Genomic DNA, 230,686 nt, shown 5'->3' with positions numbered 1-230,686 from the left:
AACACTGGTTCGAACTCGATCCGCAGTTCACCGCCCACTTGCGTGGAGTACTCCGTGACCGCGGCTTGACCCTCAACACCGTGGTGTCGGGCGCATGGGCGCTGGTGCTCGCACGGTTGCTGAACCGTGACGATGTGGTATTCGGATCGACGGTTTCGGGACGTCCACCAGAGGTCCGCGGGATCGAGTCGATGGTCGGCCTGTTCATCAACACGATCGCGGTTCGGGTGCGCCTGGATCCCGCCGAAACGGTCTCGGAATTGCTGTGCCGACTGCAGGCCGAACAGACCGAGCTCATGCCGTTCCACCACGTCAAACTGTCCGAGGCACAACGTATCGCCGGCGTCGGTCAGCTTTTCGACAGCTTGACGGTCGTCGAGAACTATCCACTCGATTCCGACAGCGCAGTCGCGGAGGGACTCTCACTCGGTGAGGTGCAGACCGTCGAGGCCACGCACTACCCGCTGACAATCGTCGCCTTCCCGTCGGACACCGTGAAAATTCGGATCGACGCAGCGGACTGGAGCGGGTTCGATGGTGCCGCCATCGCCGCTCGACTGCACCGCGTACTCGAAGCCCTCTGCAGGGACCCGGAGGTCTCGATTGCCGGCCTGGACCTGCAGTCCGAGAACGAGATCGCTGTGTGGGACCGGTGGAACGACACGGCACGGCCGACGGACCGCCTCTCCCTGGCGCACCTGTTCGAGCAGACCGCCGACCGGCACCCGGATTCGATCGCGGTGCAGAGTCTGTCACTCGACGCCACCACTCTGACCTACCGCGAACTCGGGGACCGCGCGCGCAGCCTCACGCGGTCGTTGATCGCACGAGGTGTCGGTCCAGACGACATCGTGGCGCTGGTGCTGCCGCGCTCGGCCGAACTGATCGTGGCAATCCTCGCCGTCGCCGGAGCAGGCGCGGCGTACCTACCCATCGATCCGTCGTACCCGGAAGACCGCATCGAGTTCATGATCGACGACTCCGCTCCGGTGCTCGTCGTTCGAGACGGCGCGGAGCTCGGACACGTCGACAGCGCACCGGTGGTGTCCGACGACCGTGCCACGTGCAATCCCGCCGACCTGGCGTACGTGATCTATACGTCCGGATCCACCGGTGTGCCCAAGGGCGTCGCCGTGTCCGCAACCGGACTCGCCTCGTTCAGCTCGTCGATCGTGGATCGCTTCGGCGCCGACGAGCACAGTCGCGTTCTGGCGTTCGCGTCGCCGAGCTTCGACGCCTCGGTACTCGAGATTCTGCTGGCCTTCGGATCCGGAGGCACGCTGGTGATCCCGCCGGCAGGCCCCCACGTCGGCGAAGAGCTCGCGGAGTTGCTGATCGCAGGCGAGATAACCCATACCTTGATCCCCCCGGCCGTGCTTGCCACCGTCCCCACCGACACGCCACTGCCGGCGTCGACCACCGTCGTCGTCGGTGGTGATTCCACCTCCACCGAACTCGTGACGGCCTGGTCCGAGCGAGTCCGTCTGATTAACGCATACGGTCCCACCGAGGTCACCGTGGCGGCCACGATCAGCGAGAGATTGGGTTCGGCTGCGGCTGTGTCCCTCGGTACTCCCCTGGAGAACGCGCAGGTCCACATTCTCGACACGATGCTGTCGCCGATAGCACCGGGTGATGTCGGCGAGGTCTACGTCGGCGGTCTCGGTCTCGCACGCGGGTACCTCAACCGGCCGGGAACCACCGCCGGACGGTTCGTGGCGAACCCGTTTTCACCCCGCGGGGAGCGCCTGTATCGAACGGGTGACCTCGCCCGCTGGGAGGCAGGGCGCGCCTACTACGTCGGACGGGCCGACGACCAGGTCAAGATCCGCGGCCATCGTGTCGAGGTCGGCGAGGTGGAAAACGCTGTCGCTGCCCTCGACGGCGTCGTCGGGGCTGTGGTTCTCGTGCTGCGCGACACCGGCAGACCCGCACGGCTGGTCGCGGTGGTCCGGTGCGATCGACAGTCCACGAGTGAAACCGAACTGCGAACGCGACTGTCCGCGACGCTGCCGGACTTCCTCGTCCCGGCTCGTATCGTGGCGGTCGACGAACTGCCGTTGACGCGCAACGGCAGCAAGGTCGACCGGAACGCGTTGATCGCACGCCTGCCCGAACTCATGGCCCGTCCCACCGAATCCGACAGCGCGCCGAAGGCGACGCACTCCGACGACGACACCGAATCTGCCCTCCGTGCAGTGTTCGCCGACGTTCTCGGTGTGGACAGCGTGCAACCGGAGGACAACTTCTTCGACCTCGGTGGCGACAGCATCGTGTCCATGCAGCTGGTCTCGCGTGCCCGAGCTGCAGGCGTCGTCTTCACTCCCCGTGACGTCTTCAACAATCGGACGCCGCGGGCGTTGGCCTCGCTGATCGCGGCCCGAACGTCGGCTGCCACCGAATCCGGCGCGGTCACGAGTGCCGATCCGACACCAGAGGCATCAGGTGCGGTGTCGGGACCCGTCCCACTGACCCCCACGATGCACTGGCTACGCGAGACAGGCGCCCACGTCGACGACTTCTGCCAGGCCGTCACCGTCGCCGTTCCCGCCGATCTCGACGCCCGTCGACTGGCTGCGGCGCTGCAGATGGTGCTCGACCGCCACGACAGCCTCCGGTTGCGGTTGACGGTGGAGGGAGCGGACCGCATTTCGGAGAAGGCCGAGGGCGACAAGCGCCCGGCTCTGTGGAGTCTCGACGTGACACCTGCGGGTGAGGTCCAATCGGTGGATCTCGTTCGGCACGTCGACGCGGCGGGTGACCTCGACTCGGTGGTAGCCGCGGAGGCCATGGCCGCGAGGGCGCGGCTGCGGCCCAGCGACGGTGTGATGGCACAGTTCGTGGTGGTCGCCGACGGACATCGCCCCGGTCGACTCGTCGTGTGCATCAACCATCTTGCGGTCGACGGTGTCTCCTGGCGAATCCTGCTCGACGACATTGCCGTCGCCTACCGCGCGTGCGGAGGGGCCGGCGCGGCGGCGGCCTCGGTACCCACCGGTTTCCGGCAGTGGGCCCGTTCACTCGTCGACCGCGCGGGGGCCGTCTCCGGCTCGTTCCATCGGTGGTTCGACGTGATCGATGCTGCCGGTACGCAACTGCGCACCGAGGAACTCGATCCGCGTCTGGACACGGTCGCCACGGTGCGCACCAGAACGGTGACGATCCCGCCTGCAACGGCTGCTCGCCTACTAACCGATGTACCGACCCTCTACGGGACCACGATCTCGGAGAACCTGCTGGCGGCACTGGCCGTAGCAGTGTCGGCGAACACCGAGGTCTCCACCAGCTTGATCGACGTCGAGGGACACGGCCGCTCGGGCGACGACGACCTCGATGTCACCGGGACCGTCGGCTGGTTCACCGCCATCTCTCCCGTCGCGGTGTCGGTGCCGACCGACGCGGCTCGCCGTTGGGCGGGCGATCCGGAATCGGCGGCGCCGTGGATCGCATCGGTGCTCAAATCCGTGAAAGAGCAAGTGCGAGAACTCCCGCCCGCAGAAACCTACGGACTGCTGCGCTACCTGAACCCACAGACCGTCGTACCGCTCGCCGGCCAACGACGTCCGCAGATCGGCTTCAACTACCTCGGCCGATTCACCGTGTCCGACGACGTCCAGGATTGGTCGGTCGCCTCGGGTTCGGGCGTCATCGGCGGCGGAATCGACGACGACGCACCGTTGCCGCACCTGCTGGAGGTCACCCTCGTGACCGAGGACAAGCTCGACGGCCCACATCTGAGTGCATCGTTCTCGTGGGCATTGAGATTGCTCACCGCCGGTGAGGTCGACGCCGTCGCCGACACATTCGTCGCGGCACTCGACGCTCAAGTGGAGCATTCTCGAGTCCCCGGAACGGGTGGTCGAACCCCGAGCGACTTCCCGTTGGTGGCCCTCACCCAGCGCGAGGTGGACCTCGTCACCGACGAGGTCGACGTCGTCGACGGCGGCATACTACCTCTCTCCGGCTTGCAGCAGGGTCTGCTCTTCCATGCGGCATTCGACTCGGTCAGCACCCTGTACAGCGTGCAACTCGTCGTCGAGCTCGGCGGGTCGCTCGATCCCGAGTTGCTTCGGCTCAGCGCGGCCGCACTGGCACAACGATTTCCGAACCTCACTGCCCGCTTCTGGTACGAGGACGTCTCGACACCGGTGCAGGTCTACGCGGCAGACGTAGCCGTGCCGTGGGAGTTCATCGACCTCGGCAACGACACCGCGGCAGCGGAATCAGTACTCGGTCAGATTCGCTCGCAGCCGTTCGATCTGGCGCAACCGCTGTTGCGGTGGGCTCTGATTTCGGTCGGCGGGACGCACCGGCTCGCACTCACCCATCACCACCTGCTGTTCGACGGGTGGTCGGCACCGCTGCTGATCCGAGACCTGTTCCAGCTCTACGAGAACGGAGGTTCGGCGACGGGTCTGCCGAGCCCGCCGCCGTTCGAGAACTACCTGCGGTGGCTGACCGAAACCGACAGCGCACGTTCGGCAGCCGTGTGGGCAGCAGAATTGGACGGCCTGACCGAGCCGACACTGGTTGCCGGACCCGAGAATGCGACGGCGTCGAAGTATCCGGTGGTGTCGAGGCGCACGATCGACCTGAGCGCCGAGACCACCGCCGCGTTGACCGCGCGGTCGCGCACTGCCGGTGTGACACTGAACTCGACCGTCCAGGCGATCTGGACGCTGGTTCTCGCTGCAGTGACCGGCCGCGACGACGTCGTCTTCGGAGCCACCGTGTCCGGTCGTCCGCACGACCTCGATCGCGTCGAGGACATGGTGGGGCTCTTCATCGGAGCGGTTCCGTTGCGCACCCGCATCGATCACGACAGCACCTTCGAGGCACTGGCCCGGACCCTCTCGGAACAGCAATCGAGAGTTCTCGAATACAGCCACGTCGGCCTCGGCGCCATCGGAGCCGCAGTCGGAATCGGCGAACTGTTCGACACGCTGGTGGTGTTCGAGAACTACCCGATCGACGAATCGACGTCGCTGCCAGGGGATCTCACGATCAAATCCGTCGTCGGGCACGATGCGACCCACTATCCGCTGACGCTGGTCGTCGTGCCCGGAGACAACCTGACGATACGACTCGATCACCGCGCGGACCGGATCGACGCAGGCGTGGTCGACGCCGTCGAGTCGCGATTGAGATCGATCGTGCAGACGCTGACGAACGGTTTCGACACCGAGCTCACACCGTTGCTCGCTCTCGACGCTGCCGAGTCCGACCAGGTCACGAGGTGGGGCACCGGCTCGTCGACCGCGATCGACGGACCGAGCCTCGGTGCCGTGTTCGCCGATCGCGTGGCCGAGGACCCCGACGCGATCGCCGTGATCACCGACACCGATCGATACACCAGAGCCGATATCGCACACGCAGCGTCCGAACTGTTGAATGTGCTGTACGACAACGGTGTACGACGTGGTGACCCGGTGTTGCTCGGCCTGCGCCGAGGAGTCGAGCTACTGATCGCGACGGTAGCGGTGGTCGGCCTGGGCGGACGGTACGTCCCGCTGGACCCGCGCAGCCCCGATACACGCCTGCAGGCGATCGTCGACGACGTCCGCGCACCGGTGATGCTGGCGGACGATTCGGTCACGGACCGGGACATAGATTTTCGGGCGCACATCGTGCGCGTCGACCAGCCGTCCCTACGTCGATCCGAGCGGGTGGACTGGCTGCCGCTCGACTCGGTGGGCCCGACCGACGGCGCGTACGTGATGTACACCTCGGGTTCGACCGGAACCCCGAAGGGGGTGGAGATCGGGCACGGTGACGTGCTCGCGCTGGTGGCCGATTCCGCCTTCGACAGTGCTCGTTTCGATCGAGTGCTGGTTCACTCTCCGCACGCGTTCGATGCCTCCACGTTCGAGATGTGGGTTCCCCTGCTCCGCGGCCGAGAAATCGTGATCGCCGCCGACAGTCCCTTCGGCATCACCACCGCAGACGTAGTCTCCGAATCGATCATCCGGCACGGTGTGACCGCCGCGTGGTTGACGGCCGGACTGTTCCGAGTCCTCGTCGAGACGCATCCGGAGTGCTTCTCTGTGCTCGCGGAAGTGTGGTCGGGCGGTGACGTCGTTCCCGCCGACACCGTTCGGGCCGTCAGGGCCGTCAACCCCGCACTCGTGTTCACCGACGGCTACGGACCGACGGAAACCACGACGTTCGCCACCCGCGGTCGTATCGACGCGACGGACGACATTCCCGACACCCTCCCCATCGGACGTCCGATGGACAACATGCGGTTGTACGTTCTCGGACCGGACCTGACAAGACGCGGTGTCGGGGCGGCGGGCGAGCTCTACATCGCCGGTCACGGTGTCGCAGCCGGATATCTCCACCGACCGGCACGGAGCGCAGGTTCGTTCGTCGCAGACCCGTACGGACCGGCAGGCGCGCGGATGTACCGCACCGGCGACCTGGTGATGTGGAACGAGAACGGCGATCTGGAGTTCGTCGGTCGTCTCGACGATCAGGTCAAGGTGCGTGGCTTCCGCATCGAACTCGGTGAGATCGAGTCGGTCGTCGCCGCCCAGCCCGGTGTCCGGCACGCGACTGTCGTGGTGCGCGAGGACCGCCCGGGCGACAAACGCGTCGTCGCATACGTCGTCGGCGACGGTGTCGATGCGCTGGACACCGACGAACTGGCCCACCTCGCCGCCTCCAGGCTGCCCGACTACATGGTGCCTGCCGCGTTCGTACAGATCGACGCATTGCCGATCACGGCGAACGGCAAGGTCGATCGGCGAGCACTGCCCGAACCTGTCTATCGATCGAACGCCGACGGCCGAGCAGCGCGCAGCGACGAAGAGGCCGCGCTCTGCGCACTGTTCGGTGACGTGCTCGGTATCGCCGAGGTGACGATCGACGACAACTTCTTCGCCCTCGGCGGGCACTCGCTGACTGCGACCAGACTGATCGGGCGTATTCGTTCGACGGTCGGTCGGCAGGCGACTATTCGTGACCTGTTCGAGAACCCCACCGTCGCGCAGCTGATCGACGTACTCGGCGGCACGGTCGATCCGGCAACCGTCCTCGCTCCCACCGACCGGCCGCAGCACATCCCCACGTCCTACGGGCAGAGCCGGATGTGGTTCCTCGATCGGCTCGACGGGGATGCGTCACCGTACAAGATCCCCATCGGGCTACGCATCCGCGGATCCGTCCACGTCGGCGCGTTGGAGGCTGCGTTCGGGGACGTCGTCGCACGACACGAGGTGCTACGCACTGTCTTCGAGGAGGTCGACGGCGAGCCGTACCAGGTGATCTTGCCGGTAGGGTCGGGCGCACCCGCGCTCGAGGTGGTGCCGGTATCGAGCGCAGGCACCCACCACGACGCCCGAGAGATCGTCGCGCGGGGATTCGATCTCGCCACCGATCCCCCACTGCGCACGGCACTGATCGAATGCGCACCGGACGACCATCTGCTGGTGATCGTGCTGCATCACATCGCCGGTGACGGGTGGTCGATGGCTCCGCTTGCAGCCGACCTGTCCACCGCCTACGAAGCACGCGTCGCCGGGCATGCTCCCGATCTACCGGCGCTCGCGGTGCAGTACGCCGATTACGCACTCTGGCTGCGGCGTTCGATGGGTGCGGAATCCGATCCGCATTCGCGATACCACGAAGCTGCCTCCTTCTGGCGCGACGCGCTCGCCGGTATTCCGGATCCACTCGACCTCCCGCTCGATAGGCAACGCACCGCGATCGAGGACACCGAGTCGGTCACGGCCGGCTCGATCACCGTCGCCGTTCCGGTCGAGATTCACACCGCTCTGGTCGACCTCGCTGCACGACGAGGCGCGAGCCTGTTCATGGTGCTGCACTCTGCGCTGTCTGCGTTGTTGACGCGGTTGGGTTCGGGCGAGGACGTCGTCATCGGATCACCGGTTGCAGGCCGTGGTGAAGAAGCACTGAGCGATCTGATCGGCTTCTTCGTCAACACCCTGGTGTTGCGCGCCGATACGTCAGGAAATCCGACCTTCGTGGAACTGCTGGCGAGAGTGCGTGATTGGGATCTGAGCGCGTTCGCGCACCAGGACATGCCGTTCGAACGGCTGGTCCAGGAACTCAATCCGGTGCGATCGAACAGCCACCACCCGCTCTTCCAGGTACTGCTGGTGTTGCAGAACAACACGGCTGCGGAGCTGGACCTGAGTGGATTGTCGGTGGCCGTCGAACCCGTCGATGCGCATGCCGCCCAGTTCGACCTGTCCTTCGACGTCACCGAACGCGTGGTGGACGGAACCGCACGCGGATTGTCGATCCGATTCGACTTCTCCGCCGACCTGCTCGGCGAGGCTTCGGCGCACGCACTCGTACAGCGTTTCGTCGCAGTCCTCTCCAGCGTCGCCGCCGACCCGGACATCGAGATCGGCGCGATCGAATTGTTGACGGCAGACGAGCGCCACTACCTCGAGGCCGGTCTGAACAACACCGCGCGTTCGTCCTCCGTGCACGACGTCACCGAACAGGTCCTTCGCATCGCCCGCGATACCCCGGACGCACCGGCGGTGCGCGATGCCGATGGGACGGTCGGCTACGCAGTTCTGGCCGGGCGGGTTGCCGCGCTGGCGCAGTCGCTGCGAGCTGGGGGCGTCGAGCCAGGTGACGTCGTCGCCGTCTGCAGTCGACGCAGCACGTCGGTGGTCGTCGCGCTACTGGCCATCACGGCTGTCGGGGGCGTCTACACCCCAGCGGACCCGGGTGCTCCGGTACACCGACTGGCCGGCCAGGTGACCGACAGTGGGGCCGTGCTGATTCTGACCACGGCCGACGACCAGCTCGACGCGGCCGCGCTCGCCGGAGCTGCAGGAGGGCTACCGATCGCGGTCGTCGACGCGTCCGAACTCGATCCGGGCACCGTGTCGTGGCCGAAGTGGCAGTTCGACCACCCGGCGTACGTACTGTTCACGTCCGGTTCCACCGGACGACCCAAAGGCGCTCTGGTGCACCGCGGCGGGATGGTCAACCATCTGCTGTCCAAGGTCGAAGAGCTGCACGTACGCAGCGAGGACGTCATCGTGGCGAACGCGCCGTTGAGCTTCGACATCTCCATCTGGCAAATGCTCGCACCGTTGCTGGTGGGCGCACAGGTCCGGATCGTCGACGCCGATTGTGCACGCGATCCGGCCCAGCTGTTCGAAGTCGTTGCGAACGAGGGTGCGTCGATCCTCGAGGTGGTCCCGTCACTGCTGCGCGCGGCACTCGACGACTGGGATACCGGTGGCACACCGCCCACACTCGATCGACTGCGTCGGCTCGTCGTCACCGGTGAGGCGCTGCCCCGCCAGCTGTGCAACCGGTGGCTCGAACGAACCGGCGTTCCACTGGTCAACGCGTACGGCCCGACCGAATGCAGTGACGACGTCACCCATGCGGTCATCGACCGATACGACCGCGACTCGGTCGTTCCCATCGGCACGGCGATCCGCAACACCGGCCTGTACGTGCTGGACGACAGGCTCCGCCCGACGCCTCCCGGTACCGGCGGCGAGATGTACGTCGGCGGAGCCGGAGTCGGACTCGGATACCTCGGCGACCCTCGGCGTACCGCGGCGACGTTCGTCGCCGACCCCTTCGGCGAACCCGGCGGCAGGGTGTACCGGACCGGCGACACGGTGCGCTACCGACCGGATCGGCAACTTGAGTTCATCGGTCGAAACGATCACCAGGTCAAAATTCGAGGACAACGGATCGAACTGGGCGAGATCGAGGCCGCGCTGCGTACGAACGAGCACGTGAGCGATTGCGTCGCCACGGTGCCGATCGGGCCGTCCGGACACCCCACTCTCGTCGCACATGTGGTCGGAGACATCGATGCGGATTCGCTTCGAAAGCATGTTGCGTCTGCGCTTCCCGCGGCGATGGTCCCGGCCGCATTCGTGATGATGGACCGTCTGCCGCTGACGGCCAACGGCAAGGTCGATCGCGCCGCGCTGCCTGCGGCCGACCTCACCTCGGATCGACGAGAGAGGGTGGCGCCGCGAACGGACGCGGAGGTCGCCGTGTCGGCGATCTATGCGGAACTACTCGGCGTCGACGACGTCGGCATCGAGGACGACTTCTTCGCGTTGGGCGGGCACTCGTTGCTCGCGGTGCGCCTGATCAACAGAATTCGAGCGAATCTCGGAGTGGAGACGACGATCCGCGAGGTGTTCGACAACCCGACGGTGATGGCTCTGTCAGCCGCCTTGGGACCGGAGACCGCGGCGCGGGCGGCGCTCACCTCGATCGAGCGACCCGCAGTGCTACCGCTGTCGTACGCGCAGCGTCGCCTGTGGTTCCTGGCGCGGTTCGACGCACACCCCGGTGCGTACAACGTGCCGACAATTCTGAAACTGACCGGCGATCTGAACGTCGACGCGCTGCGAGCTGCACTCGCGGACGTCGCCGCCCGTCACGAAATTCTCCGTACGATCTTCCCCGAGGTCGACGGAGAACCGGCGCAGGTGATCTGCAGCGACCGAGTATCCGAACTCGATGTCCGCACCGAGGTGTCGAACCCGATCGAACAGGTACAGCTCGCAGCGCGAGAGCCGTTCGATCTGACTGCAGATCTCCCGATGAGGACTACACTGGCCTCGAGCGACGCCGAGCACTACCTCGCGATCACGTTGCATCACATCGCCACCGACGGCGGATCGGCGGGCACGCTGGCCGCGGACCTGGCCGATGCGTACACCGCGCGGCTCTCCGGTGCAGCACCCGACTGGACGCCACTGTCGGTTCAGTACGCCGATTACGCGCTCTGGCAACGCCGGCTGTGGCCGAGCGAGGCGGGCGGTACGAGCGATCCCCATCTGGCCTACTGGCAGGACACGTTGGCCGACCTGCCCGAGGAGCTCGCGGTCCCGACGGACCGGCGTCGCCCGACGGACCCGACCTTCGAGGCGGGTAGCGTCGATCTGCACGTGCCCGCCGAGGTGCACCGCGCGCTCGCATCCCTTGCCGCACAATGCGATACGAGCACCTTCGTCGTGATCACCGCCGCCCTCTCGGCCTTGCTCGGCCGGATCGGCGGGGGTGACGACATTCCCATCGGCACCGTGGTCGACGGTCGAACCGATCGCGAACTCGAGCCGTTGGTCGGGTTCTTCGTCAATACGCTGGTGCTGCGAACCGATCTGTCAGGCAGCCCGACGTTCCGGGAACTGGTCACGCGGTGCCGAGAGCGGTCGCTGTCCGCGTTCTCCCACCAAGAGCTGCCGTTCGAACGGCTCGTCGAGGTGCTGAACCCGTCCAGGTCGGTGGCGCGGCACCCTCTGTTCCAGACGATGCTCTCGTTCCAGAATCACCGCGAGCTCGAGTTCGACCTGCCGGGTGTGCGGGTCGAGGCCGTCCCCGTCGGAACCGGAGCAGCGAAGTACGACCTGTCCTTCAACCTGGCCGAGGGACCTGACATGTCGGGGTTGATCGGTCGGATCGACTATGCCCGCGATCTGTTCGACCACCGGACCGTCGCACGCACGGCAGAACGGCTGCAGCAGCTGCTCGCCGGCTTCGCGGCAGAACCGGATCGAATGGTCGGCAGCGTGCCCCTGGTGACCGAGCAGGAACGACGAGTGTTGCTGCACGACTTCAACGACACCGGATCGACTGCACCCGAACACACCGTCGTGGAAATGTTCCAAGAGCAGGTGCGTCGGACGCCCGAGGCGATCGCGGTGTACCACCACGGCAACCGAATCGACTACCGGACGCTCGACGACCTGTCCGACGGATTCGGACGGTGGCTCGTGGCCGACGGCGTGAGTGCAGGCGACCACGTGGCGATCTGCCTCGGCCGCTCGTTGGAGCTGTTCGTCGCGGTGCTCGGTATCGCCAAGGCCGGCGGCGTCTACGTCCCGATCGATGCCGCGCTGCCCGAGGAGCGAGTGTCCCGAATTCTCGAGATCACCCGGCCTCACTCGATCGTGACCACTGCATCTGCGTCGGCGATGCAGTACTCGGACCGATATGCAGTGGTCGACATCGGTGCCTACATCGAAAATTTCGTATCGACGGGCGAAGTCACCGACAACGGCCCCAGGACCGCTCCGCGTTTGCACGATGCGGCGTACGTCATCTTCACCAGTGGGTCGACCGGAGTTCCGAAGGGCGTCGTGATCGAGCACTACTCGCTCGCCGACTACCTGCGTTTCGCCCGGTCGAGCTACGACGGAATCGGCGGACTCGCCGTCCTGCACTCGTCGATCTCGTTCGACCTCAGCGTCACAGCGATGTTGACGCCCCTGGTATGCGGCGGAGCGGTGCTGGCGGTCGATCTGGATTGCCTCGACGAGTTCGACGTCGGAGTCCTCGACGAGCACCGGTGCACGTTCCTCAAGGCGACCCCGAGCCACCTCCCCCTGTTGGACGCACTGCCTGCGTCGTTGGCACCGGCTCGGCAACTCCTGCTCGGCGGCGAAACGCTCACCGGTGCTGCGATATCAGGCTGGCGGTCCGCGCACCCGGACACCACCGTCTACAACATGTACGGACCTACCGAGACCACGGTGAACTGCTCACAGTTCGCCGTCGCGCCGCAAGACGAGATCGAGGACGGCCCCCTGCCCATCGGTGGGCCGATGGACAACACGCGCTTCTACGTACTGGACTCGTCGCTCGGGCTACTACCGGTGGGCGTGCCGGGCGAGATCTACATCGCAGGCAACTGCCTGGCCCGCGGGTATCTCGGCCGTCACGCGTCCACCGCGGCCAAGTTCGTTGCAGATCCATTCGCCGTCGACCCCGGGGCGCGAATGTATCGCAGCGGAGACGTCGGACACTGGAATACCGACGGCACGGTGACGTTCCTGCACCGCGTCGACGACCAGGTCAAGCTGCGCGGATTTCGAATCGAGCTCGGAGAGGTCGAGTCCGCGGTGACCGCCCTCGCCGGGGTGGTCACCGCGACGGCCATGGTGCGTGAGGATCGACCGGGCGACCGCAGGCTGGTGGCGTACGTGGTCCTCTCAGACGGCCACACCGAGCCACCGTCGGAGTCTGCGTGGCGCGCTGGTGTCGCCGACGTCCTGCCCGAGTACATGGTTCCGGCCGCGATCGTGCCGGTGTCGTCGATTCCGTTGTCTGCCAACGGAAAAGTAGTACGGGACCGCTTGCCTGCGCCGATGTGGTCTGCGGACGCCGACTACACACCACCCGGTTCCGCGGTGGAGCGCGCCGTGGTGACGCTCTTCGAGCAGGTCCTCGGCGCGGACAGGGTCGGCCTCGACGACGACTTCTTCGAACTCGGCGGCCATTCGCTGCTGGCGGTGAAGCTGACGAAGGAGATCGGTGTGACGTTCGGAACCGACATCGGACTGCGTGCGCTGTTCGCGGCCCCGACGCCGGGTCGACTTGCTGCGCTGCTCGAATCGGACGACAGCACCGGAGAATCGGACGGCTTAGACGGCCTTCTTCCGCTGCGTTCCAGCGGTTCACGTCCCCCACTGTTCTGCATTCATCCTGCCAGCGGATTCGCCTGGTCCTACTCGGGCTTGCTGCGGTCGGTTCCGGCAGATGTGCCGATCTACGGACTGCAGTCCGCCGGACTCGACGGTGCAGTGCCGCTTCCGAACACCCTTGCCGACATCGCCTCGGACTACATCGACCGAATCCGGGCAGTGCAACCGCATGGTCCGTACCACGTCGTCGGGTGGTCCTTCGGTGGTTTGGTCGCCCAGGAGATGGCTACGCAGCTCGAGGAGACAGGAGACGAGGTGGGTCTGCTGGCCTTGCTCGACGCGTTCCCCAAGCTCGAGTCCGATCCTGGCGTAGGCGCAGCGGATCCCGACGAACTCTGGGCCGCGTTGCTGGCGGTGGCTGGAGTGCCACCGGAGGACGTGGGCGGGGCGGTGGGTGATCCAGCCGCGATCGCTGCCCGACTCAACGAGCAGGATTCGGTACTGGGCCATATGACGGCAGAGCGCGTGCGTGCCCTGGAAACTGTGTTCGAGAACAACACTCGGCTCTCCGCCGAGCATCGTCCACGCCCCTACGACGGCCCCGCCACCGTCTTCGCGGCAGCCCGCGACCACGGACCGTCCGCACCCGAACGCCGACGGTGGAACGGTGCGCTGGACGCCATCGAGTTCGTGGAGATCGATGCCGGCCACAACGACATGACCCGACCCGAACCGATCGCCCGTATCGGTGCACATCTGACCCACCTACTAGGAGGAGAAACCGCCCATGAGTACCAATCCGTTCGATAACGACGATCTGACATTCTCCGTTCTCGTCAACGCAGTCGGACAACACTCGCTGTGGCCCCAGTTCGCCGACGTACCGGGCGGATGGGACGTGGTCTTCGGGCCGGGGTCGCGCGCAGCGTGCCTGGACTTCGTCGAGGAGAACTGGACCGATATGCGCCCACGATCGGTCGACGAGGCCACGCACACTGCACACACGTGAGCCGAGCACAGCAGGACTTACAGGAAGCTGCATCGCCCGAGATTCGTGGCCGACGGGACAGTAGCGTCGACAGGGACGAACGAACGAAAGGACATGCAATGCTTTCCAAGCGAAAGGCATTGGTAACCGGAGCTTCTCGTGGAATCGGACGTGCCATTGCGGTCGAGCTCGCCGCTCAGGACTACGACATCGCCCTGTGCTACCGCCACGAATCCGAGGCGGTCACCGAGACCCTACGCCAGTTGGAGAAGTTCGAGGCGGCCGTGCATCACGCGCCGTGCGACGTCTCCGACGGCGGCGCCGCCGAGGCGTTCATCGACGAGTCCATCGACGCCCTCGGTGAAATGGACACCCTCGTCAACTGCGCCGGCATCGTCAAGGACCGCCCACTGGCGCTGATGTCGTCCTCGGAATGGCACGACGTCATCGACACCAACCTCACCGGCACGTTCAACTTCTGCCGACCACTGTCCTACCGGTTCATGAAGAACCGGTCGGGATCGATAGTCAACGTATCGTCCATCGCCGGGGTCTACGGCAACGTCGGCCAGACCAACTACGCGGCGTCCAAGGCCGGGATACACGGTTTCTCTCGCTCGCTCGCCAAGGAAGTCGCTCGGTACGGCGTTCGCGTCAACGTGGTGGCTCCCGGATTCGTCGAGACGGACATGACCGGCGACCTGAGCGAGAAGGCGCGGAAGAAGGCGCAGGATTCCATCCCGTTGCGCCGCTTCGGAACTGCCGAGGACATCGCCGAGGTCGTCACCTTTCTGGTGTCGGACAAGGCGTCGTACATCACCGGTCAGGTACTTCAGGTAGACGGAGGAATGGTTCTGTGACCCAGTCTGTTTCGCCCTCGATCCCGGTCGCCGCCGCTCGTGTCTCACGGGCCGAACCGGTCATCGGTCTCGACGTCGTCGAGATGACGACCGACCGCGCACGAGCCTGCAAACTCGTGCTCGCGGAGGATCCGTACCTGTCCGGCCACTACCCCGACGTTCCGATCTTCCCCGGCGTGTTCACCATCGACTCCGTAGTGCAGACCGCACGCGCCCTCCTGATCGACCGTGAGCCCGAATCGTCGCCGCAGCTGCAAGTTCTGGTCTCGGTTCAGTTCACCGCACCGATTCGACCCGGTGATCATTTCGAGGTCGCGGTACATGCCTTGCCCGGCAAGCCCGCCGATCCTGCGGGAACCCGGCGCATCAAGGCGCAGTGCATACGCGGAGACGGCATAACGGCGGGGCGCATGACCCTGCTGATGGGAGGAAACGAACGATGACGATCACCAGCATCGATGCGATCACCGAGGCGACCTCGTCGACCGGGCAGTCGATGACGTACCGGCAGATCCTCGATACCTTGCCGCACCGACCGCCGATTCTGTTGGTCGATCGAGTGCCGCACCTGACCGTCGGAGAGTCCATCGTCGCCGAGAAGGCGGTCAACGCCAGCGAACCGTGCTACGTGGACATCACCGACAGCGTCGACCTCTCGCGAGACCCGCGGGGTGCCGACGAGTTCGAAGACGAGCGGTTCGCCTACCCGGCCGCTCTGATGATCGAATCGCTCGGACAAGCTGCAGCAATCCTGTGGCGTATGTCGGTGCCGGCCGGGGACGGAACCCTCGTCTTCGGCGGTATCCGAAATTGCATTTTTCACGGCAGTGTCTACCCGGGAGACGTTCTCTCACATCGAGTTCGGATAGATGCACTCAAAGGTGACTTCGGCATTCTGTCGGGTCACACCGAGGTCGCCGGCCGGATCGTGGCGGAGGTCGAATCGATGCTGGTCGCTGTGCGGCCGCTGTCCGATCACCCTCCGACGGACGATACGACATCCGCCGCGTGACCAACCATTTCTGTTCCCACTCAAAGAAACGGATACTCTCATGACCAACGACAGCATTTCCTACGCACCCGAGCACCTCGACGACATCCGCGAGATCGTCGCCGACATCCTCGAGGTCGAGACCGAAGAAGTAGGCGAGACCACTCATTTCGCAGACGAGCTCGATGCAGATTCGCTGCGCGCCATCGAGATCCTGTCGCAGCTCGAGAAGAAGTTCACGATCGACATCCCGCAGACCGAACTGCCGCGGATGGAGAACCTTCGCGCGGTGTACGCCGTCGTCGCAGAGCGCACGGGCTGGTAGGGAGATGAGTACCCGCGTTGTCATCACCGGTCTAGGCCCGGTGTCCAGCATCGGTATCGGCGTCGAGGAGTTCTGTCAGGGCATCAGAGGCGGTCGCAGCGGTATCTCGGCGATCGACGCCTTCGACACCACGGGGTTCCCGGCGATCATGGCAGGCGAAGTCAACGACTTCGTGCCGGACTCGTATCTGTCGACCCTCGAATCCGGCGAATGGGGCCGAGCGAGTTTGTTCGCTGCGGCAGCCGCTCGACTGGCGGTGGCAGACGCGGGGATCTCGCCCGAGCTACTCGAGACCCACCGGGCCGGTTCGGTCATGGGAACCACCGGTGGAGAGTCGAGATCCATCGAACTCATCGTCGAATCGGCGCTCGCCGACGGACCAGCGTCCATCGATCCGAACTTGATCAAGAACGTCCCCAGTGCCCGCATCTCCGAAGCCGTGAACGTGGAACTGGGTATGAACGGAGAAGCGCTCACGATCGCCACTGCGTGCTCGGCCAGCAACTACGCGGTCGGTTATGCCTACGACCAGCTGGCGTCCGGCGAGGCCGACTACATGATCGCCGGCGGCGCGGACTCGGTGCTGCGCTGGGCGCACGCGGGCTTCTACCGGCTGGGTGCATTGACCGAGAAGGCATGCTCGCCGTTCGACGTCGACCGCTCCGGCATTCTGACCGGCGAAGGCGGCGCCGCAATCTTCCTCGAGACACTCGAATCCGCAACCGAACGCGGTGCCCACATCTATGCCGAAGTTCTCGGCTACGGCGTCAACTGCGACGCCATCCACATGGTGGCACCCGACTCCGCGAGTATCGCCGCGTGCGCCCGCACGGCACACGCAAACGCAGGCATCGACGCCGCGGACGTGGACTACATCTGCGCGCACGGCACCGGCACGCCGGCCAACGATGCGGCAGAGACCACTGCGATGAAGAGCGTCTTCGGGGCTGAGCCGCCGCCCATGAGCTCGATCAAGTCGATGCTCGGGCATACCATGGGCGCGGCAAGCGGATTCGGTGTGATCGCGTCGTGCCTGGGAATCGACAACGGCTTCATGCCCCCCACCATCAATTTCACCGAACTCGATCCGGCGCTGACAGGCATCGATCCGGTACCGAACCACGCCCGGTCCGCAGACGTTCGTCTGGTGCAGAACAACGGGTTCGCCTTCGGTGGAAACAACGCAATAGTCATTCTCTCGAAAGTCGGGTGAACCGCACATGTCCATCGACGTACACAGCCGAACCCCCTCGAGTACGACGGCATCGACGAAAACCGGTATCTACGGATCGGGGGTGGTTTCCCCACTCGGCATCGGAACCGAAGCATTCGCCGGCTCGATCGCCGATGCTTCTCCCGCGGAAGCCGACGTCTCGACGATGTTCGGCGACGAGCTACCGACCGACCGCGGATTCGCGATCGTCGACTTCAAGATGAAGGAGCATGTGGACCGCAAGGGCATTCGCTTCTTCGATCGACCCACGTGTTTCGGCATCATCGCCAGCGGCGAGACGCTCCGGGCATCGGCCGGGACCGAGGTCGACCGCGTGGGCCTGGTCCTCGGAACGACCACAGGCAGTGAGAAGTCCACCAGCGACTACTCCCGCGACACGTTGACACAGCCCAAGCCGTATCTGGTGAATCCGGCGACGTTTCCCAATGCCGTGATGAACTGCGCGGCCGGACAGGCTGCGATCTGGCACGGGCTCACGGGCGTCAACGCCACGGTCGCCGGCGGCCAACTGGCCTCCATCCAGGCTCTTCGCTACGCCAAGAATTCCATTTCTCGTGGCTACAGCGACGTGATGGTTGCCGGCGCGGTGGAAGAGTTCAGTCCCCAACGTGCATGGGCCGCATTCGGTCTCGATCGTGACAATCCGCTGGTGGCCGGTGAGGGTGCAGCGACGTTCCTGCTGGCACACGAGGACAGCGAGACCGCGACCCGCGCATCGGGCCCGATCGCCGAGCTGCTCGCCACCGAAGTAGGTCATTACGGACCCGACATCCGGATCCGGCCGGCGGGACTCGCCGCGGTGATCGACCGCGCCCTGTTACGCGCCGGGATCGACCGCTCGGACGTGTGGATCGTGGCAACCGGTGAGACCGGGGTGGCTGCGTACGACCACGTCGAAACCGAGGGCGTCGAGACAGCACTGCCCGGCGTGGAGCGCCTGCAGATCAAACTTCTCAACGGCGAGACACACGCCGCGACGGGAGCACTGGCATTGTCGGCGATCCTCGCCCGTCACCGACGAGACCCGCAGTTGCACGGCCGGGCTGCCGTGCTGACCGCAGTCTCGCCCGACGGGGCCGTCGCAGCAGCTGTCGTGCGTGGTTTCCATCATGGTTGACGTCATCGCCGGGAGCGCGGTCATCAGTCCCCTCGGTGACCGCGAGGAGACCTTCGACGCGCTGATCGCAGGAAAGTCCGCCCTACGCCCGCTCGCGTTCTACGACCGGGACCAGGTCAACGTCCATCTCGGCTACCAGATCGGCGACGGGTCCGAAGGAGATCTTCGGCCGGCGGCATGGTTGGTCGACGTCATCGTCGACGCAGTCGCGGATGCCGGGCTCGATCTGTCTGCCGGCCGTGTCGCGGTCGTCGTCGGCACCAGCATGCGCGAGTTACGCGGCGTCGAACGAGCGTTGGCCACGCCTGTACGTCCACTCGGCTTCGACCTCGCCGATCTGCACTTCACCAGAGCGGTGCGGTCCGTGGTGCCCGACGCCGTCGAAATCATCACCGTCACCAACGCCTGTTCGGCAGGAGGTCATGCCTTGGCGATCGGGGAAGACTATCTGGCCTCGGGCTTGGCCGACGCGGTGATCGTCGCAGCGTGCGACGGCACGAGCGAGTCGATGATCGCGTCGATCGGTCGGGTGCACGAGCAACCCTCCGACGGCGTCCGACCCTTCGACCGTCTGCGCAAAGGTGTGCTGCTCGGCGAAGGCGCGGCCGCAGTGGTACTCCTCGCCGGTGAGCACGTATCGGCCGGATCCGCGGCAGCGCGGGTACTCGGTACCGAGATGGCCTGCGACGCAGCACACGAGACTGCTCCCGACCCCAGCGGGATCGCCCGAACGATGCGTGGCGCGCATCGTCGAGCCGGGATCGCGCCAGGCGACGTCGACCTGGTGATCGCGCACGGAACGGGAACTGCACTCAACGACCCGACCGAGGCGGCCGTGCTGGTCGACGTCTTCACCGGCCACGAACCCGTCGTGACAGCCCTCAAGGGAGCTCTCGGGCACACCACCGGACCGTCACCACTGATGAGCATCGCGGTCGGGATCCAGGCGCTGCAGGAGCACCGCATTCCCGCAATCGTCGGCCTGACGGACCCGATCGACGAGGCTGCCGATCTGGACCTCGTCGTCGGCGATCCGCGTCCGACCCGCGGAACCGTCGTCCAGGTCGATGCGTTCGGCTTCGGCGGAGTCAACGCCGTGACCCTGCTGGAGGTCCTCTCGTGAGCGCCGTGGTGATCGACGGTCTCGCCGTGCAACTGCCGGGCGTGAACTACGACGCCGACGAGCACCTCGCGGCAGCCTGCGACGAGTACACCGGTATCGACGCCGAATCCGCTCGGGTGATCATCGGACGGAAACGGTTGCTGTACAAAGAGACCGCGACCCGACTGGCCGCGTGCGCAACACATCGCGCGCTCGGACTCGAGATCGGGACGCCGGCGCCGCCGCCATCCGATGACGCCGCCGACACCGCCGTCATCGTCAGTTCCAACCTGAACAACGTCGAAACCGTCGCGCACATGGACGAACTGGTCCGGTCCGGCAAGTTGTCGGACGTCAGTTCCATGCAGGTACCCAATGCCTCCCCCAACGCGGTGGCCTCGAGTTTGGCCATCAGGTTCGGCCTGCAGGGACCGAATCTGCTCATCAGTTCCGGAATCACCGGTGGGCACAGCGCCGTACGCGTCGCGGTAGCAATGCTGCGCAACCACCGGGCTTCCCGCGTCGTCGTGATCGGAGTGGAACCTGCCGACGACGTCGCCGTGGCCGTCGCCGGTGCTCCCCTGGTCGCCGCGTCGGCGTGCGTGGTCCTGCGGTTGGTCGATCGTGCGGACCAGGGCGCGGTGACCATCGAGCTCGACCGACCGACGGACACACCCGCACACCTCGAGTTCGGTGCCGGTGACATTGATCTCGCCGCCACGATCGGCAACACGTACGGGACGCTCGGCGTCCTGCAGGTGGCGGTCGCGGCCAATTGGATGCGTCGTCACTCGGTCGCCACAGCATCGATGGTGTGCGAGGACCCCGACGACGGCAGAACCGAATTGTGGTTGGCCCGCGCGAGCTGACCGCACCGACACCACAGAAAAGGACGTGCTCATGACGACCGACGTACATTCCGACACCGACATGACGACATACATGGGCAGGCCGCGTTTCGAGGGTGCCAACATCCGAACGTGGATCGGCTTCAAGCACTTCACCTACCTGATGGAAGAGGGCGTGCTGCAGTACCTGCGAGATCGCGACCTCGGCCCGACCCGGCTCTATCGCGACTTCGGACTGGGCGTCGAATTCGTGGACTCGTCGATCCGGCTGCCCAACACCATCGACCTGGACGACGAAGTGACGGTCCGGGTCACCCGTGACGAGAGCAAACTCGGCTGGTCGTTCGTGGTGCGCATGACCGTCGATCGAGGTGACGGCCCGATCACCGTGCTCAACGGGAAGACGCGGGTCCAGTTGATGCACGAAGTGGACACCGCACCGGTGTCCACGATTCCCGATTCGATCGTCGATGCCGTTTCGGAGATCACCCCGCTCGACACGACCGGACCACAGACTCTGTCGCAGTTGACCTCCGAGAATCCAGGGGCCTTTCTTTGGTCGTGGCGCATCCCGTACTTCTACTGCCACTACTCGCTACGGCTCCAACACTCCGGCTACGTACGCGCAGTCGAGGAAGTGGTCGACCGGTTCCTGCACGATCGTGGTCTGGCCATCGAGGAGGTCCTTGCCGAGCGTGGGTGGATTCCGGTGGTATCACGTTCGCGTATAACCCTTCTCGAAGATGCTCTGATGGGTGAGACACTCCACACCGTCATGCGCGTCGACGAGGTCATCAAGGACGTGATGTACCCGGCGAAGATCGACATGTACGTCGAACGCGGTGGCACGCTGTTCCACACGGCCACTGCCTCCGTCGTGCACGGCTACGCGGTCAGCCGCGGGACCGAGGCGGGCACGCTTGCGATCATCGACGACGAGACTCGCGGCAAGCTGCTGGGAGGTAGATGATGGCGCGAACTCCGAAGCCGCCGCAGGTCTGGTTCTCGTTCCGCAGTCCGTTCAGTTGGATCGCCATGCACGAACTCCACCGTCGGGTTCCCACCGCGCGAGAGACGTTCGAGTTCAAACCGTTCTGGGAACCGGATGCGAACACTGCCGCTCGATTGGCCGCACGCGGAGGCGAGATCATCTACGCCCCGATGAGCAAGGCCAAGCACCTGTACATTCTGCAGGACACCAAGCGTCTGGCCGAGCGTTACGGCCTCTCCATGACCTGGCCTGTCGATATGTCTCCCTGGTGGGAGCCGTCGCATCTCGCCTGGTTGCTGGCCGAGCGAGCCGGCCTGCAGTGGGAGTTCTACGACGCCGTCGTCGCCGCTCGGTGGGAGCGCGGCGAGGACATCAGCGATCCGACGGTCGTCGCCCACGCCGCCGAAACGGCGGGACTCGACCCGGCAGCCGTACGCTCCGCCGTGGATGATCAGTCCATCCGGGATGCCGGCGCAGATGCTCTGTACCAGGCCTATCACGGGGACATCTTCGGCGTCCCGTACTTCGTGAACCGGCGCAAGCGATTCTGGGGAATCGACCGGTTGGAGTGGTTCCTCACCGATCTGTCCGTGGCAGGTGTCGAGGTGTCGAACGAGGAGCCCCCCTCGGTCGACGAACATGTCGAGCGACTCCTCACCGCCGCGGCCTACGATACGGACTCCGCCGGTGGCTGCGGATAACGCGGTACTGCCGTCGACACCGGGTACCGGACGGCGCATCGTGCTGACGACCGTGTCCTCCGATGCACACACCTGGAACCTCGTGTTCCTTGCGCTGCTGTTGGAGGAATACGGGCACACCGTGACGAATCTGGGACCGTGTGTGCCCGACGACGTGGTGATCGAAGCCTGTCTGCGCACCGAAGCCGATGCGCTGGTGGTCAGTACGGTCAACGGTCACGGGGTCATCGACGGTGCGCGCCTGATAGAACGGGTACGTCGGGAGGTCGGCAGCATCCCCGCCGTCATCGGAGGCAAGTTGACGACGGTAGGCGAGAGTGGTCACGAACTGTCCGCACGACTGCTCGATACGGGGTTCGACACCGTCTTCCTCGGTGGGTCCGACCTCGACGGCCTCACGCGCTTCCTCGACTCCGCCACACGCAGTCTGGTGCGGGCCTGATGGACGACTTCGGTTCGTACGTTCGGAACTCGCGCGGCCTCGTGGTGCAACCGCGGATGGGTTTCTCCGTTCCCGACACGATGAGATCGGGTCTGGCTGCCACCGCCGATGCCCGTGCGGACACAGTCGGCACCATCACCCTGGACAGCTTCACCCGTGTGGGAGATCTGGAGACCGCAGCTCGGGCAGTGCGATCCGGTGCCGACCTCAACGGCTATCCCGTTCTGACGCATGATCCTTCGGTCACCGGCTGGGTGATCGCCGACAGTGTGGCAGCAGGCTTCCCCGTTCAGGTCCGACACGGCTCCGCCCTCGCCCACCCGATCGTCGATCGGGTGGTACAGGTCGGACTCAGCGCCACCGAGGGCGGTCCGATCTCGTACTGCCTTCCCTACGGGCGCACACCCGTAGCCGACGCCGTCACCGACTGGGCGCGCACGTGCGAAACGCTCGCCTCGGCCCGAACCCCCACTCGCATTCCACATCTGGAGAGTTTCGGCGGGTGCCTCATGGGTCAATTGTGCCCGCCGAGTCTTCTCGTGGCGGTATCGATTCTCGAGGGACTGTTCTTCGCCGAACACGGCCTCACGAGTATGTCGCTCAGCTACGCGCAGCAGACCGACGAGGTGCAGGACCGGGAAGCGCTCGAGGTCCTCGGCCGCCTCGCTGCTCGCTACCTGCCGACGACGCAGTGGCACATCGTCGTCTACGCATACATGGGCGTGTACCCGACCACGGTGGGTGGGGCCACCGATCTGCTCGGTGCCGCCGCACGGTTGGCGGTCGCCGGATCGGCAGACCGGTTGATCGTGAAGACCGTGGCCGAGTCGCAACGGATACCTACGATAGAACAGAACGTCACTGCCCTGGAATACGCAGCCGACGCCGCCGTACCCGCTGATATTCCATTGTGCGACAGCGGGATAGAAGAGGAAGCAGTCGCACTGATAGAGGGCGCCCTCGACTGCCACCGCGACATCGATACCGCCCTCGTGCGCGCACTCGACCGAGGCATTCTCGACGTCCCCTACTGCTTGCATCCGGACAACCGGGGACGGTCACGCGCGGTGATCGACGGAACCGGGCGACTGCAGTGGTCCTCGATCGGTTCCATGCCGTTGCCGTTGCGTGATACACGGGCGCACGCGATGTCATCGACCGCGCTACTGCACAACCTGCATCACGTACAGAACAAGTTCGACGTTCCGCACCTGCCGTACACACGAGAAGAGGAGTTGACATGAGTCTGTTCGACGACGTCATGCCGCGATATACGCAACAGGAGACGCATCACCGCACGGTGTCCGCCTCGACGACTGCTGTGTGGGGTGCGTTGCATTCGACGCCGGTATCCGCGCTGTCGGTCTCGATGGCACTGCTCCGCATCCGAATGGGCCCGAAAGCGTGGGTCGACCCGTCCTGGTCCGACAGCGTTGCGGCGGAGTCGAACCAGCCGGCACTACAGGCATTCGCACCGCGCGAGATCGACCGCATCGAAGGCGTCGAGCTGCTGCTGGCGGACATCGCCCGCTACGACTTCTCGTCCAGCAGGCGTCCGGGGATCTCTCGATCGGACCGCGCAGTGTTCGAGGAGTTCGATGCTCCTGGATGGACCAAGGTGGCCATGAACTTCACCGTCGAGGAGGGTTCGGACGGGACGCTGCTGACCACGCGGACCCGAGTCGCGACCACCGATGCGCGGACCTCACTGCGCTTCGCCGCCTACTGGGCGATGATCAAGCCGGGCAGCGCACTGATTCGCCGCGACCTCCTGGCCGCAATCGCGTCGGTCGCGGAGGAATCTGCAACGGTCGGCGGTTGAGTACTCGACGAGGTCAGTGGACCGCGACGCGCTGGTCGGCTCTGCGCTTGGACACGAGGCCGGCCAGCAGTGCCGCGCCCCACAGGAAGAACGCACCGTCGAAGAAGAGATGCCCGATCTTGACCTCGCGGTTGTCGTCGGAGGCGATCAGGCCGATCACTGCGCCTACGAACGAGAGTCCGCCCCACACGATGAGCAGGACCGAGCCTGCCCACGAGATGGCGAAGATCAGGGGGCGAAGCGGGACCATACCGAGCAGAGCGAGCAGGGGAAGAACGGCGGCCGCCAGTTTGAAGACCGTCAACCCGGCCAGGACGGAACGTGCGGTGCCCGGGTCGGTGTCCACCCACTCGGTAGCCCAGGAACCCACGGTTCCGAGCATCCACCGCCCGCCCGCAGCCCAGTAGCCGGAGAATGCGGCGTGAACCACGCCGATGATGCATGCGGCGGCGAAGTATCGGGTCGTCTTGCTCGTCACAGAACTGCTGCCTTTCTTCGATGTTCATCGTTCTCATTGCCATTGTGCACTAAACGACGTAATCGAATAATTGATCTCCTCCGGAGTTGAATCGTCAACGAGTTTCGGCAAAGCAAGTTCAACGCTATCTGCTTTTCGTGCGCTTTGTCGGGCGGGCTACGCGAAATCCGCGCTCGATAGTTCTGCGAAATTGCTCGGTTAATCGATCGTGAACTGCGGGCCATGTGTAGTTTACTTCCTCTTCGTAAAGAAGGGTTACGATCCATACGGTCCGGTCGGGGACTCGGCAGTTGGTGAATGCGCGGCAACGCGGATCGAACGAGTTCGGTGTCGAGATCGTTTCTCCGTCCACATGTGCACCTCGATATTCGACGCGCTGTGTGTTGTACACGAGATGTTGTTAACACTAGGAATGGTAGATGGGGATACGAATCTTCAACCAGCAGACCGAGGAGGTTTACCGTGCGCTGCTCCAACGCGCGCGGTGGAATCCACCTGACCTGGTTGCGCAGTCGCCACGGGACGATTCCGCCGTCGTCGACGACATCTGTGCGTTGCAGAACTCCCGCATGGTCGCCCCGTCCGCCGACGAGCCGGGCTACGTGCGAGCAATCGAACCTCGGTTGGCGCTCCCGACTCTCGTTGCCCGGCAGTTCAAGACAGGTGACTCCTCGGAACTCGTCGCTGCGCCGCAGCTGATTCAGAACGTCATCGAGCAGCACGAGGGTTTCACCTCGATAGCACCGGGGTGGCACGTCGGCGGTCTCGACCGAGCTGCGGTGCTCGTGGAGAGACTGGTCGCGACGGGCCGCCGGGAACTGATCTTCGCAACCCCGGTGTACACCCCCCATTCGTTCGAGCACGCTCCCTACATTGCCGAACTTGCTCGGCGCAAGGGCATGAAGGTAAAGATGTTGTGGACGGCGGCGCTCGGATTCCTTCCCGCATTGAATGCGGTAGTACAAGAATTGATGGACATGGGCTGCGAAATACGGATATCGAAAAAACTCGTCGACCGTGCGGTGATCGTCGACCGCAGCGTTGCCATCGACCTTGCCGATCCCGACGCAGTGCATCTGCATTCGCATGAAGACAAAGTCACGCAATTGTCGTTGCGGTCGGCCGAGCTGTGGAATTCCGCCCGTCCACTTCGGAGAGCCGTATACGCCGATACACCCCGAAGTGCGTTGGCCCGGCACGAAATGATCCTGGGTTACCTCGCAGAGGGCATGACCGACGAATCCATCGCCAGCAAACTCGAAGTCAGTATTCGCACAGTGCGTAGCGATATCGCCAAGACCATGTCGAGTCTCGACGCCAAAAGCCGTTTCCAGGCGGGCGTCGCGGCTTCGCGCATCGGGATCGTCTAGAAGGAAGTGATGGAGAATCGTGTTCGCAATCGTAGCGCCCGGGCAGGGTAGTCAGAAACCTGGAATGCTCGCCCCCTGGTTGTCCCCCTCCGACCCCGAAACCGTCGACGCGGCGGTCTCGGACAGGATCGCCGGCTTGTTGGAGGAGCTTTGCGACGCAGCAGAACTGGACCTGCGCTACTTCGGTACCGAAGCCGGCCCGGAGGAGATAGTCGACACCGCAGTGGCGCAGCCCCTCATCGTTGCGTTCTCACTGCTCGGCCTCGCCGCACTCGACAGTGCCGAGCTCGAGCCTCGCGACACCGTCTTCGTCGGGCATTCGGTCGGTGAGCTCGCGGCCTTGGCCGGGAGCGGGGTGCTCACTGCCTACGACGCGGTTGCACTGGCGCGAGCGCGAGGCGTTGCCATGGCGCGATGCTGCCAAAGCACCGACGGTTCCATGGCGGCATTGCTCGGAGTCGATTCCGAGCAGGCCGAGGAGATCGCCGCACGCGCGGGGTTGCGAGTGGCGAACCACAACGGCGGTGGCCAGGTGGTGGTCGGTGGCCCAAGAGACCGCATCGTTGCGCTGGCAAGCGACCCTCCGCCCGACGTCAAGGTAGTCGCCATGAGTGTGGCGGGTGCGTTCCATACCGAACTGATGGCTGACGCCCGAGAGGAATTCGCGGCAGCGGTAGGTAAGGTCGAGTTCGCCGACCCACACACCTTCGTCCTGTCCAGCACAGACGGAGAGGTGCGATCCTCGGGCTTTGCCGAGACCGTTGTCTCGGCCGTCACCTCGCCGGTTCGTTGGGACCATTGTGTGCAGACACTGCGGAAACTCGGAGCCGACCACCGTGTCGAGTTGCCGCCCGCGGGGACGTTGTCCTCGATGGCACGCAGGGAGACGCCGCGGCCGACACTGACGAAGATCGTCGATCCGGCCAGCGCGGTGAACGTCGGCACGAATCGGTAACTTGGGAACGGCATTCTCGGTACTGGAGCGACGAACAGCTACCAGGACTCCTGCGCCAGCCCTCGGACACCCGATGGGACGGCGAACGCCGACATCCCCACCACGAACGACCTACAGCATCCCCCCAATAGTCGGACATCCGGCCGCCCAGCAACAACAGCGCCCCTCGAATGTGGCGAGATGATGTCCCGGTGCTGGAACAACAGGTAGGGCAGACAGAATCCGTCAGGGATTTCGGGGCCGTCTTCGTTGCCGAGGGTGGCGTGGAGCGGCGTCTGCCGTGGATGTCGCTGCCTGAGGTTGTGGGCGAGCTGGGTCGACCGGTGCGGTCGTTTCCGTCGTATCGGGGTCAGCGGAATTTTCCGGGTTGGTACTGGTCTGCCACGATGGGCTGCAGGATCGGATTCGAGTCGTGGGTTGAGCGGGATCATCTGGTGGCGTTGGATTTCGACGTCTCGGTGGTGACTATCGTGTCCCAGCCGTTCTGGCTGCTGTGGCCGCACGGCGGGAAGCAGCGGCGGCACGCTCCCGACTTTCTGGTGTCGTCGGCTGATGGCGGGATGCTGGTGCTGGACTCACGGCCGTTGGAGCTGATCGGCGACACCGACCGTGAAGCGTTCGAGGTGACCGGCCGCGCGTGCGGGGCCCTAGGCTGGCGGTACGCGGTGTGGGACCGGTTGGACGGGGCTGTGACGTCCATCGCAGAATGGTCGCCCTCGGCTCGCGTAACCAGGTCCGCGACCCTGACCAACGCGGCAACCCTGTCGATCAGTTGCGTCCATACAGACTCGAGCGCAGCACGGCGGGTGGCGACCTGGACTCGCGTGGCGTCGTCGAGCATCACCGCGGCGATATCGTCGAGTTCGATGCTGATGTCGTGCAGGGAGAGGGTGTCGACGGCGACCTGTGTGAGTTCCTCGGCAAGGTCGAGTTGCGTGCGCTGGACGAGAAAGTGCTCGGACCTCCACGCCGGTGAGGAATTCACGCGATCGTACGACGTGCCGGCGATGAACAGCAGCGTCTCATATCGGTCGGCGAACACATCGTCTTTTTGATCTGCGACCTCAGCCATCATCGCTGACGCGCGGTCCCCCACATTTTCGAACCGAGTGTTCTTCGATACCTCAGCCACGCGATCGGCGGCAAGGTCGAGAACCGACAGCCCTGTTCTAGTGGCGAACCCGCCGATGTGCTGCCTCGGGACGGGGGTATGCAGCAGCGCATCGAAGAGTGCGTCTCGCTGGTAGAGATCCAAATGAATTCCGTCGCGGCGCTCACGTCGAACGGCACGTACACCGTGTGCGTAGTGGTCGGTCGACATCACCACGATCGTTCGGAGGTGATCGAGACGCTTGGTCAGCTCAGCGGCTCGCATCCGGTAGACGAGCGCGGATCCCGGCTTGTTCTTCGTATCCTTGACCAACCATCGTGCTCGCTCCTCGGCGAGAGCTCTCGCAGCAGCAAAGCCTCCGATCGAGGGCACCGACCTTCCTGCTCTACGCCGCGCGGCAAGGATTTCCCTGGTGGGGGCATCCAACCTGCCTGCAGCGATTGCCACCGCGGACGCGTCGGACAGCATCGGCCATCTGCCAGCCACTCGCGCACGCTCACACCAACGGCGAACCTGCTCTTCGACGCGTTCTCGGCTGGTACCGATTTCTGTGGGCTCGGACATGTCAGCTCCTCGTGGCGTACGACCAGAACCCACTGTTCCAGAATTCTCACCATGTTGGCGCGCGACCGGTCCAGAACCGACGCCGAGGGCATCAGGACGAATCAGTGACTTCCGTCCTTCTCCTTACCGAGAAGCGCCTTGGCCTCGTCGAGGCCTTCCCACACGTTCCACATGAGTACCCCTCGCACTGTGTCGCCTTCGAGATAGTAGATGACGCCTTCTTTTGGCTCGACCTTCCATTCCTCTACGGCACGCAGCGATGTGTCGACGGTTCCCACGGCCTGGTAGCCGTCGTCGAAGACGTCCGAATAGAAGTACGGCGTGTAGGTGTACGGCTCGGTATCGCCTGCCATGATGCGGCCGACTGCCTTACCCATCTCGATTGCGTTGTCTACGTGTTCGATGCGTCGACGGCCCAGAATTGCGTCGGGATAGTTGGCGACATCGCCTGCCGCGTAGACATGACGATCGTCGGTCCGAAGGTATTCGTCGACGACGATGCCGTTGTCGACGGCCAATCCACTGGCTTCGGCAAGCTCGACGTTGGGGCGCACACCGAGGCCCAATACCACTCCATCTGCTTCTACGTTCGAGCCGTCGTCGAGTTGCAATTGCACTCGAGCCGAGGCCTCGGCAGCCGTAGTCACCTTCACTGCCCGCCGGATCGTGACGCCATGTTCGTTGAACCCTGCTTCGAATGCCGCCGCGAGCGACGCCGGGAACATGTGACCACCCACCACGTCGTCGCTGGTGATCAGCGTGACCTCGACGCCGTTGAGTGCGAGCGCCGACGCAATTTCGGTACCGATGTACCCACCTCCGACGACGGCAATGTGCGAAGCCGTCTTGGTCAGGTCCCTCAGCGCGCGGTAGTCGGCGAATGTCCGAAAATAGATCACTCTCGGACTGGGCGCGATATCCAGTTGGACTGGTGATACTCCGGTTGCAACCAGCAACTCTCCGTACTCGAACGCGTCCCCGGATTGGGTCGTCACCGTTTTGTTTTCACGATCGACCGACCGGACTCGAGTATTGGTGCGCACCTCGGCACCGGTGTCGGACGCAGTGTTCAGCGGGACCTGGTCGCGGCCGAAGTCCTTGTCCGTCCACAATTTTTTCGACAAGGCCGGTCGGGTGTAGGGCCCGTCGCTGTCTGACCCCAGAATGCCGATTGTCCCAGAGGTGTCCTTTTCGCGGATGCCGCGAGCTGCGGCGTCGGCGACCATGCCGCCGCCGACGATGAGGTAGTCATAGCGCACGAGGAGCTCCTTGCGGTAGTCGTTGTTCGACGACTACCCCGCAACCCGAACTGACAATCCCGAAACCCGAACTGACGTTCACCGTGCCGATCGTCGGTGTAGCCCGCAAAGGATTCTGCCTGCACGAGCAGTACCGCAGAGGTCCCGCTCCGAATAGTTGATATGGCTTCGAAACGCTCTACCCCAGAAGTGGCTACTCACGCCGCGTTAGAGGGTCGCCACTGCACCAATGCGTCGAATCGACGGTGTGGACCTCGATTGTTGCCAGCATCACAGCCCGAAAGCCTTGGCCCCCGCTTGATTACTAGGCATTTTGGTGCAGGGTACGAAACATCGTTGACACATAGAACTATCGTGTAACAGTTCTGAGGATCTGAACGACTCACTCCTCAGGACGCGAACAAAAGGAGACGATGTGACATTGCAGATCGATTCGCTCGCCATCAGCGCCATCGAAGCACGAACAGACGAAGTCAAGATCGACCAGCTCGATGAGCAGCTAGTCACGCTCGATGCCGATATTCTCGGCGCGATCGAACGCCGCACCGAGTTGGTGCGCACGCTCGCTGCCGCCAAGGGCGACGCAGCAGTTCCAGCTGACTGGACTTCTTTCGATGCCCTCGGGTCGGACGGCTCGGTGTTCTCTCGGATGCTCGCACGCATCGCATCGAGCACACGCTAAGCAGCTACGTCCCCGTACTTCGCTTTCAGTGACCCCGCACACAGCCCACGGGCTTGGTGCGGGGTCACCTGCGTTCGATCGGCCATAGTTGGTCAAAAGGACCGTTGCTCACAATGCTCGCAGCGCCCCGCCGTCGACGGTGACCGTCGAACCCGTGATGTACGACGCGGCGGGTGACGCCAGAAACGCGACGACCCTTCCGAATTCGTCGGGGTCACCGATACGCCCAAGAGGTATGCGAGCCAAGTCCTCGTTGCCGACGGCTCCGCCGCGAGTTGTATCGAATCTGCCTGGCAAGACGCTGACGATACGAATTCCTCGTGTGCCCAGTTCGTCAGCCATATCTTTGGCGACCATTGCCAGCCCGGGTCGAAGACCGTTCGAGATTCCGAGGCCCGTCAACGGCGACTTCACCGAACTCGACAGCACCAGGACAACTGCGCCGCCTTCCGTCATCGATGCTGCTGCCGCCCTGACGAGCCGTACCGTTCCGAGAAAAATCGAACGAAACGCGTCTTCCCACTGCTCGTCCGTTGCTTCCAATGCTGTGCCGCGCGGTGGCCCGCCAACGCTGACGACGAGACCGTCGATCTTGCCCCAGTGCGCGAGGGCAGCCTCGACGACAAGCTCTGCGCTGATCGGGTGGCCATTATCGGCAACCATTCCGTTCACGGCGTTCGGGCGATGAGCGCCGAGCTCTGTCACCGCGTCGTCGACTTTCTCCTGAGAGCGAGACGACACGGTGACCTTCGCGCCCTCTCGCAGCAATTCGCGAGCACTGGCCAGACCGAGCCCCTCGGTTCCACCAGTGACGATGAACGACTTGCCGGACAGTCCCAAATCCATCAATTCTCCTCTTCGACGAAACAGCGGGAACGCGCTATCAGCTCGTTCCCGCGGACCCATCTTGCTACAGAGCTACGCACCCGAGACAAGCCGGTCGCTCCATGGCCCTGAGGATCAGCGCCGAGAGGATGCGGTTCGCCGACGCTCGTGCCCGGTCACAGGTGTGCCGGCAGACCGAATCTCTCGAAGAGTGTCAGATCGAAGAAGGACGCCACATGTGCGACGCGATTGGCTCGAAAATCGAGAACGTGCAACTGAAAAGCGACATGTCGGCCTGACTCGTTTCGCATGTACAGCCCGTATGCAGGCCGGCCGTTGGCAGCGGTGGGCAGCATGCGCATGTCCCCGGGCCCATTGGCCGGGCAATTGCCTCGAATGAGCGCTCCGATATTTTCCCCGCCCTGGTACCACCCGACGAACGGCGGCATTTCCCACACCGCGTCCGTGGTGAACAGCTCGACGAGCTGACCGATGTCGTATCGCTCGAAACTGTCGACATACTTTTCCAGCAGTTCCTGGATCTGCGCCGACGAAGGCTCGACGACTCCGTCCTCGGAGGGCGTGATCGAGTCCAGTTGCGCTCGGGCGCGCTGTACGAGGCTGTTGACCGCCGTCGTGGTCGTTGCCAGCGCGTCGGCTACCTCCGAGGCTTTCCATTGCAAAACCTCACGCATCAGCAGTGCCGCACGCTGCCGCGGCGAAAGGTGTTGCAGGGCAGCGATGAATGCCAGACGGATGGATGCTCGCCCGACGACAATGCTCGCTGGATCGCCCGAATCGCTCAAGTCCGAATCTGCGATCGGCTCCAGCCAGGAAATTTCGTGACGCTCGATCAGATCATCCGACGGATCCGAGCTGGGTGCCCCGAGACCTGTGGGCAGCGGACGCCTCGAGCGTCCCTCCAATGCCGTCAAGCAGGTATTGATGGCAATGCGATACAGCCAAGTCCGCATGGACGATCTGCCCTCGAACTTTCCGTAGCCTTTCCAGGCTCGAATGTACGTCTCCTGAACGAGATCCTCGGCGTCGTGAATGGACCCCGTCATGCGGTAGCAATGAGCCAGTAGCTCACGCCGGTACGGGTCGAACTGCGCAACGAATTCGTCGCCCTCTGCGACTGTGGTCGTCATTTCTTCGACAATAGTGCTCTCCTCCGTCAGATGCGCGGTACTTTTTCACACCCGATGCACGACGTACCGCGGCAGAGGTCGGAGGCCGCTCATCCCTGCGCTAGCCTTCGGTGCACCAAGGCCGAAGTTCATCGATCGAAAGCAGTTCCCATGACAACATCGACGAGCATCGATGACCTCGTCGAGGAGGTGTATCTGCAGCGTGGTCGCGCTTGGCAAGCAGCGCTGGTCACCACGCAGAACTTTCTCGAAACAATTGCCGACGAGATTCTCGACAATGTCGATCGTGATCGCCTCAATGCCCAGTCTGCGCGAATCAAGGACCCCGCCCGGGCCGCGGACAAGTTGCGTCGCAAGATCGCCGAAGGCCGGATAACCGAGCCCAGCACGGTGGATGAGGTCGTCGATGCCCTCGGTGATCTCATCGGAATCAAGGTTTTATGCAAAAGCCCCCGCGATCTGCACGCGTTTGTCGAGGCGTTGGAGTTGGCTTGTCGGGATCCCGAGTGCTCGGTGCGCTTCGCAAAGGACCCGATGAATTACGTGGCGTTTCCCAAACCGAGCGGTTATCGGGCGTACCACGCGGTGCTACTCGTTCGGGTTGCAACGCACCAGGGCGACATGGATGTCAAGGTGGAGGTTCAGGTGAAAACCCGGCTGCAAGACGCCTGGGGCGAGCTGACCCACGAGGACATGTACAAGCCTGGAGAGGCACTCAAGCCGTCGAAGACTCATGAGAATCAAGCTCGACATATGGCCGATCTGCTGTTGCAAGTCGATCTCATGGCAGACGATCTCGCAGCACAACTCGATTCACAGACCACAGCCGCCAAAGATGTTGCCGCCGAGCCGACTCCGGTGCCGAAGGATTCCGCGATCATCAGCGCGCGCGTGACCAGAACCGGTCCGCGCTACGCATTGGCCGTGGGCCCCGACGGTCGACGCGGGCTCATCCCGGCTAGGTCGGTGAAGGCCGTCATCGGAGCCACGGACCGGATCGATGTCGACGACTTCCTCGAAGTCGGGGATGTCGTTCAGGTCGTCGTCGAGGATTCCGAAGATGCTCTGTACTACCATCTTTCGTCTCAGCCACCGTCGCGTCGATCCAGGCGCCGCCGACGCGGGAAGGCGGGAGCGGAGCCTGCGGAGTGAGCAGGTTCGCGGTGTCAGGACTGTTCGCGTCGGGAGGTCTGTCTGGTGGGTTCCCGTCCGTCGAAGTATCGAAGGAGCGTCTCGTCCTGCGCGTCGGGGTACCAGCCGGGCGCAATTCCGGTCTTTTTTCGACGGCTCGGGGAGCGACGTTCGCTGCTGACCACGGTGGCACCGATCCCGGCGAGCACGGCGCACGACCCAATTGCCAAGAATGCAATCACGGCTATTTGAAACAGATCCATGTGTTCGGTCCCCGCCCCTGCGAACTCGTCGAACTGTCGTCATCCCGGTTTGTCGGCCCCACCGACCGGAGTCTTTCCGCGATGATACTGACACATGTTTCACCGAAGGGGGAACATGTGTGTGCACCGTTACCACGTTGCCTCAGCAGCCGAGTTGTTTCACCTGGTCTTCTCAGGTTTGTCCGATGTGGGTCGGGTAGACCTCTCTCCCTGTGACAGCCACCGATTTATCTCCTACGCCTACGGCAGTAGTCGCCGAGGTACCGGCGATCGAGCGCAACCGGGTGGGGCGCAGACAAAGTTGTCCCGGTTGCGGCGTTCCTCGTCCTGGCACCTCTGTACGCGACGCTTCCGTCCTGGGGCATCGCCAACTCCGCACGTCCGGATTCGATCTGGGAATCTTCGTTCAGCAGATTTCGTCGTACGCGAATTGGCGTGCACCGGCGTCGGATCTCCTTGGGACCGGTTACAACACCCTCGGGGATCACTTCTCTCCGATTACTGCGCTTCTTGCGCCGATTTACCGACTTTTCCATTCCGCTGAGACGCTGCTCGTGGCCCAGGCCCTGTTGTCCGCGGCCGCTGGCATTCCGCTGGCTCGCTGGGCGGTTCGAGAATTCGGCGCGCTCATCGGTGTCGTCGTCGCGTCGGCGTACGAGTTGTCCTGGGGTGTGCAGGCGGCGCTGAATTTCGATTTCCACGAGATCGCTTTCGCGATGCCGTTGCTGGCGATGTCGCTGGTCTCCCTTGGTACGCGGCGCTTTTTCCCCGCGCTTGCCTGGGCCTTACCCCTTGTTTTCGTGAAGGAAGACATGGGCTTGACCGTCGCCGCTATCGGACTTCTCGTCGCACTGTGGCCTGCGGGGAGAACCCGACTTTACGGATTTCTGACTGCACTGTGGGGTCTCGGATGGGTGCTGCTCGCGGTCGAAGGGATCATTCCGCTGATGAGTGCGGACGACTCTTACTGCCAGGGGTCGAAGTTGCCGCCGCTCGGGTCTGACATTGCCGACACCGCCCACGGGCTCGTCGACGGAGATTCACGGGCTGCAACTGCATTCCTGCTGCTCGCAGTATCAGGGTTCGCCGCGATTCGATCCCCCCTCTTGCTGGTAGCTCTACCGACCGTCGCCTGGCGGTTCCTGAGCGACAATTCCAACTTCTGGAAGCCGATCTTCCATTACAACGCCATCTTGATGGTGATCGTCTTCGCTGCGCTCATCGACGCGGTGGTGCGTAGTCGACGTCATGGACAACTCATCGAGCGGGGCGTCCGGGTGATGGCAGTCGCAGTTGCTGTTTTCGCTGTGGTGGCCTTGCCTTTTCTGCCGCTGGCTCGACTGCCCAGTGCGGACGGTTGGCGTGTCGACCCGCAGACGGCGGCAGCGCGCGTCATCTCTGATTCGATCCCCCGCGACGAGCGAATCGCGGCCTCGAACAATCTGGTTCCTCAGTTCGTCGCCACCCATGACGTTTCGGTCTTCCCCCAGCGTCCGACTGACACCACGACACCGGATTGGATCGTCGTCAACCGATCCGATCCAGCAGGCTGGCCGACCGATGAAGAGGGTGACTCGAAGGCGCTCTACGTGGCTTTGTCCTCCGGGTACGAGGTTCTCTACGAGGCGAACGGCATCGAAGTTCTCCAGCGAACACCTCTCAGCACAGATGTCGGATGATGCTCGACTCTGCGACAATCTTTTCCCAGCGGAGCCGAACTCCGGACTGGGCGGCCTATACTTCGCCGTCAAGGAATCGGGAACACCAGCTACGACGGAGCGGGAGGCGGGTCGCGACATCGACGCACCACTGAAAGGACTCGGGAATTCGGGCACGGTCGACGGTGTGGACTGCGTCGTCGAATGCGGGGAACCGGATGCGGCACCGCTGTCGACAAAGACAAAACCTGCCGCAATCAAACCAACACCGAAACGCACCCCGTGGAATCGCAAGAACCCTTATCAGGCCACCGTGCTGACAAACCGTGTTCTTTCCGGCCCGGGTTCGTCGAAGGAAGTCCGTCATTACGCCTTCGCTCTGGGCGACAGCGGACTCGTGTACGAGCCAGGAGACGGGCTCGGCGTCCGGCCGATCAACAATCCTGAGGTTGTCGATGCGCTGATCGGTCGACTCAGTCTTTCCCCGGACGTTACCGTCACTCTCAAGGGCTCCGAGCAGCGCCTCGACGAGCTCCTCACGTACTCGTTCGAGATAGGTGTGCCGTCGATGGATCTCATCGAGGCCGTGGCCGAGCGAACCGGAGACGACGAGCTGGGGCATATCCTCTCCACCGGTGATCGCGACTCTCTCGACGCGTGGATCTGGGGCAAGGACGTCCTCGACGTTCTCTCGATCGATCCGAAACTCGGCATGGAACCGTCCGAGCTCCTCGAGTTGTTGCGGCCCTTGCAGCACCGCGTCTATTCGATCGCCTCGTCGCCGCTGGCGCACGAGGGCACAGTGCACGTCACCGTTGCGAGCGTGCGATATCGGTCTTCGGAACGTAATCACGGCGGTGTCTGTTCGACCTACCTCGCGGATCGGGTAGGTGAGGGCGAGAGTGCCGGTGTCTTCCTCTCCCCCAACAAGTCGTTCCGGCTGCCCTCCGACGACGATGTGCCGGTCGTGATGATCGGCCCCGGCACAGGTATCGCCCCGTTCCGCGCATTTCTGCACGAGCGTCGGGCGCGCCGAGCATCGGGACGGAACTGGCTGTTCTTCGGAGACCAACATCGAAGTAGCGACTACACGTACGAGGACGAGTTGACAGGGTTGGCGCGCGACGGTGTTCTGAACCGGCTCGATCTGGCGTTTTCTCGTGATCAGACGGACAAGATCTACGTCCAGCATCGGATGCGCGAAAGCGGCAAAGATCTCTTCAGCTGGATCGAGGAGGGGGCGCATCTGTATGTGTGCGGCGACGCGACACGAATGGCCAAGGACGTCGATGCAGCCTTGCACGACATCGTCGCCGAACACGGCAGCCTTACTTCGGATCAAGCCGAGGACTACATATCCACGCTCAAGCGCGACAAGCGCTACCTGCGAGACGTCTACTGACTGGAGAAATCAGGTCAGTAGGGTCCGGCGCAATCCACTCGCTCGTAGCACCTGACGCTCGACGCCAGCGCGTACCGCGGCCTCGGTCCCGATGATCCGAACATGCACACGAGCGCGAGTTATCGCGGTGTACAACAGTTCCCGGGTCAGCAGCGATGACGCCTCGGCCGGCAACATCACCGAGACGGTGTCGTACTGACTCCCCTGGCTTCGGTGGATGGTCATCGCGTAGACCGTCTGCACCGACGACAAGACATTCGGATGAACCAACAACGGCTCCGATCCGCGCTGAAATGCGGCCATCAGCGCGCCGTCACCGGTGTCGATGACCACGCCGGTATCGCCGTTGTAGATCCGCGCTTCGTGATCGTTCGCCGTCACCAGCAACGGTTGGCCGGGATACCACTGCGACGGATCGAGGTAGACACCGGACGATTCCGCCACCCACTCCATTGCCTGCCGCGCCCACCGCTGCACTCCGTAGGGTCCCTGCCTGTGCGCGCACAGCAACCGGTGGGCTTCCAACCCACCCAGAGCGGCGGTGGCGTCACCGGCCCTGGCCGCAGTGGTTACAGCGTCGGCAGTCCGAAGGATGTCGGTCCGCAGTGCTGACAGGTCAGCGGGCGCATGGAAGGACAGCTCCTCGCGATCGTCGTTCAACAGGCGCATCACCTCTTCGGACCTACCGTCTCGAACTGCCACTGCCAGTTCTGCTATCGCGCCGCCGAAGCGCCTACCTCGGCTCAGCCGTACGACCCCACTTCGAAGTCGGTCGCGTTCCCCTCCCGACAGCGCGGCCTCGTAAGGATCGTCGACGGCGTCCACGTCACGGCCGATCAATGCATCCATTTCGGGGTCGGCTTCACCATGAACAGGTCTTGCCACGAGATCCGCCAACACGGCTCCGGCATCGACCGAGGTCAATTGATCCGGATCGCCGACAAGTATCAACCGGGTATCCGATCTGACGGCTTCGAGCAGCCGACTCATCATTGTCAGCGACACCATCGACGTCTCGTCGATCACAATGACGTCGAAGGGCAGTTTGTTCGAGGCATTGTGGCGAAATCGACTCTTGCTTCCACGTTGCCAACCGAGCAGGCGATGCAGGGTCATCGCGGTGAGGGTGTCGGGTAGACCGAGCTTTTCCGATTGCTCGGTCACCGATTCCTGTAGTCGCGCAGCCGCTTTGCCGGTGGGGGCTGCCAACCCGATGCGGATCGAAGGTCCGTATTGGCGGACGAACATCGCCAGCACACGCGCGACGGTATGAGTCTTGCCCGTACCCGGTCCGCCCGCGACCACAGCTGTCCACGACGTGGCGGCGAGAGCAGCAGCGATGCGTTGCCGATCGGGCGCGGCAGTGGGCTCGCCATGTTCGTCCACGAAGAGCGTGTCCAGCAGAGTCATGACCTGATCGGAGTCGACGACTGGACGTGACTCGTCGCGTCCGGCGAGAACCTCGCGGATTGTTCGCTCCTGCAGGTAGTACCGATCGAGGTATAGAAGCTCACCCTCGTCGGTCGCGACGAGGCGAAGAGGCTTCAGTGGACCGCGATCTCCGCCGCGCACCAACGGACTCACACGGAGCGCGGAGGTGATGTCTGCCAGCTCCGGCCATGGGAGGGCATCGAGGTCGACATCCGCTTCCTCGTCCACGGTGACCTCGCGAAACCGGTTCAGGTCCAGACATACCGAACCGGACCGGACAGCTCGAACCGCGAGGGCGGCCGCGAACAATACGTGCTCCGACGGCTCACCGCCGAGCGCGCCCAACCGCAGAGCGACGTGCACGTCTGCTGCCGCCAGGACGCCCGCCGAATTGAATGTGCGCAGGATACCGGTGGCTCGTTGAACCAGTTGTGCGTCGGTCATGATACGGCTGATCCTGCCAGGAGATCGGACACGGACGTAACCAGTTCGGCAGGAGGATTCCAGTCGAACACCCCACAACCCGAGGGTGTTTCGGGCCCGACCATGCCGCGTACGAAGTGGTATTGCACCCCACCGAGGTGGACCTCGGGATCGTACCCGGGCTGGCGCCACCGCAGATATCGATGCAGCGCCACCGCATACAGCAGCGCCTGCAGCGGATAGTGCGAGCGCATCATCTCCTGAGCCATTCGTTCTCTGGTGAAATGCAGGACGGTCAGATCACCGCGGGAGAGCCTGTTCGTCTTGTAGTCGACGATGACGTACTTGGGCCCAGGTATTCGGAGGACGGAGTCGATGCTGCCGGTGAGATAGCCACGCAGCGGCTTCGATTCGAGAACTTCGAGCTGGTCCGCGTATGAGGCAAGCGCGTCGTCCGCGGGCAGATAAGTGCGGAGCAGTCGCGAGATACCCCGCAGAGTCACGTTCGTTGTCCCGGGATCGTCGCCTCCGTTCAGTGGCATCTCGAAGTCGAGTTCGGCCAGATGGTCACGTGGAGCTATGTCCGCGAGCGTCCCGAAGCCGAGGGGAGTTCGCAGGACCGGCATCAACGCCGCAGCAAGTGCTGACGGATCGATCTCGGCCGACCTCTCGGCAACCGCTTCGTTGCATCGAAGAAGCACTTCGGCGTCGAGATCGACCGCTGCGGTATCGACGTGTTCGAGGATCTCGTGCACAAGTGTGCCGAAGTCGGCCCCCGCGGGCATACCGTTCATCGGAGACGGAATCCCTTCCAGCACTTCGTCGATAGACCGCGCTTCCGCTGGCTCGTCGTCCTTCTCTGGTTGCTCGGGTTCGCTCGACACCCCCGGCACGTCGTGCGCTGCGGCGGTCAACGCGGAGTAGGAAGTGCGACGCCACAGCATGTCGAGACTACGGGTGAACGTCGCGGCCGCAAGCTCTTCGGTCGTATGTTTCACCGCGCTCCACGTTGGGACTGCACTGCGCAGGCCTACTGTCTCGATGGAAATCCGGCCACCCGCTTGACCGGCCCAGGACTCGAGCCTGCCCTCCACCGCAACGTCTTCGGGTACCTTGGCCTTCTCCTCGGGCTCGGCCACTCCTGACACCCGGGCGAAGATGAGCCGATGCAACGGCGACGCTGCGGTGGAGAATGCCGGCGCCCACCATAGGACGACCTGACACTGAGCTCTGGTGAGCGCGACGTAGAGCAGCCGAAGTTCTTCGCCCGCTTCTTCCTTGTCGCGAATCAGTTTGCGAGCGGCGTATCCGCGACCGGTACGGCCTCCGACATCGAGGACACGTTTGCCGCTCTCGTCGTGCAGTAGAAGCGTGCTGGGATAAGGATTCTTCGACGCATCCCACGCATACGGAATGTAGACGACGGGAAATTCCAGTCCCTTGCTCGCATGCACGGTGGCGATCTGTACCGCCGCTGCGTCGCTGTCGAGACGTCTGCTGCGGTCGGCGATGCTGCCCGATGTCGGATCGTCGATCCTGTCGGTGAGCCAGCGGGTCAGTGCGCTCGGCCCGAAAGAGCCCTCGACGGCAGCACGATTGAGCAGTTGGGCGACGTGCCGAAGATCGGTGAGGTGTCGCTCACCGGCTCGGAGTGCGAGTAGCCGGCCTTCCAACCGTGTTTCGGAGGCGAGCTTTTCGAATACGGCGGCAAAACCTGCGTACGCGAACAACACTGCATAGTCCCGCAATCGAGCACTGACGTCGGATACGGCGTCGTCGCCTCCACTGTCCAGCTTCTCCGCGGTCCATCCGAACAGCGGAGTGAGTGCGGCGAGGCGAACACGATCGGCACGGTGTGGCTGTTCGAGCGCCTGCAGAAACCACAACCAGTGGCTTGCGCTGAGCGTGTCGAACACGCTGGACCCGCCGGCCAGTACCGAGGGCACGCCGACTCGATCGAGCGCATGACGCACCAGTGCGATCTGTGAGCGTGTCCGCACCAGTACCGCAATGTCTCCCGGAGTAACAGTATCTCCACGCCGCGGCAGCGAAAGCGGGATCGCGGACTGGAGGAGCTCGACGATGTCGGACGCGACGTCATCGGCGACACGGTCACGAAGCATGCCGACCGCTGGAAACCCCGCTTTGTTGAGCGGGCCTGCACCTGTCCGAGGGAGGTAGCGAAGGCGCAGCGGCGGTACACCGGACATCCGAGAAACGTCGTGTGTCGAGCCCACGGGGTGAGCGATGATGTCGCCGTGCCCGAGAGCTGCTCCAGCATAAACATTTTCGAGTGCACCGAGCAGACCGGAATCGCTTCGCCAGTTTCTCGTCAGTTCGAGGTGTCGATCGGCGAGGCCGACAGCATCGAGGTAACTGAGTACCTCAGCGCCGCGGAACGCGTAGATGGCCTGCTTGGGATCGCCCACCAGTAGCAGAGTGGACCTGCCGTGGAATGCTCGACGAAGAATGTCCCACTGCAGCGGGTCGGTGTCCTGAAACTCGTCGACGAGCACTACCCGAAATCGTTCCCGCACCCTCGCACACGCGGCGTCACCGTGCTCGGGATCGACGAGAACACGGTGGAGCAAACTCAGTAGATCGTCGAAATCTCGTATCCCGGCTAGCTTCTTGCGACGATGCACTTCTGCACGCGCCTCTTCCGCGAAAATGACGCGATGGCCCGCTTCGGTGTCTTCATCACGCTCCGGGACCAGTTGGGCTTGTCTGTCGCGAACCGCTTCTCGGGCCACTTGACGAGCGTCGGTAGGCCCGATAGGCGGTTCGAACTCTGCACGGCTGTATCGCCGCAGGTAGATATCGTCGACCACCTCGCTCGTCAGGTCGTCGACTGCCTCGACAAGAATCGCTTCCGGTTCACGTTCTCCGGTGATGCCCAACCCGTCGAGCATGCGCTGACAGAAGCTGTGGGTCGTCGCGATGGTTCCCGAGTCGAATTCGGACAATGCACGAAGCAACCGTGTGCGACGCAGGGCGACTTCTTCTTCCGTCCCCTCAGCCAGATGACGGACGAGGGAGTCGTTGCTTGTCGACGAACTGCCCAGCCCGCCGGCGACCTCGGCGAATCGATTGCGCGTTCTTTCACGCAACTCCTGAGTTGCGGCCCTACTGAAGGTGACGAGCAGCAACTGCGAGACATCCGCCAGGCCCTCGGCGATGTACCGGGTCGCGAGACCGACGATAGCGAACGTCTTGCCCGTTCCTGCACTGGCCTCGAGGACAGTGGTTCCCTCGGGGAGTGGACCGAGGAGGTCGAAGTCGGTCATGGCTGGCCCTCCTTTTCCGCGTCGAGCAATGGACACCACAATCGGCGCGCAAGAACTCCGAAGAGCGTCGATTCCTCACCCCAATGAGGATCTTCGGATCGCACCGGCGTCGACGTCAATACCTCCAACGAGGCGCCGGCGCCGTACAAGTAAGCGATACTTCGGTCTTTTGCATCACCGAATTTGTCGGACCAGGTCTTCTCGGCCGCCGCGATGGCGTCGTCGACCGATGCACCGCGAAACCTCCGCTCTGCGTAGACCGACGAAGCCCCCGGCGCGATCGGAAGCGGTGACGTCAAACCGAGGTCCCGTAGGGCCACGAGCAGTTCCAGTTGCGCGAGTGCGTCCGCGGGTGCCGTGATCGTCGATCGCCACGCCGCTCGGTTCCCCGGACCGCGGCCCGTCGTGACGGCCTGCCACCGTCGCGAATCATCCTGTGCTGCAACGACGAGGAGTCGAACCCATGCCGCCAGACGATGCTTCGGCGCAAGACGCGAATACGACGTCCTGGCAATGGTGTCTCCGTGAATTCCGGTGACCGTCCCGCTCAGTCGTCGACCGGATCGCAGTTCGATGGATATGTCGAGTGCGCTTGCGTCACCGGCATGAACTTCTCGGGAAACGTCGACCAGCGCGTCCACGGCGCGAGTGATGTCCTGCAACTGCTTTTCGCCGAGATGAAACGGCGGGAGGGTTCCGCGCCGCCACTCTGCAGCACGGAAGTCCGCGACTTCGGTGCCCGAAAGACGCTCGGCGAGCATGCGATCACCGATGTCCCACTTCTGCAGTCCGTCCAATTCGACGGTAAGTGAATCGGACAGATCGTCTTCGATCTCCGGCACGCGAATGCCCAATCGCTGTTTCAGAAATGCGGCAATGGGATGTTCGAGGAAAGCAACAAGGTCGTTGAGAGCCACGTCGCCTAGAGCCACGTCGCTGAGACCTCGCGCCGGGAGCGCGGAGGCGAGAAAGGGCGGCGGCGCGACTGGTTCGCGTTGACTCGCTCGCGCTCCGTCGAGCGAGGCCTTGTCGTAGCTGAGCGGATCACGTCGATCGAAGTTTCGGGAGTCGAAGGGTTGCAGGGGATGTCGAGTCACCACATCGGCTCCTGCAGTTGCCGCGACCACGTCGAGAAGTTCGGTGAGCGGAATTGCCGGTGGCTTCACCGAACCGGACACCGGGTCGGCACCCGTGTAGAACAACAGCAGCTTCTCCCCTGCCGACATCACTGCGTCGAGCAATAATTGACGGTCCTCACTGCGGACGTCACGCTCGCCGGGGGCCGGGTCACGAGAAAGAACGTTGTCGCCATCGACACTGCCCGCTCGTGGGAACACTTCGTCGTCGAGGCCGAGAAGCACCACGATCCGATGCGGAACGGATCTCATCGGAACCATGGTGCAGACCGTCAGCTCGCCGGTACGAAAGTTGGCTCGCGAAGGCCGTCCGGCAAGAGCCCGCGTGAGCATTGCCCGCACGTCGGCCAACCGGATGACCGAATTTTCGCCGTGCTCGGTGGCCTCGGTGAGTTCACGTAGTGCTTGCGCGCGTTGCCATGCGTCGGAGGGAGCAACCTCCGCGAGCAGATCGAGTGCTCGAACGAGTGCGTGGCACCATTCTGCCGTCCGCTGTGGCCCTTGTAGATCACGCAAGGTCACCGCCAGGCGATCGATGAACTCCGCGAACCGACCGGTCAGGTCGATGTCGTTGCCATCGACGTCGTCGACCGGCAGTGCCAGATCGAGCCACTCGTGAGCGGTTTCGTCGGCGGCTACGCCCAACAGCAGACGGTCGACGGCACTGTTGAACGTGTTCTGCCGAAAGCCGCCGAGGCCGAAGCTCTCGCGTTGACGGGAGTTGATCCCCCACCGAGCACCCGATACCTGTGTCCATTCACGGAGGCGTTCCACATCGTCATCGGAGAAGCCGAACCGAAGGCGGACCGGGTCGGCAGCGACGAGGTCGAGAAGCTGACTGGCAGTCACTCGTCCCACCGCAAGGTCGAGCAATGTCGCGATCACGGCGAGAAGCGGATTGGTCTGCCGCAGCCCCCGGTCGGCCAGCCGGACGCGAAGGGTGTGACCGGGATGTGCCAGCCCGCCCTGTCCGAAAGTCGCTCTGATCAGCGGCGCATATGTCTCGACGTCGGGGCACATGACCAGCACGTCGCGGGGTTCGAGCGTCGGATCATCGTCGAACAGGTGCAGCAGGGTCTCTCGTAAGACCTCGACTTGGCGTGGAGCACCGTGACACGCGTGGACGGCGATAGTGCCGTCCGGTTCGGCTGTCCTGGTTGGGGCTCGGTTGTTCGCGATGTCGTCCTGCACTCGGCCCAGCAACGTGTCGGGAACGCCGGCACCGGGTTCGACCGCATCGACGAGGTCGCCACCGAGCCCGAGGAGTCGCATCTGCAGTTCACGCACGTCTCGGGCAAGGCTGGCGAGCAGTGGGTGTTCTATCGTCACTGCCGATCGGTCATCGGATCGCCTGTTGACGCGTTGCTGGTCGACGCGCTGCGTCCACATTCGATCGCTGGGATGCGGCAGCCACACATGCACGTCGCGATGTTCGGCGATCGCGGCTATCACCTGCAATTGATCGGTTGTCAGTCTCGTGGCACCGAATATCGACACCCGTTCAGGGAGGCCGAGTATCGATCGGTCGGCACGGATGGCTGCACACACATCGTCGAGAAGTTCGGCAGGACTCGCGTGTCCGATACGGGCGCGAACCGCACGCCACAGTTCGGCTTGCCAGCGCAGGTCCTCGGCCAAAGCGCCGCCGAAGCCGTCACTGTCGACGCCCGCCGACCAGTCGACGAGCATCGACGGACGGTCCGCGGTGTAGGTCCGAAAGAGCTCGGACAGGTGGGCTGCTGTGGACCATCTACGTCCGGCCCGGTGCTCGTCCGTTCCGTTACCGAGGTGCTTGGCGAGCACCGCGCACCACGGTTCGGTCAGCGAGCCGTCGATGACGTCGAGCGTCGCCCACAGGACGCGTCCGCGTGACCATGGTTCCAGGTCGCGATCGCGTCCGAGGGCCGCCGATCGCGCGTCCTCGACGAGGCGGGTCGGCGAAGGAAACTCGATATTGGCGCCGATACCGTCACCCGATGCCCCACCCAGCGACATAGACAGACGCTGAGTCAGCCAGCGCTCGACGCCCTTCGCAGGGACCGAAATCACTTCGGCTGCAAAGGGATCGGCCAGAGGGCTGGACATCACCTCAGCCAGTGCCGTTGCGAGCGAATCCCCACGGGTGGCGCGATAAAGCCTCAGCACCACTGAAATGTCTCCTTCTGCGATCGCTCACTGCACGGACGGTCACTCGACCCTACTCGAGCAGACCGACATACTTCGGTTTCGACATCGAGCTTCACGGCACCGAGCCGATGAATGGCCCGACCACCTGAATATGTGGACCACTGCGCTGCGGTCGCTACAGTTGGACGGTGACCGATTCCGCGGAACCCGACCGATCGACTGAACGCGACTCGACGTTGTGCATCACCGCACCCGACAACGGCAGTCGGGTGAGATAAGTGTTTCCGAGATTGTTCCGAGGACTGTGCGACGACGCGGCCCTCCTCCAGCCCGGTGACACTCCGCTCGAGACCGCTGTCCAGCAGCATCTTTCGTACAGGGACGCAGCATTCTCGGACCTCGTCGGTCCGTTGATGATTCCTATTCCCCGTCTCGACGACCTCATCTATGTGACCGAACCAATATCGATATCGCTGATCGCGTCGGGTGGTCCCGCCACAGTCGAGGCCGCGCTCGATCGGATGTATGCGAAGTCGAACCTGACCGTCGCCACGATCGAAGTCGCACTGCCGAACGGGACCGACATCACCGCACTGGGTGCCGTCGACCCGGCCATCGACGTCTACGTCGAGATCCCGCGCGGACAACATCGAGCCGAGGTGTTCGACGCCGTGGACGAGCGTGGCTACCACGCCACGTTCCGTACCGGCGGCGTCACCGCGGACGCATATCCTGGCGAGCAGGAACTGGCCGCTGCCATCCACGAGGCTGCGCGACGTGAAATCTCCTTCAAGGCTGTCGCGGGACTTGACCACGCGATTCGAAATACCAACGCTGACACAGGGTTCGAACAGCACGGCTACCTCAACGTCCTACTGGCCGCGCAGGCTGCGCACAGCGGCGCCAAGGCCTCGGATCTGGCTACCATCCTCGCGTTGCGTGACCCCGAGGTGCTGGCCCAGCACGTTGCCGCGATCGAGACCGAACGCGCTTTCCTCTCGTTCGACACCGGCAACATACGACAGTTGCTGGACGATTTGATTTCGCTTGGCCTCTTACCCCCTATGTAGCAACGAACAAAGCCTCCGGTGTACACCACCGGCGAGCAGGTCGGCCGAATCGACTTGGCATTGCCCGCCGATGTGCCTTACAGCTTCGCGATGCTCCCCCAGTACGAGACAGAGCGGATCCTCGCGGAGCGACTTGCCGAGCTCGGAACCAGTGTCGAGCGCGGAGTCGGCATCGTGTCGGTCGAGCAGGACGCCGACGGAGTAACTGCCACCACGTCCGATTCCTCGATCGACCGCGTTCGGTACGTCATCGGCGAACGGCCTGAATGTGATGCAGTTCGGGTGCGGGCATGTAGTCCTCGGCGAATGGAGCTTGGCGCTAGAGCCGTCGACGCCGCGCACGGACTTCTCGACGTTTATCTGCTTGTGGCGAGCTACGTGACCTCTGTGCTGCCGGTCGTTGTCGATACTGCGAACGAAGTTCGCAGCGCATACGGTGTCACCGGTCCGACGGCGTTCGTCATCCGCCCCGACGGGTACCTCGGCCATCGTGGGCTCGATGGCGTGATCGAGAACCTGAAGAAGACGTTCGCACTATAGAGCCCTCCCACATGGAAATCGAGCCAAGGGACATCGGGTCAGTCGAGATCGTCGTGAAAAGCACTCGAAGAAGAACAATTCAGCGGTCGACTGCGCCTTTCGACACCCAGTAACAAATCCACTGGTGGCCGTATCAGTTCGACTCACATCGGCTGCGTCATAGAAACTTTCGTGTGCATTCAAGCATGCATGCACACGACTGGCTTTTATTTTCTTTTGGGCTACAGTTTATAGAACTGAATGGACCGAAGGAGTGAGTCTACCGTGAAAGCGGTCATGATGGAATTTAATTTTCGGGTATGCGCCTCACCCGAACGACTTCGACAATTTCTCGACCAGGGGGAAATCGCTATAGATGCGGCATGTCCGTTCCGCGTGCAGCGAGAACGGACCGTCGAAGAGGTGACGTCGCCTCTTCTGGCACGGCAATGGGACCGACTCAATGTCTCCGGGTTGTTTACTCCTCCGCAAGTGTGGGAGATCGGGTACGGCTTTTCCGACCCGACAGGTCGCCTGACCAGTGACAAACTCGAGGCGATCTCGAGAGATGTCACAGCCGATCTGCAGCGCTCCAGCGCCGACAACTTCAGCGAATCCGCCCCTTGGATACTGACGCTGGCGACCGATACCGACCGTGCCACACGCCAGACGATCATCAGCCGCTACAAAACTCTGGAGCTGGCCCGTTCGTCCTCCTGAGGCGCTGTGCGTGTCCCAGATGCGCCGTTAGTGTCGTTGTCTCGACTCTCCGCGGTACCCACAAATTCACCACAGCAACAAAGAGGTCGATATGACTCTCGTCGAGATACCGACACCACCGCTGTTCGATCGCCGAACGGATAGTTCGCGAGCGGGAACCACGACCAATGCACTTGTCATCGGACGGCCCATCCCGCTTCACCAAGACCTTCGCAGCGGGCTTGTCGATCAGGGCGTCGAGGTGGCGTTTCGTAATTCTGACCCGATCGGTGGCGACACCCCTGCCACGCTGTCAGCGCCGCAAGGTGAACCCGGCAGCTCGATGCCGACAGAAACCATCATTGTCACCACCGAGGTAGTGCCGACAAGAAACGGGATACTCTCCCGCTGGCGCGACCGCGCCGCGAAGTCCGAAGAGAACAACAGACTCGCCGCAGCAGCTGTCGATGCTTCGTCGGAGTACAGCACATGCCGACTCCTCGTCTTGTGCGATGCACGAGCCGTCTACCGAGCTGGGTTGGAGGTCCACAACGCGAGGCGACTGGCACAGCGGTTGAAGTACGAAATCGAGGTTGACGGAACGCCGGTCGTATCCACGTCGTACCTCGTCGTCGGCACTACTTCATCGTTGCGCGTGGCAATGGAGGCCATCGCACGGTGGTGTCGCCACGAGACTGCACCTATTCCATAGTGAACACGGGTGTGTCCCTGCACGGAAAGGGTGGCCTCACCGCCCGTTCGTCTCGATGCTGAAACGGCCGTGACTGGAGTTTTATTTTTTTCAAGCTACAGTCAGGGTAGACACGCGATGCGAAAGAAGGTGTGAACGCTGTGATTCCTACTGTTGTAGAGCTACGCGGTTGTTTATGCACCGCGCCGCCAGGACACTAGACTGTTCCACCTGCATTCGTCGACGCATGGAAAAAATACGTTGTACCGACAGCCGCAGTGCAGGTGTTTCAACACCACCATTGATCCAGCTTCCGATTCACTTTTCCTGGTAAAAGAACAGCGGCCTGTAGCAGCATCCAGTAATCCAGCTGGTCGGCAGTCGACTTTTTATCACCGAAAAGCAGCACCGAATCGGTACCGCAGTTTTTTATTACCCATCTGACGTGTCGAGCACTGCTCGCCGCGTCGATACCTGTATTTCCACGACCTCGGAATGGGACCACCGCCGAGTTTTAGTGCAAGGAGAAACTCCATGACGACCACTGAACTTATCGTGCCCGCAGGTGCCGCATCAGAAGAGGCCAGCGAGCTGTCCGCCTTGCACATCCGGCGTGCAGAAGTCGCCGCCGATGTGATCGAGTTCCGCAACATGGGCGATCTGGAGAACAACGATCCTTACCACCGCTCTCGCGAGGAATTGTCGAGTATCGACCGTCGCATCGCGGAGATCCAGGAGTTGGTGACCGCTGCCGCTGCGGTGACCGACGATGGCACCGTGCAACCGTTCTCGCTCGTCACCGTGATGTTCGATCACGACCGCGACGACGTCGAAACATTCGTCTTGACCGCGGCCACCGGGAACTCCGCGGACGAAATAGCGACGTGTTCACCGTTGTCACCGCTCGGCAGGGCACTGATGGGGTGCCGCGCGGGAGACGAGCGCACCTACGTCCTGCCCACAGGCGCCGAAAGCACCGTTACCGTTGTCTCGATTGCCGCGGGTCTCGAACGACGACTGCTGGAGTCTCGGACAGCCGAATAGTCTGCGCCGCACGCAATCCCTACGCACAAACGCCCCAGGCCTGATCGAAGAATCGCCAATGACGTCGAGTCTCCGATCGGATTGCCCCGTGCAGGTCACTGCACGGGGCAATTTCAGGGGTAGCTCAGATCACTCCGAGTGCGATCATGGCATCAGCGACTTTGACGAATCCGGCAATGTTCGCCCCGTGTACATAGTCCCCTGGCATCCCGTAGTCCTCGGCTGTCTCGACTACGCGGCCATGGATTCCGGTCATGATACGAGCCAGGCGGTCATCGGTGTATTCGAAGCTCCAGGAGTCTCGAGATGCGTTCTGCTGCATCTCGAGAGCCGATGTCGCGACTCCGCCTGCGTTGGCAGCCTTACCTGGGGCGAAGGCAACGCCCGCGTCGCGGAACACCTGCACCGCTTCCGGTGTCGTCGGCATGTTGGCGCCTTCGGCGACTACGACAACGCCGCCTTTGATGAGCGTGACGGCCGCGTCCTCGTCGAGTTCGTTCTGAGTTGCCGCCGGTATCGCGACATCGCACGCGACATCCCAGATCGAACCACCGGAAGTGAAGGTTGCATGTGTGGCGGTCTCGACGTACTCGCAGATGCGGGCCCGACGCGACTCTTTGATGTCCTTCAACAGCTCGAGGTCGATGCCCTTGGGATCGACAATGTAACCCGAGGAGTCGGAGCAGGCGACGACGACGCCACCGAGCTGATGAATTTTTTCGATTGCGTAGATCGCGACGTTGCCGGATCCGGAGACCACTACGGTTTTGCCGTCCAGCGAAGACTTGACAGTTTTGAGCATCTCGGCGACGAAATATGCTGCGCCGTAACCGGTTGCCTCCTTGCGAACCTGAGAGCCACCCCAGTTCAAACCTTTTCCGGTCAACACTCCGGATTCGTACGAGTTGGTCAACCGCTTGTACTGCCCGAACAGGTAGCCGATCTCTCGACCGCCGACACCGATATCACCGGCCGGAACGTCTGTGTATTCGCCGATGTGACGATGAAGTTCGGTCATGAACGACTGGCAGAATCGCATGACTTCTGCGTCGGAACGACCCTTCGGGTCGAAGTCCGATCCGCCTTTGCCACCGCCGATCGGCAGACCGGACAACGCGTTCTTGAAGATCTGTTCGAAACCTAGGAATTTCACAATCCCCAGATTCACGCTGGGGTGGAGCCGAAGACCGCCCTTGTACGGTCCGAGCACGCTGTTGTACTGAACGCGAAAACCTCGGTTGACCTGCACCGCACCCGTATCGTCTACCCAAGGAACTCGGAAGATGATCTGCCGTTCCGGTTCACACAAGCGCTCGACGAGTCCACTGTCCGCGTAATGGGGATAGCGTTCGAGGACAACACGCAACGATTCGAATACCTCTGCAGCAGCCTGATGAAATTCAGGTTCACCGGCGTTGCGCTGAAGAACTTGTTCATAGATCGCTGCCACCTGTTCACGCGCAGACACCGTATTCACCTACCTGTTTCGCAATTCGACGTCATCACGGCAGCAACTATGCGATGGTGCCGTAGGCAGTCGCGGTTTCGACAACGACTGCGCACCGGAGCTTACGGCAGTATGATGCTCGAGTATCACGACCCAACCCCTCGATCCGATACATACGCAGGTCAGGTATCATTTGGGACTCTTCCCGGACCCTTGCGCAGGTTGTTCGGTTCGGTATCCGACCGACGGGTCGTCGAAGATCGGCAATTCGATTGTCGGCCCCAGCCTCTGGAGTTCATCGCGGTGCATCGCGCTCAGTCGGACGAGTGTCATTTCACCGTCGCTGGTGAGCTCGACTCTGACCGTCCGGGCATCGGACGGATCAGCTGCCCGACGAACCAAGCCTTGCTTCTGCGCGCGATCGACCAGTTCGACCACACTGTGGTGACGCAACTGCAGTCGCTCTGCCAACTCCCGCATCGCAGCCCACTCACGCCCCGGAAAACCCTTCAGTGCCAGCATCAGCTGGTATTGCTGCGGAGTAAGTCCATGGGACCGCACGGTCTCCTCACTGAAGCGAAGGTAACGACGAACTCCAAATCTGAAGCGCGCCAACGATTCGAATTCCCGTTTTGTCAACGGCACCGGTTCCTGTGATTCGCCGGAAGACACAGCGGCAACCTCCCTGTTCGATGAGTTTCATCGGCGCAGTGCGAGAACGGCGAGACCGCGACTCGCCGTTCACCGCCTGCGACATGAGCGAGCGCTAGGCAACGCCCTCGCCGTTGTTCTCGATCCAAGCAATCGTCACGGGATCGTCACTGTCGAGGCGTTGCATCTCTTCGCGTCCGTCGCAGCTGCACAATGCCACCGTTGCCTTCGTGGCGGTGCGCGATACCAGCCGCCATGTGCCGCCGCAGTCGGTCCAACGAGTCAACGTCGCAATGACGTCACCCTCGACGTCACCGCCCACGTCACCGAGCGAGCTATGTAGTACGACCCGCCCCATCTCGAGACGGTAGGTCAACCCGACGACCGCCAGTGCACCGCGCTCTATTCGGTCGGCAATGAGCCTGCTTCGATCGGTGATCAGCTGCACGGTCTCCTCGACATGGCGCGCCTCGAATTCGTCGATTCGACTGAGTCCTGTTCGGCGTCCGGCGAGAATACTCGGCGTGACACGCTCGACGATGTCGCGGATGTAGCCGCCCGGCATCGCGACACCGTCCACAGCGTCGACGCTCGCTTTGACGCCGCCACAACTGTCGTGGCCGAGGACGGCGATGAGTGGCACATCGAGAATGTCGACCGCGTACTCGATCGAACCCAATACCGATGCGTCGACGACGTGCCCGGCGGTTCTGACGACGAACAGGTCTCCAAGGCCCTGGTCGAATATGATCTCTGCCGCCACACGTGAATCAGAGCACCCGAACACCACCGCCTTCGGGCGCTGGACGTCGACCAACCGAGTTCGGTCGTCGATTCCTTGGCGGGGATGCCGGCATTCGCCTGAGACGAAGCGCTCGTTTCCGGCGCGAAGTTCACTCCACGCCCGTGCTGGAGTCGGAGACAGTGCACTGATCGGGTCCATCGGAGCCCCTTCCTGGTGTCGGCCATAGTCGCCGAGACGGTCCGAGTGGAGGTCTCGAGACATACGAGCCCGGCAAGACCTCCGCTGCAACTATATCGTGACACGATATAGTTGATACGCGCGGCTCGAGGGCAACTGGTCCGACCCGACCGCAGTGAGGCCCGTTAGGCTATGGGCCATGGGATCCAAAGGGCCGGCAAGCCGAGGCCAGAAGCGAGCAGCAAAAACCAAGGCTCGGCAGAAACGGCAGAACTCTGCGGGCACTCAGCCCGCATCGATCCCCACTGATCTGCTCGACGATTTCGCCACCTGGCTCGAGCAAGGAGAGATGGCCGAACACGCCGAACGAGTAGCAGGACTCACCGGCACCACCCTCACTCAGATGGCCAAGGCCAACCCAGCCTTCTCCGTCACCGCCTGGACGCCGAGCGACGCGCACTACCTAGTCGATGCGGCCGAACGGGTAGAGGGTTCCGACCCCGACCACGGGCATGCTGCCGCGCTCAACATCGTCCTCTCCGTACTCGAGTTCCTGGCGTTCCTCGACGGGACCGACGCCTGGACGGGTTCGGAGGACGACTTCGCGCACTGCATGGAAGACCTCAACGACTTCGTGTACAACGATCCCGACGTGCTCGAACCCGATGACATCGAACTGCCCGAGGTCACCGCAGAGGAGGAGTCTGCAGTGCTGGCGATACTGCCCCTGATCTCAGGTGTCGATGCTCTCGTGGCACGCGTCGGTTCCTCGATCGCCCTCGCCGACATTCCCGACTTGTCGGCTGCACTGACGAACGCGGACGATGCGGCACACCATCAAGCCGCGGACCTCACCGAATTGGATTACTGGGCGGCAACCATCGCCTCGGAGGTACTCGAGGTCGATGGCAGCAACGTGGTGCCGGGCAAGAATGTGGTCGCCTTCGGATCGCGCTCGGTCGACACGCTTCGAGAGGTGCTGACACACCACATCCGTCATCAGCTCACCTCCGTCGAGGACGACGTATCGATGGCACTGTCCAACACATTCGCAATTCAGACGCTCCTCGCGGCAATGACGGATGACCTCCCCATCGACAATGCCGAAGAAGACTACGAGGGACTCGAGGGCGAGGATCTGCGTACAGCACAGCTGATCGACTATCGCGTCCGTTCCCTCCAAGACCAGGGAATTCTCGTTACCGCCGAAGATGCTCTCGCGGTACCGACTGCGCTGCGACCTGCAGTTCTACAAGGCATTCGCCTCGCGGAGCCCTTCGGTGAGCACGAACCGATGGAAGCGTCCTGATCAGCAGGTAACAAAGAGGGTCGTACATCCGACAAGGTCTTCGTACGAGCAGCCACCGCGGATGCAGTATCTGCGGCACCAGCTTTCCGGCGAGTGCCCCGTTCGCGGACAAGTTCTCGTAGCCTGCCCCTCTAGTCCGATCCGAGGACCGCACGATGACCGAACCCAATTCGGAGCCCCACAGCTTCGAGCCTTATGTATTTCCCGGTGCTGACCGTCCAGAACGTCCCCGCCCAGTGCTGGGCAAGATCGTGGCCTGGATATCTGTTGCCATCGGCGTTCTGTTTCTGTTCGCCTCACTTGTCGACATCTCGTTTGCCGGCCTCGTTGCGGGCGCGTGCATCACTGCCGCCGGTGCGCTCTACGTTTTCGGAAAGCCCTCACGTGGTCGGGTTCCATGGGCAACCCCGGCCGTTGCGGCACTACCCGCATTGGTAGCTTTCTCGATCATTACCCCGCCGCCCGCGTCGGATGAGGTGGGCAGCTCACAGGCCTTTCCTGCCCCAGCGGTGGCCCAGGTGACAACCTCGACGCCTAGCCCCAGGACCACGAGCGCTCTTCGCTCGACCACGACCAGTCCGACCACGATTAGTCCGATCACAACGATTGCACCAAGCACTGTCGTTCCGCCAGTGCCGGAAACTATCTACGCTCGACCTCCGGTGCCGACGACAACGCAGTACGTCCAGGCTCCGGCACCTGTGTACGTTGCCGAGCCGGAGCCGGTCTTCGTTCCGCCCGCGCCCTTGGTCGCGGTACCCGATGCCCCTTCCGCTGTCAGCTACGCGAATTGCACCGCAGTCCGGGCAGCAGGAGCGGCACCGATCTATGCCGGCGAGCCGGGATACAGCTCGAAGCTCGATCGCGACGGAGACGGCGTGGCTTGCGAAACCTAAAGCGCAGCTGGGCTTTCCGTACATAAAGTGTCGATCACCAAACGTTTGTCGACACGGGGGCGGTCCGGAACCGCCATTCTTGTCGTACCCCATCGATACTGTCCTTCTCGTCAGCCGGATTCGGCCGCCTGACGAGAGGGAAGGCGTCATCGTGACGGACAATCGCAAGATCGACCTTCAAGACTCCATCGACGAAGCGTGGTCGTTGTATGCCGAAGAATTGATGTCGTTCGTGTCGGACATGCCGAGCCGTGGAACCCTTACGCTCACTGCGGAATCCGGACTCGATCGCGGTGACGGGGACAGCCCGTGGATCGCAGTCCAGGCCGAACACGACGGCACCATCGCCTGCACTGCCGTTCTCGCCAGCTATCTCTACGAGGGTGTGGAACCGCCTGCCGGTGACGACGCTGCACTGATGGCTCTGGGGTGGGTCACGCCGGCGACGCATACCGACGTCGGCCAGCTCGTCAGCCGCTCGATGAACAGCCATCGCGACAATGCCGATGAGCTGTCGCGTTCGATCGTCCGTGCGTTCCGTGAGGTCTGGAATGTCGCGCATCCGGCGTTTCTGTCGGCTGCAACAGAAGGCGAAAGTGGTCGACAGTTCCGAACTGCCGTCGATTGCCGCACAGTCGATGCCACGGCAGTGATCCCCCTCGACCTCGATCATCTACGTGCCCTCATCGTCCAGACTGTCGAAATTCACTTCGATCTTGCGCGAGAGTCGAATGGAGACATTCGGATAGACGGGTTCGCACTCCCCGTGCACGTTTGCTTCGATCACGACGCGACGTCGGTCCGCGTACATGCACCGCTGGTGACCGGAGTGTCACAATCTGCGACGCTGTCGCGGATGATGTCCTCGCTCACCAGCAGATGGAAGAACATCACCTTCGTCGTGGCCGGTGATCAACTGTTCGCGGGTATTTCGATCGATACGCGGACCTTCATCCCCCGCCAATTGACTGTGCAGCTCTATCGATTCGGGCATTTCCTCGAAGGTATCGACACACCGTTCGCTCTTCGTGTCGGTGGGACGGTCTTCGATCCGACTCATCGCCACGAAGATCCGCATCCACCGGTGTCGTGGTCTGACGACGGAGGAACACTCGGCACGCTCCGCGCAGCCTGCGAATTGACCGGTGGTCCAGTAGATTCCGTCACAGTAGACACCCTGTGCCGACGCCAGGATGTCGGGGAGCTGGTTCAGCGCGCACAGTGGATGGCCCAGCGCTTCCGCGATCACGCACATCGACTCGGAGACGACCGACGCGTACGTGCAGCCGTCCTATGCGACTCGTTCGCGCTGAGCTGGACCTATGTTGCCGAGAGTATGCGTCGAACGCATCGGCCTACGCGACAGCTCACTCCCCGACCTGAGCAGATTAGCCTCTTCGATTCGCTCGAAGAACCTGGACTGTTCGATATGCAGTAGCCCAGCAAAGATAACTCAACAGTGCGCTAACCTGGAAGGGTGGCTACTCAGGATCATCCCGACACCCCACTGACGGATTATCCGCGGCCGTCGGTTGCCGTCGATGTCGCAGTGCTGACGGTACGAGAGAACACGCTGTGCGTCGTCGCTGTACCGTCACCTCGGGGTCGTGCGCTACCCGGAACCTTCCTACATCCGGGTGAGCGACTGGCAGACGCCGCCGAACGCGCCCTTCGCTCCAAGGCAAGCCTCAGCGGCCTGTCGTTTCATCAGATCGGGATGTTCGACGAGCCGGACCGAGACGATCGTGGATGGGTGTTGTCCATGGCGCACGGCGCAGCAGTGGCCTATGAAAAACTAGGCACCGCAGTCGATCTCGTCGAAATTAGCAATGGATCGCCGACCTCTGAACTCGCATTCGATCACAACGCTATGGCGGCGCTGTCGTTGGTAGATCTGCGCGAGCGATACGGTTCGAAGGTGGACCCGGCCCACCTACTCGGGTCCACCTTCACCTTGCTCGAGCTCAGGAGACTCTACGAGGTCGTCTACGACAAGGAGCTTCCCAAAGACACCTTCAGGCGGCATGTCGCGGGTGCGCTGATCGGCACCGGCGATTCGTCGACCACGGGCGTCGGCAGGCCTGCCGAGCTGTATCGCAGAAACCCTGACGCTCGGCTGCCCGAGTCCGCTGCGGCCCTCTTCAGAAGCTGAGGCCCGGCGTGGGGTCAGCTCAGCAACCGGGTTGTCAGCTTTGCTCCCCGTGCGGAAAAGGCCACCACCGACACCACCTCGACTCGAGTGTATGCACCGACGATCGCTGCAAGCTGTTGCGCTATCGCATCTTCCAGCGGCCAACCGTACGATCCCCCGGAGATCAACGGAAAGGCCACAGTTCGTGCACCGAGCGAATCAGCGACTGCGAGACTGCGTATGTACGCAGCCCGCAAGATGCCGGAGCGATCCTCGTGTGCCGAATAGCGCGGACCCACCGCGTGAATTACCCACTTGGCCGGCAAGAGACCTGCCGTCGTGGCTACTGCCCCACCGGCTGCAAGACCGTTGGGTAGGGACGTATTCCGCAGAACCTTGCACGCAGCAAGCACGTCCGGCCCACCTGCTCGGTGGATGGCGCCGTCCACGCCTCCCCCACCGAGCAGCGCCGAGTTCGCCGCATTGACGATGGCGTCTACGCGCACTCTGGTGATATCGCCTTCGATGACATCGATGATCGTCATGGCGTGCCTCCTGAATTAGCCACGATCTCGTCGGCAATCGCGACGAGATCGTCAGCTGTGAGTTGGGGATATCCATGGAGCATCGCCCGCCAACGCGTCGGCACAGCCGACGCGCCCCATTTGGCACCTAGCAGTCCGCCCGCAATTGCTGCAGTCGTGTCGGTGTCGCCACCGGCAAGAACGCACAATTCGAGGGCTTGGACAAGGTGCTGTGGTCCGCCCTGGTCTGCTCTCACAATCGCCCACCATGCAGTCTGCAGCGCGTGGACGACCCAGCCGTTGTTGGGAAAGTCCGACGGTTCACCATGCTCCGCCTCGTCGAGCAGCGGCCCCCAAAATGCTGCCGATTCCGCAGAGTCGACCCATAGCCGAATGCCGTCGAAGTTTCCTTCGAGCACGGCATGGCGGATCGCGAACGACCACATCTGACACGCTTGGGTGGCGCGAGGGTCGAAGTGTGTCAGAGCGCTGATTGCGGCGGCGGCCTCGACACACTTCGTTGCACTGTCGAGGTAGCGGAGTGCGACTGGGGCTGTGCGCATCAACGAGCCGTTTCCACCTGTCCTGCCGGTGAGTGCACCTGCACACCTGGTCGTCTCGGAGGCGCTTGCACTACGGTGTCGCAGCACCGCCCGCGTTTGGTTGCCGATATCTGCTGGTTTCGTGTCGTACCAGGCGAGGAAGTTCGCGGCGACGGCGTCGAGGCCGTCGCCGGTGCCGACGTCTGCGCCCTTTCGTGACGCCAGAGCGATGGCAGCGGCCATCGACGTGTCGTCGGTCCATTCCCCCGGGGCCCAATCGAATGTTCCGCCACCGACCATGTCGACGGTGGTGCCCGGTTCTGGGTGAGTGAATTCGTACCCAGCGCCGAGCGCATCTCCTGCGGCAGTGCCCAGTAGCACGCCTGCGGCGCGATCGGCTTGTAGCGGCGTAACTTTCACGTGCAACTCCCTTAGCTCGATTCTGCGCTTACATTAGCGCATAAATGCGCTAAACGTAAAATCGAAGCAATGAGCCCGGCAGCAGTGACAGCAAGTCAACGAGGGCGCTTCCATTTACTGATACGGCGAGTTACATTAACTCTCACCTTCCGAACGAACCAAGGAGCAGCGATGACACTTTCGTCAGCACCGCGCACGCGATCGGCCGACACCGACGCGGAGACCGAAAAGTACAACGAGGCGCTCCGACTGCTGTCCGAAGGATCAGTGGACAAGCATTTCGATCCGTACGTGGACATCGACTGGGATTCTCGCGAGTTCGAAGTTACCAAAAACGACCGCCGATGGATACTTCCGGCCACAACCGACGCGATCGGCGGCCACGCCTGGTACCAAGCCCTGCCGGAAGACCGACAAATCGCTATCGGCATGTGGCGCCAAGCCAACATCGCCAAAGTCGGATTGCAGTTCGAGAACATTCTCATTCGCGGGATGATGCAGTACGTATTCTCACTGCCGAACGGCTCTCCTGAGGCTCGCTACTGCACCCACGAGTCGATCGAGGAGTGCAATCACACCCTCATGTTCCAAGAGATGGTCAACCGCATCGATGCAGACGTGCCAGGTATGAACCGTCCGATGAAGTTGATCTCCCCGATCATTCCATTGTTCTCGACGCTGCTGCCCGAGCTGTTCTTCGTCGGGGTCCTCGCCGGCGAGGAGCCGATCGACCACATCCAAAAGGCGTTTCTACGATCGGGTGAAAACATTCATCCGATCATGCAGAGCGTCATGGTCATTCACGTCGCGGAAGAAGCGCGTCACATTTCGTTCGCGCACCAGCTGTTGCGCCGCCGGGTGCCGCAGATGTCCAGGCTCGGACGCTTCTTGTTGTCGTTGGCATTCCCCATCACCATGCGAATCCTATGCGATGTCATCGCCATTCCACCGAAGAAGTTCTGGCAGAAGTTCGACATCCCGAAGTACGTCAAGGACGACTTGTTCTGGGGCACCGAACAATCCCAGCACAGGTTGCAGGACTATTTCGGCGACGTTCGCATGCTGGCCACTGACACCGGCATGATGAATCGCTCGGCAAAACTACTGTGGAAGGCGTGCGGAATCGACGGCAGAGCGTCGCGCTACCGCAGCGAACCCGATCGCAGCTCTGGCCACTTCGCAGCTTGAGCCTCGAGTTCACTTCTCTCCACTGCCGGGTCGCCAGTCAGGAAGTCCATGCCCCACATCGTTACTCAGTCGTGCTGTAGTGATGCGTCATGCGTCTACGCGTGCCCGGTCAACTGCATTCACCCGACGCCGGATGAGCCTGACTTCCTGACGGCCGAGATGCTGCATATCGATCCGTCGTCGTGCGTCGACTGTGGCGCGTGTATCTCGGCGTGTCCGGTGGATGCAATCGTGCCGAAAGCCAAACTCACCGACGCGCAGTTGCCGTTCCTGCAGATCAACGCCGATTTCTACAAGCAGGATCGGCCTGCGCGTCCGTTGCTTGCGCCGGTCTCACCGGCTCCGACGGTCACCAGGGAACGTCAGCCGCTTCGCGTGGCTATCGTCGGGTCGGGACCTTCGGCGATGTACGCAGCGGACGAACTCCTCACCCAACCTGGAGTGAAGGTCGACGTCTATGACCGACTTACCCGCCCGCACGGCCTGGCACGGTTGGGCGTAGCGCCGGACCACGAAAAGACCCGTCAGGTTTCTCGACTGTTCGACACCATCGCTGCGCAGCCTGGATTCCGGTTCCATCTCGGTGTCGAGGTGGGAGCGGATATTACGCACCATCAGCTATTGGATCAGCATCATGCCGTGATCTACGCAGTCGGTGCATCTTCGGATCGGGAGTTGACGATTCCCGGTGCCAAGCTTGCCGGTCGTGGGTCGGCCACCGACTTCGTCGCCTGGTACAACGGTCACCCCGATCATGCCGATCGCCACTACGACCTGTCCCACAAACGGGCGATCGTCATCGGCAATGGCAACGTTGCCCTCGACGTAGCCCGAATCCTGACGATCGATCCCGAACGGCTCGTCGGCACGAACGTGCCCCAACACGCGCTGAAAGCATTGCGAGAGTCCAACATCGAAGAGGTACTGGTGGTCGGCCGGCGGGGCGTCGCACAGTCGGCTTTCACAGTTCCGGAGTTCGCCGGCCTACTCGGCACCCCGGGGGTGGACGTTTCGATTCGTCGCGACGAGATTGTGCTCGACGCAGCCACGGTAGCACTGACCGAAACCGACGAGCTCCCGCATGCAGTCGTTCAGAAATTGCGCCTGCTGCACAGACTCGAAGACTCGGAGGGAAGAGACGGTAAGCGAATCGTGCTGCGCTATCTCCTCTCCCCTAGGCGAATTCTCGGTGATGCGGCAGTTGCCGGCGTCGAGTTCGATCGAATGACGCTCGACGCCGGCATCGGCGGCAGGGTTCGGAGCGTAGCGACGGGTGAAGTCGAGACCGTCGATACCGGCCTGGTGTTGACGTCGATCGGCTACCGCGGCGTGGCGATCGAAGGTGTGCCGTTCGACGAACAGGCGGGAATCATTCCCAACGACGATGGCCGCGTCCTCGAAACGGCGGGCGGTGCAAGGTTTCCCGGAACCTATGTCACCGGCTGGATCAAACGCGGGCCGTCAGGATTCATCGGTACCAACAAGTCCTGCGCACAGGGAACCGTGTCTAACCTGGTCGCCGACTTCAACAGCGGGAAGCTCGCCGACATCGACTTTCCTGCGCCCCTGAAACGGCGCAGGTGGCTGCGCCGCCTCTGACGATCCGACCAAGCTCAGGTAATCCCGTGATGCAGTTCGGCGACGTCGGGGTGCGCTCGCGTACGCGACTTCCACGCATTGGCACCATAGGTGTCGAAGATCGGATTGTTCGGATCTGCTTCGACCCCTTTGGAATTCGCCGCCATCTCTTCGGGCAAGGTCACGATCGGAATGACGGCGTCCAGTGCGGGGCTGAGAAAGAACGGGATCGAAACGCGGTCAGCGCCCGCTTCGGGTGCCTGCACTCGATGTCGCGTCGCACGCAGATAGCCTTGCGTCGCGACTTCGAGAAGCTCGCCGATGTTGACGATGAATGCGTCGTCGACGGGAGGTACGTCGATCCACTCGCCCACCTCGATTTCGACCTGCAATCCCACCGAGTCCGGTTCGACGAGGAGGAGAGTAAGAACGCCGGAATCCTTGTGCGCGCCGACGCCCTGTGGATTGTCGGAGCTTCCGGGGTACCGGACGATCTTGATCAACGACGCTGGACTGTCTGCGAACGCGTCGTCGAACACGTCCTCGGAAGCGCCGAGTGCCACCGCCCAATGCCGCAGGACCCGCAACCCGAGCTGGGACATGGTCGCTTCCCAGGATTCGAACGCGGGCTCGAGGGCTGGGAGTGCAGAGGGCCAAAGGTTCGGTCCCTGGAGATTCCAGTAGCCCACGGCGCCGTCGATGACGGGCCGTTCGGGGCCGATGTCTATCTGCTCACGCCAGTCGACTTCTCCGTTGGTCAGCTCGCCCCCGAGGCGTGAGTAACCGCGAAAATGTGGGCTCTTCAGTTGTGAGATCTCGTCTTTCTCCTCCGGTGCGAGGGCGAAGAACGAGCGAGCGAGCCGAAGGACTTCCTCGCTGCGAGCGGTAGGCACACCGTGGCCCACCAGGTAGAAGAAGCCGAATCGGTGTGCAGCATCCAGCAAGGCGGCCCGGAAGCCGTCCGGATCGGTATCGACGAGTGACAGATCGAGAACGGGAAGCATGCATCCCATTATCGACGCATCGGCCCGCTCTGTCAGGCGCTCGATGCCTGCCGCGCCTCTTCGACGAGAAAGTCACCCATGTCGGCACTGTGGGTCATCTCCCAGTAGTCGACGATCCGCCAGGGCAATGTCGATACCACCCGTCCAGCGTCGTTTCGGTACCAGTTGTCCATGCCCGGGTGCGTCCAGATCATGCGCGAGTGCGCCTCGTCATGGCGTCGCACGTAGTCTTCTTCGACTTCGGGCTTGCACTCGACAGAACCGATTCGGTTGTCCGACATGTATTTCAGGACATCCACGATGTAGCGGACCTGACATTCCGCGATGGTGATGTAGCTACCGCCGTGCCCGAGGACGGTACCGGGCCCGCAGGTCAGGAAGAGATTGGGGAAGTCCGGCACGGTGATGCCGAGGTGCGCATGGGCGTCCTCGGAACCCCACCCGTCGCTGATCGATCTACCGGAGCGACCTCGCACGTCGATCGGCGTCAACAACTTGTGCGTCTCGAAGCCGGTGGCCAGGATCACGACATCGACCTCGACCTCGGTCCCGTGCTGTCCCCGCACGGTGTCTGGACCGATCGAGGCGACTCCTTCGGCCACGAGGGTGACGTTGTCACGGCGAAGGGCAGTGAACCACCCGTTGTCCAGCAACATGCGCTTACCGAACGGCGGATAGTCCGGCAGCGACTTCTCGATCAGATCCGGCCGGCCTTCGAGCGCGTTTTCCAGGTATCGGGTGAATACTCGGCGGTGCGCGTCGTTGATCGCGTTGACCGACTGTGCGGGGTTCTCCCACTCCGGATCGACCTGCAGCGACGGGTGGACGCGGTCGTTGAAGTTCCATGCGAGCCGCGCTCGGTACCAGAGCCGATACAGCGGAACGGTCTCCATCAGGTAGCTGACGTCGTCGACGATGGGGGCGAAATAGACGTCACTGGACGCGACCCACTGCGGCGAGCGCTGGAACACTGTCGCGTGACCGACCGTCGAGGCGATTGCGGGAAGTACCTGCATGGCGCTGGCGCCGGTACCGATGATGGCCACGCGTTTGCCGGTCAGATCGAGCCCCTCGGGCCACTCTGCGGTGTGGAAGATCGGTCCACGGAACGCGTCGAGCCCCGGGATCGGAGGGACCTTCGCTTTGTTGAGTTGGCCGGTGGCGGTGATGACCACATCTGCGGTCAGGACTTCGCCGCTCGTCGTGGTGACGGTCCATCGTTGCCGCGCCGAGTCGTACACGGATGTGGAGACCTCGGTATCGAATCGGATTCGGTCTCGAAGATCGTGGTCGGCAGCTACATCACTGAGGTACTGCCAGACCTCGTCACGCTTGCCGAAGTGTGTGCTCCACGACCGTGGAGCAAAAGAGTAGGAATAGAGGTGGCTAGGTGTGTCGACACCCGCCCCTGGATAAGTGTTCTCGTACCAGCCGCCACCCACATCGGAATTCTTCTCCAGCACAACATGATCGATTCCGGCTTCACGTAGCTTGATGGCCGCGAGCATCCCGGAAACGCCTGCCCCGATGACTATGACCGACAGGCTACTTGCCGTGACCACCTGTTCGTCGGCAGCAACAAATCCCATGTCCTCGGCGATCATCGACGCGAATTCCGGTGGCACCGACTCACCTACCGCGGCGCTGATCATCTCTACCAGTTGATCGTTGGACGGCGATGGAAGTGCGGGCGGCGTACCGTTCGTCCACTCGAAGATGGCGTCGAGCGCGGCAGCCCTGATCCTCTGCGCGACTTCGGGTGCAAACCCACCGGCATCGTTGTCGTCCATGCCACGGCTGCGGGTCGGCAGGTAGGGGTCCTCCAGCCAGACGTGGTCACCGGTGAGTTGGTAGAGCACTGCGACCAGGCTCGGCATGTTTGCCGAGTCGAGCGCCCGAGCCAGTCGGTCGAGGTCGGCAGAATTCGCAGATGCAGACATGAAAACCCTCTTTCAGCGCCCGAGGAGAGCGGACTTCTTAAAAACTAACCACAGTTAGGCGAATATCCGCAAGCACATCTCCAAATCCGCACCAGGAGTAAAGTCAGCACTTGACAATGTGGCATACACCACACAATGCTTCAGGCCTTACCTAACAGCGGACAGGCGAAGGGGATTCGATATGGAGCTCACCGAGGCTATGCGCACGACCGGAACCTGTCGGAGGTATCTCAGCGATCCGGTCCCCGACGAGGTGTTCAGAAAGGCCTTCGACGTCGCCCGCTTCGGACCCCAGGGTGGCAACCGTCAGCCTGTGCGATGGATCGTCGTCCGCGAGCAGGCTCGCAAGCAGGCCCTCGCCGACCTGTATCTGCCGATGTGGGAAGCCTACTTCTCCGGAATCACCGGTGGAACGGTCGCCGTCGGTGCCCTCCCGAAAACAGTGCAGGACGCCGACTTCTTCGCCCGCCACCTGGCCGAAGTACCCGCAATCGTCGTCGTGTGCGCGGCAGTGGACGGACTGCACCCCACCGATCACGAACTCGGCAGACTCTCCGTCGTCGGCGGCGCTTCGATCTACCCGACTGTGCAGAACCTGTGCCTGACACTGCGAGATCAAGGCGTGGCCACCGCGGTGACCACGCTGTTGTGCGCAGAAGAACCCAAGGTACGCGAACTACTCGAAATCCCCGAGGGCTACATCACCGCCGCTCACATCGCCGTCGGATACCCTGAGCGGCCGTTTCCCAAGAAGCTCACCCGCGATCCCGTCGAGCAGATCGTCGCCCTCGAAACGTTCACTCAGCCGATGTTCGGCGTTGCCATGTCCCCCGCGCTCTGAGCCGACCGAACATTCCAGGAGACACAGTGACCGGCACAGCCCAGCATCACCGTTCGTTGATCGGCCGCGCCACCATCGGCGACCAACTTCGTCGACATGCGCGAACGCAGCCGAACAAGACCGCGTTCATCAGCTACCGATCCGACGGCACGCGCCTGGTCACCACATACGGAGAGCTCGACGCACACGCGAATCGATTCGCCAATGTGCTCCTCGATCTCGGGGTACGACACGGTGACCGAGTCGCGTCCATGGCACGCAACAGTGTCGACGTGGTCATCGCCTACTACGGCACACTCAAGATCGGTGCCGCATTCACCGGCATCAACGTCATGTATCGATCAGCAGAAGTGCGGCACCAGCTCGAACACGCAGAGCCAACGGTGGTGGTAGCCGATGTCGAGTTCGCCGACACGGTCGCCGACGTCAAACCGGAGTCGACGACGCTCATCACGTTCGGCGCGCACTACGAGGAGTTGACGGCGCAGACGCCGTCGTCCGACCCCGAAGTCGACATGGACGAGAACGACGTCGCCATGGTCATCTACACCTCCGGCACCGAGGCCGCACCGAAAGGTGTGATGATTCCGCATCGCAACTTCCTCATCTCCACGGCGCCCGCGTGGAGTTGGGGTCTGCGGACCGGACCCGAGGACACCTGGCTGTTCGTCATGCCGTTCCACACCATCGCAGGCCTCGGATCGATGACAACGCTGACGCTCATGGGTGCCACGCTCGTTTTGCCGGCAACCGTCGACCCGGCGCTCTCGCTGCAGATCATCGCCGACGAGAAGATCTCGGTCATCGCCCAAACTCCGACGTTCTACATGGCCCTCGCTCGCGACTCCACTTTCGGCAGCACCGCCGTCGGGCAGGTCCGGCGCTGCCTCACCTATGGTGGACAGGTCTCACCGCACACCATCGAGTCGTGGGCGAGTGCGGCACCGGGGGCGATCTGGGGTACGTATTGGGGGCAGTCCGAACTTTCTCAACTGGGTTCGGTCGGCTGGTTTTCCACTCTCGACGACATTCCCGGTGGGGACGCGTCGTGGATCGGTAAGCCGGTCACGCACCTGGAGATCAAGGTCGTCGACGCCGAGGGCAACAACGCTGAGATCGGCGAATTGGTATGTCGCACTCCATCGGTGATGCTCGGTTACTTCAAGGACGAGGAACGAACCGCCGAAGTCTTTCGCGGCGGCTGGGTACACACCGGCGATATGGTGCGCGTCGACGCTGATGGAAATCTGTTCTTCTACGATCGCATGAAGGACATGATCAAGACCGGGGGAATGAATGTATCTTCGCAAGAGGTCGAACGGGCCATTCACGCACACCCGGAGGTGCTGCGGGCAGCCGTCGTCGGAGTGCCCGATCCCTATTGGTCAGAGGCAGTGACTGCATTCGTTATCGCGCGCAAGGGGTGCACCCCCGATCCGCAAGCCATTATCGAGCACTGCCGGATCGAACTGGCGACCTACAAGGCTCCGAAATCCGTGCACATCGTCGAAGCATTACCAGTCGATGCGCAGGGCAAGATCCTCAAGAGGAACCTCCGGACCATGGCCACCACAGCGGAGGAGCCGGTATGACCGCAGCCGATCGAGAAGCCGTCGTTCCACGCCAAATCCGAACGCAGCGTCGCCGCGAGGACATCGCGTCGAAAGCGGCTGAGATCTTTGCGCGCGACGGGTACGCCAACGTCGGCATGCGTGACATCGCCGACGCAGTCGGGATCCGCGGAGCAAGCTTGTACCACCACTTCGAGTCCAAGGAAGACATCCTCTTCGCGGTCTGCCTTACCGTCACCCAGGAGCCCTGCGAAGAGAATCTCCCCCTGCTCGACGCACCGGGCACGCCCACCGAACGATTGGCCTCGATGGTGCGGGCACATCTGGTACATCTCAACCTCCGACGCGTCGAATACATCGTCGGACTCCACGAGCTGGCTTCGCTGACGGTGGAACACCGAGCGACGATCGAGGACTATCGGCGTCGCTACCAACGACGCGTGCACGAGGTCATTGCCGCCGGTATGCACACCGGGGAGTTCACGGTGTCCGATGCCCGCGTAGCTGCCTTCGCGGTGACGGACATGCTGAACGGAATCAGCAACTGGTTCAATGACGGAGGGGATCTGAGCATCGAAGATGTCGCAGACACCTATGTCGATCTCGCGGTGCACCGACTTCTCGGTGCGCCGGGCAATGATTGACGGCGACTGGGACCCGGGCTTCGGTCTGGTTCGCGATGCGTTGGCGGACGGCATCGACTCGGGTGCGGAAATCGGTGCCTCGGTCGTCGTCGATATCGACGGTCACCGCGTCGTCGACATCTGGGGTGGCCACTGCGATTCCGCTCGCACTCGTCCGTGGGTTCGAGACACGATCACCAATGTCTGGTCGACGACCAAGACGGTCACCAACCTCGCCGCATTGATGCTGATGGATCGCGGACTCCTGGACCCCTATGCGCCGGTTGCGAAGTATTGGCCCGAGTTCGAGGCCAACGGCAAACACGACATCGAGGTGCGGCACCTGCTGTCGCACACATCCGGCGTCTCAGGCTGGGACGCCCCGTTCACCACCGAGAACATGTACGACTGGGAGTCGGCCACTACTCAATTGGCTGCGCAAGCGCCGTGGTGGGATTCGCGCACCACGTCCGGGTACCACGCCGCGACGCAAGGACATCTCGTCGGCGAACTCGTACGCCGAACAGCTGGTAAGACGTTGACGCAGTTCGTCGCCGAAGATATCGCGCGCCCACTCGGCGCCGACTTCCAGATCGGTGCTCACGAGCAGGACTGGAAACGCATCGCCGCCGTCGTGCCGCCACCTGAAAGCACTTCGTCGAAGATTCCCGACCCGTCGAAGGTGCGACGCCGAACCTTCCTGGGCCCGCTGATCAACGCCGAGTCCGCCAACACCGCGCCGTGGCGCCGCGCCGAACTGGGTGCGCTCAACGGTCACGGAAATGCTCGCTCCACCGCAACGATTTTGTCCGCGCTCTCACTCGGCGGAACGGTCGACGGTGTACGGCTGCTCGGACGCGACGCTGTGGAGCTTGCGTTCGACGAGCAGAGTAGCGGGGTCGATTTGGCATTGGGTGTGCCGCTTCGTTTCGGGGTCGGCTTCGCGCTGCCCCAGATGGAGACAGTTCCTTACATTCCTGACGAGAAGATATGTTTCTGGGGCGGATGGGGTGGGTCACTGGTCGTCATGCATCCCGAGAGCGGAATGACGTTCTCTTACATGATGAATCGCATGGGTGAGGGGATCATCGGATCCGATCGAGCCGAGCACTATCTACAGGCTACGTACGGCGCGCTGGGCGCAAGCTCATGAGAAGGAACTCGACGAGTCGAGAAGAAATGGACGAGACGCGATGACCGTCATCAGCACCGACAAGGATGAGAAGCACCTCGCCTTCACGATCGTTGCCGAGTTCGACGCGACACTCGAACGCGTCTGGCAAATCTGGGCAGACCCACGCAAGCTCGAACTGTGGTGGGCTTCGAGTACTTCGCCGGCGACGTTCGAGACCCATGAATTCGAACCAGGCGGAGTTGCCCACTACTACGTGCTGGGTTCTCTCGGGCAGAAAGTTCGGGGGCGGTGGTCGATCACAGCAATCGCCGCACCGCGAACCTTGCACTTCGACGACGGGTTTGCCGACTCGAATTGGGAACCCATCGAAGATATGGGCACCGCACATGCTCTCGTCGACCTGGTCGATCTCGGCGGTCGGACGCGGATGACTACGACGATGACCTTCGATAACGCAGATCAAATGCAACCGATGGCTGAGATGAAGATGGATGAGGACTTGGTGACAGCGATGTGCCAAATCGACGGAATCCTCGCGGAGCCGCTCATCTCGTAGAACGCCGGGCGGGCATGGTGTTCCACTCGCGACCGGATTGCGCGGGAATCCGCTTGCTCTGCGCGCAAGTGGTACGTCCTGCTCACACTCCATGTGAGAATCTCCAGCATGACCGAGAACACGCATCACCGACTGAACTACATCGAGTTCTCCGTGACCGATCTGCCTGGTGCCCAAGCGTTCTACCGCACCGCATTCGGCTGGGATTTCAATAACTACCGCCCCGGATACGCAGGGATTGTCGGTGCTGACGGCAATGAAGTGGGCGGCCTGGCGCTGGTGGACGAACCTGCACCGCGGGGCGGCCCACTCGTACTCTTGTATTCCGATGACCTCGATGCAACGTTGGAGTCCGTACGTACAGCCGGCGGTGCCCTGCTGCAGGGCCCGTACGAATTTCCCGGTGGTCGACGCTTCCACTTCACCGATCCCAGCGGCAACGAACTCGGAGTCTGGGGCCCATGACTCGCATCGGGGCTATCCGCGATACAAATTCGAATCCTCGGGCACTACAAAGACCAGATCGGCTCGATCACGCTCCCCTGCAACGATATTGGAGTTGGGAAGATCCACTCGTGCGGTCCATGCACGTGCATCGGCGAGCGCTTTTCCGTAACGACGCTGTCTACTGATCAATCGTTCGGTAAGGATGTTCTGCGCGACGTCGAGATACCAGACCTCGTCGAGTACCGGTCGAACACACTGCCATCCCCCGTCCGCGCACAGTAGGTAGTTACCTTCGGTGATGATCAAAGCAGTGCTGCGCACAATCGGCACAGCTGATCCGACCGATTCCTCCGATCCGCGATCGAATCGGGGTGCATAGACCACCTCGGAGTCCTGCTCGCGTAGCCGCCCGAGCAATGCGACGTACCCGTCCACATCGAACGTGTCGGGCGCCCCTTTGCGGTCGCGCCTGGAGAGCCTGGTCAGCTCACTGTTCGCAAGGTGAAATCCGTCCATTTCGACGATAGCGGCCCTCGCTCCGAGCACCTCGCCGAGAGCCCTACAGACCGTCGACTTTCCTGAGCCGGGAGGACCGGTCATGCCCAGAATCTTTCGTTCGCCGGAGCTGATCGAGTCGCGAGTTCGCTCGACCATGTACTCGAGCATTCGATCGAACGACTCTGCGCGATACACCGGTTGTTGCTTACTCACTCCAGAACTTTCCTCTCGGGCGCGCACACCACCGGCGTAATACCGCTTGTGCATCCATCATGCCCTGCACCGCCGGCACCACCTTTCGGCTCTCCGTTGAAACTGCTCATCAACCGCGACCGTGCCGTGGAGATCGTCAACCGAAAGTTTTGCTCTGCCTCCTGCGGAAACAGGACTGCGGTCGCGGCCTATCGCGCCAGGCAAGGCGATTCTCGCGATCGTTCGAGCCCGAGCTTCCTATCGAAGTAGATTTCTTCTCCCCTGATGTCGATCGATTCTCGACCCGTTCGACGTATAGGTAGAGGGACCGAAGAGGACGTCCCCGCAGCGGAGGAGAACCGAAATGAAATACATGCTGATCATGCGCACCACCGACGAAGCCATCGAAGCCTCCAAGGACATGGACTTCGCCGAGATCATCAACGCCATGGGTGCGTACAACGAGTCGCTCCTGAAGGCAGGCGTCCTCCTTGCCGGTGAAGGGTTAGCGGGGCCGGAAGAGGGCTTCATCGTCGACTTCGACGCCGAGACTCCGATCATCTCCGACGGGCCGTACGGAGAGACCAAAGAGTTGTTCTCGGGATTCTGGATCATCCAGACCTCTTCGAAGGAGGAGGCAGTCGAATGGGCCGAGCGCTGCCCGCTCGGCCCCGGCGTGAAGCTCGAGGTCCGTCGCGTCACCGAGATGAAAGAGTTCGATCAGAGCAACGAATACATCCAGAAGGAAGCAGGTTGGCGTGAAGAACTCGGCACCGATCGACCTGTTTCTTCCTGACACATGAGCGAAGATGTTCGACGCGAAGTCGAGGCGGTGTGCGGATCGAGTCGGCGAAAATTCTTGCGACGCTGACCCGAACTGTCGGCGATCTCGATCTTGCCGAGGATCTTGCCGGACAGGCTCTGCTCGAAGCTGTGGAGCAGTGGCCGATTTCGGGCGTTCCCCGCAACCCTGCCGCATGGCTGACGTCGGTAGCGAGAAGGCGGGCGATCGACGGATGGCGCCGAAAAGATCGACTCGACGAGCGATATGCGCACTTTGCCCACGAGTTGGAGAACAGCGCCTCGATTGTCGAAAACGAACCGTGGGATCCCGACCGTATCGACGACGACATCCTGCGGCTGATCTTCGTTGCGTGCCATCCGGTTCTTAATCGAAATGCGCAAGTAGCGTTGACACTTCGAATAGTCGGTGGGCTGACGACCGAGGAGATCGCGAAGGCGCTTCTGATATCGACAGCGACCGTTCAGCAGCGCATCGTGCGGGCCAAGAAAACGCTCACCGCAGCGAAGGCTGCATTCGAGGTGCCGGAGCGCGAGGAGTTTGCCCGCAGGCTGGGCGGGGTCCTCAGCGTTGTGTATCTGGTGTTCAACGAGGGTTACGCGGCCAGACTGGGTGAGGAGTGGATGCGCACCGATCTCAGCAACGAAGCGCTGCGGTTGGCACGCATCCTCGCCGAACTGGTTCCGTAAGAACCCGAAGTGCATGGCCTGGTTGCGCTTATGGAATTAACTGCGTCACGGTTCGGTGCCCGCACCGACCCCGACGGTGTGCCGACTCTGTTGTCCGAGCAGAACCGCACCAGGTGGGATCGCGGGCAGATCACCAGAGGCCTGACGTCGCTTGCACGCGCCGACGCTATCGGGCGTGGTCGCGGCCCGTACAGCCTGCAGGCAGGGATCGCGGAATGCCACGCCGTCGCAGCGACTTTCGCCGATACCGACTTAAATCGAATCGTGTTGCTGTACGAGGCATTACAGCAGCTGGCACCCTCGCCGGTCGTCGATCTCAATCTTGCGGCAGCTGTCTCGATGGCCTACGGCCCGGTCATTGGCCTGGAGTACGTCGACAAGCTCGTCAGTGCGGGGACGCTCTCCGGCTACCATCTGCTGCCGAGTGTGCGAGGAGACCTTCTTGCCCAAGTCGGTCGAATCGACGAAGCACGCATCGAATTGCTCGAAGCCGCAAGGTTGGCGGGCAACGAGCGTGAGCGGAAGGTGCTGATCGCCAAGGCCGCCGGACTTGGAAGTACCCAGCGGTGATTGGGCGGGCACCGGCGCCACGACATCGAAACTTCAGCTCGGATACTATGGCGCACAGCATAGTACCGAACACACTCCTGGGAGCCCTATGACCGACCCGCACCCCTTCGACGACGCGTTGACACTGGAAGCCGTCCGCGACGGCGTAGTTCGAGGTCGCACGTCCACTGCATACAAAAACATGGTCGGACCGTTCGGCGGTCTCACCGCGGCAACGCTGATTCGTGCCGTCGAAAAACATCCCGATCGGCTCGGCGAACCGATTTCGATCACGATCAACTTCGCCGGCCCCGTTTCCGACGGCGAATTCGAGATTTCCACTCGTGCCGTGCGCACCAACCGCAGCAATCAGCACTGGTATCTGGAACTTTCGCAGGACGGCGTGGTCGCCACCACCGCAACGGCCGTGTTCGGGACACGTCGGGAAACCTGGAACGACGTCGAGGCATCTCTCCCGGCTGCACCGGCACCGTCCGATCTCGAAGCCGGCGGTTTCCCGGACTTCATCGCCTGGGCGAAGAACTACGAAATGCATTTCGCTGCAGGCAGACTCAGCGAGGAGGAAACAGTCGACTCGACGGCGACATTGTGGGTACGCGACGCTCCCCCGCGCCCACTCGATTTCGCGTCGCTGACCTCGATGTGCGACATCTTCTATCCGCGCGTGTTTCAGCGTCGAGGGAAGTTCGTTCCGGCCGGGACGATTACACTCACCATCCATTACTTCGCGACGGCCGCAGATCTCGCAACGCAGGCCGAAGGTCGTCTGCTCGGCACGGCGCATTCGCGACGGTTCAACCAGGGGTATTTCGATCAGTCGGCCGAACTCTGGGGTACCGACGGCCACCTGCTCGCGACCAGCCATCAGGTCGTCTACTACAAGGACTGACGGTTTTGCACACTATCGCGCGGTATCGACGGGATCCCGTCGATACCGCGCGATAGTGTGCAAAACGGGTTCCTACTACGCCATTTGAACGCCGGCGATTTCTTTTACTCCGCCCTTGCCGTCGAAGGACAGTTGCCGGAACGCGACCTTTTCGACGAAAAACCTGTCGTGGCTCACGAGAATCACCGCTCCCGGGAACGCCATCAATGCCCGCTCGAGTACCTGGGTGCTCTGCAGGTCGAGGTGGTTGGTCGGCTCGTCGAGCACGATCACACCGGCACCGAACAGCAGGCACTGCGCCAACGCCACACGCGCTTTCTGCCCACCGGACAGCACGCCGATTCGTGTTTTGAGGTCCATTTCGGAGAACTGCAGCAATGTCAGAAAGCGGTTGACTTCCTTCTTCGTCGCCGTCAAGGCCAGACTGTCGGGCATTGCGTTGACCGAATGGGTGACAGTGTCATCGAGATCGAGGTCGGCGAGCACCTGGTTGTAATAGATGAACGACGGCGCCTTGGTCTTCCATTTGATCTTTCCGCTGTCCGGCTTTTCCGAACCGGTGATGATATCGACCAACGTAGTCTTGCCACAGCCGTTCGGCCCGGTGATGGCGATACGGTCTCCGCGGTGAACAGTGAACGACACATTGTCGAAGAGTTGTTGGTCGCCATAGCTTTTCGAGATTCCTGAAACTTCGGCCAAGTTGTCGTGCACATGAAGTCCGCCGTAGATCGCGGAGACTACGGTGTCCACTGGACGCGGAGATTTACTCTTCTTGATGTTCGCGAGACGTCGCTTGAGCACACCGCTCGGGTTTTTGACAGCTTCTTTTCGGTCGCTGATCGCCTCTTGTTCGTAGGCCAGCAATTGCTGTTCGTTGCTGAACTCGCGTTCGAGGTTCTTGAGCCGAAACTGTTTTTGCTGAACGTAATCCGAGTAGCTGCCTTCATACGTTTGCAGGTGGTGGTTCTCGATCTCGACGATGCCGGTGACGACCTGCTCGAGGAATGCACGGTCGTGTGAGACGACGAGCAGTGCGCCACGGAAGTCACGCAACCACCGCTCGAGCCAGGCGATGCCTGCGACATCGAGGAAGTTGGTCGGCTCGTCGAGCAGCAACACATCCGGGGCTTCGATCAGAATCTTGGCCAACGCTGCTCTGTTTCGCCAACCGCCGGACAACCTGTCCACCGGCATTTCGCGGCGTTCGGCGTTGAATCCGAGCATCGAGAGCACGGTGTCGATTTCCTGGTGGTACGTCCAGCCGCCCTTGTGCTCCATCAGGTCCAGCAGTTCGGCCTGACGGTCGACGAGACGGTACATCTCCTTCTCGTCGAGGTCTCCCCCGAGCTTGCCCTCGACCTCGGCGAGTTCGAGTTCGATCGCGTGAACCTCGGTGAACAGCAATTCCAATTCGGCTTGGATGCTGCGCTCGCCGTCGAGTTCGGAGAACTGTGAAAAGTAGCCGATCCGCGCGCCCTCGGTGACGTCGACAGTGCCCGAGTCCGGGGTCTCACGACCGAGCAACAGCTGCAGAAGGGTAGTCTTGCCGGTTCCGTTGCGACCGATCAGTCCGATGCGGTCACCGTCTGCGAGGCGGAAGAAGACCTCGCGCAGCATCACTTTCTGGTCGTATCCCTTGGCAACGTCGTTCAAGCGGATCCAGCTCAACGAAAAAACAACTCCTGGGGATACGGGGTCCGGTTCAGTGTTGAACCAGCCCGCCCACTGTACCGGGCGGAGCGCAGTGAGCTGCTGCGACGTCGGCGCTGGTCTCCGTTCTGTCAGACCTTTTCTGCCACGATCCGCCAGTTGAGGTCCGCGATCTTCGCGCGCTCGGCCTGGTTCCAGGCCTCACCTCCGGTCTGCAGCAGTTCGAGCGACTCTTCGACCCATGGCGACGCGACCTTCATTTTTTCCAGGACGCGAACTGCCTTACGTCCGCGGCGAATCAGGTTGGCTTTCTCATCACACAGGGGCCAGGCCTCGCTCTTCGACGGAGCCGACAGCACGATCCGGAAGCCTGCTCGTTCGAGGGCCGCACACACATCTGCCGGGTACATGGACCGAGTCGCTGCCAGCGTGGGCAGGAACAGCTTGTGCAGCGCGACGTGTTCTTCGTTGTCCCAGACGAAGTAGGGCGTCAGCAGGTACTCCGAGCAGGCATAGCGGCCGCCGGGCTTGAGGACCCGGTACATCTCCTGGGCGTGGGCATCGAGCTCGTCCTTCTTGAAGAACGGCCAGACTGCCTGGACGGAGAAGCGGCCGTCGAAGGACTCGGACTCGTAGTCGAGAGGCTTGTTGTGATCTCCGAACTCGAAATGCAGCCGATCGCTCATGCCACACCGGGCCGCCCATTCGTCGGCATTTTCGAGCTGATTGGGATCGATGTTGTAGCCCGAGACCTGCCCTCCGGTGAGCGTGGCCAGGTGGTGCGCGATTCGACCGCGACCACACCCCATCTCGAGCAGATGGGAATGGGCGGCGTCCTTCAGCGCAAACTCCTTCAGGAGCGCCTTCTCGAGCAGGATCTGGTTGCCGTAGAGCCCTTGCTCTCCATCGAGCATCGGCGGGATGTAGAGCTTCTCCAAGTCGAACACAGACAGCATGTTGTTTGAGGACCTTGTAGTAGTCCGCGACGGCCTTGGTCTCGTCAGCTGTTTCTGTCGGTTCACCAGCTTGCATGCGCTCGAAGAACTGAAATGCGTCGATGGCCGACTATTTGTCCTCGTCCGAGAGAGTCGCGAGCCTCTCGATCCCCGTTGCTGCGGTCTTGATCCGGTACCAGTCCACTTGTACGCCTTTCGAAGTCGGCAATCCTCGACGTCAAACTAGTACACGTTCTAGTTCTTCATGTCCGAATTGGAACATCACTGAAGTGGCACTCGAATCCGTCAGCCCCGGGACGCCGCTGTGAGCGTGCCGTCCGGGGGCGTGACGACGGCGGGCGGGCGCCCGGAGAGTAGGTCGAGGACCGCTTTGGGGCGGGCCAACCACTCGCGCGCATAGTTCCGGACGACCGCCAGCCAGTTGCATTCGCACTCGGCATCGATCCCGTGCGTATCGATGCCTGCGTCCCGGCACAGTGTGACGGCACGTGACACGTGCAGACCCTGGCTGACAATCAGTGCGCGGCTCACGCCGAACGTGTCCGAGGCACGGGCGCAGGTGTCGAAGGTATCGAGACCGTAGTCATCTCCGACGATCTTGTCGCGATCGACTCCGGCGTCGACGAGATACTTCGTCATCGCCGCGATCTCGTTGCCCGAGCGACCGTGTGCGTCGCCGGAAACCAGAATCGCCCGTGCTCTACCCGACTCGTAGACCTCGATGGCGGCGTCGAGGCGTCCAGTGAGAAACTTCATCGGCTTGCCGTCTCGGACTTGCGAGCCGAGCACGATGACCACCGGCGCATCCGGGGCGTCCGCGACGTCGTGAACACGGCCGAACGACACTGCAGCGACCCAGGCGGCCGATGCCAGGACGAGAGCGAGGACCACTCCGATCGCCGCGATGACCGCACGAATCATCGTGCGGCGAAACGTTTTCGATCGCCGTTCGTTGTTCGCCCTGCTCACCCGACTCCGATCGTCACTGCGCACGTGATGTCTCACGTATACCGAAGCCAACCTACCTTGCCAGGATCGGGACGCTTCCCTTCCGAAAGCCGAGAGATCCGGCGTGCGGCGAATGTAGCTACCATCGGCGTACATGGAACCGAAGAGCTACACCTCCGGAGAGCGGGTATTCGGACCACCCCGCGGAACCTTCGACGCAGATTGGGCAGCAACAGCACTGCGCTCGAACCGCCCGGAGCTCGACTTTGCGACATCGGTACGGGCCGTCGAACAGGCGTGGGATCTCCTGCGAACCCGCGATCTCCGAGGCGCCGAACTGGCGAACGCGCTCGATATGGAACCCGATCTCGCTTCGGCGGTGGCGGCCGTCGCCACCGAGATCGCAGAGTTCTACCTCGATCGGTCCTAGCGCGGAGACAAGTCCGTGCTCGAACTTGCGTCGGAAATTCGCCCCGTAGGTGGTTCGTCCGGCGAAGTAGGTACTGTGCATACTGTGATGTACGGCACATGCCGCGGTGTCGTCGTTCGAATCCGAGGAGTGAAAAGTTTCGTGAAGAGCACCATGCAGGACACACCGCTGTCGATCGGTCAACTCGTTCGATTCGGCACCACGATTCACTCCGCCGCCGAGGTGACCACCTGGGGCGACGACGGCCCGACGACGGTCACTTTTGGTGATTTGGGCAGGCGTGCAGCACAACTCGCACATGCGCTGCGCTCCATCGGCATCGACGGAGACCAGCGCGTAGCGACATTCATGTGGAACAACGCCGCGCACATGGAGGCGTACATGGCGGTGCCCGCCATGGGCGCAGTGCTGCACACGCTCAACATCAGGCTCTTCCCGGAGCAGCTCACCTATATCGCCGAACACGCTGAAGATCAGGTCATCATCGCCGACGCGAGCCTGCTACCACTGCTCACGCCGCTGCTTCCCACGATGTCGACCGTGCGCCATCTGATCGTCGTCGGCGCAGACTCGTCGGCCGTGCAGGCGCCGGCGAGCATGACAGTGCACGGTTACGAGGACTTTCTGTCCGGCCACCCGGAAGAGTTCGACTGGCCCGAACTCGACGAACGATCCGCTGCGGCAATGTGTTACACCTCGGGAACCACCGGAGACCCCAAGGGGGTCGTGTATTCGCATCGCTCGATTTGGTTGCATTCGATGCAGGCATGCATGACCGACGCAATGGCGATTGCGCAGTCCGACAAGGTACTTGCGATCGTCCCGATGTTCCACGCCATGTCCTGGGGGCTCCCCTACGCGGCACTGATGGTGGGTGCCTCGCTGATCATGCCGGACAAGTATCTACAGCCCGCACCTCTGGCCGAGATGATTTCCACTCTGCGCCCCACTGCCGCCGCCGCCGTTCCGACGATCTGGCAGGCACTGCACTCCTACCTGACCGAGCACCCCGCCGATCTGTCGAGCCTGCGCGACGTGGTGGTCGGTGGGAGCGCCTGCCCGCCGAGCCTGATGCGCGCGTTCCACGACGAGTACGGCGTTCACATCACCCAGGCCTGGGGCATGACCGAGACCTCTCCGCTCGGCACCTCCGGCCGGCCCGACGCCGGACTTTCCCCCGAGGACGAGTTCGATCTTCGGTGCACGCAAGGTCGATTCGTGGCCGCCGTCCGTGCCCGACTCGTCGACGATGCCGGGAAGGAACTGCCGTGGGACGGCAAGCAGGTCGGCGAACTCGAGGTCCGCGGTCCATGGATCACGGCCAGCTACTACCGCGGCGATGCCGCCGACAAGTTCGACGACGGCTGGCTCAGGACCGGCGACGTCGGCACCATTTCTTCGGGTGGATTCCTGCGGCTGACGGACCGATCGAAGGACATCATCAAGTCCGGTGGCGAATGGATCTCCTCGGTCGAGTTGGAGAACCAGGTGATGGAACATCCTGCCGTGCGCGAGGCCGCCGTCATCGGTGTTCCTGATCAGAAGTGGGACGAGCGTCCACTGGTTGCCGTAGTCGTGCGCGACGGCGAAAAGATTTCGGCCGAGGAACTACAGGAGTTCCTTGCCGGCCGGGTCGCCCACTGGCAGCTTCCGGAACGCTGGACATTCATCGAGGAAGTACCCAAGACGAGCGTCGGAAAGTACGACAAGAAGCGGCTGCGCAGCACCCACGCGGACGGCAAGCTCGACGTCGTAGAGCTGTCCTAGATCAGTCGTAGAGCGATCTATCGTCATCGACGGCAGATCGCTCTACGACCCTTGAAACGGATCAGACGATTCCGAGCGCGATCATCGCGTCGGCGACCTTGATGAAGCCTGCGATATTCGCACCGTGGACGTAGTCGCCGGGCTTGCCGTACTCCTCCGCGGTTTCGATCGTCCGGTGATGGATGCCGCGCATGATCGCCGCGAGCCGCTCGTCGGTGTACTCGAAGCTCCATGAGTCGCGGGATGCGTTCTGTTGCATTTCGAGAGCGGAGGTAGCGACACCGCCCGCATTGGCGGCCTTGCCCGGCGCGAAGGCAACAGCTGCGTCGCGGAACACCTGAGCTGCTGCGGGGGTGGTAGGCATGTTGGCGCCTTCGGCCACGACCTTGACACCGTTCGCGACGAGAGTATTGGCTGCGTCCTCGTCGAGTTCGTTCTGAGTTGCCGACGGCATGGCGACGTCGCAGGGCACGTCCCAGATCGAACCTGCCTCGGTGAACGTCGCTCCCGCGACAGTGTCGCAATAGGTGCCGATACGCTCGCGTCGTACCTCTTTGATGTCCTTCAGAAGTTCGAGGTCGATGCCGTTGGGATCGACGATGTATCCGGAGGAGTCCGAACACGCGACAACTTTGCCGCCGAGCTGGTGCACCTTCTCGATCGCATAGACCGCGACGTTCCCGGAACCGGACACGACCACAGTCTTGCCGTCGAGGGAAGTTCCGAGCGCTTCGAGCATGTCGGCGACGAAGTATGCGACGCCGTAACCGGTGGCTTCACGCCGAACCTGGGAACCGCCCCAGGAGGTTCCCTTGCCGGTGAGCACCGCTGATTCGTACGAGTTGGTCAGACGCTTGTACTGGCCGAACAAGTAACCGATCTCGCGGCCGCCGACACCGATGTCTCCGGCAGGCACATCGGTGTACTCGCCGATGTGGCGATGCAGCTCGGTCATGAACGACTGGCAGAACCGCATCACCTCGGCTTCGGACCGACCCTTGGGGTCGAAGTCCGATCCGCCCTTGCCGCCACCGATAGGAAGACCGGTGAGGGCGTTCTTGAAGATCTGCTCGAATCCCAGGAACTTGACGATCCCCAGGTTGACAGTGGAATGAAAGCGCAGGCCGCCCTTGTAGGGTCCGAGCGCGCTGTTGTACTGCACCCGGAATCCGCGGTTGACATGTACCGATCCCGAGTCGTCGACCCAGGGAACCCTGAAGATGATCTGCCGTTCCGGCTCGCACAGACGCTCGATGAGTCCGGATTCGGCGTATTCCGGGCGGCGATCGATGACGACCTTGAGCGAGTCGAACACCTCGGCGGCCGCCTGATGAAACTCGGGCTCGCCGGCGTTGCGCGTCAGGACTTGCTCGTAAATCGTTTCGATCTGGTCACGCGTGGACACGCACTTGCCTCCTGGGTGAGAAATACGAAACATGACGGTAACAACCAGACCTATCTCGTGGCGATCCCGGTTACCTTCCGGCGTCCCGGCGGACAGTTGATGTCTCGTGGCTCACATAATTGGTATCTCAAATGCATATTGAAATATCGTCGTGTCATGCAGTTGACCCGGTTCACCGATCTCGGCCTGAGAATCGTCATGCGCCTGGCCGTCGAACAGCCTGGAGATCGCCCAGGCAGCAAGGACATTGCCGAGCAATTGGCAATCTCGTACACCCATGCTGCCAAGGTGATCGCTCGTCTGTCGGAGCTCGGAATTGTCGATGCTCGCCGCGGTCGCGGTGGTGGTTTGGCGATCACCGAGCTCGGTAGAACTGCGTCGATCGGCTGGCTCGCACGCCGTCTGGAAGGCGAGTCGGAGGTTATCGAGTGTGATGGATCGAACCCGTGTCCGTTACGAACCAGCTGCCTTTTGCGGCCGGCACTGCGGCGCGCACGAGAGGCGTTCTTTGCCTCTTTGGACGAGCTCCTCATCGAAGATGTCACCAGCCAACCGACGCGCGGGGTCCTGCTCACACTTCCTGCGATGCCCAGCAGGTTGCCAACAGTGAAAACAATGATCGGGGAATAGACATGCTTTCCACAGAGTCCAAAGAGGTCATCCGGGCCACGCTCCCTGTCGTCGGTGCTGCGATCGGTGACATCACGACGACGTTCTACCGCACCATGTTCATCGATCACCCAGACTTGGAACGCAATCTCTTCAACCGCGGCAACCAGAAGCAGGGCGAGCAGCAGAAAGCGTTGGCCGGTGCCATCGCCGCCTTCGCGTCCCTGCAGCTGGAAGAGGACCAGGACCGGGTGGACATGATCCTTACCCGCATCGCCCACAAGCACGCGTCTCTGGGCATCGAACCTGCGCAGTACCAGGTGGTTTACGACTACTTGTTCGGCGCGATCGCCACCGAACTAGGAAGTGCTGTCACACCAGAAGTTGCGGCCGCATGGACCGAGGTCTATTGGATGATGGCCGACATGCTGATCTCGATGGAGGCCGGCCTGTACAAGAGCGCCGGCGTCGAGATCGGTGATGTGTGGCGACAGGTCCGCGTGCTCGATCGACGTTTCGAATCGGCAGATACCGTTTCCTTCGTGCTCGCCTCCCTCGATGGCGAGCCGCTACCGAGTTTCATTCCGGGCCAGTACCTTTCCGTCGCGGTTCACCTCGAGGACGGGGCCCGCCAGATTCGCCAGTACAGCCTGTCCTCGGCTCCCATGGACGCTGACTGGCGGATCACCGTCAAGCGCATCCCTTCGAAGGTGTCCGCAGACGGCTCGGAAGTAGCTGCCGGTGAGGTGTCGAACTACCTGTTCAACAACGTCTTCGAGGGTGACATTCTCGATGTGACCACACCGTTCGGTGACTTGATGCTCACTGACGAGGATGCACCGCTGCTGCTGGTCTCGGCGGGAATCGGCTGCACTCCCATGATCGGCATGCTGAACTACTTGGCCGAAAGCAATGACACACGCTCCATCTCGGTGCTGCATGCCGACCGCACCCAGAGCGATCATGCTCACCGCGCCGAATTGGGTCACCTCGTCGATCGCATCCCTTCGGCGACCCTGCACCGCTGGTACGAGAACCTCGGTGCGCGTCCTTCGGACGATTCGATCAGCATGGGCCGCGCGCAGCTGAACAACATCGACGTCGCACCCGACGCGCACGCGTACGTCTGCGGGCCGCTGCCCTTCATGCTCGAAATTCGCAACGCATTGATGGACAAGAACGTTGCGACCGAGAACATTCACTTCGAGGTCTTCGGTCCGGACAGCATGGGAATTCAGCGCACTGCGTAAGCAGTAGAAGTTTCTCGCCGGTGAGGTCGGGCACCACAGCCGACCTCACCGGCTCAGTTTTGCCCCCACGCCGGATCTCAGCGCGGGCCGAACTGACGGTCCCCCGCGTCGCCGAGTCCGGGTACGACGATGGCATCCGCATCGAGCCCCTCGTCGATGCTCGCCGTCACCAGCCTTACCGGAAATGTCGAACTCTTCAATGCTGCAACGCCTTCGGGAGTGATCACCACGCAGACGACGGCTACGTCGGTGGCTCCGCGCGCAACCAACAGTTCGATCGTGCGCAACATCGAACCACCGGTAGCCACCATCGGATCGAGAACGAACACCGGGGTATCGGACAGATCGGCCGGCAAAGACTCGAGGTACGGCACCGGCTCGAGGGTCTGCTCGTCTCGCGCCATTCCGACGAATCCGACCCCTGACTGCGGGATCAGAGCGCTCGCCTGCTCGACCATCCCGAGTCCGGCGCGCAGTACCGGAACCAGCAGTGGCGGGTGCGCGAGCCGCACTCCGACAGTAGGCGCAACCGGAGTGATCACCTCGAACTGCTCCACCTTCGCATCGCGCATTGCCTCGTACACCAACGTGTGGGTCAGTTTCCGCAGCGCCGACCGAAAGGCCGCGTTGTCACTGCGCGCGTCACGCATCGTCGTCAGAAGTGTTGCCGCGAGCGGATGGTCGACCACATGCATGTCCATGGCCGAAGACTAAGGGGTACCTGCCTCTGGTCTGCAGGCGAAAATGTGCCGAGCCGCCCGGTCAGCGTCGGCAACATTTGACAGGGACTTCCTCACGGCGTGCACGTTGACTCGTGACCTATGACACCTCCTGATTCCGTTGGACCCGAAACCACCGTCGGGCCCTTGAGCGATTGTCTCGTCGTAGATCTTTCCCGTGCGCTTGCCGGACCGCATGCAGCGATGATGCTGGGCGATCTCGGTGCGCGCGTGATCAAGGTCGAGTCCCCCATCGGAGGTGACGACACTCGAAGCTGGGGTCCGCCGTTCGTTCCGGACGAGGACGGCGAACGGCACTCGACGTACTTCTTGTCGTGCAACCGCAACAAGGAGTCCATTGCCCTCGACCTCAAGGGCGACGACGGCCGCAACACGCTGACCGAGTTGATCGGGCGTGCGGACGTGCTTGTCGAGAACTTCCGTCCAGGGGTCTTGGATCGCCTCGGCTTCAGCATGGAGAAGCTACATGAGCTCAATCCGCGTCTGGTGGTCCTGTCGATCACCGGATTCGGTCACGACGGACCCGAAGGCGCTCGCCCCGGCTACGACCAGATCGCGCAAGGCGAAGCCGGACTGATGTCGTTGACCGGGCCGTCGCGCGAAGAACCGACACGGGTGGGCGTCCCGATCGGAGACCTCCTGGCGGGGATGAACGGCGCCTACGGCGTGGTCGCCGCACTGCATGAGCGCAACACCACGGGCCGCGGTCGAGTGGTGCGCACCAGCCTGTTGGCCGCCATCGTCGGAGTCCACGCTTTTCAGGGCACGCGCTACACCGTTGCCGGCGAGGTGCCCCGCCCGACGGGTGGCCATCATCCGTCGATCTGCCCGTACGGGCTGTTCCACTCGGCAGAGGGTCCGGTCCAGATTGCCGTGGGCAGTGAAGGATTGTGGCGCCGCTTCGCACCCGAGTTCGGACTCGACCGCCCGGAGTGGGCTACCAATCCACAACGTGTCGCCGACCGAGATGCGGTCATCGCCGCGGTCGAGGAAAAGTTCGGTGAATGGCCGAGCGACAAGCTCCTCGGTGTGTTGGACGACCTGGGCATCCCGGCAGGAAAGGTCCGCGATCTCGCCGAGGTCTACACGTGGGATCAGACCCGCTCCCAGGGTCTGCTGATCGACGTCGACCACTCTGCCCTGGGAAAGATCAGCCTGCCCGGGCCACCTCTACGGTTCGACGAAGATTGCGACGGTGCCGGTATGCGGACAACTCACGTCGCGCCGCCCACCCTCGATCAACACGGTGACTCCATCCGCGCATGGCTCGAGGCTGCCCGATGACTCGCGCGGGTGCACCTCCCAGGCTGGGGGCACTCGAACTCGTCGAACTGGTCGTCGACGCCGAAAGCTTCGTCCGATGGGACAGCCAACCTCTAGCCCCGATAGGGGTGCACGGACCACCGGAGCAGAGCTATCTCGACGAACTCGATGCGGCGCGAACGAGTACCGGTTTGGACGAGGCCGTCCTCACCGGCGAGGCGTTGCTCGACGGCCGTCGAGTCGCAATAGTCATGTGCGAGTTCAAGTTTCTGGCCGGCTCGATCGGGGTCGCGGCGGCGGAGCGATTGGTGCAGGCGATCGAGCGTGCCACCGCGGAGAAATTGCCGTTGCTGGCAGTACCTACCTCCGGTGGTACGCGGATGCAGGAGGGCGCAGTCGCCTTCATGCAGATGGTCAAGATTTCGGCTGCAGTCGCAGCGCACAAGTCCGCGGGCCTGGCCTATGCCGTCTATCTTCGCCATCCGACGACAGGTGGGGCGTTTGCCTCATGGGGTTCGCTGGGGCATGTAACTGCCGCCGAACCGGGCGCACTGGTCGGCTTCCTCGGACCGCGCGTCTACAAGGCGTTGTACGGCGAGGACTTCCCGGCAAATGTGCAAACAGCGGAAAACCTTGCCGCCCATGGTCTCGTCGACGCAGTGGTGCCCCCGGCGGAATTGCGCGACGTCGCCATCGCCGCCCTCGCTGTTCTGTGCGCTCCCCATGAGCCGCCACCGCCGGTTCCGAATGTGCCGCTCGAAAGTTTGGACGATGTTCCAGCGTGGGAGTCGATCGGTCGGTCGCGGCGTTCGGACAGGCCCGGAGTCCGGCGATTGGTGAAGGCAGCAGCGAACACCGTCACGCCGTTGCAGGGCACCGGTGCCGGCGAGTGGGAACCGGGATTGTTCTTGGCATTGGCAAAATTCGGTGCCTCGGCCTGTGTGCTGTTAGGCCAGGACCGCACTTTCGCAGATTTACCGCTCGGCCCCGCCGGCCTGCGGGAAGCGCGTCGCGGGATGCGACTGGCGGAAGAACTTCGGTTGCCGTTGGTCACCGTCATCGACACCGCGGGTGCCGCCCTGAGCAGGGAGGCGGAGGAGGGTGGTCTTGCCGGTGAAATCGCGCGCTGTCTGGTCGAACTGACCACGCTGACGGCACCGACGATCTGCCTGCTTCTCGGCCAAGGCGGAGGTGGGGGCGCGCTCGCGTTGCTTCCCGCCGACCGAGTGCTCTGTGCGCAACACGCCTGGCTCTCCCCTCTGCCACCGGAAGGAGCGTCCGCCATCAGGTTCCACACCACCGATCGCGCCGCCGAGATGGCCGATGCGCAGGGCGTGCGCAGCCTCGACCTGCTACGAAACGGGGTCGTCGACCGCATCGTGGCCGAACGACCGGACGCCGCCGATGAGCCCGCGGAGTTCCTGTCGCGGCTCGGCGAAGTGCTCGAACACGAGCTTGCGCAATTACTGGCCGCCGATCCTAAAGACTTGGTGGCCTCCCGCCTGGACCGCTACCGCCGCCTGGGTGTACCCCAATAACGAAAAACTCTGCCGGTTTGGGCAATTCTTGCCAGTGCAGCTACCCCACCCTGTAAGTAGCGTCACAGGAGTGAGGGTGCCGCACCGTGTGGTCACCGGCTGACTCTGCAGTACCCACAGTTCCCCAATAGAGGAGATTTCAGTGCCCGAAGCAATCGAGGTTCGCAAGGTCCCGCTGCACAACGTGTCCGATGCAAGCGAGCTGGCCAAGCTCATCGACGACGGAGTGCTCGACGCCGACCGTGTCATCGCGGTCATCGGTAAGACCGAGGGCAACGGCGGTGTCAACGACTACACCCGCATCATCGCCGATCGCGCTTTCCGAGAGGTACTGTCCGCCAAAGGAACCCGCAGCGCACATGACGTCGGCGAGGTGCCGATCGTCTGGTCCGGTGGAACCGATGGTGTCATCAGCCCGCACGCGACCATCTTCGCGACCGTTCCGGCAGAGAAGGCCGTCAAGACCGACGAGCCGCGCCTGACGGTCGGCGTCGCCATGAGTGAGCAGTTGATGCCCGAGGACATCGGTCGCACCGCGATGATCACCAAGGTCGCTGCAGCAGTGAAGGATGCAATGGCCAACGCCGGCATCACCGATCCCGCCGACGTGCACTACGTCCAGACGAAGACACCTCTGCTGACGATTCACACCATCCGTGACGCCAAGAGCCGCGGCAAGACCGTCTGGACCGAACAGACCCACGAGTCGATGGATTTGTCGAACGGCGGCACGGCACTGGGGATCGCCGTCGCCCTCGGCGAGATCGATATGCCCACCGACGAGGACGTCATGCACAGCCGGGAGCTGTACTCCGCGGTGGCTTCCTGCTCTTCGGGCGTCGAGTTGGACCGCGCTCAGATCGTCGTAGTCGGCAACGCGCGCGGCGTCGGCGGCCGCTACCGCATCGGTCACAGCGTCATGAAAGATGCACTCGATCAGGACGGCATCTGGGATGCGATCCGCGACGCCGGTCTCGAACTCCCCGAGCGTCCCCGCACCGGCGACTTGGACGGCAAGTTGGTCAACGTCTTCCTCAAATGCGAAGCGAGCCAGGACGGAACGGTCCGTGGCCGCCGCAACGCGATGCTCGACGACTCGGACGTGCATTGGCACCGTCAGATCAAGGCCTGCGTGGGCGGCGTCGCTGCGTCCGTGACAGGTGACCCGGCCGTGTTCGTCTCCGTGTCGGCCGCACACCAGGGTCCAGAGGGCGGCGGCCCCGTTGCCGCCATCGTCGACCTCGGCGAGTAGCAACACCCAGTTCGATCGGCGCCGCGCCGAAGCCGCACATCCAGGCTTCGGCGCGGCATCGCCCCCCGCACCACAGTCTTCGTCCAGTTGAAAGGAACACGCATGGCACACGCCATCGAACCCGTCGACGAGGGCGATGCCACCCTCGCGTACGCCGACCCTACGGCCGCGGGACCGAGTGACGCCCCGAGCGACCTCGTCATGCGCGATGCGCTCGAGCTCAGTGGCATGATCAAGCGCCGCGAGGTGTCGTGTGTCGAAACCATGACCACCTACCTCGACCACATCGAACTGCACAACGGAACTGTCAACGCGATCATCGCGTTGCGGGACCGCGAGGAGCTGCTCGACGAGGCGAAGGTGCGTGACCGTCAACTGGCGGATGGGCACTACCTCGGGTGGATGCACGGGTTTCCGCATGCGGTCAAGGATCTTTCGGCGGTCGAGGGTTTGCCGTTCACCTCCGGGTCACCCATTTTCGCGGACCGCGTTGCCGAGACCGACGACCTGTTCGTCAAGCGGATCAAGTCGGCGGGGGCAATCATCGTCGGCAAGACCAATACACCGGAGTTCGGATTCGGCTCGCAAACGTACAACCCGGTGTGGGGTACGACCGTGTCGCCGTACGACACCTCACGTACTGCCGGTGGCAGTAGTGGTGGAGCGGCCGCATCGTTGGCGCTTCGTATGCTGCCCGTGGCCGATGGCACCGACTACATGGGTTCCTTGCGGAATCCCGCCGCCTTCAACAATGTCGTCGGCTTCCGTCCGTCCTGGGGACGAATTCCAGAGTCCGGCTTCATCGCTCAGGGTGCAGTTTCCGGCCCGATGGGACGATCCGTCGCCGATGTCGCACACCTTCTTTCCACGATGGCAGGACCGGATGCCAACGCTCCGTTGGGAATCGACGAGGATCCCGAGATCTTCACCCGTAGTCTCGAACGCAACTTCCGTGGGGCGCGCATCGCATGGGTCGGCGACTGGGACGGCTACCTGGCGACCGAGCCCGGTGTCCTCGACATCTGCGAATCCTCGTTCGAGACGTTCCGGCAGATCGGCTGCACAGTGGAGAGCGCTCTGCCTGACTACAAGCCGGAGGACATCTGGCAGTTGTTTCTGAAGTGGCGGTGGTGGGCGCAGCTCGGAATGGTCGATCTGTACGACGACCCACGGACCCGTGCCCTGATGAAGCCCGAGATGCTGTGGGAAATGAAGAACGCCGTCACACTCTCTGCGCTCGATGTCACGAAGGCAGCGGAAGCTCGCAACAGCTGGCAGACGGCGTTGACGAAAATGTTCGAAACGTACGACTTCATTCTCGCGCCGAGCGCACAGGTATTTCCGTTCGACAAGGACACGCATTGGCCGGAGAGCATCGCCGGACGCCCGATGGATACCTACCATCGGTGGATGGAGACCGTCGTTCCGTGGACGATGACCGGCGTTCCCGTTGCCGCGATGCCGGTCGGGTTCGATCCGCGTAACCTTCCGATGGGAGTCCAGATCATCGGACGCCATGGCGCTGACCGGGCGGTCTTGCAGCTTGCCTACGCCTACGAACAGGCAACTCAGTGGGTCCGGAGCGTCCTTCCTCCCGCGCTTCGGACGAACTGACCCCCACTGCTGGCCTAACGGCGGACAGGTAAAGTCGAACAATGAATGAAACTGTCGGCGATCTCACTCCGCGGACACGGGCTTTGTCGACTCCGGCAAGCTACGCGTTGACGGTGGAAGAACTTCTTGCGCTTCCCAGCCTGACCGGCTCGCAGTTGATCGCGGGCAAGGGCGGTCTCGAGAAGGTCGTTCGACGGGTCAACGTCATCGAGGTGCCGGACATCCTGCCGTGGGTCAAGCCGAACGAACTGTTGGTCACCACCGGCTTCCCCCTCCGACACGCGGACTCCGGTCGCCCGTTCGACGCTCATTCGCTGGTCGAACTCGTCGAAGGTCTCGCCGAACGTGGCGCCGCGGCGCTCGGTGTCAAGGAGGGCAGATACTTCGGCGACGTCCCCGCAGCGATGATCGACGCGGCCGATCGACTCGATTTTCCGCTGTTCCTCATCCCCCGGGACATCGGCTTCGACGAGGTGATGTCCGAGGTTTACACCCACCTGGTCGACAGCCAGGCATGGGCACTCGACGTCGCCGACCGCATGCACCGCGCATTGACCACGATCGTCCTCGAAGGTGGTGATCTTCCCCAGATCGCCGACGAAGTGGCGACGCTGTTCGAGGCTGCTGTCGTCATCTGCTCCCCCGACGGAAGAGTGCAGGCGACAGCGGGAGCGAGCGCAGATCTCGAAGCCCTCGACGCCTTGCCGTTGTTCGATCCCTCCGGCCGCTTACATACCGAACGTCTCCACCAGGGTCTTCAACCGGCACCCGGAATGGCGGCCGGTCAGATCGCGGTGGCACCGATCAATGCCGGCGGCACCGACCACGGCCTCATCGTTGCGGTTGCACGGGCAGGTGGTCTCGGACCGGTGACGATACAGGCGCTCGAGCGTGCTGCGACCGTCGTTGCTTTGGCAGTGACGAAGAAGCTCGCGGTGTCTGCGGTGGAATCGAAATTCCGTGGTGACTTCCTGCGCGATGTCCTCAACGGTGCAGCCGAGCCCACCGATCAGATCATCGAGTACTGCTCCCAGCTCGATTGGGACGTGAACCGAAGCATGGTCGTCATCGTGGCGCAGCTCGACCAGGTAGCCGAAGCAAATGCGGGACAATCGGTTCAACCACCCGTCGTCGGGCGGATGCCACATGAGCGACTCACCGCTGCATGGCAACAGGTCGTGCGCCGCCGCGACCGGTTCGCTCCGGTCGTCGGATTCAGCCACGAAGTGGTGACGCTGATGCCGGCAGAGCAAGGGGATGCACGCACAGTCGTCGAGGACCTGATCGCCTCCGTCGCGGGCGACAGTGGTGGCGGCAGAAATTCGTTCGGAACCGGAGTCAGTCGCGTCATCGCCTCCGTGGCCGACATTCCGCGGGCCTACGATCAAGCGCGCAAAGCTGTCATGGTCGGCCGCCGCATGAACGGTGCGGGTTCGGTGGCACATTTCGACAGCCTCGGGGTGCACCGGCTGCTGTCCCTGGTCGATGACGGCAACGAGCTGCAGGCCTTCGCGACGGAGGTGCTCGGTTCGCTGGCGGGAGAGGATGCCGACGCAGTCGATCTGCGTCAGACCCTGCAGGCGTTGCTGGATACGAACTGCAACGTCGCCGAAACAGCGCGGGTCCTGCATTTCCACTACAACACGCTGCGCTACCGAATCGGAAAACTGGAAAGCATCCTCGGTCATTTCACGACGGACCCGATCCTGCGTTTGGATGTCGCCTTGGCGCTTCGGGTTGTGGAGATGAAGGGCTTGTGACGCGGTGATCCATGTCGAGTCGACCGAGCAGCTGAGGAGTTTGTCCTGTGTTACAAGGTAATTCGATCGGTGCCGATGCCCGCTCGGTCGCCGAGGCCGTGTCTTCTCGCTCGATGCCCGCCCGCGAGGTGATCGAGCAGCACCTCGCTCACATCGATCGAGCGAACCCGCGGCTCAACGCGATCGTCACGGTAGCCGCCGAGTCCGCGAGGCAGGCTGCAGACGAGATCGATGCGCGCCTGGCACGCGGTGAATCCGTCGGAGCTCTCGCCGGAGTCCCGTTCACCGTCAAGGATTTGATCGCCACGGCCGGAGTCAGAACAACCGCAGGCTCGACGGCATTGGCGGACAACGTACCTCGCGTCGACGCACCGGCAGTCGCCCGGATGCGAGCCGAAGGCGCGATATTGATCGGGAAGACCAACACTCCGGAGTTCGGTGCCAGCGGACTCACCCACAACGACCTCTTCGGATACACCTTGAATCCGTTGTCGCCGGACGGAATCGACCGCTCCCCCGGCGGGTCCAGTGGTGGTGAAGCGTCCGCGATCGCCTCGGGAATGAGTGTTGTCGGACTCGGCACTGATTTCGGCGGCTCGGTTCGATGGCCCGCGCATTGCACGGGCTTGTGTTCGGTACGGCCGACGGGTGGCCGCATTTCCCCCGACGGCCAGTATCCCGGTGTCATGTTCGATGAGCGAGTGCTGACGAACGCCGCCACCATGCACGGCAGCGTGCAAACGATCGGGCCGATGGCGAGGAATCTCGACGATCTGACGTCGATGCTGCGCGTGCTGTCCTCGCCCGAATATCGATGGGCGGACCCGGCAGGCGTGCGTCTCGACGAGCTCGACGTCCGTTGGGCCGCAGGCGAAGGCACCGTCCCGGTATCGGCGGAGATCGTCGCCGCGGTGACGGAATCGGCGGAGCGGTTGGCACCGTCGGTGAACTCGATGCAGCCCTACTCGGGCGCTGCACTGCGGCAGGCGAACGATCTGTTCACACGAATGCGCGCCGCCGAAACCCAAACCGACATCCTGCAGTACGGGCCTGCCACTGGATTCGGCGAGAACATTCGAGAAGTTCTTGCAGCTGTCCGGCCCACCCCTCGCACCGATGCCGAGGCGCTGTGGGCAGAGCGCAGCGTCCTGCGGCACGAACTTCTGTCCACGATGGGCGATGTACTGATTCTTCCCGTCGCCTCGATCCTGGCGCCGCCTATCGGTGAGACGCGGTTCGACGTCGATGGCACTGTGCTGTCGTGGTCCGAAGCACTGGCCAGCAGCCGCGCGATCAGCATTCTGGGCGTGCCGTCGGTGGTCGTACCGGTTGCGACCTCTGCATCCGGGCTTCCCATCGGAGTGCAGATCGTGGCCCGGCCATGGCAGGAGCACAACGCTCTCGCTGTGGCCGCGCTGTGCATGCGTAAGCCTCCGCACTAACAGCACCCTCGGCACCGGGCGGATCCTGCCGCGATGGCGAGTTCCGACAATCACTTCCACACTATTTGGGCGAACTCTGTCGCTGGTAACCGGACGCCCGGAAGATAACGTGATCACCATCACTTCACTCCCGGAAGGAGAGCAACAACATGCGGGATCTCCTCGACGATCTGGCCCCTTGGCTCGAACGCCACGAGCCGTTCGCTCTCGCGACGGTTGTGCGCACCTGGCAGTCCTCCCCCAGACCAGCGGGCGCTGCGATGGCCGTCTCGAAGTCCGGCGACGTCGTCGGCAGTGTGTCCGGCGGCTGCATCGAAGGTGCGTTGTACGAACTCGCCCAGGAAGTGCTGGCCGATGGGCTTGCCCGAACCGAGACCTACTACGTCGCCGACGACGATGCGATCGGCGTCGGCCTGACCTGTGGCGGGACCATCGAAGTCTTCCTTCGGCTGATCAGCGGACACGCGTGTGCCGAGTTCGCCGAGGTGTCGCGGCTGATCGCCGAGGGTACGTCCGTGGCGGTGCTCACCGACCTTCATGTCGGTGAGCCGACTCGGCATGCCGTGGTCAGCGAGGACCGCACCTGGGGCGAATGTGCCGGACCTGGCCTCGCCGAGGTTCTCGACGGTGACGAGTCGTTCAGGAGCAAGGTCCGTGACCTCGTGCAGGCAGGCGAGTCCGGGCTCGCAGTCCTCACCCATGGCGAGAGCGAACAGGATCGCCCGCTCGAGGTGATGGTCGAGCTGTTCGGACCGCCCCCACGGATGTACATCTTCGGAGCGATCGACTTCGCCGCAGCGATGTGCAGGCTCGGGAAGTTCGCCGGCTTCTACGTCACGGTCATCGACGCCCGCGCAGTGTTCGCGACGCGCGCGAGGTTCCCGGACGCCGACGAAGTCGTGGTCGCGTGGCCGCACACGTTCCTCGAAACCGCTCCCGTGGACGAGCGCACCGTGATCACCGTGTTGACCCACGACGAAAAGTTCGACATCCCGCTGCTCGAACATGCGCTGCGAACCACCGCGGTGTACATCGGCGCACTCGGAAGCCGTGCCACACACGACCGCCGCGTCGACCTTCTTCGTGGCCGGGGAGTGACCGAGGCCGAGTTGAATCGGCTGCACTCGCCCATCGGGCTCGATCTCGGTGCCCGCAACCCCGCCGAAACCGCAGTGTCGATCATGGCGGAGGTCCTCAAGACCTCTCGCAACGCCACCGGCCTCGAACTGCGTACGCTTCACGGACCGATTCATCGCGAACGCAACTCACTTTCGGCATCGGTGGACGAGCGTGCAGACCTCGGATCGAGCGCACGTTGCTGACCCGCTCTACCGCTATCGCTGCCCGGGTGACCGACGGCGGAGCTGAGAGTACGACGGTGGAGAGCATTCTCGACACGGACTTTCTGTCCGAAGGTGTGGTCATCGCCGGGCGCGAGGGCCTCGGCCGGATCGTCGATCGCCTCACCCTCATCGAGAACCTCGAAAGCATCCGGTTCTGGATCGGTGCGCAGGACCTGGTTCTCACAACAGGATTCGCGCTCGCTCAGTGCACCGAGCCGCTCTCCTCGTTCGTGTCGGCCGCACATTCTGCCGGGGTCGCCGGCATCGTCATCCACTTCGACGAAGACATCACCGCGATCGGCGACGGCACCCGCGCCGTCGCCGATGAACTTCACTTTCCGTTGATCACCGTGTCGGAATCGTTCGCACTCGATCACGTACTGGCGCGAGGCGTGCGCGATCGGGCGCAGCAGCAGGTACGGACGATGTACCGGTCGGAGCGGCTGCGACGGCTGCTGGTGGCGAAGATGGTTGCCGGAGGCGGCGTGGCCGAGTTGGCCTCGGCGGCGGCCGCGGAACTCGATGCTGCGGTGTTGATGACGACCTCGGACGGAAGAAGGTTGGCGACGGCCGGCGCTGACGAAGAAGTTCGGGCGCTCTGCCGCAGCTCGGCGCTTGACGCCACCGGAAGGTTGAAGACCGATTCGACCGACGGAGGCCTGGGGTTGCGCGCGACGGACGAGGGCTCGATCGCGGTGTGTGCGATCGCGGCGAACGGCATCGACCACGGACGGGTCGCCGCCTTCAGCCGACATCGGACGCTCTCGACGCAAGATCTACACGTGGTCGACGCGGCGGCCGCGGTGTTCGCACTCGCCGTGACCCGTGACCTCGCGCTGTCGAAGATAGAAGAAAAGCACCGCGCCAATTTCCTACGTGACCTCCTGCTGGGCAGGGGCGGGGAACATGCACACGCGGTGGCACACGCGCAACGCTTCGGCTGGAACATCGGCAGACCAGTCGTCGTGGTCGTCATCGAACCCATCCCTGGAGTCGATGCCACGCGGCAAACACCCGACCGCATGCCGCTCGTCGACCGGCAGATGATGGCGTTCTCGGGTGCGCTGGCGCAGCGGGACCCGCACGCTGCCATTGCAGCGCTGGGTACCGAAACCGTCATCATGATGGGGGCCGGGCCGAACACGGTGAACGCGATCCGCGACATCATCGACAGTGTGCGCGGCGACGGCGGAGGCGGTCGACAGCCCTTCGCCGTCGGTATCTCACGCTCCTGTACTTCGGTGGAGGACATTCCGGGGATTTACGGTCAAGCCCGAACCGCACTGAAAGTAGGCCGCCAGATATACGGGACCTGGGCGGTCACCACATTCGATGATCTGGGCGTATTTCGTCTACTCAGCTTGGTCGAGAACGACGATGAACTCACCTCGTTCACCAAAGAAACTCTGCACGAACTGACCGAGCAGACAGCAGAAGCACGAGATATGCGAAAGACACTCGAAATGTTGCTCGCGACGAATATCAATATCGCTGAAACTGCCCGAAATCTACATTTTCACTACAACACTCTGCGATATCGCGTCGTCAAGCTGGAGAAAATACTCGGCCCTTTCACCGAACGCCCCGATTTACGTTTGGACCTGTCTCTGGCTCTCAAGATCATGGCAATGCGCGGTATCGATCACTACATGTGACGGTCATCCAATCGAAATATTGGCAGATTACGCTCATGGTCGTTCGAAAAGACCGCAATACCGTTCTCTTTCTATAGCGATATAGAAATGCACTTCAATTCGTGAAACTGCTGCGTCTACAACGAGAAAGAAAGGCTTCACAATGCCGATCTGGAAGATTCACGGGGACGGAAAGAATATCCTTCCGGGCGAAGTCGTCGCGCCGAACGAGCGGTTGAACTGGGGGCGCACTGTCAGCCTCGGAGGACAACACGTCGTCTCCATGTTCGGGGCAACATTCGTCTTCCCGATCATCATGGGCCTCAATCCCCAACTCGCCATTCTCATGTCGGGGTTCTGCACGATCTTCTTCCTGCTGGTAGTCAAGGGCAGGATCCCCAGCTACCTGGGAACCTCAGCGGTCTTCGTCGGTGGCGTCGCAGCAATTCGGGCACAGGGCGGGACGTCGGCGGAAGTCACCGGCGCGATTCTGGTCGCCGGCTTGGTGTTGGCGATAATCGGTGTCGCCATTCACTTCATGGGCGGCGGCGTGGTGGTCAGGATACTGCCCCCGGTCGTCACGGGCGCGGTGGTGATGTTGATCGGATTCAACCTCGCACCGGTAGTGGCAAGTGTCTACTGGCCGCAAGACCAGTGGGTCGCGTTGGCCGTGATGTTCGTCCTGATCGTGCTGAGCGTCGCGCTCCGTGGATTCCTCGGCCGTATCGCCATTCTGCTGTCGCTGGTATTCGGATATGCGTTGTCCTGGATTCTCGATCTCTCATTGGGACCGATCACCTCGTACGACGCCACCGCAGGTGCGGTGACCGAACACTTCCGCGTCAGCTGGGCAGGCGTGGAGTCCTCGCAGTGGTTCGGCCTACCGCCGTTCTCCGATGAGGCCAACGGCATTGTCGGTATCCACGCACCCTCGTTCTCTCTGGCGTTCATCATCCTCGTGCTCCCGGGTGTCATCGCACTCATCGCCGAGAACGCCGGGCACGTCAAGGCCGTCGCCGAAATGACCGGCGACGACTTGGACCCACTGATGGGTCGCGCCTTGGCCGCCGACGGCATCGCCACCGTCATGGCCAGCGCGGTCGGAGGCTCGCCCACTACCACTTACGCCGAGAACATCGGCGTCATGGCGGCAACCAAGGTGTACTCGACAGCTGCTTACACCGCGGCAGGCATCATCGCGATGATCCTGGGATTCTCGCCGAAGTTCGGTGCCATCATTTCAGCGACACCGGGCGGTGTGTTGGGCGGAATCACCGTGGTGCTCTACGGGATGATCGGCCTGCTCGGCGCCAAGATCTGGAAGGAGAACGGTGTCGACTTCGGCAATCCATTGAACATGATGCCCGTCGCAGCCGGCCTGATTCTCGCCATCGGTGATACCTCCCTGGTCTTCAGCGACTCGTTCTCGTTGACCGGGATCTCGCTGGGCACGATCGTCGTGATCGCTCTGTACCACCTGTGTGCACGTATCGCTCCCCAGCATATGCGACCCGGCAACACCTCCGCCCCTGACGGAAACGGCCCGGAGCAGCGCACACTGGGGGACGCTATGGGACCACGACGCACGAGAGATGCCGGCGACAACGGAGAGGTCGACACCCTCGATCCGGTGCGGTAGCGAGCGATTGCAACTTCACGCAGTGGCCTTTGTCACTTTTAGACGAGACACTTATCAGCACAGGCAGGCAGGATCGGACTATGAAACCTTCGCCACTGAAATATCATCGGCCTCGGTCGATCGAGGAAGCGTGCGAGGTCCTTGCGGGGGTCGATGGCAAGGTCCTCGCAGGTGGGCAATCGCTCATTCCGATGCTGTCGATGCGTTTGGCTGCGCCTGGAACTCTCGTCGACATCACCGGGATCGAGCGGCTCGACTCCATCACCGCATCCGCAGAATCAGGTGTGACCTTTCAGGCGCTGGCGACGCACGCGTCGTTGGCTTCGAACCCCGGAGCCAACGACGTGCAACCACTGCTCGGCCGCACGCTGCAGTTGGTCGCGCACGCGACGATCAGAAATCGCGGAACCACCGTGGGATCGATCGTCCACGCCGACCCGTCGGCGGAAGTTCCTGCAGTACTTCTCCTGCTCGACGGTTCGGTGACCGTGCAGTCGGTGCGGGGACGTCGCGATATCGCCGCTCGTGATCTGTTCCTGGGGCCGCTGGAGTCTTCTCTCGAGCCGGACGAGATAGCGATCAGTGCAACCGTGCCGGCGGCCCGAAGGGGCGTTGGCACGGCGATCGACGAAATCGCCCGCCGGCATGGCGATTACGCGCTCGTCGGTGTTGCAGCACGCGTCGAGGTGGCAGACTGCGTGGTGACGAGCGCTCGCGTCACCTATGTCTCTGCCGGTGAATTCGGCGAAGTGATCGACTATACGGACGTCATCGGAGGTGCCTCGGTGTCCGACGACCGGGATCCTTTGTGGAACGTGCTGTCGGAGGCTGCGCGCAAGCGCGTCGAAACCGAGGCCGATATTCATGCCACTGCGCGGTATCGCTCCCAGCTCGTCGCGGCATTGACTGCGAGAGTGGTCATGGCGGCCGCGCGCGATGCAGCACTTTCCTTGGCAACCAGGCCGTCGACGCTACGTGTCGACGCCGGAGAGAAATAACGATGACAAACCGAGACGTCGAAACACAGCTTTCCGATTTGATGGCCGAGACCGGCGAACAACACGTGGTCGTGTCGTTCACGCTCAACGGTACGAAGCAGACGATCATCGTTCCCGCACGAACCATCGCTTCGGACGCAATCCGCCACAATCTTCGGCAGACCGGAACACACGTGGGATGCGAACACGGAGTCTGTGGCGCATGCACGATCTTGTTGGACGGCAAGCCCGTCCGTGCCTGCTTGATGCTCGCCGCCAGTCTCGAAGGGCAGTCCGTGACCACGGTGGAGGGTCTCGTCGAGCCGGACGGCACCTTGCACCCTGTGCAGCAAGCATTCATGGATTGCCACGGACTCCAGTGCGGATTCTGCACCCCGGGCTTCGTCACCACTATCGCGGCTTTTCTCGAGGAGAACGACTCTCCGACGCAGGAGGAAGCCACCGAGGCGATTGCCGGCAACATTTGTCGGTGTACCGGTTACCAGAACATCAAGGCATCGGTGTTGCGTGCTGCCGAGATCAAGCGCGAGCGAGCGGGTGAGTTCCCCCTCGGCAAAGACGACGCGTCGAGCCGGGCCGCGTTGGAGGGCAAAGTGCGATGCAAGACCAATCCTGTAGGCGGACGGGCAGGCCGAGCATGAGTATCGCAAACAAGACCGCAGCAAAGACATCCAACAGCACCGCCCCCCTGTTCGGTCAGCCGCTGGCACGCTCGGAGGACACCCGACTGCTCAGCGGGGAGGGTAGGTACCTCGACGATCTGGGGCATGGGGCACTGATCGCGGCGTTCGTTCGCTCTCCACACGCGCACGCAAGGATCACCGACATCGAAGTGGACGCAGCACTGGAAATGCCGGGTGTCCATGCCGTCTACACGTACGAGGATTTGGCCGAGGATTCCGAAGCGATGGCCGAAGGGCTCCCGCTTCTGATTCCGCACCCCGCAATCATCGCTCCCCGCAACGGCTTTCCGTTGGCCAAAGACGAGGTCAATCACGTCGGCGAGGCGATCGTCATGGTGGTGGCACGCAATCGGTATGTCGCCGAGGATGCGTGCGCGAAGATCGAGGTCACCTACGAGATCCTCGATCCGGTGGTGGGTATCGATACAGCTCGCCGCGCCGATCGCCAGGTTCACCACGATGTGCCGGACAACGTCGCTGCGCACCTGCACCACGGCTTCGGTGACATCGATGCAGAGTTGGCGAGAGCGCCGCATCGGATCACCTTGAATCTCGAGGTGGAACGGTCCGCGTCGATGCCCATGGAAGGTAAGGGTGTCTACGCACGCTGGGACAGCGACGAGGAAACACTGACGTTCTGGTCGTCGACGCAGACCTCGACTTCCGTTCGCGCAGCCGTCGCAGCACGACTCGGCATGGCGATGAACAAGGTGCACTGCATCGCTCCCGACGTCGGCGGCGGCTTCGGCGTCAAGATCATGCATCCCTGGCCAGAGGAAGTCATGGTGACCTGGGCTGCCCGACAATTGGGCAAAGCCGGCATCTCGAACGAGGTCAAATGGGTGGAAGACCGCCGTGAACACTTCATTTCGAGCGCCCACGAACGCGGTCAGGTGCAGGAAGTCACGATTGGGTTCGACGACGACGGCCGCATGCTCGCATTCGACTTCACGCTCTGGCACGACAATGGCGCCTACCTGCCGTACGGGATCATCGTCCTCATCAACACTGCGACGCAGGTGCTCGGCCCGTACAAGCCGGTGTCCTTCCGCGTCAACGGTTATTCGCTCTACACCAACACCGTGATCGTCATCCCGTATCGCGGTGCCGGCAGGCCGCAAGGTGTCTTCGCGATGGAGCGGTCGATGGACGCGATCGCCAAGTATCTCGGTAAGGACCGAATCGAGGTTCGCGAGAAGAACATCATCAGGCCCGAGGAGATGCCGTACGACTTCGGCCTGATGTTCCAGGACGGCCGTCCGCTGATCTACGACACCGGTGACTACCAGGCCGGGATCGACAAACTGAAAGCCTTGATCGACTGGGACAGTTTCCCCGCGTACAAGAAACAGGCTGCGGCAGAGGGTCGCTCGGTCGGCATCGGGATCGGCCAATATGTCGAGGGCACCGGACCCGGACCGTACGAGGGCGCCCATGTACTGATCGAAACCTCCGGCAAGATCAAGGGAGCCACCGGGCTCACTACTCAGGGCCAGGGTCATCAGACGACCTTCGCGCAGATCGTCGCCGACGACTTGGGCGTGGACATGTCCGATATCGAGATCGTGACCGGCGATACTCGTCGATTCGGTTATGCAGTAGGCACCTTTGCTTCCCGTGGCGCGGTCATGGCGGGTTCGGCCTTTCATGTGGCAGCGCAGATGGTGGCGGAGAAAGCGAAGAAGGTCGCCGGCAACGCACTCGAGATCGATCCACTCGACCTCGAACTGCGCGGCGGACACGTCTGCAAAATCGGCACCGAACCGGGCGCCGACGGCACGTCCATCGCGCTCGGAATTGTTGCTGTACTGTCGAATCCGCTTCGGTACGCATTCGATGCGGAGTCCCGCCTTGCGACACAGTTCGCCAACGTGGACACCGACATGACCATTCCGCCGATCCCCGAGGGCGAGCAGCCGGGGTTGGAAGCCACCGGCTACTACTCTCCCCCGAGGTCGACCTTCGCATCCGGTATCCATGCCGCCATCGTGGAGACCGACCCGGTCACGGCAGAGATCCACGTCGAGCGGTATGCCGTCGTGCACGACTGCGGCAATGTGATCAACCCGAGGATCGTCGAGGGCCAGATTCACGGCGGCGTCGCACAGGGAATCGGCGGGGCGCTCTACGAGAAGATCGTCTACGACGAGCACGGACAGTTGCTCAACGCATCCTTCATGGATTTTCTGCTGCCCTTCGTCACCGAGGTACCCGACACGATCGAGATCGACCACACCGTCACCCCGTCCGGCCTCAATCCGCTCGGCATGAAGGGCGCCGGTGAGGCCGGAGTCATTCCGACCACGGCAGTCATCGCAGCAGCGATCGAAGACGCCGAGGGCTTCGCGATCACCTCGATGCCCATTTCCCCATCAGACCTGTTCGAGCTCCGACTCTTACACGCAAGTGCCGAGTCGGAAGATGAATCACCCAAGGAGAACTCATGAGAATCGCAGGCACCGCGCAGTTGACAGCACCTCCCGCCGAGGTGTACGACAGCATGCAGGACGGCCGAGTTCTGGCGGCGACCATCCCCGGCGTCCAGTCACTCGATCAATTGAGCGACGACCACTACAAGCTCTCGTTGATCGCCGGTGTGGCAGCAATCAAGGGCACCTACGACGGCGAGGTCCGGCTCTCGCAGCAGAACCGGCCCGAGTCCTTCGTGATGACCGCTTCCGGAGCGGGAGCGCCGGGCACGGTGCGCGCCGATGTCACCATCCGGTTGGAGCCGACGGAAAATGGCGGCACCCTCCTGAGTTACGACGCCGATGCCGTCGTCGGCGGGATGGTCGGCGGTGTCGGTCAGCGGATGATCACCGGTGTCGCCAAGAAGATGGCGGGCGTGTTCTTCAACGGACTCGACGGCGTCATCGCGAACGGCATTCCGGAGGCCACCGTGGTCGCTGTGGAGGCCGGTGTCTCCGAGGTCGCCGCTGGTGCTCTCCCGCAGATCGCTGCCGCTACCGGCGGACGGATCGCCGCAGGTCCGGCGCCGGCAGGTGCGTCGGCGCAGAGTGTCTTGGTTGCCGCTGCGGCCGGGGCGGCCATCGCTTTGGCCGGAGTTCTCATGGGCGGCATCCTGGTTCGAAAAGAACGGTAGGTCATCACTGCTGGGCTGCAACTCCCAGCGCTTGCTCGACTGCGAAAGGCCGCTCTCCCGTGTCAGGGAGAGCGGCCTTTCGCGTTGCCATCGCAATGTGTGACAGTCCCCCACCCGGTCATCGCCTGAGGAAACACAAATTCGCCGTGCCGGTTTGGCACCTTGTGCCAAAGATACTGGCGCTCGGAAGGAGTCCAATATCACTAGACGTCAGGCACGCACAGACCCCGATCGGCGGTCGTGCTGTCTACGAACCAAATCAAGGAGGAAGCGTGGAGCCAAGAAAGATTCGGGTCGGAATCGACACCGGTGGAACATTCACCGATGTGGTGGCAGTGGACGAAGAGTCCGGTGAGATGGCCACCACGAAGACTCCCTCCACTCCGGCCGATCCAGCCGAAGGATTCCTCGCCGGGATCGACAAGGTCCTGCAGCAGCTCGGGGTAACAGGCGACTCGCTCAGCGCAGTCAGTCACGGCACCACCGTTGCTACCAACAAGCTGCTCGAAGGCAAGGTCGAGAACCTCGGGTTCATCACCACCGAGGGCTACGAGCATGTTCTCGAGATTGCTCGCCAGTCGGTTCCCGACGGCTACGGCAACTCGTACTTCTGGGTCAAGCCCGAGCGCATCGTTCCGGCACATCGCGTCCGCACCATTCGTGGTCGGTTGTACTTCGACGGCACCGAAATTCGCCCGCTCAACGACGACGATGTGCGCGAAGCTGCACGGTTCTTCAAAGCCGAAGGCGTCAAGACCCTGGGCGTGTGCCTCGTGCACTCCTACGCCAATCCTGCTCACGAGCAGCGTGTTCGGGACATACTCCTCGAGGAGTACCCTGAGGCCACCGTCAGCATCTCCACCGAGGTTCTGCGCGAATACCGCGAATTCGAGCGGTCCATCACCACGCTCGTGGATGCGGCGGTCAAGCCCAACATTCGCAACTACGTCAACAACATCGCCACCCGGTTGCGTGAGTTCGCTACCGAGTCCGGCGAGGCACGCGACGTCCCGTTCTATGTGATGAAGTCCAACGGCGGCGTCCTCTCCGCCAAAGAGGTTGTCAATCAGCCGATCACGACCGTTCTGTCCGGACCGGCAGCAGGCGCTCTCGGCGCTGCCCTGGTGGCCAGCGCGGCCGGCGTCGATCACGTTCTCACCTGCGACGGCGGCGGTACCTCCACCGACGTGACGGTCGTCGTCCACGGCGAGCCTGCGTTGACCACCGAGGGACGCGTCGGAAACTACCCGTCGAAGATCCCGATGATCGACGTGGTCACCGTCGGTGCCGGCGGCGGTTCTATTGCTTGGATGACGCCCGAGGGAACACTGCGCGTCGGCCCGCAATCTGCCGGCGCCGATCCCGGCCCGATGTGTTACGGCAACGGCGGTTCCGCACCGACCATCACCGACGCGCATGTCCTGCTCGGCCGGATACCTCCGCACCTGCTCGGCGGCGAGATTCCGCTCGATACCGATCTGGCGCGCAAGGGTATCGAAGAGCTGTCACACGAGTTGTCGCTGGAGATCGAGGCCTGTGGCACCGGAATCCTCGAGGTGTCCGCCTGGAATCAGGCCAACGCGCTTCGTCAGATCTCCGTCAAGCGCGGACTCGATGTACGCGACTTCACCCTCGTGACGTTCGGTGGATCCGGTTCGCTGCTCGCCTGCCGACTGATGGACATCCTGGGACTGAAAGATGTTCTGGTACCGCTCAATCCAGGTAACGTATCGGCCTTCGGTCTGCTGACAGTGGATGTGCGCAACGATTACGTCCAGACTCACGTCAGTCGGCACGACCGCCTGCGTGCCGAGGACCTGCAGTCCGAACTCGAAGTTCTCGCCGAGCGTGCGGATGCCGCACTGGCAGGAGAGGGCTTCGCGCTCGAGGATCGCCAATACGCACGCACCGCGGATCTGCGTTACTTCGGTCAGGCCTTCGAGGTTCGCGTGCCGATCGTCGACGGCGACATCACCCAGGAGACGATGGACCAAGCGGCGGAGGCGTTCCACGACGCTCACCGTGAGCTTTACGGCTACGACTTCCGCAGTGACAAGAGCCAATTCGTCGAGTGGGTCAACCTACGGGTCAGCGGTATCGGCCCGATCAAGCGCCCGGTGCTCACCGAGATCGGCGACGGCACCGGTGCAGAAGTAGCCCGGACGGGAACGCGTCAGGCGTACTTCGACGGGTGGCACGAGACCGCTATCTACGATCGCACGGCTCTCGGCGCCGGCGACACCATCGACGGCCCCGCCGTCATCGAAGAGTTCAGCTCCACGGTGCCGGTGGATCCCGGATTCTCCGCTCGCATCGACAATTTCGGCAACATTCGCATCACCAGGAATCTCGACTCGAACGGAGCGCACTGATGACTGTCATCGACATGGTGAACAACAAGCCCTACCGATTGACTCCCGTCGACGCACCCGCGCCCGACCCCGTTCTCGTCGAGATCGTGGCCGGTTACCTCGCGAGCGTCGAAATGGAGGTCGAGACTGCCATTGCGCGGACCTCCCGTTCGCCGATGATCCGCGATGCGCATGATTTCCGCGCAGGAATCTACGACCGGAACATGCGCAAGCTCACCGGCCGCTCCTACTCGGCGTTGGTGCAGCCGGTAGTCCGCGACTTCCCCATCGACACGATGAAGCCCGGGGACGTCTTCTTCCACAACGACGTCTACCTCTCCGAGGGTGGCATCGGCCACCTCCCCGACCTCTGCGTCACGGTCCCCGTCTTCGCGACGCTTCCCGGTGCGGACGAGCCCTCCGTCGTCGCGTTCGTGCAGGCCTTCGGCCACCACGACGACATCGGCGGCTGCTGCCCCGGCTCCATGCCGTCCGGCGCCACCTCGGTCTACGAGGAGGGACTGATGGTCCCGCCGATCAAGCTGTGGGACCAAGGCGTGCCCAACGAGGCTGCGCTGCGGATCATGACCCGCAACTCCCGGATGCCCGACGCGTTGGCCGCCGACCTGGACGCCGAGTGCTCGGCTTGCCTGATGGGCGCACGTCGGCTGACGGAACTGTTCGAGCGCTACGGCGTCGAGACCATCGAGGGCTGCTTCGACGCTTCGATGGACGCCTGCACCGAGACATATCGGCGCGAGATCCTGTCCAAGATCCCTGTTGGCGAATACACCTGGGAGGACTACGCCGAGCACGACGGCGTCGATGAGCCGATGCTGCACGTGCAGCGAATCACGATGACCAAGACCGCGCCCGAGGACGAGGGCGGCGAGCGGCTGATACTCGACTTCACCGGCACCGGCCCGCAGGCGAAGGGGCCGATCAACCACTGCGGTGACTACTCCGACGGCAACTTCCTGGCGAAGTGGCTGGCCCCTGTCCTCCGCAGCCTCGCGGACACCCCGGAGCGGATGGCCGAGCTCGACGTCAACGAGGGCATCATCCCTCTGATCGAGATGAAGTTCCCGGAGCCTGGCACGCTGATCACTCCGATCTTCCCGGCGCCCACCAACGCCCGCACGTTCGTGATCCTGCGGCTGCTCGGCGTGCTCACCGGTGCCATCGCGAAGGCCGTCGACGGCAACATGCCCGCTGACCAGGAGACCATCCGCTACACCGGCGTCTACGGTGAGGATTTCGAGGGCCAGTCCTACCTCATGCGTGAGGTGCTCGGCGGTGGCTCGGGCGGTCGCTACTACGCGGACGGTGAGGACACCATTCACGTGGTGCCGGACTCGCGAAATCTGCCCACCGAATTCACCGAGAGCCGGTTCCCCTTCATCGTCGAAAAGCTCGGCCTGGCAAAAGATTCAGGCGGCGCCGGACGCTACCGCGGTGGCCTCGGCTACGAGAAGCACATTCGCATGCTCAAGGATGCGCACTTCATGTCCATCGCCGACCGCTCCATCCTCGCCTGCTGGGGCGTCAAGGGTGGCAAGGCCGGGTCGCCGTTCTCCGTGGTGATAAACCCGGGTGAGCCCAACGAGCGGCTCTTCGACGCGCTCACCGACGCGGAGCCGATCCGTGCCGGGGAGACGTTCCGGATCCGTACCACGGGCGGTGGAGGCTGGGGCGATCCGCTCGAGCGTCCCATCGACGAAGTGGAGCGCGATGTGTTGTGGAACAAAGTATCTCGCGAAGCTGCTGCCACGGACTATGGTGTGGTCATCGCCGAGGGCGAGGCGAATGCAGATGCGTCGGCGTCGGAGAAGCTCCGCGGCGAGATGCGCGGCGCACGCGCGGACGACGAGCCTTTCTTCGATCGGGGGCCCGGTTACGAACGGCTCTCCGGCGGTGCGAAGTTCGCCAAGTACGACTTCCTCGACAGCTGACGATCGCCCGTGAACAGTGAAACCGCCTGTGGCACCGACATTGCCGTCGTCGGTGCCACAGGCAAGACCGGAAAGGCCGTGGTCGCCGCCCTCGAAGGGCGGGCCACGGTCCGGCAGCTGAGCCGCACCGCGCTGGATCATCCGATCGATCTGGACACCGGCGAGGGTCTGAAGGCAGCATTCACCGGCTGCACCGGGGTGTATTTCATCGCACCCAATCTGCATCCGGACGAGCCTGCCGCGCTACGGCGAGCGTTGGAGGCCGCGAGTGAGGCAGGGGTGGATCATGTTCTCTACCACTCGGTCGCGTGGCCCTACAGTCCGCGGATGCCGCACCACCTGGACAAAGCCCGATGTGAGGACGACTTGCGGGCGTTCGCCTCACGTCACGAAATGCGTTGGACCATCCTGCAGCCCTGCGCCTATACCCAGAATTTCGAATCGATCCTCACCGGAGAATCCACTGACCTCGTGGTGCCGTACAGCACCGAGTCGAAGTTTTCCTTCGTAAGCCTCGGCGACGTCGCCGAGGTGGCCGCTCGAATCTTGTTGGCAGCCGAAGAGCATCACGGGGCCACGTACGAACTCGGCGGGCCCGAGGCAATGAGCGTCGGCGACGTAGTTCGACTGACCGGGGAGATGACGTCACGGTCGGTGGCGGTGGAACAACTCGATGTCGCGCAATGGATGCACACTTTTGGGCAGAGTCTCGGCGTCGATGGTCGCGCCAGGCTCGGGGCGATGTTCGAGTTCTACGACGATCGAGACTTCCTTGCCGGCGGAATGGTGACCAAGGCGTTGCTCGGACGGGACCCGACACCGGTGCGTGCTCTGATTCGCGGGTTGTGACAGCTGGTTCGAAAAACCGACCGATCGTGTCGTACCCCTCTGGCATAGTTCGCGGCACTTGACCATCGCCTGTGAGAAGAGCCCGCCATGAGCAACCAGTTCCACAACAGCCCGAACTACGGAACGATCAATATCCACCAGACGACCAACGTCGGATACGTCGTGCCGCGCCGCTCCTGGCCCCGCCGCCATCCGATCCTCACCACCATCCTGGTGCTGTTCGGGCTCGGTTTCCTGGCCAACAACTGGTGGATCCTCTTCGTAGTCGGCGCCATCTGGCTCGGCGTCCGCGTATACCGCTCGCGCGAGGCCCGGCAGGACCTCGCACGCCAGGAGCAGCAGCGACTCATCGCCAGCGCGGACGCCCAGAACCAGGCATACCTCAACGGTCACCAGTTCGGGACGCAGGGGCACTTCCCTACGCAGGGCTTTCCGGGTCAGGGGTTTCAGGCCCAGCCGAACCCGAATCAGCCGTACCCGTTTCAGTAGAGCGCACATCTTGATCATCGACTACTCGAGCATCTACGGTCTCGAGGGCGTGTACCTGGAAGACAGCTATGTCCTGTCGATCCTCGAAACGCCGGGTCGATTCGTTTTCGTCCTCGACGCCGTGCTGACCCCCGAGCACTCGCAGTACCGACCGCCCAGACCGGGTGAACAGTACTGCTACGAGCAAGCGCACTTGGATTTCGAGGAAGTCACCGAAATATGCTGGCTACGAAAGGTATTCAGCGAATCGCGAGATGCCACCGGATCGGTGGATCTCGGTAATATCGACACTCTGACCTCCAATGGGAATCGGTACACGATTACCGGTGACTGGGGTGAGGTCGAAGTGCTCTCATCCAAGCGGCCACGGTTCCGCCTCCAAGGACCTTGAGCCGCCAAGTCTGAATTCGAGCCTACGATCTCGTGGTCGTGATCTCGGACCCCTTCATGTTTCCTGCTCAGGCTCTCAAAACCGCGCGTAAATCAACCGGTCCGCCGCGGCAGTGGTACCGAGTTCGATTCGGGAATCCGGGTGTTCGATGTAGAAGCGGATCCACTGCGCCAACAGCATCGGGTGAATATCGAACCGTCGGCAGTCCAGTTCGATCACGTGGCCGGGATGCAGAGCCTCGATTTTCCAAAACTGTGTCGTGTAGTGCCGCACAATTTGTTTCGTCGGTTCGACCAGAACATAGATCGCAGGGTAGTCGCGTTGTGCGAATGCAACGCCACCTATTCCGTCCCATGCGATTTCGGCTTCGAACGCCCAACCTCTATGCCGGATACCGTCGGCTGTCAGCTCGAGTCGGCCTTGCCGAATAGATCTGGTGATCAGCAGCGGGACGAAGAATGTCGCGAGGAGCGCACCCATAGTTGCGAAGATCCAGGCCACCGCACCACCCGCTGCCACACCGAACGCAATGGCACACAACGCCATGGATGCGGTGACAAGCGCGAGTCTGATCAACCCCGAAGGCTTGTATCGGACCGTCGACCCCTGCACCAAACGACCCGCAGGGGCACCCGAGGTGTGCGAGGTCTGATTGCTCCGCGCGAAAGATGCTGTGGCCAAGACGAACACCGCAAAAGCGAAAGCTGCGACGGCCGACGCCAGGTGACCGGTCACAAGACTCGATGCCGAGATGACAAACGCGATGAACGCCAGAAACCCTGCAAATACGCTACCGATCATCAGTTGCACCCGTGGAACGGGAAAGTCGGGAAGCTCACCCGAACTCGGCTCAGAAAATTGCATCCCACGCTCCTGTTGCAAGTTCGCCTATCGCATACCCAGTGTCCGCAATTGCCGCGGCACCGTCACCGATTGCCTCGCCGACGCTTCCTAATCCTTCGGTGTAGAGAGTGTCGACTGTGCCGGAAGTGAAGATACCGACGACAGCTCCGCCGGCGGCCCCGACAGCGGTGCCGACAATAGGTGCCGGAATGGCACTCCCTATCAGTGCACCGGCCGCGACGGCCGCACCGAATCCGAGCCCACCCGAAACCAGCGCCTGATCGACGGGCTTTCCGGTGTAGATGTCGTAACCGATGCCGATGACGGCCAACGCTCCACCGAACCGGCCGCTTAACTTGCCCGTTTTCGCTTCGAGATTCTTCGCTGTTTCGAGTAGATCATCTGCATTGCGTGCGACCGTCCTGGACCAGTCGAAATCACGATAGATCTGAGACGCCGGCGTGCCAGGTGGGGCCGATCGTGCGAGATCGAGGTAGCGTCTGGATTCTTCCATCAGAAACCTGGCTTGATTGGTCAGCAGGGAGACGTGCTTGTCTGCCATTGCGCGGCCGGCCGCCCCCAGGAGGTCAGCCACCGAGAAGAACCATTCACCGGTGATGCCGGCCCATACGTTCGCGAGAGTTTCACCCGCCAGCCTTTCGGCTTCACGGGCCGCATCGGCCGCATGCGCGGCAGCCTCGTAGGCGTACCGCAGAGCTTCCGAGTCTGGATCGACATCTCGAATCATGTTGCCAACCAGTACGAGACCCGCAGAGATGGCGTCGTTTCGGATGGCCACCATCTGGTTCTGGGCAGATTGCAGCGCAGAGGCGAACTCTTCGACCGCCGTAGCGCAACGGCGAGCAGCGGCGGCCATGTCGTCGGTCCTTCGAGCTCCGAAGTCCATCTTCTGACATGCGGCTTCCGACGTCGGGCCATCCCACGCGGCATCGGAGTTGTTGCGTGCGGAATACAGTGCGTCAGTGGTGGTGTCGAGGCATGAAGCGAAGTGATCACGAAGCCAAGCAGCGCTCACACGGATCGATTCTGGATTGCCATCGATGTGTGTGTCGATTGTCATCGGCTATTGCACCCACGCCGCAGAGTTGATCTCCTCAGCCGCAACCATGTCCTGTTCGGAGTATCGATCGAGGCACTCCGACAAGACATCGCCGAAACCGGCCAGCGCCGACGTCAACTCACCACCCGACTCGACCAAGACGGACACGATCCCGAGAATTGCCGCACTTCCGATACCCCCATCGACGTCGGTGGGGAGCGAAACGGAAAGCTCGTCCAACCGGCTCGACGCGTCGGCAAGCTTTCCGGCCTCGGCACGGAGAGCAGCTTGGTCGACGTGCAGGCTCATCGGCCGACCGCCCGTTCGTGTTCGGGTACAACCACATCGAGAAGTACCAGGTCGAATGGCGCCGCGTCCCGAACCTCGGCGAGTCGCTCGGTGGGCAGGACCATCCACGGCACGTCGGTGCCGACGCACGTGTGTAACCGGTCCAACGCCGAGTAAACGAGCACAGCCGAACGCCCGTCACGCGTGGTCCGCATCCTCACCGAAGCTTCGGTCGCATCGTGTGTCTGCTGTACACACGGTACATACAGCACTGGTGGAAAATCTGCCGGAATATTCATCTGATCCCCTCCCCTGGGCGGCTGAGAAGGCCGCTCATTGGATCAGACGCGGTCCGGACGCATTCGGTTCCCTGCGTTCGATTTCAACCTGACCGCGGATTCGCATCTTTCTGTATTGACCCGGCACTCCGCCGTCTTGTGGGTCTTGTTCGTCGCCGAACGTTAGGTGGGTCGGGGCTAGTTTTCGAGGACTCCTACTCGATCGTTTCACAACCCAAGATGCAGATTGCACAGATGCCGCCGTTGCGTTGCTCTTTCGAGAGTTCACTGCCAGATGAACATTTACCGGACGGAGTGCAGCAGTTAGCGTGCCCCCGCTGAACCGGGCCATTTCTGTCCAGAGTCAGCCAGGCCGGGTGTTTTGGCTGGCAATCTAAGCCATGTTGACGCCAACCTTACGGTCCTGTCAGCGACTCGAGATCTGGCACATTGCTACATTGGATCCTGACCGGCGACTTCGGAGGCCATCATGGAGACAACATCTTCCATGCGAATAAACGACGATCTGTACGCCGCGGCGAAGCAAGCGGGCGCAGCCGCCGGCCGAAGCGCCGCCCAACAGATTGCACATTGGGCTGTAGTAGGGCGCGAGATCGAGAAATCACACAACGTCACGACGCGCGACTTCGCGGACGTGCTGGCAGGTTCGAAGACCTACGACTCACTGTCCGTCCCCCAACAGGCAGTTGTTCGCGCCGAGTGGACCGAACGAATCGAAGCTTTGACTCAATCGCTCGATTGTGAAGCCGAGTTCACGGCAGAGCAACGCCCATACGTCGAGGCCGACCAGAACGGGAAGGTCCTGCACAAAGGCCCGGGCCTCGATCGCAAATAGGCGTCGACCCCGGTACTCCACCTTCTCGCGACATCCAACGGTGCTGGAGAAAGTGCGTTCGAAGTGCGTGTGCTGGCACCGCTTCCGCAGAAGATCGATGGCTATTCGTCGACCTCGACGCCGTATCGCACGGCGAGTTCCGGCAAACCATCGTCGTACCCCTGACCGATCGCGCGGAACCGCCAGCTCGCTCCTCGACGGTAGATCTCGGCAAGGAGCAATGACCGCTCGGTCGTCGCCGCATCGAGGACCGCTGTGGCTACGGGAGCCCCATGTCCGTCAAGAGCGATCGACACAGCACCGATATCACCGAACGTTGCGTCGCCTTCGATTGCTCCCGCGACCACGATCCGTTCGCAGTCGGCTGGCACCGACGTCAGATCGATGCCGATCCCCTGCTCACTGTCCCCATCGATAGTCAGCGCAACTCCGCCGTCAGACGTCGCCGGTGCATTGAAGAAGACGAAATCTTCCTCGCTTGAAACCAATTCGTCGCTGTTGAGCAGGAAGGCTACGACATCGACGGCCGTGCTGTCGGTGTCACTTGCTCGCCAAGATACGTTGACGGACAACGAAGTCATGCCCGAGTCGAGGTCGAGAACACCTCCTCGCGGAACGAGAGGGGGAATCTTCGGCTGTACGGGGCCAACTGCGATCGGGTCGTCAAGATTCAAAGCGCTGTCGACCAGCACCGGGGTGAGCACTGTCAGTCCACGTTCGGCGACTCGCGGCATCCGCGGGTCGCCATCACCATCGGTCAGCACCAGAACGTCCGTCACACCTGCACTCAGATTCACAGCGGGCGTCGCGCCGAGCTGAATCAATCGCGAACGCATCAACACGGACTCGACGTGCGACCCACCCATCACCAGTACTCGTCGGTCTTGCCATGGCTTGCCCGCCCCGAGTCGGGCCTGAGGTGACGGCGGAGAAGGCACGGCGACCGATGTCCGCTCGCCCTTGGGAGTCCCCAGACGTACGGCGTCAAGGAGGTCGAGGATGTGCGATTCGCTCACGACCTCCAGCCCGTTGGCGCGGGCGCGCCGTACCTTGCCACTCTCGGAAGTCGGGTCGGAGCACACCACCAGGCTCGTGTAGCGGCTCACCGAATTCATGACGTCGAGCCCCGCCTGATCGAGACGGGCGGCCAGTTGTAGCCGTGGAATATTCGTACTTCCACTGATTACGACGCGCATCCCCTGGATCAAGCCCTGTGACGGATCGAACCGGCCTGGATTCTCCCAACGGCAGTCGGTCCGTGGGACGGAGTCCGGATACAGCGTCAAGCGCTCGGTGCACATCGTCACCGGCAGTGGCAGATCCAACGATCGGGCGAGACGCGAACTGTGGGTGAAGATCTGCGACAGAACGACAGCATCGTCGTAGGCATCGTGCGCGTTGGACTGCATGACTTTCCAATGCGCAGCGAGCGTCGCCAGCTTGTGGTTCGGTAGATCGAGTTGTAAGCGACGCGACAAAGCGACAGTGCACAGCCGCTGTTTGGTGGGCATGTCTATACCTGCGCGCATAGCTTCCAATTTCAAGAACCCGTGGTCGAAGCTCGCGTTGTGCGCGACCATCGTTCGACCGTCCAGCATCTCCATGAGCTGCGGAGCAACGTCCTCGAACTTCGGCGCACCTGCCAGCCGATCCGGCGTGAGCTTGTGAATGTGCACCGGTCCAGGGTCGCAGCCCGGGTTCACCAAGGTTGATAGTTCGCTTCCGATATTGCCGTTCTCGTCGATCGTCAATGCGGCAACACTGAGAACACGGTCGCGGCTTGCCTTCAGGCCGGAAGTCTCTACATCGACCACGACCCAGCGGTCGTCCGTGGCCGTAGTGGTGTTGCGCATCTTTTCTGCTTTCGACGATAGCGATCCGATCTCCGGTCACTATGCAGCATCGTCGGTGAGCGCACCACCAGAACACAATCCAGTCCCGGACTCTGACGTGAACTGCCCGAGACAGAAGTTCATTCACTCGAATGAACGAACTGGTGAAGATGTCCAGTTTTTCATTGGATAATTGAAAAGCACTTTCGCCGTAGCACTCCCGCTACCGGCCCTCGGAAAGCCTGTCACGAACGGATCGCACGAATGCCCGATGAACCACTGTCCGCACAGCCTGGATGGTATCCGACCCCGGACGGCCGCCAGCGGTATTGGAACGGCTCGACGTGGCTGGATCTGCCGGAGCCATCGGGACCCTCGGCGCCCACCAGCGTGAAGACCCCGAGGTGGCGCCCATCCAAGAAACTTGTCATCATCGCTGCCGCAGCCTTGCTCGTGTTGGCTGTCGGAGGAATTACCGCCAAGATATTTCACGACTCTAATGTGAAGGCGGAGCAGCAAGTTGCGCAGGACGCCGCGGATCAAGCCGCACAACAAGAGTCCGACCGTGTCGCAGCCGCTGCCGCAGCACAGAAGAAGGCGGACGACTCCGAACGGGTCTCGAGACTCATTTCGGTAAGCGGCATCGAAAGCAGCATCAAAAAGATGGCCGAGGACCACATCTCGAAAGGCATCGTTGACGGGCCGATCATTTCGGTGTCGTGTTCACCAGTCAGCGGAGGATCAGCCGACGATCTCACTGCGACAACGACTGTATTCGAATGCTTCGTTTCGAACGAAGACAACGGAGATGGGACCATGAGTGGTTACAAATACCACTCCACGATGAACTGGACGACGGGGAGTTACACCTACGGCTTCGGCGCACCGTAAGCGAGTCCTCAGACCGATCGTCCCAGCTGTTCGGCTGCGTCGCGCAGTTGAACACCGATTCGGTCGGTCGCTTCGTCGAACATGTCGCGGGCTGCGCCGAGGTGCAGTGATCCGAGTTCGTCGCCCTCCCGCGCCTCGAACTCGGCTGCCTCCGGTGTTCCATGGTTCTCGATCCACCGCGCCTTCTGCAGTTCTCGCTCGATGTCGGTCAAACCGTCCAGGTACGACCGCAGAGCCGTCAAACGACCGATGAGCGTGCGTTGCCGGTCCGCGAGTGCATCTGTGCGCTCGCGATAAATCCTCTGTACCTCTGGATCATCGGCAAGATGACCGGTCGGCGACGCCCCCAGCCGCGTGAAAGCAGTTTCGAGTTGCCCGGCACTGCTCGCGACGGAGGCAACCTCGGTCGAGAGATCGATTCGCACGATCCGATGCGCCACCTCGATCGCAGTCCAGGCCTCGAGGCCCGACACTTCTGCTGCCAGAAACACGACGGCGTAGACGACTTTGCCCCGTATCGAGGTCTGAAGCGCGCTGATCTCAGCGATGTCCGCCGACACGCCGTTCTCGGCCTTGCGGTCACGGTCGACGACTCTGCGCACCTTCTCGCGTCGGGTGCCAGTCGGATCGACCAACGCTGGGTTTGCTGCGGTACGCCAAGCTCCCAACGCGTCACGAACGAACTGCAGCGATCGGCCGGCGACTCGTGGGTCCGTCCAAAGAGACTTTCCCAGGCCGACCAGTGCATCGTCGATCGCACGCTGGTCCTGCGACCGCCGATCCAACGGGTTCCATCTCATCGCTCGCACCCACCCCCATCAAGTTCTGTCCCCACGCAACATACAACCAGGGTCCGACGGGGAGTTACATGACGATCAGCATGGACAGCGGCTCTTGATCCCCATCGAACTCTCCAGACAGACTGACGTAGCAGACCAAAGCCCTGAAGATCGAGACGGGTAGAACATTGATGAACGTCCAAAACCACTGATTGCCAACATCTTCTGCAAGAAGGGTCAAGTAATGGAGTATGAGAGATTCGCAGACTATCAACTGACGCGCGTCGTGACAGACAACCTTGTCCCCCTCAGCATCCAACGGGGTGAGGTGGTACAGATTCTCGAGACACTCGGCCACGTTCAGGTTGCACGATCGGACGAATCCCCCTATACGGTAGTGCCATGTCGGGTGGGGGAACATCAAACAGCTTTGTCGTGCAGAGGCAGCAACCTACGGATGGGTCTGCAGCTACTTGGCCATGGGTGCGCGAGAATACGCTCGCGGGGCTCGAAGCACTGATTGCGCGCAGAGTTCAAAACGTCAATCTTATTCAGGTAACAAACAATCCGCTGCCACTCCCCGAGCAAAAGCTACTGACAGTCATGACGTCGGTTACTCCGCCGCGACACGGGTGGTCAGGACGTACATTCTTCGTGGTGGATGCCGACGCGTCACACGCAAGCAACCCACCGCGGAGCGAGGTCGAACTGGCATACGAACCCAAGGCGCATCGGCTCGTGCTGACGATCACCCCATCGACGCGTCGAGCGCTCGGCACTGCGACCCATGTGAAGGTTTCGTACATCGATGACTTCGAACTCGAGCTACTCCGGCAATTGCGCGCATGCCTACAGGGCTCGACCCGTGCCCCTTTGGTCGTCGACTTGTGGTCACGCGGAGCTCTTCCTGCGGTGCCCGTTGTTCCCACACTGAACGACGAGCAGCAGCAAGCTCTGAGCGCCATGACCTCCGGTGGCGCATGGCTGGTGTGGGGCCCGCCCGGTACCGGAAAGACGAAGGTCATCGTTGAAGCAGTATCTCGTGCGTTGAGCCAGGGTCACTCCGTTCTCATCGCGTCGCACACCAATGTCGCAGTGGACAACGTCGTCGAGTCCGTCGTTGAGAGGGTGACCGAACCTGGTCAAGTCGTGCGGGTCGGTTCCACGGACAAACTCACCCAGAAGGTTCGAGAGCATCCTTGGCTCACGGTCGACAAGACTGCAGCGGTGATGACAAACAGGGCCGCACGATTGCAGGAGATCGAGGGAGCAATCGCCGCAAATGCCGCACACCCCGATCGCACTCATCTCAGTGTTGTAGTGCAACAACTCGAGCAAGGTAACGGCCTTCGCCTCGAAACTGCGCTGAGAGCTCGAGAAGCTGCGACTACCGCACGGCACCTTGCCGAGGACATCACGATGGCCGGGGTCGAGTCCACACGCCGACTTACCGCCCTCGACCGCATCGACGAGGCTGTTCAACGCAGCATTGCTTCCGCATCGAGGTTGCCTCAGCTGAAACACCATGCTGAGTCGACTGCCCGGACCGCGTACAACGCTGCGCAGGATGTCCAAGTCGCCGAACGCACGCTCGCATTACTGAGAGTCGGGCACTCCGATGCCGTATTGAAGTGGTCCGAGGCTACCTCGGCACAGCACTCTTGGATCGCGGGATTGCCCTGGCGCCGAGGAGAAGCCGATGCACGAGTACGACGCGCTGTAGAGCTTCGCGATGCGCTTGCCGCCGAGCTACATTGTGCCCAGTCCGGGTTCGAGACACTCAGAAGGGCTGCCGCTGCCACAGGCGGAGAGGCCACCAGAGCGCATGAGCAGGTACAAAGCGCTGAATTTGCCGGGCAACACGCGCGTGAACTAGCCAGTGAAGCCTCTACTTTGCAGGCTGCGGAGTCCACCTTGCAGGCACGGTTGGCCCAGTTGGAAAGTGAATACGCGGAAGCTCTCCGGATTGTCGACGCCGCTCCCGATCACGAGGAGATCATCTCCACGGCGCGACTGGACGGGACTTGGGAGGCTCTCGCCGAACGCGACGAGTACAACGAACGCGTCGCAGCACTCGAAGCCGCGATCAGGGAGCTGAATCGTCAGAAGAAGCTCCTCGACGACGAGTATGCGGCGACCAAGCGCACACTCCTGGAAAACGCACCCGTCATCGCATGCACTCTGTCTACGTTGACAACCAAGGCAGAGTTGTCGAACCGAAGATTCGACACGGTAATTATCGATGAGGCAGCGTCGGCGCAGATCGCGCAACTGGTCTACGCCGGATCGAAGGCCGACCGTTGCCTCGCATACGTGGGTGACTTTCTTCAGAATGCGCCAATCACCGACACCGACGACGCGATCACCGAAGTCGACAAGCAGGTGTTGCACTGGCAGCAAGATGATATTTTCGCCCTGCTCGGTGTCGTGGATCGAGCCTCTGCACAGGACAATTCACGTTGTGTGGCGTTGCGAACGCAGTATCGATACCCACCAATCATCGCTGGCGTGGTCAACGAGTTCTGCTACGACGGCCTACTCGAAAGCTCTTGGCGGAACAACGACGACCGTCTCGGACAGCCTTACGTGGTCTTCGTGGACACCGCCACGCACCCCGAACAAGGTTTGCGCCGAACCGACGCGTCGTGGATCCACCCTCTCGGGCTCGACTTGATCGAGGCCATTCACGCCCGTCACCGAGACCACTCGAGCACGTCGATGGGACTGGTATGCCCGTATGTAGCACATGCCAGACAAGCAGAAGCTCTGGCGCGCAGGAAAACTCTAGCCATCGAATGTGGAACTGCCCATAAATTTCAAGGGCGGCAATACGACGTCGTGATCCTGGACCTCATGCAGGACTCGGGGCGTCTCCGGTGGGCAGCGCAAGCAGATCTGTCCGGAAACAAGCACGAAGTATCTGCGGCCAAGTTGTTGAACGTCGGAATCACCCGGGCTCAACAACGGCTCTACATCATCGGAGATTGGGGCGTCGTCCGTCGTACCCAGACTCCCGGCATGATGGCCATCGCTAATCTGGTAGGGCGAGCCGAGTTTCAATTGGTCTCTGCGACTGACGTATTGACCATCGAGCATCTTCAGAGGTAGACACATGTCGCAGTATCACTACGTGCCCGAGCCATCCATCGCCTTCTCGCTACGTCACCTCCTCGCTACCGAGAGTCCCAAGCGAGATCGCAAAAACATGCGAAAGCTCGATGCCACGCTGCCGTCGGTCTGCGTTAGACACGGCAACCTAGGGACTTGGTCGTTCACGGCGTTTGTGCCCTCACACCCAAGCATCCCCTGGGACGACCTCTCGATACCACGAAAGATCCTCAGTAGCATCGGTCCTTGGGCAGGGCGTTGACCGCATCGCGGCGCGAAGGTCGCGCACAATACGCGCAGAGACCCACTGGTCAGTCTGCCCAACCTGCCGCTGGTACGTCTTCGGGCGGCGAGTAGTGAGTCTTGTACTGGTTGCCATGACCGCCGTCATCATCACCGGGCCTATCTCCCCCCTGATGGAATGGATCCCCGAAGGCCCTCGCTCCTTGCTGCTCATTGTTGGTATTGCCCTAGCCATCCCAACCATCAGAAGCCTGAGCACTTTGCAAGAGATCACCCGAGCACTCACCTCCGAGGACGGAACCGAACTGGTGGTTCGGAACCCGCATCCTGCATTCGTCCAGGAGGCAATCACGTTGGGGGCGAGACGATATCAGCCCGAAGTCACTCCGGCCAAACCGCAGTAACCGCTGTGGCATGCCGAGTCAGCTCTCCAGAGACGGGAGGATTTCTGGTTCGGTCATCTTTTCGCCTCTACCTGCTGCGCAGTGCGGTACTGCCCGGCGATCTCCTCCAGTGCGCCTTCGACCACCAGTCCCCTACCCACAGCGCGCACGATCGCCTCGTCGACTCCCAGGTCAGTTGCGATCTCGTCGGCTGACACTTCCGCTGCAGTACAACGCTGGAGTAAGTGCTCGCGGATATCCTTGCGAGAGACGATTCCTCGCTTCGGCTGCACTGGTACCGCACTGTCGAGATGGCGTGATGATTCGGTTGATTCACTTATTGGAGTTTGTGATTCACGCACAACCTGCGCCGAGGAAATCCCGGAAGCCTGAGCGATCGGCGCTGTCCTGCGCGCCCGAGTTGCCGCCACGCCAGACATCACGGGGGCACCAGCAAGGGCCTCCTCTTCGGCAATGTCTTCCACGACCGATTCGTCAGCGGTCAGTATTATCGGGGCCCACGTCGTCGGCGCCTCCTGTCCTGCGGAGGCGTTCACCGAGTACGGGGAGATGCCGAGTGTGTCGAGCGTTTCCCATAGAGACGAAAGCGCAGCCTCCTGGTCCAGGTAGTACTCGGACTCGCGTAACCGCCAGAATGTCCAGCCGACGCGTTTGATCTCTTGTTCGCGCTCCAGGTCGGCGTTCCGCTGTTCGGGAGTCGAATGAAACGCGTCGCCGTCGCACTCGACGGCCAGCCTCGACGCGCCGCCGGTGACAACCAGATCGATTCGGCGGCTGTTGACCTCGACCTGGGGGTTGACGTGATAACCGCGAGCGACGATATCGTTGAACACTCGCTGCTCGAAGAGACTGTCGAACGGTGACTGGCGAACGTCACGACTGACGTTCTCCGGCATGGCTTCCGCCGGAACCGGTGAGGTCGAGCTGATATAGGTAAGCAATGATTTGCGGAGGTCACCTGCTTTCAGTCGATCCGCCGTCACGGAGTGGAACAGCCAGAGCTGATCTTGCGCGCGTGAGGCAGCCACGTTGAAGCGGCGTTGGTACTCGCTTTGAGTCAAGGAGATGAACTTCTGTTCTGGGGCGACGACCAGTGACAGCATCACCACATGACGTTCGTCGCCCTGAAAGTCGGGTGGTGTACCGACTCTCAGCTTCCGCTCTTCGTACACTTCGGCGGACACCCGGCGCATCAGGAGGTTCTCGATGACGTCGACCTGTGAGCGGCCCTGAAGCACCACGACTCCGAAGGTCTTGCCGTCGTAGGCCGGGTTGTCGAAGCACTCGATCAGCTGGTCGACGATGGCGGCCGCTTCGAGTTCGTTTCTGAGCGTTGCGCCCTTGCCGAGATGAACGGCGCCTTCGACATACGTGTGGGCCAGCGGTGGGAGCCGGTCTGCACCGAACTGTCGGACCGGGATCAGCGGCGAATCACGGTAGAACTGGTTGCTCGACCAGTTGATTATTTCCGGCATGCACCGGAAGTGCTCACGTAGCCGGACCACCTGGCCGAATCGAGTCCGCAGCATCGAAAACAGGCTCGACCGCGGAGTAAGCGTTGTGCGCACATGCTCCGGTAGGTCACCCAGATAGAGGTCGAGCCGATCGAAAATCGTGTCGAGCGCGCCGCTCGATACTTCGCTCGGTGTGCACTGCTTGTCGTCGCCCACCACGATTACGCGCGGCGCCAACCAGAGTAGGAACAGACTCGTGATGTCTGCTTGGCTGGCCTCGTCGACGATGACGACGTCGAACGTATTGGGCTTTGCTGGAATGGACGAGAGAACTTGCTGAAGCGGCATCACCCAGGCCGGGACCGCGCTTTGCGCTTCGAGCATCGCCGAACGAGCTGCGCTGCTGTACTTCTCCGCATACTTGCCAGTGCCCATACCGATGTTGGCAACATGGTCGCGGTATGTCTGCAGTGCTTGAACTTCTGTCGCGGTCATTCGCTTGAGCGAGTCGCGCCACGCGCTCGCTGCGGCGAGCTGGGATGTCAGTTGCGCAATATCGGCGTCGACGGCGTCGAGTTCCGCATCGAGCTCCTGCTCCCTACCGGTTCGGTGCTGCTCGACAATCCACTCCTGGGCACGTCGCCACGCCCAGGCCTTGTCGAGTTCCCAACCGATTCGGTCCCATTGCTCGTCGCCGGCTGTGGTTCGAACGAGCTTCGCAAGGGCGGGCGCCGCCTCGGCTAAACGAGACTCCAATTCGGTCAACCGCAGTTGGTTGATTGTTTCACTGCACGCCGAGACATACTGATCGACTGAGTCTTCCAACGCGCTGAAGTCAGCCGAATCGAGCGTGTGGATCAACACCTCTCCCTCGGGTGAGGGAGCTTTGTCCACCTCGAGCGACACGGATCGGACCAGCTGATCCAACTCCGCGCGTGCGCTTTCAACATCCGACCTCGTGGCTATAGCACCGGCCGCGCCGGCGATCGATGACGCTTCGGCCAGGGAACGAACTCTCGGGTGCGAATGCGAAATAGACCTGAGCTGAGAGACCAGCTGATCACGAGTTGCCACAACGTTTCGAATAACGTCCAAGGATCGGAACGTTCCTTGCAAGCTGTTGATCTGCAGGCCTCGAGATCCGTCGACGACCACCGAAATGCGCAGGTCGGCGAGGAGCATCCCCGCTGAACGGATAGCGTCCAAAGCTCGCACGTGCTCCGCCACTGCGCGAAGTGCACTGGCGTCGACCGCGGGAACACCGTCCACGGTGGCGACAATGCCTGACTGTTCGTAGGCTCGCTGCTGAACGCTCTTGAAGAATCGACCCGACTTCCATTTCGCACCTGTCTCCAGAGCGACGGCCAACGCGTTGAGGACAGTCAAGCCCTGAGATGTCGTGTCCGAGCTGTAGGCATCTCGCGGGCCCACGGCGGAGTCTGCTCGCACCGCGATATCGAGAATCGCGGGCAGAGAATCGACACGCGCCCAGAGGTAGTCGGCCTCGCCGGACAGGACGCGGTCGGCCAGTTGTTGGAATTGGGGCGAGAGTTGCTGCACGTCGTCGACGAGACCATGCAAGCTCTCGCACAGCGACCGAACCTGTTGCGCAGTAGACAGGTCGACGCCCCCGAGAATCTCGATGAGCTGCGCGGATTCGGCGGTATCGGTCGAAACGCGAGTAGTAGCTCGGGTGAAAAGCTCTTCCAGTGCCGGCCGATCCGGCAGCAAGAATTCGATAGGAGTAAGTAGTTTAGCCGGCCGAGCACTCTGAGTCGGTGACGCAGTACTGATGAGCTTGCGTAGCTCCCCGATCTCTGTGCCGGACAGGGAAGGTTGCTTCGCGTGCAGTGGGCCCGGAAGCCACGAATATGCTGCCTCGTTTGCCTTGACCTGCTTGACGATCGACGCTGCGCTACCTTCGTATCCGTCGGAAACAGGAGGATGCTGGTAGGTTTCGGCTTCCCGCAGCGAGCGAATGCGTTCGAGGATGACTGAGCGATTCTGCCGGGCGGCCTGCCGTCGGGCAGCAAAATCTTTGATTCGTTGATCTTCGAGTCGCTCGTTGAACGAGGATTTGCGCTCGGCGATCGTCGCGACGCTCTTGTTCAGCTCGTGCGAGCCGCCGCGTGCAAGATCGGTGATGGAGACACAGAGTTCCTGCATCTCGACCGGCAGCTTGTCCCGCAGTACGCGGAGTGCCTGCGATTTCTCGCTCGTGACGAGGACTCGTTGACCGCGAGCCAACAACGCCGAGACGAGGTTGGCGATGGTGTGAGTCTTGCCTGTTCCAGGCGGACCTTCGACGACAACGCCGCTGTCCTTACCCAACCGTTCCAGGATCTGTGACTGCTCGGCATTGGCAGGAAGCGGGAAAAGGGGATCGTCGGCGAGTGTCGAAGAAGCGGCAGCGCCGACGCTCTGGAGCCAATGGAGACGGTCGTCGGGCTCGATCGCTTCCACCAGCTGAGCCAATCCCAGAGGCACTGGGGAATCGTCCGCCTCGACGTCGGCGATCATCTTCTCGTAGTACTCGACCAGTGCAAACGCGCCACGCTTACGAAGCACCAATGCTGGTGACGGCGTTAGCATCTTGTCCGACTTCACAGCGGGTTGTTCCAGTAGTTCGTTGACCTCGATGGTCTGCGTCAAGGCCCGCGGTGCCCAGTCTTTGAGGAATAACAGAACGCCATCACTCAGCGGCGATGCGGCCTGCTGTTGTAGCTGCTTCTGCAAACCGAGCGAACCCGAGGAATCGAAATCTGATCTACCCGTGAGGAGCTGGGTGTCCTCGAGTCGTGGCGAGCTCATCGGCGTCAGGCGTACAACGAGATCACCGGTTGCTTCGTCACGATCAACGGATGCGCTCTGAGTGATCAGGTGGGTCTGCACAGCGTCTTCGGTATCGAACGACGCAAGAGAAAGCAGCCCTGATGCCAGAACCAGTTCGACGGATTCCGGACGGGCGGACAGCTCCTGCATCATGCGCTGCAGCGCCTGATAGAACTCTGCCTGCGGTCGCCTGATGCGATCGGATGCAGCCCAGGTCTGCCACGTCGGCAACCACTCAGCGAATGCGCTGCGCACTGTCTCCGCTTCTGGTGAGTCGCGCTGGATGGCGCCGAGACCGGTCAACGAGCAGGATTCCGACAACTGCGGAGACTTCGATCGACTATCGGTAACCAGCTTCGTGTCAAGCCATCCCGTGAGAACCTTCGGGACCGGCGGCGGATCTTCGATGCTGACTCGTGGGGCACGGACAGCGATGCCGCCTTGCACGACCGACAGGTCGACCTGGGTGACCCGGTCATCACGGAACAGCCATTCGACCTGCGCGTGCTGCTGAACCTGCAACACCGGACTGGTGCGAGACTTTACGATCTCGCGGAGGAACTGCATGAGGCGCTTTACCCGCCCCTTGAGTTCTGCGTCGTGTTCCCGACTAGCCACTGCCAACTCCAAATTCGCCCCCGGAGGCGACGTCTTCGCTCCCGCGGACAATCTATCGGTTGCCTCCGACACGTAATCCGTTAGCAAGAGCAAAGTGCACGATGGCCCATCGACATACGGATGTGTGCAGCGATCACTGCCGGCCATCGGACCAGCCCGACCGAACGATCTAGCATGGGCGGTGTGATCGAACGACGGCCTTCCGGGCACGCGCTATGAACGAACGTGAGATGTCAACGGAAACAGGGATCGAGGGGCATGTCTTCGTCGTCCGGGGCAGACTCGAAGCAGTGGCATCGGATGTCGTGATCGTACCGACGGATCGAACATTCGTACCTCGTCGAACGTGGTGGCCGGCCCTCGACATCGATCAGAAGCCCCCGCCGCCGCTCGACCAAGATCACAGGGCTCGGCGATTTCAACCGCACAGTACTCAGAGCCGATCCGCCTGGCTGTTGCACGTCGCCCACGGCGGCCATCCATCCGTCACGTGGCTGATCGACGGCCTCGAACATCTTTTACGACTAATCGACGCAGACCCGCCGAAGTTCGTGAGCGACGGTCGAGTGAGACCGCTGATCGCGCTCCCAACCATTGGGGTAGGACGCGGAGGGTACGCAGGCGTACGCGGAAAAGTGATCGAGGCGCTCTATGCGACAACACTCGAATTCGTCGCCAGTTCCGACTTCGATGTCGTTTTCGTGGTGGAGAATGCAGCGGATTACGCTGCGTTCCAAGCGATTCGGCGAGAACGATCCTTGCCAACTCGCCAGCGCGAGGCGGGCGCCCACTTGGCTTCCAAAATTCGAGGTGGGGACACCGCTCTCCTGCTCGGTGCCGGCGTCAGCATATCGGCAGGCCTCCCCACCTGGGACGAGCTACTCGCAACCATCAAAAAGGACACACTTCCAGACCTGGATCCGGATCAATTTGCAACGCTGGGTGTCCTCGACAGAGCCCAATTGCTGTCGAAATCTGTTCAGGGGCAAACCCTCGGAGAACGCGCAGCGGGAGCTACGGGAGCTGATGCGAAAAAGGTACCCACCCTTGCGCACTGTCTTCTGGCGTCATTGTCAGTCGAAAAAGTTGTCACCACCAACTACGACTCCTTGTACGAGGACGCATTCAAAGCCGCGAACGGCCCAGATTCGATCTCGGTATTACCGCGCGAGAACGCCGTTGGTGATCGCGCATGGCTACTCAAAATGCACGGTGACGTCGCGGAACCTGAAAGTATCGTGCTGAGTCGTCGAGACTTCGTTCGCTACGACGCCGAGCGACGCCCTCTCGGGTCCATCGTGCAATCCATCATGGCAACAGGCCATCTCATTGTCATAGGCGCCTCGATGACCGATGACAATGTGCTACGGCTCGCGCATGAGGTTCTCGCAATGAATGCCACCAACAATCATCAACGCCCGTTGGGGACGGTGGTCACCCTGCAGAACGATCCCGTACGAAGTGCACTCTGGGAAGGCGATTTCGACTACCTCGCAGCGTCCGATTCCTCCAACATGAAAGTAGCGGCGCGAGACCTGGAGATCTTGCTCGACGGAACAGCGATGTACTCCAGCGACAGATCCCCGTACCTACTCGACAATCGGTATGCCGAGCTGTTGAGTCCAGAAGAGGCACAATTAGCCGACCACCTTCGTGAGGCTGCTCATCGAATCCGCTCACTCACCCCTGCCCAACGCAGCAGATGGAAGTCACTGGAGACAATTCTGACGGCTATGGGCGACAGTGAACTATCCCTCAACCACGCTGGCACTCAGCCTGAGCGGCCCGTAAAAGCAATTCGGGACCGTGGGCTTTTCAGAAGGTGATCGACAATCGCGCGAGATGCGCCGCTCCAGATGCGTCTTCGACACCAAATCGTGCGTAGCCGTTGCCTGGACCGGGCGTTCACCGCAGACGGCCGAGCCGCCACAACCGAGGAGAACGCAATGGAATGGTACGTGTCGATCTGGAACAGCGAGACGAAACGAATCGTCACCCGGGGTGGCGAGGCGCATGATCGTGAGACTGCGATCGAGCAGCTCGTCGCGATGGGCCGTTCGCTCACGCACACCGAGGACGGCACGCTGATCGGTAAATTCGGCAATGTCGTCGTCGATGACGAGCCGGGCAACTCGGTCCCGTTCGGCGACCAGGACCTGAGTGACGACGAACTCTGTCGCCGGGTGCATGCCGCCATCGAGTACACGATGGGACGGACCGAACCATCCCACGAGCCTATCCATACGGCGTCGGTTACACACGAGGGTCCCACGAAGTTCTCCACCCCAACCGGTGTAATCACCGATCAATGGGACCGAATTGCGCTGTGGCTCAGCACCTATCTCGACACCGCACCTGTGGTCCCCGCAGAGCAGACCGCCATCGACGACGCCATCGCACGCACCGGCGTTAGCTGGCCCGAGGAACTGCAGGCGCTTTTCAGGTCGGTCAACGGGTTTCCACATGATGCGTGGGTACCGCTGCTGCCGTCGCACGAGTTGTTCGATCTCGAGCGCGTGATCGACGAGCGGCAAATGGAGCTCGAGGTCTGGGGCGAATTCGCCGAGGACATGGACGAGAACGAGATGAGCACGTCGATGGCCGGGGACTCGGTGGGCACGTGGCTCCCAGAGTTCGTGCCGTTCGCGGGCGTCGACGGCAACCTACTGTTCGTCGACACCAGGCCCGGTCCACTACACGGATGCGTGACCGAATTCGACAAGGTCGGCGCGGACGACGGCGGCCCGCAGTGGATCTCGATCAGCGCAGTGCTCACCGACCTCGCTGATGCTCTCGAATCGGGCCGCCCGTTCGCCGGGGCGTGGACACCATCGGTGGTCGACGGACAGTTGGAGTGGTTGTACGCCAACTAGATTGAACCTCTGGACCGGTCCGCAGCATTGCTTTGGCGCTGCACAGCATTGCTCGGGAGCATCTACCTCTGTCGGACGCCCGAGCACTTCGACCGGTTGGACTGTTCGGGGCACTGCTTTTGGTGAACTGCAGCATCCGGACCGACTGGATACTCCGTTGTTGCTGACGATCAAACTTCGCGGGACGAAACCGAATTCGATCTTTCCGAGACCGGGTCACCACCCTGCGGCTGATCGGCACCTTCGGCTGCGGGTCACTGTCGATCCCCTATGCCGTCGACAACCTCGCGCCGGGGATCGCGGACGCTCTCCGGTAGTGCTCGCACCCGAGAGGTCCAACCGACAACACGAACAGGGTCGTTACCACCTGGCCCGACGGGTGCGCTCGGCGAAACGGTCGAGTGCATCGAAGATCTCGTCTGCCTGCCACACGCGGTTCCGTCGCCCCTTCGACGTCTGGTGGAGAACGCCCGCGTCAACGAGTCGGTCGATGGCTCGCTGAGCAGACATATCACTGACATCGAATGTCCCCTGCACGAAAGGGTTGTCGATCACTGATTGTGCAATAAGTGCATCGATCAGGCTCCATACGACAGACTCGCGGCGCGCAACAACGGCTCCGATGAAACGGTCTCTAGCAGCTGCCAATTCGTCGATCAACGTTCGGCCATTCGACACCGCTGTGAAAGTCGCGGCATTCAGGCGCCGAATTATCGGTTCGACGTGGCCCATTCTGTACTCGTCGAGGCTCGAAAAGTAGGTCGCCGTGTCCGTCAGCAGTCCGGCAGACAATGGGGCCGTAACATGTTCGATTACTTCGGCCCGTCGAAGCATCGTATGTATCAGTGATCTGCCGGTACGTCCGTTCCCATCGGTGAAGGGGTGAATCGTCTCGAACTGTGCATGGGCGATGGCCACCTGAGGAAGGACTGGAAGATCATCCCTCGATGCGAACACGAAAAGATCATCCAACGACTCCGCAAGCCGATCGTGGTGTGGCGGAACGAATGCAGCGTGGTGTGAACCGACATCAGAGCCACCGATCCAGACCTGCTGAGTGCGCCACCGGCCTGCATCGGGGTCACCGGCCGGCTCCATCAGTGCCCGGTGCATGGCTAGTACTGACTCGGCGGACGCCGTCGCACTCACTGCGAGTGCGGCCTCCATGGCGCGTACGTTGCCGCTGACAATCGACGCGTTTCGACTGCTCGGCGAACCCAACTCGGCGAGAGCCAACGAACGCGCGCCGACGGTGAGGTTCTCTGTCTGCGACGAGGCAGCGCTCTCGGATCGCAGCAGGATCGAGCTCATCGGCGCCAGCTCGGTGGACGAGCCGAGAGTCCCCCGCGTGCAACCTGCGCTGGGTTCTGGATGCCTGCATGGATGAGGACTCCCACGGCCGACTCTCGTACTCGACGGCAGTCAGCCCGAGATTTGAATCAGTGGCCATCAGACCAGCATACCAAGCTTTACACCTCTATCCATTGGCAATGCTCCCCGATGACGCCGATATTGCCCCGCATCTACAGCTGCTTACCCGGCCATCGGACCGCCCGAGGCTCCCCAATCGACAGAACTGATCTACGGCATCGCGGACTCGCTGCGCTGGGCGCCAATAGAACATCCGGCGCTTTTTATCTGAAATAGTCTCGCTGTGACAAATTCTGGGTCGGCGGTGCCTAGCCTCTACGAAATTCGACCGACGCTGTGCGTCCCTCGGAATCGGTTGCGTAGATTGAGTTCTCGGTGAGGGTCATGAGCCAGGTGTTGCTACTGCAGCTGCCTGATAGCACGTTCGCTCGCACGACCACAACGGCACCGTTTCGACTCTCTTCTGTCCAGTCCGCGTTGCATGGCCGGCCTGGTATATCGATATTTGCACGTAGCGGGTTAGCTTGGCTGATGTTGAGCGCCGCCAGGTAGGTTCCGTCGGAGACGGTCCAGGTTCCGTACCAACCGCCGACGACTCTATCGTCTGCCGGTGGAGCCAGGGGGAGCGGAACGAAGGGGAATCCCGGCACCGTGCCCGGGGCCTCGGCTGATCCAAGCAACGGAGCAACGGAATTGAGAACGCCGCCTGCGCTACCTGTCGCCATATTGCCAATGTCTGGGATCGGAAGTTCCACTACACCGGAACCCAAATCAACAATCGGGCCGGCGTGCGCCGTCGCGCCTACAGTCGAAAACAAAGTTGCAATAGCGATCAAGGCAATTAACGGCGAAAATATTTTCTTGCGCATTGAGCATCTCCAGGTGTTTGACCAACGATCGATGGCCTCAATCTACAAAAACGCGGTCGCGAAGTCTGTCTACTGTTCGGTGGTCGACTGTTCGAATGTCGGTCGCTGAATGCGCCGCCACACGAACACATTTTGTGACCTGCACCAGTAGGAAGTATGTGTAGTAACCGATGCCCTGGGCGACGCCGATCTGAGTTGGGGCTCTGTCGAAATCTATTCGACCACAATGCCTCCCGTGCTGAGAGCCATAGAACCAAGCTTGGTTGGCCAGTCGCGACGTCATCGTCACCGGGGACTCGATGATGACGACGGCACGGGTGCGCAAACATCTAGACCACCTCGGCGACTCGGACCACAGATGGACCGGCTGCGGGATGCGCCAGTGCATACCTCGTGGGGTCGAACGTCACAGTTCGTGAAGATCGATCAATCCGTCCTGGATGGCCCGCGCGAGTAGTGCGGCCTTCGTCGAGGCGCTCCGTCCTGCCTGATCGTATTTGGTCCGGATTCGGCTCAGATGCGTGTTCACGGTGCCGGGGGCGATGAACAGCATCTCGGACACCGCCGACTTCGAGTCCGACTTGATCCACGCCAGCAGAACCTCGACCTCTCGTGTACTGAGGCGTGGGCCGCGTGGCTGGGTTGTTCGTGCTTTGTCCGTGTCGAGGGAATCTGTCATTGTCACGCGCGGTCCTCACTCTGGGTGCCGCACATCCTGGTGACGTACGCGCATTGAATCCCTATGCAAGCGGATTGGGCCGCCCAGGTCACTCCGCGCGCCGATAGCCACCGCTCTCGAGTGACAGTGAGTACTCTCGCTAGGTGCCGTGGCGGGATCCTGCTGTGGACACAGCTTCATTTGGCTGATGGACGTGGATTCATTCGAATAAATGAGCAAGGGGCAGAGATTGACCGAGCACGATGCATTGGCGTCGCAATTCGTCGAGGCCGGAATTTCTTTGCTGGCCGAACGGCCACGGGAGGTTCTTCTCCGGGGGTTGCGGAGCGAAGATGTTGTCCACCGTGCGGGTGCGTCACAGGCGACGTTCTTCCGACGATTCACTACCAAATCCGACTTCGTCGACGCCCTCGTTTCACGACTGACCGAATCCGGGTGGCCGACCGCTGAGGCCGTTCGGGACGCGGTGCGGCTGAGCCGTCGGACGCACGCCGAGGCAGTGAACCCCGCCGTCGTCTCGCTGGCGGCGGACACATTCAACGTACTCGTAAACGACGCCCTGTCGGCAAAAACCGTTTTGGCGCAAGCGTTCGGCAGTAAGCGGGCGTTGAAGGCGGACTACGGCCGTAGAGACGAATTGGTCGTGGCCGCGTACGAAGCACTGTTCGAGCAGGCCGATGCCACGATGCGCAGACCGTTCACGGTCCGAACTCTAGGCATGACCGTCAACGCGATGCTCGACGGCTTCCGCCTGCGCAGCCGAGTCGATCCCGCGGCGGTCTCGGCGGCCGGCGTCGCCGATGCAGTGCTTGCGTTCCTCGGTGCGGTGGTGGACACATCCGGTCGGCACCAGCATCTTGACGACGTGGTCGCGCCCGTCGAACCGGTCGTGGCGCGGCCTCGACCGCGTGATCCGAGGGCCGCCATCATCGACGCTGCGCGCATCGAATTCGGCAAACGCGGATACTTCATGACGCGTATCGACGACATCGCGGACGATGCCGCCGTACCGCGTGCCACCGTTAAGAAGCTCTTCCCGACGAAACAGCACATCCTCGTCGGAGCGCTGCAAGCACGCGTGGACCTTCTGCGGGAGACTGTGGCGGACGATCTCCTCATCGGGACGGACGAAGTCACCATCATCGAGAACTTCTTGCTCCGCTGCGCGCGATTGGCTGCCCACGAGATCGAATTCATGGATGCGATGCTGGTGGCCGTCGCGCACGATACCTACGGCGAACCCGACGGCCTTCTGTCCATCAAGCAAAAGCTCAACATTCCGTCCATCATCGGACCCGTCATACAGCAGGGCCAGGATTCCGGGACTCTGGCCTTGATCGGCAGCCCGGTCGACCTAGCCGCGGGAATCACGAACACGCTCCTCATGCGGTGCTTCACCCGTCGGAACAACACCCCGGAGGACAACGCGAAGTTCATTGCGGATTTACTGTTGCGTGGGCTCGGGGGCCAGCCGCATCAGTCCATCTGAACCCCGGCGCGGCACCGATCGGGGTAGTCGAGAAGTCGACTCCGAACGCCATGTTCGAGGAGTTGGGGGTCTGTCCGCATCGTGTGGGTTGGTGGGCCGGTGTCTTTCGTTCACAGAATCGGGACCGAATGTCTTATTTCGCACGGCCATCGTCGATCAATCGTCGGATACCTATCCGAGGTCAGCCGCTTTACATTCATCGATATGCGGCGATTGAAGGTCTTCAGTTTCATGGCAGCGTCCTTGTTGCTCATGTCTGCTGCGTGCGGTGAAGACGGCGGCGAGACCACCAAAGGGCCTGACGCGGTGGCGTCCTCGTCGGCCGTCGACGACGACGACACAGCGTCGGCTGCCCAGCGAGCACCAGCAGGCAACCCATGCGACGGGACCCGTGGTCTATGTGAGGTCGTTGCGTCCGTCGACGTCGACGGTGACGGCAACTCGGACAACGTGGCCATCGAATTGGTCGACGGTCTGGTCAACGTCCACATCGACACGGGCGGCACGGTTTCGACTGCGAGTGTCGAGGACAAGCACATCCTCCGCAGCGACATCACACCGTCGAACGTGTTCGTCGGTGCGTATCACATCACGCGCGAGCAGGGCGCGGATATCGTCGTCGACGGAAAATTCGGTCTCGGCGGTTCGGAACTGTTCGGCGTGATCGGGTGGGACGACGGACCCGTGGTCATTCCCGCTCCCCCCGTCCTTGCTTCCGATTTCGACGACGCGACTGCATGGACGGTCCCTACCGAGGGGTTACGAGTTCTGGTGCGATGCCCGCAGCCAGGATCGGTCGGGGTGGTCACGACGGAGGGTGACAGCAGCTACGGGACACCGACTCCGGGCGGTGCGTACACGGAGACTGTCACCTCCGACTGGGCGAACGGGGAGTGGGCTGAGAAGGATACGAACAGGGTGTCCGGTGAATACACCAGTTCGAACAGGCTCGCCAAAACTGGGACGTTCGAATGCGAACCGATGCACTCTGCTCCCCCAGCGTTCGCGCCGACGGTCTCCGACCTGGATCCGAACATTGTCCTCGGCGGCCGACCACCCTCATACTCCGACGGGTACGGCGAAACAACCCCCGTCAAGATATATTTCGGCGGATCCCCCAGCGGTTTGGTCAGCGACATCGTGTGGGATTCCTGGGGTGGCGAACGCGCAACCGGTCACGGAAACGCGTTTTATGTTGTCGATTCCGTGGCGGACGCCGAGATGATGCCGGCCGAGGTCATCGCATACGACATCTCGACGTGCAACACACGCCGCGCCTACTCGACGGTGCAATGGTACTTCCCGTCCTTGGGTGAGGATTTCGATCCAGCACTTGGCAACGATGTGTGTTGAGCCCGATAGTCGGGACTGTTGATAACGTCGCGCAGGTTTCTGGACAGGTCGAGACCCGGCGGACGGTCGAGACATCCGGGCCATGGACATGAAGGGGTACGTCGATTTCGTCCGCGAGGACATTGCCGGGATGAGCTACATCTTGTCTCCGTGGAACGACCCGTGGGTCACACGACGCTCACGGCAGAGGGTCGCGTTTGCTTGCCGTATCGACTGTCCACGGCACGGAAGTACGGGTCGAGGGCGATGCGGCCGTCTGGCATCACCAGCATAGGTGGAGGTTGCATAGGCAGAATCGCGCCCGCGATGAGTGAACCTGCCCTCGTACCGATGTCGAGCGCCGGTACGTTCACGCCACCGTCGATCTCGTGACCAAATGATGCCAGATTCATCGAAATTGCTTTGAAGTCGGTTGATGTGTCGGAGACGTGGGTCCCCGAGTTGATCGCAGATTCGATGAGTTCGGCCATCAGCGCCTCGTCGCCCAAACGATATGCCCAGTCGAACAGGTTCGAGGTCCACAGGGCGACAGTTTTCGCCCAGGCTTCGCGGGTAGCGGCAGAGTTGAACTGAAATCTCTGGGCGTCGAGGTATTGCAGTGCGGGGAGAGCCAAGTCGACCGCTTCGCGCAGTCTGTCGTCCCCAGTATCGGAAACATCCCACAGCGCCGCAATGTAGTCACACTTGGCTGCATCGAGCATCGTGCCGAGTTCGAGAGCGGCGGTCCGGGCGGCACCGAGATGTACAAGTCCGCGATCTTTGTTGCCCAGCAACAGTTCTGCACAGGCACAATTGCGTTCTGCCCACGCGACTGTGCGTCGATGAGCGGGGTCTTGCCTCAGCTCCTTCAGCGCCTCCCCGATCAAATGGGCGGCCCTGGCGAACTGGGACTTCAAAATCGCCACGGCACCCAGGTTGCATCGACACAGGGCGCTTTTCTGTCTCTGGCCTAGGCGGGTGAACAGTGCGGTGGCCCGGAGAAATCCTTCCTCTGCTGCGTCGAGTTCGCCCCGCGAGATGTACAGGCCGGCCAGATTCTGGTCGAGCATTGCAACACGATCGGTGGCACCCATCGACTCGAAAGCACGCCGAGCGCGTTCGAAGGCCTGCGCGGATTCCTCCAGCCTTCCCGTCTCGAGATACAGCTGACTGAGGTGCGCGTCGGATGATGCTGCAGCCGAGGATATCCCGCTTTTCTCAAGCGCGTTCCGAGATTCGACCAGTGCACGTTCTGCGTCCGAGTAGCGGCCGAGAGATGAATACGCTGCACCGATGTTCTGCAGGCACAGGTCTGCTTGCTCCCTTTTGCCTTGTCGAAGGTACTCTGCGCGGACCTCTTCGAGTCTGTCGATAGCGCCTTGATAGTCTGACGACAGATACAGAAGCAGCGCCAGGTCCTGTCGGCAATCGTTCACCAGCCCGGCTGATTCCTCGAGCCCGTGCACCACGCGAAGCGCTTCGAACAACAGCACTTCTGCGGCAGGTAGCTCCGCCAGTGCACTTCTAACCGCGGCACGGTATCTGAGACTTCGAGCGTGGTTGAAGCGCTCTCCCGACGCGGCGAACACCTCCGAGGCCCGTAACAGATAGGAGTCCGCCGCGGTGTGATCTCCCATGTGCATGTGAACCGTACCGATGTGCATGTCGCACAACGCTACTGCGACAGAATCATCGAGAACGACGCTCACATTCCTGGCCCTCGAGTAGACAACGAGCGACTCATCCATCCTGCCCAGATCTTCGAGGATCCCGCCGAGACTGATGTCGATGTCGACAGCCTCTGCGGGCTCGACATCGGCATAAATGTCTCGGGCCGCGGTGAGTGACGCGATAGTGGGTTCGACCGACCGTCGGTGTGCATGCAGTCGAGCCAGCTGTCGGTGACAGTGCGCGCTCCGTGTGCCGCCGGTCGTCTCCTGGTGACGGTCGAGTGCATTTCCGAAGGCAGTGAAGGCATCGTCTACCCGCTCCGCGTCCAGATAGAGTTCGCCGAGTTGCTCCCAGCAGTCGCCCTCCATATCTGGGTGTGAGGTTGATCCGAAATAGTCTATCGCCGAGAGTAATTCGATCTCGGCTTCGTCGATATTATTCAAGCCCGAGCACAGCCCGAACAAGAACCGACAACGCGCGGCGTCGACTTCGTCGCCGTCATGCTCGTACAGGTCCCGAGCAGTTCGAAATGCGTTCCGCGCGCCCACGGAGTCGTCAATCTCGATCGAGCACGTCCCAGCGCTCTCGCTGCTGTCGGCCGCTTCCGCCCAGTGCTCGGCGAGCCGGAAACACTCCGCGGCACGTGCATAGGCGCGACGCGCTGGGCCGAAAGTCTCCAGTTTCTCGTATACCTCCCCCAGCGCGTTGGAATACAACCCCTCCGACTCGATGTCACCCCAATCGGCGCAAACCGCACAAGTCGCTTCGAGCAGTTTCGCCGCTTCCTGCGCCTCGCCGAGATCAGACAGCGCCATTCCGAGGATCCCCATGCAGTCCCCGGTCAACTCGACATCGTCCACGTCCACGTCCACGTCTACGAGAAGTCGGAGCGCGTACCTGAGCGAATCCACAGCCGAGTCCAGCTCACCCAGTTCCAATTGCAGAGCGCCGATCCACCTCAGACAATGCGCGATACGGTGCGCATGACCCGCCGATTCGCAGTCCGCCAACACGGCGCACATGACGCCGAGGGCTTCGATGGTTCGGCCTTGGTCCAACAGATCGAGTCCGGTCAGAAAAACCGAACTGGGCCAAGCGTCTTCGGTCATCGTCTACTGCACCTTGTCCCTGAACCGTGTGCCGAGTACAAACCGGAGAACGCAGAACACCACCCCATAGGCGACGAACGCCGAGACGGATCCGACGGAGTCCGCGTCCTGGCAATCCACAGTCGATCCGTAGGCCGAGGTCAGCATAACGATCAGGGCGAGGCCTACACCGACGGTCATGAGTCCGAGCTCAGGTGCGACCCCGATGATCGCACCGAGTACGACGGCTGCGCTCAGCCCCAGCACCATCGGCCCGGGTCCACCCACGACCCCGACCGGCGACGTGAGGAACAGGACCACGTCGACCGCTCCGAACCACCCCAGGCCGACGCTGCTCACCACCGAACTGCGCAGTCCTCCGACGAAGAATCCGGCCACCCCACTGACCACGGCGACCAGAACGAACAAGGCGATTGCTGAAATACGCAACGGGACATTGGTCTCGACGCCACAGATCTGAGGTTCGGTCACACTGGCCAGAGCGGGTATGAGCGCGATCAGTCCGAGCAGCGAGTACAGCAGGTTTCCGGCCTGCTCGACGCCGGGAATGCGTCGAAGCTTGCTGAGAACGAACGCTACGGCAGCGAAAAAGGACCCGATTACAAAGGCCGACCCGATGTCGATTCGGCCCGCAGCACTGAGCTGAACGAGGGCGGCGACCGCCACGAAGCCGCCCAGAAAGGCGACACCGTCGGGGTTGACACCGGCAAGCGCACCGCCGCCGGATAGTCGGTCACCACGCGCGAACGCCCGTCGTCCGAGCAGGAAGTGGGCGATGATCATCGAGAAGGCCAGCACGACGACGATCGCAGTCACGTAGCCAATGATCACCGATCTTGCCTGGCCGCGAAAGTCATTCAATGACGCGAATCGAACTCGACTCGCATGGGGGTTCGGTGCTGACCTCGCCGAGCACGACACGATGCCGAGCGCCACTGTCGTTCGAGCGAATGACATTGCTGGGCTTGCCGACCAGACATTGGCACCATGATCGCCGTGACTATCCAACGCGGTCACCGGCGTAGCAGAGCAAGAGGAGTCAGCACATGCCCTATCGATCATCCGACAGTTCTTGGGTAACCAGTGGGTGGTGGGCCGCCGACGCATCGAGGACCGGACGTGTCGCGGACGAGTCGATCTCCCGCACCCAGCTGATCCAGCTCTGGGTCAAGGCTGCTCCGGAGCCCAAACCGAACGTCAAGCATCTCGCGGAGGATCTGGCGAAATGGATGAGTGAACTGGGGTCCACTGCCTGGGTTGTGCAGACGACTTCACCCGAAGCAGCCCGACGAATGAGGCAAGGCATCAATCAGGTTCTCGACGAACGCGACATCTGGGACGACGTCTCTACCGTCACAGCGCAGTACGCAGACCCCTTTGCTCGTTGCTCGGCAGGCGTCGTCACCGAGGTGAAACGTGAACGTCCCAGGGGCCTGCCGAATGCCATATCGACGGCGGTCCGCAGGTACGAGGACGGCCCACCGCGAACAGCTGCCCGCAACTCGATGATCGCGGAGGTGGATTGCGGGACGGTGACGGCTTCCCGTCCCCATGCCGACACATTCGTCGAGAACCTGGAGAGCTATCGAGACGCCATCGTGGCGGCTGCGATGCGGGCATACAGCGGCAAGCTGACCGAATACCTGGAACGCACGGACGACCACTTCGATGAAAGCACACGCGCGACGCTGATTGCCGCGCTGGACGATCTCACCGAGAGATATGGCGAGCCCGACGCTGCGGACCGCTTGCCGACGCCGGTCGAATCGCGGTTCGTGGACGAAACGCTCTCGAAGTTCCTGACTGCGCGCGCGGCCGATCAGCCAGCGTCGGATACACCTCTGCTCCAGGGCAGCACTCTCTACACGACCGCAGACGTGGCCGGCGAAGCGTGGCGTCGTGCCAACCGGAATCTGTTGAGACTCCACATCAACGCTGTTCCACTCGATGACGAACTGATTGCTCGGGTGTACGGATCCAATCTCAAACGCGCCACCCAGGACCTGCAACGCAAGCTATTACGCGAGGAACACCATAGGTCGGTGAGCGACCGGCCGGCGGACATCGACACGGTTCTCACCCAGCCGCAGCTCTATTTGGTTCCTGACCACGACCTCGGACACCGCAGCGCTATGCTCCGCGCTCTGTTCCGCCAAGCGTGGGAGCACGTGTCCAACAGCGACGTGGAGTCGACGAATCCTTGGGAGTGGACGGCGGGCGGCACGTCCACCTGCTGGGAACGTAGGACAGTCCTGGAGATACTGGGCGCGTACGCGAACCTCGAGACAGATCACTACTCCGAACTCGTGGACAACATCGAATCAGGACAGGTCGAACGGGCGATCGCTCACCGCTACGACACCGAACGGCCCGCCGACACCCTGGCGGAGAACCGGAAGGCATCGATCTCGTTCGCTACTCGACTGCTGCGCGGAGCGCTGGCCATCTCGCTTCACGACGACGACATCCTCGGCGGGGACGGTTTCGAGGTTGTCGGCCAGAGAGCCTCGGGTCAGACCTGGGCCCAGAAAACAGCAGAGGTCCTGCGTACTCTGCATGGGTATCGTGAGAATTGGAACCTACTGACGGAGAGCACGTCATGAGCCGGCTGGTTCTATCCGATACAACAGGATCGAGTTGGGACAGTGGGCTAGCGCCCGCAGTAGCGGAAGTCGCCGTCGAAATCGCACCGGGCGTCGACGTCGTTGTCGACGCCGCCGACACATCGACGCTGTTGAGTTGGCGAGTTCTTCGCGACAGCAACGTGCAGGCGTTCTCCGACGCGGTGGCAGAGCCGGACGTAGCGCAGATCGTCGAGTCCGCTCGTACTGGATCCGAGACCGAATGCGATACCTTGCATCTTGTTCCGACGTGGATACGTCGGGCCCGCACCTCAGCGATAGCGAGATGGGAGCTCTCCCCGATCGACGAGGGTGCACTCATGTTGGACGAGGCGGGCGCGCGTTACCGCACCGGCGATCACGACGGGGCCGCGCGTTTGGTAGCCGCGGCTTCCCCGGCGCTGTAGATGCTCACCGAAGATTGCGAAAACGGTGAAACCTGCAGTAGCGCAACGTCCGAACTTGCTTTGCTGGCCGCATTCGCGCGCGAGGTCACGATCGGCGAGAACTGGGGATACGCCATTGCGGCCCTGTCGGGACGAATCGACACGATCGCCGCTATCGATACCGTCGACGACGAACTGTTGATTCGATGGCTCGAAGATCTGGTCGAGGCCCAAGCGTTCGATCTTGTCGGGATTGACCTGGCCGGAGGTGACTCGACCGCTCGCTCGGAAGTGCAGAGGGCGTTCGTCGATCCTCATCTCGTTCCGCCGAGGATCTTGGAGTGGAGAGGGGCCCGGGTGCCCGAACTGCGAGCCGAGTTCGACACCGGCGCTCGGCCACCTCGGCTGGTCCTGACTGTTCCACTCGCCTCTGGAGTGGATCCGCAGTGCGCCGAAGCCTCCCGACTGATCGGGTTTGCTGCAGACAGCTCGGGAAAGCTGCTCGCGACGACGCCGATGGTGCCGACCGGAACCATCCTGACGGGCAGTTTTTCAATTATGGAAGCAGAGTTCGAGACGGCGACATTCGGAATTTTCGACTCCACCGGTGATCCGCGAGACCTCCGTCTGGGACGACTTGCCCCGGCTCTGATCGACGCCGACCGCAACATGATCGAAGCGTGGGGTCTGGGCCGCTCGGCGACGGCTGCACTCCACACGGTCGACGCTTCGGCAGACGAGGAGGCAACCGCCGCTGCGCAGTCGGTCGCGGACGGTTTCACCGCTGACGCCCTCGATGCGGCCGACTGTGCGGTCGCTGCGCTCGAGCGCGTCCGCACGTCAAGCGGCGTCGAATCCGCGCCCCTGCTCGCCTTGGTGGCAGCTCGTATCGACGCAATCCGAGCGTTCATCGAGCGGATCGAGTCCCACACGCCTGAACTCGGTGCACAACCTCTATTGACCGAACTTCTCCGGGCACCTCAGTTCGACGACTCCGACCTCGATGTGCGCAGGTGACGGACCACCTGGAGGCCGATCGATCTTCCTGGCCCGTCGTCTTGCTGAGGGCGGCTGACGCAGGCCCCACCTATCTGTCGTGGACCTGGCTCGACAATCCAGCCTCGCCGAGCGCCATCAAGCTCGACACTGCACAGACGAGCGCTGCGCTCGATCTTCTCGATCGCGCGCTCCTGGCACCTCTGCCTCTCGCCGGCAGCAGCAGCGACGGCGACGGCGACGAGTACGAATCCAGGGAAGCCGCCGCCCACCGCGCACTGGTGACCGGGGCCTTCACGAACCTCGCCGAGGAACGTCTGTTGTCCGCGCAGCTCACCGAAGCGGTGCTACCCGAGACCTTGCGAACGGAACTGATCGACCGCGCGGACAGCCACGGTGCTGTGCATATGAGGATCACGCCAAGTCCGAGGCTGGCGCGCGTGCCGTGGGAATTGCTGTTCGTCGATGCCGGCCGGCGACTGCTGGATGTAGCCGTCATCACCTTCGACCCGCCTTCCACCGTCCACGCCGAGCGCACCGTGCTTCCTCCACGATGGGCGGAGGTGAGCCACCTACCTGCACTTCATGTTCTCGATCCGTCGTTACCGATCCGGGCCGTCGAGCATGGACTGGGAAGAACGTTGGCGGGGCTCGCCAAGAATGCACTCATCAGGGGAATTTCGTCCGAAGCCAGTGTGAAAAACAGTAGTTCGCACACGCGACTGAACACGTCGCAGATCATCAGCAGGCTCGACCTGTCTCGTCAACTTCACGCTCCGCGATCCCGGTTCTTCTATTTCGGCCATGTGTCGTCCACAGCCGACGAACCTGGATCGGCGTCGATTCACCTACACGACACCGTCGGGGCGGCCGGTTCGGCATCATGGGGGATGGCGCAGCCGCTCCGACCACGGACCAAGAGTGGCACTCTTGCCACTGCTCGACCGGACGATCACCTGCCGCTGTCCGCCTTGGACCTTTTGTTGGGGACCCAGCAGTGCACGGATGAGAGAGTCTGGGCTCTGTACGCATCGGACGGCCCCCAGTCCGGCCATGAGATCTGGCCGGTGCCAACCAGGGTGGCACTCATAGCGTGTGAGGGCGGCGTCGATTTCCGGTCGGTGGAGACGTTCGGTCTGGTCATCGCCATGGTGGACTCGGGGGCTTCACTCGTCACCACGACCCGATGGACTCTGCCGACCGACCACGCATTCCATTCTGTTGCAGGAGTTCGGAGATCGGTATTCCCCACGGTCGAGTTGGCTTTGGCCGTCGACCGTGCCCACTCTCGCCAGGACCCGATCGGTCTCGTGCATCACTGGCAACGAGAGCAACTGACGAAGTGGGAATCGAGCCCTGCCAGCATCGAACATTCTCCCATCGTGTGGGCAGCGTTGACGCACACCGTCGCCGAGGCCAGGGTTCCGACGAGTGCGCAGAACCGATCAGGCGGCGTCGAACCGTCCTGAATACACGGCAGCGGTCAGTTGCCGCGGTAGCAGCCGAGTCAGATAGCCGCTCAGTTTGTCGTTCACCGCAATACCGACCGCGCCTCGGGTGCTGAGGAACGCCGCCAACCGACGATGATCGAACCCGCCCGACGCTCGCAGTAGACACAGGCTGTCCCACCTGATGTCTTCCCGACGGGCCGTCAGTTCGTACAATCGGTCCCACACCGCCGATTCGACTGCTCCGAGGAGTCTGTCGCAGTCGATCACCCCTGAGTACGACGCGCTGAGCTGCATGACCTCTTCGAACACGGTCGCCGGTTCCGGGAGTGCTGCCTTCATGTACCTCGACCATCGTTCGTCCGGTATCACATTGTCACCGGGCGTCGAACCGAGCGTTGGATCCGGCAAATGTGTGCCGTGCGGATGGTCGAACTCGTCGCCCATTTAGTCCCCCCGAATTGCGCAGCGCCCGCGCCCGTTCGGACGCTACGCAACCCAGATTAGGCGTCGATCGAAGGCGTGGGAATCGGCCGATAGGCGGACACTAGTGCTGCGCCATCGACCTCAGGAACGCGCTCTCGTCCAACTCGTTCCACCGTGTTGCCGATGATGCCGACTCACCGAGCAGAATTCGGTCCAGATCGACGCGGTATCGACCGGATCGAAGGTCCGTACCCGACACCACCAGTCACGCCGCCAACGCCGCCGTCGAGCCAGCCGCGTTGGCGGCCGTCCCGAGCTGGGGCCAGGACGGCAGTGACCGTCCGACCTGAGTGAGCGAGTACCTCGTGCGCGGCGTCACGTCACTCCCGACGATCGCGTTGGCCAATCGCATTCGGTTTGCGGGCTCGTTGAGTTCGGACTCGCTGCACTCTGTAAGATCCCCGGCTCTGCCGTGGAACGGTGGGTAATCTGCGTCGAGGTCGTAGCGCTCGACGTCGAGAATAACGTTGTCGCCATTGTCGGTTGCCATCACGACGGGGATGCGCAGTGCGCGGGCCTGGAGGCGAATTTCCAACTTCATCGCGAGATCGTCCATCTCCTCCACCAACACCGCCAGCCGTTCACCGCCCGACGATCGAAGAAACGTCACGTCCGCACTCGTGTAACCGCCAGGGAACCCAGACACATCCGAATACGGATCGATCTCCAAAATTCTTCTCTGCGCAAGAGTCACTTTCGCCACGCCCAGGTCACACACCGAACCCTGTAGCCGGTTCAGATTGCTCGGGCCCAGGGTATCGGGGTCCGCGATACGGAAGCGACGGGCGCCGGTCAGCGAACATACCGCCGCCACCGACGATCCGACGCTCAGCCCCGCGATTCCGATCAGGGCCGAGCCCCACGTGGTTTGCTCGTCGTCGTCGAGTAGAAATCGGTTGCGTGCGGTCCGCAGACGGTAGAAGTGCACACTGTCCGGAAGACGGACCAGGGTCGATCGCCATGGGATGTGGACGAAGCGACTCGATCGGTCCACGTCACGCTCGTCGCTCCAGTCGAAGGGCAGAGAGCCGAAGGAATCGATGGCGATCAGCTCCGAACGCGCTGTCGCCCAGCCGTCGACATATGCCAGTCCTGCATTGGGTCTGCGTAATTCCCTGATCCTGGCCGCGTCCTCGGTGGGATGGAGTACCTCGATCATTGTCCACTCACTTTCTGGATATGGCGTAGCTTGACGTCCACTTCGAAGCCATCACTGGCGAACGTTCCGAAGGTGATCTCCGGCTCGACCAGAGTTCCCAGAAGACCGTGTAGCTCCTCGAATTCGCTGCTTGCCGCGACCAACGCATCCACGACGGCGGTCTTGATGAGGTCCGCACACGCAGCATCTGCACGCTCGGCCGATCCGACGCCGGGCCGCAACTCCACGTGCAGAGACAGCGCGCCGCGCAGGTCCTTCTGCGCGGTGGTTGTCATGACGAATTTTCCCGTGACGGTGTTGGACAGCCTCGGGTCGGAGAGAGCCGTACGAACTGGCTCGGGATATATGTTGACCGCATAGAACGACACCGCGATATCTGCCCGACGCTTCAGAACGATGAATCCTGAGTGCGCAGTCGAGGCCGCGACGTCGACGGTGTGACCGGCGTCGAACAGCCTGCGCCGCATCTCGTCGGCACTCAACACCTCACCGATGTCATTCATACGGTACCGAATCAGCGGAATCGTGTTGTCGACAGTGAACAGCAGGAACCCTTCGTCATCAGTCTCGACGAACCGCATCGACGCGTCGTATTCCACCAGTGTCGCCGACGCTGCAGTGCCGCCGAAGATCGATGCATCGAGCTCGGCGTCCCCGACGGCCAGGCGTCGAACAGCGATGGTCGTCGGTGTCTCGTGACCGATCATTCCCGCGTCTGCAGTTCCGTAGACCAAGCAGATGTCCTCTGGACGATCGGACTTGCCGACCAACGCGAGTATTCCGTCTCGCCAGGCCTCACTGATGCTTTCGCCGGCCAGAAGAAACTTCAGATCTTGGCTGAGTACGTGCTGACCTGCTCCATCGAGTACGTCACGGACGAAGGGTGGATACCCGGCGATCAGTACCTGTTCGTAGTGACACCCGAGCGAGCCGATGTTCTCGCGAACGGTATCGACATGAACACCGGGCGTCACAACCGACACTGGAAAACCCTGTTTGCGGAGCTCCTCCACTGCCCGCATCGTGTAGATGCCGCCGATCCAGTTGCCCATCGCAAAGCACACCACGACCAGTGTCGACCTACGGTCGGCTTCATGCTGCCGCAGGATGCGCTCGTGGAGGTCGACGCTCTGTTGTAGCGACAGTTCCGCGCGCGGCCAGTTCGTCGGCGTGCCCGAGGACCCCGAGCTCGACGACCACAGGCATGCGGATGCAACATCTCCACCCGGAATCAATTGCGGGAGAGAGTACATCGCGAGGTAGTTCTTCTTGGTCATGGGTGGAATGTGCAAAAAATCGGCTGACGTTCGCACGCTGTCCGGGTCGAAGCCCAGGTTCGTCAGCAGATCCGGATACGCGTCTGTGCTGCGAACCGCCTTCCAGAACGTGTCCAAGGCCCCGTTCACTCCTGCAGCGCTCCGTGTCGACTGTGTCAACGACATGGCCGAGTTCCTTTCGTGGAACAAGACGCGGATCGTCTTGCTGCACGGGATACCGAACCCCCGGACCGTCTCCAGGCCGGCTCACAGACACGCCTGCTCTGTAATCCGATCGACGTACAGACAACCCGGCAGGCAACTGGAATCCTGATCTCCTACTGCCACTCCCCCGGGGTATGGATCCAAAGATCCTGGCCCGTCGAATGTTTCAGACAGAGGTGTCCGCTCGAACGAATGCCAACCTGACCTTCGTAAGCCTTGCGGACGCCACGGTTGCTCGTGCGCAATAGCTAGCCTGGCGCGGGAGTGATGCTCCTATTTCGTGTCAAGCGGTGTGAAGCCATTCTCGGTAACGTTCTGCGAGTTCGTCGTTGGGGCGTTGTCCGAGTTCGAGTTCGCCGACGCGTGATGGCCAGACGCCCAAATGTTGAGCGGCGGCGGTGAGGGTCAGATTCTTCGCACGTCGTGCCGGCCGTAGGTCGGTGTAGTCGGGCACGGCGCACTTGCCGGTGAGGGCGTGGAAGATTTGCCGTGCGACGGCGCGTTTGAGGGCGCGAAAGACGGCGTAGATGGCCCATCCTTTGTCCAGATGGGTGTCGCGGTAGTTCTGGGTGGCCGTGTCGTAGGACAGTCGAACTTCGACGATGTGATGCAAGGCGGCGTTGGCTTGTCTGTCTCCGCCGCGGCACAGTCGGTGCCGGTCGGTTCGCCTGGAGCTGACCGGAATCGGTGCGGCGGGCGCACAACGCGGCGAATGACAGTCCAGGAACGGTACGAACTCCGTCCACGCGGTGTTCCACATCTTGATGATCGCCGGGTACTGCTGACCCCATTTCTTCATGAAGTCAGTGAACCGTTCCTTCGCCGCAGACTCGGACGGAGCGGTGTAGATCGGACGCAGATCACGCGACATCTCATCCCACTACTTCCGGGATGCGAACCGAAAGGTGTTGCGTATCAAGTGAATAATGTATGTCTGCACCACCGCCAACTCCCAGACGGTGTTGATCGCATCCGGCGGTCCTTTCAGTCCGTCGCAGACGACGATGCAGACATCGGCGATACCCCGGTTTTTGATTTCCGTGAGCACCGAGAGCCAGAACTTCGCACCTTCACCGCCGTCCCCCGACAACCTTGTCGGTGATGCGGGAGATGGTGTCCTTCGATACCGTCGCGCCGTGAATATCGGCGAAGTGCGCGAACACCTCGCCGGTCGTCAAAACCTTTGCCGTCAAGAACAATACGATCTCGTCGATACCAGTCGGGCGTCGTTGCCGCTTCTTGACTATCTGCGGCGCGAACGAGGACTCGGTATCGCGTGGAACGTCGATCTCCACCGGTCCGATCTCGATGAGCACCGTATTCGAGCGGGTGCCGTTTCGGGAGTTACCGCTGCCGCGGCCGGCCGCATCGTGCTTGTCGTAGCCGAGGTGCTCGGTCATCTCTGCATCCAACGCGGTTTCGAGGATATTCTTGGTGAGCTGATTAAGCAGCCCGACCGGGCCCATCAACTCGATTCCCTGTTCCTTGGCCTGAGCCAGGAGCCGCTCGGCCAACTGCTTCTGATCCACCTCAACGACCATGGGATCCAGTGTTTCGGTCATCATCGATCCTTCCCGCCAATCTCAGCTCGGCGTGTCGAACCAAGGACCGGATCCACCGCTATTCAGACAGCCCCCGACCGTCGTTCAAACGCACTATAGCGACAATGCCCACCAGGGTGACAGGATTGACGCTCCCGGCCGGGCGGTGGGCTGTGCAGTTACGTGGTGATGCTGAGGAAATCGCAAAAGATGCTCAAATTACTTGATGCGCAGCGTAAGCCGGGAGCCGCTTCCCCGTTCGGAGTCGACGTATTCAGTGAGCGTTGCATGGGCCCGTTGGTCGGAGTCTTGTTCGTCATCGTGATGTCCGCCGCTTGCGCCCTCGAGGTTGACTTGGCTATCGCTTTCTTCGCGGTAGCGATAGGGGCACTCAGTGTCGCGTTCGATTCCGCTGGCCTGAACTGTTCATCGAGTGGTGCCGACTACCGTGGTGTTACAGGTATCGTCACCTACTCTGTGGTCTACGGGCTAGTATTTGCCACGTTGGGCCGCAGGCGCAGGTGATGACTGGTTCGTATGCAAACCCTTGTTCACGTGCCGATTCCAGCCCAAACCCATTGACTGAATCGAGGCATCGTGGCACTATTCGGCAGAACAAATGGTCGAAATGATTCAGGCTCAGTTGCTGGGGGCATGGCTCCGATGGAGCCGCAGAGCGACCCGCTCGCGAACCTATTCGTAGAACTCGTTGAAGTGTCCGGCATTGCGCCGATGTTGTGCGGGCGCATCGAACCCGGCTCGCTCTATGAGCTGATGGTTGATGTGGCACCATTCCTGAGGGAGTCGTCGGTTCGTCCAAGCGATCATCTTGCACAGGCGTCGACGCCAACTTTCGACGTCGCCTGGTCGATATTCATCAACGGCGACATCAGTACGGTCGTCTGCGTGCTCACTCGGCACGAGGGCAACTATGCCGCCGAGATTCTGAGTCTATTGATCAAACCGTTGCAAGAGGCAGCCCAGCTCGAGGGTCTGCACACTTCCGTGGGGAGTAGAGGCAAGGCCGACCTGAAAATCGTGACTGCGATGCGGGGTGCACGGGCAGTCTTCATCGACGAATTGCGGGGCCAACCGTCACGACCAAGTGCTGTGCCAGAACGGGCCCGTCTAGATATTGACCCAGAACAGCTTGCACAAGTCGCCATCAGTTCTATTGTGCTGCCGCCACGCTCCTCGGCATTGACGATGAGTCCCCCTGCTGCCCAGTCGACACCTCCCAGAGCGAGTACGCCTGCTCCGCCACCACCGCAGGCCGTCGCTCGCCCTTCCGTACCTGATCTGCCCGGGTCCGCGATAATCCAGCGCCCTGCCGCCACTGCGTCGCCCCCGGTCAGGCCGCACGCGGAACCTGGGCGTCGGTTGGCCAAGGGAGAGAACATGGTTGTCGGGACAGCTGAGCGTTGTCCCGAAACTATCCTTGTCGTGCTGGGGTGGAGTGTGCGCGATCAGATCGCCAACGCTATCGACATCGATTCCTCCGCAATCGTTGTCGGTGACAGCGGCACGGTGCTGTCCGACGATCACTTCGTCTTCTACAACAACACAACTAGCCCGGACGGGAGCGTCGAGTTGACTGGTGGTACTCAGCCCGCAGGCGCGAGCACTTACGTGTCGACCATCCGGGTCCGCCTGACTCGGATGTCGGAGGCCGCGGCGAAAGTTGTATTTGCGGTTGCGATCAACAAGGGCAATATCGGTGGCTTTTCCTTCGATGATATCCGAGATGCCTACATCGGGCTTAGTGACGAGCGTGGGACCGCTGAGATCGCGAGATTCTCGATGGAACGCCCGGGCACCACGGAGAGCGCACTGATCTTCGGCGAGGTCTATCGGCACAGGGGGCAGTGGAAGTTCCGTGCAGTTGGCCAGGGGTACGCACTTGGACTGGCCGGAATCGCGACGGATTACGGCGTGAACGTCGAGTAAAGAATCGACGACACTCGGCGGTGGACAGCAAGCCCATTCTGCAAATGTCAAACCCGCGATGTCATGCGTTCGACGGATAGTCAGCCGGTCGACTTCCCTGTTTAGATTCACTGGCTCACGACCCCAGATAACCGCCTGGCCTGTAGGTCGCGCTAAGAGGTCGACGTTCTCGGAGGAGGTGGACATCACTGATGTCAGCGGATGATCAACATACTTATGCCGACGAGCCTGCGAGGCCGCTCGATGTGGCCGCGGGTGAACCAGTCGGGACCGACGTGCCGGACGAGGTTGCCGGCGACGCGCCCGACGGTGGTGCAGGTACGACGGATGCTGTGCAAACTGCCGCCGATCCTGCTGTTCAATCCGGCGAGCTCGCCGACATGGTGCGGGCACTGGAGCGCTTCCACAGCAGGGCGGAGCAGTATGAGTCGATCATTCGGAGAATGCAGGCTCGCATCGAAGAGCTACAGGCAGATCAAATTCGCGAGTTGCTGAAGCCAGTCATTCTCAAGCTTGCGTCTTTGCACACCGAGGCACGCGGTTCAGAAGCGCGGGCAGCGGCACGCAGCGACGACCTTGGGCAGAAGGACTTCGATTTCTTCGTGTCCGAGATCGAAGAGACCCTAGGTCTGCTCGATATCGAATCGATCGGCGTTTCGGTGCTCGACGATTTCGATGCAGGAAAGCACGCCGCGCGGCGGCGAGTCGAGACAGATGACGCGAGCCTCGATCGGCGGGTCGAACGTGTACTACGGCAGGGATTTACCTACATCGGCGCGGAGCGCGTATTCATGCCGGCGATGGTGACTGTGTACAGGTACCAAGGCGTCGAAGCTGTCGACTCCGCGAACCGCGTGTCGGTTGCAGCTGCGAATGTTTCCGCACCCGCCAACCACCAGAATGAAGGAGAGAACAGACGTGTCCTGTGATGTTTTCGGAATCGACTTGGGGACAACCTATTCGGCGGTCGCCAAGATCAATGATCTGGACCAGGCCGAGATAATCAAGAGTCAAAGCGGTGAGGACACCACCCCTTCGGTGGTCTACTTCGATTCCGGTTCGGCGATTGTCGGCGGTGAGGCGAAGTCGTCGCTGGTGACTGATTCGGACAACGGGTGCGCGTTGATCAAGCGGCGTATGGGGACGGAGTTTCCGCAGTCGTTCGGTGGACAAACTTATACGCCCGAGTCGATTTCGGGGCTGATTCTCAAGGAGTTGGTGCAGGCTGCCAATCAGGAGGGCGGGTCGAAGGTCACCAAGGCAGTCATCACTGTGCCGGCCTACTTCGGCGTGAAGGAGAAAGAGGCCACCAAGCAGGCCGGTGAGATGGCAGGCCTGGAGATTGTCGGCATTATCGCCGAGCCGATCGCAGCAGCGTTGTCTCTGGGCGTCCGTGGTGAAAAACGCGAGACCATCCTGATTTACGACCTCGGTGGCGGTACGTTCGACACGACGGTGATGATTGCCGAGCCGGGCAACGTTGAAGTGGTTGCAGTGGACGGCAACCGCGTGCTGGGTGGTGCCGACTGGGATGCAGCTCTCGCTCGCGTCGTTATCGACAAGTTCGTCGCGCAGGCCGGGATCGTCGATGCCGATCCCGCCGATGATCCAGATTTTATGGTCGAGATCTTGCAGGATGTCGAGGTCAAGAAGAAGTCGTTGACCCGTAAACAGGACACAACTTTTCGGTGTCGGTTCGAGGGTCACGATGAGAAGATCGTCGTGACACGAGACGAGTTCGATTTGGCTACAGCGCATTTGGTCAAGCAGACCGTCGAAATCACACAGCGCGTGATCGACACTGCCAAGCAGAAGGCACCGGGACTTTCGATAGACAAGCTGCTGCTGGTCGGCGGATCGTCGCGAATGCCGATGGTGGACAGGGCACTGCGCGCGGCAGGGTTTGACCCCATCCCAACCGATTTCGACCTTTCAGTGGCCAAGGGAGCTGCCATCTACGGGCAAGCAATCGTCGACGGCGCGGTTCCGTTTCCCGTCGGTGAGACGGGCACCGCGGCCGGCGACCCTCAAGCTGACGCCCCAACTAACACCGAGGCCAAGTATTTCCTCGGCGGCGCGACAACATTGAATATCAAGAATGCGTTGTCGCGAGGTATCGGAGTCGAATTCGTTCGTGGGGATTCGTCCGGTGAGCTTGAGGAATACATTGGATTCTTGGTGCACGCAAACGATCCACTCCCAGTAGTGGACGCGAAGCTGGAGGCTGGAACTGCATCTGACGACCAGACCGGCGTCCGCGTCAAGCTCTACGAGCAGGGCGGCGAGGTCGAGTCCGAGAGCGTTTCGGCGAACTCTCTGCTCACAGAAGCAGAGATCACAGGTATGCCGCCTATGCCGCGCGGGTCGACCATTGAGCTGCTACTTAGCATCTCGAACGAGGGCATCGCGACCCTACGAGCGCGCGAGCCAATCTCGGGGCGCGAACTTACTCTCGAAGCCAAGATATCAGCCCTCAAGCCGGAGGAGATCGAAGCTGGAAAGGCCCTCGTCGGTGGACTCATGACACGGTCATGAGTCTCGACGAGTGCGCGGTTCTAGCATCCGGTTACGATTCATCATTTTCAGTTGCGGGTCTGCCCACGATCACGGTGCAGCAGGGGCATGGACTTGCATTTAGCCACCAAACACGAATTGGAGGCTAATGCGACATGATGACCTTCGATCAAAAGGCCTACCTCGCGGACGTGCTTAAGCCGCTCACGCGCGACAAGCTTCTGCTGGCCGAAATCCAGCGCGCGTTGCGTGAACTCCAAGGCTCGCCAGACGTTTCGGTCGTTGCCGGTCTCGACCTGGCAACGCTCTTGGCTATTCCAGCCGACCTGAGCGATTTAGCGGCGCATATCACTTCGGTCGACATGTTCTTGAACAAACGGCAGTCCATGCCGCCAGCTCAATTTCTGAAGAAGCTGATCGCCGAACTGAAGGTCGCTGGTCACGACCTCACGTCACCGGCGTTCTGGAAGCAGCTGCAATCAGCGAAAGCTGATGTCTTCAAATCGAAGCTCGCCGACTTCACTGCAGCAGTCTCGCTCGAGCATCAGGCTCTGAAGGTAATCACCAAGGAGCACTTGTCCGACAAAGCCAAGGCCCAGGGGCTGGGCTCAATTTCAGAATCCGCGCTGAAATCGGCTGTCGAGGGGTCCGGCATCGTCGTGTGCTCTGACTTCAAGCTGCCGACGACGCCCATCCAGCGCGGGGTGACCGATATCGGCAGGTTCACGGAGTATCGAAGCATCGTGGATGTGCTGCTGTTGGCAGAACCGCAACGCGCTGAATCGATCCGGGTGATCGATGAACTGACCTTCGGCCCGGGTGGGCGACGTCCGATCACGATCGCGCAGGTCGTCGCAGCACAGAAGGCCGCTGAAACAGGTAAGGATTCGGATGCACTGCAGGCGGCGCAGAAAGCGCTGACCATCGTGCGGACTGATTTCGCCGAAAGTGTCGATTTGCAGCAGTTCGTGCTCGCATCGTTCGTCGCGACAACCAAAGAGATGCTCGCCCGCGGCGAATTGCTTGCCAGCGCACTCCTGAAGCTCACGAAGGGCACAGGACTCGACAACGTCGACGCAGCACGGATACTCGCCAAACTCTCTGGATCGACAGGTACGCGCGACCTCAACGATGTGACGAATCTGGTTGCAGAGGGTTCACTTGCCGACGCGCGCAATACTTTCGACGCCATAGCCAATGTTGACCAGTTCGGTGAAGCGGAGGTCAATCGGGTCGCAGCTGTCCTGGCCGCGGCTGAAAACCGCAAGGCGACCCTGGTAGCCGGGTACGAAGCTGCAATGGCGAAACGGGACTACGGGACAGCTGCAAACGCGTTGGCCCAGGCGTCGGTTGTCGACCGCAAGGATGCGCGGCTGACCGAGCTGCTCGAGAAGCTCCCGCCGCCATCTCCTGAGTACCTCGTCGCGAAACCCTCTGAAAAGGACGGGATAACGCTCAGCTGGAAGTTCGATGGCGGGGCCGACTGCCAGTTCATCGTCGTACGCAGCACCGACGGGCATGCGCCGGCCAACACTGGTGACGGCTCGCAGCTGGCGCGAGATCTGACCGCAGCGGCGTTTACCGATCCTGCTCCGCCTATGGCCAAACGCGTTCACTACTCGGTTTTCGCTGTCCGTCGCGGCGTCGCGTCGCTACCGGCCTCTGCAGAGCAGATTGTTCTGCCTGGCCCGAAAGATGTGACAGCCGGCTCGTCACCGACCGAGGTCACGTTGATGTGGCGCCTCGCTCCTGAAGCAGTCGGGGTTCAGGTGACCCGAACGAATCCGGACGGGACCCGGGCGCCAGTAAATGCGGGCGGCGCGAATCGGACGACCGTAACCGGCTTGGTGACGGGCGAGCGGTATCGCTTCTCGTTCGAGGCTGTCTATGTGCTGCCAGACGGCACTCGCGTGGTGTCGCCGCCCGTGGCGATCGATGCTTCGCCGCGCGGTCTGATCAGCGTGATCGGTGATTTGCATATCGCCGATGCCAAGCTTTCGGATGGACGCGACGGACACCGTGCAACGTGGCCCGAGCCAGGCGGATATTCGGTCGAACTGTGGGCTTTTCCTATCGACGAAAAGCTGCCCGCGGCTGGAATCGAGGTGGACCTTGCCGACCTCGACGGAATCGATGGCCGACGTGTCAGCGGGGTCCTTGGCGCGTGGGCGGGGCAGACCTCGCTGAGCTTCCCGCGCTTTCGCGATCTGCGGGTGATTGCTGCCATCACTGTCGACGGCAATAGGGGACTGTTCGGGGCGTCCGCGGTCGTCGGGTCGGCGCCGAGCGTAAAGAATCCCCGGGTAGATCGCTACGGTGACGAGCTCGTTGTCTCCTGGGAATGGCCACACGGCGACTATTCAGCCGCTGTTTCGTGGTTCAGCGGCAGCATGGCTCAGTCGAAGAGCGTCAGTCGCGCGGAGTACAAGATCAACGGCGGCTGTCGGATCCAAGCGACGGCTGTCGATCGAGTGACCATTTCTACCGTGGCCTTCGGGAATGGTCAGAAATGGATCGCCAGCCCAGTCGAGGTTCAGATCGCGGCGCGGCTTCCGGTGGTCAAGTACAAGCTCGAGATTCCGCCCTCCCGGTTCGGTCGCCGCAAGCCTGTCCGCGCAACAGTGGAATCCGACGGATTCTCAGGTCCGGTCTCGCTGTTGGTGGTCGCGCGGGAGAGCTCGATCATGCCGTCCCGGTCTACTGACGGTGAGGTGGTCGAGAAGATCCGTGTCGACTTGAACGGGGTAACTCCTGCCAGCGTCGAGTTCAGCATTCCTCGGTTAGTGAGCCCATTCTGGATCCGGATATTTCCTGACGGTGGCGCCCCAGTGAAGCTGGAAGATCCGCCGACAAACCAGCTGAAAGGCTAAGTGAGATGTCACTTTTCCAAAGTAGGGTCCCGTGCCCGTACTGCTACAACGAGGTGAATCCCAACGCGCTCGCGGTTCGGTGTTCGGGTCGTGCGGCACCGGGGCGGACGCGATGCTCCGAGTTGCCCGATCCGGCGCGTATTCAGTTGTTCACCGATGGCACGCCGGTCCTGCCGGTCATTGCCGACTCAGCTGGACGCCAGGTTCTGGCGAAGTCGGAGGCAACGTGTACCGCTTGTGGCGCGGTCAGCGCGATCCGGGTTTGTCCAGACTGTCACTCTCGGATGCCCCGGAGTTTCGACGCCAGTTCGCCCCTTTTCGGGCTCGTGGGTGTTCGTGGCTCCGGCAAAACGGTGATGCTGGCGGTGCTGCAGAAGGAGCTTTACTCCACGATCGCTCGACGATTCGACGCGTCGATCGATTCGCCGGGCGGAAAGAGCGGGCTTGCGGGGCAGTTGGAGACGTTGCTGCGCGGCATGGAAGACGACGAGGGCGTTCTGCCAGAGCAGACCAAGCGCCACGAGACGGGGATGACGATCCCCGCGGTTTTCGAATGGCGGTTCAGTAAGAAGGCGATGGGCGGGAAGGTATCGCGCGACGTCTCGACGATCTTCTCGTTCTACGACTCAGCTGGTGAAGACCTCGCGACCGAGGACCGGGCACTCGGTCAGCATTATCTCGCGGCGACAAGCGGCGTGATTCTGCTGCTCGATCCCTTTGGATTTCCTGGTAATCGCGATCGTGCGATCAATAGTGGTGTCGATGCCGAGAGCTTTGCAACATCGCCGGACACCGTATTGCGCGCACTGACAACGGTGTTGCAGACCGCCGAAAAGACCAAGAAGAACAAGAAAATCAAACAGCCGGTGGCGGTCGTGGTTTCGAAAATCGATGCCTTCTTCGACGATATTCCGTCGGATCATCCGATGCGCAAGGCGTCCTCCAAGCTTCGTCATTTCGATGACGCGGAATCGCTGTCGATCCACGACCACATCGCGTCGATGATCGACCAGTGGGGTGGCGACGCTCTCCTCCGTCTCCTTGACAACAACTACGAAAAATACCGCCTTTTCGGGGCATCAGCGCTTGGCGCGGAGCCGGAGTACGGGAGTCAACGCGTGAATGCTCGAGGCGTTTTGCCGCATCGAGTTGCCGATCCACTCTTGTGGTTGATGGCTGACCGGGGCTTCCTCCCCAAGGGAGGCTGAGATGTTCGACGTCACGATATATACCGACGTTCGACCTGACGAAGCACTCGACGGTGTCGGCGGCTTTAACTTTGCGGCGGCCTCAGATGGTGTTACTGCCGCTGATCGCAGCTTTGTTGCTGAGCGCATGCTCCATGTGGTGTCGTCTGGCTGGCACGTCGACCACGAAGAACTAGCACATCCTTCGAGCTGCATTTACCGGACATCGGCTGGCAAGTACTTCCTTTCGCGGGGCAAATCGACGGGAAAGACAATTACGCGTCCGCGTCCGGGTAACCAATTGACCGAGACGATTCTGACGTCGGAGCGCAACGATTTTCTGCCCTACCGTCCTGCTCAATTGTTTGCGGCCAGCAGGTGGAGTGTCGACAAGGTATCGACCAACGTTCTCGACTCGTGGCCGACGCCGCTTGAGATCGACCCGGCTTACGAGCCCGATGCACTCAAGGAACAACTGATCGATAATTCACTTCTCGGTCCAGACTTCCTTCCGACCTTCCTGACCATGATCGAGCAGGCTACAAGTTCGCCGGCAAAGAAGCTCATCATCGTCCACACCAGCCTCGAGACTGTGATGCAGTACATCGCTCTGGGTTCGTTGTTCATCGACGCCAATCGGGCACTGGACCTGAGTTTCCATGCTTTTTCAAATCAGCCACTGTCGACAGTCGCAGACATTGTTGGCGCGAGCCCGGACTTTGGCGCCACCCCTAGCGTCCACACCGGCGGCGCGGCCTTCAATGTCGTCGACTTGATCAGCGGGGAGACGACGTCTGTCGAGGTCACGCAGTCGGCGGCCCAACAGGCGAAATGGTTTCTCGACGGTGACCCCCTTGACGCGCTCGCGGCCATCGACGTCGCTCGCCGGTGGGAATCCGTACTCGGCGCCGATGCCGCCACGCACGCTGCCGGAATCGTCAGCTTTGGCGGCGCCATCGGGTCCAGTGGTGCGCGAGATCGTTCCGCGGCTTTGCGTGCCGTTGCGGGGCTGTCGAGTTCCGAGATGAGCGACGACCTTGCCATGTATGCGGACGAGCTGCTCGGCGTGATCGTGAGTGGTCCGCCAGCCGACGAAGCGGATGTCCGACTCACGGCCAATGCAATAGTGCAGGCCCATCGCGCGGACCTCGACGATGTGGCCACCGGAATATTGCTACCGACTCTCGAGGCTTTGGCAGCGTCTCCCGGCCTCGTTCCCGCCTGGGCCTCCGCGGTCGATGCGTGGCCAGCGGGTTGGCCTCCCGTCCAATGGGATTCGGACGAATCCCGTGCCCACGGGCAGGCTACCCAGGTTGCAGTTGCTAGGCAAGCCCGGGCGGAGGACCTCCCTGCGGTGTTGATCGCAGCGCACAAGTTCAACCTGCTCGCTGGCGCTGACATCACACCGTGTCTCGACACATTGGCCGACTTCTGGTGCCGCCATCCCGAACATGCGCAGCGGCGCAGCGAGCTGCCCTATCAATCCGAGCTCGGCACCAGAATCACGAGTCGACTGGTGTCAGCGCTAGGGCGTGAGGAGGATTGGGCGATCGACGCGCTGACCGCGGGCGCATGGGATTCGTTGGGTGCAAGTTCGCCGTCCCAACTCGGCGGGTGGATCAACGCGGTTTCCGTCGGTCGTATTCCACTGAACCATCGTGCCGGCGAAATCGCGGCGCAGGGCGCGAGGCTACCGATCGAGAGTTGGCACCTCGCACTAGACGGCGCGGACATACCCGCGGATGTCGAAGTCGTCGCCGAATGGGTAGCGGCACACCCTCGGGTTCCCGCGGATCTGTCTGCCTGGATTGTCAAGGGGCTCAATTCGTCCCGGGAAAGGGTCGCAGATGGATTGTCCGCAGGCTGGCTGATCAACAGAATGCTCGCCGATCGCGCACTGCCTGAGGACCGCGGACTTCGGACGATCTTTGACGACACCGTCGCTATCCGGCAGATCTATCGTCATGCCGACGAATCCACTGCGCGCGAGGGCAATCCCGCAATGCACGACTTCGCCGACCGCGTGGGTCCCTACGTGGCGTTCCTGATTCCCGAGGTTGGCAACCTGATGGTAAGCGCGCAGGATCAGCGTGCAGTCATCCGACTAGAGCGGGCCGTCGGCCACTGGGCGGAAACGTGCATCGACTATGCGCTCGAACGGATTGCAACCGACCAAGGTGATGCGAAGGCAGTCATGTGGGCATTGAGCCTGTACGAATCCGGCACGGACCGCCAGCACGCCGCCGGGCGGGACTACCTGGTGGCCCTCGGGGACTCACGGGATGGTCGGCACCGGCTCGAATCAGCGCGCCGCGTGTTGGATCCAAGTTGGTTACCGATTCTCGATGCGCTTCTCGATGACGCAAAAAAGGGCCGGCTAGGCCGGAATCTGGTCCGAGGCGGAAAACGCCTATTCAGCAAGGAGCGTTGATCCAATGGAAGACGTTGTCGGCCCCCTCATAGCATTCGTTATCGGCTTAACTGCTCTCTTTTTTGTGCTGTGGACTGTGCTGGCGCTGATAATGCGCCTCTTGGCAATCCTCGTTATCTACTGGATCGTCACTTTCCTCATCGGCCTCACAGCCGGCCTTTTGGCAGGGCTTGCAATTCCGTTGCGAGTACTGCGGGGTCGGGCGATGGTGCATCCGGTCGTGGTGACCCCAGAAGCTGTCGCCGAAGGCAAGGTGATCACGATGAAGGCGCGCGGCGCCGCGAAGAACTTCGGGTGGGATAGGGCATGGCCGGTATACAACCCCTACCAGGCGCGCAACGATGCTCGCGCAGTCATCGCCGAGACCAAGGAGGTCATGAAAACCAAGGTCTGGCCCAATGTTTCACCGAGTCGGTGGAACGGATCGGCTCCCGCCCCAGCGGGTAGTGCGAGCACCAGCCCTGGACGTGCCACCAAGTTGTGGAAGCTGACCACCAGCCTTCCTGGAATCGCATGGACAGTGCTGGCCGGAGTGCCGCTGGTCGGGTTTTTTCTCGGAGTCTGGGTGTCCATTCTTTTTTGGCTCGTGGCCATGGGTGTTTTCGGCGGCGTTGTCTATCTGATTCAGCAAGCCTGGATCTTGGCGTATCGATGGTTCGATAAAATTGGTCGCAAGAAAGAACGCGCGTCCTTGAAGTGCGCGAAATGCTATCGAGAAACCGATACGCCGAGTTACAAATGCTCGAATCCGAGCTGCACAATCATTCACCGCGACGTGTCCCCCGGCCCGTTGGGCATGATGCATCGTCGGTGTGAATGTGGCACACGGATCCCGACGACGGTTCGTGCCGCAGCGAAGGAACTAACGGCGATGTGCCCCTTCTGCAGCGAGGAGGTAGCTCAGGGTTCGGGAACGCGCCGCACAATCCAGATTCCGACAATCGGTGCTATTGCGGCTGGGAAAACTCGTCTCTTGGCTGCGGGTGTTACGACCATCGAGACGCAAGTCACCAGTCAGAGTGGGAAGTTTACGCCGCTGAGTCCACCGGCAGTGCTTTTCTTGCAAACGGCTCGGGGTGTGATGGCAACATCGCAATCGACGGCGAAGACCCCGCTCCGTAAGAATCCGGAGGGGTGGCCCTATATGGTCGAGTTGGGAACGCGGAAGCTCGAGCTCCACTTCGTAGACGCAGCTGGTGAAGCGTTCGTCAACATGGACACGACCCAAAGTCTGGGATATATCGATACCGCAGACGTGATCTTGCTGGTCATCGATCCGCTGGGATTACCGGGCGTTATCGAGGAGGCAAGACGTGCCGGACTCGAGCGCAGACTCGAGATCGCAACCGCCGACCAGGAGGATGCGTATGCAAGCGTCATCGACAGGCTGCGAGCGGAGAACGTCAACCTGAAGTCCCGCAAGCTCGGTGTGGTCCTCACCAAGTTGGACGCATTACAGAACTTGCCCTCCGGATTGGATATCAATACTGGCAGTTCGGATGGCATAAGGCAGTGGCTGATCGACCACGGGCAGGACGGGTTCGTGCGTCGTCTGGAGGACGATTTCGCCGACATCGCCTTCTTCGGCATCGATCTGATGCAACAGCATCCCCTTGCCGATCACCGGCATCCCGTTCACGTCTTCCAATGGTTGCTCGACAAGTCCAAGACGAAAATCACGATCGCGCCGGTAGAAGTCACGGCCACGGCTTCGGTGGAGGTAGTCTCATGAAAAACGGAATTCCGAACGTGTACTGGAGCTTTCGCACAGCGTGGAGTGCCACACATATGGTCATGCTCGCGGTCCTGACGATTTGGCTAGCGGGATGGCTGTTGCAGGACAGCCGCGGTGAACAGATGTTCAACGACGGGTCCGCGTGGGTCGAGGATCTCAGTAATCAGTTGGCCTCGTGGGTGCCCTTCCCCTGGGATGCGTGAGGCCCGTGCAGCGGGAGAATCTCGTGCAGTCCATCGGTATAGACCTGGGGACCACCTATTCCTGTGTGTTCAGCCGCGCTCAGGGTGCCGAACGCCTCATTGCGGCGGCCGACGGTGGCGACCTCACACCATCGGTCGTGTATTTCGACCCCGACGGTTCAGTGTTGGTCGGGACGGAAGCCAAGTCGTATGTGGCAAGCGATCCAGACAATGTTGTGCTCGGCATAAAGCGGCAGATGGGGAAGGAATTTCAACTCGAGTACGGCGGCCGCACTCTGACGCCCGAGGGTATTTCAGCGCTGATCCTCAAGCGATTGGCAAAGGATGCCGCAGACGCGTTGGGGTGCCGCGCCGAGGAGCTCAAAGCCGTGATTACTGTTCCCGCCTATTTCGGCGTCGCCGAGAAGGAAGCCACACACGCAGCTGCGAAGATTGCGGGCCTGCACTGTCTGGAGCTTTTGGCCGAACCCGTCGCTGCCGCGTACGCGTATGGGGCGCATACGGAATCGGCTAGTACGTCACTGGTCTTCGACCTCGGCGGTGGGACTTTCGATGTCGCGATAATCGGATTCGACCGTGGGAGCCCGCGGATTTGGGCGGTCGACGGCGAGACACGATTGGGCGGCTTGGACTGGGATTTGCGCTTAGCTGATCTATTGTGGGAGCAGGTCGAAGCGCAAACCGGCAATGACGATATCCGCGACGACGACGAGTTCGTCGCTGCTCTGAACTCGGCGTCGGAGCAGGTGAAACGTCAACTTAGTCAGTCAGCCTCAGCGCCGAAGACGATCCGGCATGGCAAACACAAGTTTGCCCTGTCGGTCCTGCGCACGGACTTCGAGACCGCCACTCGCGACCTGGTTCTGCAATGCAGGCAAAGCGTCGAACGTGTCTGCGGTGCTGCGACTGCCCTCGGCGCGCCACCTATCAGCCGGGTCCTGCTGGTAGGCGGTTCGACCCGCATGCCGATGATCCGGGTCTTCCTGAGCGATTTATTGAAGGTGCCGGTCGAGATAGATGACCCCGATGAGGCCGTCGCACGAGGTGCTGCTGTCCTGGCGGAGCAACTTACTGTCCCGCCGATTTTGAGGGGGACCACTGCGGCGGCGGCGCCTCGGATCACACCCGTTTTGCCGAGGGCGCTCGGAGTGTACGTGCATTCCAGCGCGGAGCCTTGGCGCCCTGACCCCTACGTGCGAAATGCTCTCACCGCGAACACCCAGCTCCCGATTGTTGCGCACCAAGTCTCGGTTGCAACGATCTTGGACAATCAGGACAAGGCGCGGATTCAGCTTTACGAGCAAGGCGGTGCCCTGGTGTCCGAGCGGCCGGAGGACAACAGGTTGGTATTCGACTGCGAGGTATCCGACATCCCTCGCGCCAACGGCGGCACTGAGATCCGCCTATTGGTTTCCATCGGGATCGACGGCCGCATCACAGCCGAGGCGCGCAGCTACAAAAACAAACTCCTCCCGATGGAGGCATTCATCGAGGGCGTGCTCGATGACAACGAAGTAGCAAAGCAAGCTCAGGCAATTGCCGGATTCATACTGGCGGACTAGGAGTTTCGTGTGGCTGGATGGACGAAGAAGCGGTTTCACGCCGAACCCGTCACGGAGTGTCCACCCGGGCCGAACCTCGGAAGGCTTCAGGCGAGCCTGTCGGGAGTAGTCATTCTAGCCCTCGACGTAAGCGGTTCGATGTCTGGCAGCCGACTGGAGCAGGCGCGCAAGGGATGTCGACAGTTCGCGAACGAGGCGGTCGCAGAGGGGTATTCGGTCGGCGTGATCCTGTGGCACCAGGGCATCGATGCGATCTCTAGACCGGAGCGATCACCGCGGAATGCGATTGCACTGCTCGAGGCGGCGCGAGCGGGGGGTGGGAACGATTTCGTGCCTACGCTTCGTGGCGCTCATGCCGTCCTCATGGCGATGCCAGCAGCCGATCGGGTACTTGCGGTTTTCGGTGATGGTGATCTTGGGAACAAGCAGGCCGCGATCGCGGCGTCAAAACCATTGATCGCCGACAACATTCGTATCATCACCTGCGGGCTGGGCGACGCAAGCGCCGCTCAACTGGACGTCATCTCCACGGAGAAGGCCGGTTCTCCACGGTCGGCCGGGTCGGAGACCATCGCGGATTCGATCGCATCGATGGCGCGCGGGTTGGTGCGGAAGGCCTGACGCCGGTCGTTACAGGCGCACGCTGATCCCTAGCGAATCTCCAGTCTGCTTCAACGTGGAGTGCGCCGACACGCTGAGTTGCTTCAGTACGAGTAGCTGAAGCAGGCGCTTCTCTTCTGCCGAGGTCTGTGCCTTGTTGTGGAAGCTGGTGAAGAACACCGCACCCTTTCCATACTCGGCGTAGACCATCAACGGGCGATCGACTCCTGAGGCGCGTGATTCGAGAATAACTTCGCCCTTTCCAGGCAAAATCGTTGCCCACGAGCCCATGTCGAAATCGATGGTGAGCTCTCTCCCTATCAGTTCTCTGAGTTCGGGGTCGACGACCGACGTCTTGACCGGGCCCGAATTTCCTTGATGACCGCCGAACGAAAGTAGCTGTGGAAAGGCCGAGGCGATAGTCGCGTCGACATGATCGGACGCGTATACGCAACCGCCGTTGGACACAAAGTCGGCTAGGGCGGCAGGAACGATCTGATCCGGGGTGCCACAGTTGATGAACAGCAGCGCGCAATCGTAGCTGCCGTCGAACGCCTCGAACTTGACGTTCATCGAGATGAGAATTTCGCCGATGTTGTCAAAGCCCGGCGTGGTTACGTAAATCTTCCGGTTGTCGAGCCGCGCAAGATTTGGCCCGGGCGGAAACTCTGTCACTCCCGCCGATCCGAATGCGCGCCTATTCCACTTCATGGCCGCTCACATCTATCGTCCGGGGTGCGTTGCTGTTACGCCAATTTCGGTAGCCGAGGGCAACGTATGTACACACGGACAGGAGCACCGCTGCCGAGGCTACGGTCAAGGCGAATGTTCCGCCGTTAATCGCTTCTTGGGCCAGATATCCAGCCGCCGTTGTCACTGCCCCCCATGCTGCACAAGTGACGAGGTTCCAAACTGCGAACTGAGACAGCGGATACCGGGCGGCGCCCGCGATGTTTGGAACCGTCGATCGAGTTGCTGCGCTCCAGCGGCCGACCAATACGACGGCCACCGCGCGCCTGGCGATGAGGTCCTGTCCGTATCTCATCCAACTGCGGTACTTCATCTTTCGGCCGTTGAAACTGCGATCGCCGATCCAGTAACCAAGTCCATATCCCACAAGCCCGCCCAGGAAGGCGCCGGTCGTGACTGCCGACGCCTGAACAATTGGATTCACGCTCCCAGAGCCGGCAGCAAATCCACCTGCAATCGCGGCTGATTGACTAGGAACGAAGAATCCGAATGGCGCGATGCATGCTAGAAACGCCGCTAAGCCAGCGACAAGGACGACAAGGACGACAAGACGAGAGTCTATTCCGAGGTCAAGCCTGTCCATTGTCACTGCGCTATCCCCTTGTCCATGTCTAGGCGACCCTACCGAGCGGAGTCCAGGCGAGGAATCATTCAGTCGAATGACAATCATACGGCGCGCGGTTGTCGAGCCCTGAGAATCGCTTAGCCTGAATGCAGCAATTCGGCGACGGCTGAACGCGTGCAGTGAAAACGAAATTCCCTGTCGTGCTGAAGAATAAGACTTCTAACAGAACAAAATCTGACCGCACACGAAGGGCATATCGCAGATGCAACTATCTCTCACCCGCCCCCTTGCTGCGACAAGGTTGGACGGCCCCAACCTCGTGTCGTCCGCCGGGTTGATTCCGGTGATGGCTTTGGCGCACCGATCGGCCCGGTCGGACTGGCGCAGGAGCGTCTGTCGGTGCCGACCGACAAGGGATCGAACCGGGATGCAAGGTCGGATCCCTGGTCGCGGAGATGATCGGCGGCGACTTCGAGGTTTCGAGAGAAACTCTCTGACTAAGACCGGTCCATGTTAAGCCAAACATACGACTAGACATCGCGAATTCTCGGTGTAACCATTCCATTGCACCCACCGGAAAGGGATCGATCACCATGGCTTTTGGCAGTAAACCACGCGCCCCAAAATTGCAGATTCAAGTCGAATTCGACCACGCTGGTCGAACCTACCGTGTCGAACTGCCCGGCACTGAGTACAAGGATGCCGAACCGCACCCGCTCAATGTCAGTGAATTTTACAGTGGTGTATGGAAGCTGAACGATCTAACCTCCGGTGCCGTAATCTATGGAAACCTGTCCAATTTTGGCCCGATCCGGTTGGTGACTCAACAGATTCAGTAACCCGCGCCCACCAATCTCGATCTTTCTCCGGTTTCCTGTAGCGTCCTCGCGCCTTCGGTTCAAAGCGGAGCTGGCAGTGGACCATCCTGCACTTGTGGGGCAATTTGCAGAAATTCGAGGCAGGTCTGACCGGCGATAGTACGAATCTTTCTGTGCCACATAGCCCCACCACCAAGTTCCCGTTCGTCAGTCTCCACGGTGCGACCTAGGTGGCACCCCGAACTCTGGTCGATGCGATGACAGGCCGGGCTGTGTCGATGAAGTTTTCGAGCTCGACAGTGCATGGGGTTGACGGCACCGGATTGAGGCCCTGAGCGAAACGTTTTCTCTCAGCACTGTTCGAACTCTACGACGACCGCGACTTGCTGGCCAGTAGCGCTGTTATCGCAGCGCTACTGGGCCGGGGAGCCGACGCCTGTCCACGCTCTGATCTTTCAGCGGGGACCACGCGGGCAATTACTTCACGCAGCCGCGGCTCCTGCTTTGCCCAATCTCGTCGTGAGATTGCCGCCCACCGTCGCCGTGCACGGGCTCTCTTCAGCCCCATACGGGGCGAGCGTCGGGCTTCGCATCACCGTCGGCTGACATCGTCCATCTCTCTTACTCCCCTCGCGCTCGTCTGCGGTCCGCTGGGGAGAAAGCCGATACCGAGCACGCATCGACACCGGCCGATCGCTTTCGATGCTGGTAGTCCGCCACCGAATCGAAGGCTGCCGTCACGCCGACCGACGTAGAAACATACGTCATCGACTTGTCGCGCTGAAAGCCCAGATCGGCACCCACCTTGACGGCGTCGATGTTCGATCCCAAGAACACGAAGTCCCAGCTGTACTCGGCTTCCTGCCGCTCGATCAATTCCCGCACAGCAGCATTCGTCCACTCCCGGCTTGCGTTCTCGTGACCGTCGGTCATCACGAGAACGGTCACCGAGCCGGGACGCTCGTCCTCCGGTATCACGGCCAGCCCGGCACCGACCTCGCTCCCAAGCCGGCCGATCGCGTCGTACAACGCGGTGCTGCCCCGCGGATCGAGCACATCGTCCGGCCCTCGGCCTCACGCTCCTTGCTGATGAACGAGTCGAATCCGCCGCGGGTGTCGTCGGCGATGGAATGCATCGAACCGGACCGGTCGAGCAAAGCTGCAACGAGAGAGAGTGTCGGGTTGGTCATGATTTCCTTCCGTAGGACGCAGCCGAAACTGCGTCGAATGAATGGATTGAGAGATAACGGAAGAGCGGTTGACGACCGCTACCGCAGCCCAACCGTCGTACCGCCCGAGAAGGCGGAATCATGCAGCTCGATCTCAGCAGGCACGGTCCCGACGGGAACGTCGAACACGACCGTTGTGTCCAGCGCGTTGCCCGGGTTGATCTGTTCGTAGCCGATGCCCTCGTCGAGGTAGGCAGTCGCGAGGCTGTCGACCGAGTACTGCTTGCCGTCGGCGTCGAGCAACTTCTGCGACGACGCGTCCAAGCTCTGTGCTCGGTCGCCGATGTTGCGCGCGGAGATCTTGACCTGAACGAACTCGCCCTGAGCGGTCTGCGTCAGATACTCCGAGCCGACCGTCGAGACGGGTGGCGCGACGGCCGTGACGACGAACTCGAACTTGCCGTCGCGCACCGGGACGCCAATCCCCGGCGCACTCGGCTCGGCCGGGGCCGCAGGAGCCGCTTCCTCCGACGCCGAGGATCCGGCCGGCGCAGGAGCCGTCGGGGTCTCCGAGGAACCGCCGCCGATGAGCCGGATGAGGACACCCAGCACGACGATCGCCAAGATGACGGTCAGGATCTTGTGTCGCGCAAACCAGCTCTTCTTCTGCTCCGGAGCGGGCGGGGTGTACTGCTGCTGGGGGTTCGGGCTGTTGGTGGTCATGTCGAAATTCCTCTCGGTTGGCGATGCATCAACCACACCGCAGTCGGCCCTGTCCGCGCCTCGGCTGACCGGTCGGTGCCCCTCCTCCTTTCGGTCGCATCCGGTTGGTGATGTGGGCCGATCGGACGATCCGCCGTGTCGGTGCTCGGCCGTACGCTTGCGTTCGTGATCACCCACCGGACAGGCACCCTGCGCCGAAAAGCCTGGACCACAGTAGCGGTGGCCTTCAGCCTGTTCTGCTCGATCATGACCGCCGGGTTGGCGGGATCGTCCGGCACGCCGGGGTGGAATCTAGGCATCGGCGTCGCGCTCAACCTCGTCGCGGGCATCGCGTTGATCTGGCGACACGAGCGGCCATGGATCGTTCTGGGACTGGCGCTGGCCGGGCCGCTGTTCTTCGCCACCGATGCGACGGCAGCGTTGATCGCCCTGTTTGCTGTCGGTGCGTTCGCGCGAACCAGGCCGCTGGTGATTGCTGCCGTCGCGGTGTTCGTCGCGTGCGGGGTGTCGTTGACGTACGACGCGCATCGCAGTCGGTACTACTCCGTGCTGACCCTCGGCTCGACCAAGACCAAAGATGGGTCGACGCCGGTCGAGTGGGACGTCGCGGCGTGGATTCCGTGGGTGGTCGCAGCTGTACTCGTCGGGTTGGTCGTGGGTGGAGCAATGCTGCGCCGCACACGATCCGACCTGACGGCGGCCGTGGTCACGCGGGACAAGGTGACGGTGGAGTCCAACGCACTTCGTGAGGAGATGCTGCTCAATGCGGAACGCGCCCGCATCGCCCGCGACATGCACGACACCCTCGCCGCCAGCCTCAGCCGCATCTCGTTGTTTGCAGGCGGAATGCAAGTCAACAGTGCCGATGGGCCCGAGAAGGTAGCCCAGACAGCGTCGATGATTCGGCAGACTGCGCACGATGCGCTAGATGAGCTCAAGCGCATCATCGGTGTGCTGCGCGGATCGGCCGATGCCTCAGGCGGTGGCCGGCAGAGCGTCGAGGGCATCTCCGATCTGGTGCACTCGGCGCGGGGCGCGGGTTTGCACACGTCGCTGATGCTCGACGTGACACCCGGTGAGATCGGTTCTGCGAGCAGTCATGTGACGTACCGGGTGGTGCAGGAATCGCTTACCAATGCGCACAAGCATGCCGCCGGATCGACCGTTCGGGTGGCGGTGCACGGGTCCGATCAGACGGGTGTTCGCGTCGATGTGCGCAATCAGCTGTTGCGGCAACCGCCGTTTGAGCATGGTTCGGGTACGGGGTTGGCGGGATTGGCCGAACAGGTCCGCGGGGTGGGCGGGACGTTCAGTGCCGGCGTGCAGCCGGGTGAATTTGTGGTCTCGTGCTGGCTGCCGTGGTACTCCTGACGGACGGTGTCGGAGACGCGTTCTAAGCTCAGGGCACCATGACAGCGCCAGCCGTGATTACAGTTCTGATCGTCGACGACGACCCCTTCGTTCGTCGTGGAGTGACGGACATCTTCGCGAAGACCCCGGACATTTCGGTGGTGGCCGACGTGGAGGACGGCGACCAGGTTCCCGCTGCAGTGACGGCGTTCCGGCCGCACGTGGTGCTGATGGATCTTCAGATGCGACGGGTCGGCGGGCTGGACTCCACCCGCGAATTGATGACGCTGACCCATCCCCCGAAAGTCATTGCAATGACGGCGATGGATGTGGACGATCTGGTGATACGCGCCATCGAGGCCGGGGCGCACAGCTTTCTGAGCAAAAGCGAGGCACCCGAAACGTTTCATCAGTCGGTTCGAGCAGTGGCATCCGGCAACACGTTGTTCAGTGAAGATTCGCTGCGGAAAATCGTCGCAACATCGGTGTTGCCGACGGCCCCGAATTCGATGTCGATGGACGTGCTGAGCCCGCGGGAGCGAGATGTACTGCGCATCTTGGCTACTGGTTCGACCAATGCGGACATCTCCTCCGAGCTCTACCTCAGCGAGACGACGGTGAAGACCCATATTTCCGGGATATTCGTGAAACTCGGTGTGCGCAATCGGGTCGAGGCTGCACTGGCTGCCTTTCGGGCAGGAATGGTCACGTGAGCGAAGGCGACCCGGAAACGTCGCACACGGGGGGCCTCGCAACACCTATGTTTCCGACGGACCGATGTTCCACGTTGCCAGTCCCCCGCCTGCTTCGCTGACGACCTTCATTCCCCCCGGGACCAGCCACGGTCCACGCTTCGAAGTCAGGGTCAGCGGGCACCGTCAGGGTCGTGTGCCCACTCAGTAGAAGAGTCAGCGTACCGTCGACCGCTGCGTGCGCGTCTTCGATGGCTTTGCCAATCAGGTCTCTGAACGCAGGGTTGGACGACAACTCTTCGTCAGGGACTCCTTCGAACCGGCCGGCCTGCGAATCATCCACTCGGAACGTCGATTCGATCCGAATCTCGAATCCGCCCGAGGTAACCAACAGGAACGAAAAGCCGAAGTCGACCGTGACAACAGTCTGGGCGACCAGAGGAATTTGCACGCTACCAACCCTTCGGAACTGCGAACGAACCGTCGGGCTCGATCGGAATGTGAGTAGAAGACTGAGGGTCCGGCTTTCCGTCCGTCCGGCGATCGCGTCCATGCATCGATCGCGTAGACAGCCTTCACGGTGCCCCGATGCACGGCAAAAACGTAGTCCGGTGCGCCCGGTCCGGGTGTCGTCCGGCTCGCTGCGACCTTCCACCATCGACGAGTCGCCTCATACAGTTCCGCCGCGAACCCCGGCGAGGACTCTGCGGTAGTCGGGTAGGGGCGTGTCAGCTTGATCAGTACAACTTTGTGTGAGGGATCTACAGCAGCACTATTGTTCTCCATCTTTAATGGGCTATGGACGTTGCCGCAGACGGAATACACCCGATGTGCCGAAAACCGTGCGGCGGCCAGCTTGTGAGACCACAATTCTCAGAACACGGATGTCAACACTTCGATCGTTCCTTCGAAGTGGCTACCAGGCTCTGCGTCGGCCGGAGAGTAGTTGTACCGATACCGCGCCGGTTCCAAAAGACGATCCCGCGCCGACTGCGCCGTCAACGGTCCACTTGGAAACGCGGTCACAATCCGGACGTCGTCACCGGCCACCGAGCCGTACAGTAGCGCAGTCGAATTGGTCACGGGGTCGCATACGTACACGGTGCGCATACGCCGCCGAAGATCAATGAAGTCGTCGAAGGCAAGAACAGTCCGACTGTCTGCAGTCGGTTCGGTCAAAATCGGTAACACCACTGACGCAACACGTTCCATCAGCGGCAACGAGGATGCAGGCGGAAAGAAGAACGACGACTCGAGCCCGAACGCATTCGCCAGATCGGCAGTCAACCACCTTTTCCGCTTCAGTCCGTACGGAGTTTCGACCGACGACAGCAAATAACCGTAAACGTGCATCAGACCTGCATGCCCGATGGGAAATGCGAGTCCATCAGACACGCCACGATGCAACCACGAGAAGACCCGCTCGTCGAACACTGGCGCTTTCACGTTGTCATCGATGACTGTGGACGAAGCCCACTTCGCCATCTCGGCGGGGTCAGACCTCGACGCCACGACTTGTTCGCCAAACCAATCTGAGTCGAGGTCAGCGAGGGCGGGACCGCCATCGACTTGATTGCTGATGGCACGCTCGATGCCTGACAGCACGAAGGAGATGTCCTCCACGAGTGACTCCTTCCCCAAGCGGCGAAACCTAGCAGAGCAAGTACCAACTTAGTATCGCGACATGACCGACCCACCCGTCGGAGGGGTTCCATGAACCGAGACCTTCCGACTGCTGGCCCACCTTTGACCGGCCAGATCGAATGGGGAATATCTGCGCGGGTTCAACCACGACCCCTCTCTGCCCACGCAAGCGAACAATCTCGGTATCCCGTCGACCCCAGGTAAGCGGAGCTCCTCGCCGACGACGAACAACGTCGTGCCCCCGCACTTAGGGAGGTCGCCTTTGCAATTAACGGGATGTCGACCGAAAAGAAGAGTCGTTCGACTGCACTCAGCGCTGATCTCCGAACTGGGGTGTACGCCGCACAGCGACAAACAGTCATGGCGGGATCGTCGAACACGTGGACCGTATGCGCGTTGCGAGCATTGACGACAGACCTGTCGGTACCCCCGTGTACACATGAGGTTGCAGGTAGTCCACACCACTTGATGCCATTCTTGCCGACTTTCTCGGCAGCCCCCTTCGCTCCACTCAGAGGAGAAACTATGGAACAAACATCCTTCGGGCCCAACGGCATGTCCACCGTTCGAGCCGAGTTCATGATCGCGATCGAGGTCGACCATCCATTGTCGGACCTATCGGCCGAACCTCAGCTCGCATTGCTTCACAGCGTCCACACACATGACGCGCACCTTGATGAGTCGGTGCTTGGGAATTCACGGATCGTCTTCCGATCCGACCACTGCGAGTGGTGGGACGCTGGGCGTCTCGCCCTTCGTGTCGAGAGGCTTGTCGCCAAGGTGTGCCCGACCATCGGAATCGAAATCTGCCGGGCGGATGTGTGGTTCGACGAACAGTTCTTCGATCACGAGCCCGACGGCCTCGGTGACCTGCCCGAGTGGAGCCGGCGGACCGATCCACGTATGCACGCCACCGTGATAGTGGAGGTCGAACCCGAGGGCGAGATCCCTCCCCGACTCCGAGACAGCGACCTGACACTCGTCAACCACAATCATCGCGATGCGAGATCGAGTCGGTCGTCCAGCGGCCGGCCGCAGATGATCGTCGAGCAGCGCTTCGATGCCGCCAGTGCCGCTATGTCGACGGCGAAGCCCGCGTACGCGATCGGCAAGTCTCGGTCGATCACTCGGATTCGATCGGTCCGGTCCGATATCTACCGCGCCGAAGTATCCACTCACGAGGTGAAACGCAGTCCTGTTACTGCGCAACAGATCCCGGAGTGGCATTACAACATCGACGACGAAGGCAACAGATTCGTAGTCGTCAACAACCTCCGCGTCCGCTTGGAGGGTTGGAGCGTGGAGAGTTCGGATGCCGACGGCATCGTTACAACGAGTGACTTCACCTTCGGCTGCATCTGGGCCGATCAGAGTGGTGTCGAGAACAGCGGCGACGACGGATGGGCGAAGGATGTTTGGGAAGCGCTGGTCGAACCTGGCTCACTTGTCGATGCCTTCATCGTCGATGGCCAGCGTATGGCAGTCGATCCGTGGGACTCGCTGAGCGCCTGGCTGATCGAATCCATGTACGCCAAGCCGGTCGGATTCATCATCGAGCTCGGTCCCAGTCACTACATCGCCGAAAGAGACGACGCCAAAGTAGTGTGCGCACAGGTTGTCGTCCTGAGCGACGGTGTGATGATGCTCAGACGCTCACGGACGGAACTCGGTCATCTGCTTCTTGCGGACTATTCGTCCGCGGGCCTGCGGCTCGACGAGTGGCAGCACGACGGCCACTTCGACGACTGCACAGATGGATACCTGTTCACCAAGGACATTCGACTGATCGCACGAACATGCATCGCGTGGTTCCGCATCAATTCTGGCATCAATACAACCGATGAGATCGGCTGCTCGTACCGACTTGCCGACGAGCTGCCCCGATTCTCGTGACCCACCTCCGAGCCTCATCGCTGCTGGGTCCATTCGAGGTGACCTGCTAGCGAATATGACCGGGTGGCAGACCAAGACTGCACGCAACTCGTTGGCGTCAAGCGTTATCGCGTATTTCGAAGGCAATCGTTCGCCTTTCTGTCGCAGCACTTCGCTCCCTGGTAGACCTCTCGGCAGCGAAATCCAAGTCTGGCCCGCCAGCGAAGGATTGAGGAAGAGCGTATACGGTCTGGCAATTTGTTGCTATCGGCCTTCAAGACGTCGATCGCAGCATCGGTCAGTTGATATCCGACTACCTCGTAGTTCGCCTTGTGGTTGACGTACCAATACCGCGTCGTGACGTTGTTTCCCGTTGTCAGTGCCAGCAGCCCGTACACGGGGAGCTGGAACTTGGTTCCGCCGTCGGTCGGTTCGGATTCGGAGAGCTTCTTGTACGACGTCGCCTGGCCGGACTTGTAGTCGGTAACCCGAATTCGTCCATCGGTGTGCCGATCGATCCGATCGATCTTGCCTGCGAACGCAATTTGCTCGCCCATCACATCGAGCAAAACCACGCCAGGCTTGACACCGAAATCCCGCTCGACGTGCGCCGGTGTTCACCCGTCGGCACGATCGGCCCGGTCGAGTTCGAACCACTCGGCGAGTTCGCGTTGTGGCAGCCAACCCGGCACATCGACGCGGGCGCCAGCAAGCACCTCTTCGGATAATTCGATGAGACGGTCGAGTGTGGCGTCGACGCCGTCGATCGTTCCCTGCACATAGCGTTCGAGTGAAAGGTGAATCAGATTGCCACGGGTCAGCGTATCGAGCTGCGCAGCATCGTCGGGATCTTCGAGCTTATCGACACCGAGAACCGCCTTGACGAAGAAACGGTAAGGACTGGCCACCCAGTCGTCGAACCGGCTCGTCGAGACCGGTGCGTCGAAGAACGTCACGGCGTTCTCGGTATGGGAGACATTGCCGTTGAAACGCGTGCACCGGCCGTGCAGCCTGTCGCTGCGAAGTCCCATTCCTGTAGCGACAATTGGGTCTTCGAGTGCGCCCCGCCGATCACGTGCCGAAACCTCGGCCAATGCCCGAAGTCGCCATTCAGTTTCCGATGCCGCACTGACCCCGATGCGATGGTCGACCGTTTGCGTCGAGACGTCGAACGATTCGACGGTGACGATGGCCTCGACGTCTGCAGTCTGCTTCCGCCAGTCGACGACGCCGATCTTGCTTCCGGACAAGGCAGCGAGTGTCGGCATGAGCCAGCGCGATGGCACCTTCTCCGCTCCCCCGCGCATACTCCCGCGTGGGAAGCACACGATGCGGCGCTCCGGCTCGATCGCGGCAAACCGACCCCAATCGACACCGGAGACGATCTCGACGCTCGACCGAGTCAGGCGTCGCAACGACAAGGGTGTTCCTGCGTCGTCGAACCCGGTTGCGCCCAACGCGACCTGGCGGCGCCACTGTTCACCGCGGTGGTTGCAGGCACGACCGTCCATGTCCACGCCGCCAACACCGCGGCGTAAGCGTGGTGCGCGGAGGTCAACGCGTACCCATACCGAGATCTGCGCGGTCCCCGACGACAAACTCGACGAAGAACGAGAACTGTTGTCACCGCTACCCTCTCGGCGGTTTATGATCGGACCACCACCGGTGACACGGAAGGTCTAACGCTTGCCCAATATAAGCAGGGCGGCCGACAAGCTCGCCGCTGTTCGTGCAGAATATCGGGTATGAGTGAATTGATTCCGGCGAATCAAAACCCGGATGACACAGTGTTCGTGTCAGAAGACGAATTCGGCACTGTGGTGGCAGGGTCGACGTCAGCCGTCGCAGAGTTCGTCGCAGAATGGCAAGGCAACTCCTCGCTCGCGCACCGCGAAGCAGTTCTACCGCCATCGGCGTTACGCAGAGTTCGTGCGGCGTGCGCCGGTGTCTTGAGATCACCTGATTCCGCGTCGTACCTAATCCGAGGCGATTCCTCATCCCCTGCACCAGGCGAGAGCGTGAGTTATCGACGCGTAACGAGGTCACTGGAGACCGGACGGTTCACCAGCAACACCCCTATTTCACCGGCGTCCCTGGCTGGCGGTCCACAAATCGCACTGGCAACCGCTGCTGTGATTTCTGCGCTCGAGTCCATGATCGAGCCTCTGCAGGAGAGCCTCAATCGAATCGAAGATACGACCGCCGACATTCTCAGGCTTGCCGATGCTGAGCGAACTGGTGATGTGTTTGGGCACAGACGTGTCCTGCAACGCCTTACCGGTGAGCTGGATAGCGGTGCTGTGTTGACGGAGACCGATTGGTCCAGCGTGGCCGCGCTCGGACCCGACCTCGAGATTGGAGTCGAGCGTCTGCGGAATTACAGCACACGCCTGCTGCTTGACTTGCGGGTCGACGTAGCGGCGGATGATCGTGCTGACCTTCTTGAGAAGGCTGTTCGGAAAGATCGCCTGGGTGAGACCCTTCAGCTTCTGTTGATTGCCCAGGAGTCTTTATTCCTCTGGCAGCGAATTAGGGTTGAACGAGTCGAACTTCGAGAGGACGACCACATCCCGCAGGTTTTGGAGAGTGCAAAGGCCACTCTGAGAGAGCACCTAGCAGCAGACGTCGTGCTAGTGGCAAATTTGCGCAGCACACTAGGCACGTACGGAACGTTGCGAGTATCGGAATTTCACCGAAAACTGTCAGCGCGGAGCCTCAAGAAGAACCTCACGCCGCTGCGTGCAGACATCGATTCGTTCGTGACAAGCCGGGCACTGCAGGTCGCCCGTTGGAACGAGCCGACGAACCCGGGGGTGCTCGATGCACTGCGTGCATTGAAAGCTGCCGGCGACAGCGCAGTCGATACAGGCGTGCAGACAGTCGGCAAAGCAGCGGAAGCGGTACAGCGGAGTACCGAGTCTTGGTCGGAAAGGCGGGCGCGCAAGTCTCAGCGACAGAATCCGGCGGATGACCAACTCGTCGAGCCTTAAAGATCAAGGTAATGTCGCGGCAACCGTAAACGAACTCGCTCGCCGACCAAATGATAGGCGGATCAGCAAGTCGTGAGCGGACGGACATTCCGTTGGAGATCCTCGACGCGTAACGGCCCCTGCATTCGAGAGGCAAGCTCATTTTCACGATGACTAGCAAGTCACCTTTTCGAGTTTGACTCGAACCGAACGGGTTGGCAGGTCCCCGATAGTATGACCACCGCGTTCTAGAGCCACGGTGCGATTGCGGTCAGTCGATCTCGCATGCGTCCATCAGCTGGTGCCGGTGGGTGCACTGGGCAGCGTACGCCCCCGCAGCGGGAGGGACCCCCAGGCCGGCGTCAGGTGCCCCAGCGAGGAATGCTGGTGCCGGTTGTTGTGGTCGTCCTTGAAGTCTTCGATCACCGCCTCCCCTTCGAGCAGGCTCATCCAGTGGTTTCGGTTCAAGTATTACCTCCGAAGTCGGTTATTGAACGACTCGATGTGCCCGTTGTTCCACGGATTTCCCGGCGGAATGTACGAAATTCCAATGCGGTTTGCGCAGAGCTGTTGCAGTGCAATGGAAATAGACTCCGGTCCGTTGTCCATCCACGCGCCAACAGTGGACCACCACATAACGCGAACGTCTTGTCCAGCTCGTCGGCCAACCGCTCAGCGGTGATAGAACACTTCACGATTTTCAGCAATGACAAGCGAGTGTGCTCGTCGATCATCGACGAGATTTTGATAGCCTTGCCGTCGAAGATGGAGTCGACCTGAAAGTTCATAGCCCACAACACATTCGGTACATCTGCTTCGATCTGCGGACAAGAGCTGACACCGGTACGTTTGCGTGGACGGTAGATGCGGACTTGCAGGCCCATTTCCTTCAACAGGCGGTGCACCTTGTTCTGTTCACCAGTGCGCCTTGATCGTGCCTCAGATACGCCCACGCGCGCCGAAACCCGCGCAAGGGGTTCTCGCCTGCGTAGGTAGGCAGTGCAGCTCTGAGATCGGAGTCCGGTCTGCCGGGACACGCCAGATGGAGCGCGAGAAAGGCATAAACTTAGGCATTTATTGAAACCGCCCTTTGGCTCTGATCTACAACGAGTCCGCGGAAGATCAACCGACATCTATTTGACGCCCAACTCTTCCGGGCAGTAGACGTCCATTGAATCGCTCATGAAAATCACGCCGTCAGCGAATCCATACTTATCAACGAACTCTTCTAACATGTTCGGTCGGTAGTCGCCAACCTTGATTCGCTCGCACACAAATCGACCACGCTCAATCATGACGTCGTCAGAAAGCGACGGCCACAGTTTGTGATCATCGGTGACCTCGATGTAACGCCTGTCGAGGTTGCCTTGCTTCTCCTGCTCTGCATTCTCAGACGCTATCTGCTCCACCGCTGCCGCGTTGGCTCTCGGTGCACCTTCAACATCGCTGCCACACCCTATGAGCAGGAGCGATCCGCCTACGGCTACGAGTAAGCCAGTACGCAGCAAGGTCGTGGTCATACAATGCTCCTACCGTGTCCGATTCGTTCTGAGTCGGATCGTAACGGAGTCCGACTACAGGAGTGTGGTCACCCGAAGTATCGCCAGAACTAGCAACAGTGCTACAAAAGGAAAGCCAAGAAAGCAGGCGTCGGATGACAGTATGAGCGCTGGCAGGTTCAGTTGCACGACACCTTCAGGCCTCAGTCATTCCTCTGAATGAACGTCCTCGCAACCTTTTTCGAGAGCCCCACCGCTCCCACTGGGTCATACGTCGACAGTGCGATCCCGAGCTGGTCCGCGTATGACGTTGGCCTTGTGCACGAGACGCCCATCGACGGTGTCCAAGGTGCGTCCGGCTGGGTCACTCATGGCGAACGCTTAACGTCGTCGATGTTCAAATTCCAAATAATTCGCCACGGTATTGTTACGAGATTCTGATACCAGTGTGGGACCGTGCATCTGCTGAATTTACGCCCCAGGAAAGCTGACTGATGCTCGATGCAATTTTGGACAGCACTCAACTCCGCAAGGTCGTACACGCTCCTAAGCCCTGTCCCAGGCGGGACGGGCGGTAGTCCGTACCGGAGCTGGAGTTCGTCGATCAGACCCTGCGTAGCAGGGACTTCCTCGCCATCACCATTTTTGGCGCCTCGGCCGGCGCCAGCGCCCAATAGCAAGGAGTATCGCCCGAGCACCAGCCCGTCCATAAGCGCATCCCAGGTCTCGTCAGACAAGCCCAGCACAGACAACTTCGCCTCCCCCGTGAACAAAATGTGAGCCTCGCGCGACCGACAAAGCTGCCGAGTAACCCACACGTCGTACAAACCCCGTTGCAAATGGCGTCCCGTCATTCATCCGAATGAACCACGCACGATATCTTTAGCATTGGTAAAAACGGTACCTATTTGTCCGATTCCGTTTCGGAACCACCCTTTCGGTGGGGTTGCCTATCGTTTTCAAAGTTGACGGCGTTGCCGCCACTAATTGGCCCGGTTATCCGGGCGATGGACGACGGAGTTCGGAGGACAGATGCAGGGTTTCGATCAGGAGCACAACCCGTTTCACACGGTGGTTGACGGGTTATCGAGGTTCATGCTGACCCTGCAGTCAATCTCGTACTCGTTCACAACGGCGTACCGCTGATCACAAGCGTCGAGGTTGTTAATCTTTCCTGCGCCGATGTGGTCGACGTCAAGGTTTCGGTTTAGCTGTTCGGGGCCGGTGCGAAGCTATCGCCGCGACGGGTCAACGTCCATGACTGCACTTTGCGCGCCGGTGAAAACGTCATGTGGTCCGGCTACTAGTCGATCGTCCCGTCGATCCCAAATCTACGTGCCATCAACGAGCCCCCCTGCGACGATCGCCGTCACAGTTTCGCGGTTGTGTGGTGAGTACATCCCACCTCAACGTCCCAATCTGCACACGTCATGGGCAACGGAGTCCAAATCAAGGTGGCACTGTTCACTGAGTGCATGCCACTTGCCGAGTGCTGGGGTGCCCAGATCACCAAGAAGTCGCACGAGGCCAGAGGCTTTGCGCCGCCCACGCTGGACAATGCGAACCGTCGTGTGTCGACGACATTCGACACGCATGCAGGAAGTCGAATTCTGATTCGGTCTTAACCGTCCTCGTGGTGGAGGTCGAACTCACGATGCCCGCATGCCAGACGTGCCATGTCCTCCGATCTATCCAGCCAAGGCTCACGACCTCCATCTCGTCTTCGCAGAGCTTTGCGTACCTCCGGTGATGGAGATTAATGTCGACGTCGACCCCCACGCACTCAGCCCTTGAGATCGAGTCATCGATCTCCCAGAATCGCTCGATGTACTGCTGGGCCAACGCAAATTTACGCTGCCTTACTTGGATAAATAGGGCTAATACAGCAGCCAGAACGCCGACGAGTGTTCCAATGTCGATTAAGGCCATTGCTTCGCACTCCTTTCAAATTTGGTGGCACCCCACCAACAGCTCACGTGGATTCAGACTCGACCACTGAAACCAGTGTGAACGCTGGGATCTCGCGAAGTAGGCGCTTTGGAACGACTCTCATGACGACCGACCTGCCTCCAACATCCATGGGTGATTCCCCTGGTTGATAAGGTCGACTAAGTTTTCGGCGGCCGCCACGTGGTCGTCAACGTGTTCTTGAGATCGAGGCGGTGGCGTGGCGCAAGGTAACGACCGGTGGGTCGAGGTTTCCAAGTCCGCGTTTGACCACGAAACTTCTGGTCTGGAGATGATCCGGGACCTTCTGCCTGCCTCCGCCCCCTACCGTGCGTGGACGAACTTCGAGTTCATGGACAACCATGGCCAGTGGCATGAGATCGACGCCCTGGTCCTTGGCCGACGTCGCCTCCATCTTGTGGAGCTCAAGAGCTATTCCGGAGTTTTGCAGGGCTCGGAGACCAGCTGGGTCCGCACCACGATGGGTGGCAAGACGCTCACGCAGCGCTCGCCGCTACTGGTGACCAGACGCAAGGCCCAACGTCTGGCAACTCGTATCGAAGAAGAAGCTCGCAAGGTCGCGCTCGAGATCGGCTTGAATCCGGAGAAGGTTCGGCGGGCTCTTCCCTTTGTGCAGGAGTCTGTGTTCCTGCACGGCTCTCCGTTCAAGACGGATCTTCCTGACCTGGCGAAGTCGAGCCTCTTCGGACCTGACGGCCAAGAGGACAAGACCGGTCTACCCGGAATCTCGGATCGACTCCTGGAACCTCCGACGGACAACAGGCGGGTCGACGAGGACCTCAGTGTCATCATCGCCCTAGCTTTGAAGAACCTCGGTATCAGTCGCCGCACGGAGCGGGACGCAGGTTCGTGGACCATCACCGGCACACCGATTGCGAGCGGCGACGACTGGCAAGAATGGTCGGCCACCCAAAAGGTCACAAAAGAGAAGGGCCGCGCACGGATCGTCTCGTTCCGCCGAGGAACGCCCGCGAACGCTCGGGCAGCGGCGTACCGCAAGATCGACCGCGAATACTCGTTGCTCAGCTCACTTCGACACGAGAGCATCGTTGCCCCGCGTGACTTGGTGCAGGATGACGACGGCAACACGGTCATCGTTTACCCGGAGACCCCCGGATACGAGCCGCTCGATCTTGCGCTCGCAACCCGCACCCTCACCGCGGAGCAGCAGCTGCTGATCCTGACGCAAATCGCGGAAGCTGTTGGCTATGCGCACCGCAACTCCGTTGCGCACCGAGGACTCGGCCCCTCCACTGTGCTTATCCATACGGCGCAGCTCGATACAGGCACGGTTAAAATCCGGCTTGCTGACTGGTCGTGGGCAGGACGGGTTCACAGTCCCGACACTCGTTCGGCGACGATGCTCGGTACTTCGGCCACGACGGGAACGTCCCCTTCCGACGACGTGTATCAGGCCCCGGAAGACCGCTGGGCGATCGATGGAGACCGCCTCGCTCTCGACGTCTTCTCCCTGGGCGCGCTCGCCTACTTCTTGTTGTCGGGTGGCCAACCCCCTGCCAGGGATCGGGCCGCGCTCCTCGAGCGGTTGCGTCAGGAAGAGGGTCTCGATCTCGCGGCATCCGGTGGGAGGTTCGTCGACGAAGGTCTCCGAACGCTGGTACTCCGGGCGACCCAGCCCTCGGTCACCAAACGAGTTCAGACCGACAAGAAGACCGGTCAGCCTGGATTCGGGGCACAGCAGTTCGCGACCGAGCTCGCGAACTACCGTCACAAGCAACTAGCTCCGACCGCACAGCTGGCTGATCCCCTGAATCCTGCGCCGGGTGCTGTGCTGAGTGATCGTTTCGAGGTAGTCCGGGTACTCGGTTCTGGTTCCACAGCGCGCGGAGTCCTGGTTCACGACCGTGCGCATGACGACGTTCTCCGTGTGCTCAAGGTGGGCCTCGATGACAGTGCCGTTGCGAGACTTCGCGACGAAGCTGAGGTACTCACTCAGATCGGCGTGCAAAAGCCGCCGGTTTCCGGTGTCGTCGAGCTGATCGAAGGCCCGCTCGACCTAGCCCTGAATCGCACCGCACTGTTGCTCAGCAACGGTGGAGAGCAAACACTCGCCGACGTCGTGCGCTACACGCCGTTGGGTGAGGGCCAGCTGAAGGCATGGGGTCTCGAGCTGCTCGACGTGGTGGTGGCCCTCGATGCCGCCGGCATCACCCACCGCGACATCAAACCCGCCAATCTCGGTCTCTCCCGACCGGAGGCCAAAGCTCGTTCTGCCAAGGCCCGATTGGCCTTGTTCGACTTCTCGCTGTCGCGTGCGCCTGTCGATCAATTGGATGCGGGCACCCCTCCTTACCGTGACCCGTTCCTTGGTACGGGGTTGCGCACTTCTTTCGACTCTGCAGCCGAGCGTTACTCGGTTGGGGTGGTGCTGTTCGAGATGGCAACAGCCTCGACGCCCGAGTACGGCGACGGAGTGAGCGACCCAGGCGTCCTCAAAGATGAGGTGACTGTCAGTCCGGAGGATTTCACGGCCGGTGGTTTGAGTCGCAGTCGAGCCGAGGCGCTGGTTGGGTTCTTCCGAATCGCGCTGGCGCGCAACGCAAAGGACCGATTCGATACGGCATCGTCGATGCGAAGCGCGTGGAGCGCGGTGTTCAAGGCCCGTAACATCGCTGAACCGGTGTCGCCACCCGTCGTGCAAAAACCAGCGCCGGTCGCTTCTGCTGACACAAACCCGACAACGATTGTTCCGACGATCACATCGCTGGCCATCCTCGTTGGGGAGTTCGCGCGCGCTGCAGGCTCGAAGCCGAGCACTATCCGTCGCCAGGTAGTCGAGCTCGTCCTCGGTTCACACTCCCAGTCGCCGGAAGATCCATTTGTCACCTACCAAGTGTTGTCGCCACTGGCGAACGTCACTTCGGGTCGGATCGCTCAGATCTTCGGTGAATTCTCGGAGCTGTGGGACAAGCACTCCCAGCTCGCATCCACAGTCCGCGATCTGCACGGTCGTTTACAGATTCTGTTGGAGAAGTCTGGCGGTGCAAGTACGCCGGATTTGTTAGCTCGTGAGTTGCTCGGCGCCTTGCAATCAGATGGCCTGGCGAACCCCCAGCGCTCGGCTCTGGGTGTGCTCCGCATTTTGATGGCCTCTCAGCCGCCGTCGACTGTGAACGACGATCTCGAATCTGGGGTGGATTCGTCGTTGCACATGGTGCGACGCCACGGTTCGGGGACCGTAGCGATGATCTCCACGGCCGCGGTGTCGCGCCGACTGCCAGCTGTTCTCGCGGTCGACGCCGAAAAGCTTGTGGCCGAGCTGGTTTCCCAGGGGTCAGTGCTCGTCTCCCCTGCTGATGCGGAGATACCACTGCGCGCATCAGCAGCAACTGTTTTGGATGTCGCTCCGAACGACATCGAAATCCCAGGCCATGTCCTGTTGCGGATCGCTGCTGTGGGTTCGAAGGAGGTGGCTCTCTCCGCGCGCGATGAGCTCCATTCGCGGGCGCTCCCGATCGTCGAGTCCCTTCGAATCCTGTTGCGGGGACTGTCGACGTCTGATTCGTTCAGCCGAGCAGAACTCGAGTCCAGACTTCTGGCCCGCTTCCCAGCGCTGGTTCACACCCTCCCACGCCGCCCTGAGCTGGACGACGTCGTGTCCAAGCTCCTACCGGACATGCGATGGGACGAGACCGCGAGCCGATTCGCATTCGAGCATTCACTCGATCCTGCATCGCATGTTCCAACGCGGCATACGCGCACTGCGCCGATTCATCAACGTGGAAGCACTTCTACCGACATCGAATTCGCTCTCGAGTCCAGTGTTCGCGAACACAACTTCCGGGCATTGGGCGTTCCGCTGGGCGCGTCGGATGCTGTCGCTGCTGGGCTCGCTGCACGTTTCGGTGCTCGTCATATCGATGTGACTGATCTCCTCCTCAACAAGCTACGCAGTACCGCCACCCAAGCAAATATCAGCTGGAGTGAAATTCTCGCCGCTGACGCAGGCGCGGTGACTGATCGTGAGAATTTGAGAGGTTTTGTTTCACAGGCAATTCCGACACTCACGGACGCCGTCAGCAACGCTGATTCACCAGTGGTGTTGACCGATCTCTCGACTCTCGCAGCGTATGGGCAGCTCGGTGTTCTGCATGTGTGGGCTGACCTCGCGTCCCCGCCGAAGAATGCCGTGTGGGTGTTGGTGCCTCAACGGCAAGAGTCTGGTGGTTTGCCAGGTGCTCGGGTCGATGGAACCGCGCTACCCCTCAACAGCCCGGAACAATTCATTCAAGTTGCCGCCGAGGAAGTAGCAGCCTTGCTTGCAAGCGCGCAAACGAAGCATCATTCTGACGATCGTATCGAGGAGAACATCTGATGACGCTGGCCACGACGGCAGGCCCCCAGCTTACGGCTGCGTTGAAGCCACAGCTGGCATTGTTGGTCGACGACATACGCGCTCGACTCGAATCCGATGCCGAGGAGTTGGGGCGTTGGCAAGCGACTCATCGTCAAGCGGTCGCAGAACAGCGCACTGCTGGATCGTGGACGGATTGGTCGGAAGACCAGGTCACGCAGGCGGCTGTCGGTTGGCTCCTGACTTCGGTCTTCGTGCGCTTCTGCGAAGACAATCTACTCCTGGGCGATACTGCGGTATGGATTGCTGGGCCGGACCGCGGTTTGCGGCAGCGTGCCGAAGACGCAGAGAACGATTTCTACCGACGGAACCAGGAATTTTCTTACCGCGAGTGGCTCGAGGTGTCATTCACGGCTCTACGCGACTGCCCTGCTACCCAAGCTTTGGTCGACGACCATGCAGCACTCAACATTGCTTCACCGTCTTCTGATGCGGTGCAACAACTTCTGTCGTTCTGGCGACGAACCGGGGATGACGGTGAATTGATCTGGTCGTTCGCGGACGCTGATCTCTCCACTCGATTCCTGGGCGACCTGTATCAAGACCTCTCCGAATTTGCGAAGAAGAAGTATGCGCTTTTGCAGACTCCAGAATTTGTCGAAGAGTTCATCCTCGATCGAACGCTGACGCCAGCTCTGAAAGATCGGCCGCTCGAAGGCTTCAAGTTGATTGACCCCACCTGTGGGAGCGGGCACTTCCTGCTCGGCGCGTTCGCGCGGCTCACAGAACGCTGGCACGAAGAAGCGCCGGGTCTCGAGCTCCGAACACGCGTGGACAAGGCGCTCTCTTCGATCTATGGTGTTGACCTCAATCCATTTGCGGTGGCTATTGCCAAGTTCCGCCTGATCGTCGCTGCGCTCCAAGCCTGCGGGGAAAGCTCGCTGGTCGACGCGCCGAAGTTCACGCTCAACCTCGCGGCTGGCGATTCGCTGCTCCACGGGCCCGAAGCAGACGGTACCGATGCATTCGATTACAACGACACCGCGCTCAACAAGGACTCAGTCGCTTCGGGCTTCAACTACAGCACAGAGGACGCAGCCGTCCTTCGCTCAATTCTGACTCCCGGGACGTACGACGCGGTAGTCGGAAATCCTCCCTACATCGTCGTTAATGATAAAGCTCTTAACATTCGCTACCGAGAGCTATATCCATACTGCAAAGGAAAATACGCCCTTACTGTTCCTTTTATGGAGCTATTCTTCAAGCTTGCCAAGTCCGGTGCGCGATCTGGATTCACAGGGCAAATTACCTCAAACTCTTTCATGAAGCGAGAATTTGGGGTTCCCCTAATTGAAGAATTTCTGGCGAACAAAGACCTACTATTAGTAGCCGACACCTCAGGGGCTTACATTCCAGGCCACGGTACTCCGACCGTCATTGTCGTCGGCCGAAACCAAGGCAAAAAACGCGATACCGTTCGGACCGTACTCGGCGTACAAGGCGAACCTGGCGCGCCCGAAGATCCCGCCAAGGGGAAAGTCTGGACATCGATTACTGAACACGTCGACGCCCCAGGGTACGAAGATCAGTGGATTTCAATCCTCGATCTTCCCCGTCAGGCAATATCAACGCACCCTTGGAGCCTGTCTGGTGGTGGCGCAGTCGAAGCTTCCCTCGCACTGGACACTGCAACTGACTCACTGCTCAACGACGTGACTAGTTCGATCGGAATCACTTGCTTCACCCTCGAAGATAGTGTGTATTTAGTAGATCTTGCAAGCCCAGAGCGGCGCGGATTGAAACACGTGCGTCCAATGATTCTCGGTGACCAGCTGCGCGATTGGTCGGAAACACCCGACATTCTTGCTATCTTTCCCTACGACGATGATTTTCAGCCTATCGATGTTGAGGACAATCTCAATCTTCTGCAATTCCTTTGGCCCTACAAAACATGCATTTCGAATAGTAAAATGTTTGGCGATAAGACGAAGGTAGAATCCGGCTTGAAGTGGACGGAATATGGGCGTCTGACGGCCAGTAAGCTTCGCACTCCCCTCTCAATCACCTTTGCCTTTGTCGCAACCCACAACCATTTCGTCCTGGACCGCGGCGGGAAGGTGTTCAACCGTTCTGCACCCGTGATCAAGCTGCCGAAGGATGCGACTGAGGACGACCACCTACGACTGCTGGGGACTCTCAACAGCTCGACCGCCTGCTTCTGGCTCAAACAGAACAGTCACGACAAGGGCAACGGTGGAATCGGCGGTGGCATCGCGTCAGAAGAGTGGGAGCGATTCTACGAATTCACCGGCACCACCCTCAAAGACTTCCCGCTCCCCGCCGCCGCACCGCTCGACCGCGGACGTCGAATCGACACACTGGCACAACAACTCTCCGCGCAGGAGCCTGCTGCTGCAATCGAGGCTCACGGCGCAACCCGTGCCACCATCGATGCCGCACGAAGCCAGCATGCACACATCCGCACTTTGATGATTGCCGAACAAGAAGAACTCGACTGGGAGGTCTACCGAAACTATGGCCTCATCGATGATGATCTGACTGTGCCGGTGGGCAAGGCTCCCGAGACCGTGCTTGGTGAGCGCACATTCGAAATCGTGCTCGCTCGAAAAGTCGCATCCGGTGAATCGGAGACAGCATGGTTTTCCCGTCACAACTCCACACCGATCACAGCGGTGCCAGCACAGTGGCCAAGCGCGTACCGCGAACTCATCGAGAAGCGTATCGCTGCAATCGAATCCAATCCGTTCATACGGTTGCTGGAGAAGCCGGAATACAAGCGCCGGTGGGCCGGCGAAACCTGGGACACCAAGCTCCAGAGTGCTCTCAAAGACTGGCTTCTGGACCGTCTCGAAGACCAGTCGCTCTGGTTCACGCCGAATGGCACGCCACAACCACGTTCCATCGGTGAGCTCGCCGGCCAGGTCGAGACCAACACAGAATTCATCGACGCACTGGACTTATGGGCTGGCCAGAAGGACGCGCCCGTAACCGCCACGCTGATCAAACTCCTCGCAGATGAGGGTGTCCCCTACCTTGCCGCCATGCGCTACAAGGACTCCGGACTGCGCAAACGCGCAGAGTGGGAACGCGTCTGGGATCTGCAACGAGACGAGGATGCTGGCCTGATAGCGGCGACCGACATTCCCGTGCCACCGAAATACACCGGTGCTGACTTCGTCAAGCAGTCCTACTGGTCACACCGCGGCAAACTCGATGTCCCCAAAGAACGGTTCATCTCTTACCTCGGCGCGGGACGAGAAACTGATCCGACTCCACTGCTGGGCTGGGCAGGCTGGAACCAAGCCCAGCAAGGCATCGCTCTGGCAACGATATACGCGTGGCGCGAATCCGAAGGCATCGATCTCGGTGAGCTCGTGCCCACCGTCGCTGGCATTGCCGAGATCCTGCCCTGGGTCAAGCAATGGCACGCCGGGGTCGACCCCACTATCGGTCTCGATCTGGCCGAGTACCTCACCGGCCAGCTGGCCGAGAAATCAGCAGCCGTGAACGTGCCCGTGGACGACCTCAACAAGTGGCGGCCCGTCAAGACCACCCGAGCACGCAAAGCCACCGCACGAAAGGCAGTTCAGCAGTGACCTTCTCAGGTTCATCCGCCGCTCCCGCTCGGACTCTGCGAGAGACGTTCGCGATCCCCGAGTCGCACGGCACCAATGATTACGTACTGCGACTGTCGGATTCAGTCGAAGAGAACAGCATCGCAACCACCATCAGTACGTACGTTGTCACACCGGCACTCGCCGACGCTTTCGACACTGCGCTGTCCGTCGTCGACGAAGCACTACGCACCAAACAAAACAAAGCTGCCTACCTCGAGGGTTCCTTCGGATCTGGTAAGTCGCACTTCATGGCCGTGCTGCACGCAATGCTCGGACACTCACCCGCAGCACTGTCCACTCCTGAACTCCAACCGGTCATCGCGAAACATCCCGCGATTGCGAAGGTGAACCTGCTGCGCCTGACGTTCCACTTCCTGGACGCGCACAGCGTGGAGTCTGCATTGTTCGATCAATACTTGCGTCAAATTGCGTCGCTACACCCCACTGTCCTACCGCCGGTGCTGCATTCGGCCGGCGGGCTGTTCGCCGACGCCGACAACCGCCGCCGCGAGGTCGGCGACGCCACCTTCTTCGCAGCGCTGAACGGCACACACACCCAGCAGACCACAACAGTCGATTGGGGCGCACTGGGGCAGGGCACCAGCACCTGGACTGCGGAGACTTATGCGTCCGCCTGCGCGCCCAACGCAGACCCCGAGGTACGCGCGAAACTGCAGCAGGCCCTGATTGCGACGTACTTCACCAGCTACTCACGCAATACTGATTGGCTGCCGCTCGAAGACGGTCTCGCCGTCATCGCCGATCATGCCAAGTCGCTCGGCTACGACGGCGTCGTACTGATGCTCGATGAGCTGGTCCTCTGGCTGACGTTCATGATCACCGCGCGGGAGAAGTTCAACGTCGAGGTCCAGAAGATCACCAAGCTCGTCGAAACCAGCCGAGGACACCTCGCGGTCCCCATTGCGTCGTTCATCGCTCGTCAGCATGATCTGAGCCGCTGGCTGACCACCAGGCCCGAGTCCGGTGCGACTCAGCAAGCCCTGGAGCAGGCTTTTGCCCACCAGGCTGGCCGGTTCGGCAGTGTCCGCCTCGGTGACGAGAACTTGCCCTACATCGCGAACAAGCGGCTGCTCCAACCAGCGAACGCGGACGCGGTCGCCGCGCTCGACGCCGCGTTCGCCCGACTCGACCGGAGCCCCAAGGTCTGGGATGTATTGCTCGACGGAGTCAACACCGACGATCAGCACCGCGGGTCGGACTCCGACGCATTCAAACTCACCTATCCGTTCTCGCCTGCGCTCATCGACACCCTCCGGTCGCTCTCCGGTCAGATGCAGCGCGAGCGCACCGCGCTCAAGGTGATGCAACAGATCCTCGCCGACAACGCCGACCGTCTCACCATCGACAACGTCATTCCAGTAGGCGAAGCATTCGACTACATCATCGACAGTGCCAACGCGACACCGATCAATGATGCTGCAGCACAGACGTTCAAGACTGCCCGCACACTGTGGACCGACAAACTGCGTCCATTGCTCTTCAAGAACGCGGGCGTTCCTGAGACGACAGCAGACAAGGACGTTCCAGCCGGTCTACGTGCCGACATCCGGATCGCCAAGACACTGCTGATGTCAGCTGTTGCACCGAACGTGCCGGCACTCAAGCAAATCGACGCATCTCGGCTGGCATCGCTCAACCACGGCAGCGTCATCAGCCTGATCCCCGGAGACCAGATCGGTCAGATCACCAACAAGGTGAAACAGTGGGCGGCCGAGATACCAGAGCTGTCCGTCACCAACGATGCCAACCCGATCATCTCGGTAACGCTCGAATCGGTTGACTACGAACGCATCATCGCGCGCGCACAATCGGAAGACACCGATGGCCGTCGACGGGAGCTGATGCGTGATTTGCTGGCCGAGCATCTAGGAGTCATCGGCGCACAACACACCGTCGACAACGCTCTGCTGCGGTCGGTCACCTGGCGTGCCACCCAACGACAGGTCGAGGTCGTGTTCGGCAACGTCCGCGACCACGGCTACCTCCCGGACGAGACCTTCCGTCCATCCGTCGACGGTGCGTTGAGGCTTGTGGTCGATCTGCCATTCGACGATGCAGGCCACACGACCGCCGAGGACCACGACCGCGTCGAACAGTTACGTCGAACCAGCCAAGGCCGATTCACCGTCGTCTGGCTCCCCAGCTTCTTCCCCGAGAAGGTAACGCGCCAGCTCGGACGCCTCGTCATTCTCAACTACGTGTTGGCCGGAGATCGGTGGGCCGGTTATGCCAACGAGCTCTCCGAAGCCGATCGGGCTGCCGCACGTTCGATACTCCAACAGCAGCAAGCTCAGGTCCGTGGCCAGCTGAACAATGCTGTGCAGGTCTCCTACGGCGTGGCCGCGGGAGCCTCCTTCGAGGAAGGCCAACCGCCACTTCGGTCGCTGCACGCGGGTTTCGTCGTACAACCACCCATCGGAAATACCCTGGGCGAAGCGGTCAATCGGCTAATCGGCGACGCATTCGACGCGCTGTACCCGGACCACCCCGATTTCACCCCGCCGGACAAACTCATCACCCGGAGTGAACTGAACCTGGTCCTCAAACGACTCCGAGAAGCCCAATCTCAGCTGGACGGACGTATCGCCCTCGAGCGTTCCGAACGCGATATTGCCCGTCGCGTCGTGGAACCTTTGGCCCTCGCCAAGACCAACGAGACGCATCTGTTGTTCGGACCGGAACATTTCGCGACGTGGCGGAGCCGAATTACTCAAGAGCTGTCGAGATCGTCGATCGATGAAGACACCGACGTCGCCATCGAGGTGCTTCGAACTGCCATTGCCGCCAGTGGGGCCCGACGCGGCCTGACCGACGACATGGTCGACCTCATTGCAGGTGCATGGACTGCTCAAACGAAGCGCTCGTGGTTCCTGCACTCATCCCCCATCGCCGAACCGCTCATCGGAGACTTCCGTCGCGGCACCACAATGCGCCTCGAACCCTTACCTGAGCGCCAACCGTGGATCGATGCCTGCCGCCGATGGAATGTGCTCACAGGCCAGAACGTCAACGATTTTCTCACTGCCACCAACGTCGCAGTCTTTGCGCGCACCGTGCAGGAGTTCGCTGCCGCCGGCCGCGCAGATCGCTTGCGTCTCGTGGGCACGCTCACCAAGGCCGACAGCCACCTTCGGATTCCACTCGACAACGAGCGATTGGTACTCGCCCAGGACCTGTGCGATCTCCTCGACGATCGAATTCCACACTTGGACAACATTGCCCTGGTCGAGGCGCTAGCCGGCGCGGAGCTTCATGGCACAGACCTAGAGGCCGGACGTTCCATGACAACAGCCGGCGCTGTCGCGAACACAGTGGACGGCTTCTCGTTGGACCGCCTCAACGTCCTGAGCAACGCAGCTTCGACAGAGAACGATCGCGGCCGCAAAGCCGCAGTCATCGTCGATTCGGTCAAAGCCGCACTGGCCGGTCACGAGCTTGCTCGGCCATTACAAGCGGCGCTGGACGAGGCCAGCCGAGATCGCGACAGATGGTTGGAGGAGGGCATTGTTGCTCCGCCACCGCCGCCTGTTTCAGACTCGGATCCCGAGTCAGGACAAGAGCCAACGCCAGAGAGTCAGCCCGTCGTCGAGTCGTTCACCATCGACAGCGGTGCGATCTCTTCGGTGGTTGAGGAGCGCCTCACAGCGCTGCTCGCGGCGAACCCTGGGGCGCGGTACACCGTCACCATTTCGCGGATCGATCGATGACTGCGTCCACGAACCTTCCCAAAGCGGATGTGGCCAGCGTCCGGAACTTGATATCGAACTCGAGGCAATCGCGACACAACCGCGGCGTGATCGCGGTATCCGCAGCCCCAGAGTGGACCGGCGACGCAGAATTCACCTTCGACGGGCAAACCGTCAAAGTCCGACCAGCACCGAGTGTCCTGGCCATCAGGGACGCGCTGACCGAACGCAGTCGCGTCGACTGGGTAGTAATCCTGACCGATCGAACCCCTGCGGAACTACCCGTCGGCATCCTCGAACACCTCACTGCGGGTCGTCTCTCGAATCTCGACCCTTGGCCTGTTCTACGTGAAATGTTCAGTGCATCGAAGCAAGAGTTCAATTTGCTCTCACTGAAGAACGAGTCCGCGCGTGCCGTACTGCGAGAGTTGGACGGCCGACAGATTGTGCCGGCCCCCGGTGGAGTTCTCACCAACGAACACCTGTTCACCTCACTCTCGTCCGATCGATTCGGTTTGAAGCCAGCAGAATTCACCCCTCACAGCATCGCCATGTGGTCGATGAATCGCGAGGATGCCCTACGGTTCGACGGTTGGCGCTCGCGCACCGACCCCCACCTTTTCGACGAGTTTCTGAACTGGATAGGCGGGCGGCTCGGCCCCCTCGGAGGCCCGTTCACAACGGTGCTTCGAACCACCGGCCCAACCGAACTGGTCCCCCTCGGATTGGTAGCAGCATTGCTCGACAACGGCACAGCGATCTCGACAGCATTCCCTGCAGCGCTCGAAACGTCCATCAAGGTCCGAACCCTGTTGGAAGTCCAACTTGGAGGCACTGCGCATCTCACCGAACAACAACTGATCGCGTGGGGCAACACAGCAGCCCTCGCTGTCTCCGGAACCGAAGTTCCAGCTGACATTCTCCGTCGCGGAGAAGACCTTGTGACATCGCTACAGGCCGACTCGCTGATTGCCCGATCAGATGTGTTGCCGTCCGCTATGACGCCACGTATCGCGCAGTTCGCCGCCGCCCTAGCCGACGCGACCCGATCCAGCAGCCTCGCTACGGTCGAGAATGCCTGGGCCAACGTCATTTCACACCGTTCCGCGCGAGTGGACACCACCGACGCACCTCGTGATGTTCGGGTCGGCTCGGCCTCGCTGCGCCTACTGCGTTGGCTTCAGCGTCCTCCGGTGGAACCCACGACGTTGGCGTCATGGCTCACTGAACACCGCTCGGATCTGTCCTGGGTCGATGGAGCAGTCAATGCTGCTTTCACCGGCGCGGACAGCACCGCGCTTGCGTCCGCGGCCCACCGCATCATCGATCTCGTTCGCCAGCGACGCACAGCCGCCGACCGACAGTTCGCTCGACTACTCGCCGTCAATGGCACGCACCGCAACACCTCCGCCGCAATGCCATTGCTGATCGAGGACCTTCTCGATCGAGTCGTCCGCCCTCTCACCGTGCCGCAGCCGGGCGCCACCGGTTCATCCAACCCCGTCAAACCCTCCCCTGTGCTCCTGATCGTCGCCGACGGAATGAGCGCCACCGTTGCAAACGAGGTCGTGGCTGACGCACTCCGGCGGTATCGGCCGCAGTGGCAAGAATGCGTGTTGGAGGACTCCGACACTCTGCAGGCCGCACTCGCGGTCCTTCCGACAGTGACAAAGTTCTCGCGATGCTCATTGTTGACCGGAGCACTCGCCACTGGCACCCAGGATCGTGAACGCAGCGGCTTCACTTCCTGGCTGCAGAGCAACTCACTGCAAGCAACCGGACAAGTTCTCTTCCACAAGGCCGATATGGATGCGGTCTCTCGCGGCCACGCCCTGGCATTCGACGTCCGGATAGCACTCGAGGACACCGGCAATCGCCCCGTCGTTGCCTGTGTCCTCAACGATATCGACGACGCGCTGGATCGTTCCGATCCCATCGGATCGAGTTTGTCGACATCGAGTTTCAAGCATCTCGACGCACTCTTGGCTGCAGCTGCCGCAGTAGGCCGTACGGTCGTTCTGACGAGCGACCACGGCCATGTCGTAGAACGACGCGAACAGCCCAGTGTTCAACGCGGGGTTAGGGAATCAGCACGGTATCGCTCTGCCATCGGAGTCGACCCGACTTCCCTGCCGGCCGACGAGATCCTCGTCGAAGGTGAGCGAGTGCGCACCGACGACCACCGCGCAATCCTCGCGGTGGATGAGCAGGTGCGTTACACCGGACTCAAGGCCGGATATCACGGTGGTGCGACACTGTCCGAAGCAGTAATCCCCGTATCGATATTGGTCAACGGTGCTATTCCCCCACACCTGGGCTTGGAGCTGCGTCCCAACCCGGTACCTGTCTGGTGGGATCCGCAGCGGACCACCGCAGTTGCTCCAGCGGGAGCGACGGAACGTGTCCGCGCAGTTCCCAAGCGAAAGCCCACCGCCAAACCAGTACTGCAGCCGGACTCGCTGTTCGACGTTGCCGAGGCTGCCGCACCTTCGGCCACGCCCGCGCCGGTCGGTGGTCGAGATCTCGTAGCGGAACTGCTGGCGAGCCCACTCTTCACTCAGCAATACAACGCATTTCCTCCGCGAATCACCAAACCCGTCATCGGACTGTTCATTCAAGAACTGATCAACGGAAACGGCCGGATGCCTCTCCCCCAGGCCGCTGAAATTCTCGGCGTCCAAGCAGGCCGAGCGAAGAGAACGATCGCCGCGCTCAGTCAGGTCATCAATGCGGATGGCGTAGTGGCACTGAGCGAAAATGGAATCGAAGTGGAGCTTGCAGCGGGCCTGATGTTCGAACAGTACGAGGTGAAGCCATGAGTCTGTCCCCCGTCCGGCGCCGAGAAATTCTGCAGGCGCTCCGACAAGGCACCGTACCCTCCGGCAATCTCGATGTGCTGGCAGTAGGCATCGATAAATTCGCCACCACAGTCGGCGAGGATCTCGAGGCTGTTGCGTCCGGCGGAGCCGTCTTCAAGGCTGTGCGAGGTGAGTACGGCTCCGGTAAAACGTTTTACGCACGCTGGCTACAGCAACAGGCCATGAAGCGCGGCCTGGCAGTCGCTGAAGTTCAAATCAGCGAGCTGGAGACGCCGCTTCACAAACTCGAAACTGTCTACCGCCGTACCACGGAATCACTCCGCACTTCGGCGTTTGCACCCTCCGCCTTCCGCAGCGTTCTCGACGCCTGGCTCTACGGGATCGAGGAGGACGCAGCAGCCGCGGCAGGCACCGACGAGGCATCACCCGAACAGGTCGACGCACTGCTCGAGACGCGTCTCGCAGCCGTGTCCACGGCCACTCCGGTGTATCCGATGGTGTTGCGCGCCTACAGAGCCGCGCTCGAACGCGACGACGTCGCCACCGCCGATGCCTTGGTCGCGTGGCTCGGTGGCCAACCACATGTCGGCGCCGCAGCGAAACGAGCAGCCGGAGTCCGTCAGGACGTCGATCACTTCCTGGCAATGGGTTTCCTCCAGGGCCTCCTTGCAGTACTTAAGGGTGCCCGCCACCCCGGTCTGCTGCTGGTGATCGATGAGGTCGAAACGCTACAGCGCATGCGTTCCGACGCACGAGCAAAAGCATTGAATGCTCTGCGTCAGTGGATCGACGAACTCGATTCTGGCCGCTATCCGGGTCTGTACCTGCTCATTACCGGTACTCCCGCGTTCTTCGACGGGCGGATGGGGGTTCAGTCGCTCCCCCCTTTGGCGCAACGCCTGCATACCGACTTCTCGGGGGACGCCAGATTCGACAACCCTCGAGCCCCTCAGATTCGCCTTGCAGGATTCGACATCGACAGGTTGGTCGAAGTCGGGATTCGGGTGCGCGACGTCTTCCAAGACGGGTCCGCAGTGCCCGACCGGATCGCTTCGATGGTCGATGATGCCTACATCGCCGACCTCGCACGCGCGGTTGCCGGCAAACTCGGCGGACAGGTCGGCATCTCACCGAGGCTATTTCTGAAGAAGCTCGTTCTCGATGTGCTGGACAAGGTCGATCAATTTCCTGATTTCGATCCACGTCAGAACTACTCGCTGACCCTGAGTTCCGAGGAGATGACCGACACCGAACGCCATGCGGTCTCCGCGGACGAGGTCCAATTGTGACCGGGTTCGCCTCCTTGAATCCCGTAGTACAGCATCACATCGTCAACAGTCTTGGGTGGCAAGGTTTAAGACCATTGCAGGAGGAGGCGGTCGCTCCAATCATGAACGGTGAGGACGCGATTCTGCTCGCACCCACAGCCGGAGGTAAAACCGAGGCCGCGTGTTTTCCTTTGATGAGCAAGATGGCCGACGAGAACTGGCAGGGCCTCTCGGTTCTCTACTTGTGCCCGCTCAAGGCTCTATTGAACAATCTGCAACCACGTATCGAGTCGTATACCGCTTGGATTGGGAGGGAGACCCTGACCTGGCACGGTGACGTGTCGGCCTCGGCTCGGACTCGAATCAAGCGTGAGCAACCCGACGTTCTGCTTACAACGCCAGAATCGCTCGAGTCGATGCTTGTCTCCGCGAGCGTCGATGCCGAACAGTTGTTCGGCAATCTCCGGGCGGTGGTGATCGACGAAGTTCACGCTTTCGCTGGCGACGACCGCGGATGGCATCTTCTGGCAGTTCTGGCGCGAATCGAGAGCCTGCTCGGACGCAGGTTTCAGCGGGTCGGAATGTCTGCGACGGTGGGCAATCCGGACGAACTCTTGAATTGGTTGCAATCGGCCGACACCGCCAGAATCGGTCGCGTCATTGCCCCCGACGTCCCCGGCAATGCGCTGGCCGTCGTCGGATCCTCGCTCGCTGTCACCTCGACACAACCCGCACATCTAGGCGCAGCGCCGACCGACGTGACGGTGGACTACGTCGGCCGTGTCGAGAACGCGGTCAAAGTGATAGCGGCACTGCATCAGGGTGAAAAACGGTTGGTTTTCGTCGACTCCCGCAGGCTCGCAGAAGAAATCGGTGAAGGGCTCCACGAGGCAGGGGTGACCGTATTCATCTCACATTCTTCTCTGTCTGCAGCGGAGCGACGACGCTCGGAGGAGGCATTCGCCGACGCGAGAGACTGCGTGATCGTCGCGACTTCGACACTCGAACTCGGAATCGATGTAGGCGACCTCGATCGGGTCATCCAGATCAATGCGCCGCGCACCGTATCGTCCTTCCTACAGCGGCTCGGCCGCACCGGCAGGCGAGCCGGTACCGAACGAAACTGCCTGTTTCTCGCACTCGACAACGACAATCTTCTGACGATGATGGGAATGTTGAATTGTTGGAGTCAGGGTTGGGTCGAACCGGTCACGCCGCCCATTGCCCCGCGTCATATTGCTGCACAACAGATCCTGGCCTTCGCGTTGCAGAACCACCGAATACCACTCTCCGACTGGAAGAAGCCCTGGGGCACCCTTCCGCTCTTCGATTCCACCGCTGACGAAAGTTTCGAATACCTTCTCAGTGAAGGCTTCCTGCAGCAGGATGGCGGAATCGCATTCATGGGTCCCGAAGCCGAAAAGCGTTTCGGACACCGCCACTTCATGGAGCTCCTCGCAGTTTTCACCGCCGCACCGCAGTTCACTGTCATGGCCGGCCGAAACGATATCGGCTTCGTCGAAACCGAAGTCCTGACCGAGTCCGTCGAAGGACCACGTGTCCTGTTGCTCAGTGGCCGATCATGGATGGTGACACACATCGACTGGAATCGACGGATCTGCTACGTCGAATCCACAACTATCACCGGACGCGCGAAATGGGGCTCGGCAGGGGAAGGCGCTTCCTTCGAGATCAACCGCGGCATGCGAGCAGTACTCCTGGGCGCGCTGCCGGCAGGCGTGACACTGACAAGACGGGCTTCCTCTGCAATGGAAGGATTACGTGCAGACAGAAACACAACCGTCGCAGCCGACGCCCTTGTCGTCACACGCGAGGACAACGGAGATTGGCGGTGGTGGACCTGGGCGGGGACACGTGCAAACAGAACTCTGTCCGCGTGGCTCTCGTCCATCGTGCCGCCACGACAGCTCACACGCGGAGACTCGATCCGTTTGTATCCCGACATCGGACCGCGGGAGATAAGCGCAGCGCTGGCAGCAGCGCGAAGTCCTGATGCGCCGAAGCCATTGCCATTCGTCAATCCGAAAGCGTTGAGCGGATTGAAGTTCTCTGCTGCGCTTCCCGAGAAGCTGGCGGTCCTGACAATGGCAGCACGGCTGGTCGATCTGCACGGGGCAGAAGCAACGCTGGGCAACAAATCTTCGGTCCGAGCACAGGGTTGAAGTGCGGCCTGGAGCCGACATCGCTCAGTCTACGATTCGGAACTGCTCGAACAACAACGCGGGTTCCAGGAGGACTTCGACGCCGTTCTCATACAGGATGCTCGCGCCGTCCTCGTTGATCACCTGGCTTAGGACAGCGATGCTTTGACGAACTCGGGCCGGACGGATACCGAGTACAGCCGCAACTTCGCTGTAGGACGACCGACCGTTGCCATCTATCAGCTGAGTCAAAAGCATGCCAATCGACAAAGGTGAAAAGCGTGGCCTGAATCGGTCGTACTGAATCCTGAAATGCTCATTACCGATCAACTTGGCCACTCTTCGATCCATTGTCGATTCCAAGTGCGCTGAAAGTGGTACTGGCGCAACATCCGTCGAGTTTTTGGATCCACCGGGGACAAGTCCGAAGGTATCGACCAGCAACTCGACCAATTGCTCCGCCATGGGATAGTCCAATTGGATCGATTGGCTACTCTTCGGTGCAGACGCACGGTTGTCCGAACCGAACGTCGACAAGTGAAGAATCTTGTTTTCCTTCTTGTCGTGAAAGATGGCAAATTGGCAGTCAACCTCGGTCGGAGCAGATTTTACCCGTTGACTGCTCGGCGAGATCGATCGAATCTTCGCCATCAGCGGCCGTGCGCTGAGCTGGTTCGAGATGAAGTCAGCGCAGCCTCAGCAAGCTGCCTGCAGTGCGAGATCTTGTACGCAGATTGACGCTTCCGCATCAGATCGAGGTTGAATTTCGCTATCGACCGACGCAGGTACGGAGACTTCAAGGCCTTCTTCAAGTCTCGAATATCTCGGAAATAGAGTGCTTGCTCGAACGCACCACCCGACTTGTGTCCGCCACGCTTCGGGAAGGTCTTCTGGGCCAACATCCGTAGCCTTCCGATCACACCCTGATGAAGTTCGCGGCCGTCGACAAACAACATCGCCCTGAGTTTGGAATTCCAATCCGAACTGACGATAAAGAACACCTCCTGCCCCGCCATCGAAACACAGAACACTCGTTGGCGGTTCCAACTGGGGTAACAGCTGACGGTCCAGAAAGTCGCTTCGGTTCGTCGCGCAAGCGGGATACATTGCGCTGCATAGTCACCAAGAATGTGAATGATCTCCTCGTAACGAGGATGCTTCGATAGCTTTGCGAAGTCACCCGCATGCGCGGCGAGCTTACTCGCACCGAGATCTACCAGATCAGTTTTATCACCCGCGTTGGCGACGACCGGGTTCTCCAGCCAGCTTTCCTGCTCGTTCGGCGTGAGCAGCGCGTCGAGAGTCGACACGCCGGTGTGGCCACTGGCATGTTCCCGATTGCGAACGACGAGCCCGAACCTTTGTGCATCGCGAACGAGCTGCCGCTCTACGATCCTTCGCTCACCATCGGACCGCGGATCTGCCCGGAACCAAAACTTCACAGCATCAGGATGCTTATTCCGGTGGGTGCGCAACCGCTGAGCGGCATCCTTTGCGATGCCGATATATATATCGCCGTTTGCGCACTCGAAGAGGTACAAGCCCATACGGTCAACCGGATTCGTTACTCGAAAGCGCTTGAAGCCCTCTGCGTCGAACGACTCGGGGCCGACATACTTGTTCGCGGCGGCCCAGGTCGTAAGCGAAGCACTTCGCTCCCGCTCTGGATCCAAAGTTTCACGGTGAATTGTCATTTCACTCCTGGCGTGCATAGTGGACGAGAACTCGTCCCCGGATAAGTCTCACGCGTCGAGCGATCAAAACGGCAGGCGCGACCGCTGTCAGTGTCGGTCGTACGACTCAGTGGTCTTCGCCGCCCAAGAATTCGATGGATTTACATGACACCCTATAAGTCTCGGATCTACACATCCGAGATGATCAATACACAAGTAGCGTCTCGCCTTCCAACGTAATTCGGTAACCTCAGTACTTCCCCGACAACCGCATCCAAGCCAGCCGCAGAACGTAGATCCTCGTGAGCGGCCGCCAATGCCACCAACGTATCGTCGGTCCACTCGCCTAGGTCGAATCCGAACGGACCTCCGCCGACTATACCGATCACAGCGCCGTCTGCCGGGATGGAAACTCACACTCCGCGCCGAGCGAATCACCTTCAGCAAAGGCGAGGAGCACGTCTGCCGCTCGGCTCAACTGATCGGCGTCGAGCTCACGTTCCATTGAGGTTAACCCCAAATGGAGTACACCCAGATATCGGACCATATGTTCCGATTAATGGATATCATCATGTCCCGCAAGTGCAGTTCGCTCGCGACCGAATACAAGGTCGAGGCTTCACGCCGGGTCAACCTCATGACTCATGTCATCACACGAAGAACGTCTCATTCTTTCTCTTGAACCGTGCTTGCATCACGGTATTCAATCGACCTACCACGTTCGAACTCTCCGAGTACCAAGTCATTAACGGTATACGCCGCAGACTTGATCGCGCGCCTAGATCCCGAGTAACCATCCGACGCCACACAGACAACCTCAAGAACGGAGTTCCTTCGCGACATCAAGAACGTCAGCAAATCACTCGACTGAGAAGGACTTTCTGAAGAAGCAACAAAACTTTCCGCACCCAACCGTTCAAAATCAACTTGATCAATTAGATCAGGTCGGAATACCAAAATTCGGTGAGGTAGTGCCGTGATGCCATTGACAACCTTTTTAGACCGCAGCTTCTTACCACCAATATACGCAAATCGTGACTGAAGCAAAGGTATCGCGACTATGGGCTGAGACCCGCCGCGCCCATGGTCGCCAGGGGAGAACAGCAGGCCGTGAAATTCAACCTCCATGAGCGGGCGATAAGAGTCAACAATAAATTTCACTCGGTACTCTTTCGGCGCGAAAGCTTCCTGGACACAGATCACGTTCGAGAAACTTCCTCTCACAGACAAAACCCGCCACATCGCCCACCATGCCACAAGCGAACCAAGAATTCCAACCGGTACACCCACAAACACTGAAATCAAAAGATCCACTTTTTGCTCCTTTATACCCAGCCTAACGCCAACTTAATTACCCAAGGTTAGATTAGCCTGGAATCACTGGTTACAAAGCCATCAGGCATCGGCTTGAATGGTCCATCCACACCACCCGGTGTGCTGTGGAATTTGCGAAGGCTAGAGATGTCAATCTCTCCAATAACAAAGAAGTCTGAAACTCCACCTTTTACTTCAACCACATCGCGTAGCCAAGTCTTGGCATATGGTGCCCTGATCCTAGAGTCGCCATATTTTCTATCGTTACACTGTACGATATAGGCGTGAATATCCAATGCAGCGGACTTTACAAGAGCGTCAAAACTGTTAATGTCACGGTTCCATTCGGGCACGAAAAGGGCGTCAACTCTTCCGCGTAAAGCGGATCTGTTTGCAATATTGGTAAGCTCACTACAAATTTGCAGTGAGAAGAAAAAGTTTTCATCCTCAATCACCACTGGGTTGCATAACACTCGCTCGGGCACCAATTTCACGTCACAGAAGTCCAACAGGTCTTTTTGCTCTTGAGGAGCCGGATTTTGCTTATCTTGGCGATATACAAACATTGACTCAAACCCCCATGCTCGATGATTTAAAGCCACCCAGGCTTGATTGTGGACTACCTTATTTCCAGGAGCGATATACTCTATTCCTGCGATTAAAGATATCCCTACATCATTTAACTTTTGAGCGATACGAACAAACCAATTGGAAGGAACTGCGAGTTCCGGAAGAATAAGATAGGAAACCCCAGAGGGATTGACGATTAGTGCGTTTATCATTGAGTTCAGACGGTTGTATCTTCCAGGGTCGGGGTCCGGATCTCCATTGATGGCAGCACTCCAGCTTCCCTCATTCGTTTGCCAACTACTTACAGCGATTCTTATCGAGCCAGGGTTGTTACTTTTATGTAGATCTAGCACCCCGCCATCTAGCGAAGGTAAAATCCCACTTGTAGTGTAACCCCGCAAAGACTTTGCTACCACCACTAAATCCCCATGGGTGGACACTTCAAATGGGTTCGGAACAATGAAGTACAATTCGGCCATATTGAACGGCCGAGTCGCGAATGCAAATCCGGCCGGGACGCCGCTCGAATCCGGGTGGGTCCATTGGGACATGATACCGAGGCCGTACAGAAGGTCATCATCGAGTAGCTGGTCCATATTGGTCAGTTGACTAGTATCGATGGGAGGGATTCCATTACTAGTAACCCAGTCACTCCGAAGCGTGGAGAAACGGAATGGGATGTGACCAAGATCCATTCCGAACAGCCGAGAGTTGTCGTCAATTACAGTTTCGTAATCAATAAGAATCGGCAAGTTTTCTGTGACTTTTAGACGTTCAATCATATTTTGAAAGTCATCCAAGTTGCTGTCAATTATCCCCCTGGAGCATGCCGAGCAGATATTGTCATAAACCGAGGTTGAAATACTGCTAGCCCACCTTGCGAGCACTTCCTCAGCTATCATTTCACTTTCAACCGCTTTGACGGATATTTCGCAATCACGTCGAACATCTGCGATAATTGAGTCGATAGCCTCGACAATTTTCGCGATGTACATGAAAGCGCTACAGGCAGCTGCCAATTTGACTACGCGTGGAACATACAGCGACAGATCGAAAAATGTTGGTAAGACGAGAACATGCTCAATAAAGGCCGCGAAAAATCCGCTGGCTTGCCTTTTCCATATTTCTGGTTTTAGGTCGCGCTCGAACGCCTCGAGATCACGTAACATCATGGCAAACGCACTGCGCTTTAAGGTCAACGAATCAGTTCTGCGAAGGTTGTCAGGGTCATCCCCATTGGCCTCGGTCGCAAATAACAAGGAGCGGCTAATATCACGACGACCATTAGGCAAGCTCGGCAAAGAACGCCACTCGCTGGCTCTCTCATTGATATTTCTAGCAATGGAATCTACCATCGCAAGACCTGAATCACCTCGGAGTACGAATACTCTATTCTTTTTATTAGTAAAGCGAATTTGACTGTTCTGCAAATATTCGGTTTCGTACTTCACGAAGTTCTCAGGTTCGCGCGCCCGCGAGAGCTTGCCATCACCGAGCGTGATTAACATGTCCCAGACCTGGGTGGTGCTAGACAAGTTTGAAGAATTTTCAAGGACAATAAGTAGATCATCGACATACCTGCCATAGTAGATTGGATCTGACTCCATAATAGCTCGATCCAACTCCATGAACGCTAAATTCGCCACAACTCCGGATGCCGGTAATCCGACCGGAAGTCCTCGACCTGTTGGGGCAAGGGCAGACCAGTTCTTCATCGCATCTACAAACATATTGTTGAGGCGCTGCTCTTCTTCGGTAAGGGAGACCTGAGCTATCTCCGATAAAAATCGTGAACTACGAACAAACTCACTATCTAGTTTATGATAAAAAGATTCAGCATCAGCGGTCAGTGCAACAATAGGCTTACCGTCGTTAAGTGCTCTTTTCATCGATCTCAACCCGTTATCTCGCCACGCCCGATACGGATAAATGTAATTCTTGAAAGAACCCGAAGATAGCCGGTTTGCCGCGCCGCGAATGTCCCTTCTTAACCTATTTCCATAAGCGGCATTACTTAACATTCGATCCAGTTTATAACCGACTTTGTCAATCCAAAGCGTGGACAATATATGAAAATCTATGCTGCAGGTCGATGTGACTCTGAAGGTCGAGACAGGACGCCCGTCTGACTCTTTGAGGTGTGAATACCACGCGTCCGACGGACGTGCGAAAACAACATCTGTTGAAGTTGCGGTGACCGGTAGCGACGTTGGCATAAATGAGTAAGAACCGAGAAATGCCTGATCAGCCAACCAATCAGTAGCTGTGCCATCAATCCTCTCGCGAAGACTTACGAGGTTTCTGTAGAGGCTTTCCTCGTAGTTCGCGAGTCGAAGCACTGAAGGGTTCGATGATTGATATAGATCTGACTTTGCTTTCCGGTAAGCCATGCCGAGATCATTGAGCTCAGTAATGAAATGACTCCATCGTCGTCGCGGTAAAATATCTTCTTTTCAAGTATTCTTCGACCGGCGTGAACAGGATCGTCGATTGTCCTAGTTCAGCTGATTCAACACCCTCCCTGCCTCCCTCTCCAACGACTTCAACCCCCGCTTCTCGAGGCTCTCGACGACCATGCGCTTGAGGTTCATCTCCGCCGCCACCTGTGACAACGTCCGCGGCTTCGCGCCATCGATCCCATATCGCCGGATCAACACCGCCGCCTCCCGCACATCGATCGCGGCCAGACACCGCAAGATCCCGTCGAGCTGATCCGGTGTCCCGTACTGCGCTTCCGACAGAATCTCCTTCACCGTCCGAGTCCGCGCCGCAGACACCGCCGTCGGCATCATCTTCGACTGCGGAATCACAATCGGCTCGATCGGCTGCTCACTGAACACCGGCTTCGGAGTGATCGGAGCCGACTGATCCAGCCAACTCGCCAACACCGCACCCGCATCCGCGAGATCGACGTCCACGACCTCCTCGGCCACACCCGTCAACTCATCGAGAAACGCCTCATGCGCACCCAACGAAGGATCCTCATTCGTCCCCGCCACATACATGATCACGAACGCTGCGGGACGACCATCAGGCTTCAGACGCAGAATCCGACCCATGCGCTGAATCATCTGTCGCTTCGACGAACTACTCGCGATGATCACCCCGACGTCCACCGCCGGTACATCGATGCCCTCGTCGAGCACCCGCGGCGCCACCAAACTTCGTAGCTCACCACTCCGGAACTGCTTTAGAATCCGCGTACGTCCCACGCGATCGAGTTGACTCGAATACTGATGCGCCGCAATTCCACCAGCCTGGAGCACATCCGCACCCCTGGTCGCGGACTCCTTCGTCTCCGAAAACACGATCGACCGCTCGGACTTCGCCAACCCCGGCGTGATCGCCTCGAGCGCCTGCAACTTGCCCTCACAGTCGGCCAACAGTGCGCGCCGCTTGCTGAACGCCGAAAGGTACCTACTCGCCACCTTGCTCGCCGGTAGATACCTTTCCTTACTCAGATCCACCGCATTCTTCATGAACTCACCGAACGGCTCAGCAGCACAGCCGTAGTCAAAGATCAGGGTGTTGCGAAGCGACTTCGCCTTCTCGTCCAGGTCCGCGAACTTCGCCGCCTCCTCCGCCGAGAACGGCACCGCCACCGTCATGACCCGAACCGGCGCCAGGATCCCGTCACGTCTCCCCCGCGCCGCGTCGCAACCCTTCACCAGGTTCTCGAAGTACGGCATCAGATGCGTATCGACACCGTCATCCTGACGCTCCAATGTCGCCGTCAACCCGAGCCGTTCCTCGAACCGGTTGACCAGCACCTTCGCGAACGAACCTGCGCCGTAACGATGGACCTCGTCGGCGACGAGCAACGCGCCGGTCCGCGGCATCGGCGCACCCGGCCGGATAGCCGATTGAATCGTCGTGATCAGCACGTCGTACTGCCGGAACGTATCGTTGTGCCCGTTTCCCCGACGCCCGATCCGCACACTCGGCAATGCCTTCACCATCGCCGTGTACCACTGCTCGAGCAGATCGATACTCGGTACCACCACCAGGACCTGACGGCCACGGCTGACCGAATCCAGCGTCGCCGCCAACCCGACATGCGTCTTCCCGGTCCCCGTGACCGCCTCCACAATCGCGCGATAACCGGACGCCACCCACTTCTCGAACGCTTCCTTCTGCCAGTCCCGCAACCCCTCGGACCGGTTCACTACCTGCGTCATAGCGTCAACCCCTGTGGCCGAACCCATTCCTCGACACCCTCACGTTCACGTGTGACCAGCTTCTTCAACAACACCAGATCCGACAACAACAGATCCGCCTTCGTCCGCGACAACCCTGTCACCCGCTGGCAACGCTCCAACGTCAGCGGCGCATTCGGCCGTGCCGCTGCGACCGCGATCTCACGCGCACCCGCCCACGACGCCACCGGCAGAGCATCCAATTCGGCTTGCAGTGAACGACTTCCGGACACCACGACGGGATCGCTCGCGACTTCGGACGAACGTTGCCGTCGTGGCATCGCATCCGGGGTCGGAGGAGGCGGTCTCCTCTTCGACGCTTTCAGCGCGTCGTCACGGGACTTGATCTCCTTCACCGCGTGCTGAACCGCCTCGGGCGTGACCTCGCAATCCTGCACGGTCTGCGCGATCGAAAACTTGTTGCGCCGCAGCGAATACCGAATGGCCGCAATGAGATCCTCGCGCGGCATCGTCCGAATCGGCTTCGGTACCGGATCGACGTCGTCTATGTCCTCGAACTCGACCTCTGAGTCTTCGTGGTCACCGGCCTCGTCGGGATCCTCGGATTCATCGACCGTCTCGATGACCTCCGGCAAGGGTGCGAGTTCGACGTCGACGGTGCGTGACGGCGCCGGAGCTTCGTCAGTGACGAGTTCGACTGCTTCCTCGTCGGCTTCGGCGTCGTCGGGGTCTCGTTCCAGCGCGATCGGCATCCAGGTGGAGGTGCCCGATCCCTCGATGACTACGGCAACCTCGTCGGGGAGGATGCCGACCGAATCGAGGAGTTCGGTGATGGTGTCGAGGGCTCGTTCACGGTCGAGGACGAAGTCCGACGCCCGAATCCGCTGGAACAGCCAGCCACAGCGCCGCAGTTCGAACTCGCGCTCCATACGGTTCAACAGCTCGTAGGCGTCGACTTCAGTGTCGTCGTCGCATTCGATCGCCACCCGCACAGCCGCACCTGTGACCACCAGATCGATCGTCATCTCGTTGACGTCGACCCGCGGGTTGACGTGATAGCCGCGCTCCCGCAGCGCCAGAAACACCTGCTGCTCGAACAGTGATCCGAAGTCAGGGTGCGGGTTGCTCGGCGACACTGCGTCGGGCATGGCAGGAACGGGAACCGTCGGCGCAGCCTCGACGTAGGACAGCAGTGACCGTCGTAGATCGGTGGCCGACAGACTGTCGGCTGTCACGGAATGGAACAGCCACAACTGATCTCGCGCACGCGTGGCGGCGACGTTGAAGCGGCGTTTGAACATGTCGTTCGTCAATGCCTTCGACGACGAGCCGGGTGCGATGACCATCGACAGGAACATCACGTCACGCTCGTCGCCCTGGAAGTCCGGTGGCGTGCCGACACGGATGCGTCGTTCATCGATTTGCTCGGACGGGACCCGCTCGAAGATCAGCGACCTGATCAGATCCGCCTGGGCTGCGCCCTGAAGGACGACGACACCGAAGGTTTTGTCTTCGTAGTCGGGCTCAGCAAGGCAGAGGGCGAGCTGGTCGACGAGTGCGTTCGCTTCGGCAGCATTGGACAACCGCGTACTCGAACCGGACGTGAGTGCATCCTCGACGAACGTACTGCGCAGCGGTGCAAGCCGATCCGCTCCGAACTGACGCACCGGCACCAACGGCTGATCGCCGTAGAACTGAGTCGAGGACCATTGAATGATCTCCGGCATGGATCGGTAGTGCTCGCGCAACCTCACCGCGTCACCGAACCGGGTGCGCAGCATCGAAAACAAGCTCGACCGCGGCGTCAGCGTCAAGCGTGTGCTGACCGGAACCTCAGGAAGGTAGTGATCGAGACGATTCATGACGGACTCGACGGTGTAATTTTGAATCGACGCGGGAGCACACTGCTTGTCGTCACCGACCACGATAACCCGCGGCGCCAACCACATCAGGAACATGCTGGTGATCTCGGCCTGACTGGCCTCGTCGACAATGACGACGTCGAAAGCGTTCTGCTGCGGCGGAATCGACGACAACACCTGCGCAATCGGCATGACCCACGCCGGCACGACCGTCTGCGCATCCTGCATCGCCGCACGGGCCGCGACACGGTAGCGCTGCGCGAGACTGCTGGTGCCGAGACCGGCGTTGGACATGTTCTCCTGGTATGCGCGCAGCGCGGTGACCTCGCGACTGGTCATGCGCTGCAAGCATTCTTGCCATGCCTGCTCCGCCGCGAGTTGCGCAGTCAAGGACGATATCTCCTCGTCAAGGGCGTCGAGTTCCGCGTCGAGATTGTCGTTCTGGTCGGGCTGCTGCATGGCCACGATCGACTGCATGGTCCAGCGCCACGCCCAAGCACGAGTGAACGTGCCGGCGTGCGCTACCCAATCGGTGCCCTCGGACAGGCTGCGGGCGAGGGTGGGCGCATGTTCGGCCAAGGCGTCGAGCACGGTGGTATCGGTGCTGCCCGGCTGAACGTACGAGGCGAGCCGCTCGTAGCTCTCTACATCGCCGGTTCTGACTGCGTCCGCGAGCCCGTCGGGCAGCGTCGGGTCGGACGATAACCGCTCGGCCACTCGCTCGAGCTCGTCACGCGCGGTGGACGCGTCGGAGCGGTCGGTGAGGGCGGAGACCTCGTCTGCCAGTGCCACGGCCTCGGCAAGCGTCGTCACCGACGGCACGGATGGAACGACTGCACCCAGGGCGCCGACGAGTTCGTCGCGAGCAGTCGCGATGCTGCCCGTCGCCAGCACCTGGTTCCACACGAGGTGGAGGGTGTTGACCTGCTGCTCCCGACTGCCGGAGGGGTCAACGGGCAGTTCGATTCCGATACCGCGCAACAGGTGTGCGGCATCGTCGACGGCAACGAGGGCGCGGATGTGGTTGGTGACGAGACGTAGTTCGGTGGCCTGCGTCGCGTCGGTGCCGTCGACGGTCGCGTGTGCATCGAGCTTGTCGACGACGCCGTGTTCGTGGGGCGTGCGGAGCCAGCGCATCGTGTCGAACGGGCCGCTCTCGTACAGCTTGGCGAGGGCGTCGAACGCGTTGAGTGCCTGCCTCGTGGCAACCTGCGTCGTCACCTGATGTGAGCCGACTGCGGTATCGGCGGTCACGGCGACCGACAGCATCGCCGTGACCGTCTGAGCACGCGACCACAACGTACCGAGCGCACCGGACAGGATCCCGTCGGCCAGAGCCGCATAGGCCGGACCGAAGGAGTCGATGGCCCGTGCGCGGTCGATCAGGGCCTGCGCCGACGGCAGGATGTACTGCAGCTGAATCGGATCGATGGCATCGAAAATCGAGTCGGACACGTCCCCCGAGGCTCGGGCACACAAGCTGCGGACCTCGTCGGCCGTCGGGAGGCTGTGCCCGTCGGACTGCTCGGTGAACAGCGAAGCGAAGGCTGCGTCGTCGAATGGCGCGGTCTCGGTGTGGAGCGGACCTGGTATCCACCCGAGCTCGCTCTCCTGCGCGTTGAGCTTGGTGACGATCGAGGCAAGAGTTCCCGAATACTTCGGTGAGAAGGTGTGGATCTCTGCTTCGGAGGACCGCGCAAGGCCGATCTGCTTGGTGAGCTTGTAACGGCGCTCTTTGGTGCCCATCCGCTTGGCAGCGAGGGAACGGATCTTGCGCGCGGACTCGGTCGCGTCGAACGCGGCCTTACGAGCGGCGATAGTCGAGACGCTCTCGTCGAGTTCGGCTGATCCCCCGCGTGCCATGTCGGTGACGGAGACGCACAGATCTTGCAGTTCGGCAGGAAGCTTGTCCTTGAGTACGCGCAGCGCCTGAGCTTTCTCGCTGGTGACGAGGATACGCTGACCCTGAGCCATCAACGCGGACATCAGATTTGCGATCGTGTGGGTCTTGCCGGTGCCGGGAGGGCCTTCGACGACGACGCCGGTGTCGTTCATGACGCGGTTGTAAATACCGGCCTGGGCGCGGTTGGCCGGCAGTGGGAAGAGCGGCTCTGCGCTGGGGGTGTCGCTGACGTGAGAGTCGAGCCAGTCGCGACGGGTGTTGTCATCGTAAGTCTCGACGAGCTGCGAGAGCCCCACCGGAACGGGTGCACCGTCATCGAGCGCAGCGAGCATTGCTTCGTAGTACGACGCGAGGGCATAGGCGCCACGTTTGCGTAGAACCAGCGCCGGCGACATCCGCAGAGTGTTTGCTGTGGAATCGACGGGCTTGTCGTGATCGGCGATGACGGTCAGCGGCTGCGCCAGGGCCGACGTGGCCCACTGGCCGAGCAACCGCGGGATATCCGCGGACAGTGACGAGGACACCAGTTCGGACAAGCTGCGGTGCAGCACCTTCGAGCCGGCGCGGTCGAAACCCTCCAAGTCGAGCAGAACCTCGACGTCCTCCAGCCGCGGGGAGCTGGCGGGCGCAACAGTGACAAGCAAGTCGCCGGTGGAATCCTCGCGACTGATACTGGCCTGCTGAGTGATCAGATGCGTCGAGATCCGCTGGTCCCCGACAGTAGCGTCGAGATACCCAGAGGCGATGACAAGTTCGAGCGACTCGGGCTGAGTGCCAAGGTCGTGGAGCATGAGGTCGATGGAACGGAACAGCTCGGCCAACGGCCTACGTTCACGGTCATCCAGAGACCACGTGGTCCAGTCTTGGAGCCACTCATGGGCCTCGGTTGGTGCATCGGCTTTGACCGTTGGCGGTGTGGTGGTGTCGTCGACCCACTGTTCGAGCACTTCCGGGAGACCTGGAGGCTGCTCGATGCTGGTGCGCGGGATACGAACCGCTACGTCACCGGGCGCGACGTCGGTATTGACGTCGAGAGGTCGGGCATCATCGAACAACCACTCGACACGCGCATCGACGCCGTACCGGCGAATCGGCTTCGACTGAGCACCCACAGTCTCGCGAAGAAACTCGAGCAGACGACGAACCCGCCCCCGGAGCTCGGGGTCATCAGTAACCGACATCGGATCCTCACATTTCGGCCAAACTCGAACAGGACCCAACCTATAGGGGGTGGGTGACAAAGTTGGACGATGCTCAGTGGTCGGATTGACCAGCCACCACCCTAGAAGAGCTCGAAAATAGCCCTATCTGCGGCGTTTCGAGACATCGGCAATTTTGAACTCTGCGAACGAATCCGGTCCGGGATCGAAATTCATTCAGATGAATGAACCGGGTCAACCGCGAAGTGGCAGATACCCCGCTGCAGTAGCGGGGCAGCCATCAACGAGTAGAAGCTGAAGCGTCGCTGGCTTGCGCAGGCCACGCTACAACCGATACAAATGGCCAATGAATTTCGTGCTGCGTACGAACCGCTTCAGCTAGTGGATATCGTCTGGCCGTCCGCCACCGGGCAATTTCTCGAGCCTGGTTGGTACTGGCGAAGAGCGATCAGAGTGGCGGTCGCGGCGGTCACGCCTACGACGACGACCCTTCGTCGCAGTACGTCAGTGACAGTCAAGTTCCCAACAGTCGGAACACGGTGTCGGTGACGCGCTTGTCGTGTGGGACCAGAAGCGACTGCTAGGGGCGTCCGTCGTCGAACGTGTAGAAACAGGTTTCGCGAGGAAAGAACTAAAGAAGTGCCCATACTGCGGTCCCGGGCGCTCTCTCGACGAACGAATAAAATTGAAGCCACGATATAAGTGTGGCCAGTGCAAAAACGAATTCGAAGAACCTGCCACAGAAATGATCGACGTAAAGACCTATCGAACACATCACGGTGAAGCGTGGATCGATCTGGCAGGTGAGCTCAGTGGCGAGATGCTTCGATCGGTTTGTAGAAGTCCTAAGTCTCAGCTGAGCATTCGCGAGTTGGATTGGCCGGCGTTCAACGCTGCATTGACCACAGACCTGGGACAGCGGGGTATGCGCGTGCTCCGATCGGTATCGGTTCAGTTGAGCGGGGGGTTTCACCGAGCGCATCACCCGAGTTCGGCTCGGACAACCCGCTTTTCGTGCGCATCTGATGGACCGGTATGCGTCGAACTGCGCGTTCTCCGGAGACATGCCACACGAGGTACTCGAAGCCGCCCACCTCTACAGCTACGCGAAGGTCGGAGATCACCACGACGAGGGCGGTATCCTGCTACGTCGCGATCTCCATCGATTGTTCGACCTGGGAAAGATCGCCGTGCTGGATAATTCGCGGATCTCTGTGCACAACTCGCTTCGCCCCTATCCCCTCTACAACGAACTCGATGGACAGCGGTTGAAAATCGAATCCACCGTCAAGCAGCGCAGCTGGTTTGGTGCGCATCGAGATATGTGGCACGTCGACGTCGCTTAGCCGTATTGGGCGCGGAACTGCACGGTGCCCACCCTGCAGCCACTGATCGCACCGTGGAAATCTGATGGAGAAACCGCCTTCTCAGCAACGATCTTCGTTCCAGGGTCCGCAGCGAGCTGAGTCGACCTGAAATCACTGATGCAGTAACGAGCTACATCCCCTGACCGATCAATGATCGACCGAACGCACTGAGTGTACGAGCATCCATCATAGGAGAAACAATGCCCACCAAGCATGCATTGGGATTCGGCAACGGAAAAATTATCGAGCATGAGGACGGCACTGCTGCCTACGTCAAGAGCGCAGAGTTCACTCAGGCTTTCCGCGTTCATATCGCCGATGTGCGTGGATTTTCCGTGACGAAAAGCGGCAAGATGTTGACAAGGGACTTCCATGTGCTTGGCAACGGTACAACTTTGGCGTCAGTAGAGGTCAACCATGGAACATCGGAGCTGATCGAAGCCTGGTTTCGCAAGCACCCGCTGTTCGGCTCGCGGTACAGTGTCGCGGCCCCGGTTCTTTCGCCAGCTTTGACTCCGGCTGCGGTCATGGATGCCGCCATGCCGGCATCCATGATCGCCGACGAACTCAGGAAACTCGCAGAACTTCGCAACGAAGGTATCCTTACGCCCGCAGAGTTCGATGCGCAGAAAGCGCGCCTGCTGCAGCGTTGAGCAACGAGCAGGGAGCAGCTGCGCGCCGCGGTTCGACGCAGCCCGGCAGGTGTCCACTCAACCATTACATTTCGTCACTGTGAATGCGTAAGCCGAAAACGTCCATCGCCGATTCACGCCTCGCCGAGAGTGGTGGTTTCGGCAAGTACCCGCAGCTCTCGACACGTCCGGCTGCGAACCTCGGGGTCGACCTGCCAACGTCAACCCTGTAACCAGGCGCGACTCTTACGCGGGTCCAGCGGACGCGCACCGAAGTGTTGCTCAGATTCAGTCCGCTATCTGAACGCACTTCCCTTCGAGGCAAGGGCTTTCACCCGGTCGAAAGTCCATGCCACGAGCACCTCCGCTTTGCGCTTGCGGCCGCTCTCCTTGTGCGTGTCGATCTCTTGCTCTGCAATGATGTCCCGCAGCTGATCGATCGTGAGTGTCGAAAGCTTCTCCGTCAACGCTTGCTCGCCGGAGTGGCGCAACACATCGAACGGGTCGAAGACCCCGGGCTGACGGGCAACTTTCGCCTTCGACGGCAACCTTCGGGCCGGTTTGGGCGGCGCAGGTACTGCAGCCGAATCGGGAGTCTCCGACGTAACTACCAGCGCCGCCGACAAGGCCTTCGCGAATCGGGGTGTTCGCGCCGCCTCGTCTGCAAGAACTCTGAACAGGCTGCTAAGCACCTGGCTGGCAACAGGATCCACCGCAGCAACTTTCAGAAGTGCACCGCCCAGTTCATCATTACGGACTCGCTGAAGGGTCTCGGACGAGTTGGTCATAGCTTTGCCTGCGCTTCCGTGAGGATTGTCCTGGTAAGTTCTTTGAACTTGTCGTACTGGCCCTGGTTTCCGTACTTGACCCGAAGCGTGCCGAATGGCTTGAAGTCCGCAGCCATCGCGATCGAGTTGGCCTCTGGCAAGTACGGGGGAAGTACGTGCTGAATATCTTGGTTGCGTCGCAAATTTCGAAGAACGGTGGTGTGAACCGATGAATTGGATTTGTACTTCGTTATCACCAGCCCAAGTTCGATGATGCTGCGTCCCAGCTGATCGGCGAACTTCTCGATATATGTCTGAATTTGCGGGATGCCATAGGTCGACAAGAAGTCAGGGATGGTCGGAATTATGTAACCGTCCGCCATCGCCAGTCCATTCAACGTCACCGGACCGACGTTGGGCGGGCAATCCACGAGTATGAAGTCGTAGAAGTCTTTCACTGGTTCGAGGGCCGCGCCGAGTAGCCCGACGCCTGCTACGGGAGAGCCGTCGCGGACCCGCAGCGCACTCAACTCTTCCTGCAACCCGATCAGGTCGAGAGAGGACGGCAGCAAGTCCACATTGCTGATCTTCTTCACAGTCGACGCACCCTTTTGAATCGTCGAATGCAGATCGAAGTCCGAGGTCCCATTCACAGCGTCAGCAAACAGCGTTGCAATCGTCAGCTTCCTCGCATTGAGGTCGATCCACCGTTCTTCACCGATCAGCATCGTCGTCAGGTTGATCTGCGAATCCAGGTCCACGAGGAGGACTCGCTTGCCGAACTCCGACGCCATGAACTCCGCGAGAGCCGCTGTGACAGTCGTCTTTCCGACTCCACCCTTCAAGCTGATAGTGGTAATTACTTTTGCCATTGCAGTATCCACCTCATATAGGTACTCGGCCGTTCAGCGTGCATCGACGATCGCGCCTGCCCCGGACTTCTTCACCCGGAAGCCGATCTTCGGCGTGGGCTCCGCCGCGTACGGCAGCGCGTAGGAAAACAGAGTTGCGAAGTCTACGGGACTGACAGGTCCCGTCTGCGCTCGATTGAATTGCCGCGATCCGTCCTTGGGATCGTTGGCAAACAGCAAGATCAGACCGCCTCGGGTCTTCCGGTACAGGGACTCGGCAATTGGGCCGCCATTCTTCCCCGGGCTTCCCGCGATGTGTTCGATCGCTTGGCGCTCGCGTACAGCGGTACCACTGAAACCGCTGCGGTACTCGCGGTCGCGCCGACGACGGTTGACGATCGGCAACTTTTCGTGCCACCCCACGATCTCGAGCTGGGGCCGATTCTTGGGCTGAGGCAGGAGAATTGCGAAATCTTCCAACAGTCCATTCTCTATTGCGGTTCGCATCGCAGCGAGATGTGGCTCAAAGTCCCAATTCTCGTCCCAAACGAATTTCTCGACTGCAGCGAGCACTGTGCTCGCCGATATGATGCCGTGGCGAGCTTCGAACTGCTGCTCGATGCCAAGACTGTTGGTCAGACGAAACGAATCCTTCGCGCCGAGGTTTCGTAGCAGCGGCTTGACAGCGTCGAAATGCGTTCCGTTGTGAACTCCATCCTTGCCACGCGGCCTCTGCATGGTGAAGCTGAACGCTTGCCCACCGACTCCCCGGTAGGCCTGCTCGGCGTTGTACATTTTGTTCGCAGCAGTCGGTTTGAGCCAGGGTTGAGACTGAAACACCATCGGCGGGACATCGCGTGGCGTCACCATGGGCTCGCCTAGCGTATTCACGGACGCGAATCGCTCCAGCTCGCTACGGAACTCCTCCTCATCCTGCACAATGGACTCGAAAGCCTTGTACATATCGAAGTCCTTGCCTGCCGGGCCAGGAACATTTCGCCCGATAAACAGACGTACCAGATCCTTGTAGCCTGGACGAAAGCCAAACCAACGGCCCATCTGCATCAGAGTGTCTGCCTGTGGCGTCCTACGGGTGTAATACGTAGTGGTGAGTCCTTCGACGGTGAACCCCCGGCTGAGTTTCGCACCACCGACAAGGATCTTCCATACCGGGCGCTCCTGGAAGTCCAGTGCATCCTGCGCATAGTCCTTCTCCGCCGCACCGTTGACTATGATGACAGGCGAGACGCCTTCGGAGATCTTGCGATGGGCTACGCCGACGAACGGATACAGCTCATCGAAAGATTCAGGGACTTCCACACCTTCGGCCCTAACCGCGCTGACCGGGCCGAAATCGGTATTCCATAAGTTCTCGAGCCGTGGACGTGCCGACGGCTGCGAGTAACCTGACGACTTCCACAACCGTTTGAACTCATCTGCCAACGCTGCATGCTCAGCCTGTTTCACCGACTGGTGGACAAGCATAGTGTGGTGTCGAAATTTTCTGTCGCTCTTGGACTCTCGATACAATTTCATCGCACCGGCAAGGACGAAAGAGTCCAGAGCCTGTTGCTGCTCGGCGAACCTGGAATCGTCGTCCCAGTCTGCGCGCAGGTCCCGCACGTACGCCTTCTGATTGGAGTTGCGCGGGGTCTTCGCAGACTCGTCGAGATCGTCGTCGAAATCGTGAAAGTCTCTCCCCCCCCATGTACGGCGTCGGACGCTCCAAGCTGAGGATGAAGTCCTTGGGGAAAATGTTCTCGCTGTCTACAGGGTCGACGAAGACGTTCGCGAACGGCGTTGCCGTATAGCCGACGTACTGTGAGCGTTTGAGCAGTGCTAGCAAGTCCGAGATTCGCTCGTTGATTGCGGTGCGCTCCACCTTCTCCGTGACGAATTTGGCTGGGTTGACCGTGTTGACCGACGCCTGATCGGCCTCGTCGTCGATGATCAAGGCCGGAATCTGGGCAAGATCGGTTGGAATCTTCCGGAGATCGTCGACGAGCTTCTTGAGCACGGTCGAGTTCTTCTTTACAATCGCAATACGAATGTTGGTGGGATACAAATTTTTTGGATGATTGAGAGGCAGAGAATGATCGACGAACTCGTAGTGAAGCGCGCCCAAACCCTTCCCCAGAGCCTTGAAGTCGAAATCAGCACCCGTCAGACGACGAATTGCCGGAACAGTATTGGAAGTGTTCGGATCCACCTCGTGCTCTAAGAATTGATGCGCTATCCAGTCCTCGTCGTTCTCGTAGTCACTGTCCGCACCGATGTTCTGACGACCGATCAACTCCTTGTCGAGACGTCGTTGAGTTTGACTACGTAGCAGTTCTATAGTTCCGGTCAACACGATGATCAGCCGGTACCCCGCATCCATGGACTTTGCCAGCACGCCACTGAAATTGGCTGTTTTGCCGCTTTGGACGTATCCGACAACCAGCCCCTTGGACTGATAGGGCTCGTCTCTCGTCGGATCTGCCAGTCGCGAAACAACATTGGTCGTCGCGACATCCAGCTTCCCGACCGCTGAGTCGTCATTCCATTGCGCGGCGAGAACGCGCTTGTACGCACGCCAATAAAAGTCGTGTGCTGTGCGTCGCTCGACGGTGTACCAGGGAGTCCATACGTCAGGATCAGCGATCAACACAGGTACGCCCTCACGTGGGAACTGCGTATCCAGCACTTCGTAACCTTCAGATGGGACACCGAGTCGCGAGTAGATCAGTTCTCGTCGCTCGACGCTGCCTGCGGCGGTCTTTTCGGCCCACGACTCGACGATCTCGGCATCCCACCCTCTAAAGCTGGTAGCTGCCGCAGACCGCGCGGCAACAGCGCTTTCGTCGACCAAGACCGCCACGATATCCTCGATCGTGACCTCGCGCCCGAGACGGCCGCTGACTTGCCGAGCGACATCATCGGGTTTGAACGGTGTGAACTCGCGCGCAGTGGCTTCGACCAGATCTGTACTCACAATTTATCTTTCTCTTGGAGGCGCCTAGCCGATAATGCGGCAATCAGCACGTCTTGCCACACTTGCATTTGTTCAGCCTGTTTACTGCTGTGACTGTCACGCGCACCTTGAAACATTTGATGCACAAGCAAATACAGAAGCGTCTTCAACACTGGGGCATCGGTACTGTTGTAGCTGCGGTGTCCGAGGAGCTCCCGCCGAAACCGTGCATTGATCCACAGCGTGCGACACTTCAAGTCGACTTCGAAAAACTTGTCTCGAGAGAGTGCCCGCCATCCGATGTCCACTTGATCCTGAAACTCGCTGAACTCAAACGAATCAGCGAAGGCGTCGAGTAAATCCTCCGGCAAGCCCTTGTTCGGTTCAACTATCTCGACGGGCCGTGATTGTCGACTCCGTGCAGAACGAACCGCGACCTCAGCAGCTGATAGCAACCCTCCGGAAGCTAGAGCGGACTCCAACGCTGCAGTGAGAGTGGCATCGACGGTGACACCAGCCTTCTCCGGGTTTATCGCAAGATGTTGGGAGACAGCCGGATCCAGATCGACGATCACCCGTGCAAGTCCATAGTCCGGCCGAGGAAGCACGATACCGTTCCATCCGCCGGTCTGTAGTAGCCGGTCGCTGCGGTAGAAATACAGGCCCTGATGGTCACGTCCCGGAGCCCCGTACAGCCGAAACTGCGGCAGCGAGCTGCGCGCCGGCCAGATGTGTGCCGTGACTGCGAGCGTCACCCCGTCGAGCTCAACGGGCAGCGTTCTCGGGTATCCCGCGGCTCCGGTCCGCGGTGTCGCGAATGGGTCGATCGGATCGATCGGTGTGCGGAATCCTGCCCCCAGCCCCTCCACGTCGAAAGTGTCGAGCGATATGGACATCTCACCACGCGAGAGTAAGCGGTGGAACACAATCCCGATATGGTCGGCGATCTCCTGCTTTGTCTGCTCGAGCCAACTCGTCTGCTCGTCGGCGTCTGAGGAGCGCAGGAACGTGGTTATCCCCTGCCACTCGACGATGGTCCCCGTGTCGAACGGAAATCGCGGGTACGCTCGGGCCAGTTCGAGTTCCGCTTGCTCGGTGCTGATGGTCGAGACTCGATGCGGCGCATCACGATCGATACGACGACCCTGTGCACTACTCGACTCGGCACGCGACCACACAACCAGCGTCGACGCTTGGCTCAACGAAGCCGCTTTCATCCCGACACCGAAGTATCCCAGCGCGCGCGGCTCGTACTCGCGACGGCGTCCAAAGGTCATTGCACCGTCGATCGTTTCGGAGTCCATACCCACCCCGTCGTCGATCACACGCACCCCAGTGACCGATGTGCCGCGCTGAAGGAAACGCACGAGGATGTGACGCGCGCGTGCGTCGATGCTGTTGTCGATCAAGTCTGCAAGAGCGGTAGCAAGCGTGTGATGGAGCCCGATCGAACTCGCCAGCGACGGGTCGGGTGGCGCCTCGACGGTGCCTACGATCTCGAGTTCCCTCACGTTTTGACCTCATCTGTCGAGCTGGCGTGCATCCATGCCGTCTCCAGCAGTTCCACGACCGCCTCTTCACTTGCAGCTTCGTATGCTCCGAGCAATCGCCGAGGGCGCGTTTCACCTGCCATTCCGATCGCGTCGGCCAGTACTCGGATTTGGTGGCGTTCGGCGATCGACATGGGTGCGGAGTGCCCAATCAAAGACAACGCACGACGCAACGGGTCTGCGTCTTCAGGTACTGCGGCAGCGGCCGCGACGTCGAATTCTCGCGAGGCAGCGAAGTCGAGGTAGACGGAGTCGCCTACCTTGACGGGCAGTTCGGCGAGGAACCTCCGAATGGATCCGATCGTGGGTTGCGCTCCCGTCCATCTGATGGCCTGTTCTCCCAGGCGACTGGCTAATTCAACGGTCTCGCCGCGCTCACACCCAACAGCTGTCGCTACACCGGCAGGCAAGCTGAAGCCGGACCCCCGAAGGTGATCGCCAGTCACCACTACGCGATACCGCCAGCCGATGCCGATTCGATACAGCCTTCGAGTGCTGTCAGGAGTTTTGGCGCGCCCCTGCGTTCGCCTGCGAACAGCTCCACTCTCGTCTTTTCGGAACGTCGCTTCGGGCACCGTGGCTTCGATCACGGCGACTGCTGCCGCCCATTCCACAAGGTGCCATTGCCCGTCGGTGTCGCGCCGCGCTCGAGCGTCGGAACTAAGACACCTTTCGACTCCTTCGACGGTTCTACCAGGATCTACCAGTTCGCGTAGCTCGCTCGCCGAACGCGGTCCGCCAAGCGCTTCCAGAGCACCGACCGCGTGGTCTGCGATTCGCTTGGTTCGTAGCAAGGCGTGGCCGCCGATGACAGGCACACTGCACCACTGCAGCCACGACTCGAACTCACCGTGGTCCATCGATAGAGCAACCGTTGCCTCGTCGAGGTCGACGACCCCATTGTCCGACTCGAGGTCTTCGAGCAACGAAAGAGTACGACGCTTCGCGGCCCCAACGTCAGGTGCGGCCGCCCAGCCATCTTTGACATCGAAGTAGTCGTCCAAACGGTCCAGTACCAGCCACAGCGGGACCCCCAGAGAAGGAACCGTCGATGATATAGTCGGATGCAGTTCCAGGAGTCGATCGAGCGAAGCAACCGGTTGAATCTCCACACGCATGCTGGCCAGCAGATTCCCAACTGCTGTCCCGTAGCCACAGAACGAATTGAAGCGAGCTTTCACGGCAGACTCGAGTTGACTGACCCGTCCGGCCGATAAGTTGAGTTTGACGGCCAGCGCGCCGAGCGTTTGTTTCTCCGCAGCCATGAGCCGTTCACGCAGAATGAGACTTTCGCGATCATCCAACTGCTCGGCCAGATTTTCGATTTCGTCGACTGCATCATTTGGGCGCGGTGCCGGCAGGTCGAGGGGCGTCAAAGCCGCAATTCGAGCCGCCACCTCTTGCACCTGCTCGGGAGCCTCATCATCAATGGACACCGTCAGGAGGGGCCGATCGCTCATCCCCCGCACCGTGCGCCAATAGGCGAACGCGGCCAGATCATCGACCAACTGGATGACAGCGGGCTGCGTCGTGACCCGTACGTCGGCCGCGGCCCCAGCCGAGGGCTCGACCAGTACAGCGCATCCGAGTAACCCGTCGACCAACTCGCGTACGGTGCCCTCCGAAGTACCTTTGATCTTGAAAGCGTCGTGAACTGACAGGCTCAGAAGGTCGCGCACCGTCGCGCCGCTTGTGAGTCGACCGACCAATGTGGCGGCGCGAGCACCCAGGACCAAAGCGCTGACGGGAAGGTCCGGATCGAGAGATGGGAAAGCGAGAGCCAACGCCAACGATTTGTGTCCAGCAACGAACAGTTCCGATAGCTCTTTCAGCAGCTTCTCGAGACTCGTACCCTCAGCAGTTGTACGAGGGGAATCCTCGAGCCACCACTCGTCGGTGCCGAGACGCTCGAGCAGCGATGCGCGTTCGGAGACGTAATCGTCGAGCCACGGAAACAGCTCTACCCAACCACAGTCTTTGACTTCCTCAGCTGCCAGCGAGCTCAAATCCAACATTCGTGCACGACGCCCTTCTCCCTTACATACTGCCTGGTATACATTAGGCCACCGCCAATCCAGTATCGCGACGATCGCCACAAGCCCGGCGGGGCCAGTCAGGACCCACGGTCAGCGGAGTTACGGTAGTGACATTGGGATTCATCCTCTGAGGTTCACCCCGGATGATGGACGCCGAGATAGCGGGACCACAGGTTCTGCTGGATTTGGCAAGGGCGATATGCATCTCTGTGCGGTCGAGGGCGAGCAATCGAAGAAGACACCCGGCTGGTCCGCGACTATCGGATGCGCACCGATCTGACCCTCGAAGCCTTGGACATGGCTGTCACCGAACACGGCGGCGATGTCGCGGGTGCAATCATGCCCTCGGAGGGGGGAACTCGATACACCGCTGAGGTCATAAAGCAGGCGAGCGAACTGCACGGGCTGCGGCGCTCGATGCGCCGAGAGTCTGTGTTCGACGTTCAATGACGAGCACTACTACCGCCACGTATTTATTACGCCACTCAATTAGTTGTTGCAGTTGATAGCTGCCCCCACCATCGGGATGCTTAGCCCCACCAACTATGAACGGTCACGTGACCGCGCCCGTCATCGCCGCGCATCCACTGTCCACCTGGGGGCGAACCTCAAAGCGGGACCTTACGTTGCAGGACCGACAACCATCGATGATGAAATAGGGGCTGAACTGCACCACTACGTGCTATCGCTCGTCGATTGAAGCCTTTGCCTCGGAGTCGTTCGCCTTGCCGCGACTCGCTGCGACATTCTGCAGACTGCGACCAACCCATCCAAGCCCGCTGGCCCCGATGTCCGCAGCCTTGCTCCCGATAGCGACAGCTGCGCCGCCCACGGCCTTCGCGCGGTTGCCCACCTCAGCGAGAGCGTCTCCCACAGAGGGATCTTCATGTTCGATCCACCCCGCGACCTGGCTTCCGCGAGCGCTGGCGAAACCGTCCAGGTCCTGACGCAGCGAAGTCATATCGCGCTTGAGGTCATTCGTCGACATCCAGCGAATGATTTCCAGCGGTTTGATGGCGGCATAGCTGGCCAACTCGCCACGGGCATGAAGCAGCAGGTCTCCATCACGCTCGAAGTGTTCCAACAGGAGGCCACGAGCTGACTGGACGACAGTTTGCAGGTACTCAGGTTCCGTCACCCTTACCCGTTCGATACGCATCTTCTGCCACAGATATAGCGACTGCTCCGCGATCACGAGAAGTTGCAGCGTCTCTCCCAGCCGCTTGTCGCCCACCGCATTCTTGAGATAGCTCGCACGGTCCTGCACCGGCTTCAATGCATCGAATCCCGCCACTGTCCGCTTGGCATGCTCACGCAGCCGCTCAATTCCCACCTCCAGGGCAGGACCGAGCGGTGCAATGGATTCCCAGTCGGCGGTGGGCAAGGCGCCAGTTTCCCCGTGCACCTTCGCTATGCGGGAAAGTGCAGCATGGTTACCCACCACATCACCGACTCTCGACGCCTCTGCCAGTACTAAAATTTTGTCGACTGTCCCCTGGACCCGCTCGACAGCGTCGGCGACGGATTGGACCGCGGTCTGCAGGGCAATCTGTACGGCGAGGAGCTGCAGGCTCAAGGCGCGGGTAGGAGTCATCGACACGTTTTGCCATTGCATCTGGCCTCGGAACTTGTGCGAGGAATCGACGACCATCATCCGGTTCCAGCCGGGCGCACCGGGCAGCACCCGGTAAGACTTGAGCATGCTGAGACTATCCGGGGAAAGCCGTACGAATTGGCCATACTGCGCTGTACTCGAAGCGACGCCACCTGCGACAGCGGCAGCAGCCGCCAGGGAAACCTTGTCGATCCCCGAAACCTGGACAGCGTCACCGGCCAAGTCCTTGATGCGAGCGAGGTAGCCCTCCACGGCGTCAACGTTGCCGGACACCAATACACCCTCGGGCTCGACGGAAACCGCAATCCCGCTGCTGGCTAAAAAGTCCTGGTCGTCGGCCGAGAACGGCTCTGGCAGAGCATTGTCAGTCATGGGGTCCGTTCTGGGGTGGTTTTCTGAACTGTCTGCACGAATATAGGCGGCAGCCTTTATCCGTTACACGCCGGTCGGTATGTAATGTCCCTGCGCATTGCTAATAGAGCTAGTAAAACCGACCCGTGAGCGCCCGGGACCGCGTTGGGTTCTGCAGCCCAGCTAGCCGGTGAGCCTGTCATCGTTACGAGCCGTAGCTCGGCGGCACACACGACGAGCGCATGTACCTGTCCATGAACTCGGCCGTCCGTGATGCCCGGTCCCCAGCCGATTCTGCTGGCTGGGGGGCCAGCGCGCCTTCCTCTCTTACGGAAGGCTATGAACGGATGCGGTCATCACTCTTATGGGTTCACTGTCGACCGGAACCGAAATCTCGAAACCTCAGTGGAACCAACCGACGCCCGTCTGCGTCCAAGGAGATAGGAATCCTGGACGCCTGTGCGCCAGCACTCGACTATCCGGGAGTGACGTGACAGACGACGTTGTTCGTGCCCTGATCGTGGCGTCGCGTTCCGCCGCCTTCGATGCGCGCGACGAAGCGGCCATGAGAATGGCAAACCATCTGGACGACTCAGGAGTCCGCCGACGACTTGTCGAGATGTTGGACGATCCCGACATCGCCGTGCAGGTTTCCGCGGTCGAAAGCCTCGCCACACGAGGCGGACGATCGGGAATCGAAGCGATATTGCACAACCTGGGTGTTCGGATCGACGATCCGGACGCCGACAGCATGGTCGGCAAACTCCAGGAATTGCAGGGCTGGGAGCGGGCACCAATTCTGCAGACGGCGCGCGTGTTGATCTCCGAAGGAACGACACCGGCTACGGAACGTGCGATCGAGGAACTGGAACGGTTGTTCGGCCACTACGTCGAACAGAAAGGTCTACGGCGCAACTACGCCAGAGATCTCCAAAAGTGGCTGCGGCGTATAACCGCTCGACGTCGACCCAACCTTCCGCAAAGGACCGGTTCGATATACGTACAGTGCGCTGTCTTCATTCCTACGATCCAAAATTTCGTCAATCACGAACTGTCAGTGGAAGACTTCGAAGCCCAGTACCTACGCTTGGTGAACGACTGGCCGGCAAGCCTGGATCCGGCTGTATCAGGGACCGTCAATCAATTGTTTATCGACATCGACGCGTTCGTATCGGACGAGGCCCTGCGCGGCTGTGGCGATCTCGACGAACAGCAACTTCGACTGTGTGCACAAGACGCACTTTCCGAACTGATCGAACTGCAGCGCCGATAAATAACTGGTTATCCGTGGGCGCTTCCCAATTCATGTCAGTCATAATTCCGAATTCCCCGTCATTAGTGGCCATCTGGCCATCCGGGGTACGCAGTCTGCACCGGTGGCGGAGTGCCCCTGGCGTAGGCATTGCGAGTGATGATTCGTGGTGCGTCTGGGTAGAGCGATTGCGCCCATGGGGCGCAACGACCTTTGCCAGACGTGACGGGATCGATGTCTATGAAGCCATCGATTTCCCAACCGCCGAATTGGTTGCCTGCGGGCGCTTGCCATTGCAGGTCATCGCCTACCGGTGAAGACGATGGTTGGGGCACCGCAGGTGACGTCAAGGGGTCGCCGGTGCGAATAAAACTCGAGCGAAGCTCTTGTCCGTCACCATTTGTGAGCCGCGATGGCGAATACTCTCCGTCTGCATTTACGTCGAGGCCGACGGCGACTAGACATGACAGTACGTCGAAGCCAGCGTCCGTCGGGATGACCTGTTGGATGTGACCGTGGACTGTACCGACAAACGGACCCTGTCCTGTGTCGGCCTGAAAAAGCGAGTACAGCGGGCCGCCTGCCTCGCTGTTCGAACTGGCCGCAAACCCTACATACGTATAGTCAAGGCCAACCATCAGCCCAATGACGAGTGACTCTCCGGCGGCGCGGATGACCGTTCCCTCAGCCGAGAACAGGTCGATACCAGGTTCTGCGGACCACACCATCGTGGCGTCACGCACGCGATCAGGAACCTCGTAAACATCAATCGCTGGCCAAGGCGACATCGACGTTGTCTCTGGAGCGGCGCCGCCGTCGTCGTCGTCTTCGTCGACAGAATCGCACGCTGCAACCGCGGTCAGCATCGTCAGCAGGACTGCGGTTGTCATACTCGCCCGCCGGTTTCGCTGTTTCATCCGTAGATCTCCGCTCGCCAAGTATTGTTCGAGTCACGAGATGATTCACCGCTTGCCTGCCAGTCCACAATTACTCCACTATTCGGGTTGTTTCCTTCGGGTCGAATCGCCGCGGCCAACTGATACCGCTGCTCACCCCCTGTAGCATTGCGTGCGCACTCGTCCAGTTGAAGTCGTCGAACTTTCATATCGAGTTCTTTATGAGTCAAAGCCATTACTCCTACCGAGCACCGTGTTGTTCTGAGCCAATTCAGTGGCTGCTGTCGGGCCAACCGGGGTATGCCGGTTGCACCGGGGGTGGATTGTCTCTGGCGTAAGCGTCACGGGCGATCGCGGGAGTCGTGTGCGGGTATAGCGATCGCGCCCACCGGGCGCATCGACCGTTCCCCGAAGTGGTCGGATCCCTGTCGGTGAAACCGTCGATTTCCCAGCCGATGAACTGATTGCCAGTGGGCGCCTGCCAGTGGCGACTATCCGGACCTGTTGAAGACGATGATTGTTTCACCACTGGTGATTTCGCTGCCTCACCGGTGCGGATGAACCGTGAACGTAGCTCACCTCCCTCACCGCCCGCGAGCCCCGACGGGCTGTATTTGCCGTCGACTTTCACATCGAGGCCGACGGAAAGTACGCATGAAATGACGTCAAAGCCGACCTCCGTGGGAACGATCTGCTGGAGATGACCGTGAAGCGTCCCCGCGAACGGACCTTGTCCGGTGTCGGCTCGGAACAGTGAATACAGCGGGCCGCCGGCCACGCTGTTCGAACTGTCTGCAAAACCTAAATACGTGTAGTCGAGCCCGGCCAAAGACCCGATAGCGAAGGACTCTAGAGCAGCGCGAATCAGTGTTCCCTCGGTTGCAAGGAGATCGATACCCGGTTCAGCAGACCAGACCATCGTTGCGTCACGGATCTGGTCAGGAACTTCATAGACATCTGTGGCCGGCCGATGTGATGCTGACGTCGTCGCTGGCGCCCCACCGTGCTCGGTGGTTGAATCGCACGCTGCGACAACACCCAGCATTGCCAACAGAACAGCGGCGGCCAAACGCATGATTCGCCCTCCTTCGCTCATCCGTGAATCCTCACTCTGCTTCTCGAGTCATGACACGATTCATCACTTGCTAGCCAAGCCAGGATCTCCCCACTGGCTGGGCTCTTCCCTTCGGGCCGACTCACCATTGCCAGCTGATCCCACTGCTCGTCCCCCGTCGCGTTGCGTGTGTACTCGTCGAGCTTCGGAATTCCGCGTTCCTTGCATCGAATCCGAATGTCGATGCGTCAAGCGTGATCTCGCGGCTCATAGGCGCTTCGCGATCATCCACCGACAGTACGTAGGGCTTTATGAACTCAGAAGCAGCTGCGACGGCGATTCCTCCCCGGCGCCATTCCCCCAGCGACCTGATCGCACCGAGATCCGCTCCCAACATGCATGAATCTTGTTTTTAACGTCGTTAACTGGCACTATCCGGCCATCCCGGGTAGGCCGGCTGAACGGGGGGCGGGTTGTCTCGGGCGTATGCCTCACGAGAGACGATGGGCTCTACGTCCGGATACAGTGATCTCGCCCATGGAACGCAACGACCACTTTCCGCCGTGCCAGGTTCAACATCAGCAAATCCGTCGATTTCCCACCCGGCAAACCTGTTATCGGTAGGCGCCTGCCAATGCAAATTCTCGGACTCCTGAATGGACGACGGCATGGATTCACGTGCTGTCGTTGTCTTGTCGCCGGTGCGGATGAAGCGTATGCGCAGTTCTTCTCCCGCTATATTGGTCAGGAGCGACGGCGAGTACTTGCCGTTCTCGAGGACGTCGAGCCCGATCGACAGCACGCACGTCAACGCCTCGAATCCGTTATCACTTGGATTGACTTTTTGAATACGACTATGAATCGTTCCTGCGAACGGACCGTCGCCGGTCGCGGATTGGAAGATTGAGTATATCGAATCCCCGCCTTTGTAGTTACCGCTGGCCGCGAAGCCTCGATATGTGTAGTCCAAGCCAACCGTAGCTCCAATAGCTATCGATTCCTGGGCTGCACGGGTCAAAGTACCCTCGGCAGAAAAGAGGTCGACCTCCGGCTCTGCGGACCACACCATAGTGGCATCACGCAGTTGATCTGGAACTTCATAGACGTCGGAGCCGGACGACGAACGCGACGTCGACGACGTCTGTTGGATAGAACTGTCCTCGACAGGAGACCCGCACGCTGCCCCCGCAGTCAGAATCGTCAGCAGGACGGCGATTACCGTCCGAATGCGTCGACTTCGCTGTTTCATCTGTAAATCTCCAAGGGACACTGGTTGTTTGACAGGCTTTGGGACTATTCCAACCACGACTTACGCCCGAAGTAACCGTCAACATCGTCCCGCTCATCAGTAATGCGGTGGCCGGTAGAGTGCCCTGAGAAACTCTGACTTTCCAGGATGGCTTTGTCGGACTGACACAGCTCTCCAGATAGCGATTCACGCGTCACATACGCGGGTCTTTGATCAGCGCGGGTTTCAGCCGCTGGGCTGTTGCCGATAGTCGCGTCTGCGATTCGAGCCACGATTGGGTCGTCCCGCAGTTCAGCCATGATCGTCGTCGAACGTTGTCGGACATCGTCGGCAGTCTGTCGGTACGCGCGCATGATCGTGTCGGCCAGCACCTCTGGTCCACGGCCCCAAGCATCATGGCCGAAGGTGAGTTCGGTGAGTCGACCGTTGGCGTCGGTCCGAATGGTGACACCGTCGAGGTGCGTGTGGCCGTGAACCTCAGCAACAGCCGCTTGAAGCCGACGGACTTTGGCGCCTAGTTCCTCTCGAATCAAAGCGGTTACCCCCTACCTCGCACGAATGTTGTTCTGAGCGTAATTAATTGCGATTGCCGGGCCATCCTGGGTACGCAGGCTCCACCGGAGGTGGGTTGTCGTGGGCGTACGCGTCAGGCGGAATATTCACTGGCGCATCCGGGTACAGTGATCGAGCCCACGGCGCACAACGACCGTTCCTCGATGTGACTGGGTCTTGATCGATGAAACCATCAATCTCCCACCCCACGAATTCGTTGCCTGACGGCGCCTGCCAATGCAACAAGTCGGGAGACGACACCGAAGGTGGAGGTGTAGGCGAAGTTGCTGTTGAGGACTCGCCAGTGCGAACGAAGCGAGAGCGCTGCTCACTGCCCTCCCCGCCGGTAAGTCGGGACGGGACGTACTTTCCGTCGAGCTGTCTGTCGAGGCCGACCGCTAGAACACATGACAGGACGTCGAAACCACCGTTGATTGGGATGATCTGTTGGATACGTCCGTGGATCGTTCCTGCGAACGGGCCCTGTCCAGTGTCGTCCCGGAACCCGCCCAAGATGCCGCCACCACCCAGGCTGCCCGAGCTCTTCGCGAACCCCAAATAGGCGTAATCGAGACCGAGCATCAGTCCGATTACGAACGACTCTTCCGATGCGCGGATTAACGTCCCTTCCAAAGAGAGGAGGTCTACGCCCGGCTCCGCCGACCACACCATTGTCGCGTCGCGAAGGCGATCGGAAACCTCGTAACCGTCGGATGACGGCTGAGGCGACACGGACGTTGTCACTGTTACTGGGCCGTCGTCTGCGACAGAACCGCACGCTGCGACCACAATCAACGTGGTCAGTACGGCGCAAAGTAGGGGAATGAGTCGAGTCGTTTTCATCCGAGGATCTTCCACGGCCACTTGTTCTTTGGGTCACTCGACGAATCGTCGCTAGCCAACCACTGCAGAATTTCTGCGCTGCTCGGGTTGTTTCCGAGTGGCCGGACTGTCAACTCGAGAGCATGTTGTTGGCCGTCACCCGTCGCATTGCGCGTGTACTCATCGAGATCGGAGACCCCGCCATCGGCGATCAACCGCATGGCGCTTTGGTTGGCGAGAAATCCATCCGTCCCCCCTGACTCCGAGAACGCCTTTGCCACATCGGAGTAGGAAAGCAACGATTCGCCGCTCTCGCTCTTGTACACGTCAGGAACGTCGTTGATATCGATCGCGCCGCTATGAACAAGGGCATCGACGATGTTGAACCTTCTGTAATCTGCACTACCCCAGTCGCTGGCCACGTACTTACCACCCTCGCCGTCGAAGCCGAATTGCGATGAATCAAAGGCAATCTCGCGTGCCAATGGCGAGTCGAGGTCATCTACAGACAGTACATAGGGCTTCAAGAACTCGGACCCGGCTGCGACGGCAATCCCGCCTGGCCCCATCCCCCCGGCGACGATTTGCCCCGCCGTCCACGCCGCGGTGAACTTCGAGTTCCGTGCTTCGGCTGCTTCCTGCTTGTCGAGACCCTCTTGCACGCGTTGGTCCATTTCGGTACTGAGACCGTGATCGACGAGCCACTGCAAGCGGTAGGCTTGGTCACCGAGGTTGCTGTATCCGGTTGTCGCAAACATCCGATCCATCCGCAGGCTCTCGGCAAGTGCAGTGCCGTTGATGATCTGACTGGACTGATCTTCGGAGTCCAGAATGGTGAAGACACGTAGCGGTTCGACAGGGCCACCTCCGAAATCTTCACTCCCACCGAAGTCACCGAATCCATGCGTCTGTGTGAGGTCGCTGGTCATACCGGTCATGTCACCGACGAAGGGGGCAAGGGCTTCGGCGACCTGCCCTGCAGTCCCCTCCCCGATCTTCCCTTCACCGGATAAAAGTGTCGTGTAATTGTTTGTTCCATCAGATGATTCGGTACTGGCCAGAATCTCTGCCAAGCCTCGGGCGGCGGACCCTGCGCGCACCGAGTTCTCGTACTCCGGTGTCCCTTCGGGCGCGGTCGAGTGTGCCTCGCGCGGAATCCAATCGGTGAGTGAAGCCATGGCCGTTCCGTCGTCGCGCTGCAGCAACGGCATCACTGCAGTATCAGCGTGGTATTCAGATCCGAGGATTTCCGGTCCTCCTTCGCCGGTGAGAATCGCGCGCACGCCGTCCGTATTACGGGAACCAAGCTCGATCGTCTTCTCGAGGGTTTCCGCATGACCAGGATTGTCCACGGGCTCGTTGCTGAAGGGCAGGGCTCCGCCATGGGCATCGATCGCCGCAGTGTGCATGCCCTGCCGAATCAGTTCGGTCGACATCTTCGTCCCGGGCTCATTGCCCGCTTCGGCTAACGCCAAAGCGTCGAACAATTTCGTCTGGCCCTCGACGAAGTTCTTCTGGTCGTCCACGATCGGACCGTCACCGGGATACGTCATCGCGTTGCTGTCCAGGCCGTCGATACCGCGACTTGGACGAGTCGAAATGAGGTCGCGCATGTCCTGCGGCAAGTTTTCGTAACTACCTGCACCCGTCAGATTGCCGTCGGCATCGCGTCCGGTGCCGACCTTCTCGTTGGACAACACCAGGACGCCGTTGGCGAGTGAGGCTGCCGCCTGTTGCCCCGCCGGTCCTTGCGATTGCAGCTGTTGGCTTGCGGCCGTGAAGCCGTCGACGCCGGCGGTGTTGTAGAACTCTTTCAAGTATTGCTGGGTGCTCGCTGGAATCGTCGCCGTATCACCGTTGAGGTATGCCTGAAGCTGCGCAGGCTCCACACCTGTGGCACGCGGGTCTTCGATGAGGTCCGCGAGGACGTCCGCGGGGATTGGCTCACCGTCGTCGACGGCGTCTCGGATCTGGGTGCCGATCTCCTTGCCGTCTTCACCCGACAGCACCCCCGAACCGAGGCTGGTACCGCCGGGCCCACCGTGTTGTTCGAGGTCGGCCAGACCGCCGTCCACCACCGATTTCAATGCCGTCAGAGCAGATGCACAGTAAGCCAAATTCTCTTTCAGGCTGACCTGGAAGTCTGCTGCTTGCCGGTCGAGTCGGCCCTGCAGCACCAGGCGGAGGACGTCACCGTCTGTACCGGGCACGGTTGGGCTGGAGACCGTCCCATCAGGTCCAACAGACATGCCGTGGCGATCGACGGCGGCGTCCCGGGTGTTGACTATCACCGAACGGGACGCGTCGATCGTCTGCCCCTGGCTGATCAGAGCGTCCCCGACGATGTCCGTGGCGCGTTTCGACGCCGACGCAGTGAGAACTTCCGATACCGCACGCATCGACGCGGCCGCGCTGGCATCCCCTCGCCAAGTACTCGCACTCTTGTCGACTGCGAGGTCCACTTCCGCCAGGCAATCCGTGAGAGCGATCCCCGCCGACTTCATCGCCTCTCCTGCCGTGACCAACGTCAGCGGTTTCCACGATTCGACCTGAGGGATCGTCGGCGTCGTCACTGTCCGAGTCCTTCGGTCAACGAGCCGAGCTGACTACTGAACGCTTCTTCGACCGCTTCGTAAGTGGCCGCGGACGAGGTCGCCCCATCAGCCAGAGCCTGCACAGCGCTGCGGTGTTTGGCCACATTGGTCTCCAACGTCGTCACTATCCGCACCAGAAGATCGTCGATTCCCGCATCGGGCATCACCACCGCTCCAACGCTTACCTTGGCAGGCCCAGCGATGTCCGCGACCGCGTTCGCCTTGACAATCAGCTGTGCCCCCAGCGACCTGATCTCATCGAGATCCGCTCCCAGCAATTCCCCCAACAGATTCTCTCCCCCAAGAGTTACCTCACACTGTGGCCGCCACATTCGCCAGCGTTCGGCGAAAGCGCCCCGGCTATGGGCTTTGCCAAGGCAGCAGTCTGCCACAATTACAAGCCGGTGAGCAGTCTTCAGTTTCCTCCTCCGAGGTGCCACTTATCGTTGGTGCACCTCGACGAGCAATCGAGTCGAATGCGCGCATCTTCCGACAGTCGGGCTGCTTCTCGGGAACAGCTCGGTGTTCATCCCCTTGATCCAAGACTTCGTAGAGGGACGAATCCCCGCACAGCCGGTCCGCGATTTGTTGCGGGCTCCACGCGCTCGTCTAACGGCGGTCCGCTTGCGTGGCTTGTTGCGGTCTTTCCACGAGGCCGATTGCCCACACGATTGCCGTTCTCGTCGCGGAGCAAACCCGCCAACTTCTTGCACGAATTCCCGAAGGTGTTCGTATTGCACTAGTTTCGTATCCTCTTGTCGCCTCGATCCGAGATCGTCCTTCCATTAAGCCACCGACGTACGGTCCTCGAGGTTCACACTGCGCATAGTGCACCCCTAAGTCACGAGACAGGCAGCGGTCGGACAAATTGTCGTCAGCGAGGCTGTCCGCCGACATCGGCAAGGCCGATGACATCGCGCTCGGCCCATCGTGCGAGGTCGAACTCGTGGGACTCAAGGGCAGGTATCAGCTATTCCTGATCGACCTACTCGATCACGATAAAGACGGATAATTGAATTGACGACCATCAGCCGCGCATGCGGCCGATGGCGCTTTGCTGTAGTTTCACCTCGCATGGGCGACGGGGGAACCCCGGACGGGGTGTTGTCAGCAGATCCGGAACAAATCGCCGCGGTGGGGGCCGCGGCGCAGCAACTCGAGCAAACTTTGCGAAACGCGCTCGACGCCGTCAGCCGCGACGTCGATGCGGTCCGGTGGGACGGTCAAGCGGCACTCGCTTTCCGCGACACGTGGAAGCTGTGCCACGAGGACGGGTTTCGCATTGTCGATGCACTGAACTCACTGTCCGTCTCACTGAGTGAGTCAGCATCCGGTTATGACGTTACCGAGGATTGTTCCGCAACAAACATTGCGGGACACATATGAGTACGCCGTTCCGCGTCGAACTCGACGACCTCGACGATCTGATTGCGAGAATCAACGGTTTGGCAGGTTTTATTCGCGACGAACTAGATGAACTGGATCGCCGGGCGGCCGCGCTGATCGGTCCGGGCTGGGAAGGCCCGGCAGCCCATGCATACGCTGACTCCCACAACCAATGGTCATACGCCGCATCTGCATTCGTCGAACACGTTCATCGCATGGAGGCGCTCACGAGAAAGGCTCATGACGGGTACTTATCGGCCACCGATATGAATACGCACATGCTCAGGACACAACCGTGAATGTCGATCCGCAGGCATACTACGACACCGCAGCCGTATGCGCTCGAGCATCCGAGTCGGTGCGTTCACGCGTCGATGCATTGCGCGGTTCACTTAGCAAATGCGCGGCTATGGTTGGCGACTACGACAGCGTCAAACAGTGGGGAACGGCTTACGACCAAAGCACGTATGACTTCTTTCACGCAGCAGAGGTGTGGGTTGACGCTTCGAGCAAGCTGGCAGAGGTCACGAGTGCTGCTGGGTACAACTGGGCTGTCGCCGAACACACTGCGCACCCGTCACCCGGTCCCGGACTGGGGCCTCCCGCACCACCGCAGACGTCGTCGTACCTGCAGTGCATGGCGCCTCCCCCGACGTCCCTCGGCCACAACGGGGATGGGCTGAACACCGATGTGCCGGGGCTACTCGAACAGATCGGACTGCCTGTCCCCGACGGGGACAGTGACAAACTGACTATCGCAGCCGATGCATGGCGGGCGTTTGCCGAACATGCGGTCACAACGGCCGCAGCACGGGATATTCGAGGCGCAGTTGACCGCTTCGACGGCCTCGACGCACCCGACGTCGCCGCTGTCACAGCCCACCTCGAAACCCTGAGCCGAAGCGCAGCCGAGCTCATATCAACCGCCTCAGCGTTGGCCTCCCCTGTGGCTGCACACAACGTGGCCGTCACAGACCTCCGCACAGGAATCAAAGCTAGCTCAGATGAACTGGCGTGGACGCTCGGTGTCATCGGGGCTGTGACGGCCGTTGCCCTGCGTGCCAGGGTGAGGTGAGTCCAGTGGTTCATAGCAACCCGGCCTGATGCAGGGCGAGATACGGATCGACACACACCATGGCCATCACCACCAAGACGCCGGTCAGCGGCGACAATGAACGCATGGATTCAGCGCATCCGAGAGCAGACGGACCACGACGGCGACGGGCGTTCACCGCGGCGGAGAAAATCGAACACGTGCGTGCTTACGAGCAAGCCTGCCAGAGCGGCGACGGCGGGGCATACCTACGCCGCGAGGGACTGTATTCGTCGTTGATCAGCGAATGGCGCAAACACCGCGACGCCGGTGTTCTCGTCGGCAAAAAGCCCGGCGAGAAGGTCGGCAAGCTTACCGCCGAGCAAGCCGAGATCGCCCGCCTCACCCGTGAATTGAACCGCGCGAACAAGCGACTGAACACCACCGAAGCCGCACTGGATATCATGGGAAAAGCACACGCGCTCTTGGAATCTCTCTCCGAGAGCGCGGATTTCGACGAGAAGAACAACAAGCGATGACCACTGCGTACACCACACTGACCGGCATCGGAATTAGCTCCCGCGAGGGCAGCGTTCTCACCGGTCTGCACCGATCGACGGCGACACGTCGAAGTGCCGCAGCTACAGCACCGACACCGCCGGTGCCGCAGGAACCAGCGGCGGAGCCGGTCAACAAAGTCACCACCAGCGAACGGCGACGTATTCTCGGCGTCCTCAACTGCGACCGGTTCGTCGACCTCGCACCGCTACAGATCTACGCCCAACTCCTCGACGAGGGCATCTACCTGTGTTCGGTGTCGACGATGTATCGAGTGTTGCGCGAGAACAGACAGGTCAGCGATCGACGGCGACTCGCTCGGCACCCGGCCAGGGCATGCCCAGAGTTGGTCGCGACCGCGCCGCGGCAGGTGTACTCCTGGGATATCACCAAACTGGCCGGCCCGGTGAAAGGGCAGTACTTCGATGCGTACGTGATGATCGACATCTACTCCCGCTACATCGTCGGAGTGCACGTTCATAGTCATGAATCCGGTGTGCTGGCAAAGGAATTGATGGAACAGATCTTCGCGGTCCATGGCGTCCCGCACGTCGTGCATGCCGATCGCGGTACCTCGATGACCAGTAAAACCGTCGCGACACTCCTCGCGGATCTCGAGGTCACCCGAAGCCACTCCCGGCCTCGGGTATCGAACGACAATCCGTACTCGGAGTCGTTGTTCAAAACTTTGAAATACGGCCCCGGCTTCCCGGATCGGTTCCGATCACTGAGCGAGGCAAGGGAATTCATGGATATCTTCACCGATGGGTACAACCACGAACATCGCCACACCGGTATCGGACTGCACACTCCCGCCGATGTCCACTACGGCTTGGCTGCACGCAAGGCAGCCGAACGCCGTCTCGTTCTCGACGCCGCCCGCGCTGCACATCCGCATCGCTTCGGCAGCACTGCCGCACCGAAAATCCTCGACCTCCCAGACACCGCGTGGATCAACAAACCAGCAGAAACAACTGACACCGATCAAGAGCACGATTCGATAGCGGCGTAACACCCACTGGACTCATCCACCTTGACAAATTCCG

At 61.3% G+C, this 230,686-nt stretch carries 171 protein-coding genes and 6 pseudogenes (1 of these 177 cut by a window edge); 108 read left to right on the top strand and 69 right to left on the bottom strand.

From position 1 onward, the window contains the following. The 15 genes from BJI47_RS10965 to BJI47_RS10895 all read left to right on the top strand — a co-directional run. Nucleotides 1-14,198: the 3' portion of a non-ribosomal peptide synthetase gene (locus tag BJI47_RS10965; protein ID WP_176224799.1), read on the top strand. It extends 652 nt beyond the left edge of the window; only the last 14,198 of its 14,850 coding nucleotides appear in the window; the start codon falls outside the window, past its left edge; it ends in the stop codon at nucleotides 14,196-14,198. Beyond that, on the top strand, nucleotides 14,176-14,397 hold the full coding sequence (locus tag BJI47_RS10960) for an MbtH family protein (protein WP_088943747.1): 222 nt from the start codon (nucleotides 14,176-14,178) through the stop codon (nucleotides 14,395-14,397). Before BJI47_RS10965 ends, BJI47_RS10960 begins: the two co-directional genes overlap by 23 nt. Before the next feature lie 98 nt (nucleotides 14,398-14,495). After that, nucleotides 14,496-15,236 (top strand): 3-oxoacyl-[acyl-carrier-protein] reductase, encoded by a 741-nt coding sequence (fabG, locus tag BJI47_RS10955; protein ID WP_088943779.1) that lies wholly within the window; start codon nucleotides 14,496-14,498, stop codon nucleotides 15,234-15,236. Beyond that, complete coding sequence (locus tag BJI47_RS10950) at nucleotides 15,233-15,679, top strand: hypothetical protein (RefSeq protein ID WP_088943746.1); 447 nt, start codon at nucleotides 15,233-15,235, stop codon at nucleotides 15,677-15,679. Before fabG ends, BJI47_RS10950 begins: the two co-directional genes overlap by 4 nt. Next, nucleotides 15,676-16,248 (top strand): 3-hydroxyacyl-ACP dehydratase FabZ family protein, encoded by a 573-nt coding sequence (locus BJI47_RS10945; RefSeq protein WP_088943745.1) that lies wholly within the window; start codon nucleotides 15,676-15,678, stop codon nucleotides 16,246-16,248. Before BJI47_RS10950 ends, BJI47_RS10945 begins: the two co-directional genes overlap by 4 nt. Nucleotides 16,249-16,288: 40 nt before the next feature. Next, entirely contained in the window at nucleotides 16,289-16,552 is a 264-nt protein-coding gene (locus tag BJI47_RS10940; protein ID WP_088943744.1) for an acyl carrier protein, read from the top strand. Between the two features lie 4 nt (nucleotides 16,553-16,556). Further along, entirely contained in the window at nucleotides 16,557-17,765 is a 1,209-nt protein-coding gene (locus BJI47_RS10935; protein ID WP_088943743.1) for a beta-ketoacyl synthase, read from the top strand. Nucleotides 17,766-17,772: 7 nt separating this feature from the next. Beyond that, nucleotides 17,773-18,903, top strand: coding sequence for a beta-ketoacyl synthase N-terminal-like domain-containing protein (locus BJI47_RS10930; protein ID WP_088943742.1), 1,131 nt, complete (start codon nucleotides 17,773-17,775; stop codon nucleotides 18,901-18,903). Next, nucleotides 18,896-20,026, top strand: coding sequence for a beta-ketoacyl synthase N-terminal-like domain-containing protein (locus BJI47_RS10925; RefSeq protein WP_088943741.1), 1,131 nt, complete (start codon nucleotides 18,896-18,898; stop codon nucleotides 20,024-20,026). The genes BJI47_RS10930 and BJI47_RS10925 overlap by 8 nt, the downstream gene beginning before the upstream one ends. After that, a complete protein-coding gene (locus tag BJI47_RS10920) occupies nucleotides 20,023-20,874 on the top strand; it encodes a beta-ketoacyl synthase N-terminal-like domain-containing protein (protein ID WP_088943740.1) in 852 nt (283 codons plus the stop codon). The genes BJI47_RS10925 and BJI47_RS10920 overlap by 4 nt, the downstream gene beginning before the upstream one ends. 31 nt (nucleotides 20,875-20,905) lie before the next feature. Continuing rightward, entirely contained in the window at nucleotides 20,906-21,823 is a 918-nt protein-coding gene (locus BJI47_RS10915; RefSeq protein WP_217808528.1) for a thioesterase family protein, read from the top strand. After that, on the top strand, nucleotides 21,823-22,545 hold the full coding sequence (locus BJI47_RS10910) for a 2-hydroxychromene-2-carboxylate isomerase (RefSeq protein ID WP_088943777.1): 723 nt from the start codon (nucleotides 21,823-21,825) through the stop codon (nucleotides 22,543-22,545). The genes BJI47_RS10915 and BJI47_RS10910 overlap by 1 nt, the downstream gene beginning before the upstream one ends. Continuing rightward, nucleotides 22,532-22,987, top strand: coding sequence for a cobalamin B12-binding domain-containing protein (locus tag BJI47_RS10905; RefSeq protein WP_217808527.1), 456 nt, complete (start codon nucleotides 22,532-22,534; stop codon nucleotides 22,985-22,987). Before BJI47_RS10910 ends, BJI47_RS10905 begins: the two co-directional genes overlap by 14 nt. Further along, nucleotides 22,987-24,231, top strand: a complete 1,245-nt coding sequence (locus BJI47_RS10900) for a methylaspartate mutase (RefSeq protein WP_088943738.1) — start codon at nucleotides 22,987-22,989, stop codon at nucleotides 24,229-24,231. The genes BJI47_RS10905 and BJI47_RS10900 overlap by 1 nt, the downstream gene beginning before the upstream one ends. Then, nucleotides 24,228-24,809 (top strand): hypothetical protein, encoded by a 582-nt coding sequence (locus BJI47_RS10895; RefSeq protein WP_088943737.1) that lies wholly within the window; start codon nucleotides 24,228-24,230, stop codon nucleotides 24,807-24,809. The genes BJI47_RS10900 and BJI47_RS10895 overlap by 4 nt, the downstream gene beginning before the upstream one ends. Before the next feature lie 13 nt (nucleotides 24,810-24,822). Here the strand turns inward: BJI47_RS10895 and BJI47_RS10890 are convergent, their stop codons facing one another. Continuing rightward, nucleotides 24,823-25,287, bottom strand: coding sequence for a DUF3995 domain-containing protein (locus BJI47_RS10890; RefSeq protein WP_088943736.1), 465 nt, complete (start codon nucleotides 25,285-25,287; stop codon nucleotides 24,823-24,825). 419 nt (nucleotides 25,288-25,706) lie between these two features. Between BJI47_RS10890 and BJI47_RS10885 the strand changes: the two genes are divergently transcribed. From BJI47_RS10885 to BJI47_RS24570, 3 genes are all read left to right on the top strand, one after another. Beyond that, the gene (locus BJI47_RS10885; protein ID WP_088943735.1) at nucleotides 25,707-26,657 is read left to right on the top strand and encodes a LuxR C-terminal-related transcriptional regulator; all 951 of its coding nucleotides are present in this window, start codon (nucleotides 25,707-25,709) and stop codon (nucleotides 26,655-26,657) included. A gap of 19 nt (nucleotides 26,658-26,676) precedes the next feature. Then, nucleotides 26,677-27,612 carry an ACP S-malonyltransferase gene (locus tag BJI47_RS10880; RefSeq protein ID WP_125458711.1) on the top strand — a complete coding sequence of 312 codons (936 nt, stop codon included), beginning with the start codon at nucleotides 26,677-26,679 and terminating at the stop codon, nucleotides 27,610-27,612. Nucleotides 27,613-27,782: 170 nt separating this feature from the next. Next, nucleotides 27,783-28,667, top strand: a complete 885-nt coding sequence (locus BJI47_RS24570) for a TnsA-like heteromeric transposase endonuclease subunit (protein ID WP_368655886.1) — start codon at nucleotides 27,783-27,785, stop codon at nucleotides 28,665-28,667. Between the two features lie 721 nt (nucleotides 28,668-29,388). Here BJI47_RS24570 and BJI47_RS10865 read toward each other — a convergent pair. Then, nucleotides 29,389-30,546: an NAD(P)/FAD-dependent oxidoreductase gene (locus BJI47_RS10865; protein WP_088943732.1), complete on the bottom strand. Its 1,158-nt coding sequence runs from the start codon at nucleotides 30,544-30,546 to the stop codon at nucleotides 29,389-29,391. Nucleotides 30,547-30,961: 415 nt separating this feature from the next. Between BJI47_RS10865 and BJI47_RS10860 the strand changes: the two genes are divergently transcribed. After that, complete coding sequence (locus BJI47_RS10860; RefSeq protein ID WP_088943731.1) at nucleotides 30,962-31,228, top strand: hypothetical protein; 267 nt, start codon at nucleotides 30,962-30,964, stop codon at nucleotides 31,226-31,228. Between the two features lie 108 nt (nucleotides 31,229-31,336). Here the strand turns inward: BJI47_RS10860 and BJI47_RS10855 are convergent, their stop codons facing one another. Both BJI47_RS10855 and BJI47_RS10850 read right to left on the bottom strand, forming a co-directional pair. Continuing rightward, a complete protein-coding gene (locus BJI47_RS10855) occupies nucleotides 31,337-32,074 on the bottom strand; it encodes an SDR family oxidoreductase (RefSeq protein ID WP_088943730.1) in 738 nt (245 codons plus the stop codon). 155 nt (nucleotides 32,075-32,229) lie between these two features. After that, the gene (locus tag BJI47_RS10850) at nucleotides 32,230-33,216 is read right to left on the bottom strand and encodes a sigma-70 family RNA polymerase sigma factor (protein WP_254900524.1); all 987 of its coding nucleotides are present in this window, start codon (nucleotides 33,214-33,216) and stop codon (nucleotides 32,230-32,232) included. Between the two features lie 138 nt (nucleotides 33,217-33,354). On the opposite strand from BJI47_RS10850, the gene BJI47_RS10845 reads away from it, so the two are divergent. Beyond that, a complete protein-coding gene (locus tag BJI47_RS10845; RefSeq protein ID WP_088943728.1) occupies nucleotides 33,355-34,356 on the top strand; it encodes a GTP pyrophosphokinase family protein in 1,002 nt (333 codons plus the stop codon). 14 nt (nucleotides 34,357-34,370) lie between these two features. Here BJI47_RS10845 and BJI47_RS10840 read toward each other — a convergent pair whose 3' ends face one another. Further along, nucleotides 34,371-34,598, bottom strand: coding sequence for a DUF2510 domain-containing protein (locus tag BJI47_RS10840; protein ID WP_088943727.1), 228 nt, complete (start codon nucleotides 34,596-34,598; stop codon nucleotides 34,371-34,373). 212 nt (nucleotides 34,599-34,810) lie between these two features. Between BJI47_RS10840 and BJI47_RS10835 the strand changes: the two genes are divergently transcribed. Both BJI47_RS10835 and BJI47_RS10830 read left to right on the top strand, forming a co-directional pair. Continuing rightward, a complete protein-coding gene (locus tag BJI47_RS10835; protein ID WP_254900516.1) occupies nucleotides 34,811-36,277 on the top strand; it encodes a DUF2079 domain-containing protein in 1,467 nt (488 codons plus the stop codon). Beyond that, the gene (locus BJI47_RS10830; protein ID WP_254900515.1) at nucleotides 36,267-37,658 is read left to right on the top strand and encodes a sulfite reductase subunit alpha; all 1,392 of its coding nucleotides are present in this window, start codon (nucleotides 36,267-36,269) and stop codon (nucleotides 37,656-37,658) included. Before BJI47_RS10835 ends, BJI47_RS10830 begins: the two co-directional genes overlap by 11 nt. Nucleotides 37,659-37,667: 9 nt before the next feature. On the opposite strand, the gene recD is transcribed toward BJI47_RS10830, so the two are convergent. The 3 genes from recD to recC are packed head-to-tail and all read right to left on the bottom strand — an operon-like array spanning nucleotide 37,668 to nucleotide 46,080. Beyond that, the gene (gene recD, locus BJI47_RS10825; RefSeq protein WP_088943725.1) at nucleotides 37,668-39,533 is read right to left on the bottom strand and encodes an exodeoxyribonuclease V subunit alpha; all 1,866 of its coding nucleotides are present in this window, start codon (nucleotides 39,531-39,533) and stop codon (nucleotides 37,668-37,670) included. Then, nucleotides 39,530-42,799, bottom strand: coding sequence for a UvrD-helicase domain-containing protein (locus BJI47_RS10820; RefSeq protein WP_088943724.1), 3,270 nt, complete (start codon nucleotides 42,797-42,799; stop codon nucleotides 39,530-39,532). Before BJI47_RS10820 ends, recD begins: the two co-directional genes overlap by 4 nt. Then, entirely contained in the window at nucleotides 42,796-46,080 is a 3,285-nt protein-coding gene (gene recC, locus BJI47_RS10815) for an exodeoxyribonuclease V subunit gamma (protein ID WP_088943776.1), read from the bottom strand. The genes BJI47_RS10820 and recC overlap by 4 nt, the downstream gene beginning before the upstream one ends. 260 nt (nucleotides 46,081-46,340) lie before the next feature. Here recC and BJI47_RS10805 point away from each other — a divergent pair, with 260 nt between their 5' ends. The 5 genes from BJI47_RS10805 (at nucleotide 46,341) to BJI47_RS10785 (ending at nucleotide 50,085) form a co-directional block, all read left to right on the top strand. Continuing rightward, nucleotides 46,341-47,132, top strand: coding sequence for a hypothetical protein (locus tag BJI47_RS10805; protein ID WP_254900514.1), 792 nt, complete (start codon nucleotides 46,341-46,343; stop codon nucleotides 47,130-47,132). Between the two features lie 18 nt (nucleotides 47,133-47,150). Then, the gene (locus tag BJI47_RS10800) at nucleotides 47,151-47,672 is read left to right on the top strand and encodes an FAD-dependent monooxygenase (protein WP_088943722.1); all 522 of its coding nucleotides are present in this window, start codon (nucleotides 47,151-47,153) and stop codon (nucleotides 47,670-47,672) included. Between the two features lie 402 nt (nucleotides 47,673-48,074). Beyond that, a complete protein-coding gene (locus tag BJI47_RS10795; RefSeq protein ID WP_125458710.1) occupies nucleotides 48,075-48,371 on the top strand; it encodes a hypothetical protein in 297 nt (98 codons plus the stop codon). Nucleotides 48,372-48,462: 91 nt separating this feature from the next. Continuing rightward, a complete protein-coding gene (locus tag BJI47_RS10790) occupies nucleotides 48,463-49,062 on the top strand; it encodes a hypothetical protein (RefSeq protein ID WP_088943720.1) in 600 nt (199 codons plus the stop codon). Between the two features lie 513 nt (nucleotides 49,063-49,575). After that, nucleotides 49,576-50,085 (top strand): GreA/GreB family elongation factor, encoded by a 510-nt coding sequence (locus tag BJI47_RS10785; protein WP_176224798.1) that lies wholly within the window; start codon nucleotides 49,576-49,578, stop codon nucleotides 50,083-50,085. Between the two features lie 124 nt (nucleotides 50,086-50,209). Here the strand turns inward: BJI47_RS10785 and gdhA (BJI47_RS10780) are convergent, their stop codons facing one another. The 3 genes and pseudogenes from gdhA (BJI47_RS10780) to BJI47_RS10770 all read right to left on the bottom strand — a co-directional run. Continuing rightward, entirely contained in the window at nucleotides 50,210-51,553 is a 1,344-nt protein-coding gene (gene gdhA, locus BJI47_RS10780; protein WP_088943718.1) for an NADP-specific glutamate dehydrogenase, read from the bottom strand. 168 nt (nucleotides 51,554-51,721) lie between these two features. Then, entirely contained in the window at nucleotides 51,722-52,093 is a 372-nt protein-coding gene (locus tag BJI47_RS10775) for a MarR family winged helix-turn-helix transcriptional regulator (RefSeq protein WP_254900513.1), read from the bottom strand. Between the two features lie 406 nt (nucleotides 52,094-52,499). Further along, nucleotides 52,500-53,126, bottom strand: a pseudogene (locus BJI47_RS10770) (carbonic anhydrase); the annotation flags it as partial. A 178-nt stretch (nucleotides 53,127-53,304) separates the two neighbouring features. Between BJI47_RS10770 and BJI47_RS10765 the strand changes: the two are divergent. From BJI47_RS10765 to BJI47_RS10750, 4 genes are all read left to right on the top strand, one after another. After that, on the top strand, nucleotides 53,305-54,414 hold the full coding sequence (locus tag BJI47_RS10765; protein WP_254900512.1) for a hypothetical protein: 1,110 nt from the start codon (nucleotides 53,305-53,307) through the stop codon (nucleotides 54,412-54,414). A gap of 155 nt (nucleotides 54,415-54,569) precedes the next feature. After that, a complete protein-coding gene (locus BJI47_RS10760) occupies nucleotides 54,570-55,310 on the top strand; it encodes an excalibur calcium-binding domain-containing protein (protein WP_088943715.1) in 741 nt (246 codons plus the stop codon). Nucleotides 55,311-55,461: 151 nt separating this feature from the next. Further along, on the top strand, nucleotides 55,462-56,748 hold the full coding sequence (locus tag BJI47_RS10755; protein WP_088943773.1) for a hypothetical protein: 1,287 nt from the start codon (nucleotides 55,462-55,464) through the stop codon (nucleotides 56,746-56,748). Between the two features lie 39 nt (nucleotides 56,749-56,787). Next, a complete protein-coding gene (locus tag BJI47_RS10750; protein ID WP_088943714.1) occupies nucleotides 56,788-57,462 on the top strand; it encodes an NUDIX hydrolase in 675 nt (224 codons plus the stop codon). A 14-nt stretch (nucleotides 57,463-57,476) separates the two neighbouring features. Here the strand turns inward: BJI47_RS10750 and BJI47_RS10745 are convergent, their stop codons facing one another. Together BJI47_RS10745 and BJI47_RS10740 are read right to left on the bottom strand one after the other, a co-directional pair. Then, nucleotides 57,477-57,986: an O-acetyl-ADP-ribose deacetylase gene (locus BJI47_RS10745; RefSeq protein WP_088943713.1), complete on the bottom strand. Its 510-nt coding sequence runs from the start codon at nucleotides 57,984-57,986 to the stop codon at nucleotides 57,477-57,479. Beyond that, a complete protein-coding gene (locus BJI47_RS10740) occupies nucleotides 57,983-58,927 on the bottom strand; it encodes an ADP-ribosylglycohydrolase family protein (RefSeq protein ID WP_088943712.1) in 945 nt (314 codons plus the stop codon). Before BJI47_RS10740 ends, BJI47_RS10745 begins: the two co-directional genes overlap by 4 nt. A gap of 171 nt (nucleotides 58,928-59,098) precedes the next feature. Here BJI47_RS10740 and BJI47_RS10735 point away from each other — a divergent pair, with 171 nt between their 5' ends. After that, nucleotides 59,099-60,115 carry a diiron oxygenase gene (locus tag BJI47_RS10735; protein ID WP_088943711.1) on the top strand — a complete coding sequence of 339 codons (1,017 nt, stop codon included), beginning with the start codon at nucleotides 59,099-59,101 and terminating at the stop codon, nucleotides 60,113-60,115. A 48-nt stretch (nucleotides 60,116-60,163) separates the two neighbouring features. Further along, on the top strand, nucleotides 60,164-61,714 hold the full coding sequence (locus tag BJI47_RS10730; protein WP_176224797.1) for an FAD-dependent oxidoreductase: 1,551 nt from the start codon (nucleotides 60,164-60,166) through the stop codon (nucleotides 61,712-61,714). A gap of 14 nt (nucleotides 61,715-61,728) precedes the next feature. Here BJI47_RS10730 and BJI47_RS10725 read toward each other — a convergent pair whose 3' ends face one another. Both BJI47_RS10725 and BJI47_RS10720 read right to left on the bottom strand, forming a co-directional pair. After that, nucleotides 61,729-62,697, bottom strand: a complete 969-nt coding sequence (locus tag BJI47_RS10725; protein ID WP_176224796.1) for an isopenicillin N synthase family oxygenase — start codon at nucleotides 62,695-62,697, stop codon at nucleotides 61,729-61,731. A 32-nt stretch (nucleotides 62,698-62,729) separates the two neighbouring features. After that, nucleotides 62,730-64,637 (bottom strand): NAD(P)/FAD-dependent oxidoreductase, encoded by a 1,908-nt coding sequence (locus BJI47_RS10720; RefSeq protein ID WP_088943708.1) that lies wholly within the window; start codon nucleotides 64,635-64,637, stop codon nucleotides 62,730-62,732. A 181-nt stretch (nucleotides 64,638-64,818) separates the two neighbouring features. On the opposite strand from BJI47_RS10720, the gene BJI47_RS10715 reads away from it, so the two are divergent. From BJI47_RS10715 to BJI47_RS10690, 6 genes are all read left to right on the top strand, one after another. Then, nucleotides 64,819-65,478: a nitroreductase family protein gene (locus tag BJI47_RS10715; protein WP_088943707.1), complete on the top strand. Its 660-nt coding sequence runs from the start codon at nucleotides 64,819-64,821 to the stop codon at nucleotides 65,476-65,478. 26 nt (nucleotides 65,479-65,504) lie between these two features. Next, on the top strand, nucleotides 65,505-67,070 hold the full coding sequence (locus BJI47_RS10710; protein ID WP_088943706.1) for a class I adenylate-forming enzyme family protein: 1,566 nt from the start codon (nucleotides 65,505-65,507) through the stop codon (nucleotides 67,068-67,070). Beyond that, entirely contained in the window at nucleotides 67,067-67,693 is a 627-nt protein-coding gene (locus BJI47_RS10705; RefSeq protein ID WP_088943705.1) for a TetR/AcrR family transcriptional regulator, read from the top strand. Before BJI47_RS10710 ends, BJI47_RS10705 begins: the two co-directional genes overlap by 4 nt. Continuing rightward, nucleotides 67,686-68,825, top strand: a complete 1,140-nt coding sequence (locus tag BJI47_RS10700) for a serine hydrolase domain-containing protein (RefSeq protein WP_088943772.1) — start codon at nucleotides 67,686-67,688, stop codon at nucleotides 68,823-68,825. The genes BJI47_RS10705 and BJI47_RS10700 overlap by 8 nt, the downstream gene beginning before the upstream one ends. Nucleotides 68,826-68,865: 40 nt before the next feature. Beyond that, the gene (locus BJI47_RS10695) at nucleotides 68,866-69,363 is read left to right on the top strand and encodes an SRPBCC domain-containing protein (RefSeq protein ID WP_088943704.1); all 498 of its coding nucleotides are present in this window, start codon (nucleotides 68,866-68,868) and stop codon (nucleotides 69,361-69,363) included. Nucleotides 69,364-69,471: 108 nt separating this feature from the next. Beyond that, nucleotides 69,472-69,828, top strand: a complete 357-nt coding sequence (locus BJI47_RS10690; protein ID WP_088943703.1) for a VOC family protein — start codon at nucleotides 69,472-69,474, stop codon at nucleotides 69,826-69,828. A gap of 12 nt (nucleotides 69,829-69,840) precedes the next feature. Here BJI47_RS10690 and BJI47_RS10685 read toward each other — a convergent pair whose 3' ends face one another. Next, the gene (locus BJI47_RS10685; protein WP_254900511.1) at nucleotides 69,841-70,521 is read right to left on the bottom strand and encodes a nucleoside/nucleotide kinase family protein; all 681 of its coding nucleotides are present in this window, start codon (nucleotides 70,519-70,521) and stop codon (nucleotides 69,841-69,843) included. A 48-nt stretch (nucleotides 70,522-70,569) separates the two neighbouring features. Here BJI47_RS10685 and BJI47_RS24970 point away from each other — a divergent pair, with 48 nt between their 5' ends. From BJI47_RS24970 to BJI47_RS10670, 4 genes and pseudogenes are all read left to right on the top strand, one after another. Then, entirely contained in the window at nucleotides 70,570-70,770 is a 201-nt protein-coding gene (locus tag BJI47_RS24970) for a CGNR zinc finger domain-containing protein (protein ID WP_368655885.1), read from the top strand. 94 nt (nucleotides 70,771-70,864) lie between these two features. Continuing rightward, nucleotides 70,865-71,296: a YciI family protein gene (locus BJI47_RS10680; RefSeq protein WP_088943702.1), complete on the top strand. Its 432-nt coding sequence runs from the start codon at nucleotides 70,865-70,867 to the stop codon at nucleotides 71,294-71,296. A 3-nt stretch (nucleotides 71,297-71,299) separates the two neighbouring features. Continuing rightward, nucleotides 71,300-72,561, top strand: a pseudogene (locus BJI47_RS10675) (RNA polymerase sigma factor). Nucleotides 72,562-72,649: 88 nt separating this feature from the next. Beyond that, nucleotides 72,650-73,450 (top strand): acyl-CoA thioesterase II, encoded by an 801-nt coding sequence (locus BJI47_RS10670; protein WP_088943701.1) that lies wholly within the window; start codon nucleotides 72,650-72,652, stop codon nucleotides 73,448-73,450. 75 nt (nucleotides 73,451-73,525) lie between these two features. On the opposite strand, the gene BJI47_RS10665 is transcribed toward BJI47_RS10670, so the two are convergent. From BJI47_RS10665 to BJI47_RS10655, 3 genes are all read right to left on the bottom strand, one after another. After that, nucleotides 73,526-75,121, bottom strand: coding sequence for an ABC-F family ATP-binding cassette domain-containing protein (locus BJI47_RS10665; protein WP_254900510.1), 1,596 nt, complete (start codon nucleotides 75,119-75,121; stop codon nucleotides 73,526-73,528). A 113-nt stretch (nucleotides 75,122-75,234) separates the two neighbouring features. Then, nucleotides 75,235-76,059 carry a class I SAM-dependent methyltransferase gene (locus BJI47_RS10660; protein WP_217808526.1) on the bottom strand — a complete coding sequence of 275 codons (825 nt, stop codon included), beginning with the start codon at nucleotides 76,057-76,059 and terminating at the stop codon, nucleotides 75,235-75,237. Between the two features lie 285 nt (nucleotides 76,060-76,344). After that, on the bottom strand, nucleotides 76,345-76,980 hold the full coding sequence (locus BJI47_RS10655; protein ID WP_088943699.1) for a vancomycin high temperature exclusion protein: 636 nt from the start codon (nucleotides 76,978-76,980) through the stop codon (nucleotides 76,345-76,347). A gap of 181 nt (nucleotides 76,981-77,161) precedes the next feature. Between BJI47_RS10655 and BJI47_RS10650 the strand changes: the two genes are divergently transcribed. Further along, a complete protein-coding gene (locus BJI47_RS10650; protein WP_088943698.1) occupies nucleotides 77,162-77,437 on the top strand; it encodes a hypothetical protein in 276 nt (91 codons plus the stop codon). Nucleotides 77,438-77,578: 141 nt separating this feature from the next. After that, the gene (locus BJI47_RS10645; protein WP_088943770.1) at nucleotides 77,579-79,204 is read left to right on the top strand and encodes a long-chain fatty acid--CoA ligase; all 1,626 of its coding nucleotides are present in this window, start codon (nucleotides 77,579-77,581) and stop codon (nucleotides 79,202-79,204) included. Between the two features lie 61 nt (nucleotides 79,205-79,265). On the opposite strand, the gene gdhA (BJI47_RS10640) is transcribed toward BJI47_RS10645, so the two are convergent. Continuing rightward, nucleotides 79,266-80,609, bottom strand: a complete 1,344-nt coding sequence (gdhA, locus tag BJI47_RS10640; RefSeq protein ID WP_088943697.1) for an NADP-specific glutamate dehydrogenase — start codon at nucleotides 80,607-80,609, stop codon at nucleotides 79,266-79,268. 156 nt (nucleotides 80,610-80,765) lie between these two features. Here gdhA (BJI47_RS10640) and BJI47_RS10635 point away from each other — a divergent pair, with 156 nt between their 5' ends. Beyond that, nucleotides 80,766-81,239 (top strand): Rrf2 family transcriptional regulator, encoded by a 474-nt coding sequence (locus BJI47_RS10635; protein WP_088943696.1) that lies wholly within the window; start codon nucleotides 80,766-80,768, stop codon nucleotides 81,237-81,239. A gap of 2 nt (nucleotides 81,240-81,241) precedes the next feature. Beyond that, complete coding sequence (locus BJI47_RS10630; RefSeq protein WP_088943695.1) at nucleotides 81,242-82,468, top strand: globin domain-containing protein; 1,227 nt, start codon at nucleotides 81,242-81,244, stop codon at nucleotides 82,466-82,468. 77 nt (nucleotides 82,469-82,545) lie between these two features. Here BJI47_RS10630 and upp read toward each other — a convergent pair whose 3' ends face one another. Next, a complete protein-coding gene (upp, locus tag BJI47_RS10625) occupies nucleotides 82,546-83,169 on the bottom strand; it encodes a uracil phosphoribosyltransferase (protein ID WP_088943694.1) in 624 nt (207 codons plus the stop codon). A gap of 120 nt (nucleotides 83,170-83,289) precedes the next feature. Here upp and BJI47_RS10620 point away from each other — a divergent pair, with 120 nt between their 5' ends. The 18 genes from BJI47_RS10620 to BJI47_RS10535 all read left to right on the top strand — a co-directional run bounded on the left by BJI47_RS10620 (nucleotide 83,290) and on the right by BJI47_RS10535 (nucleotide 107,509). After that, nucleotides 83,290-84,492 carry a CaiB/BaiF CoA-transferase family protein gene (locus BJI47_RS10620; RefSeq protein ID WP_088943693.1) on the top strand — a complete coding sequence of 401 codons (1,203 nt, stop codon included), beginning with the start codon at nucleotides 83,290-83,292 and terminating at the stop codon, nucleotides 84,490-84,492. Beyond that, entirely contained in the window at nucleotides 84,489-86,009 is a 1,521-nt protein-coding gene (locus BJI47_RS10615; RefSeq protein WP_088943769.1) for a carboxyl transferase domain-containing protein, read from the top strand. Before BJI47_RS10620 ends, BJI47_RS10615 begins: the two co-directional genes overlap by 4 nt. A 142-nt stretch (nucleotides 86,010-86,151) precedes the next feature. Beyond that, the gene (locus BJI47_RS10610; protein ID WP_088943692.1) at nucleotides 86,152-87,261 is read left to right on the top strand and encodes a ring-opening amidohydrolase; all 1,110 of its coding nucleotides are present in this window, start codon (nucleotides 86,152-86,154) and stop codon (nucleotides 87,259-87,261) included. A gap of 102 nt (nucleotides 87,262-87,363) precedes the next feature. Then, entirely contained in the window at nucleotides 87,364-88,875 is a 1,512-nt protein-coding gene (locus tag BJI47_RS10605) for an amidase (RefSeq protein ID WP_088943691.1), read from the top strand. A 41-nt stretch (nucleotides 88,876-88,916) separates the two neighbouring features. Then, nucleotides 88,917-90,635: a PucR family transcriptional regulator gene (locus BJI47_RS10600; protein ID WP_088943690.1), complete on the top strand. Its 1,719-nt coding sequence runs from the start codon at nucleotides 88,917-88,919 to the stop codon at nucleotides 90,633-90,635. Between the two features lie 47 nt (nucleotides 90,636-90,682). After that, a complete protein-coding gene (locus tag BJI47_RS10595; protein ID WP_254900509.1) occupies nucleotides 90,683-92,077 on the top strand; it encodes an amidase in 1,395 nt (464 codons plus the stop codon). A 149-nt stretch (nucleotides 92,078-92,226) separates the two neighbouring features. Continuing rightward, a complete protein-coding gene (locus tag BJI47_RS10590) occupies nucleotides 92,227-93,399 on the top strand; it encodes an XdhC family protein (RefSeq protein WP_088943689.1) in 1,173 nt (390 codons plus the stop codon). After that, entirely contained in the window at nucleotides 93,393-95,075 is a 1,683-nt protein-coding gene (locus BJI47_RS10585; protein ID WP_254900508.1) for a PucR family transcriptional regulator ligand-binding domain-containing protein, read from the top strand. Before BJI47_RS10590 ends, BJI47_RS10585 begins: the two co-directional genes overlap by 7 nt. A gap of 142 nt (nucleotides 95,076-95,217) precedes the next feature. Then, nucleotides 95,218-96,693 (top strand): uracil-xanthine permease family protein, encoded by a 1,476-nt coding sequence (locus BJI47_RS10580; protein WP_088943688.1) that lies wholly within the window; start codon nucleotides 95,218-95,220, stop codon nucleotides 96,691-96,693. 80 nt (nucleotides 96,694-96,773) lie between these two features. Further along, nucleotides 96,774-97,691 carry a xanthine dehydrogenase family protein subunit M gene (locus tag BJI47_RS10575; protein WP_088943687.1) on the top strand — a complete coding sequence of 306 codons (918 nt, stop codon included), beginning with the start codon at nucleotides 96,774-96,776 and terminating at the stop codon, nucleotides 97,689-97,691. A 2-nt stretch (nucleotides 97,692-97,693) separates the two neighbouring features. Continuing rightward, entirely contained in the window at nucleotides 97,694-98,332 is a 639-nt protein-coding gene (locus BJI47_RS10570) for a (2Fe-2S)-binding protein (protein WP_088943686.1), read from the top strand. Continuing rightward, nucleotides 98,329-100,821 (top strand): aerobic carbon-monoxide dehydrogenase large subunit, encoded by a 2,493-nt coding sequence (gene cutA / locus BJI47_RS10565; protein WP_088943685.1) that lies wholly within the window; start codon nucleotides 98,329-98,331, stop codon nucleotides 100,819-100,821. The genes BJI47_RS10570 and cutA overlap by 4 nt, the downstream gene beginning before the upstream one ends. Continuing rightward, on the top strand, nucleotides 100,818-101,477 hold the full coding sequence (locus tag BJI47_RS10560) for a carbon monoxide dehydrogenase subunit G (RefSeq protein WP_088943684.1): 660 nt from the start codon (nucleotides 100,818-100,820) through the stop codon (nucleotides 101,475-101,477). Before cutA ends, BJI47_RS10560 begins: the two co-directional genes overlap by 4 nt. 272 nt (nucleotides 101,478-101,749) lie before the next feature. Next, a complete protein-coding gene (locus tag BJI47_RS10555) occupies nucleotides 101,750-103,849 on the top strand; it encodes a hydantoinase/oxoprolinase family protein (RefSeq protein ID WP_088943683.1) in 2,100 nt (699 codons plus the stop codon). A gap of 14 nt (nucleotides 103,850-103,863) precedes the next feature. After that, entirely contained in the window at nucleotides 103,864-105,780 is a 1,917-nt protein-coding gene (locus BJI47_RS10550; protein ID WP_254900522.1) for a hydantoinase B/oxoprolinase family protein, read from the top strand. A 9-nt stretch (nucleotides 105,781-105,789) separates the two neighbouring features. Beyond that, nucleotides 105,790-106,629, top strand: a complete 840-nt coding sequence (locus BJI47_RS10545) for an SDR family oxidoreductase (protein WP_088943681.1) — start codon at nucleotides 105,790-105,792, stop codon at nucleotides 106,627-106,629. Nucleotides 106,630-106,716: 87 nt separating this feature from the next. Continuing rightward, a complete protein-coding gene (locus tag BJI47_RS10540; protein ID WP_088943680.1) occupies nucleotides 106,717-107,118 on the top strand; it encodes a hypothetical protein in 402 nt (133 codons plus the stop codon). Between the two features lie 10 nt (nucleotides 107,119-107,128). After that, nucleotides 107,129-107,509 (top strand): hypothetical protein, encoded by a 381-nt coding sequence (locus tag BJI47_RS10535; RefSeq protein WP_254900507.1) that lies wholly within the window; start codon nucleotides 107,129-107,131, stop codon nucleotides 107,507-107,509. A 75-nt stretch (nucleotides 107,510-107,584) separates the two neighbouring features. On the opposite strand, the gene BJI47_RS10530 is transcribed toward BJI47_RS10535, so the two are convergent. The 4 genes from BJI47_RS10530 to BJI47_RS10515 are packed head-to-tail and all read right to left on the bottom strand — an operon-like array spanning nucleotide 107,585 to nucleotide 109,999. Then, the gene (locus BJI47_RS10530; RefSeq protein ID WP_125458709.1) at nucleotides 107,585-108,373 is read right to left on the bottom strand and encodes a hypothetical protein; all 789 of its coding nucleotides are present in this window, start codon (nucleotides 108,371-108,373) and stop codon (nucleotides 107,585-107,587) included. Beyond that, on the bottom strand, nucleotides 108,360-109,433 hold the full coding sequence (locus BJI47_RS10525; protein WP_088943678.1) for a hypothetical protein: 1,074 nt from the start codon (nucleotides 109,431-109,433) through the stop codon (nucleotides 108,360-108,362). Before BJI47_RS10525 ends, BJI47_RS10530 begins: the two co-directional genes overlap by 14 nt. 3 nt (nucleotides 109,434-109,436) lie before the next feature. Then, nucleotides 109,437-109,721, bottom strand: a complete 285-nt coding sequence (locus BJI47_RS10520) for a hypothetical protein (RefSeq protein WP_088943677.1) — start codon at nucleotides 109,719-109,721, stop codon at nucleotides 109,437-109,439. After that, nucleotides 109,718-109,999, bottom strand: coding sequence for an SAV_915 family protein (locus BJI47_RS10515; RefSeq protein ID WP_254900506.1), 282 nt, complete (start codon nucleotides 109,997-109,999; stop codon nucleotides 109,718-109,720). Before BJI47_RS10515 ends, BJI47_RS10520 begins: the two co-directional genes overlap by 4 nt. Nucleotides 110,000-110,468: 469 nt before the next feature. Between BJI47_RS10515 and BJI47_RS10510 the strand changes: the two genes are divergently transcribed. Next, complete coding sequence (locus tag BJI47_RS10510) at nucleotides 110,469-110,834, top strand: hypothetical protein (protein WP_176224795.1); 366 nt, start codon at nucleotides 110,469-110,471, stop codon at nucleotides 110,832-110,834. Between the two features lie 101 nt (nucleotides 110,835-110,935). Here the strand turns inward: BJI47_RS10510 and BJI47_RS10505 are convergent, their stop codons facing one another. Then, nucleotides 110,936-112,687: a TerD family protein gene (locus BJI47_RS10505; RefSeq protein ID WP_088943675.1), complete on the bottom strand. Its 1,752-nt coding sequence runs from the start codon at nucleotides 112,685-112,687 to the stop codon at nucleotides 110,936-110,938. A gap of 243 nt (nucleotides 112,688-112,930) precedes the next feature. Between BJI47_RS10505 and BJI47_RS10500 the strand changes: the two genes are divergently transcribed. After that, nucleotides 112,931-113,557 (top strand): DUF2510 domain-containing protein, encoded by a 627-nt coding sequence (locus BJI47_RS10500; protein ID WP_088943674.1) that lies wholly within the window; start codon nucleotides 112,931-112,933, stop codon nucleotides 113,555-113,557. A gap of 8 nt (nucleotides 113,558-113,565) precedes the next feature. On the opposite strand, the gene BJI47_RS10495 is transcribed toward BJI47_RS10500, so the two are convergent. Then, nucleotides 113,566-114,357 (bottom strand): hypothetical protein, encoded by a 792-nt coding sequence (locus tag BJI47_RS10495; protein WP_088943673.1) that lies wholly within the window; start codon nucleotides 114,355-114,357, stop codon nucleotides 113,566-113,568. Between the two features lie 462 nt (nucleotides 114,358-114,819). Between BJI47_RS10495 and BJI47_RS10485 the strand changes: the two genes are divergently transcribed. Both BJI47_RS10485 and BJI47_RS10480 read left to right on the top strand, forming a co-directional pair. Beyond that, nucleotides 114,820-117,444 (top strand): DEAD/DEAH box helicase, encoded by a 2,625-nt coding sequence (locus BJI47_RS10485; RefSeq protein ID WP_176224794.1) that lies wholly within the window; start codon nucleotides 114,820-114,822, stop codon nucleotides 117,442-117,444. A 356-nt stretch (nucleotides 117,445-117,800) separates the two neighbouring features. Further along, nucleotides 117,801-118,091, top strand: coding sequence for a hypothetical protein (locus BJI47_RS10480; protein ID WP_125458708.1), 291 nt, complete (start codon nucleotides 117,801-117,803; stop codon nucleotides 118,089-118,091). Between the two features lie 53 nt (nucleotides 118,092-118,144). On the opposite strand, the gene BJI47_RS10475 is transcribed toward BJI47_RS10480, so the two are convergent. Further along, nucleotides 118,145-122,995, bottom strand: coding sequence for an AAA domain-containing protein (locus BJI47_RS10475; RefSeq protein ID WP_088943764.1), 4,851 nt, complete (start codon nucleotides 122,993-122,995; stop codon nucleotides 118,145-118,147). A 230-nt stretch (nucleotides 122,996-123,225) separates the two neighbouring features. Between BJI47_RS10475 and BJI47_RS10470 the strand changes: the two genes are divergently transcribed. Together BJI47_RS10470 and BJI47_RS10465 are read left to right on the top strand one after the other, a co-directional pair. Further along, nucleotides 123,226-124,821, top strand: coding sequence for an SIR2 family protein (locus BJI47_RS10470; RefSeq protein ID WP_176224793.1), 1,596 nt, complete (start codon nucleotides 123,226-123,228; stop codon nucleotides 124,819-124,821). A 120-nt stretch (nucleotides 124,822-124,941) separates the two neighbouring features. After that, complete coding sequence (locus BJI47_RS10465) at nucleotides 124,942-125,868, top strand: SMI1/KNR4 family protein (RefSeq protein WP_088943763.1); 927 nt, start codon at nucleotides 124,942-124,944, stop codon at nucleotides 125,866-125,868. Between the two features lie 360 nt (nucleotides 125,869-126,228). Here the strand turns inward: BJI47_RS10465 and BJI47_RS10460 are convergent, their stop codons facing one another. From BJI47_RS10460 to BJI47_RS10445, 3 genes are all read right to left on the bottom strand, one after another. Then, nucleotides 126,229-127,179 (bottom strand): Fic family protein, encoded by a 951-nt coding sequence (locus BJI47_RS10460; protein WP_254900505.1) that lies wholly within the window; start codon nucleotides 127,177-127,179, stop codon nucleotides 126,229-126,231. 368 nt (nucleotides 127,180-127,547) lie between these two features. Next, complete coding sequence (locus BJI47_RS10455; protein WP_125458707.1) at nucleotides 127,548-127,964, bottom strand: hypothetical protein; 417 nt, start codon at nucleotides 127,962-127,964, stop codon at nucleotides 127,548-127,550. A gap of 550 nt (nucleotides 127,965-128,514) precedes the next feature. Beyond that, on the bottom strand, nucleotides 128,515-128,787 hold the full coding sequence (locus tag BJI47_RS10445; protein WP_088943666.1) for a LuxR C-terminal-related transcriptional regulator: 273 nt from the start codon (nucleotides 128,785-128,787) through the stop codon (nucleotides 128,515-128,517). A gap of 211 nt (nucleotides 128,788-128,998) precedes the next feature. Here BJI47_RS10445 and BJI47_RS10440 point away from each other — a divergent pair, with 211 nt between their 5' ends. After that, nucleotides 128,999-130,276 carry a TetR/AcrR family transcriptional regulator gene (locus tag BJI47_RS10440; RefSeq protein WP_088943665.1) on the top strand — a complete coding sequence of 426 codons (1,278 nt, stop codon included), beginning with the start codon at nucleotides 128,999-129,001 and terminating at the stop codon, nucleotides 130,274-130,276. A gap of 204 nt (nucleotides 130,277-130,480) precedes the next feature. Next, nucleotides 130,481-131,629, top strand: coding sequence for a hypothetical protein (locus BJI47_RS10435; RefSeq protein ID WP_088943664.1), 1,149 nt, complete (start codon nucleotides 130,481-130,483; stop codon nucleotides 131,627-131,629). A gap of 167 nt (nucleotides 131,630-131,796) precedes the next feature. Here BJI47_RS10435 and BJI47_RS10430 read toward each other — a convergent pair whose 3' ends face one another. Together BJI47_RS10430 and BJI47_RS10425 are read right to left on the bottom strand one after the other, a co-directional pair. Beyond that, a complete protein-coding gene (locus BJI47_RS10430; protein WP_088943663.1) occupies nucleotides 131,797-134,388 on the bottom strand; it encodes a tetratricopeptide repeat protein in 2,592 nt (863 codons plus the stop codon). A gap of 3 nt (nucleotides 134,389-134,391) precedes the next feature. Next, nucleotides 134,392-135,204 (bottom strand): hypothetical protein, encoded by an 813-nt coding sequence (locus BJI47_RS10425; protein ID WP_139804858.1) that lies wholly within the window; start codon nucleotides 135,202-135,204, stop codon nucleotides 134,392-134,394. 230 nt (nucleotides 135,205-135,434) lie between these two features. Here BJI47_RS10425 and BJI47_RS10420 point away from each other — a divergent pair, with 230 nt between their 5' ends. The 4 genes from BJI47_RS10420 to BJI47_RS10405 are packed head-to-tail and all read left to right on the top strand — an operon-like array spanning nucleotide 135,435 to nucleotide 139,860. Beyond that, complete coding sequence (locus BJI47_RS10420; RefSeq protein WP_088943661.1) at nucleotides 135,435-136,991, top strand: hypothetical protein; 1,557 nt, start codon at nucleotides 135,435-135,437, stop codon at nucleotides 136,989-136,991. After that, entirely contained in the window at nucleotides 136,988-137,416 is a 429-nt protein-coding gene (locus BJI47_RS10415) for a hypothetical protein (protein ID WP_088943660.1), read from the top strand. The genes BJI47_RS10420 and BJI47_RS10415 overlap by 4 nt, the downstream gene beginning before the upstream one ends. Further along, nucleotides 137,417-138,412 (top strand): hypothetical protein, encoded by a 996-nt coding sequence (locus BJI47_RS10410; protein WP_088943659.1) that lies wholly within the window; start codon nucleotides 137,417-137,419, stop codon nucleotides 138,410-138,412. Beyond that, nucleotides 138,409-139,860, top strand: coding sequence for a hypothetical protein (locus tag BJI47_RS10405; protein ID WP_088943658.1), 1,452 nt, complete (start codon nucleotides 138,409-138,411; stop codon nucleotides 139,858-139,860). Before BJI47_RS10410 ends, BJI47_RS10405 begins: the two co-directional genes overlap by 4 nt. Here the strand turns inward: BJI47_RS10405 and BJI47_RS10400 are convergent. The 6 genes and pseudogenes from BJI47_RS10400 to BJI47_RS10385 all read right to left on the bottom strand — a co-directional run. After that, nucleotides 139,837-140,286, bottom strand: a complete 450-nt coding sequence (locus BJI47_RS10400; protein ID WP_088943657.1) for a hypothetical protein — start codon at nucleotides 140,284-140,286, stop codon at nucleotides 139,837-139,839. The genes BJI47_RS10405 and BJI47_RS10400 overlap by 24 nt on opposite strands. Nucleotides 140,287-140,386: 100 nt before the next feature. Beyond that, entirely contained in the window at nucleotides 140,387-140,527 is a 141-nt protein-coding gene (locus tag BJI47_RS24965; RefSeq protein ID WP_368655884.1) for a hypothetical protein, read from the bottom strand. 3 nt (nucleotides 140,528-140,530) lie between these two features. Beyond that, nucleotides 140,531-141,484, bottom strand: coding sequence for a ThiF family adenylyltransferase (locus BJI47_RS10395; RefSeq protein WP_088943656.1), 954 nt, complete (start codon nucleotides 141,482-141,484; stop codon nucleotides 140,531-140,533). Next, on the bottom strand, nucleotides 141,481-142,926 hold the full coding sequence (locus BJI47_RS10390; protein WP_125458705.1) for a phenylacetate--CoA ligase family protein: 1,446 nt from the start codon (nucleotides 142,924-142,926) through the stop codon (nucleotides 141,481-141,483). Before BJI47_RS10390 ends, BJI47_RS10395 begins: the two co-directional genes overlap by 4 nt. A 640-nt stretch (nucleotides 142,927-143,566) precedes the next feature. Beyond that, nucleotides 143,567-143,702, bottom strand: a pseudogene (locus tag BJI47_RS24560) (transposase); the annotation flags it as partial. Beyond that, nucleotides 143,684-144,527 (bottom strand): annotated as a pseudogene (locus BJI47_RS10385) (transposase); the annotation flags it as partial. The pseudogenes BJI47_RS10385 and BJI47_RS24560, both read right to left, overlap by 19 nt. 189 nt (nucleotides 144,528-144,716) lie before the next feature. On the opposite strand from BJI47_RS10385, the gene BJI47_RS10380 reads away from it, so the two are divergent. From BJI47_RS10380 to BJI47_RS10330, 11 genes are all read left to right on the top strand, one after another. Continuing rightward, the gene (locus BJI47_RS10380; protein WP_125458704.1) at nucleotides 144,717-145,031 is read left to right on the top strand and encodes a hypothetical protein; all 315 of its coding nucleotides are present in this window, start codon (nucleotides 144,717-144,719) and stop codon (nucleotides 145,029-145,031) included. Between the two features lie 129 nt (nucleotides 145,032-145,160). After that, nucleotides 145,161-146,453 carry a TerD family protein gene (locus BJI47_RS10375; protein WP_088943653.1) on the top strand — a complete coding sequence of 431 codons (1,293 nt, stop codon included), beginning with the start codon at nucleotides 145,161-145,163 and terminating at the stop codon, nucleotides 146,451-146,453. 191 nt (nucleotides 146,454-146,644) lie between these two features. Further along, nucleotides 146,645-147,382, top strand: coding sequence for a nucleotide exchange factor GrpE (gene grpE / locus BJI47_RS10370; RefSeq protein WP_217808525.1), 738 nt, complete (start codon nucleotides 146,645-146,647; stop codon nucleotides 147,380-147,382). Beyond that, nucleotides 147,372-148,988, top strand: coding sequence for an Hsp70 family protein (locus BJI47_RS10365; RefSeq protein WP_088943652.1), 1,617 nt, complete (start codon nucleotides 147,372-147,374; stop codon nucleotides 148,986-148,988). The genes grpE and BJI47_RS10365 overlap by 11 nt, the downstream gene beginning before the upstream one ends. Before the next feature lie 134 nt (nucleotides 148,989-149,122). Beyond that, nucleotides 149,123-151,837, top strand: a complete 2,715-nt coding sequence (locus BJI47_RS10360; protein WP_088943651.1) for a fibronectin type III domain-containing protein — start codon at nucleotides 149,123-149,125, stop codon at nucleotides 151,835-151,837. Between the two features lie 326 nt (nucleotides 151,838-152,163). After that, nucleotides 152,164-153,045 carry a hypothetical protein gene (locus BJI47_RS10355; protein WP_217808524.1) on the top strand — a complete coding sequence of 294 codons (882 nt, stop codon included), beginning with the start codon at nucleotides 152,164-152,166 and terminating at the stop codon, nucleotides 153,043-153,045. A gap of 1 nt (nucleotide 153,046) precedes the next feature. Continuing rightward, on the top strand, nucleotides 153,047-155,455 hold the full coding sequence (locus BJI47_RS10350; protein ID WP_088943649.1) for a hypothetical protein: 2,409 nt from the start codon (nucleotides 153,047-153,049) through the stop codon (nucleotides 155,453-155,455). 100 nt (nucleotides 155,456-155,555) lie between these two features. After that, nucleotides 155,556-157,187, top strand: coding sequence for a hypothetical protein (locus BJI47_RS10345; RefSeq protein ID WP_139804857.1), 1,632 nt, complete (start codon nucleotides 155,556-155,558; stop codon nucleotides 157,185-157,187). Next, on the top strand, nucleotides 157,184-157,393 hold the full coding sequence (locus BJI47_RS10340; protein WP_088943647.1) for a hypothetical protein: 210 nt from the start codon (nucleotides 157,184-157,186) through the stop codon (nucleotides 157,391-157,393). The genes BJI47_RS10345 and BJI47_RS10340 overlap by 4 nt, the downstream gene beginning before the upstream one ends. A gap of 23 nt (nucleotides 157,394-157,416) precedes the next feature. After that, complete coding sequence (locus BJI47_RS10335; RefSeq protein WP_217808523.1) at nucleotides 157,417-158,955, top strand: Hsp70 family protein; 1,539 nt, start codon at nucleotides 157,417-157,419, stop codon at nucleotides 158,953-158,955. Nucleotides 158,956-158,964: 9 nt separating this feature from the next. Next, nucleotides 158,965-159,576 (top strand): vWA domain-containing protein, encoded by a 612-nt coding sequence (locus tag BJI47_RS10330; RefSeq protein ID WP_139804856.1) that lies wholly within the window; start codon nucleotides 158,965-158,967, stop codon nucleotides 159,574-159,576. Between the two features lie 9 nt (nucleotides 159,577-159,585). Here the strand turns inward: BJI47_RS10330 and BJI47_RS10325 are convergent, their stop codons facing one another. After that, nucleotides 159,586-160,266, bottom strand: coding sequence for a hypothetical protein (locus tag BJI47_RS10325; RefSeq protein WP_125458700.1), 681 nt, complete (start codon nucleotides 160,264-160,266; stop codon nucleotides 159,586-159,588). Next, the gene (locus tag BJI47_RS10320; RefSeq protein WP_176224792.1) at nucleotides 160,253-160,888 is read right to left on the bottom strand and encodes a VTT domain-containing protein; all 636 of its coding nucleotides are present in this window, start codon (nucleotides 160,886-160,888) and stop codon (nucleotides 160,253-160,255) included. The genes BJI47_RS10325 and BJI47_RS10320 overlap by 14 nt, the downstream gene beginning before the upstream one ends. Nucleotides 160,889-161,463: 575 nt before the next feature. Here BJI47_RS10320 and BJI47_RS10315 point away from each other — a divergent pair. Beyond that, nucleotides 161,464-161,709 carry a hypothetical protein gene (locus tag BJI47_RS10315; RefSeq protein ID WP_088943642.1) on the top strand — a complete coding sequence of 82 codons (246 nt, stop codon included), beginning with the start codon at nucleotides 161,464-161,466 and terminating at the stop codon, nucleotides 161,707-161,709. A 600-nt stretch (nucleotides 161,710-162,309) separates the two neighbouring features. Here the strand turns inward: BJI47_RS10315 and BJI47_RS24555 are convergent. The 3 genes from BJI47_RS24555 to BJI47_RS10305 form a co-directional block, all read right to left on the bottom strand. Next, nucleotides 162,310-162,621 carry a hypothetical protein gene (locus tag BJI47_RS24555; RefSeq protein ID WP_254900504.1) on the bottom strand — a complete coding sequence of 104 codons (312 nt, stop codon included), beginning with the start codon at nucleotides 162,619-162,621 and terminating at the stop codon, nucleotides 162,310-162,312. Between the two features lie 41 nt (nucleotides 162,622-162,662). Continuing rightward, nucleotides 162,663-162,878, bottom strand: coding sequence for a hypothetical protein (locus BJI47_RS24550; protein ID WP_254900503.1), 216 nt, complete (start codon nucleotides 162,876-162,878; stop codon nucleotides 162,663-162,665). A gap of 78 nt (nucleotides 162,879-162,956) precedes the next feature. Next, nucleotides 162,957-163,580, bottom strand: a complete 624-nt coding sequence (locus tag BJI47_RS10305) for a DUF4352 domain-containing protein (protein WP_088943761.1) — start codon at nucleotides 163,578-163,580, stop codon at nucleotides 162,957-162,959. A gap of 165 nt (nucleotides 163,581-163,745) precedes the next feature. On the opposite strand from BJI47_RS10305, the gene BJI47_RS10300 reads away from it, so the two are divergent. Both BJI47_RS10300 and BJI47_RS10295 read left to right on the top strand, forming a co-directional pair. Continuing rightward, nucleotides 163,746-164,951, top strand: a complete 1,206-nt coding sequence (locus BJI47_RS10300) for a sensor histidine kinase (protein ID WP_368655883.1) — start codon at nucleotides 163,746-163,748, stop codon at nucleotides 164,949-164,951. 38 nt (nucleotides 164,952-164,989) lie between these two features. After that, nucleotides 164,990-165,643: a response regulator transcription factor gene (locus BJI47_RS10295; protein ID WP_088943640.1), complete on the top strand. Its 654-nt coding sequence runs from the start codon at nucleotides 164,990-164,992 to the stop codon at nucleotides 165,641-165,643. Here the strand turns inward: BJI47_RS10295 and BJI47_RS24960 are convergent. Both BJI47_RS24960 and BJI47_RS10285 read right to left on the bottom strand, forming a co-directional pair. After that, entirely contained in the window at nucleotides 165,636-166,175 is a 540-nt protein-coding gene (locus BJI47_RS24960) for a DUF6188 family protein (protein WP_088943639.1), read from the bottom strand. The genes BJI47_RS10295 and BJI47_RS24960 overlap by 8 nt on opposite strands. A gap of 320 nt (nucleotides 166,176-166,495) precedes the next feature. Continuing rightward, the gene (locus tag BJI47_RS10285; RefSeq protein WP_088943638.1) at nucleotides 166,496-167,245 is read right to left on the bottom strand and encodes a hypothetical protein; all 750 of its coding nucleotides are present in this window, start codon (nucleotides 167,243-167,245) and stop codon (nucleotides 166,496-166,498) included. Nucleotides 167,246-167,791: 546 nt separating this feature from the next. Here BJI47_RS10285 and BJI47_RS24545 point away from each other — a divergent pair. Next, a complete protein-coding gene (locus BJI47_RS24545) occupies nucleotides 167,792-169,159 on the top strand; it encodes a hypothetical protein (protein WP_254900502.1) in 1,368 nt (455 codons plus the stop codon). Nucleotides 169,160-169,263: 104 nt separating this feature from the next. On the opposite strand, the pseudogene BJI47_RS24540 reads toward BJI47_RS24545, so the two are convergent. Continuing rightward, nucleotides 169,264-170,406: pseudogene (locus BJI47_RS24540) on the bottom strand (RecB family exonuclease). Nucleotides 170,407-170,883: 477 nt separating this feature from the next. Here BJI47_RS24540 and BJI47_RS10265 point away from each other — a divergent pair. After that, on the top strand, nucleotides 170,884-172,128 hold the full coding sequence (locus tag BJI47_RS10265) for a hypothetical protein (RefSeq protein ID WP_088943635.1): 1,245 nt from the start codon (nucleotides 170,884-170,886) through the stop codon (nucleotides 172,126-172,128). 273 nt (nucleotides 172,129-172,401) lie between these two features. On the opposite strand, the pseudogene BJI47_RS24535 reads toward BJI47_RS10265, so the two are convergent. After that, nucleotides 172,402-172,716: pseudogene (locus BJI47_RS24535) on the bottom strand (integrase core domain-containing protein). A gap of 524 nt (nucleotides 172,717-173,240) precedes the next feature. After that, nucleotides 173,241-173,627, bottom strand: a complete 387-nt coding sequence (locus BJI47_RS10255) for a DUF732 domain-containing protein (RefSeq protein ID WP_088943633.1) — start codon at nucleotides 173,625-173,627, stop codon at nucleotides 173,241-173,243. 2,146 nt (nucleotides 173,628-175,773) lie between these two features. On the opposite strand from BJI47_RS10255, the gene BJI47_RS10240 reads away from it, so the two are divergent. The 6 genes from BJI47_RS10240 to BJI47_RS10215 are packed head-to-tail and all read left to right on the top strand — an operon-like array spanning nucleotide 175,774 to nucleotide 193,504. Beyond that, on the top strand, nucleotides 175,774-179,910 hold the full coding sequence (locus BJI47_RS10240; RefSeq protein ID WP_254900501.1) for an NERD domain-containing protein: 4,137 nt from the start codon (nucleotides 175,774-175,776) through the stop codon (nucleotides 179,908-179,910). Further along, nucleotides 179,910-183,506 (top strand): BREX-2 system adenine-specific DNA-methyltransferase PglX, encoded by a 3,597-nt coding sequence (pglX, locus tag BJI47_RS10235; protein ID WP_088943630.1) that lies wholly within the window; start codon nucleotides 179,910-179,912, stop codon nucleotides 183,504-183,506. Before BJI47_RS10240 ends, pglX begins: the two co-directional genes overlap by 1 nt. After that, entirely contained in the window at nucleotides 183,503-187,255 is a 3,753-nt protein-coding gene (locus BJI47_RS10230) for a DUF6079 family protein (RefSeq protein ID WP_088943629.1), read from the top strand. Before pglX ends, BJI47_RS10230 begins: the two co-directional genes overlap by 4 nt. After that, nucleotides 187,252-190,053, top strand: a complete 2,802-nt coding sequence (gene pglZ / locus BJI47_RS10225) for a BREX-2 system phosphatase PglZ (RefSeq protein ID WP_088943628.1) — start codon at nucleotides 187,252-187,254, stop codon at nucleotides 190,051-190,053. Before BJI47_RS10230 ends, pglZ begins: the two co-directional genes overlap by 4 nt. Further along, nucleotides 190,050-191,342: a BREX system ATP-binding protein BrxD gene (gene brxD / locus BJI47_RS10220; RefSeq protein ID WP_088943627.1), complete on the top strand. Its 1,293-nt coding sequence runs from the start codon at nucleotides 190,050-190,052 to the stop codon at nucleotides 191,340-191,342. Before pglZ ends, brxD begins: the two co-directional genes overlap by 4 nt. Continuing rightward, nucleotides 191,339-193,504, top strand: coding sequence for a DEAD/DEAH box helicase (locus tag BJI47_RS10215; RefSeq protein WP_088943626.1), 2,166 nt, complete (start codon nucleotides 191,339-191,341; stop codon nucleotides 193,502-193,504). The genes brxD and BJI47_RS10215 overlap by 4 nt, the downstream gene beginning before the upstream one ends. A gap of 24 nt (nucleotides 193,505-193,528) precedes the next feature. Here the strand turns inward: BJI47_RS10215 and BJI47_RS23910 are convergent, their stop codons facing one another. The 6 genes from BJI47_RS23910 to BJI47_RS10185 all read right to left on the bottom strand — a co-directional run bounded on the left by BJI47_RS23910 (nucleotide 193,529) and on the right by BJI47_RS10185 (nucleotide 206,143). Continuing rightward, a complete protein-coding gene (locus tag BJI47_RS23910; RefSeq protein WP_139804854.1) occupies nucleotides 193,529-193,948 on the bottom strand; it encodes a hypothetical protein in 420 nt (139 codons plus the stop codon). Between the two features lie 185 nt (nucleotides 193,949-194,133). Then, on the bottom strand, nucleotides 194,134-195,177 hold the full coding sequence (locus tag BJI47_RS10205) for a GIY-YIG nuclease family protein (RefSeq protein ID WP_088943624.1): 1,044 nt from the start codon (nucleotides 195,175-195,177) through the stop codon (nucleotides 194,134-194,136). 645 nt (nucleotides 195,178-195,822) lie between these two features. Further along, the gene (locus tag BJI47_RS10200) at nucleotides 195,823-196,470 is read right to left on the bottom strand and encodes a hypothetical protein (protein WP_125458696.1); all 648 of its coding nucleotides are present in this window, start codon (nucleotides 196,468-196,470) and stop codon (nucleotides 195,823-195,825) included. 47 nt (nucleotides 196,471-196,517) lie between these two features. Continuing rightward, nucleotides 196,518-199,061, bottom strand: coding sequence for an RNA-directed DNA polymerase (locus BJI47_RS10195; RefSeq protein WP_176224790.1), 2,544 nt, complete (start codon nucleotides 199,059-199,061; stop codon nucleotides 196,518-196,520). A 474-nt stretch (nucleotides 199,062-199,535) separates the two neighbouring features. Beyond that, nucleotides 199,536-201,218: a DEAD/DEAH box helicase gene (locus BJI47_RS10190; protein ID WP_176224789.1), complete on the bottom strand. Its 1,683-nt coding sequence runs from the start codon at nucleotides 201,216-201,218 to the stop codon at nucleotides 199,536-199,538. Next, on the bottom strand, nucleotides 201,215-206,143 hold the full coding sequence (locus BJI47_RS10185; RefSeq protein ID WP_088943620.1) for an AAA domain-containing protein: 4,929 nt from the start codon (nucleotides 206,141-206,143) through the stop codon (nucleotides 201,215-201,217). The genes BJI47_RS10190 and BJI47_RS10185 overlap by 4 nt, the downstream gene beginning before the upstream one ends. A 1,004-nt stretch (nucleotides 206,144-207,147) precedes the next feature. Between BJI47_RS10185 and BJI47_RS10180 the strand changes: the two genes are divergently transcribed. Beyond that, nucleotides 207,148-207,468, top strand: coding sequence for an HNH endonuclease signature motif containing protein (locus tag BJI47_RS10180; protein ID WP_088943619.1), 321 nt, complete (start codon nucleotides 207,148-207,150; stop codon nucleotides 207,466-207,468). A 239-nt stretch (nucleotides 207,469-207,707) separates the two neighbouring features. Continuing rightward, the gene (locus BJI47_RS10175) at nucleotides 207,708-208,142 is read left to right on the top strand and encodes an SHOCT domain-containing protein (protein ID WP_217808521.1); all 435 of its coding nucleotides are present in this window, start codon (nucleotides 207,708-207,710) and stop codon (nucleotides 208,140-208,142) included. A 275-nt stretch (nucleotides 208,143-208,417) separates the two neighbouring features. Here the strand turns inward: BJI47_RS10175 and BJI47_RS10170 are convergent, their stop codons facing one another. The 6 genes from BJI47_RS10170 to BJI47_RS10150 are packed head-to-tail and all read right to left on the bottom strand — an operon-like array spanning nucleotide 208,418 to nucleotide 216,257. Continuing rightward, a complete protein-coding gene (locus BJI47_RS10170; protein WP_088943617.1) occupies nucleotides 208,418-208,909 on the bottom strand; it encodes a hypothetical protein in 492 nt (163 codons plus the stop codon). Further along, nucleotides 208,906-209,760, bottom strand: a complete 855-nt coding sequence (locus tag BJI47_RS10165) for a ParA family protein (RefSeq protein WP_088943758.1) — start codon at nucleotides 209,758-209,760, stop codon at nucleotides 208,906-208,908. Before BJI47_RS10165 ends, BJI47_RS10170 begins: the two co-directional genes overlap by 4 nt. Before the next feature lie 33 nt (nucleotides 209,761-209,793). Then, nucleotides 209,794-211,275 carry a Z1 domain-containing protein gene (locus BJI47_RS24530; RefSeq protein ID WP_254900521.1) on the bottom strand — a complete coding sequence of 494 codons (1,482 nt, stop codon included), beginning with the start codon at nucleotides 211,273-211,275 and terminating at the stop codon, nucleotides 209,794-209,796. Beyond that, entirely contained in the window at nucleotides 211,193-212,713 is a 1,521-nt protein-coding gene (locus BJI47_RS24525; protein WP_254900500.1) for a hypothetical protein, read from the bottom strand. The genes BJI47_RS24530 and BJI47_RS24525 overlap by 83 nt, the downstream gene beginning before the upstream one ends. Next, complete coding sequence (locus BJI47_RS10155) at nucleotides 212,710-214,203, bottom strand: ATP-binding protein (RefSeq protein ID WP_088943616.1); 1,494 nt, start codon at nucleotides 214,201-214,203, stop codon at nucleotides 212,710-212,712. Before BJI47_RS10155 ends, BJI47_RS24525 begins: the two co-directional genes overlap by 4 nt. After that, a complete protein-coding gene (locus BJI47_RS10150) occupies nucleotides 214,200-216,257 on the bottom strand; it encodes a sigma factor-like helix-turn-helix DNA-binding protein (protein WP_088943615.1) in 2,058 nt (685 codons plus the stop codon). Before BJI47_RS10150 ends, BJI47_RS10155 begins: the two co-directional genes overlap by 4 nt. A 285-nt stretch (nucleotides 216,258-216,542) precedes the next feature. Between BJI47_RS10150 and BJI47_RS10145 the strand changes: the two genes are divergently transcribed. Beyond that, entirely contained in the window at nucleotides 216,543-216,728 is a 186-nt protein-coding gene (locus BJI47_RS10145; protein ID WP_088943614.1) for a hypothetical protein, read from the top strand. Between the two features lie 232 nt (nucleotides 216,729-216,960). Here BJI47_RS10145 and BJI47_RS10140 read toward each other — a convergent pair whose 3' ends face one another. After that, nucleotides 216,961-218,265, bottom strand: coding sequence for a hypothetical protein (locus tag BJI47_RS10140; RefSeq protein WP_088943613.1), 1,305 nt, complete (start codon nucleotides 218,263-218,265; stop codon nucleotides 216,961-216,963). Nucleotides 218,266-218,734: 469 nt separating this feature from the next. Between BJI47_RS10140 and BJI47_RS10135 the strand changes: the two genes are divergently transcribed. Beyond that, nucleotides 218,735-219,517 carry a colicin immunity domain-containing protein gene (locus BJI47_RS10135; RefSeq protein WP_176224787.1) on the top strand — a complete coding sequence of 261 codons (783 nt, stop codon included), beginning with the start codon at nucleotides 218,735-218,737 and terminating at the stop codon, nucleotides 219,515-219,517. Between the two features lie 62 nt (nucleotides 219,518-219,579). On the opposite strand, the gene BJI47_RS10130 is transcribed toward BJI47_RS10135, so the two are convergent. The 7 genes from BJI47_RS10130 to BJI47_RS10090 all read right to left on the bottom strand — a co-directional run bounded on the left by BJI47_RS10130 (nucleotide 219,580) and on the right by BJI47_RS10090 (nucleotide 226,950). Then, nucleotides 219,580-220,386 (bottom strand): hypothetical protein, encoded by an 807-nt coding sequence (locus BJI47_RS10130; protein WP_139804853.1) that lies wholly within the window; start codon nucleotides 220,384-220,386, stop codon nucleotides 219,580-219,582. Nucleotides 220,387-220,663: 277 nt separating this feature from the next. Next, complete coding sequence (locus tag BJI47_RS10125; RefSeq protein WP_088943610.1) at nucleotides 220,664-221,488, bottom strand: hypothetical protein; 825 nt, start codon at nucleotides 221,486-221,488, stop codon at nucleotides 220,664-220,666. Between the two features lie 379 nt (nucleotides 221,489-221,867). Then, nucleotides 221,868-222,695 carry a hypothetical protein gene (locus BJI47_RS10115; RefSeq protein ID WP_088943608.1) on the bottom strand — a complete coding sequence of 276 codons (828 nt, stop codon included), beginning with the start codon at nucleotides 222,693-222,695 and terminating at the stop codon, nucleotides 221,868-221,870. 44 nt (nucleotides 222,696-222,739) lie between these two features. After that, nucleotides 222,740-223,228, bottom strand: coding sequence for a hypothetical protein (locus tag BJI47_RS23700; RefSeq protein WP_125458695.1), 489 nt, complete (start codon nucleotides 223,226-223,228; stop codon nucleotides 222,740-222,742). 43 nt (nucleotides 223,229-223,271) lie between these two features. Beyond that, nucleotides 223,272-224,090, bottom strand: coding sequence for a hypothetical protein (locus BJI47_RS10100; RefSeq protein ID WP_125458694.1), 819 nt, complete (start codon nucleotides 224,088-224,090; stop codon nucleotides 223,272-223,274). Next, entirely contained in the window at nucleotides 224,087-226,642 is a 2,556-nt protein-coding gene (locus BJI47_RS10095; RefSeq protein WP_088943604.1) for a hypothetical protein, read from the bottom strand. The genes BJI47_RS10100 and BJI47_RS10095 overlap by 4 nt, the downstream gene beginning before the upstream one ends. After that, nucleotides 226,639-226,950 carry a hypothetical protein gene (locus BJI47_RS10090; RefSeq protein WP_125458693.1) on the bottom strand — a complete coding sequence of 104 codons (312 nt, stop codon included), beginning with the start codon at nucleotides 226,948-226,950 and terminating at the stop codon, nucleotides 226,639-226,641. Before BJI47_RS10090 ends, BJI47_RS10095 begins: the two co-directional genes overlap by 4 nt. A gap of 581 nt (nucleotides 226,951-227,531) precedes the next feature. Between BJI47_RS10090 and BJI47_RS24065 the strand changes: the two genes are divergently transcribed. The 5 genes from BJI47_RS24065 (at nucleotide 227,532) to BJI47_RS10070 (ending at nucleotide 230,652) form a co-directional block, all read left to right on the top strand. Next, entirely contained in the window at nucleotides 227,532-227,675 is a 144-nt protein-coding gene (locus tag BJI47_RS24065; RefSeq protein ID WP_176224786.1) for a hypothetical protein, read from the top strand. A 62-nt stretch (nucleotides 227,676-227,737) separates the two neighbouring features. Then, on the top strand, nucleotides 227,738-228,049 hold the full coding sequence (locus BJI47_RS10085) for a WXG100 family type VII secretion target (protein ID WP_088943602.1): 312 nt from the start codon (nucleotides 227,738-227,740) through the stop codon (nucleotides 228,047-228,049). Further along, nucleotides 228,046-228,348 (top strand): WXG100 family type VII secretion target, encoded by a 303-nt coding sequence (locus BJI47_RS10080; protein ID WP_088943601.1) that lies wholly within the window; start codon nucleotides 228,046-228,048, stop codon nucleotides 228,346-228,348. The genes BJI47_RS10085 and BJI47_RS10080 overlap by 4 nt, the downstream gene beginning before the upstream one ends. Then, nucleotides 228,345-229,124, top strand: coding sequence for a hypothetical protein (locus BJI47_RS10075; RefSeq protein ID WP_088943600.1), 780 nt, complete (start codon nucleotides 228,345-228,347; stop codon nucleotides 229,122-229,124). Before BJI47_RS10080 ends, BJI47_RS10075 begins: the two co-directional genes overlap by 4 nt. Nucleotides 229,125-229,228: 104 nt before the next feature. Next, nucleotides 229,229-230,652 (top strand): IS3 family transposase gene (locus tag BJI47_RS10070; RefSeq protein WP_254900348.1). Its coding sequence is split into 2 segments (ribosomal slippage): nucleotides 229,229-229,556 and nucleotides 229,556-230,652, totalling 1,425 coding nucleotides; the frame shifts between segments, so codons are not numbered across the junction. The last annotated feature ends 34 nt before the right edge of the window (nucleotides 230,653-230,686 follow it).

This window comes from Rhodococcus sp. 1168, assembly GCF_002091955.1.
In the GTDB taxonomy this organism is placed as follows: domain Bacteria; phylum Actinomycetota; class Actinomycetes; order Mycobacteriales; family Mycobacteriaceae; genus Rhodococcoides.
This window is presented reverse-complemented; position numbering and strand designations above follow the sequence as displayed.

What these genes read in the sequence shown, in the direction of transcription:
- BJI47_RS10960 (WP_088943747.1), top strand. Translation starts at nt 14,176, where the DNA reads ATGAGTACCAATCCGTTCGATAACGACGATCTGACATTCTCCGTTCTC.
- fabG (WP_088943779.1), top strand. Translation starts at nt 14,496, where the DNA reads ATGCTTTCCAAGCGAAAGGCATTGGTAACCGGAGCTTCTCGTGGAATC.
- BJI47_RS10945 (WP_088943745.1), top strand. Translation starts at nt 15,676, where the DNA reads ATGACGATCACCAGCATCGATGCGATCACCGAGGCGACCTCGTCGACC.
- BJI47_RS10940 (WP_088943744.1), top strand. Translation starts at nt 16,289, where the DNA reads ATGACCAACGACAGCATTTCCTACGCACCCGAGCACCTCGACGACATC.
- BJI47_RS10935 (WP_088943743.1), top strand. Translation starts at nt 16,557, where the DNA reads ATGAGTACCCGCGTTGTCATCACCGGTCTAGGCCCGGTGTCCAGCATC.
- BJI47_RS10930 (WP_088943742.1), top strand. Translation starts at nt 17,773, where the DNA reads ATGTCCATCGACGTACACAGCCGAACCCCCTCGAGTACGACGGCATCG.
- BJI47_RS10925 (WP_088943741.1), top strand. Translation starts at nt 18,896, where the DNA reads ATGGTTGACGTCATCGCCGGGAGCGCGGTCATCAGTCCCCTCGGTGAC.
- BJI47_RS10915 (WP_217808528.1), top strand. Translation starts at nt 20,906, where the DNA reads ATGACGACCGACGTACATTCCGACACCGACATGACGACATACATGGGC.
- BJI47_RS10910 (WP_088943777.1), top strand. Translation starts at nt 21,823, where the DNA reads ATGGCGCGAACTCCGAAGCCGCCGCAGGTCTGGTTCTCGTTCCGCAGT.
- BJI47_RS10900 (WP_088943738.1), top strand. Translation starts at nt 22,987, where the DNA reads ATGGACGACTTCGGTTCGTACGTTCGGAACTCGCGCGGCCTCGTGGTG.
- BJI47_RS10895 (WP_088943737.1), top strand. Translation starts at nt 24,228, where the DNA reads ATGAGTCTGTTCGACGACGTCATGCCGCGATATACGCAACAGGAGACG.
- BJI47_RS10885 (WP_088943735.1), top strand. Translation starts at nt 25,707, where the DNA reads ATGGGGATACGAATCTTCAACCAGCAGACCGAGGAGGTTTACCGTGCG.
- BJI47_RS24570 (WP_368655886.1), top strand. Translation starts at nt 27,783, where the DNA reads ATGTGGCGAGATGATGTCCCGGTGCTGGAACAACAGGTAGGGCAGACA.
- BJI47_RS10855 (WP_088943730.1), bottom strand. Translation starts at nt 32,074, where the DNA reads ATGGATTTGGGACTGTCCGGCAAGTCGTTCATCGTCACTGGTGGAACC.
- BJI47_RS10845 (WP_088943728.1), top strand. Translation starts at nt 33,355, where the DNA reads ATGACAACATCGACGAGCATCGATGACCTCGTCGAGGAGGTGTATCTG.
- BJI47_RS10840 (WP_088943727.1), bottom strand. Translation starts at nt 34,598, where the DNA reads ATGGATCTGTTTCAAATAGCCGTGATTGCATTCTTGGCAATTGGGTCG.
- BJI47_RS10830 (WP_254900515.1), top strand. Translation starts at nt 36,267, where the DNA reads ATGTCGGATGATGCTCGACTCTGCGACAATCTTTTCCCAGCGGAGCCG.
- recD (WP_088943725.1), bottom strand. Translation starts at nt 39,533, where the DNA reads ATGACCGACGCACAACTGGTTCAACGAGCCACCGGTATCCTGCGCACA.
- BJI47_RS10820 (WP_088943724.1), bottom strand. Translation starts at nt 42,799, where the DNA reads ATGACCGACTTCGACCTCCTCGGTCCACTCCCCGAGGGAACCACTGTC.
- BJI47_RS10790 (WP_088943720.1), top strand. Translation starts at nt 48,463, where the DNA reads ATGACTCTCGTCGAGATACCGACACCACCGCTGTTCGATCGCCGAACG.
- BJI47_RS10785 (WP_176224798.1), top strand. Translation starts at nt 49,576, where the DNA reads ATGACGACCACTGAACTTATCGTGCCCGCAGGTGCCGCATCAGAAGAG.
- BJI47_RS10765 (WP_254900512.1), top strand. Translation starts at nt 53,305, where the DNA reads ATGGGATCCAAAGGGCCGGCAAGCCGAGGCCAGAAGCGAGCAGCAAAA.
- BJI47_RS10760 (WP_088943715.1), top strand. Translation starts at nt 54,570, where the DNA reads ATGACCGAACCCAATTCGGAGCCCCACAGCTTCGAGCCTTATGTATTT.
- BJI47_RS10745 (WP_088943713.1), bottom strand. Translation starts at nt 57,986, where the DNA reads ATGACGATCATCGATGTCATCGAAGGCGATATCACCAGAGTGCGCGTA.
- BJI47_RS10735 (WP_088943711.1), top strand. Translation starts at nt 59,099, where the DNA reads ATGACACTTTCGTCAGCACCGCGCACGCGATCGGCCGACACCGACGCG.
- BJI47_RS10730 (WP_176224797.1), top strand. Translation starts at nt 60,164, where the DNA reads ATGCCCCACATCGTTACTCAGTCGTGCTGTAGTGATGCGTCATGCGTC.
- BJI47_RS10725 (WP_176224796.1), bottom strand. Translation starts at nt 62,697, where the DNA reads ATGCTTCCCGTTCTCGATCTGTCACTCGTCGATACCGATCCGGACGGC.
- BJI47_RS10720 (WP_088943708.1), bottom strand. Translation starts at nt 64,637, where the DNA reads ATGTCTGCATCTGCGAATTCTGCCGACCTCGACCGACTGGCTCGGGCG.
- BJI47_RS10715 (WP_088943707.1), top strand. Translation starts at nt 64,819, where the DNA reads ATGGAGCTCACCGAGGCTATGCGCACGACCGGAACCTGTCGGAGGTAT.
- BJI47_RS10705 (WP_088943705.1), top strand. Translation starts at nt 67,067, where the DNA reads ATGACCGCAGCCGATCGAGAAGCCGTCGTTCCACGCCAAATCCGAACG.
- BJI47_RS10700 (WP_088943772.1), top strand. Translation starts at nt 67,686, where the DNA reads ATGATTGACGGCGACTGGGACCCGGGCTTCGGTCTGGTTCGCGATGCG.
- BJI47_RS10695 (WP_088943704.1), top strand. Translation starts at nt 68,866, where the DNA reads ATGACCGTCATCAGCACCGACAAGGATGAGAAGCACCTCGCCTTCACG.
- BJI47_RS10690 (WP_088943703.1), top strand. Translation starts at nt 69,472, where the DNA reads ATGACCGAGAACACGCATCACCGACTGAACTACATCGAGTTCTCCGTG.
- BJI47_RS10680 (WP_088943702.1), top strand. Translation starts at nt 70,865, where the DNA reads ATGAAATACATGCTGATCATGCGCACCACCGACGAAGCCATCGAAGCC.
- BJI47_RS10670 (WP_088943701.1), top strand. Translation starts at nt 72,650, where the DNA reads ATGACCGACCCGCACCCCTTCGACGACGCGTTGACACTGGAAGCCGTC.
- BJI47_RS10660 (WP_217808526.1), bottom strand. Translation starts at nt 76,059, where the DNA reads ATGCTGTCTGTGTTCGACTTGGAGAAGCTCTACATCCCGCCGATGCTC.
- BJI47_RS10655 (WP_088943699.1), bottom strand. Translation starts at nt 76,980, where the DNA reads ATGATTCGTGCGGTCATCGCGGCGATCGGAGTGGTCCTCGCTCTCGTC.
- BJI47_RS10650 (WP_088943698.1), top strand. Translation starts at nt 77,162, where the DNA reads ATGGAACCGAAGAGCTACACCTCCGGAGAGCGGGTATTCGGACCACCC.
- BJI47_RS10635 (WP_088943696.1), top strand. Translation starts at nt 80,766, where the DNA reads ATGCAGTTGACCCGGTTCACCGATCTCGGCCTGAGAATCGTCATGCGC.
- BJI47_RS10630 (WP_088943695.1), top strand. Translation starts at nt 81,242, where the DNA reads ATGCTTTCCACAGAGTCCAAAGAGGTCATCCGGGCCACGCTCCCTGTC.
- upp (WP_088943694.1), bottom strand. Translation starts at nt 83,169, where the DNA reads ATGGACATGCATGTGGTCGACCATCCGCTCGCGGCAACACTTCTGACG.
- BJI47_RS10620 (WP_088943693.1), top strand. Translation starts at nt 83,290, where the DNA reads ATGACACCTCCTGATTCCGTTGGACCCGAAACCACCGTCGGGCCCTTG.
- BJI47_RS10615 (WP_088943769.1), top strand. Translation starts at nt 84,489, where the DNA reads ATGACTCGCGCGGGTGCACCTCCCAGGCTGGGGGCACTCGAACTCGTC.
- BJI47_RS10605 (WP_088943691.1), top strand. Translation starts at nt 87,364, where the DNA reads ATGGCACACGCCATCGAACCCGTCGACGAGGGCGATGCCACCCTCGCG.
- BJI47_RS10600 (WP_088943690.1), top strand. Translation starts at nt 88,917, where the DNA reads ATGAATGAAACTGTCGGCGATCTCACTCCGCGGACACGGGCTTTGTCG.
- BJI47_RS10590 (WP_088943689.1), top strand. Translation starts at nt 92,227, where the DNA reads ATGCGGGATCTCCTCGACGATCTGGCCCCTTGGCTCGAACGCCACGAG.
- BJI47_RS10580 (WP_088943688.1), top strand. Translation starts at nt 95,218, where the DNA reads ATGCCGATCTGGAAGATTCACGGGGACGGAAAGAATATCCTTCCGGGC.
- BJI47_RS10575 (WP_088943687.1), top strand. Translation starts at nt 96,774, where the DNA reads ATGAAACCTTCGCCACTGAAATATCATCGGCCTCGGTCGATCGAGGAA.
- BJI47_RS10570 (WP_088943686.1), top strand. Translation starts at nt 97,694, where the DNA reads ATGACAAACCGAGACGTCGAAACACAGCTTTCCGATTTGATGGCCGAG.
- cutA (WP_088943685.1), top strand. Translation starts at nt 98,329, where the DNA reads ATGAGTATCGCAAACAAGACCGCAGCAAAGACATCCAACAGCACCGCC.
- BJI47_RS10560 (WP_088943684.1), top strand. Translation starts at nt 100,818, where the DNA reads ATGAGAATCGCAGGCACCGCGCAGTTGACAGCACCTCCCGCCGAGGTG.
- BJI47_RS10550 (WP_254900522.1), top strand. Translation starts at nt 103,864, where the DNA reads ATGGTGAACAACAAGCCCTACCGATTGACTCCCGTCGACGCACCCGCG.
- BJI47_RS10540 (WP_088943680.1), top strand. Translation starts at nt 106,717, where the DNA reads ATGAGCAACCAGTTCCACAACAGCCCGAACTACGGAACGATCAATATC.
- BJI47_RS10530 (WP_125458709.1), bottom strand. Translation starts at nt 108,373, where the DNA reads ATGCAATTTTCTGAGCCGAGTTCGGGTGAGCTTCCCGACTTTCCCGTT.
- BJI47_RS10525 (WP_088943678.1), bottom strand. Translation starts at nt 109,433, where the DNA reads ATGACAATCGACACACACATCGATGGCAATCCAGAATCGATCCGTGTG.
- BJI47_RS10520 (WP_088943677.1), bottom strand. Translation starts at nt 109,721, where the DNA reads ATGAGCCTGCACGTCGACCAAGCTGCTCTCCGTGCCGAGGCCGGAAAG.
- BJI47_RS10515 (WP_254900506.1), bottom strand. Translation starts at nt 109,999, where the DNA reads ATGAATATTCCGGCAGATTTTCCACCAGTGCTGTATGTACCGTGTGTA.
- BJI47_RS10510 (WP_176224795.1), top strand. Translation starts at nt 110,469, where the DNA reads ATGGAGACAACATCTTCCATGCGAATAAACGACGATCTGTACGCCGCG.
- BJI47_RS10505 (WP_088943675.1), bottom strand. Translation starts at nt 112,687, where the DNA reads ATGCGCAACACCACTACGGCCACGGACGACCGCTGGGTCGTGGTCGAT.
- BJI47_RS10500 (WP_088943674.1), top strand. Translation starts at nt 112,931, where the DNA reads ATGCCCGATGAACCACTGTCCGCACAGCCTGGATGGTATCCGACCCCG.
- BJI47_RS10495 (WP_088943673.1), bottom strand. Translation starts at nt 114,357, where the DNA reads ATGAGATGGAACCCGTTGGATCGGCGGTCGCAGGACCAGCGTGCGATC.
- BJI47_RS10470 (WP_176224793.1), top strand. Translation starts at nt 123,226, where the DNA reads ATGTCAACGGAAACAGGGATCGAGGGGCATGTCTTCGTCGTCCGGGGC.
- BJI47_RS10465 (WP_088943763.1), top strand. Translation starts at nt 124,942, where the DNA reads ATGGAATGGTACGTGTCGATCTGGAACAGCGAGACGAAACGAATCGTC.
- BJI47_RS10460 (WP_254900505.1), bottom strand. Translation starts at nt 127,179, where the DNA reads ATGAGCTCGATCCTGCTGCGATCCGAGAGCGCTGCCTCGTCGCAGACA.
- BJI47_RS10455 (WP_125458707.1), bottom strand. Translation starts at nt 127,964, where the DNA reads ATGGCGACAGGTAGCGCAGGCGGCGTTCTCAATTCCGTTGCTCCGTTG.
- BJI47_RS10445 (WP_088943666.1), bottom strand. Translation starts at nt 128,787, where the DNA reads ATGACAGATTCCCTCGACACGGACAAAGCACGAACAACCCAGCCACGC.
- BJI47_RS10440 (WP_088943665.1), top strand. Translation starts at nt 128,999, where the DNA reads ATGAGCAAGGGGCAGAGATTGACCGAGCACGATGCATTGGCGTCGCAA.
- BJI47_RS10435 (WP_088943664.1), top strand. Translation starts at nt 130,481, where the DNA reads ATGCGGCGATTGAAGGTCTTCAGTTTCATGGCAGCGTCCTTGTTGCTC.
- BJI47_RS10430 (WP_088943663.1), bottom strand. Translation starts at nt 134,388, where the DNA reads ATGACCGAAGACGCTTGGCCCAGTTCGGTTTTTCTGACCGGACTCGAT.
- BJI47_RS10420 (WP_088943661.1), top strand. Translation starts at nt 135,435, where the DNA reads ATGCCCTATCGATCATCCGACAGTTCTTGGGTAACCAGTGGGTGGTGG.
- BJI47_RS10415 (WP_088943660.1), top strand. Translation starts at nt 136,988, where the DNA reads ATGAGCCGGCTGGTTCTATCCGATACAACAGGATCGAGTTGGGACAGT.
- BJI47_RS10410 (WP_088943659.1), top strand. Translation starts at nt 137,417, where the DNA reads ATGCTCACCGAAGATTGCGAAAACGGTGAAACCTGCAGTAGCGCAACG.
- BJI47_RS10400 (WP_088943657.1), bottom strand. Translation starts at nt 140,286, where the DNA reads ATGGGCGACGAGTTCGACCATCCGCACGGCACACATTTGCCGGATCCA.
- BJI47_RS10395 (WP_088943656.1), bottom strand. Translation starts at nt 141,484, where the DNA reads ATGATCGAGGTACTCCATCCCACCGAGGACGCGGCCAGGATCAGGGAA.
- BJI47_RS10390 (WP_125458705.1), bottom strand. Translation starts at nt 142,926, where the DNA reads ATGTCGTTGACACAGTCGACACGGAGCGCTGCAGGAGTGAACGGGGCC.
- BJI47_RS10380 (WP_125458704.1), top strand. Translation starts at nt 144,717, where the DNA reads ATGCTCAAATTACTTGATGCGCAGCGTAAGCCGGGAGCCGCTTCCCCG.
- BJI47_RS10375 (WP_088943653.1), top strand. Translation starts at nt 145,161, where the DNA reads ATGGCTCCGATGGAGCCGCAGAGCGACCCGCTCGCGAACCTATTCGTA.
- grpE (WP_217808525.1), top strand. Translation starts at nt 146,645, where the DNA reads ATGTCAGCGGATGATCAACATACTTATGCCGACGAGCCTGCGAGGCCG.
- BJI47_RS10360 (WP_088943651.1), top strand. Translation starts at nt 149,123, where the DNA reads ATGATGACCTTCGATCAAAAGGCCTACCTCGCGGACGTGCTTAAGCCG.
- BJI47_RS10350 (WP_088943649.1), top strand. Translation starts at nt 153,047, where the DNA reads ATGTTCGACGTCACGATATATACCGACGTTCGACCTGACGAAGCACTC.
- BJI47_RS10340 (WP_088943647.1), top strand. Translation starts at nt 157,184, where the DNA reads ATGAAAAACGGAATTCCGAACGTGTACTGGAGCTTTCGCACAGCGTGG.
- BJI47_RS10325 (WP_125458700.1), bottom strand. Translation starts at nt 160,266, where the DNA reads ATGAAGTGGAATAGGCGCGCATTCGGATCGGCGGGAGTGACAGAGTTT.
- BJI47_RS10320 (WP_176224792.1), bottom strand. Translation starts at nt 160,888, where the DNA reads ATGGACAGGCTTGACCTCGGAATAGACTCTCGTCTTGTCGTCCTTGTC.
- BJI47_RS10315 (WP_088943642.1), top strand. Translation starts at nt 161,464, where the DNA reads ATGGCTTTTGGCAGTAAACCACGCGCCCCAAAATTGCAGATTCAAGTC.
- BJI47_RS24555 (WP_254900504.1), bottom strand. Translation starts at nt 162,621, where the DNA reads ATGACCGACGGTCACGAGAACGCAAGCCGGGAGTGGACGAATGCTGCT.
- BJI47_RS24550 (WP_254900503.1), bottom strand. Translation starts at nt 162,878, where the DNA reads ATGACCAACCCGACACTCTCTCTCGTTGCAGCTTTGCTCGACCGGTCC.
- BJI47_RS10305 (WP_088943761.1), bottom strand. Translation starts at nt 163,580, where the DNA reads ATGACCACCAACAGCCCGAACCCCCAGCAGCAGTACACCCCGCCCGCT.
- BJI47_RS10295 (WP_088943640.1), top strand. Translation starts at nt 164,990, where the DNA reads ATGACAGCGCCAGCCGTGATTACAGTTCTGATCGTCGACGACGACCCC.
- BJI47_RS24960 (WP_088943639.1), bottom strand. Translation starts at nt 166,175, where the DNA reads ATGGACGCGATCGCCGGACGGACGGAAAGCCGGACCCTCAGTCTTCTA.
- BJI47_RS24545 (WP_254900502.1), top strand. Translation starts at nt 167,792, where the DNA reads ATGGAACAAACATCCTTCGGGCCCAACGGCATGTCCACCGTTCGAGCC.
- BJI47_RS10265 (WP_088943635.1), top strand. Translation starts at nt 170,884, where the DNA reads ATGAGTGAATTGATTCCGGCGAATCAAAACCCGGATGACACAGTGTTC.
- BJI47_RS10255 (WP_088943633.1), bottom strand. Translation starts at nt 173,627, where the DNA reads ATGACCACGACCTTGCTGCGTACTGGCTTACTCGTAGCCGTAGGCGGA.
- pglX (WP_088943630.1), top strand. Translation starts at nt 179,910, where the DNA reads ATGACGCTGGCCACGACGGCAGGCCCCCAGCTTACGGCTGCGTTGAAG.
- pglZ (WP_088943628.1), top strand. Translation starts at nt 187,252, where the DNA reads ATGACTGCGTCCACGAACCTTCCCAAAGCGGATGTGGCCAGCGTCCGG.
- brxD (WP_088943627.1), top strand. Translation starts at nt 190,050, where the DNA reads ATGAGTCTGTCCCCCGTCCGGCGCCGAGAAATTCTGCAGGCGCTCCGA.
- BJI47_RS23910 (WP_139804854.1), bottom strand. Translation starts at nt 193,948, where the DNA reads ATGGCGGAGCAATTGGTCGAGTTGCTGGTCGATACCTTCGGACTTGTC.
- BJI47_RS10205 (WP_088943624.1), bottom strand. Translation starts at nt 195,177, where the DNA reads ATGACAATTCACCGTGAAACTTTGGATCCAGAGCGGGAGCGAAGTGCT.
- BJI47_RS10195 (WP_176224790.1), bottom strand. Translation starts at nt 199,061, where the DNA reads ATGTTAAGTAATGCCGCTTATGGAAATAGGTTAAGAAGGGACATTCGC.
- BJI47_RS10190 (WP_176224789.1), bottom strand. Translation starts at nt 201,218, where the DNA reads ATGACGCAGGTAGTGAACCGGTCCGAGGGGTTGCGGGACTGGCAGAAG.
- BJI47_RS10185 (WP_088943620.1), bottom strand. Translation starts at nt 206,143, where the DNA reads ATGTCGGTTACTGATGACCCCGAGCTCCGGGGGCGGGTTCGTCGTCTG.
- BJI47_RS10180 (WP_088943619.1), top strand. Translation starts at nt 207,148, where the DNA reads ATGGACCGGTATGCGTCGAACTGCGCGTTCTCCGGAGACATGCCACAC.
- BJI47_RS10170 (WP_088943617.1), bottom strand. Translation starts at nt 208,909, where the DNA reads ATGACCAACTCGTCCGAGACCCTTCAGCGAGTCCGTAATGATGAACTG.
- BJI47_RS10165 (WP_088943758.1), bottom strand. Translation starts at nt 209,760, where the DNA reads ATGGCAAAAGTAATTACCACTATCAGCTTGAAGGGTGGAGTCGGAAAG.
- BJI47_RS24530 (WP_254900521.1), bottom strand. Translation starts at nt 211,275, where the DNA reads ATGAAATTGTATCGAGAGTCCAAGAGCGACAGAAAATTTCGACACCAC.
- BJI47_RS10150 (WP_088943615.1), bottom strand. Translation starts at nt 216,257, where the DNA reads ATGTTGGATTTGAGCTCGCTGGCAGCTGAGGAAGTCAAAGACTGTGGT.
- BJI47_RS10145 (WP_088943614.1), top strand. Translation starts at nt 216,543, where the DNA reads ATGCGCACCGATCTGACCCTCGAAGCCTTGGACATGGCTGTCACCGAA.
- BJI47_RS10140 (WP_088943613.1), bottom strand. Translation starts at nt 218,265, where the DNA reads ATGACTGACAATGCTCTGCCAGAGCCGTTCTCGGCCGACGACCAGGAC.
- BJI47_RS10130 (WP_139804853.1), bottom strand. Translation starts at nt 220,386, where the DNA reads ATGACAACCGCAGTCCTGCTGACGATGCTGACCGCGGTTGCAGCGTGC.
- BJI47_RS10125 (WP_088943610.1), bottom strand. Translation starts at nt 221,488, where the DNA reads ATGAGCGAAGGAGGGCGAATCATGCGTTTGGCCGCCGCTGTTCTGTTG.
- BJI47_RS10115 (WP_088943608.1), bottom strand. Translation starts at nt 222,695, where the DNA reads ATGAAACAGCGAAGTCGACGCATTCGGACGGTAATCGCCGTCCTGCTG.
- BJI47_RS10100 (WP_125458694.1), bottom strand. Translation starts at nt 224,090, where the DNA reads ATGAAAACGACTCGACTCATTCCCCTACTTTGCGCCGTACTGACCACG.
- BJI47_RS10085 (WP_088943602.1), top strand. Translation starts at nt 227,738, where the DNA reads ATGGGCGACGGGGGAACCCCGGACGGGGTGTTGTCAGCAGATCCGGAA.
- BJI47_RS10080 (WP_088943601.1), top strand. Translation starts at nt 228,046, where the DNA reads ATGAGTACGCCGTTCCGCGTCGAACTCGACGACCTCGACGATCTGATT.